General features: G+C 66.5%; 220 protein-coding genes, 1 tRNA gene and 3 pseudogenes (1 of these 224 running past the window's edge). 115 read left to right on the top strand and 109 right to left on the bottom strand.

What is annotated here, in order from left to right; genetic code table 11:
- Window positions 1-126: 126 nt before the first annotated feature.
- A complete protein-coding gene (locus MUG98_RS01435) occupies window positions 127-1,293 on the top strand; it encodes a thiolase domain-containing protein (RefSeq protein WP_265110409.1) in 1,167 nt (388 codons plus the stop codon).
- A complete protein-coding gene (locus tag MUG98_RS01430; RefSeq protein WP_265110408.1) occupies window positions 1,293-1,688 on the top strand; it encodes a Zn-ribbon domain-containing OB-fold protein in 396 nt (131 codons plus the stop codon). Before MUG98_RS01435 ends, MUG98_RS01430 begins: the two co-directional genes overlap by 1 nt.
- Before the next feature lie 64 nt (window positions 1,689-1,752).
- On the opposite strand, the pseudogene MUG98_RS01425 reads toward MUG98_RS01430, so the two are convergent.
- Window positions 1,753-2,691, bottom strand: a pseudogene (locus tag MUG98_RS01425) (heterodisulfide reductase-related iron-sulfur binding cluster); the annotation flags it as partial.
- Window positions 2,607-3,062: an FAD-binding oxidoreductase gene (locus MUG98_RS01420; protein WP_265110407.1), complete on the bottom strand. Its 456-nt coding sequence runs from the start codon at window positions 3,060-3,062 to the stop codon at window positions 2,607-2,609. The gene MUG98_RS01420 and the pseudogene MUG98_RS01425, both read right to left, overlap by 85 nt.
- Window positions 3,063-3,068: 6 nt before the next feature.
- On the opposite strand from MUG98_RS01420, the gene MUG98_RS01415 reads away from it, so the two are divergent.
- Both MUG98_RS01415 and MUG98_RS01410 read left to right on the top strand, forming a co-directional pair.
- On the top strand, window positions 3,069-3,596 hold the full coding sequence (locus MUG98_RS01415; protein WP_265110406.1) for a LutC/YkgG family protein: 528 nt from the start codon (window positions 3,069-3,071) through the stop codon (window positions 3,594-3,596).
- Window positions 3,589-5,814 (top strand): LUD domain-containing protein, encoded by a 2,226-nt coding sequence (locus tag MUG98_RS01410; RefSeq protein WP_265110405.1) that lies wholly within the window; start codon window positions 3,589-3,591, stop codon window positions 5,812-5,814. The genes MUG98_RS01415 and MUG98_RS01410 overlap by 8 nt, the downstream gene beginning before the upstream one ends.
- 213 nt (window positions 5,815-6,027) lie before the next feature.
- Here MUG98_RS01410 and MUG98_RS01405 read toward each other — a convergent pair whose 3' ends face one another.
- The 3 genes from MUG98_RS01405 to MUG98_RS01395 all read right to left on the bottom strand — a co-directional run bounded on the left by MUG98_RS01405 (window position 6,028) and on the right by MUG98_RS01395 (window position 10,742).
- On the bottom strand, window positions 6,028-7,188 hold the full coding sequence (locus MUG98_RS01405; RefSeq protein ID WP_265110404.1) for a helix-turn-helix transcriptional regulator: 1,161 nt from the start codon (window positions 7,186-7,188) through the stop codon (window positions 6,028-6,030).
- 672 nt (window positions 7,189-7,860) lie between these two features.
- The gene (locus MUG98_RS01400) at window positions 7,861-9,879 is read right to left on the bottom strand and encodes an AMP-binding protein (RefSeq protein WP_265110403.1); all 2,019 of its coding nucleotides are present in this window, start codon (window positions 9,877-9,879) and stop codon (window positions 7,861-7,863) included.
- A gap of 5 nt (window positions 9,880-9,884) precedes the next feature.
- Window positions 9,885-10,742, bottom strand: coding sequence for an SDR family NAD(P)-dependent oxidoreductase (locus tag MUG98_RS01395; protein ID WP_265110402.1), 858 nt, complete (start codon window positions 10,740-10,742; stop codon window positions 9,885-9,887).
- A gap of 282 nt (window positions 10,743-11,024) precedes the next feature.
- Between MUG98_RS01395 and MUG98_RS01390 the strand changes: the two genes are divergently transcribed.
- A complete protein-coding gene (locus MUG98_RS01390; RefSeq protein ID WP_265110401.1) occupies window positions 11,025-11,741 on the top strand; it encodes a helix-turn-helix domain-containing protein in 717 nt (238 codons plus the stop codon).
- A 120-nt stretch (window positions 11,742-11,861) separates the two neighbouring features.
- Here MUG98_RS01390 and MUG98_RS01385 read toward each other — a convergent pair whose 3' ends face one another.
- The 5 genes from MUG98_RS01385 to MUG98_RS01365 are packed head-to-tail and all read right to left on the bottom strand — an operon-like array spanning window position 11,862 to window position 16,808.
- Window positions 11,862-12,620: an ABC transporter ATP-binding protein gene (locus MUG98_RS01385; protein WP_265110400.1), complete on the bottom strand. Its 759-nt coding sequence runs from the start codon at window positions 12,618-12,620 to the stop codon at window positions 11,862-11,864.
- Window positions 12,617-13,390, bottom strand: coding sequence for an ABC transporter ATP-binding protein (locus MUG98_RS01380; RefSeq protein ID WP_265110399.1), 774 nt, complete (start codon window positions 13,388-13,390; stop codon window positions 12,617-12,619). The genes MUG98_RS01385 and MUG98_RS01380 overlap by 4 nt, the downstream gene beginning before the upstream one ends.
- A 1-nt stretch (window position 13,391) precedes the next feature.
- Window positions 13,392-14,534 (bottom strand): branched-chain amino acid ABC transporter permease, encoded by a 1,143-nt coding sequence (locus MUG98_RS01375; protein ID WP_265110398.1) that lies wholly within the window; start codon window positions 14,532-14,534, stop codon window positions 13,392-13,394.
- A complete protein-coding gene (locus MUG98_RS01370) occupies window positions 14,531-15,451 on the bottom strand; it encodes a branched-chain amino acid ABC transporter permease (RefSeq protein WP_265110397.1) in 921 nt (306 codons plus the stop codon). The genes MUG98_RS01375 and MUG98_RS01370 overlap by 4 nt, the downstream gene beginning before the upstream one ends.
- A gap of 28 nt (window positions 15,452-15,479) precedes the next feature.
- Complete coding sequence (locus MUG98_RS01365) at window positions 15,480-16,808, bottom strand: ABC transporter substrate-binding protein (RefSeq protein ID WP_265110396.1); 1,329 nt, start codon at window positions 16,806-16,808, stop codon at window positions 15,480-15,482.
- Between the two features lie 246 nt (window positions 16,809-17,054).
- Here MUG98_RS01365 and MUG98_RS01360 point away from each other — a divergent pair, with 246 nt between their 5' ends.
- From MUG98_RS01360 to MUG98_RS01340, 5 genes are all read left to right on the top strand, one after another.
- Complete coding sequence (locus tag MUG98_RS01360) at window positions 17,055-17,360, top strand: DUF7518 family protein (protein WP_265110395.1); 306 nt, start codon at window positions 17,055-17,057, stop codon at window positions 17,358-17,360.
- 69 nt (window positions 17,361-17,429) lie between these two features.
- Window positions 17,430-21,005, top strand: a complete 3,576-nt coding sequence (gene smc / locus MUG98_RS01355) for a chromosome segregation protein SMC (RefSeq protein WP_265110394.1) — start codon at window positions 17,430-17,432, stop codon at window positions 21,003-21,005.
- Window positions 20,998-22,113, top strand: coding sequence for a segregation/condensation protein A (locus MUG98_RS01350; RefSeq protein WP_265110393.1), 1,116 nt, complete (start codon window positions 20,998-21,000; stop codon window positions 22,111-22,113). The genes smc and MUG98_RS01350 overlap by 8 nt, the downstream gene beginning before the upstream one ends.
- Window positions 22,114-22,357: 244 nt before the next feature.
- Window positions 22,358-23,818: an MATE family efflux transporter gene (locus MUG98_RS01345; RefSeq protein WP_265110392.1), complete on the top strand. Its 1,461-nt coding sequence runs from the start codon at window positions 22,358-22,360 to the stop codon at window positions 23,816-23,818.
- 87 nt (window positions 23,819-23,905) lie between these two features.
- Window positions 23,906-25,306, top strand: a complete 1,401-nt coding sequence (locus tag MUG98_RS01340) for a M48 family metalloprotease (RefSeq protein WP_265110391.1) — start codon at window positions 23,906-23,908, stop codon at window positions 25,304-25,306.
- A gap of 22 nt (window positions 25,307-25,328) precedes the next feature.
- Here MUG98_RS01340 and MUG98_RS01335 read toward each other — a convergent pair whose 3' ends face one another.
- A complete protein-coding gene (locus MUG98_RS01335) occupies window positions 25,329-26,024 on the bottom strand; it encodes a phosphoribosyltransferase (protein WP_265110390.1) in 696 nt (231 codons plus the stop codon).
- Window positions 26,025-26,225: 201 nt separating this feature from the next.
- On the opposite strand from MUG98_RS01335, the gene thiC reads away from it, so the two are divergent.
- From thiC to MUG98_RS01320, 3 genes are all read left to right on the top strand, one after another.
- Window positions 26,226-27,662, top strand: coding sequence for a phosphomethylpyrimidine synthase ThiC (thiC, locus tag MUG98_RS01330; RefSeq protein WP_265110389.1), 1,437 nt, complete (start codon window positions 26,226-26,228; stop codon window positions 27,660-27,662).
- 187 nt (window positions 27,663-27,849) lie between these two features.
- Window positions 27,850-29,241, top strand: a complete 1,392-nt coding sequence (locus tag MUG98_RS01325; protein WP_265110388.1) for an alpha/beta hydrolase — start codon at window positions 27,850-27,852, stop codon at window positions 29,239-29,241.
- Between the two features lie 81 nt (window positions 29,242-29,322).
- Window positions 29,323-30,222, top strand: coding sequence for a PhzF family phenazine biosynthesis protein (locus MUG98_RS01320; protein WP_265110387.1), 900 nt, complete (start codon window positions 29,323-29,325; stop codon window positions 30,220-30,222).
- Between the two features lie 117 nt (window positions 30,223-30,339).
- Here the strand turns inward: MUG98_RS01320 and MUG98_RS01315 are convergent, their stop codons facing one another.
- The gene (locus MUG98_RS01315) at window positions 30,340-30,495 is read right to left on the bottom strand and encodes a hypothetical protein (protein ID WP_265110386.1); all 156 of its coding nucleotides are present in this window, start codon (window positions 30,493-30,495) and stop codon (window positions 30,340-30,342) included.
- Window positions 30,496-30,745: 250 nt separating this feature from the next.
- On the opposite strand from MUG98_RS01315, the gene ppsA reads away from it, so the two are divergent.
- The 3 genes from ppsA (at window position 30,746) to MUG98_RS25205 (ending at window position 34,563) form a co-directional block, all read left to right on the top strand.
- Window positions 30,746-33,076, top strand: coding sequence for a phosphoenolpyruvate synthase (ppsA, locus tag MUG98_RS01310; protein ID WP_265110385.1), 2,331 nt, complete (start codon window positions 30,746-30,748; stop codon window positions 33,074-33,076).
- 168 nt (window positions 33,077-33,244) lie between these two features.
- Window positions 33,245-34,330 (top strand): tyrosine decarboxylase MfnA, encoded by a 1,086-nt coding sequence (mfnA, locus tag MUG98_RS01305; protein ID WP_265110384.1) that lies wholly within the window; start codon window positions 33,245-33,247, stop codon window positions 34,328-34,330.
- An 83-nt stretch (window positions 34,331-34,413) separates the two neighbouring features.
- Window positions 34,414-34,563: a hypothetical protein gene (locus MUG98_RS25205; RefSeq protein ID WP_320443103.1), complete on the top strand. Its 150-nt coding sequence runs from the start codon at window positions 34,414-34,416 to the stop codon at window positions 34,561-34,563.
- A 409-nt stretch (window positions 34,564-34,972) separates the two neighbouring features.
- Here MUG98_RS25205 and MUG98_RS01295 read toward each other — a convergent pair whose 3' ends face one another.
- Window positions 34,973-36,319 carry a sodium-dependent transporter gene (locus MUG98_RS01295; RefSeq protein WP_265110383.1) on the bottom strand — a complete coding sequence of 449 codons (1,347 nt, stop codon included), beginning with the start codon at window positions 36,317-36,319 and terminating at the stop codon, window positions 34,973-34,975.
- A gap of 258 nt (window positions 36,320-36,577) precedes the next feature.
- Here MUG98_RS01295 and metG point away from each other — a divergent pair, with 258 nt between their 5' ends.
- Entirely contained in the window at window positions 36,578-38,680 is a 2,103-nt protein-coding gene (gene metG, locus MUG98_RS01290) for a methionine--tRNA ligase (protein WP_265110382.1), read from the top strand.
- 4 nt (window positions 38,681-38,684) lie between these two features.
- Here metG and MUG98_RS01285 read toward each other — a convergent pair whose 3' ends face one another.
- Together MUG98_RS01285 and MUG98_RS01280 are read right to left on the bottom strand one after the other, a co-directional pair.
- Complete coding sequence (locus MUG98_RS01285; RefSeq protein WP_265110381.1) at window positions 38,685-40,403, bottom strand: formate--tetrahydrofolate ligase; 1,719 nt, start codon at window positions 40,401-40,403, stop codon at window positions 38,685-38,687.
- Window positions 40,404-40,502: 99 nt separating this feature from the next.
- Window positions 40,503-40,790: a GYD domain-containing protein gene (locus MUG98_RS01280; RefSeq protein WP_265110380.1), complete on the bottom strand. Its 288-nt coding sequence runs from the start codon at window positions 40,788-40,790 to the stop codon at window positions 40,503-40,505.
- A gap of 131 nt (window positions 40,791-40,921) precedes the next feature.
- Between MUG98_RS01280 and pyk the strand changes: the two genes are divergently transcribed.
- The 6 genes from pyk to MUG98_RS01250 all read left to right on the top strand — a co-directional run bounded on the left by pyk (window position 40,922) and on the right by MUG98_RS01250 (window position 47,208).
- Window positions 40,922-42,679 carry a pyruvate kinase gene (gene pyk, locus MUG98_RS01275; RefSeq protein ID WP_265110379.1) on the top strand — a complete coding sequence of 586 codons (1,758 nt, stop codon included), beginning with the start codon at window positions 40,922-40,924 and terminating at the stop codon, window positions 42,677-42,679.
- An 80-nt stretch (window positions 42,680-42,759) separates the two neighbouring features.
- Window positions 42,760-43,182 (top strand): DUF7312 domain-containing protein, encoded by a 423-nt coding sequence (locus tag MUG98_RS01270; RefSeq protein WP_265110378.1) that lies wholly within the window; start codon window positions 42,760-42,762, stop codon window positions 43,180-43,182.
- Between the two features lie 56 nt (window positions 43,183-43,238).
- Window positions 43,239-43,838, top strand: a complete 600-nt coding sequence (locus MUG98_RS01265; protein WP_265110377.1) for an NfeD family protein — start codon at window positions 43,239-43,241, stop codon at window positions 43,836-43,838.
- Window positions 43,839-43,944: 106 nt separating this feature from the next.
- Entirely contained in the window at window positions 43,945-45,117 is a 1,173-nt protein-coding gene (locus tag MUG98_RS01260) for an SPFH domain-containing protein (RefSeq protein ID WP_265110376.1), read from the top strand.
- Window positions 45,118-45,360: 243 nt separating this feature from the next.
- Window positions 45,361-46,506, top strand: a complete 1,146-nt coding sequence (locus MUG98_RS01255; RefSeq protein WP_265110375.1) for an SPFH domain-containing protein — start codon at window positions 45,361-45,363, stop codon at window positions 46,504-46,506.
- 84 nt (window positions 46,507-46,590) lie between these two features.
- Window positions 46,591-47,208: a winged helix-turn-helix transcriptional regulator gene (locus tag MUG98_RS01250; RefSeq protein ID WP_265110374.1), complete on the top strand. Its 618-nt coding sequence runs from the start codon at window positions 46,591-46,593 to the stop codon at window positions 47,206-47,208.
- Window positions 47,209-47,255: 47 nt separating this feature from the next.
- Here the strand turns inward: MUG98_RS01250 and MUG98_RS01245 are convergent, their stop codons facing one another.
- From MUG98_RS01245 to yjjX, 3 genes are all read right to left on the bottom strand, one after another.
- A complete protein-coding gene (locus MUG98_RS01245) occupies window positions 47,256-47,924 on the bottom strand; it encodes an HAD family hydrolase (RefSeq protein WP_265110373.1) in 669 nt (222 codons plus the stop codon).
- A 106-nt stretch (window positions 47,925-48,030) separates the two neighbouring features.
- The gene (locus MUG98_RS01240; RefSeq protein WP_265112531.1) at window positions 48,031-48,252 is read right to left on the bottom strand and encodes a DUF7123 family protein; all 222 of its coding nucleotides are present in this window, start codon (window positions 48,250-48,252) and stop codon (window positions 48,031-48,033) included.
- Between the two features lie 205 nt (window positions 48,253-48,457).
- Complete coding sequence (gene yjjX / locus MUG98_RS01235; protein ID WP_265110372.1) at window positions 48,458-48,976, bottom strand: inosine/xanthosine triphosphatase; 519 nt, start codon at window positions 48,974-48,976, stop codon at window positions 48,458-48,460.
- 219 nt (window positions 48,977-49,195) lie between these two features.
- Between yjjX and MUG98_RS01230 the strand changes: the two genes are divergently transcribed.
- The 4 genes from MUG98_RS01230 to MUG98_RS01215 all read left to right on the top strand — a co-directional run bounded on the left by MUG98_RS01230 (window position 49,196) and on the right by MUG98_RS01215 (window position 51,764).
- Window positions 49,196-50,176, top strand: coding sequence for a transcription initiation factor IIB (locus tag MUG98_RS01230; RefSeq protein WP_265110371.1), 981 nt, complete (start codon window positions 49,196-49,198; stop codon window positions 50,174-50,176).
- 79 nt (window positions 50,177-50,255) lie between these two features.
- Window positions 50,256-50,942 carry a type I 3-dehydroquinate dehydratase gene (locus MUG98_RS01225; RefSeq protein WP_265110370.1) on the top strand — a complete coding sequence of 229 codons (687 nt, stop codon included), beginning with the start codon at window positions 50,256-50,258 and terminating at the stop codon, window positions 50,940-50,942.
- Window positions 50,943-51,052: 110 nt separating this feature from the next.
- A complete protein-coding gene (locus tag MUG98_RS01220; protein ID WP_265110369.1) occupies window positions 51,053-51,490 on the top strand; it encodes a zinc ribbon domain-containing protein in 438 nt (145 codons plus the stop codon).
- 112 nt (window positions 51,491-51,602) lie between these two features.
- Window positions 51,603-51,764: a DUF7331 family protein gene (locus MUG98_RS01215; RefSeq protein WP_265110368.1), complete on the top strand. Its 162-nt coding sequence runs from the start codon at window positions 51,603-51,605 to the stop codon at window positions 51,762-51,764.
- 73 nt (window positions 51,765-51,837) lie between these two features.
- On the opposite strand, the gene MUG98_RS01210 is transcribed toward MUG98_RS01215, so the two are convergent.
- Together MUG98_RS01210 and MUG98_RS01205 are read right to left on the bottom strand one after the other, a co-directional pair.
- A complete protein-coding gene (locus tag MUG98_RS01210; RefSeq protein WP_265110367.1) occupies window positions 51,838-53,067 on the bottom strand; it encodes an NADH dehydrogenase subunit in 1,230 nt (409 codons plus the stop codon).
- 215 nt (window positions 53,068-53,282) lie between these two features.
- On the bottom strand, window positions 53,283-54,464 hold the full coding sequence (locus MUG98_RS01205) for a 3-dehydroquinate synthase II (RefSeq protein ID WP_265110366.1): 1,182 nt from the start codon (window positions 54,462-54,464) through the stop codon (window positions 53,283-53,285).
- Window positions 54,465-54,692: 228 nt separating this feature from the next.
- On the opposite strand from MUG98_RS01205, the gene MUG98_RS01200 reads away from it, so the two are divergent.
- Window positions 54,693-55,277 carry a hypothetical protein gene (locus MUG98_RS01200; protein ID WP_265110365.1) on the top strand — a complete coding sequence of 195 codons (585 nt, stop codon included), beginning with the start codon at window positions 54,693-54,695 and terminating at the stop codon, window positions 55,275-55,277.
- 36 nt (window positions 55,278-55,313) lie between these two features.
- Here the strand turns inward: MUG98_RS01200 and MUG98_RS01195 are convergent, their stop codons facing one another.
- A complete protein-coding gene (locus tag MUG98_RS01195) occupies window positions 55,314-56,180 on the bottom strand; it encodes an HFX_2341 family transcriptional regulator domain-containing protein (protein ID WP_265110364.1) in 867 nt (288 codons plus the stop codon).
- A gap of 151 nt (window positions 56,181-56,331) precedes the next feature.
- Here MUG98_RS01195 and MUG98_RS01190 point away from each other — a divergent pair, with 151 nt between their 5' ends.
- The gene (locus MUG98_RS01190) at window positions 56,332-57,003 is read left to right on the top strand and encodes an HAD family hydrolase (protein WP_265110363.1); all 672 of its coding nucleotides are present in this window, start codon (window positions 56,332-56,334) and stop codon (window positions 57,001-57,003) included.
- Between the two features lie 40 nt (window positions 57,004-57,043).
- On the opposite strand, the gene MUG98_RS01185 is transcribed toward MUG98_RS01190, so the two are convergent.
- On the bottom strand, window positions 57,044-57,586 hold the full coding sequence (locus MUG98_RS01185) for a hypothetical protein (protein WP_265110362.1): 543 nt from the start codon (window positions 57,584-57,586) through the stop codon (window positions 57,044-57,046).
- Window positions 57,587-57,646: 60 nt separating this feature from the next.
- Complete coding sequence (locus MUG98_RS01180; RefSeq protein WP_265110361.1) at window positions 57,647-58,216, bottom strand: SprT family zinc-dependent metalloprotease; 570 nt, start codon at window positions 58,214-58,216, stop codon at window positions 57,647-57,649.
- Between the two features lie 97 nt (window positions 58,217-58,313).
- Between MUG98_RS01180 and MUG98_RS01175 the strand changes: the two genes are divergently transcribed.
- Window positions 58,314-59,294, top strand: coding sequence for a purine nucleoside permease (locus tag MUG98_RS01175; RefSeq protein ID WP_265110360.1), 981 nt, complete (start codon window positions 58,314-58,316; stop codon window positions 59,292-59,294).
- Here the strand turns inward: MUG98_RS01175 and MUG98_RS01170 are convergent.
- From MUG98_RS01170 to trpC, 5 genes are all read right to left on the bottom strand, one after another.
- Window positions 59,291-59,887: a poly-gamma-glutamate hydrolase family protein gene (locus MUG98_RS01170; RefSeq protein ID WP_265110359.1), complete on the bottom strand. Its 597-nt coding sequence runs from the start codon at window positions 59,885-59,887 to the stop codon at window positions 59,291-59,293. The two genes, MUG98_RS01175 and MUG98_RS01170, sit on opposite strands and share 4 nt — an antisense overlap.
- Window positions 59,888-60,009: 122 nt before the next feature.
- The gene (locus tag MUG98_RS01165) at window positions 60,010-60,810 is read right to left on the bottom strand and encodes a 2-amino-3,7-dideoxy-D-threo-hept-6-ulosonate synthase (protein WP_265110358.1); all 801 of its coding nucleotides are present in this window, start codon (window positions 60,808-60,810) and stop codon (window positions 60,010-60,012) included.
- 24 nt (window positions 60,811-60,834) lie between these two features.
- A complete protein-coding gene (gene trpA / locus MUG98_RS01160; protein WP_265110357.1) occupies window positions 60,835-61,740 on the bottom strand; it encodes a tryptophan synthase subunit alpha in 906 nt (301 codons plus the stop codon).
- The gene (gene trpB, locus MUG98_RS01155; protein ID WP_265110356.1) at window positions 61,737-62,996 is read right to left on the bottom strand and encodes a tryptophan synthase subunit beta; all 1,260 of its coding nucleotides are present in this window, start codon (window positions 62,994-62,996) and stop codon (window positions 61,737-61,739) included. Before trpB ends, trpA begins: the two co-directional genes overlap by 4 nt.
- Window positions 62,993-63,796: an indole-3-glycerol phosphate synthase gene (gene trpC, locus MUG98_RS01150; RefSeq protein WP_265110355.1), complete on the bottom strand. Its 804-nt coding sequence runs from the start codon at window positions 63,794-63,796 to the stop codon at window positions 62,993-62,995. The genes trpB and trpC overlap by 4 nt, the downstream gene beginning before the upstream one ends.
- A gap of 203 nt (window positions 63,797-63,999) precedes the next feature.
- Between trpC and MUG98_RS01145 the strand changes: the two genes are divergently transcribed.
- Complete coding sequence (locus MUG98_RS01145; protein ID WP_265110354.1) at window positions 64,000-64,470, top strand: MGMT family protein; 471 nt, start codon at window positions 64,000-64,002, stop codon at window positions 64,468-64,470.
- Window positions 64,471-64,558: 88 nt separating this feature from the next.
- On the opposite strand, the gene MUG98_RS01140 is transcribed toward MUG98_RS01145, so the two are convergent.
- The 3 genes from MUG98_RS01140 to lonB all read right to left on the bottom strand — a co-directional run bounded on the left by MUG98_RS01140 (window position 64,559) and on the right by lonB (window position 68,252).
- On the bottom strand, window positions 64,559-64,897 hold the full coding sequence (locus tag MUG98_RS01140) for a hypothetical protein (protein WP_265110353.1): 339 nt from the start codon (window positions 64,895-64,897) through the stop codon (window positions 64,559-64,561).
- Between the two features lie 106 nt (window positions 64,898-65,003).
- Window positions 65,004-66,071 carry a CPBP family intramembrane glutamic endopeptidase gene (locus MUG98_RS01135; protein ID WP_265110352.1) on the bottom strand — a complete coding sequence of 356 codons (1,068 nt, stop codon included), beginning with the start codon at window positions 66,069-66,071 and terminating at the stop codon, window positions 65,004-65,006.
- Complete coding sequence (lonB, locus tag MUG98_RS01130) at window positions 66,072-68,252, bottom strand: ATP-dependent protease LonB (RefSeq protein ID WP_265110351.1); 2,181 nt, start codon at window positions 68,250-68,252, stop codon at window positions 66,072-66,074.
- A gap of 345 nt (window positions 68,253-68,597) precedes the next feature.
- Here lonB and MUG98_RS01125 point away from each other — a divergent pair, with 345 nt between their 5' ends.
- Both MUG98_RS01125 and MUG98_RS01120 read left to right on the top strand, forming a co-directional pair.
- Window positions 68,598-69,116: a nicotinamide-nucleotide adenylyltransferase gene (locus MUG98_RS01125; protein ID WP_265110350.1), complete on the top strand. Its 519-nt coding sequence runs from the start codon at window positions 68,598-68,600 to the stop codon at window positions 69,114-69,116.
- Between the two features lie 102 nt (window positions 69,117-69,218).
- Window positions 69,219-70,067, top strand: coding sequence for an SAM hydrolase/SAM-dependent halogenase family protein (locus MUG98_RS01120; protein WP_265110349.1), 849 nt, complete (start codon window positions 69,219-69,221; stop codon window positions 70,065-70,067).
- Between the two features lie 184 nt (window positions 70,068-70,251).
- Here the strand turns inward: MUG98_RS01120 and thsA are convergent, their stop codons facing one another.
- The gene (gene thsA / locus MUG98_RS01115) at window positions 70,252-71,796 is read right to left on the bottom strand and encodes a thermosome subunit alpha (RefSeq protein WP_265112530.1); all 1,545 of its coding nucleotides are present in this window, start codon (window positions 71,794-71,796) and stop codon (window positions 70,252-70,254) included.
- A gap of 199 nt (window positions 71,797-71,995) precedes the next feature.
- Here thsA and MUG98_RS01110 point away from each other — a divergent pair, with 199 nt between their 5' ends.
- Both MUG98_RS01110 and MUG98_RS01105 read left to right on the top strand, forming a co-directional pair.
- Window positions 71,996-72,820 (top strand): amidohydrolase family protein, encoded by an 825-nt coding sequence (locus MUG98_RS01110; RefSeq protein WP_265110348.1) that lies wholly within the window; start codon window positions 71,996-71,998, stop codon window positions 72,818-72,820.
- Between the two features lie 290 nt (window positions 72,821-73,110).
- Entirely contained in the window at window positions 73,111-73,899 is a 789-nt protein-coding gene (locus MUG98_RS01105; RefSeq protein ID WP_265110347.1) for an enoyl-CoA hydratase/isomerase family protein, read from the top strand.
- A gap of 26 nt (window positions 73,900-73,925) precedes the next feature.
- On the opposite strand, the gene MUG98_RS01100 is transcribed toward MUG98_RS01105, so the two are convergent.
- The gene (locus MUG98_RS01100) at window positions 73,926-74,828 is read right to left on the bottom strand and encodes a glycosyltransferase family 2 protein (RefSeq protein ID WP_265110346.1); all 903 of its coding nucleotides are present in this window, start codon (window positions 74,826-74,828) and stop codon (window positions 73,926-73,928) included.
- A gap of 104 nt (window positions 74,829-74,932) precedes the next feature.
- Entirely contained in the window at window positions 74,933-75,655 is a 723-nt protein-coding gene (locus MUG98_RS01095; RefSeq protein WP_265110345.1) for a class I SAM-dependent methyltransferase, read from the bottom strand.
- 376 nt (window positions 75,656-76,031) lie between these two features.
- On the opposite strand from MUG98_RS01095, the gene MUG98_RS01090 reads away from it, so the two are divergent.
- Together MUG98_RS01090 and MUG98_RS01085 are read left to right on the top strand one after the other, a co-directional pair.
- Complete coding sequence (locus MUG98_RS01090; RefSeq protein WP_265110344.1) at window positions 76,032-76,313, top strand: helix-turn-helix domain-containing protein; 282 nt, start codon at window positions 76,032-76,034, stop codon at window positions 76,311-76,313.
- Between the two features lie 113 nt (window positions 76,314-76,426).
- On the top strand, window positions 76,427-77,215 hold the full coding sequence (locus MUG98_RS01085) for an MBL fold metallo-hydrolase (RefSeq protein ID WP_265110343.1): 789 nt from the start codon (window positions 76,427-76,429) through the stop codon (window positions 77,213-77,215).
- A 24-nt stretch (window positions 77,216-77,239) separates the two neighbouring features.
- Here MUG98_RS01085 and MUG98_RS01080 read toward each other — a convergent pair whose 3' ends face one another.
- The gene (locus MUG98_RS01080) at window positions 77,240-77,512 is read right to left on the bottom strand and encodes a hypothetical protein (protein WP_265110342.1); all 273 of its coding nucleotides are present in this window, start codon (window positions 77,510-77,512) and stop codon (window positions 77,240-77,242) included.
- A gap of 107 nt (window positions 77,513-77,619) precedes the next feature.
- On the opposite strand from MUG98_RS01080, the gene MUG98_RS01075 reads away from it, so the two are divergent.
- Window positions 77,620-78,282 (top strand): YkgJ family cysteine cluster protein, encoded by a 663-nt coding sequence (locus MUG98_RS01075; RefSeq protein WP_265110341.1) that lies wholly within the window; start codon window positions 77,620-77,622, stop codon window positions 78,280-78,282.
- 190 nt (window positions 78,283-78,472) lie between these two features.
- Here the strand turns inward: MUG98_RS01075 and MUG98_RS01070 are convergent, their stop codons facing one another.
- Together MUG98_RS01070 and MUG98_RS01065 are read right to left on the bottom strand one after the other, a co-directional pair.
- Window positions 78,473-78,877: a TRAM domain-containing protein gene (locus MUG98_RS01070; protein ID WP_265110340.1), complete on the bottom strand. Its 405-nt coding sequence runs from the start codon at window positions 78,875-78,877 to the stop codon at window positions 78,473-78,475.
- Between the two features lie 213 nt (window positions 78,878-79,090).
- Window positions 79,091-80,818, bottom strand: coding sequence for a radical SAM protein (locus MUG98_RS01065; RefSeq protein ID WP_265110339.1), 1,728 nt, complete (start codon window positions 80,816-80,818; stop codon window positions 79,091-79,093).
- Window positions 80,819-80,927: 109 nt separating this feature from the next.
- Here MUG98_RS01065 and MUG98_RS01060 point away from each other — a divergent pair, with 109 nt between their 5' ends.
- Together MUG98_RS01060 and MUG98_RS01055 are read left to right on the top strand one after the other, a co-directional pair.
- Complete coding sequence (locus MUG98_RS01060) at window positions 80,928-81,086, top strand: DUF7559 family protein (protein ID WP_265110338.1); 159 nt, start codon at window positions 80,928-80,930, stop codon at window positions 81,084-81,086.
- Window positions 81,087-81,257: 171 nt separating this feature from the next.
- The gene (locus tag MUG98_RS01055) at window positions 81,258-81,719 is read left to right on the top strand and encodes an Hsp20/alpha crystallin family protein (protein ID WP_265110337.1); all 462 of its coding nucleotides are present in this window, start codon (window positions 81,258-81,260) and stop codon (window positions 81,717-81,719) included.
- 4 nt (window positions 81,720-81,723) lie between these two features.
- Here the strand turns inward: MUG98_RS01055 and MUG98_RS01050 are convergent, their stop codons facing one another.
- From MUG98_RS01050 to MUG98_RS01025, 6 genes are all read right to left on the bottom strand, one after another.
- Entirely contained in the window at window positions 81,724-82,908 is a 1,185-nt protein-coding gene (locus MUG98_RS01050; RefSeq protein ID WP_265110336.1) for an NAD(P)/FAD-dependent oxidoreductase, read from the bottom strand.
- Window positions 82,905-83,669, bottom strand: a complete 765-nt coding sequence (locus tag MUG98_RS01045) for a creatininase family protein (protein ID WP_265110335.1) — start codon at window positions 83,667-83,669, stop codon at window positions 82,905-82,907. The genes MUG98_RS01050 and MUG98_RS01045 overlap by 4 nt, the downstream gene beginning before the upstream one ends.
- A 66-nt stretch (window positions 83,670-83,735) precedes the next feature.
- Window positions 83,736-84,521 carry a DUF7388 family protein gene (locus tag MUG98_RS01040; protein ID WP_425601104.1) on the bottom strand — a complete coding sequence of 262 codons (786 nt, stop codon included), beginning with the start codon at window positions 84,519-84,521 and terminating at the stop codon, window positions 83,736-83,738.
- Window positions 84,522-84,671: 150 nt separating this feature from the next.
- Window positions 84,672-85,265 carry an NUDIX hydrolase gene (locus MUG98_RS01035; protein WP_265110333.1) on the bottom strand — a complete coding sequence of 198 codons (594 nt, stop codon included), beginning with the start codon at window positions 85,263-85,265 and terminating at the stop codon, window positions 84,672-84,674.
- A 4-nt stretch (window positions 85,266-85,269) separates the two neighbouring features.
- Window positions 85,270-85,779 carry a DUF7109 family protein gene (locus tag MUG98_RS01030; RefSeq protein ID WP_265110332.1) on the bottom strand — a complete coding sequence of 170 codons (510 nt, stop codon included), beginning with the start codon at window positions 85,777-85,779 and terminating at the stop codon, window positions 85,270-85,272.
- Window positions 85,780-85,832: 53 nt separating this feature from the next.
- Window positions 85,833-86,981 carry a glycosyltransferase family protein gene (locus MUG98_RS01025; RefSeq protein WP_265110331.1) on the bottom strand — a complete coding sequence of 383 codons (1,149 nt, stop codon included), beginning with the start codon at window positions 86,979-86,981 and terminating at the stop codon, window positions 85,833-85,835.
- Window positions 86,982-87,268: 287 nt separating this feature from the next.
- On the opposite strand from MUG98_RS01025, the gene MUG98_RS01020 reads away from it, so the two are divergent.
- Window positions 87,269-87,439 (top strand): HVO_0758 family zinc finger protein, encoded by a 171-nt coding sequence (locus tag MUG98_RS01020; RefSeq protein ID WP_250140943.1) that lies wholly within the window; start codon window positions 87,269-87,271, stop codon window positions 87,437-87,439.
- Here the strand turns inward: MUG98_RS01020 and MUG98_RS01015 are convergent, their stop codons facing one another.
- Window positions 87,440-88,534 (bottom strand): aldo/keto reductase, encoded by a 1,095-nt coding sequence (locus MUG98_RS01015; protein WP_265110330.1) that lies wholly within the window; start codon window positions 88,532-88,534, stop codon window positions 87,440-87,442.
- 115 nt (window positions 88,535-88,649) lie between these two features.
- On the opposite strand from MUG98_RS01015, the gene MUG98_RS01010 reads away from it, so the two are divergent.
- Complete coding sequence (locus MUG98_RS01010; protein ID WP_265110329.1) at window positions 88,650-89,669, top strand: PfkB family carbohydrate kinase; 1,020 nt, start codon at window positions 88,650-88,652, stop codon at window positions 89,667-89,669.
- Window positions 89,670-89,695: 26 nt separating this feature from the next.
- Here the strand turns inward: MUG98_RS01010 and MUG98_RS01005 are convergent, their stop codons facing one another.
- Together MUG98_RS01005 and MUG98_RS01000 are read right to left on the bottom strand one after the other, a co-directional pair.
- Entirely contained in the window at window positions 89,696-90,880 is a 1,185-nt protein-coding gene (locus MUG98_RS01005; RefSeq protein ID WP_265110328.1) for a DHH family phosphoesterase, read from the bottom strand.
- A gap of 117 nt (window positions 90,881-90,997) precedes the next feature.
- A complete protein-coding gene (locus tag MUG98_RS01000) occupies window positions 90,998-91,885 on the bottom strand; it encodes an SDR family oxidoreductase (protein WP_265110327.1) in 888 nt (295 codons plus the stop codon).
- Window positions 91,886-92,080: 195 nt separating this feature from the next.
- Here MUG98_RS01000 and MUG98_RS00995 point away from each other — a divergent pair, with 195 nt between their 5' ends.
- Window positions 92,081-92,302, top strand: a complete 222-nt coding sequence (locus tag MUG98_RS00995) for a hypothetical protein (RefSeq protein ID WP_265110326.1) — start codon at window positions 92,081-92,083, stop codon at window positions 92,300-92,302.
- Between the two features lie 17 nt (window positions 92,303-92,319).
- On the opposite strand, the gene MUG98_RS00990 is transcribed toward MUG98_RS00995, so the two are convergent.
- Window positions 92,320-92,745 (bottom strand): DUF5791 family protein, encoded by a 426-nt coding sequence (locus MUG98_RS00990; RefSeq protein ID WP_265110325.1) that lies wholly within the window; start codon window positions 92,743-92,745, stop codon window positions 92,320-92,322.
- Between the two features lie 134 nt (window positions 92,746-92,879).
- Between MUG98_RS00990 and MUG98_RS00985 the strand changes: the two genes are divergently transcribed.
- From MUG98_RS00985 to MUG98_RS00950, 8 genes and pseudogenes are all read left to right on the top strand, one after another.
- Complete coding sequence (locus MUG98_RS00985) at window positions 92,880-93,962, top strand: tubulin/FtsZ family protein (protein WP_265110324.1); 1,083 nt, start codon at window positions 92,880-92,882, stop codon at window positions 93,960-93,962.
- Between the two features lie 66 nt (window positions 93,963-94,028).
- Entirely contained in the window at window positions 94,029-95,894 is a 1,866-nt protein-coding gene (locus MUG98_RS00980) for a glycoside hydrolase family 2 protein (RefSeq protein WP_265110323.1), read from the top strand.
- A gap of 316 nt (window positions 95,895-96,210) precedes the next feature.
- The gene (locus tag MUG98_RS00975) at window positions 96,211-97,092 is read left to right on the top strand and encodes a coiled-coil protein (RefSeq protein WP_265110322.1); all 882 of its coding nucleotides are present in this window, start codon (window positions 96,211-96,213) and stop codon (window positions 97,090-97,092) included.
- Between the two features lie 415 nt (window positions 97,093-97,507).
- Complete coding sequence (locus MUG98_RS00970; RefSeq protein WP_265110321.1) at window positions 97,508-98,806, top strand: carboxylate--amine ligase; 1,299 nt, start codon at window positions 97,508-97,510, stop codon at window positions 98,804-98,806.
- A gap of 89 nt (window positions 98,807-98,895) precedes the next feature.
- Window positions 98,896-99,903 (top strand): signal peptide peptidase SppA, encoded by a 1,008-nt coding sequence (gene sppA, locus MUG98_RS00965; RefSeq protein ID WP_265110320.1) that lies wholly within the window; start codon window positions 98,896-98,898, stop codon window positions 99,901-99,903.
- A 168-nt stretch (window positions 99,904-100,071) separates the two neighbouring features.
- Window positions 100,072-101,448 (top strand): DUF373 family protein, encoded by a 1,377-nt coding sequence (locus tag MUG98_RS00960; protein WP_265110319.1) that lies wholly within the window; start codon window positions 100,072-100,074, stop codon window positions 101,446-101,448.
- A 55-nt stretch (window positions 101,449-101,503) separates the two neighbouring features.
- Window positions 101,504-102,229, top strand: coding sequence for a diphthine--ammonia ligase (locus MUG98_RS00955; RefSeq protein ID WP_265110318.1), 726 nt, complete (start codon window positions 101,504-101,506; stop codon window positions 102,227-102,229).
- Window positions 102,230-102,349: 120 nt separating this feature from the next.
- Window positions 102,350-102,466: pseudogene (locus MUG98_RS00950) on the top strand (diphthine--ammonia ligase); the annotation flags it as partial.
- A gap of 91 nt (window positions 102,467-102,557) precedes the next feature.
- Here the strand turns inward: MUG98_RS00950 and MUG98_RS00945 are convergent.
- Complete coding sequence (locus MUG98_RS00945) at window positions 102,558-102,974, bottom strand: hypothetical protein (RefSeq protein WP_320443102.1); 417 nt, start codon at window positions 102,972-102,974, stop codon at window positions 102,558-102,560.
- 87 nt (window positions 102,975-103,061) lie between these two features.
- On the opposite strand from MUG98_RS00945, the gene MUG98_RS00940 reads away from it, so the two are divergent.
- Entirely contained in the window at window positions 103,062-103,451 is a 390-nt protein-coding gene (locus MUG98_RS00940; protein ID WP_265110317.1) for a hypothetical protein, read from the top strand.
- 372 nt (window positions 103,452-103,823) lie between these two features.
- Complete coding sequence (locus MUG98_RS00935; RefSeq protein ID WP_265110316.1) at window positions 103,824-104,360, top strand: ferritin-like domain-containing protein; 537 nt, start codon at window positions 103,824-103,826, stop codon at window positions 104,358-104,360.
- Here the strand turns inward: MUG98_RS00935 and MUG98_RS00930 are convergent.
- Entirely contained in the window at window positions 104,357-105,073 is a 717-nt protein-coding gene (locus MUG98_RS00930) for a hypothetical protein (protein WP_265110315.1), read from the bottom strand. The two genes, MUG98_RS00935 and MUG98_RS00930, sit on opposite strands and share 4 nt — an antisense overlap.
- A gap of 111 nt (window positions 105,074-105,184) precedes the next feature.
- Window positions 105,185-106,159, bottom strand: coding sequence for a nucleotidyltransferase family protein (locus MUG98_RS00925; protein ID WP_265110314.1), 975 nt, complete (start codon window positions 106,157-106,159; stop codon window positions 105,185-105,187).
- A 185-nt stretch (window positions 106,160-106,344) separates the two neighbouring features.
- Here MUG98_RS00925 and MUG98_RS00920 point away from each other — a divergent pair, with 185 nt between their 5' ends.
- On the top strand, window positions 106,345-106,635 hold the full coding sequence (locus tag MUG98_RS00920) for a transcriptional regulator (protein ID WP_265110313.1): 291 nt from the start codon (window positions 106,345-106,347) through the stop codon (window positions 106,633-106,635).
- Window positions 106,636-106,887: 252 nt separating this feature from the next.
- Complete coding sequence (locus tag MUG98_RS00915) at window positions 106,888-107,250, top strand: DUF7344 domain-containing protein (RefSeq protein WP_265110312.1); 363 nt, start codon at window positions 106,888-106,890, stop codon at window positions 107,248-107,250.
- A gap of 3 nt (window positions 107,251-107,253) precedes the next feature.
- Here the strand turns inward: MUG98_RS00915 and MUG98_RS00910 are convergent, their stop codons facing one another.
- Complete coding sequence (locus MUG98_RS00910; RefSeq protein ID WP_265110311.1) at window positions 107,254-107,673, bottom strand: Rieske (2Fe-2S) protein; 420 nt, start codon at window positions 107,671-107,673, stop codon at window positions 107,254-107,256.
- 115 nt (window positions 107,674-107,788) lie between these two features.
- Here MUG98_RS00910 and MUG98_RS00905 point away from each other — a divergent pair, with 115 nt between their 5' ends.
- Window positions 107,789-108,892 (top strand): saccharopine dehydrogenase family protein, encoded by a 1,104-nt coding sequence (locus MUG98_RS00905; RefSeq protein ID WP_265110310.1) that lies wholly within the window; start codon window positions 107,789-107,791, stop codon window positions 108,890-108,892.
- Between the two features lie 14 nt (window positions 108,893-108,906).
- On the opposite strand, the pseudogene MUG98_RS00900 reads toward MUG98_RS00905, so the two are convergent.
- The 7 genes and pseudogenes from MUG98_RS00900 to MUG98_RS00870 all read right to left on the bottom strand — a co-directional run.
- Window positions 108,907-109,256 (bottom strand): annotated as a pseudogene (locus MUG98_RS00900) (MATE family efflux transporter); the annotation flags it as partial.
- A 125-nt stretch (window positions 109,257-109,381) separates the two neighbouring features.
- On the bottom strand, window positions 109,382-109,576 hold the full coding sequence (locus MUG98_RS00895) for a hypothetical protein (RefSeq protein WP_265110309.1): 195 nt from the start codon (window positions 109,574-109,576) through the stop codon (window positions 109,382-109,384).
- Between the two features lie 98 nt (window positions 109,577-109,674).
- Complete coding sequence (locus tag MUG98_RS00890) at window positions 109,675-110,556, bottom strand: aminotransferase class IV (protein ID WP_265110308.1); 882 nt, start codon at window positions 110,554-110,556, stop codon at window positions 109,675-109,677.
- A 46-nt stretch (window positions 110,557-110,602) separates the two neighbouring features.
- The gene (locus MUG98_RS00885; RefSeq protein ID WP_265110307.1) at window positions 110,603-111,292 is read right to left on the bottom strand and encodes an anthranilate synthase component II; all 690 of its coding nucleotides are present in this window, start codon (window positions 111,290-111,292) and stop codon (window positions 110,603-110,605) included.
- A complete protein-coding gene (locus MUG98_RS00880) occupies window positions 111,285-113,003 on the bottom strand; it encodes an anthranilate synthase component I family protein (protein WP_265110306.1) in 1,719 nt (572 codons plus the stop codon). The genes MUG98_RS00885 and MUG98_RS00880 overlap by 8 nt, the downstream gene beginning before the upstream one ends.
- Window positions 113,004-113,107: 104 nt before the next feature.
- A complete protein-coding gene (locus MUG98_RS00875; protein ID WP_265110305.1) occupies window positions 113,108-114,160 on the bottom strand; it encodes a helix-hairpin-helix domain-containing protein in 1,053 nt (350 codons plus the stop codon).
- 79 nt (window positions 114,161-114,239) lie between these two features.
- Window positions 114,240-115,040 carry a shikimate dehydrogenase gene (locus tag MUG98_RS00870; RefSeq protein WP_265112529.1) on the bottom strand — a complete coding sequence of 267 codons (801 nt, stop codon included), beginning with the start codon at window positions 115,038-115,040 and terminating at the stop codon, window positions 114,240-114,242.
- A 236-nt stretch (window positions 115,041-115,276) separates the two neighbouring features.
- On the opposite strand from MUG98_RS00870, the gene MUG98_RS00865 reads away from it, so the two are divergent.
- On the top strand, window positions 115,277-116,221 hold the full coding sequence (locus MUG98_RS00865; protein WP_265110304.1) for a calcium/sodium antiporter: 945 nt from the start codon (window positions 115,277-115,279) through the stop codon (window positions 116,219-116,221).
- A 124-nt stretch (window positions 116,222-116,345) separates the two neighbouring features.
- On the opposite strand, the gene MUG98_RS00860 is transcribed toward MUG98_RS00865, so the two are convergent.
- From MUG98_RS00860 to MUG98_RS00850, 3 genes are all read right to left on the bottom strand, one after another.
- Complete coding sequence (locus tag MUG98_RS00860) at window positions 116,346-116,459, bottom strand: rubrerythrin-like domain-containing protein (RefSeq protein ID WP_265110303.1); 114 nt, start codon at window positions 116,457-116,459, stop codon at window positions 116,346-116,348.
- Between the two features lie 146 nt (window positions 116,460-116,605).
- The gene (locus MUG98_RS00855) at window positions 116,606-117,913 is read right to left on the bottom strand and encodes a DUF7344 domain-containing protein (RefSeq protein WP_265110302.1); all 1,308 of its coding nucleotides are present in this window, start codon (window positions 117,911-117,913) and stop codon (window positions 116,606-116,608) included.
- Window positions 117,914-118,013: 100 nt separating this feature from the next.
- Complete coding sequence (locus MUG98_RS00850) at window positions 118,014-120,398, bottom strand: PAS domain S-box protein (RefSeq protein WP_265110301.1); 2,385 nt, start codon at window positions 120,396-120,398, stop codon at window positions 118,014-118,016.
- Between the two features lie 204 nt (window positions 120,399-120,602).
- On the opposite strand from MUG98_RS00850, the gene MUG98_RS00845 reads away from it, so the two are divergent.
- Window positions 120,603-121,925: a D-aminoacyl-tRNA deacylase gene (locus tag MUG98_RS00845; RefSeq protein WP_265110300.1), complete on the top strand. Its 1,323-nt coding sequence runs from the start codon at window positions 120,603-120,605 to the stop codon at window positions 121,923-121,925.
- Between the two features lie 159 nt (window positions 121,926-122,084).
- Complete coding sequence (ftsZ, locus tag MUG98_RS00840) at window positions 122,085-123,257, top strand: cell division protein FtsZ (RefSeq protein ID WP_265110299.1); 1,173 nt, start codon at window positions 122,085-122,087, stop codon at window positions 123,255-123,257.
- Between the two features lie 186 nt (window positions 123,258-123,443).
- On the opposite strand, the gene MUG98_RS00835 is transcribed toward ftsZ, so the two are convergent.
- Window positions 123,444-124,079: a ferritin family protein gene (locus tag MUG98_RS00835; RefSeq protein ID WP_265110298.1), complete on the bottom strand. Its 636-nt coding sequence runs from the start codon at window positions 124,077-124,079 to the stop codon at window positions 123,444-123,446.
- 97 nt (window positions 124,080-124,176) lie between these two features.
- Between MUG98_RS00835 and MUG98_RS00830 the strand changes: the two genes are divergently transcribed.
- A complete protein-coding gene (locus MUG98_RS00830) occupies window positions 124,177-125,364 on the top strand; it encodes an MBL fold metallo-hydrolase (RefSeq protein ID WP_265110297.1) in 1,188 nt (395 codons plus the stop codon).
- A gap of 14 nt (window positions 125,365-125,378) precedes the next feature.
- Here MUG98_RS00830 and MUG98_RS00825 read toward each other — a convergent pair whose 3' ends face one another.
- Window positions 125,379-125,714 carry a 2Fe-2S iron-sulfur cluster-binding protein gene (locus tag MUG98_RS00825; protein ID WP_265110296.1) on the bottom strand — a complete coding sequence of 112 codons (336 nt, stop codon included), beginning with the start codon at window positions 125,712-125,714 and terminating at the stop codon, window positions 125,379-125,381.
- Between the two features lie 280 nt (window positions 125,715-125,994).
- Between MUG98_RS00825 and MUG98_RS00820 the strand changes: the two genes are divergently transcribed.
- Both MUG98_RS00820 and MUG98_RS00815 read left to right on the top strand, forming a co-directional pair.
- Entirely contained in the window at window positions 125,995-127,398 is a 1,404-nt protein-coding gene (locus MUG98_RS00820; RefSeq protein ID WP_265110295.1) for a geranylgeranyl reductase family protein, read from the top strand.
- Between the two features lie 253 nt (window positions 127,399-127,651).
- Entirely contained in the window at window positions 127,652-128,464 is an 813-nt protein-coding gene (locus MUG98_RS00815) for a DUF4397 domain-containing protein (RefSeq protein ID WP_265110294.1), read from the top strand.
- Between the two features lie 36 nt (window positions 128,465-128,500).
- On the opposite strand, the gene MUG98_RS00810 is transcribed toward MUG98_RS00815, so the two are convergent.
- Window positions 128,501-129,775, bottom strand: a complete 1,275-nt coding sequence (locus MUG98_RS00810) for an amidohydrolase (RefSeq protein ID WP_265110293.1) — start codon at window positions 129,773-129,775, stop codon at window positions 128,501-128,503.
- Between the two features lie 133 nt (window positions 129,776-129,908).
- Window positions 129,909-130,244, bottom strand: coding sequence for an uS10/mL48 family ribosomal protein (locus MUG98_RS00805; RefSeq protein ID WP_265110292.1), 336 nt, complete (start codon window positions 130,242-130,244; stop codon window positions 129,909-129,911).
- A 111-nt stretch (window positions 130,245-130,355) separates the two neighbouring features.
- On the opposite strand from MUG98_RS00805, the gene MUG98_RS00800 reads away from it, so the two are divergent.
- The 3 genes from MUG98_RS00800 to MUG98_RS00790 all read left to right on the top strand — a co-directional run bounded on the left by MUG98_RS00800 (window position 130,356) and on the right by MUG98_RS00790 (window position 132,916).
- Window positions 130,356-130,793 carry a bis(5'-nucleosyl)-tetraphosphatase gene (locus MUG98_RS00800; RefSeq protein WP_265110291.1) on the top strand — a complete coding sequence of 146 codons (438 nt, stop codon included), beginning with the start codon at window positions 130,356-130,358 and terminating at the stop codon, window positions 130,791-130,793.
- A 264-nt stretch (window positions 130,794-131,057) separates the two neighbouring features.
- Complete coding sequence (locus tag MUG98_RS00795; RefSeq protein ID WP_265110290.1) at window positions 131,058-131,747, top strand: DUF4013 domain-containing protein; 690 nt, start codon at window positions 131,058-131,060, stop codon at window positions 131,745-131,747.
- Between the two features lie 74 nt (window positions 131,748-131,821).
- Entirely contained in the window at window positions 131,822-132,916 is a 1,095-nt protein-coding gene (locus MUG98_RS00790) for a DUF5787 family protein (RefSeq protein ID WP_265110289.1), read from the top strand.
- Between the two features lie 47 nt (window positions 132,917-132,963).
- Here the strand turns inward: MUG98_RS00790 and MUG98_RS00785 are convergent, their stop codons facing one another.
- Window positions 132,964-133,467: a DUF5797 family protein gene (locus MUG98_RS00785; RefSeq protein WP_265110288.1), complete on the bottom strand. Its 504-nt coding sequence runs from the start codon at window positions 133,465-133,467 to the stop codon at window positions 132,964-132,966.
- A 196-nt stretch (window positions 133,468-133,663) separates the two neighbouring features.
- Between MUG98_RS00785 and MUG98_RS00780 the strand changes: the two genes are divergently transcribed.
- Entirely contained in the window at window positions 133,664-134,752 is a 1,089-nt protein-coding gene (locus MUG98_RS00780; protein ID WP_265110287.1) for a sodium:phosphate symporter, read from the top strand.
- 336 nt (window positions 134,753-135,088) lie between these two features.
- Here MUG98_RS00780 and MUG98_RS00775 read toward each other — a convergent pair whose 3' ends face one another.
- Entirely contained in the window at window positions 135,089-136,378 is a 1,290-nt protein-coding gene (locus tag MUG98_RS00775; RefSeq protein WP_265110286.1) for an MFS transporter, read from the bottom strand.
- 116 nt (window positions 136,379-136,494) lie between these two features.
- Here MUG98_RS00775 and MUG98_RS00770 point away from each other — a divergent pair, with 116 nt between their 5' ends.
- Window positions 136,495-136,752, top strand: a complete 258-nt coding sequence (locus tag MUG98_RS00770) for a DUF5789 family protein (RefSeq protein ID WP_265110285.1) — start codon at window positions 136,495-136,497, stop codon at window positions 136,750-136,752.
- Between the two features lie 70 nt (window positions 136,753-136,822).
- On the top strand, window positions 136,823-137,131 hold the full coding sequence (locus tag MUG98_RS00765) for a transcription factor S (protein ID WP_265110284.1): 309 nt from the start codon (window positions 136,823-136,825) through the stop codon (window positions 137,129-137,131).
- Between the two features lie 333 nt (window positions 137,132-137,464).
- Here MUG98_RS00765 and MUG98_RS00760 read toward each other — a convergent pair whose 3' ends face one another.
- The 4 genes from MUG98_RS00760 to MUG98_RS00745 all read right to left on the bottom strand — a co-directional run bounded on the left by MUG98_RS00760 (window position 137,465) and on the right by MUG98_RS00745 (window position 140,115).
- The gene (locus MUG98_RS00760; protein ID WP_265112528.1) at window positions 137,465-138,226 is read right to left on the bottom strand and encodes a methyltransferase domain-containing protein; all 762 of its coding nucleotides are present in this window, start codon (window positions 138,224-138,226) and stop codon (window positions 137,465-137,467) included.
- The gene (locus tag MUG98_RS00755; protein WP_265110283.1) at window positions 138,207-138,584 is read right to left on the bottom strand and encodes a nascent polypeptide-associated complex protein; all 378 of its coding nucleotides are present in this window, start codon (window positions 138,582-138,584) and stop codon (window positions 138,207-138,209) included. The genes MUG98_RS00760 and MUG98_RS00755 overlap by 20 nt, the downstream gene beginning before the upstream one ends.
- Window positions 138,585-138,788: 204 nt before the next feature.
- Window positions 138,789-139,571 carry an Ig-like domain-containing protein gene (locus MUG98_RS00750; RefSeq protein ID WP_265110282.1) on the bottom strand — a complete coding sequence of 261 codons (783 nt, stop codon included), beginning with the start codon at window positions 139,569-139,571 and terminating at the stop codon, window positions 138,789-138,791.
- A 55-nt stretch (window positions 139,572-139,626) separates the two neighbouring features.
- Window positions 139,627-140,115 carry a PUA domain-containing protein gene (locus tag MUG98_RS00745; RefSeq protein ID WP_265110281.1) on the bottom strand — a complete coding sequence of 163 codons (489 nt, stop codon included), beginning with the start codon at window positions 140,113-140,115 and terminating at the stop codon, window positions 139,627-139,629.
- A 223-nt stretch (window positions 140,116-140,338) separates the two neighbouring features.
- Here MUG98_RS00745 and MUG98_RS00740 point away from each other — a divergent pair, with 223 nt between their 5' ends.
- Window positions 140,339-140,539 carry a hypothetical protein gene (locus MUG98_RS00740; RefSeq protein ID WP_265110280.1) on the top strand — a complete coding sequence of 67 codons (201 nt, stop codon included), beginning with the start codon at window positions 140,339-140,341 and terminating at the stop codon, window positions 140,537-140,539.
- Here the strand turns inward: MUG98_RS00740 and MUG98_RS00735 are convergent.
- The gene (locus tag MUG98_RS00735; protein ID WP_265110279.1) at window positions 140,536-141,033 is read right to left on the bottom strand and encodes a LabA-like NYN domain-containing protein; all 498 of its coding nucleotides are present in this window, start codon (window positions 141,031-141,033) and stop codon (window positions 140,536-140,538) included. The two genes, MUG98_RS00740 and MUG98_RS00735, sit on opposite strands and share 4 nt — an antisense overlap.
- Window positions 141,034-141,125: 92 nt before the next feature.
- A complete protein-coding gene (locus MUG98_RS00730; protein WP_265110278.1) occupies window positions 141,126-141,950 on the bottom strand; it encodes a M48 family metallopeptidase in 825 nt (274 codons plus the stop codon).
- 351 nt (window positions 141,951-142,301) lie between these two features.
- Here MUG98_RS00730 and dapA point away from each other — a divergent pair, with 351 nt between their 5' ends.
- The 9 genes from dapA (at window position 142,302) to MUG98_RS00685 (ending at window position 150,921) form a co-directional block, all read left to right on the top strand.
- Window positions 142,302-143,228: a 4-hydroxy-tetrahydrodipicolinate synthase gene (dapA, locus tag MUG98_RS00725; RefSeq protein WP_265110277.1), complete on the top strand. Its 927-nt coding sequence runs from the start codon at window positions 142,302-142,304 to the stop codon at window positions 143,226-143,228.
- Window positions 143,225-143,992 (top strand): 4-hydroxy-tetrahydrodipicolinate reductase, encoded by a 768-nt coding sequence (gene dapB, locus MUG98_RS00720; protein ID WP_265110276.1) that lies wholly within the window; start codon window positions 143,225-143,227, stop codon window positions 143,990-143,992. Before dapA ends, dapB begins: the two co-directional genes overlap by 4 nt.
- Complete coding sequence (locus MUG98_RS00715) at window positions 143,989-144,825, top strand: 2,3,4,5-tetrahydropyridine-2,6-dicarboxylate N-succinyltransferase (RefSeq protein WP_265110275.1); 837 nt, start codon at window positions 143,989-143,991, stop codon at window positions 144,823-144,825. Before dapB ends, MUG98_RS00715 begins: the two co-directional genes overlap by 4 nt.
- On the top strand, window positions 144,822-146,144 hold the full coding sequence (gene lysA / locus MUG98_RS00710; protein ID WP_265110274.1) for a diaminopimelate decarboxylase: 1,323 nt from the start codon (window positions 144,822-144,824) through the stop codon (window positions 146,142-146,144). Before MUG98_RS00715 ends, lysA begins: the two co-directional genes overlap by 4 nt.
- A complete protein-coding gene (dapF, locus tag MUG98_RS00705) occupies window positions 146,141-146,974 on the top strand; it encodes a diaminopimelate epimerase (RefSeq protein ID WP_265110273.1) in 834 nt (277 codons plus the stop codon). The genes lysA and dapF overlap by 4 nt, the downstream gene beginning before the upstream one ends.
- Window positions 146,971-148,107 (top strand): M20 family metallopeptidase, encoded by a 1,137-nt coding sequence (locus tag MUG98_RS00700; protein WP_265110272.1) that lies wholly within the window; start codon window positions 146,971-146,973, stop codon window positions 148,105-148,107. The genes dapF and MUG98_RS00700 overlap by 4 nt, the downstream gene beginning before the upstream one ends.
- A gap of 306 nt (window positions 148,108-148,413) precedes the next feature.
- Window positions 148,414-149,214 carry an enoyl-CoA hydratase/isomerase family protein gene (locus MUG98_RS00695; RefSeq protein WP_265110271.1) on the top strand — a complete coding sequence of 267 codons (801 nt, stop codon included), beginning with the start codon at window positions 148,414-148,416 and terminating at the stop codon, window positions 149,212-149,214.
- Between the two features lies 1 nt (window position 149,215).
- Window positions 149,216-150,118, top strand: coding sequence for a beta-keto acid cleavage family enzyme (locus tag MUG98_RS00690; protein ID WP_265110270.1), 903 nt, complete (start codon window positions 149,216-149,218; stop codon window positions 150,116-150,118).
- Window positions 150,115-150,921, top strand: a complete 807-nt coding sequence (locus MUG98_RS00685) for an SDR family oxidoreductase (protein WP_265110269.1) — start codon at window positions 150,115-150,117, stop codon at window positions 150,919-150,921. The genes MUG98_RS00690 and MUG98_RS00685 overlap by 4 nt, the downstream gene beginning before the upstream one ends.
- Before the next feature lie 74 nt (window positions 150,922-150,995).
- On the opposite strand, the gene MUG98_RS00680 is transcribed toward MUG98_RS00685, so the two are convergent.
- Window positions 150,996-152,501: a bifunctional metallophosphatase/5'-nucleotidase gene (locus tag MUG98_RS00680; RefSeq protein ID WP_265110268.1), complete on the bottom strand. Its 1,506-nt coding sequence runs from the start codon at window positions 152,499-152,501 to the stop codon at window positions 150,996-150,998.
- Window positions 152,502-152,534: 33 nt separating this feature from the next.
- The gene (locus MUG98_RS00675; protein ID WP_265110267.1) at window positions 152,535-154,241 is read right to left on the bottom strand and encodes an acyl-CoA carboxylase subunit beta; all 1,707 of its coding nucleotides are present in this window, start codon (window positions 154,239-154,241) and stop codon (window positions 152,535-152,537) included.
- 157 nt (window positions 154,242-154,398) lie between these two features.
- Here MUG98_RS00675 and MUG98_RS00670 point away from each other — a divergent pair, with 157 nt between their 5' ends.
- The gene (locus MUG98_RS00670; protein ID WP_265110266.1) at window positions 154,399-155,565 is read left to right on the top strand and encodes an acyl-CoA dehydrogenase family protein; all 1,167 of its coding nucleotides are present in this window, start codon (window positions 154,399-154,401) and stop codon (window positions 155,563-155,565) included.
- A gap of 48 nt (window positions 155,566-155,613) precedes the next feature.
- Here MUG98_RS00670 and MUG98_RS00665 read toward each other — a convergent pair whose 3' ends face one another.
- A complete protein-coding gene (locus MUG98_RS00665; RefSeq protein WP_265110265.1) occupies window positions 155,614-157,623 on the bottom strand; it encodes a PA domain-containing protein in 2,010 nt (669 codons plus the stop codon).
- 417 nt (window positions 157,624-158,040) lie between these two features.
- On the opposite strand from MUG98_RS00665, the gene MUG98_RS00660 reads away from it, so the two are divergent.
- Together MUG98_RS00660 and MUG98_RS00655 are read left to right on the top strand one after the other, a co-directional pair.
- Window positions 158,041-158,442 (top strand): PPOX class F420-dependent oxidoreductase, encoded by a 402-nt coding sequence (locus tag MUG98_RS00660; protein WP_265110264.1) that lies wholly within the window; start codon window positions 158,041-158,043, stop codon window positions 158,440-158,442.
- A 589-nt stretch (window positions 158,443-159,031) separates the two neighbouring features.
- Window positions 159,032-159,280, top strand: a complete 249-nt coding sequence (locus tag MUG98_RS00655; protein ID WP_265110263.1) for a HalOD1 output domain-containing protein — start codon at window positions 159,032-159,034, stop codon at window positions 159,278-159,280.
- Window positions 159,281-159,538: 258 nt separating this feature from the next.
- Here MUG98_RS00655 and MUG98_RS00650 read toward each other — a convergent pair whose 3' ends face one another.
- From MUG98_RS00650 to purB, 3 genes are all read right to left on the bottom strand, one after another.
- Window positions 159,539-161,191, bottom strand: coding sequence for a class I adenylate-forming enzyme family protein (locus MUG98_RS00650; protein WP_265110262.1), 1,653 nt, complete (start codon window positions 161,189-161,191; stop codon window positions 159,539-159,541).
- A gap of 154 nt (window positions 161,192-161,345) precedes the next feature.
- The gene (locus MUG98_RS00645) at window positions 161,346-162,233 is read right to left on the bottom strand and encodes a DMT family transporter (RefSeq protein WP_265110261.1); all 888 of its coding nucleotides are present in this window, start codon (window positions 162,231-162,233) and stop codon (window positions 161,346-161,348) included.
- Window positions 162,234-162,393: 160 nt separating this feature from the next.
- A complete protein-coding gene (gene purB / locus MUG98_RS00640) occupies window positions 162,394-163,782 on the bottom strand; it encodes an adenylosuccinate lyase (RefSeq protein WP_265110260.1) in 1,389 nt (462 codons plus the stop codon).
- Between the two features lie 167 nt (window positions 163,783-163,949).
- Between purB and purH the strand changes: the two genes are divergently transcribed.
- Window positions 163,950-165,581, top strand: a complete 1,632-nt coding sequence (gene purH / locus MUG98_RS00635; RefSeq protein ID WP_265110259.1) for a bifunctional phosphoribosylaminoimidazolecarboxamide formyltransferase/IMP cyclohydrolase — start codon at window positions 163,950-163,952, stop codon at window positions 165,579-165,581.
- Window positions 165,582-165,637: 56 nt separating this feature from the next.
- Window positions 165,638-166,066, top strand: a complete 429-nt coding sequence (locus MUG98_RS00630; RefSeq protein WP_265110258.1) for a DUF6069 family protein — start codon at window positions 165,638-165,640, stop codon at window positions 166,064-166,066.
- Between the two features lie 10 nt (window positions 166,067-166,076).
- On the opposite strand, the gene MUG98_RS00625 is transcribed toward MUG98_RS00630, so the two are convergent.
- Window positions 166,077-166,433 (bottom strand): hypothetical protein, encoded by a 357-nt coding sequence (locus MUG98_RS00625; protein WP_265110257.1) that lies wholly within the window; start codon window positions 166,431-166,433, stop codon window positions 166,077-166,079.
- Window positions 166,434-166,611: 178 nt separating this feature from the next.
- Between MUG98_RS00625 and MUG98_RS00620 the strand changes: the two genes are divergently transcribed.
- Entirely contained in the window at window positions 166,612-167,424 is an 813-nt protein-coding gene (locus tag MUG98_RS00620) for a glycerophosphodiester phosphodiesterase (RefSeq protein WP_265110256.1), read from the top strand.
- A gap of 58 nt (window positions 167,425-167,482) precedes the next feature.
- Here MUG98_RS00620 and cysK read toward each other — a convergent pair whose 3' ends face one another.
- Window positions 167,483-168,424 carry a cysteine synthase A gene (cysK, locus tag MUG98_RS00615; RefSeq protein WP_265110255.1) on the bottom strand — a complete coding sequence of 314 codons (942 nt, stop codon included), beginning with the start codon at window positions 168,422-168,424 and terminating at the stop codon, window positions 167,483-167,485.
- Window positions 168,425-168,550: 126 nt separating this feature from the next.
- Window positions 168,551-169,414: a universal stress protein gene (locus tag MUG98_RS00610; RefSeq protein ID WP_265110254.1), complete on the bottom strand. Its 864-nt coding sequence runs from the start codon at window positions 169,412-169,414 to the stop codon at window positions 168,551-168,553.
- Between the two features lie 141 nt (window positions 169,415-169,555).
- Between MUG98_RS00610 and MUG98_RS00605 the strand changes: the two genes are divergently transcribed.
- Entirely contained in the window at window positions 169,556-170,299 is a 744-nt protein-coding gene (locus MUG98_RS00605) for an SIMPL domain-containing protein (RefSeq protein WP_265110253.1), read from the top strand.
- A 90-nt stretch (window positions 170,300-170,389) separates the two neighbouring features.
- Here the strand turns inward: MUG98_RS00605 and carA are convergent, their stop codons facing one another.
- Window positions 170,390-171,466 (bottom strand): glutamine-hydrolyzing carbamoyl-phosphate synthase small subunit, encoded by a 1,077-nt coding sequence (carA, locus tag MUG98_RS00600; RefSeq protein ID WP_265110252.1) that lies wholly within the window; start codon window positions 171,464-171,466, stop codon window positions 170,390-170,392.
- 102 nt (window positions 171,467-171,568) lie between these two features.
- Here carA and MUG98_RS00595 point away from each other — a divergent pair, with 102 nt between their 5' ends.
- Window positions 171,569-171,982, top strand: coding sequence for an Lrp/AsnC family transcriptional regulator (locus MUG98_RS00595; RefSeq protein WP_265110251.1), 414 nt, complete (start codon window positions 171,569-171,571; stop codon window positions 171,980-171,982).
- Window positions 171,983-171,987: 5 nt separating this feature from the next.
- Here the strand turns inward: MUG98_RS00595 and MUG98_RS00590 are convergent, their stop codons facing one another.
- Complete coding sequence (locus MUG98_RS00590; protein ID WP_265110250.1) at window positions 171,988-172,701, bottom strand: PHP domain-containing protein; 714 nt, start codon at window positions 172,699-172,701, stop codon at window positions 171,988-171,990.
- 42 nt (window positions 172,702-172,743) lie between these two features.
- On the opposite strand from MUG98_RS00590, the gene MUG98_RS00585 reads away from it, so the two are divergent.
- From MUG98_RS00585 to MUG98_RS00575, 3 genes are all read left to right on the top strand, one after another.
- Complete coding sequence (locus tag MUG98_RS00585; protein ID WP_265112527.1) at window positions 172,744-173,721, top strand: diacylglycerol/lipid kinase family protein; 978 nt, start codon at window positions 172,744-172,746, stop codon at window positions 173,719-173,721.
- Between the two features lie 75 nt (window positions 173,722-173,796).
- Window positions 173,797-174,360 carry an NUDIX hydrolase gene (locus tag MUG98_RS00580; RefSeq protein ID WP_265110249.1) on the top strand — a complete coding sequence of 188 codons (564 nt, stop codon included), beginning with the start codon at window positions 173,797-173,799 and terminating at the stop codon, window positions 174,358-174,360.
- Window positions 174,361-174,557: 197 nt separating this feature from the next.
- Window positions 174,558-174,869, top strand: a complete 312-nt coding sequence (locus tag MUG98_RS00575) for a DUF7853 family protein (protein ID WP_265110248.1) — start codon at window positions 174,558-174,560, stop codon at window positions 174,867-174,869.
- A 148-nt stretch (window positions 174,870-175,017) separates the two neighbouring features.
- Here the strand turns inward: MUG98_RS00575 and MUG98_RS00570 are convergent, their stop codons facing one another.
- Window positions 175,018-175,353, bottom strand: coding sequence for a DUF7977 family protein (locus tag MUG98_RS00570; RefSeq protein WP_265110247.1), 336 nt, complete (start codon window positions 175,351-175,353; stop codon window positions 175,018-175,020).
- Between the two features lie 148 nt (window positions 175,354-175,501).
- On the bottom strand, window positions 175,502-176,542 hold the full coding sequence (locus tag MUG98_RS00565; protein ID WP_265110246.1) for a zinc-binding dehydrogenase: 1,041 nt from the start codon (window positions 176,540-176,542) through the stop codon (window positions 175,502-175,504).
- Between the two features lie 106 nt (window positions 176,543-176,648).
- Here MUG98_RS00565 and MUG98_RS00560 point away from each other — a divergent pair, with 106 nt between their 5' ends.
- A complete protein-coding gene (locus MUG98_RS00560; RefSeq protein WP_265110245.1) occupies window positions 176,649-177,200 on the top strand; it encodes a MogA/MoaB family molybdenum cofactor biosynthesis protein in 552 nt (183 codons plus the stop codon).
- Window positions 177,200-177,982 (top strand): 5-formyltetrahydrofolate cyclo-ligase, encoded by a 783-nt coding sequence (locus MUG98_RS00555; RefSeq protein WP_265110244.1) that lies wholly within the window; start codon window positions 177,200-177,202, stop codon window positions 177,980-177,982. The genes MUG98_RS00560 and MUG98_RS00555 overlap by 1 nt, the downstream gene beginning before the upstream one ends.
- 412 nt (window positions 177,983-178,394) lie before the next feature.
- Here MUG98_RS00555 and MUG98_RS00550 read toward each other — a convergent pair whose 3' ends face one another.
- The 4 genes from MUG98_RS00550 to MUG98_RS00535 all read right to left on the bottom strand — a co-directional run bounded on the left by MUG98_RS00550 (window position 178,395) and on the right by MUG98_RS00535 (window position 181,802).
- Complete coding sequence (locus MUG98_RS00550; RefSeq protein WP_265110243.1) at window positions 178,395-178,721, bottom strand: DUF7126 family protein; 327 nt, start codon at window positions 178,719-178,721, stop codon at window positions 178,395-178,397.
- Window positions 178,718-179,635, bottom strand: a complete 918-nt coding sequence (gene guaA, locus MUG98_RS00545; RefSeq protein ID WP_265110242.1) for a glutamine-hydrolyzing GMP synthase — start codon at window positions 179,633-179,635, stop codon at window positions 178,718-178,720. The genes MUG98_RS00550 and guaA overlap by 4 nt, the downstream gene beginning before the upstream one ends.
- A complete protein-coding gene (gene pyrG, locus MUG98_RS00540; protein ID WP_265110241.1) occupies window positions 179,635-181,308 on the bottom strand; it encodes a glutamine hydrolyzing CTP synthase in 1,674 nt (557 codons plus the stop codon). Before pyrG ends, guaA begins: the two co-directional genes overlap by 1 nt.
- 140 nt (window positions 181,309-181,448) lie before the next feature.
- Complete coding sequence (locus MUG98_RS00535) at window positions 181,449-181,802, bottom strand: hypothetical protein (protein WP_265110240.1); 354 nt, start codon at window positions 181,800-181,802, stop codon at window positions 181,449-181,451.
- Between the two features lie 107 nt (window positions 181,803-181,909).
- Here MUG98_RS00535 and MUG98_RS00530 point away from each other — a divergent pair, with 107 nt between their 5' ends.
- Window positions 181,910-182,206, top strand: coding sequence for a MarR family winged helix-turn-helix transcriptional regulator (locus MUG98_RS00530; RefSeq protein WP_265110239.1), 297 nt, complete (start codon window positions 181,910-181,912; stop codon window positions 182,204-182,206).
- A gap of 28 nt (window positions 182,207-182,234) precedes the next feature.
- Here the strand turns inward: MUG98_RS00530 and infB are convergent, their stop codons facing one another.
- Window positions 182,235-184,034, bottom strand: coding sequence for a translation initiation factor IF-2 (gene infB / locus MUG98_RS00525; RefSeq protein WP_265110238.1), 1,800 nt, complete (start codon window positions 184,032-184,034; stop codon window positions 182,235-182,237).
- A gap of 250 nt (window positions 184,035-184,284) precedes the next feature.
- Here infB and MUG98_RS00520 point away from each other — a divergent pair, with 250 nt between their 5' ends.
- Both MUG98_RS00520 and MUG98_RS00515 read left to right on the top strand, forming a co-directional pair.
- The gene (locus tag MUG98_RS00520) at window positions 184,285-184,530 is read left to right on the top strand and encodes a PRC-barrel domain-containing protein (RefSeq protein ID WP_265110237.1); all 246 of its coding nucleotides are present in this window, start codon (window positions 184,285-184,287) and stop codon (window positions 184,528-184,530) included.
- A 4-nt stretch (window positions 184,531-184,534) separates the two neighbouring features.
- The gene (locus MUG98_RS00515) at window positions 184,535-184,993 is read left to right on the top strand and encodes an NOB1 family endonuclease (RefSeq protein ID WP_265110236.1); all 459 of its coding nucleotides are present in this window, start codon (window positions 184,535-184,537) and stop codon (window positions 184,991-184,993) included.
- Between the two features lie 77 nt (window positions 184,994-185,070).
- Here the strand turns inward: MUG98_RS00515 and MUG98_RS00510 are convergent, their stop codons facing one another.
- Both MUG98_RS00510 and MUG98_RS00505 read right to left on the bottom strand, forming a co-directional pair.
- Window positions 185,071-186,192, bottom strand: coding sequence for a CPBP family intramembrane glutamic endopeptidase (locus tag MUG98_RS00510; protein WP_265110235.1), 1,122 nt, complete (start codon window positions 186,190-186,192; stop codon window positions 185,071-185,073).
- Window positions 186,193-186,314: 122 nt separating this feature from the next.
- Window positions 186,315-187,658 (bottom strand): glucose-6-phosphate isomerase, encoded by a 1,344-nt coding sequence (locus tag MUG98_RS00505; RefSeq protein ID WP_265110234.1) that lies wholly within the window; start codon window positions 187,656-187,658, stop codon window positions 186,315-186,317.
- 141 nt (window positions 187,659-187,799) lie between these two features.
- Between MUG98_RS00505 and MUG98_RS00500 the strand changes: the two genes are divergently transcribed.
- The gene (locus tag MUG98_RS00500) at window positions 187,800-188,273 is read left to right on the top strand and encodes an MOSC domain-containing protein (RefSeq protein WP_265110233.1); all 474 of its coding nucleotides are present in this window, start codon (window positions 187,800-187,802) and stop codon (window positions 188,271-188,273) included.
- Between the two features lie 71 nt (window positions 188,274-188,344).
- Window positions 188,345-188,818, top strand: coding sequence for a DUF5812 family protein (locus tag MUG98_RS00495; protein WP_265110232.1), 474 nt, complete (start codon window positions 188,345-188,347; stop codon window positions 188,816-188,818).
- A gap of 61 nt (window positions 188,819-188,879) precedes the next feature.
- On the opposite strand, the gene MUG98_RS00490 is transcribed toward MUG98_RS00495, so the two are convergent.
- On the bottom strand, window positions 188,880-189,317 hold the full coding sequence (locus tag MUG98_RS00490) for a DUF7968 family protein (protein ID WP_265110231.1): 438 nt from the start codon (window positions 189,315-189,317) through the stop codon (window positions 188,880-188,882).
- Between the two features lie 118 nt (window positions 189,318-189,435).
- Here MUG98_RS00490 and secF point away from each other — a divergent pair, with 118 nt between their 5' ends.
- Both secF and MUG98_RS00480 read left to right on the top strand, forming a co-directional pair.
- Window positions 189,436-190,311, top strand: a complete 876-nt coding sequence (secF, locus tag MUG98_RS00485) for a protein translocase subunit SecF (protein WP_265110230.1) — start codon at window positions 189,436-189,438, stop codon at window positions 190,309-190,311.
- Window positions 190,308-191,933: a preprotein translocase subunit SecD gene (locus MUG98_RS00480; RefSeq protein WP_265110229.1), complete on the top strand. Its 1,626-nt coding sequence runs from the start codon at window positions 190,308-190,310 to the stop codon at window positions 191,931-191,933. The genes secF and MUG98_RS00480 overlap by 4 nt, the downstream gene beginning before the upstream one ends.
- A gap of 22 nt (window positions 191,934-191,955) precedes the next feature.
- On the opposite strand, the gene MUG98_RS25470 is transcribed toward MUG98_RS00480, so the two are convergent.
- The 4 genes from MUG98_RS25470 to MUG98_RS00465 all read right to left on the bottom strand — a co-directional run bounded on the left by MUG98_RS25470 (window position 191,956) and on the right by MUG98_RS00465 (window position 195,441).
- The gene (locus tag MUG98_RS25470) at window positions 191,956-192,063 is read right to left on the bottom strand and encodes a DUF7563 family protein (protein ID WP_425601071.1); all 108 of its coding nucleotides are present in this window, start codon (window positions 192,061-192,063) and stop codon (window positions 191,956-191,958) included.
- A gap of 92 nt (window positions 192,064-192,155) precedes the next feature.
- On the bottom strand, window positions 192,156-193,166 hold the full coding sequence (locus tag MUG98_RS00475) for a sodium:calcium antiporter (RefSeq protein ID WP_265110228.1): 1,011 nt from the start codon (window positions 193,164-193,166) through the stop codon (window positions 192,156-192,158).
- Between the two features lie 176 nt (window positions 193,167-193,342).
- A complete protein-coding gene (rnhB, locus tag MUG98_RS00470) occupies window positions 193,343-194,005 on the bottom strand; it encodes a ribonuclease HII (RefSeq protein ID WP_265110227.1) in 663 nt (220 codons plus the stop codon).
- Between the two features lie 53 nt (window positions 194,006-194,058).
- The gene (locus tag MUG98_RS00465) at window positions 194,059-195,441 is read right to left on the bottom strand and encodes a tRNA pseudouridine(54/55) synthase Pus10 (RefSeq protein ID WP_265110226.1); all 1,383 of its coding nucleotides are present in this window, start codon (window positions 195,439-195,441) and stop codon (window positions 194,059-194,061) included.
- 212 nt (window positions 195,442-195,653) lie between these two features.
- Here MUG98_RS00465 and MUG98_RS00460 point away from each other — a divergent pair, with 212 nt between their 5' ends.
- From MUG98_RS00460 to MUG98_RS00450, 3 genes are all read left to right on the top strand, one after another.
- On the top strand, window positions 195,654-196,766 hold the full coding sequence (locus MUG98_RS00460; RefSeq protein ID WP_265110225.1) for a S1C family serine protease: 1,113 nt from the start codon (window positions 195,654-195,656) through the stop codon (window positions 196,764-196,766).
- 355 nt (window positions 196,767-197,121) lie between these two features.
- The gene (locus tag MUG98_RS00455) at window positions 197,122-197,316 is read left to right on the top strand and encodes a DUF7511 domain-containing protein (protein WP_265110224.1); all 195 of its coding nucleotides are present in this window, start codon (window positions 197,122-197,124) and stop codon (window positions 197,314-197,316) included.
- A 4-nt stretch (window positions 197,317-197,320) separates the two neighbouring features.
- The gene (locus MUG98_RS00450; RefSeq protein WP_265110223.1) at window positions 197,321-197,509 is read left to right on the top strand and encodes a DUF8028 family protein; all 189 of its coding nucleotides are present in this window, start codon (window positions 197,321-197,323) and stop codon (window positions 197,507-197,509) included.
- A 94-nt stretch (window positions 197,510-197,603) separates the two neighbouring features.
- Here the strand turns inward: MUG98_RS00450 and MUG98_RS00445 are convergent, their stop codons facing one another.
- Window positions 197,604-197,777, bottom strand: coding sequence for an HVO_A0556 family zinc finger protein (locus tag MUG98_RS00445; protein ID WP_265110222.1), 174 nt, complete (start codon window positions 197,775-197,777; stop codon window positions 197,604-197,606).
- Between the two features lie 127 nt (window positions 197,778-197,904).
- On the opposite strand from MUG98_RS00445, the gene MUG98_RS00440 reads away from it, so the two are divergent.
- From MUG98_RS00440 to MUG98_RS00425, 4 genes are all read left to right on the top strand, one after another.
- A complete protein-coding gene (locus MUG98_RS00440) occupies window positions 197,905-198,465 on the top strand; it encodes a metal-dependent hydrolase (RefSeq protein WP_265110221.1) in 561 nt (186 codons plus the stop codon).
- Between the two features lie 128 nt (window positions 198,466-198,593).
- Window positions 198,594-199,190, top strand: coding sequence for a tRNA (pseudouridine(54)-N(1))-methyltransferase TrmY (trmY, locus tag MUG98_RS00435; protein WP_265110220.1), 597 nt, complete (start codon window positions 198,594-198,596; stop codon window positions 199,188-199,190).
- A gap of 78 nt (window positions 199,191-199,268) precedes the next feature.
- Window positions 199,269-199,341 (top strand) — tRNA-Pro (locus MUG98_RS00430).
- Window positions 199,342-199,977: 636 nt separating this feature from the next.
- Window positions 199,978-200,802, top strand: a complete 825-nt coding sequence (locus tag MUG98_RS00425) for an HNH endonuclease (protein WP_265110219.1) — start codon at window positions 199,978-199,980, stop codon at window positions 200,800-200,802.
- A 610-nt stretch (window positions 200,803-201,412) separates the two neighbouring features.
- On the opposite strand, the gene MUG98_RS00420 is transcribed toward MUG98_RS00425, so the two are convergent.
- Entirely contained in the window at window positions 201,413-201,739 is a 327-nt protein-coding gene (locus MUG98_RS00420) for a hypothetical protein (protein WP_265110218.1), read from the bottom strand.
- 198 nt (window positions 201,740-201,937) lie between these two features.
- Entirely contained in the window at window positions 201,938-202,093 is a 156-nt protein-coding gene (locus MUG98_RS00415) for a hypothetical protein (protein ID WP_265110217.1), read from the bottom strand.
- A 409-nt stretch (window positions 202,094-202,502) separates the two neighbouring features.
- On the opposite strand from MUG98_RS00415, the gene MUG98_RS00410 reads away from it, so the two are divergent.
- Window positions 202,503-203,231, top strand: a complete 729-nt coding sequence (locus MUG98_RS00410; protein WP_265110216.1) for a profilin-fold protein — start codon at window positions 202,503-202,505, stop codon at window positions 203,229-203,231.
- Between the two features lie 81 nt (window positions 203,232-203,312).
- Here the strand turns inward: MUG98_RS00410 and MUG98_RS00405 are convergent, their stop codons facing one another.
- Window positions 203,313-203,588: a PadR family transcriptional regulator gene (locus tag MUG98_RS00405; RefSeq protein ID WP_265110215.1), complete on the bottom strand. Its 276-nt coding sequence runs from the start codon at window positions 203,586-203,588 to the stop codon at window positions 203,313-203,315.
- A 218-nt stretch (window positions 203,589-203,806) separates the two neighbouring features.
- Here MUG98_RS00405 and MUG98_RS00400 point away from each other — a divergent pair, with 218 nt between their 5' ends.
- Window positions 203,807-204,358, top strand: a complete 552-nt coding sequence (locus tag MUG98_RS00400; RefSeq protein ID WP_265110214.1) for an NUDIX hydrolase — start codon at window positions 203,807-203,809, stop codon at window positions 204,356-204,358.
- Between the two features lie 69 nt (window positions 204,359-204,427).
- Here the strand turns inward: MUG98_RS00400 and MUG98_RS00395 are convergent, their stop codons facing one another.
- Complete coding sequence (locus MUG98_RS00395) at window positions 204,428-205,654, bottom strand: midas domain-containing protein (protein ID WP_265110213.1); 1,227 nt, start codon at window positions 205,652-205,654, stop codon at window positions 204,428-204,430.
- A gap of 368 nt (window positions 205,655-206,022) precedes the next feature.
- On the opposite strand from MUG98_RS00395, the gene tgtA reads away from it, so the two are divergent.
- From tgtA to MUG98_RS00375, 4 genes are all read left to right on the top strand, one after another.
- Window positions 206,023-207,504, top strand: coding sequence for a tRNA guanosine(15) transglycosylase TgtA (tgtA, locus tag MUG98_RS00390; RefSeq protein WP_265110212.1), 1,482 nt, complete (start codon window positions 206,023-206,025; stop codon window positions 207,502-207,504).
- Between the two features lie 149 nt (window positions 207,505-207,653).
- The gene (locus MUG98_RS00385; RefSeq protein ID WP_265110211.1) at window positions 207,654-209,591 is read left to right on the top strand and encodes a NosD domain-containing protein; all 1,938 of its coding nucleotides are present in this window, start codon (window positions 207,654-207,656) and stop codon (window positions 209,589-209,591) included.
- A complete protein-coding gene (locus MUG98_RS00380; protein WP_265110210.1) occupies window positions 209,584-210,321 on the top strand; it encodes an ABC transporter ATP-binding protein in 738 nt (245 codons plus the stop codon). The genes MUG98_RS00385 and MUG98_RS00380 overlap by 8 nt, the downstream gene beginning before the upstream one ends.
- The gene (locus MUG98_RS00375; RefSeq protein WP_265110209.1) at window positions 210,318-211,214 is read left to right on the top strand and encodes an ABC transporter permease; all 897 of its coding nucleotides are present in this window, start codon (window positions 210,318-210,320) and stop codon (window positions 211,212-211,214) included. Before MUG98_RS00380 ends, MUG98_RS00375 begins: the two co-directional genes overlap by 4 nt.
- A 94-nt stretch (window positions 211,215-211,308) precedes the next feature.
- Here MUG98_RS00375 and MUG98_RS00370 read toward each other — a convergent pair whose 3' ends face one another.
- The gene (locus MUG98_RS00370; RefSeq protein ID WP_265110208.1) at window positions 211,309-211,899 is read right to left on the bottom strand and encodes a nitrous oxide reductase accessory protein NosL; all 591 of its coding nucleotides are present in this window, start codon (window positions 211,897-211,899) and stop codon (window positions 211,309-211,311) included.
- A gap of 156 nt (window positions 211,900-212,055) precedes the next feature.
- On the opposite strand from MUG98_RS00370, the gene MUG98_RS00365 reads away from it, so the two are divergent.
- Entirely contained in the window at window positions 212,056-212,415 is a 360-nt protein-coding gene (locus tag MUG98_RS00365) for a TRAM domain-containing protein (protein ID WP_265110207.1), read from the top strand.
- A gap of 36 nt (window positions 212,416-212,451) precedes the next feature.
- Here the strand turns inward: MUG98_RS00365 and MUG98_RS00360 are convergent, their stop codons facing one another.
- A complete protein-coding gene (locus MUG98_RS00360) occupies window positions 212,452-212,712 on the bottom strand; it encodes a hypothetical protein (protein ID WP_265110206.1) in 261 nt (86 codons plus the stop codon).
- A gap of 104 nt (window positions 212,713-212,816) precedes the next feature.
- On the opposite strand from MUG98_RS00360, the gene MUG98_RS00355 reads away from it, so the two are divergent.
- From MUG98_RS00355 to MUG98_RS00345, 3 genes are all read left to right on the top strand, one after another.
- Complete coding sequence (locus MUG98_RS00355; protein ID WP_265110205.1) at window positions 212,817-213,212, top strand: hypothetical protein; 396 nt, start codon at window positions 212,817-212,819, stop codon at window positions 213,210-213,212.
- A gap of 110 nt (window positions 213,213-213,322) precedes the next feature.
- Window positions 213,323-215,080 (top strand): archaeosine synthase subunit alpha, encoded by a 1,758-nt coding sequence (gene arcS / locus MUG98_RS00350; RefSeq protein WP_265110204.1) that lies wholly within the window; start codon window positions 213,323-213,325, stop codon window positions 215,078-215,080.
- 160 nt (window positions 215,081-215,240) lie between these two features.
- Window positions 215,241-215,840 carry an HdeD family acid-resistance protein gene (locus MUG98_RS00345; protein WP_265110203.1) on the top strand — a complete coding sequence of 200 codons (600 nt, stop codon included), beginning with the start codon at window positions 215,241-215,243 and terminating at the stop codon, window positions 215,838-215,840.
- A gap of 234 nt (window positions 215,841-216,074) precedes the next feature.
- On the opposite strand, the gene MUG98_RS00340 is transcribed toward MUG98_RS00345, so the two are convergent.
- The 4 genes from MUG98_RS00340 to MUG98_RS00325 form a co-directional block, all read right to left on the bottom strand.
- Complete coding sequence (locus tag MUG98_RS00340) at window positions 216,075-217,778, bottom strand: bacterio-opsin activator domain-containing protein (protein WP_265110202.1); 1,704 nt, start codon at window positions 217,776-217,778, stop codon at window positions 216,075-216,077.
- Window positions 217,778-218,239: a response regulator gene (locus tag MUG98_RS00335; RefSeq protein WP_265110201.1), complete on the bottom strand. Its 462-nt coding sequence runs from the start codon at window positions 218,237-218,239 to the stop codon at window positions 217,778-217,780. Before MUG98_RS00335 ends, MUG98_RS00340 begins: the two co-directional genes overlap by 1 nt.
- On the bottom strand, window positions 218,232-221,093 hold the full coding sequence (locus MUG98_RS00330; RefSeq protein WP_265110200.1) for a PAS domain-containing protein: 2,862 nt from the start codon (window positions 221,091-221,093) through the stop codon (window positions 218,232-218,234). Before MUG98_RS00330 ends, MUG98_RS00335 begins: the two co-directional genes overlap by 8 nt.
- 120 nt (window positions 221,094-221,213) lie before the next feature.
- A protein-coding gene (locus tag MUG98_RS00325) for a DNA polymerase domain-containing protein (RefSeq protein WP_265110199.1) crosses the window boundary here: on the bottom strand, window positions 221,214-222,649 show its 3' portion. Its footprint extends 841 nt past the window's final position; only the last 1,436 of its 2,277 coding nucleotides appear in the window; its start codon lies off the right edge, out of view; it ends in the stop codon at window positions 221,214-221,216.

The following is a 222,649-nucleotide window of genomic DNA, read 5'->3' as shown; positions in this document are numbered from 1 at the left end:
TCGGGCCCGTCATCCGTATCTCGGCCGAGACGGCCTGTCGAATCGTTCCAGGATACCGTATCAACGATCGTGACGGTTAAAATGTGAACCGCGGAGTATTAACCGGTCGGACTGCTACGGTGGATCATGAGCGACGTACGTGTGGCAGGTGTCGGCCTGACACCCTTCGGGAATACGCCCGAACGGACGAGTCGGGATCTCTTCGGGGAGGCGAGTATCGAGGCGTTCGCGGACAGCGGCGTCGAACGGGACGACGTCGACGCCCTCCTCTACGGGAACTTTATGGGTGAACTCTCGGAACATCAGGGCCATCACGGGCCGCTGATGGCCGAAGCGGCGGGCGTCCGGGCACCCGCGACCCGCTACGAGTCAGCGTGTGCCTCGAGCGGCGTTGCGATCCGTGACGCGGTCAAGCGGATCCGCAACGGCGAGGAAGACGTGATCCTCGTCGGCGGCGCGGAGCGGATGACCAACCTCGGGACCGCGGGAGCGACCGAAGCGCTCGCGATCGCGGCCGACGACCTCTGGGAGGTCCGGGCCGGAATGACCTTCCCCGGCGCGTACGCGCTGATGGCACAGGCCTACTTCGCGGAGTACGGCGGCGAGCACGAAGACCTGGCACACATCGCCGTCAAGAACCACGAGAACGCGCTGACAAACGAGAAAGCCCAGTACCAGAGCGCGATCGAGGTCGAGGACGTCCTCGAGGCTCCGCAGGTCTCGAGTCCGCTCGGTCTCTACGACTCCTGTCCGATCTCGGACGGCGCGGCGGCGGTCGTCCTCACGAGCGAGGACTACGCCGAAGAGAACGACCTCGACGCACCGGTCGCGATCACCGGCACCGGCCAGGGCGGCGATCGGATGGCCCTGCACGATCGCGAGTTCCTCGCTCGCTCGCCCGCGGCACGCGAGGCCGGCGAGGAGGCCTACGCCGAGGCCGGCATCGACGCAGGCGACGTCGACGTCGCGGAGGTCCACGACTGCTTTACGATCGCGGAGGTGCTCGCGATCGAGGCGCTCGACCTCGAAGGGGTCGGCGAGGGGATCTCGGCGGCCCGCGACGGCCGGACGACCGCCGACGGCGAGACGCCGATCAACCTCTCTGGCGGCCTGAAGGCGAAGGGCCACCCCGTCGGTGCGACCGGGGCCTCCCAGATCGCCGAGATCAGCAAACTCCTCGCGGGAATGCACCCGAACAGCGAGTACGTCGAGGACGCGGATACCGGCGTCGCCCACAACGCGGGTGGCACGGTCGCCAGTGCGACGGTTCACGTCCTGGAGGTGGTAGAATAATGAGCGACAGCGAGACCGGCGTGCAGGACGCGGGGTTCGACGACTGGATCGACGCCGTCGAAGACGACGACGCGTACTACCTCGAGTGTCCCAACGAGCACGGATCGCTGCCGCCGCGTCGGGTCTGTCCCGACTGCGGGTCGACGGACCTCGAAGCGGTTTCGCTCCCCGAGACGGGCGAGATCGAGACGTTCACCGTCACGCACGTCCCGACACCCGCCTTCGAGGACGACGCCCCTTACGCCACGGCGATCGCGAACTTCGGCCCCGTGCGGATCACCGGGCAGGTAGTCGGCGTCGATCTCGAGGCGATCGAACCCGGCCTCACCGTCGAGATCGAGATTTCGGTCTCGGAGACGACCGGCGAACGAGTGCTGGCGTTCTCGCCCGCGTAACTCCGATCGACGCCCGTTTCGCGTACTTACGATCGACGCTCGTTTCTGACTCACTCTGCGCGACTCAGGATCGGTCGACCGCTTCGGCGACGACTTCGATCGGCGTCGCCGGATCGCCGATGGCTCCCGGTCGATCCCCGAGCTGCGTCCGACAGGAGGCGCCGGGTGCGACGACGCGGTCACCCTCGCTGTCGTCGACCTGGTCGTACAGGACTGCACCGATCGCCGCGCTCATCGAGTAGTGTTCGGCCTCGTAGCCGAAACTGCCCGCCATGCCACAGCAACTCGAATCGAGCGGATCGACCGCGTAGCCGGCACGCCGGAGGACGCCGACGGCGTGGTGGTCCTTCGCGTGGGCCTTCTGGTGGCAGTGGCCGTGGTAGACGAGGTGGTCGTTGGACGCGTCGAACGCGAGTTCGGCGTCCAGGTCGAACCGATCGAGGTACTCGCAGACCCCGTACGTGCTGGCGGCGATGCGATCGACCGCCGGGCCGGAGAGCAGGTCGCGGTAGTCCGACTGGAGCATGACCGCGTCCGAGGGTTCGATCAGGACCACGTCCCAGCCGTCTTCGACCAGCGGTGCGAGTCCGTCGACGGTTCCGCGTGCCTTTTCGGCGGCCAGATCGAGCATCCCCTTCGAGAACGCTGGCCGACCGACGTCGCGCGGATCGGCGACTTCGACGCGGACGCCGGCGGCTTCGAGCACGTCTAGAGCCGCTTCACCGGCGGCGGGATATTCGTGATTAGTGTAGACGTCCGGCACCAACACTGCGCGGCGAGTCGCCTCGTCCGCGGGTACGGCGGGGTCGCGATCGGCGACCCGTTTCGCGAAGGTGCGACGCTCGAACATCGGGAGGTCCCGTTCCCGGGAGATGCCGAGCGCCTTCTCCGCGAGGAGGCCGGCCCCGGGGAGGTTCGTCATCCAGTTCGAGACGGGTGCGGTCGCGCTCCCGAGTTTCGCGAGCGTCTCGAAGTTCGCGAAGAGCCGATCGCGCCGCCGAGCGCGCTCTTGTCACCCCAGGCGGGGTCGGGCGCGAACTTCAGGTCGTGCGGTGCGAGCGTCTCGTTGAGACTGCCGAGGTAGATCCCCGACTGGGCGGTCGCACGCCGCGCGTCGGGATCGACGTCGACGACGCCGTCCATGTACGCGGTGAAATCGAGGACGACGGCCTCGTTGACCGTCTGACCCGCGAGGCTCGTCCCGCCGCCGCGCGGGAGGACCGGAATTTCCCGTTCCGCACAGTACTCGACGACAGCGGCGACGTCGGCGGTCGATCGCGGGAAGACGACGCCGATCGGCTGCCGACCGCTCGGATCCACTCGGTGTGTCGCGCGTGAACGAACAGAACAGTAAAATGGGCACGGTCGTAGCATCGTCCCATGAGTGTCGACACAGGGTCCGTCCCGGAACGGTTCGAAGCCGCGCTCGCGGACCTCGACGTCACGGTCACGTACACCGACCCTGCCGGGTTCGATCGGACCCTAGAGCGAATCGCTCGCGAGCCAGCGGTCGGGACGTCGCTCCCGTTCTCGTCGGTCTCCCTTCCGGACTGGGTGAACGGCGAACCGACGCCGAGAAGCCTCGATTCGGCGGTGACGGGGATCACGGCCGCCTCGATCGGGATCGCCGACTACGGCAGCGTCGTCCTCCCGGCGACCCCGGCGGGCGCGGAGCAGGTAAGCCTCTTTCCCGACCTGCACGTCGCCGTACTCCGCGAGGCGGACATCGTCGCGAACATGCCCACGGCGATCGCCCGCCTGGGGCCGGAACTGCGCGACGGCGGCAGTGCAATCATCGCGACGGGACCGAGTGCGACCGCCGACATGGGTTCGCTGGTGAGGGGGGCACACGGGCCGAAGGACGTCCACGTCGTCGTCCTCGAACCGTCGGGTGAGCGCGATGAGTGAGACCGATCGCCGGGCGAAAGCCGATCGGATCCGACGGCTGCTCGAGACCGAGGGGGACGCCGTCGAGGCAAACACGCTCGGGTTCAACCAGGGACGGTACGACTCGGTCGCGGACCTCGAGGACTACGAGGCCCTGAAAGACGAGGCGCGGGCGATCAAGGAGGACGCGATCGAGCGCCTTCCGGAACTGATCGATCGGGTCACCGAGACCGTCGAGGAAAACGGCGGGACGGTCTACCTCGCCGACGACGCGGCCGACGCTAACCGCTATATCAGGGAGGTCGCCGCCGATCGGGAGGCCGAACGGCTCGTGAAGTCGAAGTCGATGACCAGCGAGGAACTCGAGATCAACGAGGCGCTCGAGCGAGACGGCGTCGACGTGGTCGAAACCGACCTCGGCGAGTGGGTGTTACAGGTTGCAGCGGAGTCGCCGTCGCACATCGTTGCACCGGCGATACACAAGTCCCGCGAGGAGATCGCCGACCTCTTCAACGAGCGGTTCGACCCCGACGAACCGCTCGAAACCGCCGCGGAACTCACGCAGTTCGCGCGCGAACGGCTGGGCGAGTTGATCGCCGACGCCGACGTGGGAATGACCGGTGCGAACTTCATCACCGCGGATTCGGGGACGATCGCGCTGGTGACGAGCGAGGGCAACGCCCGGAAGTCGGCGGTCGTCCCGGACACGCACGTCGCCGTCGCCGGCGTCGAGAAGATCGTTCCCGCGGTCGAGGACCTCGCACCGTTCATCGAACTCATCGGCCGATCGGGGACGGGCCAGGACATCACGTCCTACGTCTCGTTGCTGACGCCGCCCGTCGAGTCGCCCGTCGTCGACTTCGACGACCCCGACGTCGCGTTCGCGGACCGGGACGACGACAGGGAGTTCCACCTCGTGTTGATCGACAACGGCCGCATGGCGATGCGCGAGGACGATCAGCTACGGGAGACGCTGTACTGCATCCGCTGTTCGGCGTGTGCGAACTCGTGTGCGAACTTCCAGTCCGTCGGCGGCCACGCCTTCGGCGGCGAGACCTACACTGGCGGCATCGCGACGGGGTGGGAGGCGGGCGTCCACGGCCAGGAGTCGGCGGCCGAGTTCAACGACCTCTGTACCGGCTGTACACGGTGCGTGAACGCCTGTCCAGTGAACATCGACATCCCGTGGCTCAACACGGTCGTCCGGGATCGGATCAACCGCGACGGCGACGAGAGCCGGTTCGAGTTCGTCTACGAGGAACTGGTTCCCGACGACGAACCCGGCGGCGTCGACCTCCAGAAGCGACTGTTCGGGAACTACGAGACCCTGGCGAAACTCGGGAGTGCGACCGCACCCGTCTCGAACTGGCTGGCGAGTCTCGGCCCCGCCAGAACGCTCCTGGAACGCGTCGCCGGGATCGACAGTCGTCGTCCGCTCCCCGAATTCGAGCGCGAGACCCTTCGCGACTGGTACGACAACCGGGGGTCACGGACCGAGTCGGCGGACGCCGATCGCGAGGTCGTGCTCTATCCCGACACGTACACGAACTACGTCGACGTCGATCGCGGCAAGGCGGCCGTCCGGGTCCTCGAGGCGCTCGACGTCCACGTCCGGATTCCCGACGTCGGCGAGAGCGGGCGCGCGCCGCTTTCACAGGGCATGATAGCCACCGCCGAGGAGCAGGCGAGTCGCGTCTACGACGCGCTCGCCGAGCACGTAGACGCCGACCGGGACGTCGTCGTGATCGAACCGAGCGACCTCGCGATGTTCCGCCGCGAGTACGAGAAGTTGCTCCCCGCGGGCCCCTTCGAGCGACTCCGGGACGACAGTTACGAGATTCTCGAATACGTCTACGGCGTGCTCGCAAACGAGTGCGACGCTGCAGGACTGCGATCCGGCACCGACGGACCGCCGATCGCCTACCACTCCCACTGCCAGCAGCGAACCCTCGAACTCGATCGGTACACGAGGGCCGTCTTCGAGGACCTCGGCTACGACGTCGTCGAGAGCGACGTCGAGTGCTGCGGCATGGCCGGGAGCTTCGGCTACAAACGCGAGTATTACGAACTGAGTATGGACGTCGGCGATCGGCTCGCCGAGCAGTTCACCGAGCCCGAAACGCGGGATCGGCTGGTCGTCGCCAGCGGCACCTCCTGTGAAGACCAGCTCGGGGACCTCCTCGATCGCGAGGCGGTGCATCCGATCCAGGTGCTCGATCCGAGGGCTCGATTCGTCTGAGACGGGCGACTGAAACGAGTTATCGATCGTCGGAGGACGGTCGAACGACCGGTCTGCCGGTTCATCGCCGACCTCCGGGTGGCTCGAGACGCCACCGACGGCCGAGATGCGGCTGGCAGCAGCGGAGATCACCGCCCGTGCGACACGCCCGCCAGAATCGAGGTGCCGGGTCGCTCACAGCGATCCCCCTGACTCGACGAGCCGAATCGGCCCTTATTCCCCTTCCTCGCGCAGCTCGATCACGTTTTCGCGGCCGATCCGGAGTTTTTCGACCGCGTTTGCCTCGGCCATTCCCGAAACGACCCGGGAGGTCTTCGACGCCGACCACTCGAGTTCCTCGGCGATCGCGGCCTGGCGTATTCGACCGCCGTTTTGCTCGAGAAGTGCGCGAACCTGATCCTCGTCGGTGGCGAGGTCGGGGACCGACGCCGGGGAATCGATCGATTCGGATTCCACCGGCTCATCGCCGTCGCTCGGAACCCCAGTATCGTCGTCCGGGTCGGTTGCGGCGTTTTCGGTCGGCGTGCCGGTCAGTACGGGTATGTTCGAGCGCATCTGTTGGCGTGGATCGCGTCGCGACGCGACGGAAACGGCGATCACGACGCTCGCGACGCTCACGAAGAGCAGGGTAACGCCGGCGGCCACGAGCGGGAACTCGGTCCACGTGGTCGTCTCCCTGCTATCGCTGCTGACCGCCGAGTTGGCCGGTTCGAAGCGGACCGTAGGATGCTGATCGGCGAAGTTTTCGGGGCCCGCCCAGACGACCGTCGCACCATCACTCTCGTCCGGTGGCGGCGACGTCGCCGTCGGCGCGTATCCTTTCGGTGGCACAATCTGTAGCCGATCGTCGTCGTCGAGGTAGAGCCCGCCTTCGAACACGTCGCCGACGACGATTGCGTCACCGTCGACCGCGGCGAAGTTCGTCCACCGGAACGAGTACGTGACGGTGCCCCACCGCCTGGGCACCTCCTGTATCGACGTCTCGGCCCGAAAGTCAGTCGGGGTCATGGACCGATCGGTCGACGCCGCCGCGCTCGAGACGACCCCGGTCATTCGCTCCTCGAACTGCTCGACGTAGGATGTCCGATCGGCCCGGAACCGCTCTTGAAAGGCTTCGTAGTCATCTACGTCCGACTCGTTGGCGAGTCGTGTCCGAATCGTTACTGACCAGGTGGCGGTACCGCCCTCGTCGATTGCGATGCGCGTCACCGTCGTGTCGGCCTCGGGGGTATCTGCCGCCGCGATCGAGGGTCCATCGTCGACAGCCGTCCGGGGAGACTGGGCGATCGACATCGCGGTCCCGACGGGAACGACCCCGAGCGTGAGTATCACAGCAAAGACCACGACGACGGCGCGATCGGGTAGGGTACTCACGTTCACTCCGAAGTTTCGAGACCGATCGTATAAGCGTACTGACTACGGAACTACAACGCGACGAAAATCGCTGCAAACGTCCGCAAGAAGAGGGATCGAATCGCGCAATTCGGCGGAAATCGATCCCGCTATCGATCCGGCGTCTCCCGGTTATCGTCCGAGGCGTGATCGGCGTACGCCGACGACTACCGATCGTCTCGATGGTCGTCTTGCTCTGTACGAGCACGCTCGGCCCGGCGGTCGTCGCCGGGACGGCGACCCCGAACGGACCGATCCAGGAAGAACGGACCGGCAACGACGTGACCGTCACGACCGGCGCACGGCTATCCCCGTCGTCACTGCAACGAGCGACGACGCGCAGTGACTTCGAGAACGCGGCGTTCGACGAACGCGTGGAGCGACGTAACGTAGCGTTCGCACGACCTCGATCGCCGATCGATCGAGCGGCAGTGCCCGAACTCACGAGCGCGGGTACCGACGCACTGTTTCGGCAGTTCACCGGGGAAACGGGCGGAAACGCGGTGATCGAGATCGACGGCGGCGTGTCGATCGAAGCCGAACCCGGTGTGCCGATGCGGACCTCGAGTTCGAGTTCACCGACGATTCGGACGAGGTCGCCGAATCGCAGTTCGATGCCGACGCTACACCGGCCGACGACAGGGGAACCTGCCGCTATCGAGCGTCCTCGAGTTCCTCGAGCGCGCCCGGATTCTCGATGCTACTCATGTCGCCCAGGTCCTCGCCCGTGTAGGTGGCCTCGATCGCCCGCCGGATGATCTTGCCCGACTGGGTTTTCGGGAACTCGTCGACGAACAGCACCTCTCGCGGGCGGAACGGCTTGCCGAGTTCCTCGCCGACCTGCGCGCGCAGTTCGTCTCGTAACGCGTCGGACTCCGTCTCCCCCTCTTCTAGGATGACGTAGGTGACGACCGCCGTTCCGGTGGTGTCGTCGGGCGCGCCGATCGCCGCGGCCTGGTTGACCGCCTCGTGGTCGATGAGCGCCCCCTCGACCTCCGCCGGGCCGACCTTGCGACCGGCGACGTTCAGCGCGTCGTCGGCGCGACCGTGGAGGAACCAGAAGCCGTCCGCGTCCTTCTGGGCCCAGTCGCCGTGGTCCCACGTATCCTCGAAGGACGACCAGTACTCCTCGAGATAGCGCTCGTCGCCCGACCAGAGCGACTTGGTCATCGACGGACAGGAGTCCCTCGCGACGAGGAAGCCGCGTTCGTTGTCCTCCTTGACGGATTCACCCGAGGCGTCTACGATGTCGATGTCCATCCCGAGGCCGGGGCCGCCGAGCGTGCAGGGTTTCAGTGGTTCGGTCGGCATCGGCATCAGGAAACAGCCGCAGATCTCCGTCCCGCCGGAGATGTTGATGATCGGGGCCTCGCCACCGCCGACGTTCTCGTAGAACCACCGCCACGATTCGGGATCCCACGGTTCGCCCGTCGATCCGAGCAGTCGGAGCGAGGAGAGGTCGTGGCCCTCAAGCCACTCGTCCCCGTGTTTCCGGAGGGCGCGGATCGCGGTCGGCGAGATGCCGAACTGGGTCAGCTTGTGCCGGTCGATCATCTCCCAGAAGCGATCGGGTTCGGGGTGGTCGGGCGCACCCTCGTACATGAAGACGGTGCCGCCGAAGGTGTGCGTGCCGATCAGGGTCCACGGACCCATCATCCAGCCGATGTCCGAGACCCAGAAGAACCGATCGGCGGGCTTGAGGTCCATCCCGAAGTAGACCTCCTTCGCACACTGGACCTGGACGCCCGCGTGCGTGTGGACGATGCCCTTCGGTTTGCCCGTGGTTCCGGAGGAGTACAGGAGCATCGACTCCTGGCTCGAGTCGAGCGACTTCGTCTCGTACGCGTCGTCCTGGGTCTCGACGGCATCGATCCACCACTCGTCACGACCGTCGTTCCAGGGGATCTCGTGCTCGCTCTTCGGGTCACTGGAGCCGAGTCTGTCGAAGACGATCGCGTGCTCGACGTGGCCGGCCTCCTCGATCGCCTCGTCGGCGGCGGACTTGAGGAAGACCGGATCGCCGCGCCGATAGAAGCCGTCGCCCGTCAGGAGGACGGAACACTCGGCGTCCGCGATCCGGGTCGCGGCGGCGTCGACGCCGAAGCCGGAGAAGATCGGCACCGCGATCGCGCCGACCTTGAAACAGCCGTAGAGGATCGAGACGACCTCGGGGACCATCGGCATGTAGAGGCCGACCGTGTCCCCGGTCTCGATCCCGCGCGCTTCGAGCGCGTTGGCGACCTTGTTCGACTGGCGGTGGAGTTCGTGGTAGGTTACCTCGCGAACGTCGCCGTCCTCGCCCTCCCAGATGGTCGCGACTTTGTTGCGTCGCTCCTCGTCGACGGCGGCGTGGCGATCGAGGACGTTGTGGGCGACGTTTAGCTCGCCGCCGGGGTACCAGTCAGTGAACTGCGGTCCCTCGCTGTCGTCTCTGACCGCGTCGTACTCCTCGTAGAACTCGATGTCGAGGTAGTCGACCAGTTCGTCCCAGAACCAGTCGACGCCCGACTCTTCGACGCCCTCGACCTCCGTCGTGGTGCGCTCGACGAGTTCGTCGTAGTCGTCGATGTCGTACGCCTGCATGAACTCGTAGACGTTCGTGGACTCGACGAACTCCTCGCCGGGTTCGTGGACGATCTCGTCGACGTCTTCCAGGCTGGTATCTGCAGACATGGAACTCACTCGTACGTAAGAGTCATTCCACCATCAAACAACAGGTCTCCGCCGTCCAGGTGCCGTCCCAGATCCGAAAACCCGAGCAGGAAGAGATTCCCCACGTCGATCGGGTCCATCATCTCTTTGACGCGCGATTGCCCGAGCATCACGTCCTCGATCACCTCGTCGACGCTGATCCCGCGCTGCTCGGCGGTATCCCCTAGCTGGTCCGTCACGAGCGGGGTCTGGACGTAGCCGGTACTGATCGAAAACGAGCGGATCTCGCCGTCGCCCTCGGCGGCGATCGACTGGGTGAGTCCGCGCAGGCCGAACTTCGAGACGTTGTAGCCGACCTTGTCGCTGGTCACGTAGTGACCGTGGACCGACGCCATGTTGCCGACGCAGCCCCGGCCGTCCTCCGTCTCCCGGAAGTGCGGAATGCACAGTTTCGAGAGGTACAGCGGCGCTCGAAGCATCACCCGATGCATCCGATCGTAGGCCTCCATCGGGAAGTCGTCGATCGAGTCGATGTGTTGCATCCCCGCGACGTTCGCGAGATACTTGACGTCGCCCAACTCTGCGGCGTCCTCGACGATCCGTTCGATGTCGTCGTCGTTCGTGAGATCCCCCGCGATCGGTTCGATCGATCCAGCGAGATCTAGGTCCTCGCCCCGATCGACCGTTCCGACGAGGCCGGCCTCGTCGAGGTCGGTAGCTGCGACCGTGAGGCCGTTGCCGGCAGCGGCGAGTGCGGTCGCGCGGCCGATTCCCGATCCGGCCCCCGTGACGAGACAAACGTTCCGATCGGTAAACGAGTCGTCGTCGATCGTGTGAATGTCGTCCCGCGTCACCGTCGGCGGTGTAACCTGGTCCTGAGACATGGCTCGAACACGAGATGTGTTCGCTAGCGTCGTACTAAAACCGAGCCATTAACATATCAACGACGGCGCGGGGTCGCGTCCGAAATTCGGTGGGGTTCCGGGCGGCCAGGGCCGGGTGCTGGTCCGCCGAGTGGCCAGGCCCGGGGACGGTCAAGCCGTCACGCTGAACGCCGTCGGGACCGCGGTGATACTCGCAGAACCACGTCGCGGTTCGCCGACGTTCAGCCTTGTGAAAAATGAAAACAGTTAATTCCCCGCATGGGGGTTGTTACCTATCGATCGATGATCGACCTCGATCTCGACATGCGGCAGTACGATTGCCCGTTCATCGACACGACTGATGATGTCGACATCGCGTTCTCGGCCGTCCAGTGGCAACTCGATACGGACGACGAGAAACTCGAGACGCGGCTCATCGCACGGGGGGACTCGACGGGGTCGCTCGACGACGGACTCCGCGCACTCCGGGACCACACGAACATGACGGAGTGTTACATCCTCACGAAGCGGGACAACGTCGCCCAGATCGGGACGATAATCGAGCAGACGAACGCCATGGAGACGATCCAGGAGAACGGCGGCTACATCACCGGCCCCTTTCAGATCGAGAACGGCCGGGAGCGATGGCACGTCGGCTTCGACGACGATCGAGACGAGGACCACGCCCTCGCCGAACTCGAGCGACACAACGACTACAGCGTCGAGGGACGGGACCAGTTCGGCCCGGCGACGCTGTTCGATCTGCTCGAGAACTCCGACAGCGCGATGTCACTCCTCGAAGGCTGTCGCTCCCTGACCCAGACCGAACGCGAAACGTTCGAGGTCGCGTCGAACAGGGGATACTACGAGACGCCACGCGACACGACCCTCGACGAACTGGCGGATCACTTCGACGTCTCGAAGACGGCCGTCTCGATGAACCTGCGCCGCGGCGAACGGAAGATTCTGAAGGCGGCGCTGAACGCACTGAACCAGCTGGACGGCACCGAGGAGTTCTGAATCGTCAGGCGAAGCGGTCGACGGCCGAAACCGCCAGTAGCGCGTACTTTCCGGCCACTTCGGTTCCGTTACCCGGCCGATACAATCCCGAAGCGCCGGCGAAATCCGTGACGAGCGGGACTATTCGCCGCCGCCCTGCATCAGCATCTGGATCTCCTCGTCCCCGGAAAGCACCTCGGGATCGCCGCTGTCGACGATCTCGCCGCGTTCGATCACGTACATTCTGTCGACAATCTCCGGAACGTGGCTCGCGTTCGACTCGGCGATCAACACCGAGATGCCTCGGTCGATAATCTCGCGAATGTGGGACTTGACGTTCTCGACGACCACCGGGGCCAGCCCCTCGAGCGGTTCGTCGAGGAGGAGCAGGTCCGGCTGGAGCGCGAGCGCCCGTCCGATCGCGGTCATCTTCCCTTGACCGCCGCTCAGGTTCTGGACTTCGGCGTCACGGCGGTCCTCGAGTTCGGTAAAGAGATCGAAGATATCCTCGACCACGGCGTCCTCGTCTTCGATGCCCCGCGCCGCGCCGGCGGTCCAGATGGGCAACCGGAAGTTTTCTTCGACGGTCATCCCGGTGAAGAGGTCGCGGTTTTCCGGCTGGTAGCCGATCCCGCGTTTGGGAATCAGTTCGGGCCGGATATCGAGTAGTTCCTCGCCGTGTAGCCGGATCGAACCGTCCGGGACCGGCGTGAGTCCCATGATCGACCGGAAGGTCGACGTCTTGCCGGCTCCGTTGCGGCCGACGAGCGCGACGGCCTCACCTTCGTTGACCTCGAGATCGATGCCGTGAGTGACTTCGAATCCTTCGACGGTCGCGGAGAGGTTCGATACCTCGAGCAGCGGACTCGAGGTGTCGGAATCGGGACCGAGCGTGCTCATTCGTCCACCCCCAGCAGGACCCGACGGAGTTCCGAGTCGGTTTCGAGCAGGGAGGGGTCGCCCTCCCGGAAGACCCCGCCCTCGTGGAGGACGACGAGGCGATCCGCGTACTCCTTGACGAGGTCCATGTCGTGTTCGATCGTCACCGTCGTCACACCGTCGGCCTCGCTGGCCTCGACGATCGTTTCGATGACGTACTCCTTCTCTCGAGTCGCGACGCCGGCCGTGGGCTCGTCGAGCAGCAGATAGGTCGGGTCGAGTCCGAACGACATCGCCACGTCGAGCAGTTTCCGATCGCCGTGGGGCAACGTCTCGGCCACCTCGTGCTGGACGTCCGTGAGGCGAAACCGTGCGAGGAGGTCGTCGATCTCGCGTTCGACGTCCTCGTGGCCGTCGTCGACGGAGCGCATACTCAGCGTTTTGCCGTACCGGGAGAGGACCGCGATTCGGGCGTTCTCGCGAACGGTCATCTCCTCGAAGACGTGGACGATCTGGAAACTCCTGACGAGTCCCGCCTTGACGCGGTCTTCGGGAGCCATCTCCGTGATCTCCTCCTCGACGGTGGAGCCGTTTTCTTGCCTGTGGACGACGACCGAGCCCCGGTCAGGCTCGAGCAGCCCGGTCAACAGGTTGATGAGCGTCGTCTTGCCGGCCCCGTTCGGGCCGACGATAAACACCATCTCGCCGTCGGTCCGTCCGAACTTCAGCGAAACGTCGTCCGTGGCGCGCAGTTCTCCGAATTCCTTGCGAAGATCTCGTGCTTCGAGCATGTCAGTTGACCCCGAAAACGATGATTCGAACGGTGGTTGCGGCGCGAGTTGCAGCCCGGCGAAGCGACGTGCCGATCGTCGCGACGTCCTCTCGGAGCATGCCTGGATCGCGACGTCGTCGTGCCAGTTCGGCACCGATTTTGGGGACCGATCCCAGGATTCCCTCCGGCAGGAAGAGCACGACCGCGATCAACAGCAGTCCGGTCAGGGCGTTGTAGTACTCCACGTAGAACGGTGCCTGGATCAGCAGGTAGACGAGCACGATTCCGCCGACGACGGGACCGACGAGCGTTCCGAACCCGCCGAGGATCGCCATGAACAGGATCTCGCCCGACACGAACGCGTACAGGGTCGGATCCGGACTGACGTGCAACTGCAAGAGCGCGAACAGCCCGCCAGCGAGCCCACCGTAGATGCCGGAGATCACGAACGCGATCCAGACGTACTTCTCGACGGGAATACCGACGAACCTGGCTCGCGTTCGGTTCTGACCGATGGCGTCCAGTGCCCGCCCGAACGGCGAGTTGACGAGTTTCCACATGACCAGCAACGAGACGACGAGTACGACGATCGTAAAGTAGTACAGGATCAGATCGTACCCCGACGTCGTCCACTGGAAGCCGAACAGCGTCGGCGGGTTCAGCCCGTCGGGGCGAACGCTGAGCCCGTCGCTCGAGTTGAAGTAGCTGCTCTGCAGGACGAACGCGTACAGCACCTGGTTGAACGCGAGCGTCAGCAACGCGAAGTAGATGTCGAGGTAGCCGGCGACGAAGTACCCGATCAGCACTGCGATCGTCGTCGCCGCGACGACGCCACCGAGAAGCAATACCAGCCCGCTCGAGACGTCGAAGTAAGATGCCAACACGGCGGCGCCGTAGGCACCGACGCCGAAGAACGCCGCGTGACCGAACGAGACGAGTTCCGTGTGGCGCAGGATGAGGTTCAACCCGACTGCCGCGAGGCCGAACAGGATTCCGCGGTGAATCGCGGTAAACGAGAGGCCGGTAAACCGCGTGATGTCGGGGACGAGAAAGAGGACGACGAGTCCGACGGCCGCGAGGATCGTCCGGCTCTTGGTCAGTTCCATCCCCTCCGACAGGCGCACGCGGGTCTCGCCGTCGCGCTCGACGAGGAAGCGACTCATTGGATCTCACCCCAGGTTCCGTAGATACCCTCGGGCTTGATCAGCAAGACGAGCACCATCAGGAGGAAGGGAACGGCCAACTCGAGTTCCGGGTAGTACGGCGTCACGACCCGGCTGGAGACGCCGACTAACAGCGCGCCGACGAACGCGCCCTTCAGACTGCCGAGCCCGCCGATGACGATCACGACGAACGACAGTACCAGCCAGTCGAGCCCCATGCCGAGGGAGGCCGGACTCGGACCGATGCTGACCATCGCGCCGCCGAAGCCGGCGAAGAACGCGCCGATGGCGAACACGAGGGTGAACATGCGGTCCGTGCTGACGCCGATGGCCGTCGACATCTCCCGATCGATGGCGGTCGCTCGCACGATGCGGCCGGTCTTCGTCCGATCGAAGAACCAGACGAGCCAGGCGAACACCGCGACGCCGATCAGAATGACGAGGACGTTGTACGAGGGATAGCTGACGCCGACGAGTTCCGTCGTCGGGATCGCGTTGATGCCGCTGTAGACGCCGACGTCGATCGGCGACGGTCCCCAGACGACCTTCATCACGTCGGTCAGGACCAGCAGCAATCCGTAGGTCAACAGGAGCTGGTAGACCTCGTTCCGGTCGTAGATGGGTCTGATAAACGTCGCCTCGAGCGCGCCGCCGACCGGGAGCAGTACGGCGGCGGCCGCGAGCGAGCCGGCGAGGACGACGAGGCCGAAAAGCACCGCCGTCACGGGTCCGGTCGGGGATGCGACCTGTCCCGCGAAGAAGCCGACGACGGTGAAGGCACAGAACGCGCCCAGCGCGTACAGCTCGCCGTGTGCGAGGTTGAGGATCCCGAGCACGCCGAAGATGATCGTCATTCCCGACGCGATCATAAACAGGATCGACCCGTAGTAGAGCCCGTTGAGTACGTGTTCGAGCATAGTTACTGGATTCGGTTTCGCACGTCGCTCACCAGTTCCCGATCCAGTCGGCGGAAACCTCACCAGGCGGCGGCGATACCGATTCGGCGGAGAAGACGTTCACGTCCGCGAGCGCCGCCGCGTCGTACTCGTCCGACCAGGTCAACTCGCCGAAGTGGGCGTTGGAGTACCCCTGATGGTCCGCCCCCATCGTGTGGTAGCCGGCCGGCGTGAAGAACCCGTGATTCTCGAGGACGGTTGCGAGTTCGTCCTGTTCGGGCCAGCGACCGAGGAGTTGGACGGCCTTCTCGGCGGCCGTCGCCCACGCGGTCACCGCACCGTAGCCGCTCATGAAGTGAGCCGTCGGCACGACGCCGTACTCGCTCTGAACCTCGTCGACCAGATCGGCGGCCGGACTCCACCGATCGGTCGACGGCTCGCCCCAGTAGAAGTTACGCGACCCCGAGTAGATCGGCCCGTCGACGAGGTCTTCGCTCATGTCGTTGGCCGAGCCGTAGAGGACCGGTCCGACCAGCAGCTCGATGCTGTCGAACATGCCGTTAGCGTGGCCCTGCTCGAGCAACAGCGTCGCGTCGCCGCCCCAGCAACTCGAGAAGACGATGTCGGGTTGCTCGCTGTTGATCTCGGTGATGTGTGTCGACATGTCGTCGGTTCCCAGGTCCGGGAAGCCGCTGTGTAATTCCTCGGCTCCGGCGACCTGTTCGATCCCCTTCGAGAACAGGTCCATCTCGTCCTGGCCGAACGCGTAGCCGGGATTGATCCCGGCGTAGGTATCGATCGAGTCCGCCCCGAGGACTTCGACCGCCTGCATGACCGCCGCGAGCGCCTCCATCACGTCGTGGTTCTGGAACCGGAACGAGTAGGTTACGTCCGGGAAGTCCTCCTCGTAGAGCGTCGTCACCGTCCCGTCGGTCGAGACGTTGATGACCTCCTGCGCCTCGATCTCCGGGACCATCTCCGCGTGGCCGCTGCTCGAGATCGGGCCGAAGGTGACGTCTTTCCCCTCGTCGACGAACTGCTGGTAGTTCGTGAGATGCGCCCCGCCCTCCTCGACGACGTCGAGGTTCATGTTGCGGCCGGCGATCCCGCCGTTCTCGTTGATCCGACGGACCGCAGTTTCGGCACCGTAGCGGGCCTGAACGCCGAGCACCGCCGGTGCGCCCTCCGTGAACGTCTGCAGGCCCGACTCGATCGGCTCGTCCGGAACGTCGGCGTTTTCCAGCGACTCCTGCTCGCCTTCGAGTAGTTCCGTACAGCCGGCCAGCGCGATCGCGAGCGCCGAACCGCCGACGGTTTTCAGTAGCGTTCGTCTGTCGATTCCACCCGATTCCGCCCCTGCGGTTGGTCCCGTTGTCATGGTCGGTGTACTCCCTCTCGTGGCTGGTTCGCCATACACGTGAGAGTCACTACCAACCCAAATAGGCGAATGTGTACATGTTAACCGTGATCAGCTACCTCTCGATTTCGTCCGAACGAGAAGGCGGGAGTGCGTTGCATCTCGATCCGTCGATCGCCGACTGACTGTTCAATAATCGTGAAAGTTGCCAGAATAAATAGTTGTGTCTGACGTACGTTTATGTGGCCAGACAGATCCATAGGACGTATGCCGAAAAACCGCGTCGAGCAACTCGAATCGACGGTGGCGGAACTCGAGTCGACTGTAGAGGGTCTGACGGACGAACTCATCGAAGCGAAAGAGCGAATCCGCGTCCTCGAGGCCGAACTCGACGCCGACTCCCCCACGCGCGTTCCGAAGCGACGGCGCACGGAAACGGACGCAGCGGACCACCCAGCGGGCGAAACGACGGAAGCGAATCCGGACGACGTCGCCGAGGCAGCGGCCGACGCCGACGAACCCGCCGGCGACGAAGCGGAAGACTCAGGTAGCGACGACATTATAGTCGCATAACCGCACGACTGCACCGCGGAATCGGCCCGCGACCATCTCGAGCAGGCCGACGGAGGTTTCGAGAAGAGTATGTATATCAAGGCGCTCGTTCTGGACAACTTCAAGAGCTTCGGCCGGAAAACGAAGATCCCGTTCTACGAGGATTTCACCGTCGTCACCGGACCGAACGGCTCCGGAAAGTCGAACATCATCGACGCCGTCCTCTTCGCACTCGGATTGGCCCGGACCCGTGGCATCCGCGCCGAGAAACTGACCGACCTCATCTACAACCCCGGTCACGAGGACGGCAACGCGTCCGCCGGGCCGCGGGAGGCGACCGTGGAAGTGATCCTCGACAACGCCGACGGCGCCCTCGAGCGATCGCAGGTCGTCAACGCCGCCGGCACCGAGGACGTCGGCGACGTCGACGAGATTCGCATTCGGCGTCGCGTCAAGGAGACCGAGGACAACTACTACTCCTACTACTACCTGAACGATCGCTCGGTCAACCTCTCGGACATCCAGGATCTGCTGGCACAGGCGGGCGTCACACCGGAAGGATACAACGTCGTCATGCAGGGCGACGTGACCGAGATCATCAACATGACGCCCCACGCCCGCCGGGAGATCATCGACGAGATCGCGGGCGTGGCCGAGTTCGACGCCAAGAAGGAAGACGCGTTCGAGGAACTCGAGACCGTCCAGGAGCGGATCGACGAGGCCGAGTTGCGGATCGAGGAGAAACGCGATCGACTCGCCCAGCTGGAGGACGAACGCCAGCAGGCGCTGCGATACCGGCGGCTCCGCCGCGAGAAAGAGGCCTACGAGGGGTACAGGAAGGCCAGCGAACTCGAGGAGAAACGCGAGACACTCGAGGGAATCGAGGACCGCGTCGGCGACCTCGAGGACGAACTCGAAGACCTCCAGCGCGAACTCGACGAACGCCAGGGGAAGGTCGTCCGACTGCAGGAGGACCTCGAGGACCTGAATGCCGAGATCGAGCGCAAGGGCGAGGACGAACAGCTGCGGATCAAAAGCGAGATCGAGGAGATCAAAGGCGAGATTTCGCGGCTCGAGGACCGGATCGAGGCCAGCGAAGACCAGATCGAGGACGCCGAATCGAAGCGCCGCGAGGCGTTCGTCCAGATCGACCGCAAACAGGAGACGATCGCGGACCTGGAAGACGAGATCCGCGAGCACAAACTCGAGAAGGCCTCGATCAAGACCGAGATCCAGGAGCACGAGGCCGAACGCGACGAACTCGAGGCCGAGATCGAGGCCGTCGACACGGAGTTCGACGAGTTGAAAGCGGAACTCGCCGACCGCAAGGACGACCTCGAGGACGCAAAGACCGAGAAGAACGACCTCCAGCGCGAGCAGGACCGACTGCTCGACGAGGCCCGCCGTCGATCGAACGCGATCAGCGAAAAAGAGGAGACGATCGAGGAGCGACGCGAGGAACTCCCCGAGATCGAGCGCAAACGATCGGATCTCGAACGCGAGTTGGAGAAGGCTCGACGGAACCGCGAGAACATCGCCGGCGTCGTCGACGACCTGAAGGCCGAGAAGCGACGCATCCAGTCGGACGTCGACGACCTCGACGACGAGATCCAGGCGAAACAACAGGAGTACGCGGAACTCGAGGCCAACGCCGGCGAGAGCGGCGATTCCTCGTTCGGTCGCGCGGTGACGACGATCCTCAACGCGGGGATCGGCGGCGTCCACGGCGCGGTCGCTCAGTTGGGGAACGTCCCCGGCGAGTACGCGGTCGCCTGCGAGACCGCCGCGGGCGGCCGGCTGGCGAACGTGATCGTCGACGACGACGTCGTCGGCCAGCAGTGTATCGAGCACCTCAAGTCGCGCAACGCCGGCCGAGCGACGTTCCTTCCGCTTTCGGACATGAGCCAGCGCCGCCTCCCGAACGCCCCCAGCGATCCGGGCGTCGTCGACTTCGCGTACAACCTCGTCGACTTCGACAGCGAGTACGCCGGCGTCTTCTCGTACGTGCTCGGCGACACGCTGGTCGTCGAGGACATCGAGACCGCCCGATCGTACATGGGCGACTACCGGATGGTCACGCTCGACGGCGACCTCGTCGAGAAGAGCGGCGCGATGACCGGCGGCTCGGGGAAGGGGTCGCGCTACTCCTTCACCGGCGGCGGCGAGGGACAGCTCGAACGCGTCGCCAAACAGATCACGGAGTTACAGGAGGAACGCGAGTCGCTGCGCGAGGAACTCCGGGACGTCGAGGGACGCCTCGACGACGCCCGCGATCGAAAGACCGACGCGGCCGACGAGGTCCGCTCGATCGAGACCGAAATCGAGAAACTCGACGACAGGCGCGAGTCCATCGACGAGGAGATCGAGACGCTCGAGGACGAACTCGCGGAGCTGAAAGACGAGCGTGAGTCGGTCGACGAGCGGATGACCGAGATCGGCGAGGAGATCGAAACGAAGACGGCCACGGTCGAGTCGATCGAGGCCGACATCGCGGAGTTCGAGGCCGAACTCGAGGACTCGAAGATCCCCGAGTTGACCGCGGAGATCGAGGAATTGGAGGCCGAAATCGACGAACGCGAGGGGAGAATCGCGGAGATCGACAACAAGCTGAACGAACTCGGTCTCGAAAAGGAGTACGCCGAGGACGCCATCGAGGACCTCCACGACGATATCGAGAGCGCACAGAACCGCAAGGCCGAACACGAAGAGCGCATCGAGGAGTGCGAGGAGACGATCGGCGAGAAGCGAGAGACGCTGGCGGAGAAACACGAGGCGGTCGAAGAACTCGAGGCGGAACTCACCGAGTTGAAAGACGAGCGAAGCGAGCTCAAGGAGGAACTCGCCGACGCGCGAACGAAGCGAGACCAGCAGCAGGACAGGGTCAACGCGGTCGAGAGCAAGCTCGAGGACAGCCGCGAACGGGCGAGCAACCTCGAGTGGGAGATCGACTCGCTCGAGTCCGAGGTCGGCGACTACGACCCCGAGGACGTTCCCGATCACGACACCGTCCTCGAGATGATCGACCTCCTGGGGGCGGACATGGAGGCGATGGAGCCGGTCAACATGCTCGCGATCGACGAGTACGACGAGGTTCGAAGCGACCTCGAGGAACTCGAGGACGCGAAGGCCACGCTGGTCGAGGAGGCCGACGGCATTCGCGATCGGATCGAGCAGTACGAGACCCAGAAGAAACGAACGTTCATGGACGCCTACGAGGCCATCTCGGCGCACTTCACCGAGATCTTCGAACAGCTCTCGGAGGGGACCGGCACGCTCCACCTCGAGGACGAGGACGACCCCTTCGACGGCGGCCTGACGATGAAAGCCCAGCCGGGCGACAAGCCCATTCAGCGACTCGACGCGATGTCCGGCGGCGAGAAGTCGCTGACGGCGCTGGCCTTCATCTTCGCGATTCAGCGACACAACCCGGCCCCGTTCTACGCGCTCGACGAGGTCGACGCCTTCCTCGACGCCGTCAACGCCGAGCGAATCGGTCAGATGGTCGAGGAACTCTCCGAGAAGGCGCAGTTCGTCGTCGTCTCGCACCGCTCGGCCATGCTCGATCGCTCCGAGCGGGCGATCGGCGTGACGATGCAACAGGACAACGTGAGTGCGGTGACCGGGATCGATCTGAGTAGCGGGGAGGAGGTACCAGCCGATGACTGACGGGGGACGGTCCGCGCCCGAGTCCGATCGGCCGCCCGAGTCGTCGCGCGATCGACAGCCCCGTACCGACGGTGGCGACGACATCCCCCTGAACATCGCCGGCCACGAGGACCGGGAGCGACCGGCCGATCGCGACGCGAAGCGCGAGTCCGGTGCGGGCGGCGAGAGTGGACTGCCCGACGAGGGCGACGAGGCCGAATCACCCGATGAGGGCGGCGAGACGGTCCTCGATTTCGACGACGACGAAGCATCCGGATCGGGCGGCGGCGAGGCCGATAGCGAGGCGAACGAGACGGACGAGGAGGAAGTCGAACCCGTCGAACTGCTGGTCCAACTCGCCAAAGACGGCGAGATCGACCCGTGGGACATCGACGTCGTTCGGGTGACGGACAAGTTCCTCGAGGCGCTAGACGACGTCGATCTCCGCACGTCGGGGCGGGCGCTGTTCTACGCGAGCGTCCTCTTGCGGATGAAAAGCGACGAACTGTTCACGGCGGACGAACCCGAGGACGACGAACTCCCGCCGTGGGAGGCCCCCTTCGCCGACGAGGGGCCGATGGACGGCGCGGACGGCGACGGCCCGGCACCCGGGTTCGACCCCGTCGAGGGTCTCGAGGCGGAGATGGAACGCCGACTCGAGCGGAAACACGCCCGCGGCAAACCCGAGACGCTGGACGAACTGGTGCGGGACCTCCGGGACGCCGAGCGGGGTAGCTGGTGGAAAGACTCCCGGAGCTACGACACCAGCGACTCGCCGCGCGGATACGATCGGGGCGTCCAGGAACTGCACTACCACTCCGACGACGACTTCCGGGTCGACGACGAACCGACGAGCGACGACGTCACGCACACGACCCACGAGGAGGACATCGAGACGGTGATCGAGGACGTCGAGACGGTCCTCGAAGGACAGTACGAGAAGGGACGCGACGAGGTCCTCTACGCCGAGATCGACGAGGTCGGCGGTTCCCGCGTGATGACCTACCTCGCCCTGCTCTTTCTGGCACACCGCGGTCGAGTCCGCCTCGAACAGGACGAACTGTTCGGCGATCTCTGGGTCCAGGACGCCACCGTCGAGGCGGACGCGAACGAAGCGATCGCCGACTGAGACCGCTCCGTTCACCGATCGATCCGCCGTCCGCGGGCCGGTTACCAGAAACGGGTCGCGACGATCCACGCAGTCGAACGGGGACGAGCGTCCACCGGTGGTACGCCCGTTAGTTCGTCCCCCGGAGTACCGCCGCACGCGATCGCGTGGAACGAGGACGCCGGGAACCAGGTCGGCAGTCACGGATGGTTAGAGATATCACATCTCACGAGCGCACAAGTGGGCCGAGGATCTGGATGGTGGTATGTCGGACCAGGTAGCCGAGGAGAGCCTCACCGAGGGGAGCCTCGTTCGACCGATGTTCAGGCTGGCGTGGCCGCTCGTGGTCATCCAGTTGTTGCAGGTCGCGTACAACGTCGGCGACACGTTCTGGCTGGGAGCGCTCTCGCCCGACGCCGTCGGCGCAGTGAGCCTCGCCTTTCCGCTCCTCTTCCTGCTGATCGCGGTCGGAGGCGGCTTCACGGTGGCAGGTGCCATCCTCGTCGCCCAGCACACCGGTGCCGAGAGCGGTGAGGACGGACTCATCGCCGGCCAGACGCTCTCGTTCGTTTCGCTGGTCGCGATCGGACTCGGCGTCCTCGGCTACGTCGCGACCGACCCGATGCTCGCGCTCCTCCCAGCCCAGGGCGACACGCAGGCGGCGATCATCCCGCTCGCGGCCGAGTACCTGCGGGTGTTCTTCCTCGGCCTGCCGTTCCTCTTCGGGTTCTTCGTCTTCGTCTCGCTCATGCGGGGCTACGGCAACACCCGCGCGCCGATGCGCGTGATGGCCATCAGCGTCCTCCTCAACCTCGTCATCGACCCGGTGTTCATCTTCGGGGTCGGTCCCGTCCCCCGCCTCGAGGTGCAGGGTGCTGCAGTCGCGAGCGTCATCTCGCGGGCGCTCGCGACGGCGATCGGGTTCTACGTGCTCTACTACACCGACGTGGGTCCCGACATCCAGCCCGAGCACCTGGTACCGCGGCTCGAGTACGTCGGCGAGATCACCCGACTGGGCGTTCCAACGGCCCTCGAACAGTCGATGACCGCGCTCGCGCTGATCGCGATGACGGCGATGGTCGTCACCTTTCCGCCGGCGGTCGTCGCGGCCTACGGCCTGGGCAACCGCCTCATCTCGCTGGCGTTCCTGCCGGCGCTCGGCGTGGGACAGGCGACGGACACCATCGTCGGCCAGAACCTCGGGGCCGACAGGGCCGATCGAGCGGCGAGAGCCACGTGGATCGCCGTGAGGGTGATCGCCGTGATCATGCTCGTCGCGGCCGCTGTCGCGTTCCTGTTCCCGGAACCGTTCGTCTCGGTGTTCCTGACGGCGGAGGCCGAGGGTCGCGCGGCGACGATCGAGCACGGCGTCACGTACCTGCAGTTCGCCGCGGGCGCGTTCGTCTTCATGGGGGTCCTGCAGGTGATCCAGGGGGCGTTCCGCGGGGCCGGGAACACCAAGACGGCGCTCGTGTTCGCAGTCCTCGGCCTGTGGCTCGTCCGGGTTCCCGTCACCTACTACCTGATCTTCGTCGCCGAGTGGGGGACGACGGGGATCTGGACGGGCGTCGTCGTGGGCGACGTCGTCGGCGCGCTGGCCGCGATCGCGTGGTTCTCTCGCGGCACGTGGAAGGCGTCGATCGTCGACGAGGGGGCCGCAAGGTCGACTGCGGAGTCGGAACCGAACCCGCCGGACGAGTCCTCGACTTCCCGGACGAACGACTGACGGGGACATCCGTCACCGCCCTCGTTCAGGCACGTCGTACTATCAACGATACTGCTATTTATCCCCGGCACGGACTATTGTGTGCACATGTCCCGCCCGGACCGGTCCCTTCGGCTTCGCATCCTGATCGCGCTGGGGTCGCTTTCGGTTACGGCGCTCCTGTTCGTTCGCGCACTGGTGTGGGTCGCGACTGCGTTTCTGCCGTGGCTGGTCGCGTTCTCGACGGGCGGTGATCCGACGCTCGGTACCGGATACGCGATCTCGGTCACGGAACTCCTCGCGCTGACCGCGTCGATGCTCGCCGTCGTCGGCGTTGCGAGCTACCGGAAACTCGACGACAGCATCGAGACCGAATCGCTCGCGGAGGCGGACGCGCCGGAACTGCACGATCGGGTCCGCCGACTCGCAGCGACGATGGACGCGCCGGAGCCGACGATCGAACTCGTCCGCTCGCCGCTGCCGAACACCCTCGCTGTCGTGCGACCGAGCGGGTCGGCGATCGTCGTCACGGACGGACTGCTCTCGACGCTCGAGGGCGACGAACTCGACGCCGCGCTGGCGCACGAACTCGCACACCTGAAAAACCGCGACGCGCTCGTGATGTTCGTCGCGTCGCTGGTCTTCGTTGCGAGCCACTCGCTCCTGCGCGTCGCGACGGCCGCCTTCGCGTTGCACCCGTTCTACGGGTTCGTCCTCCTGGGTCCGGTGATCCTCGTCTGTGCCGTCGTCCAGTTTCCGGCCTTCGTCGTCTTCGGCCTCCTGTCCCGGTACCGCGAGTACGCCGCGGACGCGGCGGCCGTCCGCGCGACCGGAAATCCGGCAGCCCTGGCCGCGGCCCTCCAGGAGATCGACGACCACGCGGCCTCGCTGCCGGTGCACGATCTCCGGGCGCAGGATCGTGGCTTCAGAGCGCTGTGTCTGCTCCCCCACGGCATTCCGGTGACGGCCGAGACGAACGACGAATCGGTCGCCGATCGTGACGATGCGGCGTCTCCCGTCGACTGGTCCGATCCCGCGTCGATTCGGGCGATGTACGACGAGCAGCCGCTCCGCCAGCTGGCTCGATCGGATGACGGGACCGATCGGCCGCGATCCGGCAGTTCACGCGGCGACGGGGCGGGCGACTCCGTCTCCGTGAGCGAGGTGATCCTGACCGATCCGTGGCGACGGCTGACGTCCCGCCGGCCGCGCTCGCGACGCTCGATCACGGACGATCCGACGGCAAACCACGGGAACTGGAAGCGGATCGATCGGCTCGAGCAGGACCTGTCCGACCAGCCGCTCCGGGACGACGATCGGCCGGTGACCGGACGGCGCCCCCTCAGCGCGGGCGGATACCGGGTCACGAAACGGCTCGGCGATCTCCTGTCGATATTCACGGCCGAACGCTGGGTTCCGGAGCCGCATCCACCGACCGAAGAACGGATCGACCGGCTTCGCGAGCGGGCAGCAGCGCTCGATCGCGATGACACGTCGACCGCTCACTGAGCGCGTTCCGGGCGGCGATAGCCTACTCGGCCAGCGTCCACACGCCCGGCCCGTCGGACTCGACGACGCCGCGGCGCTCCATCTCGGTCACGACCTCCGGGATCCGGTTGGGCTGGGCGATCTCCATCTCGATGCGTTCGATGCCGTGGAACTCGGCGAGGTAGTGGCGGATCTCGTCCTGGGTGAAGGTCTCCTGGTCGGCCTGGTCCATGATCCCCGCGATCAGGTCGATCATGTCCTCGATGAAGTTCCAGGGGTAGACGATCCAGGTCCAGTCCTCTAGCTGTTCACCGACGTAGTCGGGCTGGTACGCGCTGGTCCCGAGCAATTGCAGCGTCGCCGTTCGGACCTCCCCGGCGTTCCGGTCGTCGACGTACTCGTAGGCCCGTTCGATCGAGCCCCCGGTGTCGGCGATGTCGTCGATGATGAGCACGTCCTTGCCCTCGACGCTACCTTCCGGCATCGGGTAGCGGACCGTCGGCTCGCCGCTCTTCTCGGCGGTCCCGACGTAGTGTTCCATCTTCAGGCTCGTCAGGTCGTCGAGTCCGAGAAAGTCACAGAGACACCGCCCCGCGAACCAGCCGCCGCGAGCGAGCGCGACGATGACGTCCGGGTCGAACTCGTCGCGCCGAACCTCCTCACTGACGTCGCGACAGAGGCCGTAGATGTACTCCCAGTTCGTGATCGTACAGTCGAAATCGTCCGGTAAGTCGGACATCTGGTGGCACCTACTCGAGAGACTGCACCCGATGCTCATAAGTTGGTGGAATCCCGCTCGTCGTCCGTTCCGGGTGCGTACACCCGTGAGAAGGAGGCCTCGCCGCCGGCGGTCCGATCGATCCCGGGACCAGCGCGATGCGGGTATCGAACGGGAGGCCGACCCCGGGAGTTATAACCCAGTAGTATAACCTAGTTATCGATGACTTCGACACAGCTACAGGCCGCCCGTAACGGCACCGTAACGGCGGAAATGCGCCGCGTCGCCGATCGCGAGAACTGCGATCCGGAGTTCGTCCGGGAGCAGGTCGCCGAGGGACGGGCCGTCGTTCCGTCGAACCGGAACCACGACGCGCTCGATCCGATGATCGTCGGCCGCGAGTTCGCGACGAAGGTCAACGCCAACATCGGCAACAGCGAGACGACCAGCGATCGCGAGACCGAACTCGAAAAACTTCACACGGCGGTCCACTACGGCGCGGACACGGTGATGGATCTCGGCACCGGGAGCGACCTGGACGAGATCCGGGAGATGCACGTCCAGCACTCGCCGGTGCCGATCGGAACTGTGCCGCTGTACCAGGCGGTCAAGCGGGCGGGGAGTCCCGAAGATCTCACCACGGAACTCCTGCTTGACGTGATCGAAAACCAGGCTCGACAGGGCGTCGACTACATGACGATCCACGCCGGAATCCTGGCGGAACACCTGCCGCTGACCGAGAGCCGGAAGACGGGGATCGTCTCTCGGGGCGGTTCGATCATGGCGAAGTGGATGGAGGCCCACGGCGAGCAGAATCCGCTGTTCCAGACGTACGACGAGATCTGCGAGATCTTCGCCGAGTACGACGTCACGTTCAGTCTCGGGGACAGCCTCCGGCCGGGCTGTCTCGCCGACGCCTGCGACGAGGCCCAGTACGCCGAACTTGACGCGCTCGGGGAACTGACTCGTCGCGCATGGGACCGCGGCGTCCAGGTGATGGTCGAAGGGCCGGGCCACGTCCCGATGGACAGGGTGGCCGAGACCGTCGAGCGCCAGCAGGACGTTTGCGACGGCGCACCGTTCTACGTGCTCGGACCGCTCGTGACCGACGTTGCGCCGGGCTACGACCACATCACGAGCGCGATCGGTGCCGCGTTGGCCGCGCAGGCGGGCGCGGCGATGCTCTGTTATGTCACCCCAAAGGAGCACCTCGGCCTCCCCGACGAGGCGGACGTCCGCGACGGCCTCGCCGCCTACCGAATCGCCGCCCACGCAGGCGACGTGGCGAACGGCCGCCCCGGCGCACGCGACTGGGACGACGCCCTCTCGGAGGCCCGGTACGCGTTCGACTGGAGCGAGCAGTTCTGCCTCGCGCTCGACCCCGATCGGGCCCGCGACTATCACGACCGGACCCTTCCGGGTGACAACTACACGGACGCGCGGTTCTGCTCGATGTGCGGCGTCGAGTTCTGCTCGATGCGGATCGATCAGGACGCGCGGAACGACGGCGAGATGGAGCGCCTACGGGCGACGACCGATCTCGACGCTTCGCCCGCCGCCGACGTGAACCTCCCGCCCGTGGGTACCCACGAGACCGGAGCGGACTCGTCGATCGATACCGACGGGAAGCGACGGACCGAAACGCCAGGCAACGACTAGGTCGGCCATCCGACGCCCCGGTCCCGTCCCGGACCGTCGCACCGCCGTGCGCCGATCAGCGACGACCCTGACGACCGAATCGACGGGCCCCGCGGCGTCGATCGACCGACGGGACGATCTCGACAGTGCAGTTGTGACTCCCGTCAGTCGATTATATTACGCACGACTGGAATATTTACGAGCAGTGATGGCTTCCGTTCGACGCCGCAGGGTACTGGCGACACTCTCGTCGGCCGCCCTGTCCGCTACCGCCGGCTGTACCGAACTACTCGGCGACGGCTCCGACGAAGCGGCGACGCCCGAGTCCGACGCCCCCGAGACGATCGAGGAGGCGGCGATTCTGTTCGTCGAGGACCTCGCGGCCGATCGGATCGAGACGGCCTACGATCGGTTGCGGTCGGATGCGCAGGTCGAGACCGACCTGGGCGAACTCGAACGGATCTGGATGGGATACACGGCGGTCGGCGGCGCGTTCGAGTCGGTCGTCGACACCGACTTTCGCTTCGAGAGCACGCACAACGCCCTCGACGTCACGATGGCCTTCGATCGCACAACTGACGTCCTCCGGGTGCTGGTCGACGCCGACCTCGAGATTGCGGGGCTGTACTTCAACGGCGAGTACGAGTCGCCGGCGTACGTCGACGCCGATGCGATCGCGGAAGCGGACGTCACCCTCGAGCCGTGGGGCGCGATCGAGTCGCCCCCGGCAAACAGCTGTCCGCTCGACGGTCGACTCACCACGCCGATCGAGGAGGACGACGTGCCCGGCGCCGTCCTCGTCCACGACTCCGGGCGGAACGACATGAACTACTGGAGACCCGGCGGGGGAACGCGCGCATTCCAGGATCTCGCCGAGGGGCTCGCGACGCGCGGGATCGCGACGCTTCGATACGACGAGCGGACCTTCGCCTGTCCGATGGACGTTCCGGCCGAAGATCACACCCTCGATGCCGTCACCGCCGACGACGCGCTGGTCGCGATCGAGCGGTTGCGCGACGTCGAGGGTGTCGACCCCGATCGGATCGTCGTCGTCGGACTGGGGCTGGGCGGAATGGCCGCTCCTCGGATCGCCGATCGGGACGGGAATCTGGCCGGCGTCGTCGCGCTGGCCGCGCCGGGGCGTCCCTTTCACGAGGTCATCCTCGACGGACTCGAACACCGGGTGACCGTCGGCGAATACGAGTGGAACCGGCGGGCACTGCAATACGAGCGGTGGCAGACCGAGGTCGAACGAATCCGGGCCGGCGACTACGAACCGGACGAGCGGCTCGTGGGGAAACCGGGCGCGTTCTGGAAGAGTCTCGACGCGTACGATCACGTCGAGACGGCGCGTGCGATCGACGAACCGCTGTTTTTCCTGCAGGGCGGCCGCGATTTCGAGGTAACCGTCGAGGACGATCTCGAGCGGTGGCGATCGGAACTCGCGGATCGGCCCGCCACGACGATCGAGACCTACGACGAACTCAACCACCTGTTCATGCCGGGCAGCGGCCCGTCGGTCGGCTTCGAGTACTCCGTGCGCAACAACGTCGCCGAGCGCGTCGTCGACGACGTCGCGGACTGGATCGACGGACACTGACCGATCGGAACCGGGTCCGCGGTTCGCTGAGAGAGCGCCCACGACGATGGATTCATGCCCCCTCCGTCCAACGGCGACGGTATGGATACGGTTCGCGCGCTCCAGGTCGACGCGTTCACCGACGAACCGCTCACGGGGAACCCGGCGGGCGTCGTGCCCGACGCCGACGGGCTGTCGGAGTATCAGATGCAGGCGATCGCGAACGAACTCGCGCTCAGCGAGACGGCCTTCCTCCACGCCAGCGAGGCCGCCGATTACCGCGTCCGCTACTTCACGCCGACCCAGGAGGTCGACCTCTGTGGCCACGCGACGATCGGCTCGTTCGCTCACCTCTCCGACGAGGGACTCGAACCGGGACGGACGACGCTCGAGACGAACGTCGGCGTCCTCGAGATCGACGTCGGGGCGGACGGGACGGTCTGGATGACCCAGGACGCGCCGACGATTCGCGAGGTCGACGTCGGCTACGATCGAGTCGCGAACGCGCTCGGCGTCGATCAGGCTGCCCTCGAGGGTGCGAGCGCGGATCTCCCGCTGGCGGTGTCGTCGACCGGGCTGCCCTTCCTGATCGTCCCGATCACCTACCTCTCGGACCTCGGGAGCGCGGAGCCGGATCTGCGAGCGATCGAGGATCTCACCGACGACGTCGACGCGACGGGCGTCTACTGCTTCACGTTCGACGCGCTCGAGCCCGAATCGACGCTCCACGGCCGAATGTTCGCCCCCGGGGCCGGCGTCCCGGAAGATCCCGTGACGGGAACCGCGAGCGGTGCCGCCGGTGCCTACCTCGATCGGTTCGGGGCGTTCGACGACGACTTCCCGGACGAACTGCGACTCGAACAGGGCCACTACGTCGATCGGCCCGGAATCGTCCGGGTCCGCGTCGGGAGCGCCGTCCAGGTCGGCGGCCGCGGCGTGACGGTCCTCGACGGCTCGATCCTCGTGCCCGAGGACGAGGACGACGAGATTCTCGAGGCCTGAGACGGGCGGCTCCGACTCGTTGTCCTCTCGATCGCCACGGCCCGTCGCGATCGGTCTTCGAAGGGGTCTAATCGATAGTATCGGACGAGCGGACCGCTGTCGCTCCTGCGGATCGGATCACGTCCGCCAGCGTCGATCGGCACAGCCGCGTTCTGTCGTCCCGGAGTCGGCAGCCGCGTCAGCCGACGATCGATCCCGGTCGGCGGCTCCGAGGTGATCGCGCTCGTCGAACTGCCGCCCGGCGGCCCGGTCGACTGCACGGGGACGTATCACTCGATTTGAATAGCCGCGGGGGCGGATATACTCGAATTCAAACATACTCATCGATCGGTACGATTTCGAACTGATTATGGCCATATAATCGATCTATAGGGCCACTATCGGCCGTTTTCTGTTTCCCGTTCGATCGGAGATCGGACCAGTATTTGCCACCAAATTGGGAAAACTCATTCGCTCGCGAGTTGCGACTCGTGCGGACCGTTCGCAACCTTCTTTATTCGGTCGAATGACCACCCAGATAGAGATGGCTGTACTCTGGCTGGAGGAAATCAGCGCCGGCGACCTCGAGAAGGTCGGCGGGAAAGGTGCGTCCCTTGGCGAGTTGACGGGAGCCGGACTTCCCGTCCCGCCCGGATTCGTCGTGACCGCCGGGACGTACCGCTCGTTCATCGAAGAGGCGAACATCGACGAGGAGTTGTTCGCCGCCGTCGACGTCGACGTCGACGATTCGAGCGCGCTCGCAGACGCCGCCGAGCACGCCCAGGAATTGATCCTCGAGACGCCCTTCCCCGACGACCTCCGCGAGGAAATCGTCCAGTCCTACCGCGAGATCGGTACCGGTGACGCATTCGTCGCGGTCCGATCGTCCGCGACGGCCGAGGACCTGCCCGACGCCTCCTTCGCCGGGCAGCAGGAGACGTTCCTCAACGTCACCGAGGAGAACCTGCTCGATCGGGTCCGCGAGTGCTGGGCATCGCTGTTCACCCAGCGGGCGATCTACTACCGACAGGAGCAGGGGTTCGACCACTCCGCCGTGAACATCGCGGTCGTCGTCCAGCAGATGGTCGACGCCGAGAAATCGGGCGTCATGTTCACCAGTCACCCGTCGACGGGCGATCCGACGATGATCATCGAGGCCGCGTGGGGACTCGGCGAAGCCGTCGTCTCCGGTGCCGTCTCGCCGGACAACTACGTCGTCGAACGCGACGACCGATCGGTCGACGTGACCGTCGCCGAGAAGAAGGTCATGCACGTCAAGGACGAGGAGAGCGGGACAACCGTCGAACGCGAGGTTCCCCAGGACAAACGGAACGCCCGCGTCATCACCGACGAGGAGATCGACGACCTCCTCGACCTCGGCGAGCGCGTCGAGGACCACTACGACAACCCACAGGACGTCGAGTGGGCGATCGTGGACGGAGAGGTGTACATGCTCCAGTCCCGACCGATCACGACGATCGACGAGGGTGCGGAGGGGTTCGATCCAGCCGAGAGCGAAGGCGACGCAGCCACGGGACTCACCGACGGGAGCGGGAGTACTGCAGTCGAAAGCGGCGAAGCCGCCGAGGCCGGTGGCTCCGGCGACGTGATCGTCGACGGACTCGGTTCGAGTCCGGGGACCGTAAGCGGTCCAGCGCGGATCGTCGAGAAACTCGACGATCTCGCCAAGGTCGGGGAGGGCGACATCATCGTCACGGAGATGACGATGCCCGACATGGTCCCGGCGATGAAACGGGCCGCCGGGATCATCACCGACGAAGGCGGGATGACCAGTCACGCCGCCATCGTCTCCCGGGAACTGGGCGTCCCGGCGATCGTCGGGACCACGAACGCCACGACCGTCCTCGAGGACGGCCAGGTCGTCACGCTCGACGGCGACAAGGGGTCGGTGCTCGAAGGCCAGGTCGTCGAACCGGACGAGGAAGCCGAACCCGTCGAGGAAGTTCGGCCGAAATCGCCGGTCAAGCCGATGACCGCGACCGAAGTGAAGGTCAACGTCTCGATTCCCGAGGCCGCAGAGCGCGCCGCTGCGACCGGTGCCGACGGCGTGGGACTGCTCCGCACGGAGCACATGATCCTCTCGCTGAACCAGACCCCCGAGAAATTCATCGAAGAGAACAGCGCGGACGCCTACACCACCGAACTGATCGAGGGGATCCGCGGCGTCGCCGACGAGTTCTACCCGCGACCCGTTCGCGTCCGGACCCTCGACGCCCCGACTGACGAATTCCGCCAGCTCGAGGGCGGCGATGACGAACCGAAGGAACACAACCCGATGCTCGGCTACCGCGGCATCCGGCGCTCGATCGATCGGCCGGACGTCTTCGCCCACGAACTCGAGGCGTTCCGCCGGCTCTACGAGATGGGCTACGACAACGTCGAGATCATGTTCCCGCTGGTCAACGACGCCGAGGACGTCTACCGCGCCAAACAGCTCATGACCGAGGCCGGGATCGACCCCGAAAAGCGCAAGTGGGGCATCATGGTCGAGACGCCAGCGTCCGCGCTCGCGATCGAGGAGATGGCCGCCGCGGGCATCGACTTCGCCTCGTTCGGAACGAACGACCTCACCCAGTACACCCTCGCGGTCGACCGGAACAACGAACACGTCGCCGATCGCTTCGACGAGCTTCACCCGTCCGTGTTGCGCCTGATCGGCGACGTCATCGAGACCTGCCGCGAGCACGACGTCGACACGAGCATCTGCGGCCAGGCGGGCTCCAAACCGGAGATGGTCCAGTTCCTCGTCAACGAGGGAGTGAGTTCCATCTCGGCGAACATCGACGCCGTCCGCGACGTCCAGCACGAGGTCAAACGCGTCGAGCAGAAGTTGCTGCTCGATTCCGTACGATAGTCGTACGGTTCGACCGGCCGGAGACCACCGTTCCGCGCCGGCAAACGAGACGGAAACCGAATCGCCGTCCCGGCAGAGACGCCGCGAGGCCGCCCGGAACTCGTCGCCCAGTAGTACGATCGACCGGTAAACGCAAGTAATAAACCGTTGACCGTCTTCGCACGTGATATGCAAGCCGAGCCGCAAGCGTTCGATCGGGTGCTCTCGTCGATGTGTACGGAGCCACACCCGGTAGCACGCGACGCGGCCGAACGGTTTCTCGCGACGAATCCCGGCGATCCCGGCACGTATCCGACCATCGCAGCCCTCGAGGACGAGGCCATCGCGATGCTGGGCGAGATCGCCGGCCTCGACGATCCGGCGGGATACGTCGCCAGCGGCGGGACGGAAGCGAACGTCCAGGCCGTCCGCATCGCTCGCGAGCGCGCCGACACACCGACGCCGAACGTCGTCATGCCGGAATCCGCCCACTTCAGTTTTCAGAAGGCAGCCGACGTGCTCGGCGTCGACCTCCGGATCGTCCCGACCGACGCGGACCACCGGGTGGACCTCGACGGCGTCCGTTCCTGTGTCGACGAGGAGACGGCGCTGGTGATCGGCGTCGCGGGGACGACCGAGTACGGTCGCGTCGATCCGATCCCGGAACTCGGCGACGTCGCTCGGGAGGTCGACGCCATGTTCCACGTCGACGCCGCGTGGGGTGGGTTCGTCCTCCCCTTTACGGACTACGAGTGGAACTTCGCGCACGCGCCGGTCGACACGATGGCGATCGATCCGCACAAGATGGGGCAGGCCGCGGTCCCGGCCGGCGGGTTGCTCGTCCGCTCGGCGGAGTTGCTGGACGAACTCGCCGTCAACACGCCCTATCTCGAGTCGACCGCCCAGGCGACGCTGACCGGAACCCGATCGGGAGCGGGCGTCGCGAGCGCCGTCGCCGCCCTGGAGGAACTGTGGCCGACCGGCTACCGGACGCAGTACGTCCGCTCGCAGAACAACGCCGAGTGGCTCGCCGACGCGCTGGAGAAGCGGGGGTACGAGGTCGTCGATCCGACCCTGCCACTCGTGGCAGCGGACGTCCCCCGATCGACCTTCGACGCGCTCCGGGACCGGGGCTGGCGCATCTCGCGGACCGGGACCGGCGAACTCCGGATCGTCTGTATGCCCCACGTCACCCGGGAGATGCTCGCCTCGTTCATCGGCGACCTCGATCGACTCGAAGTGCGCGCGAGCGTGCCGATCGCCTGCGACGACTGACGGGCGATCGACGACCGAGGGACGAACCGACGACGAGTCACCAAACCGACACGCGTTTTTGACCGCCGTCCCCAGGTATCGCCATGAATCCCGACCGACAGGACGGGATCGCGATCGTCGGGCTCTCGTTTGTCGCCGATCCGGCGGTTCTTTCGGCTGCCCTCGGCGGACTTCTCCTCTCGATCGCCGTCTGGCGACTCTACGGCGGGAAGCCGTGGGAGGCGCTGGCCTGACTCGCCTGGGTCGGCGCCGCGATCGGACTCGTCCTCGCTCCCGACGGCCCGGCGTTCGCCGCGCTCGTTCTCGGGCCGCTGGTGATCGGTTCGGGGTTGCTCTTCGCCCGCCGATTCGAGTTGCTCCCGCCGATCTGGGACGCCGATCGAGGTCCGACCGACGAGTAGAGTAGAACACCGACGGCGAAAGCGGCGACGGGCCCGTGAACGTCGATCGCCGGGGAACGATCGGAAACGTGAACGAGAGCGCGGCGTGACGGCCGTCGGTACTGACGGCTATTCGGACCGTCGACTGCTCTGCCCGTACTGTCAGCTTCTGTTTGGGTACGTCGAACGGAGAGAATCGGTTGTGATTCCGCCCGTCGCGATCGGGCGGACGGTGACGATCTGACTCGGTCGGTCTACCGAATCAGAAGAACGTTCCCTGCAGGAACGTGATGTACTCCCGGATTGCGAGGTACACCGTGTAGAGGAGCACCACCGGGACGACGAACCGGACGACGTTGATCCAGTACGCGTCGAAGCCGTCGTTTCCGCCGCGCCCCTGCCCGAGTTCGTCGAGGGCGTCGGGGGCGTAGATCCAGCCGATGAAGATGGAGAGCACCAGCCCGCCGACGATGAGCAGGATGTTGTTCGCGAACAGGTCGTAGGTGTTGAGGTACGTCAGGTCCGTCGCGGTCGGAATGCCCACGACGAAGATGATCGCCGCCAGTCCGAGCGTCGCCGGAACGCGATCGACGTCGAACGTGTCCACGACGAACGAGACGACGACTTCGAGGATGCTGAACGCGCTGGTCAGCGCGGCGATCAGCAGCATGATGAAGAAGATGCCGCCCACGATCGTTCCGGCCGGCATGGTCTCGAACGCTGTCGCGAGGCTGATGAAGACCGCGCCGGCGCCGCCACCGCCGGTTTCGAGGGCGACGCCCTGGGAGGCGAGGAACGGGAAGGCGACGAAGCCCGCCAGGATCGCGATGAACGTGTCGATCGCGACGATGATGAGCGAATCGTTGAGCAAGTTCCGGTTCTCGCCGAGGTAGGAGGAGTAGGTGATCATCACGCCCATGCCGAGCGACAGCGTGAAGAACGCCTGTCCGGCCGCGGCGGGCAGGATGTCGACGGCGTCGGAGACGAACGTGTCGACGTTGGGCGAGAGGTAGAACTCGTACCCGGCGCCCGTGTTCGGGAGCGTCGCGGCGTACACGGCGAGGCCGACGAGGAGCACGATGACGCTCGGCACCATCAGCTTGGCCGCCCGCTCCAATCCGTCGCGGACGCCGAGGGAGACGATGCCGGCCACGAGCGCCATGAAGATAGCGTGGTAGATGATCGCGTTCGTCCCGGTCGCGGTCTCGACGAAGAACGCTTCCGCGTCGCCACCGTAGCCGCCGGTGAAGCTGGCGACGATGTACTGGAGCACCCAGCCGCCCACGACGCTGTAGTACGAGAGGATGATGAAGCCGGCGACCGCGCCTATCACTCCGGCGAACTTCCAGGTCGGATGGCCGAGGCGTCTGAACGCGCCGATCGGGTTCCGCTCCGACCGCCGGCCGATGACGAACTCGACGAGCATCACCGGAAGCCCGATGAGCGCGACGAGAAACAGGTAGACGAGCACGAACACTGCGCCACCCGATTCGGCCGTCAGGAACGGGAACCGCCAGATGTTTCCGAGTCCGACTGCGCTACCAACGGCGGCCAGGATGAATCCTGCCCGGGTCGCCCACTGCTCGCGCGGAATATCGATTGAACTCATACCACTCGGTTTCACCGTATTTATCAAAAGTCCTCTGAATCGTCCACGCGAGTAATCGCCGTATTCGCGCGTTATGTGAGGTATATCACACGTTTCCGAAAATGAGTTTCTGTAAATATAATATGCAGTTCGTTTGATCTGACGAGACCGTATCGACCGGTACCGACGGCCGATCCGGATCCCGGTCGGTGGCGTCCGGCCGCTTCCCATCGATCGAAAACCGGCGGGTTTTACGCCCGGCACCCACTCATGACGCATATGAGCAACGACTTTCCGACGGAGACGCCCGCGGTCGTGACCTGCGGGTTGCCGTACGCGAACGGCGACCTCCACATCGGTCACCTCCGTGGCTACATCGGCGCAGACGCGTTCAACCGTGCCCTCGAGACGCTGGGCCAGCAATCGGCCTACGTCTGCGGGTCTGACATGCACGGCACGCCGGTCGCCGTCAACGCCGAACAGGAGGGCGTCGACCCGGAGGACTTCGCGCTGGAGTGGCACGAGCAGTACGAGGAGACGTTCCCGCAGTTCAACGTCGAGTTCGACAACTACGGTCACACTCACGACGAGACCAACACCGAACTCACCCAGGACATCGTCCGCACGCTGGACGAGGAGGGGTACATCTACGAGAAAGAGATCCAGGTCGCCTACGATCCCGAGGCCGACCAGTACCTCCCCGATCGGTACGTCGAGGGGACCTGTCCCTACTGCGGCGCGAAGGCCCGCGGCGACGAGTGTGACGAGGGCTGTCAGCGCCACCTCGAACCCGGCGAGGTCGAGGACCCGACCAGTACGATCACGGGGAACCCGGCGGAGTACCGCGATCGCACCCACAAGTTCTTCGAGGTTTCGGAGTTCGCGGACTACCTCACCGAGTTCCTCGATGGCCTCGAGGGAACCTCGAACGCCCGAAACCAGCCGCGCCAGTGGATCGAGGACGGACTGCAGGACTGGTGTATCACGCGGGACATGGACTGGGGGATCGACTACCCAGAAACCGACAGCGACGGCGAGTCGGACCTCGTCCTCTACGTCTGGGTCGACGCTCCCATCGAATACATCTCGAGCACGAAACAGTACTCCGAACGCGTCGGGACCGAGGAGTACGACTGGGAGCAGGTCTGGCGCGATGACGGCGAAATCGTGCACGTCATCGGCCGGGACATCATCCAGCACCACACGATCTTCTGGCCCGCGATGCTCGAAGGGGCCGGCTACACCGCCCCGCGCGGGGTCGCCGCGACCGGCTTCATCACGATCAACGGCAAGGGACTCTCGACCAGCCGAAACCGCGCCATCTGGGCGAAAGAGTACCTCGAGGAAGGGTTCCACCCGGACCTGCTTCGGTACTACCTGACGACGACCGGCGGCCTTCAGCAGGACGTCGACTTCTCCTGGGACGCCTTCCAGGAGAAGGTCAACGGCGAACTCGTCGGCACGGTGGGCAACTTCTGGTACCGATCGCTGCTCTTTGCCTACCGGAACTACGAGGGGACGCCGGAGGCCGACGTCTCCGAAGCGGTCCGCGAGCGCATCGAGGGCGCGATCGGCGACGTGCGCGAGAGCGTCAACGACTACTCCACGCGCGGGGTCGGCCAGGCGGCCGTCCAGCTAGCCCAGTTCGGAAACGAGTACATCCAGCGCAACGAACCCTGGAAGCTCACGGACGAGAATCCCGAGGAAGCGGCGCAGGTCATCCGCGACTGCGTCCAGATCGCCAAAGCCGTCGGCGTCCTCCTGGAGCCGATCGTACCCGACAAGGCCCAGGGGCTCTGGGAGCAACTCGGCGAGGAAGGCGAAATCGCGGACGCCCACCTCGAGGACGCCCTCGAGGCACCACCCCGGACCTTCGACGAACCCGGCGAACTGTTCGCGAAGATCGAGGACGACCGGGTCGCGGAACTCAACGAGAAACTCGAAGCGCGCGTCGAAGCCGCATCGGACGATGGCGACGCGGACGAGGAAACCGAAAGCGACGACACCGCCGCGGACGAATCCACGTCCATGGCAGACACGGACGATCTCGAGCCGCTACTCGAGGATCGCATCGGATTCAAGGACTTCCAGGACCTGGACATCCGCGTCGGGCGGATCGAGGACGCCGAGGGGATCGAGGGCGCGGACGACCTCGCACGCCTCGAAGTCGACATCGGGTTCGAGACCCGGCAGGTGGTCGCGGGAATCAAGCAACTCCACGACCTCGAAGAACTCCCGGGCCAGAAGTGCGTCCTGCTGGCGAACATGGAACCCGCAGAGTTGTTCGGCGTCGAGTCCAACGGCATGATCCTCGCGGCCGGCGACGAGGCCGACCTGCTGACGACCCACGACGACGCCGCGATCGGCGAGAAAATCCGGTAGCGATCTAGAACAGTCCCGTCACGGTCCCATCTGCCTCGAGGTCGATCTCGAGTGCAGCCGGATCCGACGGGAGGCCGGGCATCGTGAGGACGTCACCGGTGAGCGCGACGACGAACCCCGCGCCTGCCGAGGGTCGGAGTTCCCGGACCGTCAGCTCCCAGCCCTCCGGCACGCCGTTTTTCGACGGATCGTCGCTGAACGAGTACGGCGTCTTCGAGAGACAGACCGGGGCGTCCGCGATTCCGATCGATTCGAGTCGATCGAGATCCGCGCGGGCGTCCTCCGTGAAGGTGACGCCGTCCGCACCGTAGACGCGGGTCGCGACCGTCTCGATCTTCTCGGCGACCGGCGCGTCCTGGTCGTATAGCGGTTCGAAGTCGTCGCTGTGCTCGTCGACGGCGTCGTCGATCGCCTTCGCGAGGTCGATCCCACCGTCGCCGCCGTCCCGGTAGACCGTCGATTCGGCGGCCCGGACGCCGAGGGTCTCCCGACAGTGTTCGAGGATCGCGTCGACTTCGTCGTCCGCGTCCCCGGGGAACCGGTTGACGGCGACGACGACGGGAACCCCGAACGATTCGAGGACTGCCACGTGCCGATCGAGGTTCTCGAAGCCGGCGCGGACGGCGTCGACGTCGGGCTCTTCGAGGGCCTCGAACTCGACGGGCCACATGTCCTTGCCGTGGTACTTGAGCGCGCGGACGGAGACGACCAGCGTCGCGGCTGCGGGCTCGATGCCGGCGGCCGGAGCGACGATGTCGAAGAACTTCTCGGCCCCGAGGTCCGCACCGAAGCCGGCCTCCGTGACGACGTAGTCGGCGAGTGCGCCGCCGACCCGGTCCGCGACGATCGAGTTCGTTCCGTGAGCGATGTTCGCGAACGGGCCCCCGTGGACGAACGCCGGCGTTCCCTCGATCGTTCCGACGACGTTGGGCCGGAATGCGTCCTTGAGCAGCACGGCGACCGCGCCGGTTACGCCGAGGTCGTCGACGGTGACGGGGTCGTCGTCGGCGTCGTAGGCGACGACGATCCTGCCGATCCGATCTTTCAGGTCGGCGATACCGTCGGCCAGACAGAGAACGGCCATCAGCTCCGATGCCGCCGTCAGGACGAATCCGTCCTCGCGAGGCCGTCCGTTCGCCGAGCCTCCGAGTCCGACGACGAGGTCGCGCAGCGCCCGATCGTTGGCGTCGATCGCCCGCGGCCAGACGACCTCGGTGGGGTCGACGCCGAGGTCGTTCCCCTGATGGACGTGGTTGTCGAGCGTCGCCGAAATCAGGTTGTGTGCGGCCGTGACCGCGTGGAGGTCGCCCGTGAAGTGCAGGTTGATGTCCTCCATCGGAAGGACCTGGGAATAGCCGCCGCCGGCCGCGCCGCCCTTGATCCCGAACACCGGCCCGAGTGAGGGTTCGCGGATCGCCGCGACGGCGGTCTTGCCGAGCCGATCGAACGCCTGTGCGAGGCCGACGTTCGTCACCGTCTTCCCCTCGCCGCGTGGCGTCGGCGTCATGCCGGTGACGAGGACGTATCGGGCGTCGGCCGTCGATCGCTCGGTGAGCCGTCGGGTCGTCTCGGCCGTGAGCTTGGCGACGCGATCCCCGTACCGATCGAGATCGGCGGGCTCGAGACCGAGCGCGGCGGCCACGTCCTCGATCGGACGTTCGGTCGCCGCGCTCGCGATTTCGGCGTCCGACGGCATCGATCGCTCGGGAGAGTGTGTGCTCATAGTGGCTGGTACGCCGTCTTCCCGGTCAAACCTGGGTCACGATTACCACGGCGCGGGAACGAACGTGACCGTCGTCGATCGTCTCGGCCGGCGGCCCGATCAGATCTCGTCGACCAGGTTCGAGAAGTCGTCGGTGTCGACGATCTCCATGGTCTGGCCCTCGAGCCCGTGGCGACGGAGCGTCAGCGCACACTTGAAGCCCGCCTCGTTGTCTGCCGCCTCGAACAGGACGAGGAAGTCGTGTGCCCCGAGGATCGCGTACGAGTCCAGCAGTTCGGCGTTGTGTTGTTCGAACTCGGTCTGGATCTCGCCCCAGATCGAGGCCATCTCCTGGGCGTTCTGAACGTCCCGATCGCCGAGTTCGATCAGCGAGGCGTAGGTGGGCATACGTCAGGCTTCACGAGACGATGGAAAACGGTTGGCGTGGCACAGGACGGCCGCTGATAGTATCCTTCGAAATAAACTCAAATTCGAGTGAATCACCTATCTTTTTGCCGGTGCCCGCGATAGAAACCGACATGAGAAACGCGAAGATCGTCTGTACCCTGGGGCCGGCCTCGAACACCAGGTCGGCGATCCGCAGTCTCGCCGACGCGGGCATGTCCGTCGCCCGACTGAACGCGAGCCACGGTACCCGCGAGGACCGGGCAGAACTGATCGATCGTGTTCGGGCCGTCGACGACGAACGCGACGAACCCGTCGCCGTCATGCTCGACATGCAGGGCCCCGAGATCCGAACCGCACCGCTTCCCGACGGCGAGACGGTCCACCTGGAGACCGGTTCCGAGATCGTCTTCGCCGAGGGCGAGGAGGCCACCCCCGATCGGATCGGCCTGTCACTGCCGATCGACGCCGTCGAGGCCGGCGATCGCATCCTGCTCGACGACGGCCTGATCGAGACGACAGTTCTCGGACAGGAGGACGGTCACATCCGCGCCCGGGTCGACACGGGCGGCGACCTCGGGGGCCGCAAGGGGGTCAACGTCCCCGGCGTCGATCTCGATCTCGACGTCGTCACCGAATCCGATCGGATGGACCTCGAACTCGCCGCCGAGAAGGACGTCGACTTCGTCGCGGCGAGTTTCGTTAGGGACGCCGAGGACATCTACGAGGTCAGCGAGGTCTTGGAGGAACTCGGCGCCGAGATCCCGATCGTCGCGAAGATCGAACGGGCCGGCGCGGTCGACAACCTGGACGAGATCATCGATGCCTCCTACGGGGTCATGGTCGCCCGGGGCGACCTCGGCGTCGAGTGTCCGATGGAGTACGTGCCGATGATCCAGAAGCGGATCATCCGCAAGTGCCACGAGGCGGGCAAGCCGGTCATCACGGCCACGGAGATGCTCGACTCGATGGTCCACGCGCGCCGGCCGACGCGCGCGGAAGCGTCGGACGTCGCCAACGCCGTCCTCGACGGTACCGACGCCGTCATGCTGTCCGCGGAGACCGCGATCGGCGACCACCCTCCCGAGGTCGTCAGCGCCATGAACAGCATCATTCGCGAGGTCGAAGGGTCCGCGGAGTACGCCGAGACGCTCGAACAGCGCGTGCCCGCGTCGGGCGACGCGCGGACGGACGCGCTGGCTCGATCGGCCCGGTTCCTGGCGCGGGACATCGGCGCGGACGCGATCGTGGCGGCGACCGAATCCGGCTATACGGCGCTGAAAACGGCGAAGTACCGCCCCGGCGTGCCGGTCGTCGCGTCCACGCCGAGCCACAGCGTGCGTCGGCAACTCGCGCTCTCCTGGGGCGTGACGCCGCTGTACGCCAACGTCTCCGACCAGGGGGCCGGTGCCGTCGTCGAGAAAGCGGTCCAGGCGGCACTGGACGCCGGCGTGGCGGAGAGCGGCGACACGGTCGTCGTCCTCTGCGGGATGATGACCGAACTCGAGGGTGCGAACACGACGAACATGCTCAAGGTCCACGTCGCCGCGGAGGCGCTGACGACCGGCCGCGTGGTCGTCGAGGGCCGGTCCTCCGGCCCGCTCGTGTCGATCCGGGACGGGGACCTCTCCGGGATTCCGGACGGAGCCATCCTCGCGGTGCCGTCCGAGTTCGACGACGAGTTCGAGGGCGACCTCACGAAGATCGGCGGAATCGTCGACGCCCAGCGAGGCATGACCGGCTACCCGTCGCTGGTCGCCCGCGAGATGGGGATTCCGATGATCAGCGGTGCGGACCTCACGGACGAAGGCGACGGCCGGACCGTGACCCTCGACGCCGAACGCGGCGTCGTCTACGGCGGCGATACCCAGGACCGGACCGATCGGTCCTGAGCCCGGACCGTCGCGAATCGCGTCCGCCGAACCCGCGCTCGGACCACGGATTTTTGGCCGCGGCCGTCCTACGCGAGCGTATGGCAGACGACGCGTCCGGTGACGACCGCGACGACCGGGACGGACGAGACGTGCAGTCGGAAGAACCACCGGACGTCACGGCGTCGGACTGGAACACCGACCGCAACGACCGGAACGACGACACGGCGACGTTCGAAGCCGTCGAGGACGACCCGACGGGCGAACCGAACCGACGTGACGCGGACGACGGGACCGATCGCGCCAGTGACGACGACCGGGGCGACCGCGATCGGATTCCGATCGACCTCTCCGGGTCGGACGACGAGTCCGCGGACGCGGCCGACGAAGGGTACGTCCCCGAACCGAGTTCGGCACGGATCGAACCCGGCGATCCCGACCTCGAACACGCGATCTTCGTCCTGCTCGGCGCGATCGCGATGGTGCTGGTCATTATCCGACTGCTGGCGCTTCCACTTGGATGAATTCCGCCCTGCCTGTCCAATAAACCTTTAATCGGGCTGAGACCCTAGCTGTTCGTATGCTCGAACTCCTCTTGGAAAATATGCCCCTCGCGTTGCTGACGGCGGGGCTCGTCCTGATGGGGCTGGAGGCCCTCTCCCCGGGGGCGCACTTCATCGTCATCGGGATCGCGCTCGTCGGGGCGGGGCTCGTCGGGATGCTCTTCCCGCCCGCGGCCAACGTGCTCGTACTGGCCGCGCTGACGCTCGCCATCGGGATCGCGGCGACCTACGTCTACCGCGAATTCGACTTCTACGGCGGGAAGGGGACGGCACAGACGTCGGATTCGAACTCGCTGGCCGGTTCGACGGGCTACGTCACCGAACCCGTCACGACCCGCGGCGGCGAGGTCAAACTCGACGAAGGCGGATTCGCACCCTACTACAGCGCACGAACGACGAGCGGAACGATCGACGAGGGCGAGGAGATCATCGTCCTCGACCCCGGCGGCGGCAACGTACTCACGGTCGAGTCCCTCGGCGCGATCGGCGAAGACGAGATCGATCGGGCGCTCGCGCGGGAATCGGCCGCCGACTCCGAACCCGACTCCGAGGAGTCGACCGCGACCGGCGAGTCCGACGAGTCGGCGACAGAAACCGAATCGAGCAGTTCCGACTGATCCCGTCCTCCCGAATCCCTGCCGACCGGAGCCCGATCGGGCGCGCTCGTCCAGATGTCAACGAGACAAGGGAACGCTTTTCACCCCCCCACCGTAACACCGAACTATGGAACTACTCCCACTGCAAACCGGTGGTGCCCTGCTGTTCATCGGTGCTCTCGTTCTGGTTGTCGTTATCGCCGCACTGCTCAGTGCAATCGAGATCGTCGACGCCTACGAGAAGCGCGCGCTGACGGTGTTCGGCGAGTACCGGAAGTTGCTGGAACCCGGGATCAACTGGGTGCCGCCGTTCGTCTCGAAAACGTACCGGTTCGACATGCGCACGCAGACGCTGGACGTGCCCCGCCAGGAGGCGATCACGCGGGACAACTCGCCGGTCACCGCCGACGCCGTCGTCTACATCAAGGTGATGGACGCGAAGAAGGCCTTCCTCGAGGTCGACGACTACAAGAAGGCCGTCTCGAACCTCGCCCAGACGACGCTGCGTGCCGTGCTGGGCGACATGGAACTGGACGACACGCTCAACAAGCGCCAGGAGATCAATGCGAAGATCCGTCAGGAACTGGACGAACCCACCGACGAGTGGGGGATCCGCGTCGAGAGCGTCGAGGTCCGCGAGGTCAACCCCTCGAAGGACGTCCAGCGTGCGATGGAGCAACAGACCTCCGCGGAACGGAAACGCCGTGCCATGATCCTCGAGGCGCAGGGCGAACGTCGCAGCGCCGTCGAGAAGGCCGAAGGTGACAAGCAGTCCGACATCATCCGCGCCCAGGGGGAGAAACAGAGCCAGATCCTCGAGGCACAGGGTGACGCCATCTCGACCGTGCTGCGCGCCCGCTCCGCGGAGTCGATGGGCGAGCGGGCCGTCATCGACAAGGGAATGGACGCCCTGACCGAGATCGGTGGGAGCGAGTCGACGACGTTCGTCCTGCCCCAGGAACTGTCCTCGATGATCGGCCGCTACGGCAAGCACCTCACCGGCAGCGACGTCCAGGAACAGGACGGCCAGCTCGAGAGCCTCGAGTTCGACGAGGAGACCCGCGAACTGATCGGGCTCGACGACATCGCCGAGATCATCGGCGAGATCGACGAGGAGGCCGACATGGACGTCGAAGCCATGGAGCAAGAGGCCCAGGCGATCAAGGAAGGGAAGGACCCGGCAAACATCGCGGACCCGGATCAGGTCATCGAGGAGATGGACCAGGACTTCCAGGGGCAGACTGACGGCGGGTCCGACGCGTCCGCGGGCGACGCCGACGGATCGAGTGCGAACGACTGATCGGCCGGTCCCACCGGACCGTCTCGGGGCCAGGGCCGCGCCCGACGAATCCGGTCCGATCGACGCCTCCCACACCTGACCAAGGCCCGCGCCCGACGTGCCCGGATCCAGGGACCGGTTTCTCTCCCGGCATCGACGACCGTCCATCCCTGCCCCGATCGTTTTCGTCCGCGCGAATCGGTCGCCGTCGCCCGGAACGATCGGAAGGAAATGTTTTTACAGTATCATTTCAGTGGTAACGGTATGCTTTCGGGAACGCCGCTGTTCGTGGCGACGGCTGCCGGCCTGCTGATCGGTATCCTCGTCCTGTTGCTCGTCCCCGTCGTACTGCGCAGTTCGATCGTCATCGTCGACGCCTACGAGAAGCAGGCGCTGACGGTACTAGGCGAATACCGGAAACTGCTCGAGCCGGGAATCAACGTCGTGCCGCCGTTCGTCTCGCGGACCTACAGCTACGACATGCGCACGCAGACGCTGGACGTGCCCCGCCAGGAGGCAATCACGCGGGACAACTCGCCCGTCACCGCCGACGCCATCGTCTACATCAAGGTGATGGACGCGAAGCGGGCCTTCCTCGAGGTCGACGACTACAAGCGGGCGACCTCGAACCTCGCCCAGACGACGCTGCGTGCCGTGCTGGGCGACATGGAACTGGACGACACGCTCAACAAGCGCCAGGAGATCAATACCAGAATCCGGACGGAACTCGACGGGCCGACCGACGAGTGGGGGATCCGCGTCGAGAGCGTCGAGGTCCGCGAGGTCAACCCGACCAGAGACGTCCAGGAGGCGATGGAGAAACAGACCTCGGCCGAACGGCGCCGGCGCGCGATGATCCTCGAGGCGCAGGGTGAACGCCGCAGCGCCGTCGAGAAGGCCGAAGGTGAGAAGCAGAGCCAGATCATCCGCGCTCAGGGGGAGAAACAGAGCCAGATCCTCGAGGCACAGGGTGACGCCATCTCGACGGTTCTCCGTGCGCGTGCAGCGGAATCCATGGGCGAACGCGCGGTGATCGACAAGGGGATGGACGCCCTGACCGAGATCGGTGGGAGCGAGTCGACGACGTTCGTCCTGCCCCAGGAACTGTCCTCGATGATCGGCCGCTACGGGAAACACCTCACCGGCAGCGACGTCCAGGAACGGGACGGCCAACTCGAGAGCCTCGAGTTCGACGAGGAGACCCGCGAACTGATCGGGCTCGACGACATCGCCGAGATCATCGGCGAGATCGACGAGGAGGCCGACATGGACGTCGAAGCCATGGAGAAACAGGCCCGGGCGATCAAAGAAGGCAAAGAGACGGCGGCGATTTCCGACGCCGACCAGGCTGCCGATGCACAACTCGAGGGACGATCGGCCGCCGACGGGAACGAGGGCGGTCGCACCTAGCGTCGCGAGACAGTCCCGACTCGGTGACCGAAGTGGAGCGAAACCGGTTTTACGGCTCGGCTCATCTTCGGTCGTAGAGACACAATGGTATCGCCCGACGGGGTCGACGACGACAAACGGGCTACTCTTCGCCGATTCGCCGCGCTCGGGGCCACCGCTCCGCTCGCCCGGTTTTCCGAGACGGCGAGCGCCGAGACCGGTGAGAGCGACGCCCGCGACGCCATCGCGGGCTACCTCTCGACGACGCCCGGGGCCCACTTCTCGAAGATCCGGGACGACCTCCGGCTCGGAACGGGTGAAACCCAGCACCACCTGCGCCAGCTCGAAGAGGCCGGCGCGATCGAGCGATACAGCGACGGCGACTACAAACGGTTCGTCCTGGCGAACCGGTTCGACGAGTTCGAAAAAGACGCGCTGGGCTATCTCCGCCGATCGACGCCCCGCGGAATGCTGATCGAACTCCTCAGAGACCCCGACGCCACTGCCGGCGACCTCGCGGACGCACTCGAGGTGTCACCGCCGACCGTGAGCAAGTACGCCGGCGAACTCGAGGAGGCGGACCTCCTCTCGCGCGACGACGGCTACGCGGTCGAACGCCCGGAAACGGTGTTGCTCTTGATCGTCCGTCACGCCGACTCCTTCGGTCGACGGGCGATGACGCTGGCACAGAACGCCGATCAGCACCTCGAATACAGCGGCTGAGGTGCCGACCCGGCGATCGATCCGGCCGGCCGCGCGCACCGTCGCACTCAGTCGATCGAGGCGACGTCACCGACCTCCGACAGCGATTCGAGTTCGACGGTCGCGTCCGCGGGACACGCGAGATCCCGGTTGTGTGGCCGACGCAGAAAGGCCGTCTCGAGGCCGGCCGCGGTTCCTGCGGACACGTCTTTCGGGAAGTCGCCGACGTAGACGCCCCGATCGGAATCGAGGTCGGTGAGGGCGCGCTCGACGTAGTAGGGGTCCGGCTTTCGTCGCCGATAGCCTTCGAACGTCGGGTCCCGCCCGTGGACGACGTCGAACGAGGCTCCGAACTCGGTTTCCAGGTGGTCGGCGACGAACGCGGCCGTCTCGTGGCGATTGTTGGTGACCAATCCGATCGGCGTTCGTGCCGCCAGGTCGGCGATGGCGTCGACGTCGTCGTAAAGTCGACGGTCGCCCGATCGGATCCGTTCGTGAGTGCCCACGGAGGCATAGTGTTCTTTCAGCCGCCAGAATCGATCGGAGTCGATTCCCAGGTCCGTACACGCAGCCTCGACGCCCTCGAGATCGTGACGGCGGAGCGTCCGTCGCTGGGCTGGCGTCGGGTCGGCACCGAGGTCAGCGAGGGCGGCGTCTGCGGCCTCGTCGTAGACCTGCGGGTCGGTCCGGGGGCCCTCGAGGATGACCCCGTCCATGTCGAAAAGGACCGGTTCCATGTCTCCACACTGTGGACGCCAGCGAAAAAGACGGTTCGGAATCACTGCCGGCGCTACGACGGTGCGAACTGGAAAGGCCGGGGACGAGTCGCGTACGTCGTCGGACTCAAACGTCGACTTTCCAGGTCGTACTCGAGGAGTAACCCCACTTTTCGATCTCGACCTCGTAGTCGCCCTCCTGGAGTGCGGTGATGTTCGCACCGACCTCCTTGGCCGTCATCCCGAGCTCTTTCCCGATGAGCCGCGACTTGAAGTACGTCTTCGTCGCCGCGTTCTCCCGGAGGTACTGGAGAATTTGCCGCTGTTTGGTCGTGAGGTCGGGGGCCATTGCAGTGCTCATACTCGAATGGAGGCCAGCGTCACCCTTAGGGGGTTTGGTACGCGAGGCTAACCCGTCGCTGTCTTTCGGTTTTCCCGGATAGTAATCGTGGAATAATTCGACGGAAAGGACGCGTTGGTACGGCCGGTTAATTCATTCGGTCCGACGACAATTCGGATTCCGGGACTGTTTCGAGGGCGTAACGTCACCCTACCTACGGATCGTGCGTCGATCGAACGAATGGCCCGAACGCACAGGCGACGGCCTCGCCGAGCGCCCGCGTCCGATCGGTCATGCCGTCCGTGAGCACGCCGATGGCACCCTCCGACTCGGCGACGTTCTCGGTGCCGAGGACGTCGTCCATGACCGGCCCGAGTTCCTCGCCGTCCTCGAGTCGCGACGCGACCCGGTCGGGTAAGCGAAGCGTCGGTCCGCCGCCGCGCACGAGGCGTTGACCGTCGGTCGCGGCGGCCCACATGATCAGCGAGAGTCCCTGCACGCCGTCGAGTCGGGCGACGCCGCCTTCCAGTCCGACGCCGTAGGTCGCGTCCGTCGCAGCACGTGCGCGGCGTGCGCGGTTCTCTGCTCCCGTAACGGTCTCCTCGATCGACCACGGCTGTTCGGGGACGCCGGAGTCGACCGCGACGGCGGTGACGGTCGGATCGAATCGATCGAGTGTCCGTTCGACGGCCGCGACCTTGACCGGGTTCGTGCTCCCGACGGCGACGTTCATGGTCGGGATTCCCACCGGGGAGGTTTGATTGCCACGTTTCGCGATCGATCGCCCGATCGAATGTTTACATCTTTCATACCAGTTCCGACGAATTACCCGTTTTCGAGCGTTGTCGGGCCGGTATTTCGAAACTGTTAAACCGTGTCTGTCTGAACGAGGTAGATAACGAATCCGTCCGGCTTTTGCGACTGGTTCGGCCGGACAGCACTCGCCATCGCAATGACAAACGCACCATCGAATACCAGAGTACGGCGAACCGAAGGGGAAACGACGGAAGAAACGACCGAGCAGGAGGAAAACGCCCTCGCGTGTCCGGAGTGTGCGGGTAATCTCGTCGTCGACGACGAGCACGGCGAAACCGTCTGTGAGGACTGTGGGCTCGTCGTCGAGGAGGACTCCGTGGACCGCGGGCCGGAGTGGCGCGCGTTCGACGCCACCGAAAAGAACGAGAAGTCCCGCGTGGGCGCCCCCACCACGAACACGATGCACGACAAGGGGCTGTCCACGAACATCGACTGGCGCAACAAAGACGCCTACGGCAACTCGCTGGGATCGCGCCAGCGCGAGAAGATGCAGCGCCTGCGCAAGTGGAACGAGCGGTTCCGCACCCGCGACTCCAAGGAGCGCAACCTCAAGCAGGCCCTCGGCGAGATCGATCGGATGGCGAGTGCGCTCGGACTGCCGACGAACGTCCGCGAGACCGCGTCGGTCATCTACCGCCGCGCGCTCGACGAGGACCTCCTCCCCGGTCGCTCCATCGAAGGGGTCTCGACCTCCTGCGTCTACGCCGCCGCCCGCCAGGCCGGCGTCCCCCGCTCGCTCGACGAGATCGCCGACGTCTCCCGCGTCGAGAAAAACGAGATCGCCCGCACCTACCGCTACGTGGTGCGAGAGCTGGGATTAGAGGTCCAGCCGGCCGATCCCGAGAGTTACGTGCCGCGGTTCGCGTCGGGACTCGACCTCTCGGACGAGGCCGAACACCGCGCGCGAGGCCTGCTCCAGAACGCGAAGGAGAAGGGCGTCCACAGCGGCAAGTCGCCGGTCGGCCTCGCCGCCGCGGCGGTCTACGCCGCAGCCCTGCTGACCAACGAGAAGACCACGCAGGCGGCCGTCAGCGACGTCGCCGACATCTCCGAGGTCACGATCCGGAACCGCTACCACGAACTGCTCGAGGCCGAGGAGACGCTCGGCCTGGCGTAAGGCTGCGGACGCGAATCCACCGCGAAACGCGCCGGAACGACACCGTTTTTCGCCCCGTCGTACACAGTATCGACCATCGATGTCACTGGACTTCGACTCGTTCGTCCTCGCAGCCTCGACTGCCGATCTCGCGGACGCCGACGATCCGATCGCCCGCGAGCACGCTGACGCGATCGAGTACCGGATGGACCTCGCCGACGACCCGCTTGCTGCACTCGAGACGTACGACGGCGACCTGCCGATCCTCGCAACGAATCGTGCCGAGTGGGAGGGCGGTGAATGGGAGGGCAGTGACGACGGCCGCCTCGACGCGCTCGCCGACGCGACGACGAACGACGCCGTCGAAGCGATCGACGTCGAACTCGCGGCGGTTCTCGACGGCGACGCCGACGACCTCCTCGAGACGGCGCGCGAGCGCGACGTCTCGATCGTCGTCTCGTCCCACGACTTCGAGGAGACACCACCGCGGCGAGAGCTGGTTCGAACGCTGACCGAGGCCGGCAAGTACGGCGACGTCGCGAAGCTGGCCGTGACCGCGGCGTCGAAAGCCGACACGCTCGCCCTGCTCTCGGCGACGGAACAGTTGACGGCCCACGGCGACGCCGTGGCGACGATGGCGATGGGAGAAGTGGGGAGCCACACGCGCGCGGTGGCGCCGGTGTACGGGTCCCGAATCGGGTACGCACCCGTCGATCCCGAGGAGGCGACTGCGCCGGGGCAGTACGATCTCGAGACGCTCTCGCGACTCGTCGCCCGACTCTCCTGATCGTCGTTGCGACGTCCGGCACCGGGACCGGGCCCAGCGCTAACGGATCCGTCGTCGAAACTGCAATCGAAATCGGAATGTTAAGGGCGGGGGTCCCCTACCACCCTACAATGACGTGGCTCACGTGGCTTCGCGCGCTCGCCGCCGCCGGTCTCTCCGTGGTCATGCCCGGTGCGGGTCACGCCCTCATCCGGGACTGGATCCGCGCACTGATCTTTTCGGGCCTCTTCCTCTCGGCGTTCGTGGTCCTCCTGCCTGCCGAGCAGATCGCGGCCGCCGACACGGTGACCGACGGCATGGACGTCGTCACCGAGGAAACCACCACGTTGAGGCGGTTCGTCCTCATGTTTATCGTGCTGTTTGCCACGATCGACGCGACCTTCCGGGCGATGGGGTTCCCGCCCAACGCGGCGGACACCGGGGACGGCCCGACCTGTCCCGAGTGTGGCAAGGAACTCGACGAGGATCTCACGTTCTGTCACTGGTGTACGACCCGCCTCGAATCACCGGCAGTCGACGAGCGAGAGGACGAACCGACGCGTTCCTGAGGCGGGGGAACGATCCGCGCGGGATATAACCACACTAGTAGTACTTCCACGGAGCCTTTTTCCGCGGCCCGCGGATACGGAAACCAGCGACGCCGATCGCGACACATTCCCAATGACTGATCAACTCTCCACGCCGGACCAGCAGCCCGCGGTGCAATCGGCCCGGTTCGACCAGTACGTGAGCTACGAAGACGACGGCGGCACGGTCATCTGTGATCGATCGAACCCGGCCGCCTGGATCCGTTCGACCGAACTGGTTCCCTGTCGGCGGTAGCCTCGGGGACGAAGAAGGTCCCCTCTGGCGACGTCGATCGGCCCTCGAACGCGACCGACGAGCGGCGACGACGTCACCGACAGCGACTGCAGACGAACGTCGACGAGTCGGTGGCTTCGAGCTTCGGTTCCGGCAGGTAGCGCCCGCACTCGGCACACCACGTCCAGTAGATCCGGTACGCGTCGGCCGCCTCCCTCGCCGGTTCGTCGTGGCCGTCGATCGTGATCGACCGGTCTTCGACGCCGGTGACGGTCCCGTCGATCGGGGCGTGCTGGGCGACGCTGATGCCGTCACCCGGTCGGGCGATCATTTCGCCGGCCTCGAGTTCGTCACCCGGCCGGACGATCGGTTCGCTCGGCGTGACGACGCCCTCGAACGCGGGGTTGGTGATCAGCGGCACCGTGACTCGATCGGGCTCGAGCGTCTCGGTCGGTTCCGTCTCGTGGACGCTCTCCTTCCAGGCCGCCGGCGCGAGGACGTTGACCCGGTCCCCCCCGAGTTTGTTCTCCTCGACGACGGATTCCTCCATCACCAGCAGGCAGTTCGTTCGCTTGCGCACGCCGAACTGCTCGGGTGAGCGATCGATCTCGAACGACCACCCCGGGCCGCCGTCTAGCAACACCTCGTTCTCGTCGAGGTCGTCCGTTCGGCCCGCGGCCTCGAGGAGATCCGTCGCGGGCGTCCCGATCGGCACCTCGAGGAAGCGGTGGCGCGGAACCCGGCCGTCGACGTGGACGAACTTCCGGGTCATCGGCTCGCCGTCGGCGAGCGCCCGGGAAACGTTCAGGAGCGTCTCCGTGTTCTGGACGATCCAGCCGTGATCCATCGGGAGGTCGTCGCCACCCATGACGACGTCCGCGACGAGGCGCATGAGGACGCTCTCCATCCCGTACTCGTACCGGTCGTCGGTGTACGCCACGACGATCCCCGTCTCGTCGTCGTCGACCGGCAACTCGTCCGGTTCGTAGACCGTGGCGTCGGTGGCCGTCTCGAGCGGTTTCAGCCACGCCTGGCGGTCGGTCTCCTTGGCGGCGATCACGATCCGGTCGAACGCCCGATCGAGCAGACCCTCGAACAGGGTCGCCAGGTCCTCGGTTCGATCGCGGCCCAGCCACTTGTCGATGTAGTAGTTCGGTTCGCTCTCCTGATGGTTGACCAGCAGGGAGTCGACTTCGTCCAGTCGCTCCCACTTGGCGTAGGTGGGGAACCCGGCACCGCCGGCACCGGCCAGGCCGGCGTTGCGGAGTGTCACCGCGAACTCGGGCAGTTCCAGCTGTCGAAGCCGTTCTCGAGTGACGCTCATGGCCACAGTGTTCAACGACACCAATTCGCATAGTATTTGGCAACAGATGACGTAAAATACTGGAATTTCTACGCATTAAAAGGATTTTAGGTGTGATTATGGGTAACTATTTGCGGATTAGTCACTCGAACCGGAGAGCCTCGTCGGCCGCCCCGACAGTATGTAGTATGATACCATTACCCGGTGTTGGCTGAGCGAGACGTCGCGCGACCCCACTACTTCTCGATGATACTCTCCTCGACGGCCTCGCCGAAGTGTCGCGCGGTGTCCTCGTAGTACAGCAGGAGTTCGTCGCCGGCCTCGAGATCGGTGACTGCCGTCCGCCCCTCGCTGGTCGCCACCTTGATCGTCTCCGCATTCTGGAGCAACGTCTCGACCCGATCCCCCGCCCGGGTCTCGAGAGCGATTCGGAACATCGGCCGCTGTTCGATCTTGACCCGGCCGACGATCGCTTCGCGGGTGTTCCCGTCGGTGTCGACCACCTGGACCTCGTCGCCACTTTGCAGTTCCGAGAGGTACTTCGTTCCCCCGTCGGGGGTGCGAACGTACGCGTGGACGGCCCCCGCGTTGACCCGGAACGGCCGCGAGGCCACGTACGGCGACTCGGCCGTCTCGGCGTGGACGAACACGAGGCCGCGGGCCATCGATCCGACGAGCATTCCCTCGTCGTGTTCGAGCAGGCTACCCGTATCCACGCAGACCCGGTCGGCGCTGCCGACGCGTTCGACGTCGAGCACTTCGGCGTACTCGAGGTCGAGCGACTCGCGTTCGGCCTCGTCGCGAATCTCGACCGTTCCCCGGATCTCGTCGGGGTCGTCCGAGTCGAGCAGGACGGCGTCGGCACCGATTTCGAGGGTTTCGAAGGCCGTTCTCGCTTCTTCGGCGCTCGTCACGCCCGCGACGAGGTCGGTCTCCTCGCCGATCCGGGCGATCAGGTTCTCCAGCGGGATGATCGTCCAGTCCTCGCCGACGACGATCGTGTGATCGGCCTCCTCGGCGGCCGTCTCGGCGAACGCCTCGTACTCCTTCCCGAGGATGCGCACGTACGCGCCCCGGTCGAGGTCGCCGTCGCGACGCAGCGTCGAGAGGTCGGCAGAGCCCGAGAAGTCCTCGGGGAGGTCGATCGTCGCGTCGCCTTCGCCTTCCTTCCCGACGACGATGGCGTCGGGCTGTGCGCCCGGTTCGTCGTCGCTCTCGGCGTCGTCGACCAGCGTCACGTCGCCGTCGGTGCGAAACGCCGCGACGTTGATGTCACCGAGTTCGCGAACGCGTTCGACGTCGTCCTCGTCGACCAGTACCCAGTCCGCACCCGCCTCGAGCGCGGCGGTGATCCGCGCCCGGCGATCGTCCCAGTCGCCGACGGCGTCGTCGGCCTTGACCCAGACAGCTCTCGTCATATCACGACACTCGGAGGGAATCGGCTTGAACGTGGCGAATCCCGCAGGAACGTCAGACGCTGCGGGGGATCGACCCCCGGGATCCGATCGGAACCACTGCTCTCCGGCGCTCCGTTCGATCGTCAGTATCGTCAACTCAGAATCGATAGTACCGATACTTGCGATAGTAACGATAGTTTAGATACTTTCTCAGAAGTTGATAATATCCGTTCGGCCGATCGGTCGAATATGGGTCAGCGCCACCTCGAAACTGACGCCGAACTGACGATCGACTGCGCCGCCTACCGGCTCGAGGTGGAATCCGTAGCCGAGGTCGCGCGAGCGGTGTTCGACCACGCGGGTGAGCTGGCGGCCCTCGAGTACGGCCGGCCGGCGGCCGTGCTGGGAGCCGTCCGGCTCGCCGCTCGCCGTACCGACGTCGGCGATCTCGAACGCGAGCGGCTCGCGGCCGCGTTCGACGTCGATCCGGACCGCGTCGTCGCGGCCGACGAACTGCAGACGCGGTACCTGACGCCGCCCGCGGACGCCGACGAGATCCGGTCGCTGCGACGGACGCTCATCGTGGCCCGTGAGGTCCTGGCCGCGGTCGAGCGCGGCCGCAACGCTGGCCCCGAGCTCCCGGGCTCGCGCCTCGCTGACGCTGCGCCCTTCCTGCTCGCACGCGCGAGCAGCCACCTCGACACCCGAACCGATCGCGAGTTCCCGGGACTCGACGCGGCGGCGCTTCGCGACCACGTCGAGCGGCTCGAAGCCGACCTCGAGTTCGCCCGACTGGGGACGAAACTGTACGCGCTGGTCCACGACGCCGACTGAACCGTCCTGGCCAGTTTCCCCGCTGACGCCCGTGTCCTACCGCGGCTCGCCCGCGTCGTCTACGACCTTGTGTCGAAACGCCCGGTAGGCGTTTTCGCCCCGCTCGGTCAACTCGACGACGCGCCGACGTCCGACCGACTCGATCGTGACGTAGCCGTCCTCGGCGAGCGGTTCGAGGACGTGGGTATCCAGCACGCGGAACGCGCCCTTGTCCTCGCCGGAGCGCTCGTCCGGCGAGCGCCGATCGGCCATGAAGGAGAGTTCGTGGTCCCGGGCGTACTCGATGAGGTCTTTCTTCTTGGGAGGGGCCGTCCGGTCGTCGTGGAACCCGTCCCACGCGGCCGGTTCGGAGAGAAACTCCATGATCGCGACCTGGTCGGGCGTCGGCGACTCGATCGGATAGGTCGGCACCTCTTCGATCTCGTCGACGCCGAACGAGATCGGTTCGGACGTCCCGTCGTGGGCGTACGCCGACGGCTCGACGTAGTAGGCGTGGGCGTCCGTCGAAACGTCCATACAGGCGATCGTCGCGCCGATCGCGGAAATCGTGCCCGCCCCGGAGACGTTGACGTACACCTGATCGTCGGCGTGCTCGTCGGCGATCGTCGTCACCTCACCGAGGACGGCGTAGACGTCCGTCAGATCACACTCCCAGGTCCGAACCTCGGGGACGATCGACTCGAGTTCGGTGCGCAACTCGTCGTGATAGTCCGCCGTCGCCGTCGCGCTTCGCTCGGTGGCTCCACTACCGACCTCGTCCCGTCGGTCGTCGTCCGTCGCACCGTCGGCGCTATCGCCCTCGAGTAAGTACACCAGATCGGCCCGCTGGTCCCGAATCGGTTCCAGGATCCGATCGAACTCGTAGCCCACCGGGACGATGTGGACTCGCTTGACGACGTCCATACGCCGACAGGGAGCGGGAGGACTATAGTAGGCATCGAAACGTCAGCGGTAGACGACGTTCACTGATCGACCGACGTCGCACCGGTCGCGCCGAAACTCGGTCGATCGCTTTGCGAAAGGTTGAGAACGCTGGCCGCCCTAACACGGTCGAATGGCCGCGTACGACGCGATCTGTTTCGATCTCGACAGTACGCTGTGCGAGCCCAGCCGGGACGCCGGGACGCTCCTCGAGCGAACCTTCGATCGGGCCGGGGTCGACCGGTTCTGTACGCCCGCGGATCTTCGCGCAGCCGTGCCGTCGCTGTCGACGACCGAAACCGATCGCGAGTTCTACGAGCACCTCTTTGCCGAAGTCGCGACCCGCGCGAACGTCGACCCTGGCGTCTCGTCGACGCTCGCGAACCGGTATCTCGAACTGCGGGATCCGACCGCCGTCCAGTTCAAACCCGGAGCCGAAGCCGCCCTCGAGTACGCTCGCGAGCGCGGCCGGGTCGGACTCATCACCAACGGCGGCCGCGAGACGCAGACGAAGAAACTCCGGGCCCTCGACATCGAGGACGCCTTCGACGTGCGGGTGTTCACCGAGCCGAGTGCCGGCATCTACCCGAAACCCGACACGGCACCGTTCGAGCGCGCCCTCTCGTCGCTCGAGGCGGCCCCCGATCGGGCGATCCACGTCGGCGACTCCCTGCACGCCGACGTCGCGGGTGCGAACGCGATGGGAATCGATTCGGCGTGGATCGACACCGGCCACGGCCGGTCGACAGCCCACGAACCGACGTACGAACTCGCGTCGCTCGAGACGTTCGAGCGGATCGTCTGAGCGACCGGGCGACGGATCGAAAGCGAGTACGGTCGATCGCTTACTCGCGCGAAGGGACGAGGTCGGTGTGAACGACGGCCCGGTACTGGCCGGCCGCGGCGTCCTCGAGACGCTTCAGCAGAGTCGCGACGTCGTCGAAGCTATCCGGCAGTTCGAACGGGTCGTGCTCGTAGTCATCACGCTGCTTGCAGACGCTGACGAACGACCGGACGTCGTCCGCGCGACCGGGCGGAAGGTAGACGACGCCGACGTCGGTCCCGTCGGGGACCTGTTCGTCCCACGTCTCGACCAGCGGCTCGATCGCACGCCGTGGCGATCGGGTCCGCTCGACGAGTTCGTCGACGTCGATCGCGGCGTCGTCTCCGAAGCCCTCGAACACCTGCTCCAGTTCGTCCCTGTTCTCCTCGAGCGACGGTGCGGCCTCGAGGGCGTCGGTCGCCTCCCGAAACGCCTCGATCTCCGCCCGGCGCACGGCGACCGGGTACACTTCGTCGTGGGTCTCCTGGGCGAGTACGTACGAGTTCACCATGGACGCACCGTCGCCCGCCGACGACTTCCCCAGCATCAACTCGAGTATCCCCATGAATGGACCTGCAAGCGACGGCGGAATAAGTGTTCCGTGCCTCGCGTCGCTATCGTGCGCTCACCACTCCGCTCCCAGCGCGGCCTTCGCGCCGCCGTAGCCGCTCGCGGTCGCCCACGTCCGGCCGCTCGCGACGTGTTCGACCTCGTAGGACCCGCCGCAGACGCCACAGCGGTACCGATCGGGCGCTTTCACCGGCTTCGAGGCGCGGTGGCGCTTCGCCCGCCACTCGCAGTCCTCGTCTCGACACCGGAGCACGTACCGCGGCTCCGAGAACGATCGGCAGTGACGCGGCGCGTCGAGCGCCGCCGCCCGGTCGCGAAATCGGGGACCGTGGCCGGACTCGCCGAACTGCTGAAACTCCCAGGCGTGGACGAGTTCGTGTCGGACGACCGCCGCGAACTCCGGCCAGTCGTATTCCCCGTAGGCCCGCCGAGCGAGCACGATCGTGGCGGTTTCGCGATCGGGATGCCACCGGCACGCCCCCGCACGACGCCGCGCCCGCTCGGAAACGGTCCACTCGAGGGCGTCGCGATCGACCGGCAACTCGCGCTCGTCGAGAACCTTTCGGGCGTGGATCCGCGCCCGCGCGACGATCTCGTCCGCGATCGTGTACTCGCCGTCGGTCACGGGCCGAGCAAGGAAGACCGGAACCGAAATTCTTCCGGTCCGACGGGTCCCGGTCGACTCCGGAGGTCCTTTGCGCACCCGAGACGACCGATCGGACATGACCGATCGGACGCTCCCGGCGCCGCGCGATCCCGACCCGGACGATCCCGCGGAACCGGCCGCGCTGGTCCTGCCCGCGGTCGGCGAACCGCCGCTGAACGAACGCGAGCCCTGGCTCGAGCGACACGATATCGTCGACGCCCTGTCGATCCCGGGAGCGGAGACGCCGCTGTACCTCACGGCCGACGGCGTCGCCGTCACGACCACCGGGATCGGCAAGAGCGACGCCGCGACGACGACGGCGGCGCTGCTCGCGGCACCCGGCGTCGACCTCGACGCGGCGTACGTCGTCACGGCGGGGATCGGGGGTGCCCCACCGGACGCTGCCGCCCTCGGTTCGGTGGTCGTCGCCGACGCCGTCGTCGACTGGGATCGGAAACACCGCTGGGATCGATCGGCGTCGGGGACCGGAGACCCCTCGGAAACGATCGACGCGAGCGACGATCGGCCGATCGACCTCCTCAACTATCGACCCCGGGACTACGTCTGGCACATCGACGACCGACTCCTCGAGGACGGGATCGCCGCGGCCCGGGAAGTCGACCTCCGCGAGGACCCGTTGGCCCGCGAGTACCAGGGCGAGTATCCGACCGCACCGGATGCGGGGCCGATCGTCACCACCGGAACGACGGTCTGTGGCGACGAGTTCTGGCACGGCCCCCGCTACGCGCGCGAGGTCGAGTGGCTCTGCGACCAGTACGACGCTGGGCCTTACGCGACCACCCAGATGGAAGACGCCGCGACGGCGACCGCGCTCGAACGGTTCGGCCTGCTCGATCGCTACCTGAGCGTGCGGGCGATCGCGAACTACGATCGATCGCCGCCCGGCGAGTCAGTCGAGGAGAGTTTCGACGGGACCGAGGCGAGCCTCGCCCTGGCCGTCGACAACGCCGAGCGAGTCGGGTCGGCGATCGTCGAGGAACTCGTGGCGACGGACCCGATCGGAATCCGGGCCGACAGTTCGGAGCCACCGGTCTAGAGCGTCTCCTCGCGGACGAGCGACTCGAGGGCGGAGACGACGGCGTCGGCTTCCCTCGTCCGGACCGGCAGGCTCTGCTCGATCTGAATCCCGCCCCGATCGCCGGCTGCGAGCCAGTTGACGAAGTTCGCCGGGCTGACGCCGCCGTACGGTCCGTCCGAAACGGCGTCGACGGGAGCCGTGACGGTCCCGTCGAGCCGATCGGCGACCCGCCGTTTGATCGCGCCGTCGATCGCACCTCCGACGACCACGCGATCGTCGCCGAGGCCGTGAAGGCTGATCACGGTCTCGAAGCCGCGATCGGCGATCTCTCCGAGCAGGGGGTACTCGTCGGGCGCAATGGCCGAGGAGGGCGGGTGCCACAGATCGAACTCGCGGTTCGCCTCGTCGTAGCCGAGACAGGCCCAGCAACTGGCGTTCGGGAGCCGAGCCGCCAGTTCGACGGCCTGTTCGGCGGTTCCCGGCTCGACGCGACCGCCGTGGGCGGCACAGACCAGCACCTCGTCGGTGACGCCATCGTCGTACAGCAGTTCCGTGAGCCGTCCCGTCTCGGTGCGCTCGAGGAGACGCGTTCGGAACGTCGATCGGGTCACGCGCTGGGAATACGCCGCGAGTTAGAATAATCCTTGGCCGGTGTGGAGTTCAGCGGTAGAGCGACCGGGATGTCGTCGTGGGCGGCAGCGACTGGGAGAGACGGTGCGACGAGAATGCGGATTCAGGCCTCGATCGCCAGTCCCGCCTTCGAGAGCGCCTCGTCGGTCGAGAGGTCGTCGTGGATGACGCCGGAGACCGCCGTCGCGATCGCTTCGGGGTCCTCGTGCTGGAAGATCGATCGCCCCATCGAGATGCCCGCGCCGCCGGCGTCCATCACGCCGCGGACCATCTCGACCGTCTCGCGATCGGTACCCTTCGAGCCCCCGGCGATGACGACCGGCAGCCGGGTCGACTCGACGACGTGCTGGAAGCTCTCGGCGTCGCCGCTGTAGCCCGTCTTGACGATGTCGGCGCCGACTTCCTCGGCGAGGCGAACCGCGTGGCCGAGCGCCTCGGGGTCTTCGGAATCGACGCCGGGACCGCGTGCGTAGGCCATCGCCAGCACCGGCATCCCGAACCGCTCGGCCGTCGCCGTGACCTCCGAGAGCTGCGTGATCTGGTCGGGTTCGTAGTCCGACCCGACGTTGATGTGGAAGGAAACCGCGTCGGCGCCGACGCGGATCGCCTCCTCGACGGTCCCGGTCGAGCGCTTGTCCTGCTCGTCGGGACCGATCGTCGTCGAGCCGTTGAGGTGGACGATGTACCCTTTCCCGTTCTTGTTATCGTGGACGCGCGGCGCGATCCCTTTCTGCGTGAGGACGGCGTCGGCACCGCCGCGAGTCACGCCGTCGATGGTCGATTCGATGTCCTTGAGCCCCGTGACGGCCCCCATCGTGAGGCCGTGGTCCATGGGGATGATCATGTACGATCCGTCCGTCCCGATGCGATCGAGTCGCGCGTCGATTCCGGTCGATGTGGTCATTGCGGGAGTGTAGCAAGCTTGCAGTTATGGCTGTTCTGGTTCCGGTGCATCTTCGTCGGCCGCGCCGCGTCGCGCGCCGCGTTTCAGCTCCGCCGCTTTGGCCTCGAGTTCGGCCGCGGCGTCGCCGTCTGCGTGTTCGGCAGTATTCTGGGACTCCGTCCCAGAGTCCGCTGAGCCGTGCTCAGCGATGATATCGACGAGTGCGCTGCCGACGATGACGCCGTCCGCTCCGGCCTCGATTATCTCGGCGGCGTGGTCGCCCTCGCTGACGCCGAAGCCGACCGCCTTGGGGACGTCGTACTCCGAGAGTCGCGCGAGGCTGTCGTGGGTCGCAGTCGAGACGTTCGCCCGTGCGCCAGTCGTTCCGAGCCGGGCCTGCACGTAGGCAAAGCCCGACACCTGCGACATGATCCGGTCGAGTCGCTCGCCCTCGGTCGTCGGCGCAACGATGAAGACGAGATCGATTCCGTGGTCGTCGCAGGCCTCGCGCAACGGATCGGCCTCCTCGGCGGGGAGATCGGGGACGATGATCCCGGAGAGGCCGACCTCCGCCGCGCGTTCGACGAACGGACGAACGTCCGGTTCCCCTCCGAACTGGAGGATCATGTTGTAGTAGGTCATCACCAGCAGCGGTGCCTCCGTCTCGAGGTCGTCGACGAGTTCGAAGAACCCCCGTGGCGTCGTGCCGGCGTCGAGCGCCCGGTTGATCGCCGCCTGGATCGTCGGCCCCTCCGCGATCGGCTCCGAGAACGGCAGACCGAGTTCGATCAGGTCCGAGCCGCCGCGATCGAGCGCCTCGACGTACGCCTTCGTCTCCTCGAGCGAGGGATCGCCCGCGGTGATGTAGGTGATCAGTGCGGGGTGGTTCTCGCGGATGGCGGCCTCGACGTCGCTCTCGATCGCCGCGTCGGTCGTCGATTCGTGACTCACTGGTCGAACACCTCCACGTCCGGCGCGGCCGCCAGGTCTCGGTTCTCGGTCTCCTCGAGCACCGTCTCGAGGTCCTTGTCGCCGCGGCCGGAGACGTTGACGACGACGAGGTCGCCTAATTCTTCGTGGGCCTCCTCCAAATACCCCAGCGCGTGACTCGACTCGAGAGCGGGAATGATTCCCTCGAGGTTCGAGAGCCGGTGGAATCCGTTGAGCGCCGCCTCGTCGTCGACGGTAACCGGCGTCACCCGCCCCGTCTCGACGAGGTGAGCGAGTTCGGGCCCCACGCCGGCGTAGTCCAGCCCCGCGCTGACGCTGTGGGACTCGACGATCTGACCGTCCCGCTGTTGCAGGAGCTTCGTCATCGCGCCGTGGAGCACGCCGTCCGTTCCCGTCGAGAGCGTCGCGGAATTGGGCGCGAGTCCCGCCGCCTCGTCGATCTCGAGGCTGGAGCCGCCGGCTTCGACGGCGACGAGGTCGACGTCCTCGTCGGGAACGAACTCGTGGAACGCGCCCATCGTGTTCGAACCGCCGCCCGCGCAGGCGACGACGCTGTCGGGCAGACGCCCCGCCCGGTCCCGAATCTGTTCGCGGGCCTCCCGGCCGATGACCGACTGGAAGTCCCGAACCAGCTTCGGAAACGGGTGCGGGCCGACGACCGAACCGATCACGTAGTGGGTCCGCTCCACGGTCGTCGCCCAGTCGCGCATCGTCTCGTTGATCGCCTCCTTCAGCGTGCCGGAGCCGGCGGTAACGGGGTTCACCTCGGCGCCGTTCATCCGCATCCGGTAGACGTTCGGCCGCTGGCGGTTGATGTCCGTCCGGCCCATGTAGATCTCGCAGGGCACGTCGAGGTGGGCCGCGGCCATCGCCGTCGCGGTCCCGTGCTGGCCGGCCCCGGTCTCGGCGATGACCCGTTCTTTACCCATGTACTTCGCGAGCAGGACCTGCCCGAGCGCGTTGTTCAGCTTGTGTGCCCCACCGTGGACGAGATCCTCGCGCTTGAGGTAGATCTCCCGATCGTAGCGATCGCTCAGCCGATCGGCCCGCTGCAGGGGGGTCGGTCGGCCGCCGAAGTCCCGTATCCGCTCGCGAAACTCGTCTAGAAATCCGTCCTCGTTCTCGAGGACGTACCGTTCGTACGCGTCCTCGAGTTCCTGTAGCGCCGGCATCAGTGCCTCGGGGACGTACTGGCCGCCGTAGTCGCCGAACGTACTCTCGCTATCGCGCTCTCGATTGCGTTCGCTCGTGCTCATGTCTGGGTCTCCGTCTCTGCGTCGTCGTTCGTCTCCGCGTCCGTCAGTCGGCGCGTGTTCTCGGCCACGTCGCCCTCCGCGCCGTGGTCCATGATCGCGCTGCCGACGAGCAGCGCGTCGGCACCCGCCTCACGCATCCGGCGGACGTCGGCGGGCGTCGAGATGCCGCTTTCGGCGATCAGGGTCACGCCGTCCGGAACGTGGGCCGAAACCGACTCGAACGTTCCGAGATCGACCTCCAGTTTCGCCAGGTCGCGGTTGTTCACGCCGATAATCTCGGCACCCGCCTCGATCGCAGTCTCGAGTTCCGCCCGATCGTGGACCTCGACGAGCGGCTGGAAGCCGCGATCGCGCGCCGCGGTCACGAGTTCCGCGAGATCGTCGACGAACCGTGCGATGAGCAAGGCGAGATCGGCCGCGACGACGTCCAGTTGGTCCTCCCGGAGCACGAAGTCCTTCCGGAGCACCGGAACGTCCACGGCCTCGCGAACGCTGGACAGCGCCTCGGGCGAGCCACCGAAGTGCGAGGGCTCGGTCAGCACCGAGATGGCCGCCGCTCCGCCGTCGACCATCGCCTCGGCCAGGGCGACGGGATCGTCGTCGCGCGTCCCGTCGGCGGTCGGACTCGTCGGTTTCACTTCCGCGATCACCGGGACGCGATCGTCCGCTTCCGCCCGATCGAGCGCGTCCGGGAGCGATCGCGCCGCGACCGAGACGCGATCGTGACCGTCGGCCGATCGCTCCCGCGCGGCCGCGAGGATCGACGCCACGGCGGGCGCGACCTCCGTTTCAGAGTTCATTATTGTACATCGACGTACTCATATGTACATAAGACTTGCGCCATCGGCGCGGCTGGCCGGCGATCCCGATCCGCGATTGCGCGCACCCGGTACTGGAACGGCGTTTGGCGTCGGCAGCCGCAGCGAGAACGTCCGCGGAGAACACGATTACAGCGATCTACGGGACCGGCGGATATTCAAGGATCCGCTCCCTTCGAGCAACCATGGACGAGGTCACCGACGCGGGAATCTACGCGCGGGAGTCGACGTACCTCGATCGCTACGTCCAGGTGGGCGCGGCCAGCGGGCGCGTCTTGCGCGTTTCATTTCCCGAGAGGCCGGAGGAGGACGCGGCAGAGGACCACCCCGTCCTCGACCGGATCTTCGAGTATCTCGAGGGGCTCGAGGAGGTCGACTTCGACGACGTGCAGGTCGCACTGACCCTGCCGACGGACCAGCGTGCGGTGCTCGAACAGCTCCGGGGGATTCCCTACGGCGAGCAAGTCGGCGTGAAGAGCCTCGCCCGGATGACCGCCGAACTCGATCCGGACGACCAGGACGACATCACGCTGGTGCGGACCGCGCTCGACGCCAACCCCGCGCCGATCCTGCTTCCCGACCACCGCGTCCGCGACGGGCCGAGCGCCGCACCGCCGGCGGTCGAACAGAAGTTGCGATCGATCGAGGGACTGTAGGCGGCGACCCGGATCCGATCGCCGGCGTAGCGCGGGTGTTTCAGGCGCCGGCCCGCTGCCAGTGTTCCGGTTGCCGGCGTAGTTCGACCTACTGAGTGTAGATCGCAAACACGTAGAGGAGGATCCCGACGAACACCGTGATCGAGGCGATCAGGTCCAGTTCCGGAACGGCGAGTCCGAACAGTTGCGTCACCCCGCCCACGACGAGACAGGTCGCGGCGGCGGTGATCGGATCGAGTTCGCGGGACGACTGCCAGTAGAGCACGCTCCCGACCCCGATCGCGATGAGACCGAACAGACCGTCCGCGACCTGCCGCACGAGCAGGTCGCCGGCGATCGTCGCGTAGCCGAGCAGGAAAAAGTAGACGACGACGCCGACCACGACGGTACGGTACACAAGCGGTGGTGCGTCCTCGAATCTCGTCATATCACCTCGAACGAACGCCCCGACCTTATACTGTCGGCTGTGCGTCGGTGCGTCGGAGGCGCCAGACGGTCTCGGCGACTTTCACGAACGGTTATGGCCGACAGTATTAGCGTTCGAGGGTCTCGGCCCACTCGAAGTCCAGCCCCTCGTGGACGGCGAACTCGAGCGCGTTGATCCAGTAGTGGGCGACGACCACGACGAGGAAGCTTCCGGTGAGAATAAAGCCCGCCGCGAGCACGAAGCCGAGCACGCCCGTCACGACGATCCCGACGGTCCCCTGCATCCCGTGGCCCAGTGCGAACGCGATCGAAGAGCCGATCGCCAGGAGCCACACCGAGACGTCGAAGCCGGTCGACACGGCACCGATGAGCGCCGCCCGGAAGAGCAGTTCCTCGAACACCGCGATGATCGGCAGGACGCCCACCAGGAGCACGAGCCAGCCCCGAACCGAGTCCGGGCTCAGCAGTTCGCGCAACCCTTCGTCGTGGTCGAGCCCGAACCACGTCGCCGCCGCCGCACCGACCTCGTTCGCGACGTAGAGGGCGAATCCGAACGCCGTCCCCCAGAGCAGCCCGGTCTCCAGATACGATCGCGAGACCTCGATACCCAGCGCGTCAGCCGGGATCGCGGAGTAGATCGCCGCGCCGATCAACACGAGTGCGAACAGCCCCTGCGAGGCTGCCACGTTCGCCAGCACCATCCCCGTCGACAGCGACTCCGGGTCGATCTGGCGGTCGGGCCCGTCGATCCCGTCGCGGGGTCGGGATGGATGCTCGCGGTCGTTTTCGGGCGACCGGTCGCCGTCCGACGACGATCGATCGGCCTGCGACGCACGATCGTCGGGCGACTCCGCCGACGTCGGCTCCCGGTCCGACTCGGTCGCGGCCTCGGTCTCGGTCGCCTCCTGGGGGGCTCCATCTACGCCGGACTCGTCCGGAGCCTGTACCGACGACGAGCGATCGATCGGTGCCGGACCGTCGGCTCCGGATCGGGGGGAATCGGACCCGGATTCGGACCTGGACCCGGACTCGTCACGCGGATCTAGAGATGCGTCAGCGCGATCGGTCCGCGAGTCGGTCCCGTCGGTAATCGCCGACTGCGTGAGATGCGAAAGAACGAGCAAGAGTACGAGGACGACGCCCGTTATCCCGGCGAACGTCGCCCACTGCGGCATTTACTGCGGACTCGGGTTCGACCCGCTCGTCGAGCCGACGGCGCCTTGATCGAGTGCCGATCCGGTGATCGACTTGAGCCGATCGACGAGCGAGTCCTTCTTCGGTTCGCCCATCAGGGCGACCTCGAGGACTTCGCTGATGTTCGAACAGGGCACGATGTCGACCATCTCCTCGTACTCGTCCTCGATCATCACGTCCTGTTCGTTGGCCTTCGGGATGATGACCGTCTCACAGCCGGCCTTGGCCGCGGCCTCGATCTTGTGAGTGACGCCGCCGACCGGAAGCACGTCCCCGCGAACGGAGAGCGAGCCGGTCATGGCGACGGTCTGGTCGACCGGGATGTCCTCGAGGGCACTGATGACGGCCGTCGCCACCGTGATGGAGGCGGAGTCGCCGTCGACGCCCTGCTGGCCGGTCTGGACGAACTGGATGTGGATGTCCTTCTCCGAGAGGTTCACGTCGGAGAACTTCTTGATGATCGCCGAGACGTTCTGGACCGACTCCTCGGCCATCTCCTTGAGCTGACCCGTGGCGATGACCTGGCCCTGGCCCTGTGCCGGGGCGATTTCGGCCATCACGGGGAGCATGATTCCGCTGTCTTCGCCCATGACGGCGAGGCCGTTGACGCGGCCCTCGACGCCGCCCTCGGCGACCTGCAGTTCGTAGTCCTTGCGGCGCTCGATGTAGTCGTCTGCGAGCTGTTGCTCGATCGAGCGCGAGCGGCCCTTGGCCTGCAGGACGTCCTCGCGGGTGGTGTACTCCCGGTCTTCGGAGCGAGCGATGTCGCCGGCGACGCGGACGAGGCCGCCGAGCGTCCGGAAGTGCAGCGTCAGGTGGTTCTTCCGGCCCGAGCGGCGCTTGGCCTCGAGGATGAGTTCCTCGACGGCGTCGCGCGTGAAGTGGGGGAGCCGGCCGTCGCGTTCGACCTCCTGGGCGACGAACCGGGCGTACTTCCGGCGCATCTCGGGAGTGTCCTCGATGGTGTCCTCCATGTAGACCTCGTAGCCGTACCCCTTGATCCGGTTGCGGAGCGCGGGGTGCATGTTCTCCATCGCGTCTAAGTTCCCCGCGGCGATCATGACGAAGTCACAGGGGACGGGTTCGGTCTGGACCATCGCGCCCGAGGAGCGCTCGGACTGGCCGGTGATCGAGAACTCGCCCTCCTGGATCGCCGTCATCAGCTTCTGCTGGGTACGGACGTCGAGCGTGTTGATCTCGTCGACGAACAGCACGCCCTTGTTCGACTTGTGGATCGAGCCGGGTTCGACCCGATCGTGGGACGGCGTCTCCATCCCGCCGGACTGGAACGGGTCGTGGCGGACGTCGCCGAGCAGTGCGCCGGCGTGAGCGCCGGTCGCGTCCTCGAACGGCGCGGTGCGCTGATCGCCGTTGTCGACGATCATGTTCGGCACCATCGCGTCCGTCCCGCGGCTCGTGTAGCGGAAGATCAGCCAGACGATACCCGCAGCGAGGATGCCGAGGAGGATCTGCTGGGAGATGATCGCATAGCCGACGACGATCGCGATAATGATCCACATCAGGATCGAGCGCATCTGGTTGCGCTTGCGAGCTTCCTCCTTGTGCGCGTCGATGATCTGTTCGCCCTTCCCCGCGGGAACGGTCCGGACCTTCGGCGCGTTCCCGTCGTCGGGGTTGTGATAGACCAGGACGTCTTGCAGATCCTCCTGGGGCAGTAGCTGGCTCATCGCCTTCGCCAGCATCGACTTCCCGGTCCCGGGAGAACCGATCATCATCACGTGCCGGCGCTGCTTGGCCGCCTTGATGATGATGTCTCGTGCCTCGTCCTGTCCGATAACCTGGTCGACGAGCCGATCGGGGACCTCGATGTCGTCGGTCGTGTCGATCTTGAGACCGCCGAGCAAGTCGTCCTCGGCGTTCTCCTCGTCGACCTCGACACCCGGGTCGACCTCGACGTCGCTGCCGAGGTCCTCGACGGTTTCGATGTCGTCGTCTCCGTCGTCTCCGTCGTCGGACACCGAATCGGGATCGAACTCCCCCATCGGGTCGTCGACGTCGTCGTGACGGTCACCACCCTCGTCAAGCGGCGACCGATCTCCCTGACGCTGCTGGTCCTGATCGTGCTCGTGAGGGTCATCCTCACTGGCAGCAGTCCCGGCAGTGTCTTCGGGAGGGTCGTCAACGTTCGTATCGTTGCTCATAGAACTCTGTTCAGTACCTGATTCGAAGGGATTGCCACTGATATACTTTCTCCATGCGGAGGATGGTGTCAGTTGCTGATACTGCCTTTTACAGGGGCCTACGAGCCTGATTGGGGATTATCAATCGTCGATTTCGTACAGCCCCTGTCGGCGTGAATTATCTCTTCGACGATCTGTTCGCGACGACGAACGTACCGCGCTGGAGACTGTCGACCTCGAACGTTCCGCGTTGGAGATCGTCGACCTCGAACGTTCCGCGCTGGGAATCGTCGGCTCTGGAGACGGGAGCGCTGGTTCCCGGCGGAACACGCCACGCTTAAGCGGACGCCACGAGCAGTGTATCCCATGACCCGGGGGTTCTACATCGGCCGGTTCCAGCCCTTCCACAACGGCCACCTCAGTATGGTCGAACAGATCGCCGAGGACGTCGACGAACTCGTCCTGGGGATCGGCAGCGCCGACGACTCGCACACGACCCGGAACCCGTTCACGGCGGGCGAACGGATCATGATGATCACGAAGTCGCTCGTCGACTACGACCTCGTCACGTACGCCGTCCCGATCGAGGACCTCGAACGGAATTCGGTGTGGGTGAGCCACGTCCAGAGCATGAGTCCGGACTTCGACGTCGCGTACTCGAACAATCCGCTCGTCATTCAACTGTTTCGCGAGGCGGACATCGAGGTCCGCCAATCGCCGATGTTCAACCGCGAGGTGCTCGAGGGCTCGGAAGTCCGCGAACGGATGATCAACGGCGGCGACTGGGAGACGCTCGTTCCCGAACCCGTCGCCGAAGTCGTCGACGAAACCGACGGGATCGAACGGATCCAGATGGTCAACCGGTCCGACTCGAACGGCGGGTGAACCCCCACGACCTCGCGATCCCGGCCCGATCGCAGCGGGTGCCGACTCCCCGGATCGATCGGAGACCCACGGATTTTCACCGACCGGCCACGACGTCACTGTATGCTCACCCTCGCGTCGGACTTCGGCTCGCCGTACCCGGCGGCGATGAAAGGCGTCGTCTGCCGGCGAACTGACGCGCGACTCGTCGACGTCGCCCACGACCTCCCCCGGCAGGACGTCCGCGCGGCCGCGTTCTGGCTCCGCGAGACGCTGCCGTACTTTCCGCCCGCGACCCACCTCGTCGTGGTCGACCCCGGCGTCGGAACCGATCGGAACGCGCTCGTCGTCCGTGCGGGCGAGCACGCGCTCGTCGGCCCCGACAACGGGGTCCTTTGCCCGCCAGCGCGACGGCTCGCCGGCGACGGCCCGATCGAGACGTACGTGATCGACGAGACCCGCCTCGACCCGGTCGAACCCGCGACCCCGCAAGCGAGCGACGCCGATACCCTCGCGCCGGACACGGCCGGGAAACGCGGACCCGCGAGCAACACCTTCCACGGCCGTGACGTCTTCGCACCGGCCGCTGCCGCCGTTCACGACGCGCCGCTCTCGGATCTCTCCGACCTCGCGTTCCTGACGCCGGCCGAGTTCGCGGTCGATCTCGAGTTGCCCACTGCGTCCGTCGAGAACGAGCGTGCGCGCGGCGACGTGCTGGTCGTCGACGACTTCGGCAACGCGATCACGAACGTCCCCGGCGGCTACCTCGACGGGCGCGAGACGATCGTCGCGAACGGCGAGTCCGTCCCCGTCGGTGAGACGTTCGCTGCAGTTCCGGCCGGCGATCGACTCGCGACGGTCGGGAGTCACGGCTACGTGGAACTGGACGTCAACCAGGGTCGCGGCGACGAGGCGTTCGGTCTCACGGCCGGCGACGACGTCGTCCTCGAACCGACCGATACGAGTGCGTGACGGCCTCGGGGACCCCGACTGCCCGGGGAGCCGATCGCGTTCGGGTGCGCCCGGACAGGATACGTACGCGGATCGGACGGTAGTAACACTACTTGCCGAACCGCCGAGGACGGCTTCGAACGGCAACGAACGGGACGCTCGGCCCAAAAATTCGAAATCGGCGATCGGAATCGCGGGGCGGCCGTTATTCGGCGGCGATGACGTCGTCGATGCGGACGATCATCGTCGCGGCCTCGGTGGCGCTCTCGATCGCCTCGCGCTTGACGTCGGCGGGGTCGACGACGCCGTGCTCGAAGGGATCGTCGATCGTGACGTCCTCACCGGTAGTGATGAGACCGGCGCGCCCCTCGGACTCGTGGGCGGCACGGAGGTCCACGAGCGAGTCGATCGGGTCCTGGCCCGTATTGGCCGCGAGCGTGCGCGGGACGACGTCGATCGCGTCCGCGAAGGCGTTGACGGCGAGCTGTTTGCGGCCCTCGATGCCGGCGGCTTCAGAGCGGATCGTGTCGGCGATCGCGATCTCGGTCGCACCGGCACCGGGGACGACCTCGCCGGACGCGAGGGCCGTCGAGACGACGTCGAGCGCGTCCTCGATGGCGCGTTCGAGTTCGTCGACGACGTGTTCGGTACCGCCGCGGACGAAGACGGTGACGGCTTCGGCGGCCGCGCCGCCCTCGACGAACGCGAGGTCGTCGTCGCCGTAGTTCTCCGTTCGAATGCGGTCGGCAGCACCGAAGTCGTCCGCCTCGAGGTCCTCGAGGGCACCGACGCGGCGAGCACCCGTCGCGGAGACGATCTGGCGGGCGTCGGAGTCGCTGACGCTCTCGAAGACGAGCACGCCCTCGTTGGCGAGGAACGTACTGACGCGGTCGTCGACGTCTTCGGTGGTGAAGACGACGTCGGCACCGCTCTCGGCGATCGTCTCGGCGTAGCCGCGGACCTCGCTCTCCTCGGCGTCGATCGCCTGGTTGAGCTGGTCGATCGAGTCGATGGCGTACTCGGCGTCGATCTCGCCGGTCCGGACGCCGAGTTCGACGTCGAGGACGGCGATCGAGGCGTCCTCGACGTTCGCGGGCATCGCGTCGTGGGCGGCTTCCTCGTCGATGACGATCCCGGGGACGAGTTCGGTCGCGTTCGAGGAGGCGCCGATCTGGGTGTGGACGGCGACGTTGTCCCGCTGGACGCCCGCGTCCGTCTCGACGTGGCGGATGGCCTCGACGACCGTCTCGGCGAGCGACTCGGCGGTCAGCCCGCCGGTGCCCTTGCCGGTCATGCTCGACTCGGCGACCTGTTTCAGGATCTCGTCGTCGACCTCGGCCTCGCCGACCTGCTCGGCGATCGCGTCGAGTGCGATCTCGGCGGCCTCGTGGTAGCCCTCGACGATCGTCGTCGCATGGACGTCCTGTTCGATGAGGTCCTCGGCCTCGCCGAGCAGGTTGCCAGCGATCACGGCCGCCGTCGTCGTGCCGTCGCCGACCTCCTCCTCCTGGGAGTCGGCGACCTCGACGATCATCTGGGCCGCGGGGTGTTCGATGTCCATCTCGTTGAGGATGGTCGCCCCGTCGTTCGTGATGACGACCTCCCCGCTGGAGTCGACGAGCATCTTGTCCATGCCGCGGGGGCCCAGCGTCGTCCGTACCGACTCGGCGACGGCCTTGCCGGCCATGATGTTCGACGATTGGGCGTCGCGACCCTGCGTTCGCTGGCTATCCTCGCTCAGAATGAACATAGGCTGTCCGCCCATGCGTCGCTGTTGTGCCATGGTTGTACTCACTAACCATGTCGTCAGCACTTCTATATAAAGGTTTCCCTACCGCCACCGCTCCCTCTGGCGATTCCCCGTGTGAGCCGTCGCCACACCCCGCCGACCACGCCACGGTCCGGGAGTCGGTAGCAAAATATGGGTCGGCCGAAAACACCTCCGTGGGATGCTGGAGCTGGAGCACGGGTTTCGCATCGTCGACGTCTATACGCAGCTTCCGCCGGACGCGAGGTCCGGCGAGGACGCGATGACGCCCGATCGACTGGAGCGGGAGATGCACCAGGCCGGAATCACGAAGGCCGTCGTTTTCCCGCCCGCGACGCCGGAGACGAGCTACGTCGCGCCGAACAACGGAGTCGCCCGTCACAGCGTCGACCGGCCGTTCGTCGCCGTCGCCCGGATCAACGGCACCCAGCAGCCGGACGCGAGCGCGACCGGCCGCCTCCGCAACGCCGTGAGCCGCCGCAAGGACCACCACACGACGCCCGAGGACGTCGAGCGCTACGCCTACGACGATCGGTTTCACGGGTTCGTGCTCGATCCCGGCGTGGACGGCTACCCCGACGACGACGTCCTCGCCGTCATGGACGACGTCGAACTCCCGGTACTCGTCAGCGGCGGCGTCGACGCACCGCCCGACACCCTCGCGTCGATGCTGCTCGAGCACTCGTTCCCGGTCGTCGTCGCCCACTTCGGCGGCCACCCGCTCGAACGATCGCTCATGAACGGGATGATCGACCTGCTGACCGAGTACGACGACTGCTACGTCGAGACGAGTTTCGTCAGGTACCGCCGGGAACTCGAGCGCGCGCTCCTGGAACACCCCGATCGAGTCCTGTTCGGCAGCGGCACCCCAGCCTGTCACCCCAACGTCGCCGTCATGGAGATTCTCACGCTGGACGTCTCGGAGGACAAACTCTGGCGAGTCTTCTCGAAGAACGCCTGTCGCGTGATCGACGCGCTCGGACCGGACCCCGAAATTCGCCCGTGACCCCTGCCCGTCCTTTCGATACCGCCACGCCGACGGGAATCGGTACGATCGCCGCAGAACGACCGCGACGAGCGGGGTGCCCACCCGGATCGGTATCACTCGTCGTCCTCTCGGCCCACCACGGACCGACGCGATCGACGCCGCCGAACTGTCCGCGACGGAGCCTGACGACGGAACCCGGGATACTCGGTGGCGACCGGCGACACCGACGAAGCGACCGCCGTGTCGCGGTATCGGCAGGCCGCTCACGCTGACGCCGAACTTAAGGGGATGGCCCCGGACCGTCCCCCATGGAATCCGTTGGCACGGGACTCGCGGCGATCGACTGGAACGACCGACGTGCGGACGTCTACCTCTCGCGACCGGACAAGCGAAACGCGATGACCGTCGACCTCATGCGCGACCTCACCGCGGCGTTCGAGCGGGTCGACGAGGCCGAGGACGTGCGGGCCGCCACGCTACTCGGCGAGGGGCCGGTTCTCTCCGCGGGGATGGACCTCACCATGATGCGCGATCGGGTCGACCCCGACTCCGGGATCGACCGGGACGTCTTCCCGGACCTGCTCGAGACGATCGAGGACCTCCGACAGCCGGTCGTCGCCGGTATCAAACGCGCCGCGCCCGCGGGGGCGTTCGAACTCACGTTGCCCTGTGACTTCCGGATCATCGGCGAGAACGCCAGGTACGGGCTGCTCGAGGTCACGCTGGGCACGTTCCCTCACGGCGGCGGCACCCAGCGGCTCCCCCGGCTGATCGGCCTCTCGAAGGCCAAAGAGATCGTCCTCACCGGTGAGTTCGTCGATCCCGAGCACGCCGCCGAGATCGGGCTGGTCCACGAAGTCTGCCCCGACGAGGACGTCGACGAGCGAACGAAAGCGTTCGCCGATCGGCTCTGCGAGAACGCCCCGCTCGGGCTCGAGTACGGCAAACGCGCGCTCAATGCGTCCCTGGAGATGCCCCTCGAAGGGGGGCTGGCCCTGGAACGATCGCTCGGCCACGAACTGGACGACACCCGCGACTACCGCGAAGGGTTCGAGGCGCGACTCGAGGAACGAGAACCGGAGTTCCGCGGGGAATAACGGTCCAGCGAGCGACGACCGGGTCGTTATCGTCGGTCGTAGATCCGGACCGCCCGATCGTGGCGGGTCGAGATGCCGTTCGGATTACGCTGGGTCGACCGATCGGCGAACCGGGCACGGAGTCCGTCCCGAAACCCGCAGGCGGAGCTTTTGATGACGTCGGTCCCGTCGGCGAACCACCCCGTCGGCGTCTCGTCGCCTTCGAGGATCCCGCGAACGCCGGCGGCACCGTCACGGACGGCGCTGCCGATCGTTCGCACGAGGACGACGGGTCGCGGCCCGTAATTTTTCGTCAGCCGGTAGGCGAGCGCCCGGTAGGTGCTGCCCCAGTCCGGATCCGCCCGTCCACCGTCGGCCCCGACGTCGCTTCGGGCGGCCATCGCCGGCGTCCACGCGACGTCGAACCCGAGACCGGCCACGCGATGGGCACAGTCTCGCGCGCCGTCGGCCACGAGGTACTCGTCGAACCCGTCGAGCGCCTCGAGAACGGTCCGATCGAACGCGGCGTTGTCGGCCTCGACGCGGGCCACGCGCCGGCCAGCGACGGTACGGACCGGTTCGTCGCCGTCGACGGAGCCGTCGGCGGACGTGAGGGGGCCAGTGACGACGTCCACGTCGGTCTCGATCGCGTCCGCGAGGGCCTCGTACCACCCCCGTTCGACGACGTACTCGCCGCCGAGGAAGGCGACGACGTCGCCCGAGGCGACCTCGAAGCCGGCGTTGCGCGAGACGTTCGGGTTCCGTTCGGAAATCTCGACGAGAACGTCGACGTCGGGACGATCCCGGACGACGCCGGTCGTCCCGTCCGAGGAGGGGCCGTTGACCACGATGATCTCCGTCTCCGTCGGCGTCTGCTCGTGGAGCGCGTCGAGACTGGACAGTAACTGCTCTCGGTCGTTGAGCGTCGACACCACTACCGAGAGCTCCATACTATGGGGTAGAATTTCCGAAGAGTAAAAATACGGGGGTTTGCGTCGCGGATCGAGATCCACCGATCGATCGACCGTGTGAGACGGGACGGCGATCGGCGGGGTCAGTTACTGGCCGGCGATCGAACGCGCGTATTCCAGTACGAGACGGACGCGAAGTGATCCGTGATCGGGTGCCCGCCGATGGCCGTGTCGAGCCGTCTGATCGGCGAGGCGAGTCCGTTCGGAATCGAACGGTAGAGTCCGTAGGGGGCGAGGAAGTCGTCTTCCACGTCGACGAGCGTCAGGTCCGTCTTGGCCAGCAGCGTGGCCACCTCGCTCTTCGAGTAGAGGCGCGATCCCATCGGCAGCGCCCAGTTGTAGACGCTGCGAGCGCTGAACCGGTTGAACGTGTCGAAGACGACCTGGTCGCTCGATACCCGGCGCATCTCGCCCAGGAACGCCTCCGGATCGTCCGCGAGGTGGAAGAACCGCATCGCGATGACGATGTCGAAGTGATCGTCCGGGAAGGGCAACCGTCCGGCGTCACCGCGGAGAAACTCGAGCGTTCCCGCGAGATCGGTGTTCTGTACCTTCTGGCGACCCTGCTGTAGCATCGCCGCCGAAATATCGAGTCCCACGACGTCGGCCCCGCGCTCCGCGAGCATGACGGTGAATCGCCCGGTACCACAGGCGATTTCGAGTACGTTCTGTCCCTCGACGGGCATGATCGCGTCGAGGACGGCTTCTTTCTCCCGGCGGTCGATCAGCTGTCCGCCACGGGAGAATCGCTTGTCGTCGTACTCCTGAGCGACGTCGTCGGCCTGGTACCACTCCTGTCCTTTCACACTGGGCGCAACTACAGGAGGCGGAGGATAAAACGATACTGGAGTCCATCGGCGCGCGTTCTCGACGCACCGGACCCTGAAACACCTGCTCGATCGGATCGATCGGCAGGTGCGATCCGCCCGGGACGGGTCGAGACTCGATCGCATCGGTCCACCGACCGATTCGTCGATGGGACGACGCGAGTGCCCGAGTGTCAACCGATCGGTCCGGGGAACGGAGCCCATCCGATCGGCGTGTGTATATAATAGCGATCGCCGGACGGAAGCGGAATCCGGGCTCCTGTGTTAATACCTCATTTGTACTCCTTATACAAACTGGACTATTCGTATCTACATATAGGGAAACTTTACCACCACTGATTCCCCGTGGGTTGGTATGAGCATGAGTACCGCTGAGGATCGTGCCGCAACCGCCGAGGAGGCCCTCTCGGAAGACGAATACCGCGACCGCCTGCGTGAGTTGCCGCCGAGTGCGAAACTCGTCGCCAAGGTTCTCGAGATCGACTCGCCGCTCTCGCAGGGCCAACTCGCCGAGGAATCCCTGCTGCCCGACCGAACCGTCCGCTACGCGCTCAATCGGCTCGAGGACGTCGGTCTCGTCGGTTCCCGGTACAGTTTCCGGGACGCCCGGAAACAGGTCTACTACCTCAAGAACTGACGCGAAGCGACGGACGGAAACGGACGCTGGCGTTCCGGGGGGCCGCCCGGGCCACGCGGGGATGGCACGGAAGCGGTCGACAACACCTTTTGCTCCCAGTCTGACGGGTAGATATGGACGTCACTCGCTGTATCGTCCCGACGTCGACGCGTGCGCCGACCGGCACGACGAACGCCTACCTGCTCGGCTCCGATCCCGCCATCCTCGTCGATCCCGCGGCGCGAACCGACGACCTCGATCGGCTGGTTCGCGACCGCGCCGTCGAGCACGTGCTCGTGACGCACGCCCATCCGGACCACGTCGGCGGCGTCGACGCGTACGCGACGGAAACGGACGCGACCGTCTGGGCGCGGGACGGGCGGAGCGATCGATTCCGGAACGCGACCGGCCGTGAGCCCGATCGGGTCTTCACGCCGGGAACGACGATCACGATCGGCGACGAGCGAGTCACGGTCCGCGACGCACCCGGCCACGCGCCGGATCACGTCGCCCTCGAAGCGGGCGAGGCTGGCCCGATCCTGTGTGGCGACTGCGCGATTCGAGAGGGCAGCGTCGTCGTCGGCGCTCCCGAAGGGGACATGCGAGCGTACCTGAGTACTCTGCGCCGGCTCTGGGCGATCGACCCGCCCGCGCTCCATCCCGGTCACGGCCCCGCGATCGACGCCCCGAGAGAGACCCTCGAACGGTTGCTCGCTCACCGGAGCGATCGAGAACGGCGCGTACTGGAAGCGGTCGACGACGGCGCTAAAACGCTGGCCGAGATCCTCGACGGTGCGTACGAGAAGGACCTGACCGGCGTCGAAGATCTCGCGCGGGCGACCGTCCGCGCACACCTCGAGAAACTCGCCGTCGAGGGTCGTCTCGCGTGGGACGGAGAGCGCGCCCGCGTCCCCACCCGGTAGCTCGCGTCGCCCCGTTCGAGCCCGTTACTCGACCCGTTCGGTCGAGGTGAGCTGAAACTGGAAAGTCAGTTCGTCCTGAATCTTCACCTTGACGCCGCCGAACCGGTCGGAGAGTTGCTCCCGCGCGTCGGCGCTCGGTTCGACCGTGATCGTGACGGTGTTGTTGTTCGCGTTGTACTCGATTCCGCCGACGATGACGTCGAATTCGAAAAGCTCCGGAATCTCCTGTCTGAGATGGTTCCTGACCTCGTTGACCTGTGACTGTGCGTCGGCCATCTCGTCGTTGAGAGACGTCATTGGGTATCATAGAACACGATCGACAGTAAACGTGTTCCTCGGACCGGAACGCGAGCCAGTCGCCCCGGTAGCGACTGGCTTTTCCGCATCGACGCGTAGGAGCACACGTGCAAACGCTCGAAGCCGAACTCGAGGCGGCCCGCGCGCTCGCAGTCGACGATCTCGCCGACGCTATCGAGTCGATCGGCTTCGAGTGTACCCGCTGTGGGGCCTGCTGCAAAGGACACGGGGAGGACGAACACACGGCGACCGTGTTTCCGGACGAAGTCCGCGACCTCGAGTCCACAGCCGAAGCGTACGACTGGCGGGACGTCGCCCGCCCGATGCCGTACGGACTCGAGGAACGGGACGGCGAACTCGAGGGCGAGACCTTCGAGTGGGCGCTCCAGACCGACGGTTGCGGCGATTGCGTCTTCTACGAGGAAGACGACGGCGGAACTGGTGCCTGCCGCGCCCACGACGATCGGCCGCTGATCTGTCGGACGTATCCCTTCAGCGTCGCACTCGCGGGAACCAGCCAGCCGATGGGCGAGGCCGTCGACGAGCAGGGGATCGTCCGCGCACACGAGTGCGAGGGACTCGGACGTGACATCTCTCGTGCCGACGCCGAGGACCTCGCGGGCGCGCTGAAAGAGCGCGCGATCAGGGAACTCGAGGAGGCGATCGCCGTCCGGGACGCGTACGAACCCACCGATCCCGCCCCCGGCGAAGTCGTCGTTCACGACTCCGAAGGGGCGAAGCGAATCGATGGGACCCCGATCGAGGAGTAAACCAACCAGCCAAGAACACGGGTGCGGAGAAGTACTCGGAGGCGTCAGATGCCACTGTACGGCGCGGCTTGCGCGCCGTTTCCCCGAGCGCGCCCGAAGCGCGCTCGGCCTTTTTCATCGAAGTTTTTCACCGGGGGGTTGAGCGACCGGCCGTTGGCCGGTCGCAACGCCCGCGGTGAAAAGTTCGTTGTTAGAACGTTTCCTCGATGATCTCGCCGACGGCGAAGTTGGACTTGACCTCGGTGATCTCGACCTTGACGCGTTCGCCGACGTCTGCACCGGGAACGATGATGACGTACCCCCGTTCGACGCGCGCGATGCCGTCGCCCTGTTTGCCGATGTCTTCGATCTCGACGTAGCGTGTTTCGCCGACGTCGACCGGTGGCTGTGGCTCAGACGGTGCACTCTCGGGCTTTGGCGCCGCCGATCCGTCGTCGGTCGACTCGTCCCTCGAGATGAGCGCGACGCGGTAGACTTCCCCGGGATCGACGTCGCCGGTTTCGACTTCCTGGCGCGGCACCTCGATGACGTACCGATCTTCCTCCGCCGAGACGTCCGTACTGAACAGACACAGCAGTTTTTCAGATATTTCCACAGGTAGACCCTCGATGTTGTCTCTGCGGCCCATCCATAATAGAACTACCGACCGATTGCCGTCGATTGACGGGTAATGAGCGCGAGTAGCGCCCGATTAGGGCACTTGTTCGCAATTTTTGCCACACAAACGACAGTTACGCCGCGCGATCGGGCGGAGCGCGCGTTCGATCGGAGCGGAATCGCGATCGCGTCGCACGTTCGATCGGGGCACTTACTCAGCGCGCTCGAGCGAGCGGGTCGTTACGAACTGCGTGAGGTCGAACTCGGTGGTGAGATCGGCGTCGGTAACGGATTCGTAGGGGCGGTTGACGACGATGTCGCCGGCGGTACGATCGCCGACGCCGGGGATGGCGGTGAGTTCGTCCATCGAGGCGTCGTTGAGGTCGAGCGGATAGGGGACGGCGGTGACGGATCGGTAGCCGTGATCGACGACCGCGACGTCGATGGTGCGCCCGAGGTCCCGTTCGCCGGGGATTCCGACCAGCAGCGGATAGGTACCGAGCTGGCGGCCGAAGGTCCGCCCGTCCTGGTGGTACTCGAGGTGGACGTCGGGGAGGACCGTTCCGGGCGGGGCGACCCGTTCGAGCATCGGCTGGTCGATCTCCTCGCGGATCTGCCGTTTGTAGCGTTTGAACAGCTTCGTGTGGTCTTGGGCGATTTCCGCGCCGGTGTCGGACATGTCGGTGCCGTCGAAGGCCATCACCTGCCGGATGTTTATCCGGCGGAGCATGTAGCCCTCGTCGTAGACGCGCTGGAGGAACTTCCGGTTCCGCTCGTAGGTTTCCTCGCGTTCGCCCTTGAGGCCGTGCAGGAGGTTGATCCCGGGCAGGAGTTTCGGGAGGCGACGCGGGGCGTCCGGGCCGAAGGTCGGGGCGTCCGCGGTGTCTTCACCGGGGCGCCAGCCGGCCTCCTCGTTGACGATCCGAACGGCCTCGAAACACTCCTCGGCGGTGACGTTCAGGTTGTTCTCCTCCTGGACGATCGGATCGGCGGATTCGAGCCCGAACGCGGCCGTATCGCCGGGCGTGTTGTGCTCGGCGATGATCCGGATCCCTTCCCGGCTTTCCTCGGGCCAGTTGACGATCGTGATCGGGTTCATGTTGTCAAGATGGAGCGTCTCGAGGTCGGGCGCGACCTCGCGGATGCCCCCGTAGAGCGATCGCAACGCGTCCGGGTTCGGCGCTTCGCCGTCGCCGCCGTAGGCCAGAATATCCGCCTGACGGCCGATCCGGAAGTGTTTGACGCCCCGACTCGAGAGGGCGTCGACCTCGCTCACGACCGTCGGCGGCGGCCGGAACGAAGGGTTGCCGTAGAGCGGTTCGGTACAGAACGAACACCGGTAGGCACAGCCCCGCGAGGTCTCGAGTTCGCAGATCAGGTGGTCGGGGTGGTTCGGGTGTTGCTCGACGACAAACGCGCCGTCCTGGGCCCACCGAGACACCTCGTCGACGTCGCGCATCCGATTGTTGAACCCCTCGAGGCCGCTCTCGACGAGGTCGTGGACGGCTGCCTCCACGTCGCCCTTCGCGACGAAGTCGAAGTCGAGGTCCTGCCGTTCGGTCTCGGTCGCACCGGCGTTCTCGTCGCCGACGCCGAACTTGACAGGGCCGCCCATCAGGCTCGTTCCGCTCGCCGTCCAGGCGAGCTTTCGGACTTCGTCCGGCTCTGCGGGAGTCCCGCCGACGTACTTGCCCGGCACGGTCATCCCGCCCAGGTAGATCATGAGGTCGGCCTCGTCGACGTCGCGCCACCGATCGGGGTCGTCGCGCAGGCCGTCGATCGTGTGGTAGGTGATTCGCTCGCGGGGGACGCCCGCGTCGACGAGTGCACCCGCCGTGTATCGCGGGTAGGTCGAAATGTACGGCGGCACCCCGAAGTGTGCGGGCTCGTCGACGTAGCCGTCGACGATCGTCACGGAGAGCCGTTCGGGGTCGGTCATGTCCCGGCGTAGCGCCTCGAGGGGTAAAACGGTGACTACACGCGCGATCGATCCGGCGCGTGCCGCCGCTACCACGGCGTTGATGATCCTGGTGACGGTACTGTCGGGTATGCCACCGACAGAAGAGATCGTCTGTACCGCCGAGGACTGCTTTCTGGACCTGTTCGAGAACCACTACACCTACGACGTCCCGGAGGACCTCGAGGTCGCCGACCTCTCGTGTCCGGTGTGTGGCGGGACCGACTGTCTGGAGGCCGTCGAACTGTGACGGGGGCGAGACGGCCGTCACCGCACCGTTCGCCGGACTTTCTTTTTGGTGTGCCAAAACCAATAAGAAGATCCCGATTGTAGTGATTCGTCCGGACATGTCCACCACGTTCCGCCAGAATTCTGGCCAGGTCCCCGCCAGCGATACGCCGCTCCCGGGGGGTGACGAGCCGTGAGTTTCAAAGACCTCGGAACGTCCGTCGGAAACGCCGTCTACCGACAGATCGGCCGCGCGAACGGTCACCTCCAGAACCAGCGCCCGCTCCCCGTCGACGTCCTCGAGAACGAGACCTCCTATCTCGTCGTCTTCGACGCCCCCGGCGCCGAACCCGAAGACGTCCAGGTCCGATACCTCTCGGGTACCGTCCGGACCCGGATCGATCGGTTCCGCAAGTTCCACGAGGGATACGAGATGCGGTTCCCCGGTCGCGGGATGGCACTCGACGGTGAGGCCGAGTTGCCCGACGACGCGGTCGTCGACCCCGACGCCGGCACCGCCAGACTCTCCGAAACGGGCACGCTCAGCATCGAGATTCCGAAACGGTCGTCCATCGACGCCGAAGACACCGAGGAGGTAGCCGCCACGACCACCGACGACGACTCCGGAACCACGGAAGTCACCATCGACGACTAGACGACTAGCGGTTCGACTCGATCGTCATTCCCGCCGCGATATCGAACGACTCGTCGCCCTCGAACCGCGTCGGGTCGAACCGATCGATCCCGTCCCCGCCGAGGATCTCGCTCGCGATCCGCTCTCCGATCGCCGGCGCGCGCATGAAGCCGTGGCCCTGGAATCCCGTCGCGACGTACAGCCCCGCGTCGAGTTCGCCGACGAGCGGGTCGCGATCCGGCGTCGCGGTACAGAGCCCCGCCCACGCCCGATCGAGTTCAGGAGCGACGCCCGAGAGTCGTCCCGCGACGCGATCGACGAGTCCGTCTGCGAAGCCCGGGGTCGCGTCGCGGTCGTACGCGTCGGGGTCGGCCTCGACCGTCTCCGTCCCGTCGCCCGCGAGCAGGCCGTCGGGGTGGGGTCGCAGGTAGAAGTCCCCGGTCGCGTCGTACACCATCGGTTCCGCGAGGTCCGCCTCGGCGACCAGCGCCTGGACGCGGTAGGGCTTCATCGCGATGGGGAAGCCGGCGTCGGCGAGCAGCCGTTTCGATCGTGCGCCGGCGGCCACGAGCACTGCGTCGACCTCGTGGACCGTTCCGTCGGTCCGGTGGACGACGCGGGGCGGATCGGTTCGAACCGCGACCGGCGTCTCGGTCGCGAGCGTCGCGCCGGCCCCGTCGGCCGCAGCGGCGAGACACGCGGTGTACTTTGCGGGATCAGTGTAGCCCGCCGCGCCCGCAATCCCCGCGACGGCGACGTCCGCCGTCTCGATCGCGGGGAACCGATCGGCGAGTTCGTCCGGGCCGGCCTCCAGGGCGACGACGCCCTGTTCCTGCATTCGACGGACCTGCTCGCGGATCGCGTCGGCCCGACCGGCGTCGCCCTCGCGGGCCAGCCAGACGTAGGGACACTCGACGAACGGGAAGGTGTCGTCGCCCGAGAGGGCGCGAAAGCGCTCGATCGCGTCACTGGCGATCTCGGCGTCGAGCGGGGCCGCGAAAGCATCGTAGCAGACGCCCGCCGCCCGGCCGCTCGCGCCGCTCGCGATCGAGCCGCGATCGTACAGCGTGACGTCAGTTCCCTCGCGCGCCAGGTCGTAGGCCGCCGTCGCACCGACGGCACCGCCGCCGACGACGGCCACCTCGAGTCCGGCACCCTCCCGCGTGAACGCGTCCGCACCGACGGCGAGTTCGGGTTGGTCGTCGCTCATCGGTGATCACGGGGCCAGCAGTCGTCGATCGGTCGGTCGGCGAGCCAGTCGAGCAACGCGTGCAACTGGTCGCGAGCGGCCTCGAACACCCGCTCACCCTTCTCGGGATCGGCCTGCGTCGGGCGACCGACCGCGCCACTCTCGGAGAAGTCGATCGTGTCGAAGCCGAGCGCGGCCCCGTGGACGGACTCACCCCACGCGTCGCTCGCGCCCTCCTCGGCGGCCGCGAGTTCGTCTTCGTCGACCAGGGTCTCGTGCAGGTACCAGAGCAGGCTCGATTCCATCGCGTCCGCGTGGCCGCCCTCCTCGTCGAACAGGTCGTCGGTGACGTCGCCGACGCTGTCCCACCAGTTCCACGGCGGCGCGAAGGCCGTTCGATCGTCACGCAGGGTTCGCGCGCCCCGTCGCAGCGCGTCCGTGTTCCCGCCGTGGCCGTTGACGACGACGACCTTCCGGACGCCGTGCTCGGCGAGACTCGCGATCGTCTCCGTAACGTAGCGTTCGAACGTCTCCGGGGAGACGTACAGCGTCCCGTCGAACTGTCGGTGGTGGGCGCTGACGCCGATCGGGACCGTCGGCAGGACGACGGCATCCTCGCGATCGGCCGCCGATCGGGCGAACGCCTCGGCAGCCAGGTGGTCCATCCCGAGCGCTAACGCCGGTCCGTGCTGTTCGGTACTACCGACGGGAAGCACGCCGACCTCGGCCGCCGCGAGTGCGTCGGCTGCCGTGGCCGTCGTGCGTTCGGCGAGCAGTGTCATGCCCTCCTGTGGATGCCGGAGGGTCTTATGTTCACGGGACTGCCGATCGAATTCGAAAATCGGGGGTCAGGACCGAAGCGGGTCGAGCCCGCGGGCCGGGTAGCCGACGATCGTCGTCGCACCCGCCTCGCGGAGCGCGTCCGTCTGTTCGCGGATCGCGTCTTCGGTTCCGACCAGCGCGTAGTCCCGGGCAGCCTCGAGGAGGACCTCCCGCGCGCGACCGATCGCGTTCGCGTCGGTCGGCGCACCGTCGGGGAGCGCGGCCGCGACCGACTGCCGTCGCGCGACGTAGTCGCCGACGGCGTCGAGCACGGCGTCCTCGTCGTCGGTCAGCACCGTCGGCGCGTAGACCGCGATGTCGCCAGTGAAGCCGGCCGCCCGGAGCGCCCGGAGTTCCCGCTCGGTCGTCCGCGAGAGGAGGTCGTACTGGGTCCCGCCGGTCGCCATGGCGATCCGTTCGACGCTCTCGGTGCCGACCCACGCGTCCGGGTCGGCCTCGAGCGCGGTTCCGAGCCGCGGGGCGACTGCCCGCGCCCGCTCCGCGTCGGTGAGGTAGGCCGGGTGGCCGGCCACCAGTACGCGCCCGATCGAGTTCGAGAGGTCGTCGATCAGGGACGCATCGCCCAGCGGGTCGAAGCCGTCGGCCCGGACCGGCGTCGTGACCCGGACCTCGGCCTCGGCCTCGGCTGCCAGCGTCTCGAGCACGTCCGGGTCCGGAAGGTGCTCGCGGCCCTCGTAGTCGATCGCGATCGTCTCGACCGGGAGCGACGCGGCCCCCGAGACGTCACACTCGGTCGGCTTGAGGGCGATCGCGTCCAGTCCGACGCGGGCGACGGTACTCGAGGCGGTCAACATCGGCACTCACCACTCAGAACGAGTAACTGCAAGCGTTCACAGTCGGTGCGGAACTCGATCCATCGTCTGTGCGACCATAGGCCTGCTGAGAGGGCAGCGCGCAAAAGGCTAACGCTCCGTGCAGAACTGACGCGGTCTCGACTCGACTCACAGGGTCGATCGATCGACCCGTTCGGGTGCTTCGAAGTCGGTCGTCAACTCGAGCAACTGGACGAGAATGCGGCCGGTCGCCCCCCAGACGGTGTAGCCGTCGACGTGGAAGTAGTGGATGACGATGTCGCCGTAGTAGGGGTGATCCCGGCGCTCGTACTCGTAGTTGTCGCGGTCGAGCAGCCCCGACAGCGGCAGGACGACGATCTCGGCGACTTCCCGGTCGTCGCGGACGTACTCGCGGTCCGGGACGCGAGCGACGAAGGGGGTCACGGCGTACTCCGTGATCGTTCGAATGTCGTCCAGTTGGCCGACGACCTCGGCCTCGGCCGACTCGAGTCCGATCTCCTCGTTGGCCTCGCGGAGCGCCGTGTCGAGGATCGTCTCGTCCACCGGTTCGGCACCGCCGCCGGGGAAACTCATCTGCCCGGGGTGTTCCCCGAGGTGGTCGGCCCGCCGGGTGAACAGCAGGTGAGGCTCCCCGTCGCGTTCGATGACCGGCGCGAGGACGGCCGCGTCGTACTCCTGATCGTCGATCTCGAGCGGTTGGTGGCTCGCGACCGGGTCGAGGTTCAGTGTCGGTCCTGACATGCGATCACTCGAGGACCTCCTCCAGTCGCTGTCGGTGCTCGGTCACGTCGATCGGGGCCCACGCTTCGATATCGTAGCTGACGTCGATCAGGCGATCGATTCGATCGTCGTCGTCCGCTTCGATCGCTCGATCGACCGCGTCGACGAACCGCTCGCGCGCCCGCTCCCCGAGGGCCTCGCGATCGAACCGTCGCGGCTCGACGTCGAGGATGTGCGGGACGTCTTCGGCGTGCTCCGGAACCGTCGGAAACGCCGTCGGTCCCGCGACGAGCAGCGGCCCGGCGTCGTCGGCACCGCCGTCGGTCGACGCGCCGCCGTCGGCGCCGGGTCGCTCGTACCGAACGAGGGCGAAGGACTCGACGGCCCGATCGATCGCGTCCGCGAAGGCGGCCTCGTCGATCGACTGGCCGTCCGCCCGGAAGGCGGCCTCCGTGAGTGCGCGTTCGAGTTCCGCGCGGGTCAACCCGCCGAAGAGGTCGACCACGCCGGCGAGTTCGTCGGCGGTGACGTCCATAGAGAGCACAACGGGTGGTGATTTGATAAAGACTGTGAGCGCGCCGCCCGGGGTCAATCGCCCGCGCTGGAGCCGACGCGGCCGCCGACCCACGGTCGTGCCGCCGCGCGAACGTCTCCCGGCGCGAACGGGGCCTCTCGCCACGGCGGCAGTCGTCGATCGGGACCCGGCGGCGCGATCGAGTCGGCGTAGCGTTCCAGTTGATCGCGTTCGCCGGCGCGATCGTACGAGAGCCCGTTGAACGCCGCGTCGGCGCGGTACTGGTCGATCAGGCGACGACCGACGGCCCGGTACCGATCGGGGAGGGTGTCGTAGTCGGGGACGACGCCGTGTTCCTCGAACACTCGCAGGAGGGCCGTGGCGACCTCCCGGCTCATCCCTTCCAGTCCGGCCTCGCCGGCGACCGCGCGGTGGTCGTGGACGTGCCGGCCGAGGTCGACCTGTGCGGTGCCCGCGAAGCCGGCGTGTGCGAACGCGTCGCCGAGCGTGCCGACCTCCAGCCCCCACGCGCGGGGAGCACGGAGTCGACGGGCGAGAGCGGCGGTGGCGGCGAACTCGCCGGCGAGCGCGTACCGGAACGAGCCGAGGTACTCGAGGATCGGCGCGTCGTGGGTTGCCGACAGCGCCCGGAGCATGGGTTCGTAGAACAGCCGGCAGAGTCGGCCGTACAACTGCCCCTCCTCGACGCGCGCGTAGTACCCCTTCGAGAAGGCAAAGTCCATCGTCAGAGGCGCGAGCAGTCGGTGAACGTGCTCGGCCTCGTAGCTGCGGGCGTCGGCGTCGTGGACGACCACGTACTCGCCGGCGTCCGCGGCGGGCCCGAGCGCGAGCCAGACGTCCCGGCCCTTCCCGAAGTCGCCCGCGAGTCCGGCGTCCGCCAGGAGGTCGTCGACGGCGGGTGCGTTACACCACAGTACCTCCGTCGGGAGCGCGAACGACGCGAGCCACTCGCGGAAGGGGCCGATCCGATCGGGCGCGGCGCGAACCGGAACGACCACCGCGGCGGGATCGAGGCGTTCGAGTTCGGCGAGGACGCGCGCGGCGGCCGGACTCTCGAGTTCGCGATCGGTCATCGGGACGACGACGGCCGTATCGCCGACGGCCCCCGCGAGCGCGTCACCGGTCGCGACGCTCCCCGCACCCCCAGCGCCCCCCGCGCCGAGGTCGTGAAGCGTCGCGATCCGCTCCTGGACGTACTCCATCGGTGGAGTGTTCGGCCCGACCGGTAAAACGGCCACGACTCCGGCGAACCATGTGTGACGGCTTCGATCAGCCGTTCGCACCGGCCGGCAACCGATCGAGTTCGTAGAGCACGACCGGAACCACCGCGACGCCGGTGATGGCGACGGCTACGATCCTTTCGACTGGAAGACAGGTCCGCCCGGCGGGACGAGCGTCCCTCAGTCCGGGCGATTGCGGGAGATCGTCCACGAGACGACCCTCCGCGAAGCCCGGGTCTTTTTCTTCCCTACCTGCGTACGTCGGCAGTATGAAATCAGTCCGGAAGGCACTCCGTGACGGCGAACTCGAGAAGGACACGTACGATCGACTCGTCTGTGGCGAGTGCGAGAAGCCCCTGAAGACCGAGAACGACCCGGACGAGATCAAAACGGTCCGGATCTGCCCGGACTGCGCGGCGGAGTGGAAGGAGATCCGCTGATCAGTCGAGTAGCGCGGCGATCGTCTCGGGGTCGACCGGGTCGACTCGTCCAGACGCGAGGTTCGCCTCGACGTGAGCCGGACGGCTCATGCCGACCAGCGACGACGTGACGCCCGGGGCCGATCGGGCGACGGTGATCGCCTGCTGGACCGGCTCCTCGCCGGGCACCCGCGAGGCGATCGCCTCCGGGAGCCCCGACGCGAGCTGGCCCTGTGCGATGCTCGCGCTCGTGAAGACGTCGATCCCCGCGTCCGCGGCGGCGCGAAGGACGGGCACGTCGCCGGCGCCTCCGGGAGACTCCTGCGCGGCCACCGTCAGTGCCTCCGGCATCGCGGCGTTGAACGGCACCTGGATCGCCCGGAAGTGCGTCCCGTCGGTCCCGGCCTCGCGTGCTGCCGTGCGAGCGCGATCGAGAATTTCGGCCAACGAGAGGGACGACGAGTGGCCGCGCGGCACTCGAAATGCCTCCCACGTCGCGACACCGTAGCGATCGATATCGCCCGCCGCGGCCCGCTCTTCGAGCCGGGTGAACGTCGCCTCGAGCCGATCGTACACTTCCTCCCGCGTGCGCTCCCGGAGCTGCGTCGCCGGGTTGTGCACGTAGTAGAGGTCGATCGACTCGAGGCCCAGATTCGCGAGCGAGCGATCGAACTGGTCCGCGACGTAGTCGGGTGCGATGCAGTGACTGCCAGCGACGAACTCCTCGCGGTCGACGATCCCGGAGTCGACGTACTCCTCGAGCACGTACCGGCCGGGGTCCGGCGGCCGCGAGCCGTCGAACCCGACGAAGCCGCCTTTCGTCGCGACCAGGACGGCATCCCGATCGACGTCGCTCTCCGCAAGCGCGCGCCCGATCACGCGTTCGCTGCGCTGCGCGCGGTAGTTGATCGCGGTGTCGAGGACGTTACACCCCGAGTCGAGCGCCGTCAGGATCGCGTCCGCGTACCGATCGTCGACTGCGTCGGTCGGGTCGCCGAGGTAGGTGCCGAGGCCGATGCTCGAGACGATCACGTCGTCGAACGCACGGAAGTAGTCCGCATCGAACGAGTCCCGGTGGGCGTCGCGGTACGCCCGGGTCGCGGATTCGGTCGCCATACCGATCGCTTCGACGGTGAGGGACAAAAGTCCGAGCGCCACGACGACCCGTCAGCAGGGCCGGGAAACTCCGGGGCGGGGAACCCTTTTGAGGATTACTGTGGCAGTGACGGGCGTGAGCTACGCAGCCCTCCGCGATCGGCTCCCGTCGTTGGCCGCCGACTCGTCGACGCGCGTCGTCACGCTCCCCGACGGGAGCGTCGACTACTGTTACCGGGTCGCGGGTGCCGGCGGCGACCGACTCGAGACGCCCGAGGCGCTCGGTCGGCGCCTCCGTGCGGGCGAGGGTGAGACGTTCCCGATCGAACTGATCGACGTCCGCCCCGGCGGGCAGGCGGTAAACGCCGCGACGCAGGTCCACGCGCTGGGCGACGACGCGACGGCCGTCGGCCACCTCGACCACGAGGCCCTCGCGGACCTTCCCTACGGGACCCACTCGATGGGACCGCCCGCGGCGATCCGGGTCTTCGCGTTCGACGGCGAGGAGGTCCTCTTCCCGGAACGGGCGAGCCAGCCGTCCGACTGGGACGTCGACGACCTCACTGCGGTCGTCGACTGGGACCGGATCGCCACCGCGGACGCGCTCTGCTGTGCGAACTGGGCCATCTATCGCGGCCTCACCGACGTTCTCGATCGACTGGCCGGGAGCGTAGACGGGGTCCCCGTCGTGGTCGATCCCGGCGCGATCGAACTGGTCGCCGGGACCGACCTCGAACCCCTCCTCGAGTCGCTGGCTCGCGCCGACTCGTCGCTCGACGTCGCCCTGAGCGTCAACCGGATCGAGTACGAGAGCGTCGCGGCCGTCGCCGGCGTCCCCGGCGAGCCGGCGACGGATCACGCCGCCGAATTGCGATCCGCGCTCAGGATCACCGGCGTCGTCTACCACGGCGCGGACGAAGCGATCGCAGCCACGCGGGACGACGCGGTTTCGGTCGAGATGCTCGATATCGGCGATCCGACGCTCACGCTCGGCGCGGGGGACCGGTTCTCGGGTGCGCTCGCGTGCGCGCTGGCCCGGGACTGGCCGTGGAAGCCCGCACTGGCGCTCGGGAACGCCTGTGCCGCGACGTTCGTCGAGACCGGCCAGACGGCCGACATCGAAGCCCTGGAGACGCGTCTTGCTGATCGTCGGTGAGCCGTTTCGAGTGGCGAACCCGGCGGCTACCGTTCGCCCGCCAGCGCCGAGAAGAGCCGTTCCTCGAACTCCGGTTTGCCGATCCCGTCGGAGGGGCCGATCCCCTCCATGTGATCGATCGAGACCTGACCGCCGCCCATGCGGGCGTGGCCGCCCGCGTTCGCCATCGGAATGTCGCTGACGGCGTGGCGGAGCGTCTCGCCCATGTGGACCCGATCGTCCCGCGATCGGCCGGAGAGGTGTAACGTTCCGTCGTGCTGGCCGTAGACGATGACGGCCGTCACGCCCTCCAGGTGCATGAGTTCGTCCGCCGCCTGGGGAATCGCGTCGACGTTCCCGATCTCGCCGACGTCACAGACCGCGAACGGCCCCTCGACCCGTTTCTCGGTGATCGCCCTCGCCTTGATCTGCAACACGTCGTCGCTGACCTGCGGGTTGGCGATCCGTTCGAGCAGGTCCTCGTCGATGCCGTCGTAGAGGTACGCGCAGGCGTCGAACTCGGCACGGGAACAGCCGTTCGTCAGGTGGTTCGTATCGGACTGGATGCCGTAGAGCAGACCCGTCGCGAGTTCCGGCGAGATGGCGGGGCCGTCTTCGTCCTCGTTGTCCGCCGTCCCGCCGATCTCCTCCAGATACTCGACGAAGATCGTCGACGCCGCGCCGTACTCCGTCCGGACGTCGGTAAACTCCGTTCCGGCACCGTTGCCCGGGTGGTGGTCGACCACCGCGATCGGTTCGACCATCTGGGCACCCGTGAACCCGCGTGGCGTGTTGTGATCGACCAGGACGACCGCGTCGGCGGCCAAGTCCGATCCCGACTCGACGCGTTCCAGATCGAGGTCGAGGACGGTCCGGAACGCGCGGTTCTCCTGGTGGCGGATCTCGCCGGGGAACTGCAGCGTCGTGTCCGTGCCGACCGTCTCGGCGATCGCGGCGACCCCCATGGCACACGACATCGCGTCCGGATCGGGATTGGGGTGCATCAGGATCGCCACTTCGTCGTGGGAGTCGAGTACCCGCTGGAGTCGGACACCCGGCGGGCGGCGGAACCACCGAACGACCCACCAGCCGCCGAGTCCGAGACCGACGACGGCGAGCACCAGCAACGAGAGAACCAGCGGTTCCAGCGACTGTACCCAGTCGGAGACAGTCTCGATTGCCAACACGTCCGCCCCGGATGCGGTGCTCGGGGGGACGCTCCGGGAACCCATACGGGACAATCAAATTGAACCCCCATGAAATTTCCCCTCACGAACGGCGTCCGATCGGCCGTCGGAACGCTCGCGTCTGGTCCGGCAGCGGTCGCTCGATCGATCGGTACTGGGCGCTCACTCCCGATACGCCTCGATCGCCTCGCGATAGCCCTCGCGGAACGTCGGATATCTGAACTCGTAGCCCAGGTCGCGCAATTTCTCGTTGGCACAGCGCTTGCTGGTCAGGATCCGTCGCCGCGCGGCCTCCGAGAGGTCGTCGGCTTCGAGTCGCTCTTCTTTGGTTCGCTTCGGCGGCCGATCGATCCCGCACTCGTCGGCCAACCAGTCCGCGAACGCCCACTTGGAGACGGGTTCGTCGTCGACGACCTGGACGACCTCGCCGCGCGCGAGATCCTCAGTGAGCAGGTATCGCACCGCGCCGGCGGCGTCGTCCCGGTGGACCATGTTCAGGTACCCTTCCGTAACCGGCCCCTCGAGGTAGCGCTCGAGGCGGTACCGATCGGGGCCGTAGAGGCCGGCGTACCGCGCCACGGTCCCGTCGTACCCGTACTCGGCGGGCAATTCGAGCGCGATCCGTTCGGCCTCGGCGAGCACCGCGGTCTTTTCGGTGGTGGGATCGATCGGCGTCTCCTCGTCGACCCAGTCGCCGCCGTGATCGCCGTGGACCCCCGTCGAGGAGGTGTAGATCAGCCGTTCCGGCGGGTGCTCGCGCTCGCCGAAGCCCTCGATCACCGTTTGCAACCCCTCGACGTACACCTCGCGGGCAGCCTCGGGACCACGACCACCGCTGCTGGCGGCGAAGACGATCGCGTCGACGTCCGGCACCGCCGCGAGCGCGTCCGGGTCGGTGACGTCCGCCCGGACGGCCTCGAAACCGGCCTCCGCAATCGCGTCGACCCCCTCGGCCGATCGGCGGACGCCGACGACCTCGTGGCCCCGATCGGTGAGCTGCCGGCCAAGTTCCAGCCCGACGTACCCGCAGCCCAGAATTGCGACCTCCATACCGGCTTTCGTGGTCGGGTCACCATAATGACACCGCTCGCGGCGTGATTGCGGCTCGACCCTGTGTCTGCCGTCTCGGCGCGTTCGGCCGACCGGGTCGAACGGAATCGATCGACGACGCGGGGCGGAATATGAACGAGGATTCCGAGGATCGGAAGATACTCAATCGGCGAAACGAACCCCGGGACAGAAACGATGACGCGATCGAACCGCGAACCTGGCGACGTCCGGTGGGGCTGGAACTGTCCGCGCTGCGATCGGACGACGAGAGTCCGACGGGATCCGTCGACCGGCACCTACCGCTGGGAGTGTCCGGACGAGACGTGTCCGGCGGTCGGCTTCGGCTTCATCTCGCGCCGTCGCGCACGGCTCGCGCTCAGGGAGTTCCGGGAGCGAAAGGAGAACACGTATCGCTAGCGAGACCGGCGATCGGCTCAGGGCGCGCCGTCCGCGATCACGTACTGCACGTGGACGAATTCCTCGAAGTCCATCGGCGCGCGCCGTTCGATCTTCTGTTGAATCTCCTTGGCGTCCATGTCGATCGCGAGGTCGCTCTCGACGGCGTCCACGTCGAGGACCGCGGTCGACATCCCGAGTAGCAGATGCTCGGTGGCCATCGTCTCGATCGTCTCGGGGTCGGGTTCGCCCTCGGCGAGCGACTGGATCTGGGCCGCTTCCTCGAGCGTGAGTTCCGGCGAGTCGGCCTCGACCAGGGCCGCGAGCCGATCGCGATCGACATCGGTCGCGTCCGCCGCGCGGTCGAGTCCGTGCGCTTCGACGACGGCCGCGAGGTCGCGATCGTACTCGTCGCGGAGGGCCGCGGGCGAGTCCGGGACGGTCATTCGCTGTTCGTAGAACATACCGAACGTGAGTGCGGGCTGCCCCAAGTGAATTACCATCGTCCCGTGATCCCCCGACCCCCGACGGAGTCGACGGACCGATGGTGCAGCGGTGAACCCCCAACGTTCATCATGGATCACACGTATTGGCCGATATGAAAGTCGCCCTGATCGGGGTTGGACAGGCCGGTGGAAAGGTCACCGAACGGCTCACTCGATTCGACGCGAACATGGGATTCGAGGCCGTTCAGGGGGCGCTGGCTGTCAATTCCGCGAAACCCGATCTCGAGTCGCTCGAGTTTGCAGACACGGAACTGATCGGTGCCGACCGCGTCAACGGCCACGGCGTGGGCGGTGACAACGAACTCGGCACCGAGATCATGCAGTCGGACATCGAGCAGGTGCTGGGTGCGCTCGACGGCCGCGTCACCTCCAGTGCGGAGGCGATCTTCGTCGTCGCCGGACTCGGCGGTGGCACCGGCAGCGGTGGGGCACCCGTTCTCGTCCACCACCTCCAGCGCGTCTACGACGTCCCCGTCTACGCGCTCGGCGTCTTGCCGGGCCGCAACGAGGGGTCGCTCTACCAGGCCAACGCCGGTCGATCGCTGAAGACGCTCCTCCGGGAAGCCGACGCAACGTTGCTGATCGACAACGACGCCTGGCACGAGCAGGGCGAGAGCGTCGAGGGTGCCTTCGAGACGATCAACGAGAAGATCGCACGGCGGGTCGGCCTGCTGTTCGCCTCCGGCGAGGCGGTCGAAGGCGTCGGCGAAAGCGTGGTCGATTCGAGCGAGGTCATCAACACCCTCCGATCGGGCGGCGTCGCGACGCTGGGCTACGCCAGCGCGATCGCCGCCGAGGACAGCGCCGAGAACATCAATACGGTGATGACCGTCGCTCGACAGGCCCTGCTGACCGGGACCAGCCTGCCGGAGGCGACGACGGCCGACTCGGCGTTGCTGGTCGTCGCCGGCGAGAGCGAGCGAATCCCCCGCAAGGGATTCGAGAAAGCCCGTCGCTGGCTCGAAGACGAGACCGGGAGCATGCAGGTCCGCGGCGGCGACTTCCCGCTCGACAGCGATCGACTCGGCGCGCTCGTCCTGCTGGGCGGGGCCGAACGCTCCGATCGGATTCAGGCGTTCATGGAGCGTGCGCGGGAAGCGAAACGGGCCCAGGAGCGCGACGAGACCGATCCCGTCGAGCAGTTCGCGGACGATCGCCTCGAAAACCTGTTCTAAGGCCCTGAGGCCGCGCCGGCGAAACGTCGGAAGGCCTTTTTACTCCCGGGTCACTCTACCGTGATAATGACTGACGGGTGGACGGGAGGGATCGTCGAATCGGTCGCGGGCGACGGGTCGCCCAGCGTCGACGAGTGGCGGCCGGTCACCGTTCCCGGTCGGCCCGCCGCGTTCGACGGCGAGAGTGAAACCCCGATCGCGTACCGGACGACGATTCCGGACCCGCGCGATCACGACACGGAACGGGCGCTGCTGAAACTCCACGGAGCGTACGATCGGGCGCGGGTCTGGGTGAACGGGACCGAACTGGGCGAGCACGAGCCACACGTCGTCCCGGCGCACCTCGAGTTCGAGCCGGAACCGAAGAACGAACTGGTGGTCGCTTGCGAGCCGCCGACCTCGTTTGCGGGGATCTACGGTACCGACGAGGTGCCGGCCGAGACGGCGACGCCCGGGATCTGGTGGGACGTCACCGTCGAATCGCGCCCCCGAACCTTTTGTCGTCGCCTCGACGTGACGCCGCGGCTGGACGGGGACGGAGACGGGGCCGCGATCGAGGTCGACCTCGAGGTCGACGCCGGTGGGGCGATCGACGACGCGGTCACGTTCTCCCTGCGGCCCGAGGGGTTCCGCGGCGGTGGCTCGATGGACCGGGCACCCGTCACGGCGGCCGCCGGCGAGCGCGTGACCGTCTCGAAGACGATCGACGTGCGGGAGCCGTCGCTGTGGTGGCCGCGCGAGCACGGGCCCCAGAGCCGGTACACCGTGCGCGCGAAACTCGGGGACGACGCCCTCGAGGAGACGGTCGGCTTCTGTCGGGTCGACCGCGACGGCGACGGCCTGGTCGTCAACGGGACCCGGATCCCGGCCCGGGGTTTCACGCGGCTCCCCGGCGGCGATCCCGGGACCGACGTCGAGCGAGCGATCGAGGCGAACGCGACGATCGTTCGCGCACGCGCACACGTTCCGTCGTCCGAATTCTATCGGGCCGCCGACGAGGCCGGACTCCTCGTCTGGCAGGATCTCCCGGCGATCGGCGCCGACCTCGACGTCGACCGTGGGAAGACGCTGGCGACGACGCTCGCGGAGACCTACGGCCACCACCCGAGTCTCGCGATGTACGGCGTTCAGGACCAGCCGACGGATCCGTTCGCCGACCCGCTCGGCGAGGGAGTACTCGCGAAACTGGCCCTCCGGTACCGCGCGTGGCGGACCGGCGTCGACCACGATCCGGCGACGGCGATCGCGGAAGCGTTCCCGGACGATCGGCCGGTCGTTCCCGTCACCGGCGCGCCGGGGACCGATCCTGACGCCGCCCACATCGCGCCCGGCTGGCAGTACCTCGCGGCCGCGGACGCGGACTGGCTCCTCGATCGGTACCCGCCACGCGAGTCGATCGTCACCGGCTTCGGAGCGGGGTCGCTGACCGCGGACGTCGACCACGGAACGGTGCCGGGTCTCGATCGGGCCCCTCCCGGACGGCGACCCGACGACGTTACCGAATCCCAGCGCTACCAGACCCGGACGCTGAAGACCGTGGCCGAGGCGCTGCGCCGGCGGGGCTGTGGCGTCCTCACCGCGGCGACCCTCCGCGACCCGGCACCGGGTGGCGGAATGGGCGTCCTGACGAGCGCCGGCGAGCCGAAACCGGCCTACGAGGCGATCGCGCTGTCGTTCGAACCCGTCCAGGCCGTCCTCGACGGCCCGCCGAAACCCGGCAGCGTCGGCGTCACCCTCTGTAACGACACGACCGACGATCTCGAAGCCACCGTCGGCTGGCGCGCCGGGGACGAAACCGGCGAGACGGCCGTCAGCGTCGGCCCGCTCGAAACGGCAAGTGCAGGAACGGCCACGATTCCGGCCGACGCCGATCGGGTCGACCTCGAGGTAGCGACCGCCGATCGAACGGTCCGCAACCGGTACGATTTATAAGCGCCAGCCACCCCTTGTCACGGTCCAACACGGGAGAACGGGTCCCCTGCTAACGGTTTTCACGGGTCTAGTGACCGGTACATTTAAATTACAGGCGCCAGTAGCTAGCGATACCAGAACGCCACCGGGGCGCGTATCGCTCGACGATCGATGACAGGAAATCTTATTCACCGAGGTTTCGCAGATCGCAAGCGGTCGCTCTACACGGCCGCTCGTCACTCGACGACAGAACCCGCTCGACCGACGGGTCGGGTTCTCGACGGTGACGGGCGGCCACTGTCCCGGTGCGGGTATGGCACAGAGGTTTGACTAACACATGGTAGACGAATCGAAAAACATCGAACTGACAGAAGACGACCTCGAAAACAAATCGAAAGGACAGCTCATCAAGATGGCCGGTCAACTCCGAGACCGGCGAAACGAGCTGAACCAGATGGCTTCCGAGCGGGCTTCCAAACGCGACGAGCTCAACGCAAAGACCCGCGAGAAGGTCGACGAAGCTCAAGAGCACCGCGAGAAGCGCGACGAACTCAACGAGAAGGTCCAGGAGCACAAGGAGAAGCGAAACGAGCTCAACGCCGAAGCCAACGAGCTGTTCGACCGCGTCGAAGAGCTCAAATCGGACATGGAGCTCAACGAGGGCAAGGACCTCGAGGAACTCGAGGAGGAGATCGAACAGCTCGAGTTCAAACAGCAGACCGAGGTCCTCTCGAGCGAAGAGGAAAAAGAGCTCATCGAGAAGATCGAGTCCAAGCGCGAGGAGTACGAGGAGCGCAAGCAGAAGCTCGATCAGAACGAGGACCTCGAAGAACTCGTCGACGAAGCCGAGGAAGTCCGATCGGAAGCCTCACAGCACCACCAGAAGGTGACGGAGCTGGCGGACAAGGCCCAGGAACATCACAATCAGATGATCGAGGCCTACCGCGAGGCCGACGACATCCGTGACGAGGCCGACGAGATGCACGAGAAGTTCGTGGAAGCCCAGGAGGCCGCCGACCAGCACCACGAGGACTTCGTGCGCGTCCAGAAGCGCCTGCGCGAACTGGACAAGAAAGAAGAGAAGGAGCGCAAGTCCGAGCGCGACAAGAAGAAAGAGGAGGCCAAAGAAGAGGCCGAGGAAATCTATCAGAAGTTCAAGGAAGGCGAAACCCTCGACACCGAGGACCTGATGAAACTCCAGAAGACGGGACTGCTCTAGCTCGGTTCGTCCACCTGTGTCTCTGCGGTTTTCGCTCACCCCGTGAGCCGCGGCGTTGCGATTTTGCGGATTTCCGTCTCCGTCACCTGACGGATCTCCTGACGCCTGTCACCCGACGGTTCTCCTGTCTCCTCGGTCCGATCACCGACGGCACCCGCTCCGCGGGACTCGGTTCCCGTTTCGACCCGGTTCGCGATCGTATCGAGTGCCTACGACGGGCCAGGACGGAGTAAGACGCTGGTCGGTGGCGATTCGCCGGCGTCGCCACGAATCGGCGCTGACACCGCGAACGCACACCGTTCGGGGGGCTGTAGTCCGTTCCTACCGCGTTGCGTTCGCATCGGAATCGATCGCCAGCGGGCGATCCTGCAGTAGTCTAATTATAATAATAACCTCGGGCTCGCTTTCATCAACTATGTACGGAGAGAGGGACGACGCGAGCGTCCTCGTGCCCGGGATCGACGCCCCGAGCACCGTGGCCTGTCTGCGCTCGCTGCGTCCGCGCGGGGTCCGGACGATCGTCGGATCGGAGCGCGCGACGACGCCGGCTGCCGCCTCGAGATACTGCGACGAGTTCGTCCAGCTTCCAGATCCAGGGGCGGATCTGGCTGCCTACGGCGAGGCATTGCTCTCGATCGCCGAGCGACCGGCCGTCCGGACGGTCATTCCGGTCCGTGAGGAGGACGTCTACGTCCTCGCGGCGAACCGGGACGCGTTCGCGGACGCGGTCGCGACGCCCTGGCCGACCTTCGAGACGCTCCGGCAGGTCCAGGACCGCGTCGACCTCTTCGCGGCCGCCGACGCGGCGGGCGTGGCGATCCCCGAAACCACGCTGCTGTCCGAGTGGACCGACTGGGATCGCGAGACGATCGTCAAACCCCGGTACACGGTGGCAGCGCCCGAGTATCTCGGTCCGGAGGCCGACTGCGAGATCGGATCGACGGTCTACCGGACGCCCGGCACTCCACCGGACGTCGCGGCCAGCATCGAACGGCACGGCCACGAGCCGCTCGTCCAGGAACGGATCCCCGACTCGCGGGAGTACGGCTTCTTCGCCCTCTACGACCACGGGAAGCCGGTCGCGACGTTCCAGCACTGCCAGCACCGCGGCTGGGAGTACTGCGGCGGGCCGAGCGCGTACCGGGAATCCGTCTCGATTCCGGCCCTCGAGGACGCGGGTCGGTCCCTGCTCGACGAACTCGAGTGGCACGGCCTCGCGATGGTCGAGTTCCTGCGCGACCCCGACACGGACGAGTTCAAACTCATGGAGATCAACCCCCGGTTCTGGTCGTCACTCCCCTTCTCGGTCCGCGTAGGGGCGGACTTTCCCTACTACTACTGGCGCACGGCGATCGACGAGCCGATCGCTCCCGGTCCGACCTACGAGGTCGGGGTCGGCGGGCACCTTCTCCGGGGCGAGATCAGCTACCTGCACAGTATCCTCGCAAAGGAGTATCCGATGATCGAACGCCCCGCACTCGGGGCCGCAGTCCGCGAGGTCGCGACCTCGCTCGTTCGCCAGCCCCGATTCGACTACGCCGTCGCCGACGATCCGCTGCCGTTCGTCAGGGACGGGTTGAACGTCGCCCGGGACTGGTGGGACGGCTACGGGCGACCGCGGCTGGCCGGGGAGCCGCGATCGGCCGATGCGGCCGACGGAAACGAACCGATCGGGGACGATCGGGACGCGGTCGAAACCGACGCGTCGCTGTAGCTCGTCGATCGATCGCCGCGCCGCCCTCAAAACGTCAACACTTAACGGGGACGCTCCCTCAGCCTCCGGTATGACTCGAGGTGTCACCCGTGGTCAGTAGCGAGGGAATCGGCAGACTGGTGATCGTGTTCGTCGGGGCCGTCGCGTTCGCCGGTATCGGGTTCGCCCTCTTCGTGGCCTATCCGACGTCGCTCGCGGATCTCTTCGGCGTCCTCGCCGCGCTCGTCGTCGTCGGAATCGGCCTCCGGGTCGCGAGTTCGACCGCCGACTCGCTGTTCCCGGGATACGACGTCGCCGAGGTCGCCGTCGAAGGGCCGATCACCCGCGACGGCGGCAGTGGACCCCTCCCCTCCAGTCCGCGAGCGACGCCGGCCGACGACATCGTCGAGCAGATCGATCGGGCCGACGAGGACGACAACGCACGGGCGCTGCTGCTGAAACTGAACACGCCGGGCGGCGAGGTCGTTCCCAGCGACGACATCAAACTCGCTGCCGAACGGTTCGACGGCCCGACGATCGCCTACACGACCGACGTCTGTGCCAGCGGCGGGTATTGGATCGCCAGCGGCTGTGACGAACTCTGGGCCCGCGACGCGAGCATCGTGGGCTCGATCGGCGTCATCGGATCGCGGGTCAACGCCAGCGATCTCGCCGACAAGGTGGGACTCTCCTACGAGCGGTTCGCCGCGGGCGAGTACAAGGACGCCGGAACCGCGCTCAAGGAGATGGACGACGACGAACGCGAGTACCTGCAGGGGCTGATCGACGACTACTACGACACGTTCGTCGAGCGGGTCAGCGACGGCCGCGAACTCGAGCCCGAAGACATCCGCGAAACGGAGGCCCGGATCTACCTCGGCGAGACCGCCGCCGAGATGGGGCTGGTCGACCGCCTCGGCACCCGTCGAGCGATCGAAACCGAACTGGCCGATCGGTTCGACACCGACGAGGTGACCGTCGAAGAGTTCGAACCCGAACGGCCGTTGATGTCCCGCATCGGGGCCGGTGCCCGCGGGGTCGCGTACGCACTCGGTGCGGGGATCGCCGGTGCCGTGCTGGGGGAGGAACGCGATCGCGGGTTCCGACTCCGCACCTGAACCAGCCGCTGGCCGCGAACCGGACCGATCCCTCGGTCCGAACGCACGGGTCGACCCCGTCCTCGGCGCACAGCGTCGGCACCGGCCGGTGGGAGTACCGCCGACCGGGGTCGACCGGTGGGTGAACAAGTAAGTGGTTTTATCGTCGCACAGAATGGAACGGCTACCGTGACAACGCTGGTCGTCTGCCTCGATCGGACCGACGACGTTGGGCGCAAGACCGGTCTCCGGTCGCCCGTCGTCGGCTGGGAGGCAGTTCGCGCGCTCGTGACCGACGTCGGCCTCGCGGATCCGGAAGATTCGGGCGTCAACACCCTGCTCGAGACGCTTCGCGTCGCACAGAGCCTCCGCGACGAGGACGAGACCGTCGTCGTCGCCGTCGTCTCGGGGGACCGCGAGTCGATGGTGTCGGCCGATCGGGCCGTCGCACACCAGCTCGACGACCTCATCGAGGACCACGACCCCGACTCCGCCATCGTCGTCATCGACAGCGCGGAGGACGAACGGCTGGTGCCGATCGTCGAGAGTCGGGTGCAGGTCGATTCGGTCGATCGGGTCGTCGTCAGGCAGGCGCGGGACATCGAGTCGACCTACTACCTGCTCAAGCAGTTCCTCGCCGACGAGGAACTCCGCCAGACGGTGCTCGTTCCGATCGGACTGACGCTGCTGGTTTTCCCGATACTCGCGACAGTCCTCAGTCCCGCGAAGGGTGCAGCCGCGATCACGACCGTTATCGGGCTCTTCTTGCTGTACAAGGGATTCAACGTCGACGAGATCCTGACCGGGCTCGCACATCAAGTCCGCGAATCCCTGTACTCCGGTCAGGTGTCGGTCGTCACGTACGTCGTCGCCGCCGGGCTAACGCTGTTCGCGGGCGGGATCGGCGTCTCGAACCTCGAGGACCAACCGGGAGTCGTGATCCCCGCGATGCGGTTCGCCTTCGACAGCGTCCCGTGGCTCGCGATGGCCGCACTCACCGCGAGCGCTGGACGACTGCTCGACGAGATCATCGACGACGAGCCGATCCGGAGTTCGTACCTCAATCTGCCGTTCATCGTCGTCGCCGTCGGACTGGTGATCCGGGGCTTCTCCGCGTACTTCCTCGAACGACAGGGCGAGATCGATCCGCTCGTCGTCCCGGCGAGCGAGTTCACCGTGCTCTCGATCGAGAGCTTCGCGGTGACCGCCGGCCAGCGACTGGCGCTGTTCGTCATCACCGCAATCGTGGTGAGTCTCGTCGGCGCACAGGTCGCGTCACACTTCAGCCGGCCCGTCGAAAGCGGCGAGGTGACAGACGGTGGTGAGGCCGAATCCGGACTCACCGACGGCGGTCCGGCGGCCGCCGTCCCGACGCGATCGCTGCCGAAAGACGCGAGTCGCGACGGCGATGCTCGCGACTCGCGTCGACCGCGCGACGACGACCGCGCCGACGCCGATCAGCCGGCCGCGGAACCCGGTAGCGATGGCGACCCGAACACCCGTCGCGAACCGGGGGGAGAGACGGAGTCGACGGGAGCGGAGGCGGAGCGGGACTCCTCCGGATAGCCAGCCCGCCGGCCCGACTCGGCAATCCTTTACCGCTGACCCACCAGTCACCACCATGAGCGAGACAGATGGCGCGTGGGTCAGTCTCTTCTCGGGCGGCAAGGACTCCGCCTGGGCGCTATACCGGGCGCTCGAACGGGGACTCGACGTCCGACGGCTCGTCACCGTCCACCCGACCGGCGACTCGTACATGTACCACGTTCCGGCGACCGATCTGGCCGGGCTGGCGGCCGAGAGCATCGGGATCCCGCTGGTCGACGTCGAACCGGACGATTTCGACGCGGAGTCGACGATGGACGCGAGCGCGCAGGGCGACGACGAACTCGAGCCGCTGGAAGCCGCGCTCGCGGACCTGAACGACGAACTCGCGGGCGGCATCGCCGGCGTCACCGCGGGTGCCGTCGAGAGCGAGTACCAGACGAGTCGGATCGAACGCATGTGCGATCGGCTCGGCTGTGACCTCTTCGCGCCCCTCTGGCGGGAGGACCCCCGCGAACTCGCCGACGCGATGCTCGACGCCGGCTTCGAGATCCGGATCGTCCGGGTCGCAGCCCACGGGCTGGACGAGTCGTGGCTCGGCCGCCCGCTCGATCGGGAAGCGCTGGCCGACCTCGAACGGCTCAACGAGGAGTACGGCGTTCACATCCTCGGAGAGGGCGGCGAGTTCGAGACGCTGGTGGTCGACGGGCCGCACATGGATCGGCGGATCGACCTCGAGTACGAACCCGAGTGGGAGGGGACCCGAGGGACGATCCGGATCACCGACGCGGAGTTGGTATGACGAGTCGGAACCGCGAGTGAGCGAGTACGCCGCGCAAAGCGCCGCGGTAGCGCGATCGAGCGGCTTTTTGGTCCGGATTTTTCGGAACGGTGAACGAACGAAGCGAGTGCACCCGAGGCGGAAAAAGGTGGTTCTGAGACGCTGGTGGTCGACGGGGCGCACGTGGATCGACGGATCGACCTCGAGTACGAACCCGAGTGGGAGGGACCCCGGGGACCGATTCGGATCACGGATGCGACTGGAGTGACGATTCGACCGCCGGATCGCTATCAGAGATCGTACAGCCGTTCGAACTTCTCGCGGGCGTACTCGATGAAGCAGTCCGCGGTCAGCGGTTCGCCGGTCGCTCGCTCGATCGGTTGCTACGCTCCCGAGGGCCAGAGGCCGGTCGTGTCGTCTTTCCTGATCCAGTCGCGATCAGCCCCGCGTCGGAGACCATCTCGATGGTGAATCCGTCCGCCTCGTCCGGGAGCAACTGCCAGATGTCCCGAAGCGTCTGCTCGGTCTCGAGTCGGTCGAGTAGCTCCTGCATCCCCGCTGCGACGAAGGCACCCAGTTGCGTCGCCTCGTAGTGTCGCCCCTCTCTGGTGATCCAGCACCGGTCTTCGAACGCGCGGAGCGTGCGCCCGATCGTAGACTGCGACACGCCGGTCATCGCCCGGAGGTCGGCCCGACTCTGTGGCCGCCTGGCCAGGGCGGCCAGCGCGGTAACGCGGTGATCCGAGCGCGCGCTGATCATCTCCATACACCGCACCGCCGTCGCTTGCGGTAGGAGTCCGGGAAAATCGATCTCGGCACAAAATATATTGATCGGACATTCGAAAATAAGTGCATGGACTCGATCGAGTTCCGGAGGAAGGTGCTTCTGGGAAGTATCTCCGCTATTGCAGTCCCACTGGCTGGATGCACGTACTTACCTGGGATGTGTGATGATATGCACTCGGTTGTTATCAGGGCAAAACCAGTCGACCTTTCGTCGGAGGAGCGGTCCTCAATCGACCCGGTCGTGTTTGTTGAACTGCCTCCTGAAGAGCAAACGATCGTCCGTACGGCTATCGAAAAAGAAGAGTATAACAGGTGTCATCGTTATCTCGATTCTTCCGAAAAGGATGCTCTGTCCTCACTCAACCGTCGGAGCTGCTATCTGGAGCATGATCAAGAATTATATAAGCTAGAAGGATGGATCATGGATGATTCATTCTGTATTGGTGCTCGCGCGTAAGGAACGCGGGCGGTGATTTCTCCGTGAAGGCAGGCACATCATGTCCGAGAAGCTCAGCCCGCTACACATGTGGTTCCTCGACAGAGGTAGTGTCGATGACGGATAGCCGTAAGACCGTGAAAGCCTCCCCCACACCGGACCGATACGACCGCTGGAAGGCGCGAGCGGCCGAATTAGACGTGAGCGAGTTGATGCACGGCTTCCGTCGGCTCAATTCCATGCTGGCGAGCGAGCTCCGACGCCATTTCCCACGCCCATTCTGCGTTCTTGGGTTCTGCTCACTCAGATTCGTACGAGAAGCGCACGGTGACAATAAGTGTTATTCTCTTTAGACTGTGTATATTTAGTCGATCCAGTACCTCTCAGCGTTTGGTGAGCAGGCAGCCGCGAGACGGCCGAACCTCTTTGCGGGTCGTCGGTGACGGCATCCACGAGCTGATCGAAAGCGATCGCGACCTGTTCGTCCGGGAGCTTCGGGAACTCTACCACGACGGACGCGAACGCGAGGATCTCCAGTCCGGGTTGGCCGAGTCCGCGACCGACGAGGACCTCGAGGAGTTCTTCGCGGCCCACGGCGAGACGACCACCGACCAGATCGGGCGGCTCGAGGCTCCGTTCGACGCGATCGAGGCCGAGGTCGATCCCGGCCCGATCGAGAACGGGGCGCTCGAGGGGTTTCGCGAGGACCGCGACGAGTTCGTCGCGGACCTGCAGGATCCGATCCTGGGCGACACCGTCGATGCGGAACTGGCCCGGGCGATCGAGCGCCTCGAGATCACGAAAGTCGAGACGTTGCTCGAACTCGCCGATCGGACGGAACTGCCGAACGAAGTCGTCGAAGAACTAGAAACGACGAAAACGGAGATGGAAACCGGGCTCGATCGGGCACGAGAGCTGACAACGATCTAGGGCTCCGAGACCGCGAGTTCGACCCCGCTGGCCTCGAGAACCGTCTCGCGGTCGTCCGGATCGGTGAGCGTCCACCACGCGATTCGATCGATCTCGAGCGGGCTGTAGCTCGTCTGAAACGCGAGCCACTCGCAGGAGGCGATCGTCCGCAGTGCCGTCGTCGTCGAAAGCGGCGACGACCCGAGTTCGGACGCGACGGTCTCGACGAACTCCCTGACTTTCGGATCCGGCCTGACCGTCTCGACGCCGGCGACCTGCCTGAGGTACTGGAAACTCGCGGGCCCGACGCCGGAGATCGATCCGATCGGGTCGGTCTCGTAGCGGTAGTGGTCCGCGGTCGCTGCCCAGGCCTGCAACGCCGCGAGGTCGTCGTCTTCGGGGCGACCGGCGAGGACCGCTGCGGTCTCGAGGAGGACGTGGCGCTTGCGCTGGGCACCGAAGGCCGCGACGAGGTCGTCGTCCTCGAGGTCGAGTCCGGCGAGCGTGGCGAAGTCCGTCACGCGATCCGTGGCGACGAACGCGTCGCGAAACCGTTCGACGCTCGGCAGAATGCCGCCGCCGAAGCTCTGGCCGGTAGTCGAGGCAGCGGCTTCCGCGACCAGTAACAGCGGGTCGTCGTCGGTCCAGCGATCGAGCGATCGGTACGCGTCGGCGAGCGACTGGATGGGTATCCCGTCCGCGTACCGGTCGAGGAACGCCTGAGGGGACGTCATAGCCGACTGTTGCAGCCATCACACGGAAGATATAAAGCTGTACTGACTGGACCGGAAACGGACGCGACGATCGAATGGGAACAGCGCAGAACAGCGTCGACCGCGGCCGCCTCACTGGGGCGAACCGTTCGTGATCGTCGTGTGAGCGCCGATCAGCGCCCCCGCGAGGTCGAGGTCCTCGAGGTGGGTCCCCTCGTCGATGATCGAACCGCGGATGTCTGCGTTGCGGACCGTCGCCCCGGAGAAGATCACCGCGTGGTCGAGGCTCGTGTTCTCCAGGGTAACGTCGTCCATCACGTGGACGTTGTCGCCGATCGTGGCCTCCTCGAGGGTCGCGGAATCGTCGACGAGCGACTCGCCGTCCAGGTGCCACGCGACGGCGTCGAGGTAGCTCTCGGGCGTGCCGATGTCGAACCACGCACCCTCGAACGTGTAGGCGTAGGTCGGTTCCCGGTTCTGGAGCCACTGAACGAACCAGCCGGGTTCGTCGGGGTTGTTCCCCTCCTCGAGGTAGGTCGGCAGCAGGGATAGCGACTCGGCGGGGAACGCGTAACAGGCGATCGAGACGAGCGTACTGTTCGGGTTCTCGGGTTTCTCCTGGAAGTCGACGACGCGGTCGTCCTCGAGTTCGACGAGGCCGTACGATTTGGCCTTCTCGCGGGAGCCGACGTCGTAGGCGGCGATCGTGGGCGCATCGTTCGACTCGAAGTAGTCCAGGAAGTCCGCGACGTCGAAGCTGATGAGGTTGTCACCGGCGATCACGAGGAGGTCGTCGTCGACGTTTTCGCGATCGATCAACTGGGCGAGCGCGCCGACGACGCCGAACTTGTCGTCTTCCTCGCTCGTCTCCTCGACCGAGAGCTGCGGTTTCTCGAACTCGCTGTCGGCGAGGTGGGCTTCGAAGTCGGGAGCGAACCGTTCGTTCGTGCTCACGTAGACCTCGTCGATCCGGTCGTCGGTCTCGAGTTCGTCGAAGATGCGATCGACGACGGTCGAGTCGCCGATCGGAAGGAACATCTTGGGGCGATGTTTCGTGATCGGCCACATTCGGGTCGCGTACCCACCAGCAAGGACGACGGCCTTCATGGGGTTCGATTCACCCGCAGGGTGTAAGTCACTTACCCTTTCGCGGACCTCCGCGCGCCGGCTGGCTGTGACCGCCGAAGAGCTGTCGCCACGGAAACCGTTCCCACCCGATCGCATAGCCGTCGTACGATCGGGTGTGCACTGACCAGTGGCTACTATAATACCCCACGGGGAAACACTCGCGTATGCGAGAGGCCGACGAAACGACCCGGCAGCGACTCGCCGACGCCCTCCGTGCCGAGGCCGCGACACCGAGCGAACTGGCCGCTCGACTCGACCTGACGCCAGCGGCGGTACTCGGCCACGTCGAACACGTCGCCCGATCGGTCGAGGGAACGGACGAACGGTTCCTCGTCGCCCCGCCGGCCTGTCGGGAGTGTGGCTTCGACGACTTCGACGACCTGCTGAACCGTCCCTCGCGGTGTCCCGACTGCAAGAGCGAGAGCGTCGACGAACCGACGTTTACGATCGAGTGAGCGGCGGTCCCGATCCCGATCGACTCGTCTCGACTGGACGTCCGGGCGGCTCACACCGGGCGATCGACCGGACCGGTCGTATCGGCTGCTCGTCCGGGCGGGTCCCAACGCGATTCGACACTAATATTTATCGGCGAGGCGAGAACCCGATACGAACCCGCGAGCGACCGGCGACCGCAACTCGTCCCATCGACACCGCGTTCCCCTCTCGTCTCCAGCCACGGTCGCCCACGTCTCCGGGGGAAGATACGAATGACTGCCACGTCCCATCCCGAGTCCGACTGTGTTGATCTCGTGCTTTCGGTCCTCGACTGGCTCGACGGGCAGGAGACGTCGCCCGAAGCGGTCGACGAGGCCTTCTCGCTACTCGCCAGCCACCGTCGTCGCCTGCTGCTCGAGGTGATGGCCACGTACGGCGAGGACCTCACGCTCCCCGACGCCGCCGAGGAGGTCGCCGTCCGGGAAACGGGCCGGAAGGTAACGGAACTCTCCGCCGAGCGGGTCGCCGACGTGTACATCTCGCTGTACCACGATCACCTCCCGCGACTGGTCGACGCCGGCCTGCTCGAGTACGATCAGGAACGCGACCTCGTCTCGCCGGCCGCCGTGCGGTAGGGGTCAAAATTCGACGTTCGAGGTCGAGGTCCGATCGGCGTCCGCCTCCTCGATCGGACCGGGACCGACGAACTCGTACTCCTCGTCGGTCAGGTAGACGTGGCCGTCGTCGACGGTGACGTCGAGCGCCGTGAGATACGCCCCTTCACACGGACCGAAGGTACACTTCCCGGAGTCGGCGTCGAAGTACGCCCCGTGGTTTGCACAGACGATCTCGCCGTCGCGCATCGGGGCACCCGAACCCTTGTCGAGATTGATGTGCGTGAAGTGCTGGCAGTAGTTCAGCCAGCAGGCGACGCCGTCCGTCCCCTCCCTGACGAGGATCGCCTCCCGCTCGTCGTCCGTGCCGTTTCGTACGCGAAAGCAAACCGTGGACGACTCGGGAACGTCCGCCAGCGGTGTGATCCGGTCTGTAGCCGACATCGGCCCCGGATTACCGGTCGGCTGTCGTGAGCATTTCGGTACGGGAACGTCGTGTCGTCGGCCCCTCGCCGATCGTCTGACGACCTTTTAACATCCCCAGCGACCTACGGCACTTATGGACTCCCTTCTCGTCTACGGCTCGTACGGCTACACCGGCCAGCTAGTGGCACGCGAGGCCATCTCCCGAGGAGGGTCGCCCGTCGTCGCCGGCCGGAACGGACGGAAAGTACGACGACAGGCCGACGAACTCGGCGTCGAGGGCCGGACCTTCGACCTCGCGGGCGACGTCGCCGCCCGGATCGGCAGCTTCGACGCAGTACTGAACTGCGCGGGGCCGTTCGCCGAGACGGCCGATCCGCTGCTCGACGCCTGCCTGGCCACCGGAACGGACTACCTCGACATCACCGGTGAGTTCACCGTGTTCGAACGGCTCCGCCAGCACGACGCGGACGCCCGCGAGGCGGGGATCACGGTTCTGCCCGGCGTCGGGTTCGACGTCGTTCCCTCGGACTGTTTAGCTGCGTTTCTCCACGACCAGCTTCCGGCGGCCGACGAACTCACGCTGGCCATCAGCGGCTCCGTCTCGGTCTCTCGCGGGACGGCCCGGACGATCCTCGACCTGCTCGGACAGGGCGTCGTCCGGCGGAACGGCCGCCTCGTCGAGGTCCCGGCGGCGTTCCGGAGTCGCGAGATCGACTTCGGCGACGGGCCCGAACACGCCGTCCTGGCACCGTGGGGCGACGTCGTCACCGCAGCCCACAGCACCGGCGTCGAGTCGATCGAGGTGTACGTCGCCGTCCCGCCCGCCGCGCGGCGGGCGATGCCGCTGGCCAGGGCGCTCGGCTGGCTGGCCGAGCGGCGACCGATCGAGCGCGTTCTCGAGTGGGGAATCGACGCGTACGTCGACGGCCCCGACGAACGGGAACTGGCGACCGACACCGCCGTGATCTGGGGCGAGGTTCGGGACTCCGAGACCGATCGGACTGCCCGCGGACGCCTGCGAACCCCGAATCCCTACGCCCTGACCGCCGAATCAGCGGTGAGCGCCGCCGAACGCGTGCTCGCGGACGGTGATCGCGTCCAGGCCGGGTTCCAGACGCCCGCGAGCGCGCTGGGAACCGACTTCGTACTCGAACTGACGGGGACGGAACGGAAACTGCTCGACGCGCCTGCCGATTCGAACGACTCGAACTGGTCGGCTGCCGAATCCGAAGACTGAACGAAACGTAGCCGGAAGACGATCGCGAGGTAGCGCCCGGCCATCCGGGCGACTCGGATTCGGCACCCGGAACCCCGATCGCCCACCGTCCGAAGACGAGGCCGAACAGGACGAACGGGATTCCGGCGACCGCGCCGAGCAGAACCGCCTGCGTGATCGCCTCGTCCCGGTTCGCGGTCGCGCCGCTACCCGTATCCTGACTCGAAAGAGCGATCACACCGCTTCCCAGCCCCAGTCCGATGCGGAGTGGCAACCGAGCGTACAGGTCCGCCAGACCGACGGCCGCGACCGCCGCGGGCGAGAACAGCCCCGTGACGACGACGTCCGTCGTCCGCATCAGCGTCCGGAGGAACTGCTCGACCATCACCGGCCAGGAGAGGTCGAACACGCGCCGCCAGACCGCGAACAGTCGCCGTCGTTGCTCGGCGAACACGACGCGTAGTCGGGCACATCTCGGCTTCAACCTGTTGAACGCGCCACGGGCCCGGGCTACGGGGACCGGGAATCCTGTCGAAGCGTCCGATACAATCGTGGCCCTTCTCTCCAGATCCAGACGAGTCCCAGCACCACGCAGAGGACGCCGAATATCCGGTTTCCTTCGACGAGGAAGACGTACGGTCCACTGAGGACGAGAAATACGCCGCCGAGAAGCCGAAACACGCTCCAGAAGGTCGGACTGGGCATACGTTACGAGGCCAGTACGGGGACTTAACGGTACGGGACTGGGGCACGCGGTCCCCCCTGTGATGGCGGCCGCTCACGGCGACGGCCACGGGCCCCGATCACTCGTAACACGTCCGCTCGACGCGCTCGTCGTATAGCCGCGAGAGCCGGTCCGTGATGGGACCGCCCCCGATCGCGTGCCCGTCGAGGGCCCCGATCGGCCGCAACTCCCAGGTCCGATTCGTGAGAAACGCCTCGTCGGCCGCGCGCACGTCCCCGACCGCGTACGCCCCCTCGTGGACCCTCAGGTCGGCCTCGGCGGCCAGTTCGCGGACGATCGCGCGGGTGATCCCGGGAAGCACGGGTCCGTCCGTCGTCGGGGTGTAGAGCGCCCCGTCGCGGACGAACCACAGGTTGCTCGTCGCTCCTTCGGCGACGGTGCCGTCGAGGTCACGCACGAGGGCCTCGTCCGCGTCGGTCCCCCGGAGTTCGGCCCGCGCGAGGATCCCGTTCAGGTAGTTGTGGGTCTTGGCAGCCGACGGGACCGCCGCGTCGGGAATCCGACGGGTCTCGACGGTCCGGACGGTGGCCGGTTCGTCCCAGACCGATTCGCCCTCGACCCCGCCGCGAGGGAGCGGTTTGACGTAGACGACGACCGTCGGGTCGACCTCGGGCCGCGGCGCCAGTTTCCCGGGCTGAACGCCGCGAGTGATCGAGAGCCGAACGTACGCGTCTTCCAGGTCGTTCGCCGCGAGCGTCTCGTCGATCCGTGCACGCAGGTCGGCAGCCGACAGCCCGTGATCGAGCGACAGCGCCTCGCAGGTCCGTTCGAGTCGATCGACGTGGGCGTCCCACGCGAAGATCGTCCCGCCGTACGCCCGGCAGGTCTCGAATGCGGCGTCGCCGTAGCGAAAGCCGCGATCGTCGACGCTGACGGTCGCCTCGTCCGCGGGCACGAGTTCTCCGTCGACGTGGTACAGAGGGGAGTCAGTGTCAGTCATCGTTTCGGTGTCTGTCATCGTCTCGGTGTCTGTCATCGTCTCGGTGTCACTTCGTGGTGGCGCTTCGATGAGCGGCGGCCAACTGGCAGAAGTTCGCGATCATCCGTTTGCCGAGCGCGAGCGAGATACCGTCCCCGTCCTCGTCCCAGTCGCCACCCCCGTCGGCCGCCTCGTCGCGCGCCCGCGTGAGAAGGCTCTCGGGGTGGAACTGGACCCCGACGTGGGGCTTCTCGCGGTGACGAACCGCCATCAACACGCCGCGCTCGTCGGTCGTCTGCGCCGTCTCCACGAGCGAGGCCGGCAGATCCGCCCGTTCGATCGCCAGCGAGTGGTACCGGCCGACCCGGAACTGCCCGGGAAGGCCCACGAAGATTCCCTCGCCGTCGTGGCCGACGGTCGAGGGTTTCCCGTGGACCACCTCCGGCGCGTGGACGACCGATGCCCCGTGTGCCGCACACAGGGCCTGGTGGCCGAGACACACTCCGAGGATCGGGTAGTCGGTCTCGGCGAACAGCGGGATCGAGATCCCGGCCTCCGCTGGCGTACCCGGGCCCGGCGAGACGACGATCCCCGTCGGATCGAGCGCCTCGAGATCCTCGAGATCGATCGCGTCGTTGCGCCGGACGAGCACCTCGTCGGCGATTTCGCCGACGTACTGGACGAGATTGTACGCGAAGGAGTCGTAGTTGTCGACGACCACTATCCGGATCTCGTCAGTCGCCGTGTCGTCACTCATCCGAGCTGTCACCTCCACCGCGCCCCCCGATGGTGGTCGCCGCGTCCGACGCGACGCCGTCGTCCGTCTCGATCGCCATCCCCGCCCGCTCGCCCAGCGCCTCGTCGACGGCCGTTATCAGGGCGCGGGCCTTGTCGAGGGTCTCGTCGTACTCGCGATCGGGATCGGAGTCGTGGACGATCCCCGCGCCGACGCGGAGGTGGTACGCCTCGGCCTGCCGGACGAGCGTCCGGATGACGATGTTCAGCGTCGCGCGACCGTCGAACCCGAAGATTCCCACGCTCCCGGTGTAGGGCCCGCGTCGGGTCGCCTCGAGTTCGTCGATTATTTCCATCGTCCGCGGCTTCGGGGCCCCGGTGATCGTCCCGCCCGGGAACACTGCCGCGATCGCGTCCGCGAGCGTTTCGTCCGGGCGAAGTCGACCGGTGACGTTCGAGACGAGGTGCATGACCTCGGCGTAGCGATCGATCCGGCGGTACTCCTCGACCGCGACGGAACCGTACTCGCAGACTTTTCCGAGGTCGTTTCGCTCGAGATCGACCAGCATCGCGTGTTCCGCGCGCTCTTTCTCGTCGGTCCGGAGGTCCGCCTCGAGCGCCGCGTCCTCCTCCTGCGTCGCCCCGCGCGGCCGGGTGCCCGCGATCGGTTCCGTCCGGACGAAGTCGTCGTCGCGCTCTCGCGGATCGCGAGACGACTTTGCCGTCTCGTTCGAGGCGGTAGAATCGCCTCGCCGTCCGTTCGAGTTCCCACGACGTGACCCCTCGCACTCGAGCAGCAGTTCGGGGCTCGCGCTCACCAGGTCGACCGCCGGGAACTCGAGCAGACAGGAGTACGGTGCCGGGTTCACCCGGCGCAGGGCGTCGTAGGCGGCGACCGGGTGGACCGCGGCGGGCGCGGTCAACCGCTGGGAGACGTTCGCCTGGAAGGTGTCACCGTCCCGGATGTACGCCTTCGCCCGCCGGACCCGATCGGCGAACGCCGTCCGCCCGCAGTCGCTCTCGAACGTCGCTTCCGAGGTCTCGACCGGCGGTTCACCGACGGCGGGGTCACCGGCGACCGCGGCCCGTGCGAATTCGAGTGCTCGCTCTCGGCCGCGATCGTAGGCGGCCACGGTGGCATCCCCGTCACCGGCGTCGGTACCGTCGTCTGCGCTCACATCGACCCGCGGACAGGCGGTAACCCGCAGCGTCACGTCGCCGTCGGTCGGCCCGTCCCACGCCGCGAACCGATCGAAGACGGCCACCTCGAGCCGCGGCAGGCCCCGGTCGTCGACGGCCGATTCGGGGAGGATCTCCAGTTCGCGGGCGACGTCGTAGGAGAGCCACCCCACCGCGCCGCAGGGGAAGGGCACGTCGCAGTCGCCCCGGGCGAGCCGATTACCGTCGAGGAGCCCCTCAAGCGCGGCCAGCGTCGGGGACTCGTCACCGCCGGTTCGCGAGACTGCAGTCGGACCGACGGTGAGCCGATCGACCGGGTCGACCCCGGCGTAGCCCCAGCCGGACTGGCCACCGGTCGTCTCAAGGAAGACGCCACCGCCGTCCGACCGGGCCCGGCGGTACGCGAGAAACGGATCGGAGACGGTGACCTGCACCTCGATCGGGACCCGAACTCCACCGCGTGTCGTCGGCTCGCCGGCCGCCTCGCCGTTCGAAAACTCCCGAACAGCGGCGCGAAACGCGTCGAGCGTGGTGACGACCCGCGGATCGCTCATGGTCCCGGAGAGGAGCCGGGTCCCTAATCCTCTTGCGATTTCGGAGACGAAATCGGCAGTCAACAGGCGGTGCGACGGTCACGCGACGGACGATCGGGCAGGCGCTACCTGACTTCGGCCTTATCGATCCAGCCCTGGATCCGCGTTTCCGAGATGTCGGTCTCGGCCTCGAGGTCGGCCGCGTCGGCGGTCGCGAGGTCGTCGACGGTTTCGATGCCGGCGGCCGTAAGCCGATCCGCGTACGCGGGGCCGATCCCCTTGATCACGTCGACGGGTTCGCTGTCGTCGACGGGTTCGCTGTCGTCGACGGGTTCGCTGTCGTCGGCGGGTTCGCTGTCGTCGGCGGGTTCGCTGTCGTCGGCGGGTTCGCTGTCGTCGGCGGGTTCGCTGTCGTCGGCGGGTTTGGTTTCGTCCGCTGGCTCCGACTCACCATCGTCGACCGGTTCGGCCTCGTCCGCTGGCTCCGACTCACCATCGTCGACCGGTTCGGCCTCGTCCGCTGGCTCCGACTCACCATCGTCGACCGGTTCGGCCTCGTCCGCTGGCTCCGACTCACCATCGTCGATCGGTTCGGCCTCGTCCGCTGGCTCCGATTCATCATCGTCGACCGGTTCGGCCTCGTCCGCTGGCTCCGACTCACCATCGTCGACCGGTTCGGCCTCGTCCGCTGGCTCCGATTCTTCGTCGTCGCTCTCGTCGGGTTCCGCGGCTTCCTCCGACTCCTCGACTCCTTCGGGTTCGTCCACTGACGGTTCGTCGCCCGTCGGAGCGGGCTCGACAGTCTCGTCGGGCGTCTTCTCCGCGGTCGGTGCCGCGTCCGTCTCGGTCGGGCCGGCCGCCTCGGCCGGTTCGGCGGCCTCCTCGGGTTCGTCGGTCGGTTCGACGATCGAGTCGGTCGCACCCGCGGCAGTCGATTCGGCTGCCACCGACTCGGATTCGTCGGTCGCCGGTTCGTCTTCTGTCGTGTCCGCTGTAGTGTCGCTGTCCGCGTCGGTTACGGACGAGGGTGCCGGTGTGACCTCGGTGTCGGTCGACCGATCGGCTTCCCGCTGTCGCCCCTCTCGTTCGACCGTGACGCCGACCTCGTGTGCATTCCCTCGCTCCGGGCCCGAATCCTCGAAGCCCAACAGCGACTTCAGTTTTTGGAGGATTGCCATTATCCCGATGTTGTCGTCACCAGCACTTAAATTCGGCTGATATGTAACGGGCCAACCCCCCGGAAATGACAGACGAGTGTCACAGCCGCGATCGCAACGCTGCGTTCATCGCGTCGACCGGCGCGTCCAGGCCCGTCCACAGTTCTACCGCTTCGACGCCCTGATAGAGCAGCATCCAGGCGCCGTCGACGGACGTCGCGCCGACGGCTGCGGCGTCTCGAAGTAGTCGCGTCTCGAGCGGCCGGTAGACGGCGTCCATCACGACGAGATCGCCGTGCAACGCCTCGGCGGGGATCGGCGTCGCGTCCTCTTCCATGCCGACGCTCGTCGCGTTGATCGCCACGTCGGCGTCCGCGAGCAGGGTCGCGAGCGAGTCGAGGCCGTGGCCCGTCGCACCGGGCACCTCGGCCGCGAGGTCGTGGGCCGTCGACTCCGTCCGGTTCGCGATCGCCACGGTCGCACCCGCGTCGGCGAGGCCGAACGAGATCGCGCGCCCGGCACCGCCGGCCCCGACGACGACCGCGTCCGCGCCGTCGATCGCGACGTCGTGATCCCGAAGCGCGCGTAACGCACCTGCTGCGTCGGTATTGTGCCCAGTCGGCGTCTCACCGCCGAAGTCGATCGTGTTGACCGCCCCGATTCGCCGCGCCAGGTCGTCGGCCGCGACGCGATCGAGGACGTCCCGTTTGAAGGGGATCGTCACGTTCAGTCCCGCGACGCCGAGCGCCTCGGCACCGTCGATCGCGGCGTCGATCGCGTCACGATCGGGTTCGAACGTGACGTAGCGCGCGTCGAGTCCGAGTTCGTCGTAGGCCGCCTCGTGCATCGGCGGCGACAGCGAGTGGCCGACCGGGTTGCCGAGCAACCCGTACACGTCCATAGCCATACGGGATCCACGCGATGGAAGGGACATAACGGATGTGACTTCGTCGCGCTCCGGACGGAGAGTCGATCGGATCCGGAACGGATAGCTAGAAACGGAAAAGAACTGGCTCGCCGTCTGACTTCCAGGTCGACGAGCCCATACGACAAGATTTCGTTAGGAACGACGACGTCGCAGCCGCGGTCCCGGGCCGTTTCGGGATTCTTATCCCCAGGTCTCGAGTAGCGGCCCACATGCTCTCCGGTATCCCCCTCGCGATTCTCCTGCTGGTGGGCGGGGTCGTCGCGCTGTACGCCGGGGCCGAGTTGCTCGTCGCCGGTGCAGGTCGCCTCGCACTGGGATTCGGTCTCCGCGCGGCGACCGTCGGCGTGACGGTCGTCGCCTTCGCCACCACGGCCCCCGAACTCTTCGTCGCAACCATCGGCGCACTCGACGTCTCGACGGACATCGGACTCGGCGCCGTCGTCGGGTCGAACATCGCGAATATCGGGCTGGTGCTGGGTGTCTCCGCACTCATCAAGCCCCTATCGGTCTCCGAGACCGTCATGCGTCGACACGTTCCGTTCATGGTCTTCGCGGCAATCCTGCTCGTCGGTCTCGGCGCGAACGGCACGATCGGCCGCCTCGAAGGTGCGATCTTCCTGCTGGTCCTCGCCGGGTTCACCGGCTACCTCCTCCACTACGTCACCAACAATCCGGCACCGATGGTCGACAACCCGGACACGGGCGCAGGGATCGGCCTTCGCGAGGTGGCGCTCGTGATCGGCGGCCTCCTCACGCTCGTGCTCGGGTCGCGATGGCTCGTCGCCGGCGGAACGAGTCTCCTGTCGGCGCTCGGGTTCTCCGACCTGTTCGTCGGCCTCACCGTCCTCGCGCTGGGCACGTCACTGCCCGAACTGGCGGCCTCCGTGGTCGGAGCACTCCGCGACGAAACCGCCTTCGCCATCGGGAACGTCGTCGGCTCGAACATCTACAACGTCCTCGCCGTCCTCGGAATCGTCGCCCTGATCACCCCGATCGAGATCACCGCGGCGACGCTCCGGTTCGAACTCCCGATCATGATCGCCTTCACCGTCCTGCTGGTCGGGATGATGGGCCACGGCCGCCGGCTGACCCGACTCGACGGGGCCGGACTCGTCGCCGGCTACGTCGCGTTCCTGTACCTGCTGTTGCCGTGACACCGGGCGCCGAGCGCGGATTCCGCTACTCGGTTCGGAACGGACCGAGCACCGGTTCGATCGGGCTCGATCTCCGTCGGTGCCGGGCGAGCCACTGCCGTCGCTCGCGGCGAAGCGCCACCGACTACGAGAGCTGTCCGGTTCGCAGGGGGCCACCACACTCGGGACAACTGGCGCGGTAGGTGTGCGGATGCACCGTCTCGGCGCACTCCTCACACTCGTAACTCCGTCTACTCATCTAGAATCACGATGTATGGTAGCAGCCTACACATAAATAAACCTTACCCGGCACGCACCCCTGTTCGACATCCGGAAACGGACGCCACCCCATCCGCTCCCGTCCAGGGAACCCGCATCCGGTTTCGAGGAGGGCGGAACCGTCGCTCACATCGGGATCGGGATCACGGACTCGTCGCACTCGTCGGCGTCCTCACTGCGTGCCGCGAGCCGATCGAGGCGGGGGCCGAGGTGTTCGTCGAGGAGCTGGACCAGCGCGTTCTCCGCTCCCGTCCCGGTGATCGCGGTTGCCCGCGGTTGCTCGGCGGTTCCCCGGTCGTCGATCGTGACCAGCATGGCGGCCTCGCGGTCGGCGAACACGAGGCGGCCGGGGTGGATCCGTTCGATCGGGAGGTTGATCCAGTCGAACTGCGGCTCGCAGACGGTGATCTCGTCCGTCGCGGCCCGGACGATCTCGCGAACGCGGTCCGAACTGGAGCCGACGTAGACGTCGACGCCGCGATCGGCGGCGGCGCTCCAGCGTTCGAGACATCGCTCCTGGAGGCGTCCCCGATCGGACACCGTCACGAACAGTTCCTCGGAGGCGCGATCGGCGATCGCGTTTCCCCTCGCGATGACGTCCTCACATCCCTCGATCGTCCAGCACGCCCCCCTCGTGGGCGTCGAACCGGGCCGCGCGTTCGTTACCGGACCCGGACTCGGTGCGCGCTGGATCGGCGATTCCGGGCCCAGTTCGGACACGGCACTGATCGGGCTCTCGGCGATCCAGTCGGCGTCGAACTGCGGTGCGTCGGCGGCGATCGCGACGCCATCGTCGTCGGTGACGACGAGGTCGGCATCGGCGAGCGTTGGCACGTGTTCGTGGACGAGCGCCCGCTCGACGGCGGTCGACACCGGTTCGGTGACGTCGACCAGTCGTTGCCCGTTCGTCTCCTCCGCGACGACCAGCGTGGCGAGATCGACCATCGGAACGGCGCCACGCTGACCCGCGAGGACGGTGAGGACGGTCCGACGGCGGGGCGGACGCAGTGCCTCGAGCGTCCGATCGAGCGTCGCCTCGTCACAGACCGATCCCGATGGCGTCTCGAGGAGGGTCCGGACCCACCCTGCCTCGAGCACGGGGTGATCCGCGAGCGTGATCGCGTCGCCGGCCGTGCTATCCGTCGCGTTCGAACCCCCGTTCGACCGTCCCTCGCCACGAGTTACGACGCCGAGGTCGACGAGTTTCGGCACGTCGACGTGGACGAGTCGCACGTGTGATCGTCTGACCTGATCGTCGGTCACGATCGGGTGATCGTGTTCCAGAGTCGCAACGTCGGTCGCGAGCGTCGACAGCGACACCGGCGTCGATTCGTCTCGATCGAGGAGAAGAGAGAGGAGATAGCGGCGTCGGGCCGAGGAGAGGGCGTCGAACGCGGCGGTCGTCGGATCTGTCTCGGTCGAACGTGCTGTCATTACACGAGTCAGACGACGAATGCGGGAAAGGAGTGTACCTGCGTGCTCTGGTATTACCCGGTGATCGTACTCGGTGTCGTATCGCCCGGTGAGTCGATCGTCAGGTGTCGTCCTCGAAGTACGCCTCGAGAAGTTTCGCCTCGGCTACGCGCAGGTGCTGGTGGAACGTCTGGCGAGCGATACCGAGCCGATCGGCGATTTCGCCGGCGTCGCTGTTCCGGCTGGGCCACTCGAAGTAGCCGCCGTAGTAGGCCGCCTCGAGCGCCGTCCGCTGTTTCTCAGTCAGGTCCGGTTCGACCGCGGACCCGAACTCCCGCCCCGTGTCGAGCGGTCGTTCGACGTCTCGTTTGGCGACGAGATCCGTCTCGGGATAGGCCGACTGGAGCGCGTCGACGAGTTCGCGAACCGCCGTGTCGGGGCTGGCCTCGACGACCAGCGTCGCCACCCCATCGTCGATCTCTTGCAATCGGACCCGTGCACCGTACTCGGTGAGGAAGGCGGCGATCGTCGATCCGTGGATCTCGAACTCCCAGCGATGGTCCGCCGACCCCGCGTCGATGCACCGCACTTCCCGAATCTCCGGGCGGGCCGCCGCGAGTTCGCGAAGCCGATCTGCCTCGATCCCGGACGCGGTGAGATAGTAGACGAACACTTCGTCCGTCAGCGGGAGCAGGTGCTCGATCGAGAGCCGACAGCCGCCCTCCCGGGAGAGGTCGATACACACGTCCCCGCGATCGGACGCCTCGAACTCGAGTTCGACGACGGTGTCCGCGTAGAGGAGTCGACGAACCTCCATGGCGTTGATCGCGTGGCCGATCGTAGCGCCAAACTCCTGAAGGATCTCTCGCTCGCGCTCCCCGAACGCGTCCGGGACGGGCGCGTACAGACCGAGTAACCCGACCAACCGCCGTTCCGCGACGAACGGAACTGCAGCCACGGCCCGGTAGCCGTGCTCGTCGGCGACGGCCCGCCACTCGTCGATCGGGTCCTCGTGGAGGTGTCGACGGGCGGCGACGAGTTCCCCCTCCACGGCTCGAACGGCAGGATCGTCGATCGACGCTTCGGTGGGTGCGGGGAGGAGACCGGCGTTCGCCGGTACGTCACCGCCGGCCCGCACGTGCGGATCGAACCCGTCCGCGGACGCGGAGTCGTACGTGCCGACGACGGCCGCGGCGATCGAATCGACGGTGACGAGGGTCTCGACGATCGTCACTTCCAGTTCCCGTCGCGTCTCGGCGCTGACGAGTTCGTCGTCGATCGTCCGAATGACGCCGTTGAGCTGCTCGAGCCGCTCGAGTTCCCGTTCGCGCGCCTTTCGATCGCTGACGTCGCGACCGATTCCGGTGAATCCCAGGACGGTGCCGTCGTCGCGGCTCATCCGGGCTCCGCTGAACTCGTACGGAATCCGCGTTCCGTCTTTCGTCAGGAGCTGTGCTTCCGCGGTGATCTGCTCGCCCTCGTCGAGGATCCGACGGATCGCGGACGCCATCCGGTCCCGGTCCGCCGGTACGACGAACTCGGTGGGCTCCATTTCCGCCAGCTCCGCGTCGGTGTATCCCGTGACGGCCGGCACCTGCTCGTTCCACTCGCGAAACGTCCCGTCCGCATCGAACGCGTAGACGATGTCGGGCTGGGCGGCGAAGACGCTCTCGGTGAACGCCTTCTCCTCGCGGAGTTCCCGTTCGCGCGCTCGCCGCTCGCTGACGTCGCGACCGACGCCGGTGACGCCCAGCACGGTCCCGTGCTCGTCGATAATCGGGGCACTGTTGAACTCGTAGGGGATCCGATCCCCCGTCGCAGTCAGGAGGTTCCCCTCGATTGCGACGCGGTCACCCTCCTCGAGGATTCGATCGATCGCAGCACCGACCCGGTCGCGGTCCTCCGGGGCGACGAACGAGAGCGGGTCCATGTCGACGAGTTTCTCGGGGTTGTAGCCGGTCACGGTCTCGAACCGATCGTTCCAGTGAAGCAGCGTGTCGTCGCGGTCGAACGCGTAGAGGATATCCGGCTGTGCGTCGAGGATGCTCTCGACGACCGCCTTCTCGGTGCGAAGCGCGTCCGCCTGTTCGTGCTCGACGGTCACGTCGTGCGTGACGACCACGTATCCGTTCGTCGTCTCCGCGTCCTCGTCTCGCACCACGGCGAGTACCTCTCGGGCCCAGTACCACGAGCCGTCTCGTTTCCGTCGCCACCCTTCGGTCTGAATCTGTTCGGCCGTGGCCGCGTCGGCCAACAACCGATCGGGGCGGTCGTCTTCGCGCGCGGGATCCGGGAAGAACTGCTCGTAGTGGACCCCGATGGCGTCGGACTCCCGGTATCCCGTGAGCTGACTGGCAGCCTCACTCCAGACCGTCACGTAGCCGTCCGGATCGAGCACGTAGATCGCACAGTTCGGAACCAGACGGGCCAACCGACGCGCTTCGAAGGGAAACTCGTCCAATCCCGCGTTTCGATCACCGTCGGCCGTCGAATCGTTGGCGGTCATCTTCGATACCGAAGAAACGAACAGTATACCGTCCAGATCAAAAAAGCCCGCCGCTGGAGCACGCGCGCCTATTACGTGAATCAGGTGATATCCAGCGGATATCGGCACGATCATCGCTTCCCCGTCCGCTCGGACCGGTGGTCGAACTCGTTCCCGGGAGCGGAAAATCGATTCCGTTAACGGCCTCCCGCCCCCGCTTCAGGTATGACCCTCGCCATCGTCGAAAGCCGCGCCGATCGCGCGTCGGTCCACGTCTGCGACCACCTCCGCGAGCACGCGACGTGGCAGGAACAGACCGACGACGACCGGGACGCAGCGGACGGCGGCGGCACCTATTACCGGACCGACGGTGCCGAACTCCGCTCGTTCGACGACCTTCACCTCGAACTCGACTCGCCCGCCGAGGCATTCGACTGCGATCCCGACCTGCTCGTGTTCGCCTCGCGCCACTCCGGAGACACCGGCCCACTGCTGACGGGCCACTTCACGGGGAACTTCGGCCCGGCGGAGTTCGGCGGCGACGACGAGGCCCTCGCCGAGGCGTGTCCGAACGCGCTCGCCCACCTCCTCGCGGCTTTCGACGAGCACGCACCCGACGGCTACGACGTCGGGATAGAGTGTACGCACCACGGCCCGAGCACGGTCGGCTGTCCGTCCCTGTTCGCCGAACTCGGCAGCGGCGAAGCCCAGTGGGAGGATCCGGCGGGTGCCGAGGCCGTCGCCCGTGCGATTCTCGACCTGCGCGGGGTCGCTCCCCACCGCGAGAGACAGATCGTCGGTTTCGGCGGCAACCACTACGCACCCCGGTTCGAACGGATCGTCCGCGAGACGTCCTGGGCCGTCGGACACGTCGCCGCGGACTGGGCGCTCGACGCGATGGGACGACCGGCGAGTCACCGCGAGGTACTCGATCGAGCCTTCGCGGCAAGCGACGCGGAGATCGCGGTCCTCGACGGCGACCACTCCGACCTCGCGGCGACGCTCGACGACCTGGGCTGGCACACCGTGAGCGAGACCTGGCTGCGCGAGGCCGACGACCGATCGCTGGACCTCGTGGAGGCGGTCGAGACGGAACTCGGTCCCGTCGACGACGGCATCCGGTTCGGCGAGCGGCGGGACCCGTCGTTCGTCGTCGTCGATCTCCCCGCGCAACTGGTCGACGCCGCGGAGGCGATCGACCCCGATCGAGTGCGAACGATCGTCGAGCGCGCCACCGTCGCGTTCGAGACCGAGAACGGCGGGAGTCGCGTCGGATCGGCGGCGGCCGTCCCGGCGTCAGGGGTCCGCGAATCGATCGTCGAGGCGCTGGCAGCGGTACTCGAGACCAGGTACGACGCGGTGACGATCGAAGACGACGCCGTCGTCGCCGAGGAGATCGCGTTCGACCCGACGATCGCCCGCGAGGTCGGCGTCCCCGAGGGTCCGAAGTTCGGAGCCCTCGCCTCCGGCGACCCCGTCACGATCGATGGCGAACAGGTCACTCCCGAGAGAGTTTCCAGCCGTCGGACGCGAGAGTTCCCTATCTGACCGACCGGAAATGAAATACTAATTCGGCACTACCGGCTGTGATAGCGTGGTTTCCACCACGTCCCGAAGTTGACAGGTAACTAATCACTTACATGTCAGACAGGCGGCTGACGTGTAGGGGAAAGGTAATTATGCTCCATCTTTTACTCTGGAGCAAGAATGGACTCTATCATCGACGACGCCATCGACCAGGCCGAAGACGGGGGGTCGGGCGAGGCACCCGACGACGTGCCACGGGACGGGCACTCACCGAGTGAGGGGACGGCCGACGGCAGCCGAGACAGGGGAACGATGACCGACGACGAACTGAAAGACGTTCTCCAGGACCTCCAGACCGACATCACGGTCGTCGGCTGTGGCGGTGCCGGTGGGAACACCATCAATCGCATGCACGAGGAGGGGATCCACGGCGCGAAACTCGTCGCCGCGAACACCGACGTCCAGCACCTCGTGGAGATCGAGGCCGACACCAAGATCCTGATGGGCGAGGAGAAGACCGGCGGCCGCGGGGCCGGTTCGCTCCCGCAGGTCGGCGAGGAGGCCGCCCTCGAGAGCCAGCAAGACATCTACGACGCCATCGACGGGTCCGACATGGTGTTCGTCACCGCCGGCCTCGGTGGCGGCACCGGGACCGGGTCCGCTCCGGTCGTCGCCAAGGCCGCCCGCGAAGCCGGCGCGCTGACGATCTCGATCGTCACGACGCCATTTACTGCGGAGGGAGAGGTCCGCCGAACGAACGCCGAAGCGGGTCTCGAGCGTCTCCGCGACGTGAGCGACACCGTGATCGTCGTGCCGAACGACCGCCTGCTCGATTCGGTCGGCAAACTGCCCGTCCGCCAGGCGTTCAAGGTCAGCGACGAGGTGCTGATGCGATCGGTCAAGGGAATCACGGAACTGATCACGAAACCCGGCCTCGTCAACCTCGACTTCGCCGACGTTCGCACGGTCATGGAACGCGGCGGCGTCGCCATGATCGGGCTCGGCGAGGCCGACTCGGAGGCCAAGGCGGAGGACTCGGTCAAGACGGCCCTCCGATCGCCGCTGCTCGACGTCGACATCTCCGGTGCGAGTTCCGCGCTGGTCAACGTCACCGGCGGCAACGACATGGCCATCGAAGAAGCCGAGGGCGTCGTCGAGGAGATTTACGACCGGATCGACCCCGACGCGCGCATCATCTGGGGGACCTCGATCGACGAGACGCTCGAGGGCAGCATGCGGACGATGATCGTCGTCACGGGCGTCGAGTCGCCCCAGATCTACGGTCGCCCGGACGGCGAGGCCGTCCAGCCAGAAGCGCCGGGCCGGGGTGACGACATCGACTTCGTCGACTGAGCGAGTACCCGAGACGCGCGTCGACGGTTCGAGTCCAGGATCAGGTTCCGGTTCGCGTTCACGGCGATTTTTATCCGCTGCAGTCCCGAATGAAACGATCCGTGCGCCGATCGCACGACGGCGGGCAATCGTCCCGACAACCGCACTGTTCGACGAGACGCCGGGATCGATCCCTCACGCGACGACTCAACAGATCGACCTGGGATCCAGGCCGAGGTCGTCCATCGAGTCCGCGTACGCTCCGTAGGCGTCGTCGATCACGTCCTCGGCGGCTGTCACCGCGCGATCCCGGTCGTCGCGGCCGTCACAGACCGCCTCGAGCAGCGAGCTGGCTCGATCGCCCTGGGCCGACGTTTCGGCCCGCAACTCCCGGAAGCGGTCGGCGCGTCGCTCGTCGCCCTCGTTGATGAAGAAGCTCACGACCTGCAGGTGCGTCCGTTCGCCGATCAGCGAGCGGGCGACGACGCCGCCGAGGCGGGTTGCCGTCGTTTCGAAGGCTCGCAGGCGGTCGTGCATCGGTCCGCCGGCCGCGTCGTCGACGTCGTGCTCGCCGTCGAGCATGGCCACGACCCGATCGTAGTGGTCGCGCTCCTGTTCGCGAAAGTCGGCGAAGACGTCGCGCGCTTCCGCGTGATCCTCGTCGGCGGCCCAGGTCCCGAAGGTCTCCATCGCAGCGCGTTCGCTGTCCGCAGCGGTCCGAAGGACCGTCGCTTCCGTCAGGTCCGCGTCGGTGAGCGCGACGAGGAGGTTCGACGATCCGAGGCGGTCGAGTTCGGTAGCCATCGAGTCCTCGATCTCGCGCTGGAAGTCGGCAGCGTCCATACCGCCACGTCCACGTCACCCGTGTTGAACGTTGGTGGCGGTCCGTGCGCCGAGCCTCGGCCGCGACGTTAACTGGCGGGGACGCGTATCGACCGCCATGACCGACCGGAGCGAGGACGCCGAGCGACCGACCGACGAGACGCCCTCGATCGCTCCCGACGCGCTGGCCGAACGGTTGCGATCCGCCGACGACGAACTGACCGTCCTCGACGTCCGCGACCGCGACGAGTTCGAGCGGTGGCACATCGCGGTCGACGGGATCGAGGCCGTCCAGATTCCCCACGTTCGATTCGTCCAGGCCGAAGCGACGGGCGGCGTGACCGATCTGGCGGCCGACCTCCGCGAACCGATCGTCGCGGTCTGCGGCCACGGGGAAGCGAGCGCGCACGCCGTCGGCCTCCTCCGCGACGCCGACGTCGACGCGCGAAACCTCGCCGGCGGAATGGACGCCTGGGCCGACCTCTACGCGGCTCGCGAACTCGACGTCGACGCGCCCGCGACCGTCCTGCAGTACGACCGCCCCTCCAGCGGGTGTCTCGCCTACGCGATCATCAGTGACGGCGAAGCAGCGGTGATCGATCCGCTCCGGGCGTTCGCCGATCGGTACGTCGACGACGTCGAGGAGCGGGGCGCGGAACTGCGCTACGCCGTCGACACGCACGTCCACGCGGATCACGTCAGCGGCGTCCGGACCCTCGAATCGCGGACCGGCGCGGCGGCAGTCGTCCCCGCGGGGGCTCGCGATCGCGGCCTCGCGTTCGACGCCACGACCGTCGCGGACGGCGACGAACTCCGCGTCGGCGACGCGACGCTGACCGCGGTGGCGACGCCCGGCCACACGACCGAGTCGCTCTCGATCCGCCTGGGAGACGTCCTGTTCACCGGCGACACGCTGTTTCTCGAGGGCGTCGGACGACCGGATCTGGAGCGCGGCGACGACGGCGCGGCCGCGGCCGCCAGACGGTTGTACGAGAGCCTCCAGGAGAAAATTCTGGCCCGACCGGACGAGACGACGATCGCGCCGGGTCACTACGGCGACGCCGCCGAATCACGCGCGGACGGAACGTACGCCGCCCGACTCGAGACCGTGCGCGATCGGATTGCCCCGCTTTCGGCGGCCGAAGACGAAGACGAGTTCGTCGCCCGCACCACGAGCGACCTTCCTGCGCGGCCAGCCAACCACGAGCGCATCGTCGCGATAAATCTCGGACTCGAGGACGTCGACGAGGAGACGGCGTTCGAACTCGAACTGGGACCGAACAACTGTGCGGTCGCCGACCGATAGCGCGGCTCTCCTGTTCAGTCGTCCGCCGCGGCCGCATCGTTCGATCCGTCGGTTTCGAGGTCGCTCTCGATGCTCGGCGGGTACTTTCCCCGATCGAGTTTCAGATCCGACTGCGGCCGTGCCATGCAGGTGAGCGCGTAGTTCTCGGCCTCCTCCTCCGTGAGGCCGCGGGCGGCGGGCTGGGTGACCTCACCCTCGACGATTTCTGCGGAACACGCCAGACACATGCCGACCCGACAGGAGTACTCCTGGGCGATTCCCTCCTCGAGACACCGGCTCAGAACGGTCTCCTTGTCCGTGCACGTGATCGATTCGCCAGTGCCGACGAATTCGATCGTGTACTCAGTCATACAGGCGGCTACGGAAGACCCCACTAAAACTCTTTTATTACGTTTTTGTCGTATCAGTGGCGACGGGAATCGACTCCAGGGTCAGGTACGCGTCTCGATCGGCGTCGAATCACCGCCCGGCGACGCACGGATACGCGAGGCAAAAGCCCGCAGCGATAGCCGTGGATAGCCGACTCGGCTAGGGGGTCGAGAGACCCCGCACCGTATCCGGATTTTGCCTTCGGATTCCCGACAGATCGCACATAAAACGTTTTGTTACCTCGGTAACGACAACGCCATTATGAGCACGCAGGAGCAGTCCGCCACCGCGACCCCCGAACGGCACTCGCCGGACGTCGTCGTGGTCGGTGCCGGGACTGCAGGATGTTACGCCGCAGCGACGATCGCGCGAGCGGGATACGACGTCGTCGTCCTCGAGCGAAAGTCCGAGGAGGAAGCAGGCCACATCGCCTGCGGAGACGCACTGAAAGGTGCCGACGCCTTCCCCGAGGCGATCCCGAAGTCACAGCTCGAACCCGCGTTCACCAACACGGACGTCGATCACGGCCGCTTCGAGATTCCACAGGAAGACACCGTCCTCGAGATTCCGGTCCCCGGCGAACTGGCGGTCATCGATCGCTGGGAGTACGGCCGACGGATCATCGAGGGGGCCGGGGACGCCGGCGTCGAGTTCCACTACGACACCGTCGTCCAGAACGTCGTCCAGGCCGACGACGGCCGGGTGACCGGCGTCGAGGCGATCCGCAAAGGGTCGCCCCAGACGTACGAGGCCGACGTCGTCATCGACGCGGCCGGGTCGTTGTCGGTGCTCCAGGACAACGTGGACTTCTCGGACTCGACGTTCGATACGAACGTCAACTACACCCACTTCTGTTCGGCCTACCGCGAGATCGTCCACGTCGACGAACCGGTCGAGTGGTCGGACGCGCTGGTGTTCAAGCCGACCGAACGGGCAGCGGGCTACCTCTGGTACTTCCCCCGCACCGAGACCGAGATCAACGCCGGACTGGGCTTCCAGATGACCGAGGAGCCGATGGAACTCGTCGACGACCTGAAGCGGGACCTCCAGAACCGACCCGAGTTCGCCGGCGCCGAAGTCGAGGACAAACTCGGGGCCGCACTGCCCACCCGCCGCCCGTACGACTCCGCGGTCCACCCCGGATACATGGCCGTCGGCGACGCCGCCGGGCACGTCAACCCCACCACCGGCGGCGGCATCGCCGGTGCCGCCTACGCCGCGACCTACGCGGCCGAGCAGGCGATCGAGGCCCTCGAAACCGAGGATTACGGCGAAGCCACGCTCTGGCGGTACAACGAACGCGTGATGGACCACTTCGGGGCCCGGTACGCGGCGCTCGACGTCTACAACATCCTCTCGACCGCCGTCGACGTCGACGACCTGATGGGACTGCTCGCTGCGATGCCCGGCGACAAACTCGCCGAGGCACTGTACTCGGGCAGCACGAACATCGGCACGAAGCTCAAACTCGAGGCCCTGCTCAAGAGCCGCGGCCACTGGGGCACCATCTGGAACCTCTACCGGACGAAACGCCGCGCCGACGAACTGCTCGCCCACTACGAGAACTACCCCTCTCACCCCGCAGCCCTGGACAGTTGGCAGGCACAGCGCGACGACCTGATGGAGTCGATCTACGAGACGACCGGGGCCGATCCCAAGTACTAACACCGACCTTTTACTCTGCGATCTCTCGCGCTCGCGACAGCGGAACTACCTGCCCTCCCCGAGTCACGTGTCCCGAACTCTGTGCGCGACGCGCTCCCGGCCACCGACCTGGGACGTAGCTGTAGCAGGCAACCCGCGGGTCGTTCCGATCGACTCTCCCACTGCCGGAGCACGATCGGTCCGCCCGAGCACAGTACGAGCCCTACTCTGTAAGGGGGATTTGACTTTGAAAGTGACGTTGGAGGTGAGCGTGATGTCACGGAACCAGACCAGACGGCGTGTACTGACGATCGTCGGTGGAACAGGCGTGGCGATGGTCGCTGGTTGTCTCGGCGGCGACGACAGCTCTGACGAGATGGGCGACGATGACGAGGACGAAATGGATGACGGCGCGGGCGAGGAAATGGATCACGGGACGGATAACGAGGAGGAGATGGACGAGGAACCGGCCGAGATCCGCGTCGCACACCTCTCCCCCGACGCACCGAACGTCGACGTCTACGTCGACGACGAGCCGGTACTCGAGGACGTCCCCTTCCGGGCGGTTAGCGACTACCTCGAACTCGATCCCGGCACGTACGGCGTGATGATCACGGCCGCGGGCGACCCCGATACCGTCGTCTTCGACGAGGAACTCGAAGTGATGGAGGGTGCGGTCACCGTCGCCGCTATCGGGGAACTCGCCGAGGCGAACCAGCCGTTCGAAGTCACAGTACTCGAGGACGACCTGAGCGATCCGGGCGAGATGGCCCGCGTCCGACTCGTCCACGCGTCCCCCGACGCGCCCGCGGTCGACGTCACGGTCGGCGACGGCGAGACGGTCCTGTTCGAGGACGCCGCCTTCGGCGACGCCGCCGCGGTCGAGGTCGAACCAGGTAACTACGCGCTCGAAGTGCGGCCCGCGACCGAGAACAACGACGGCGACGTCGTCGCGACCTTCGACGTCAGTCTCGAGGCCGGCACCGTCTACTCGGCGTTCGCCGTCGGCTACCTCGACCCTGACGCGGCCCCAGCCGACGAGCCGTTCGACCTCGAGGTCGTGTCGGACGCCCACGGCGACGACTAGTACGCACCGGCCGCAGCGGACGCAGCGGCCTCGACGTTACGGCCGATCGCGACCGATCCGATCGATCGCCCCGGCGATCGTCTCGATGCCGTGGCCGATGCTCGCCTCGTCGACGTCGAACGTCGCGGTGTGGTGGCCGCCGGGGTGGTCGGTACCGACGCCGACGTAGCAGGCCAGGCCGCCGTGTTGCTGGACCTCCCGCATCAGGTAGGTCGCGTCCTCGCTCCCACCGAGGGCGTCGCGTTCGAGGACGCGATCGACACCGTTCGCGTCCCCGGCGACGTCGGCGACGATCGACACCAGTTCGTCGTCGCTCGTCGCGCTCGGCGCGTCCGCACCGATCTCGATCTCGAGGTCACAGTCGTGCATTTCGGCGGCGCTTCTGAGCACCCGTTCGGCCGTCTCGTGCATGTACTCCATCAGGTCGGTCGTCTCGCCGCGGACTTCGGCGAGGATTCGGGCTTCCTCGGGGATCACGTTCGGGGCGCTGCCGCCCTCGGCGACGCCCGCGTTGACCCGGGTCGCGCCGTCGTTGTGCCGGGGAATGCTGTAGAGATTCTGGACGGCCGCGGCCATGGCTTGTACGGCGTTGCGTCCCTGCTCGGGGTGACCGCCCGCGTGGGCCGACGCGCCCGAGAACGTGGCCTCGAGGTGCCTGACCGCGAGGAAGCCGTCGATCCCCGCCACGATCTCGCCCGTGGGGTGATCGAGCCCGATGTGGAGCGCCAGCAGGTAGTCGACGTCCTCGATGTGCTCGCTCTTGGCCATCGACTTGCCGCCGCCGATGACCTCCTCGGCGGGCTGGAAGAACACCTTCAGCGTCCCCGCGAAGTCGCTCTCGGCGATACGCTGGAGCACGCCGATCCCGATCGTCGCGTGGGCGTCGTGGCCGCAGGCGTGCATGGCGCCCTCGTGTTCGGAGCGAAAGCCCTCCGCGACGGGTGCGTGGTCGGGGTCGTCGCTCTCCTCTCGCGGGAGGGCGTCGATGTCGACGCGCAGGCCGACGGTCGGACCCTCGCCGCGCTCGAGGACCGCGACGGCACCCGTGTGGCCCCCTTCGAGTTCGGCGAGGAGTTCCTCGTCGGCACCAGCCTCGCGGGCCCGGTCGTGCCACGCGGCCAGTTCGGCGGCGTCGGGAACCCCCATCCGCTGGTCGGCGACGGTCGCGTCCGGACCGACGTGGAGGGCGTCCAGATCGACGCGGGACTGGAGTTCCTCGACGATTCGGGCAGTCGTGTAGAACTCCCGCCACGCGGGTTCCGGTTTGCGGTGGAGGTCGCGGCGCAACGAAACGAGATCAGTGTCGGTCATAGGCAGTCATAGTCGAGGGGGAAGAAAGGCGTGACGACCGGCGACGGGAATCGAGGCGGGTGCCGATCGTCGCCTGTCGGGCAGATCCGCCTCACCGCTCACGAGTCCGGTCAGCAACCCGGATAGAAAGACGCTAGTTCCCGCGGCCGACGCCGTGAATCTGTTCGACTTCGGCCTCGATGTGAACCGAATCCGGGAACTCCTGTTCGGCGATGTTTCGCGCGAGGTTGTCGTGGCCGTGGATCTCGAGTTCCCGCGTGAAGACCGTGTAGTCCCACGAGGAGAACCGCCGATCGTCGTCCCCGTGGAGCCGCGCGTGTTGGGGAACCGAGAGTTTCTCCGGCGGATGCGAGTGGGGGCCCTTCAGTGCGGCCCCCTTCCGCTCGGCCGTCGATTTGATGTCGTCGACGATCCCATCGAGCGCGGCTCTGTCGCCGCTCTGGAGCGTGAGACGGGTGACGAAGGTCATGGCTGGTGGTGTACGAACGTCTACGGTCAGCGCGTAAAAACCTGCTGAGATACGTTTCCGCTGGACGAACAGTCCGATATTCTCTTAACGGCGCACCCGTTATTTCGGGTAATGGCAGTCGAAGCTACGAGCGCAGGCGCAATCCTCTTCCGCGATACGCGGGGCCGGCGCGAGTATCTTCTACTCAAGAGCCGCCCAGGTGACTGGGAGTTTCCCAAGGGCGGTGTCGAAGGAGATGAAGAGCTACAACAGACGGCGATCCGCGAAGTACAGGAAGAGGCAGGTATCGAACAGTTCCGACTCATCGACGGCTTCCGCGAGGACTACGACTACGTCTTCGAGGCGAACGGGAAAACGATCCACAAAACCGTTCACCTCTTCATCGCGAAGTCCTTCGAGGCGAGCGCGGAACTCTCCAACGAACATCGCGACCTCCAGTGGCGTGACTACGAACAGGCAGTCAACACGGTGACGCAGGACGGACCGCGAGAGATTCTCGAGGACGCCCACGTGTTCCTCGACGAACTCGAGGAGGAAAACGAAGTCTGAGCCCCGGCAGAGCGGTCGCCTCGACGGCACCGTCGCGCGGTCCGTGACCCGGTGGGCGCGATCGCGCCCACGACCGAAGGAGATGTTCTCCACCAACAGGTATGGGGCACAGTTCGACCCGATCGGGACGTCCTCGTATACTCCGTGGTCCGATCGGGACGTGGCTGCGGCCCGCACCGTCGCGAATCCCGTGACGCGGTCCGTCCAAGCAATCAAAGCGTTTATCAATGATCGATGAATCTACGATTCCTGAGCAGTGACAGCATGCTAGAAGATAGCCTTTCGTACCCAATGCGCGGCGACTGGATCGGACGAATTCTCATCGGCGGCGTCCTGACAGCACTATCGGTGGTGCTGCTACCGGCGTTCTTCGTCATGGGGTACTACGTACGGGTCCTCGAACGGACGATCGGCGGCTCCGAAGCCCCGCCGGAATTCGAACAGTGGGGCGAACTCTTCCTCGACGGGGTGAAAGCGACGATCATCACCTTCGTGTACTCCGTGGTCCCGACCGTAGCGTACCTGTTCGTCGTCTTCGGGTTGATCGGTGCCGGCGGAGCCGTGGGCGGCGACGGCGGTGGACTCCTCGCTGGCATCGGCCTCCTGACGATGCTGCTGATCGTCCCGCTGATGTTCGTGATCTACTACCTCGTGCCGGCCGCGCTGGCCAACTTCGCCAGCGAGGGAACGATCGGTGCGGCGTTCGACTTCGATGCACTCAAGCCCGTGTTGCTCAGCAGCGACTACGTGCTCGCGATCCTGATGCCGTTCGTCGTCGGGGTCGCGCTGAACGTCGTCGGGTTCATCCTCGGCATCACCGTCATCGGCCTCCTGCTGGTGCCGTTTATTAGCTTCTACGCGTACATCGCGATCTTCCGCATGTTCGGACTGGCGTTCGCGAAGAGTAGCGGCGGTGCAAGCGCACGCAGCGCCGATCGCGCCGTCGGCGCCTGATCTCGATCCGAGAGGGCGGTACTTTTGGCGCTCGTTTCGGCGGGTCACGCGTCGATCGAACCGCAGCGACCTTTATGATCGATCCCCTACCGGGCGCCACCGATCTCGCCGTGACCGACACCAGCCGTACCGACAGCGAGTTCGCGTTCGAACTGCGAACCTGCCGATGGGCCGAACGAGCGTGGCCGCCGACCGGCGAGCGACGCGACGCGGACTCGATCGTCGTCGCCCGGCAACTCGGGACGAAACGGCGGCGCTGGGATACGATCGTCCTCGAGTGCGATCGCGAGGCCCTCGAGCGTCGCGCCCGGTTCGGTCCCGATCGACTCGACAGCGACCTCCTCCACGTCGTCCGGAACGCACCCGACGAGTGGACCTACTACCGCGACGCGCTGCCCCACCCCGGCTACCCGTGGCGGTACGTTCGCGAGGCGATCCACCGCGCCGACGATCGGGGGATCCTCGAGACCCGTCGGGACGGAAACCGCATCCAGATCCGCCGCAAGTGGCCCTATCCCGACTGGGTCGAGCGGATCGTCGCGATCGAGAACAAACCCGACCTCGACAGGAGCGCGGCCCGCGCACTCGGGAGTCAACTCGAGTACGACGTCGCGATGGGACTGGCCGACGAGGTCTGGGTCGCGACCCGACGAACGGACGAGCGCGTCGAGCCGATCCTGTTCGAAGACCTCCCCGTCGAGGCTGGCGTCCTCGCGCTCGATCCCGGACCACCGTCCGCCGAGGTCACGTGGCATCCCCGCTCGCTCGCCGTCGACGAGCCGGGGACGCGGATCATCGAGCGACCGGACGGCGGCGCGCGGGACGGCTCCGCCGCCCGCTTCGAGTACGTCGATCGGGACGCGAAGGCCGAAAAACGGCTCGCGATCGCCGAGCGGGCCTACGAACGCGGCTGGCGATCGTTCGTCGAGACGATGCGCCCCGACTGTCGGCACTTCGAGTTGCGCTTCCAGCCCGGGAACCAGTTCGTTCCCCGCTGTCGAGCCAGGGGATGCGCTCAGACGGCGGCGGAGTGTTCCGGCTCCTGCCCCGAGTTCGAACCGGAACCCCCCGCGTGGAGAACGCGGGGCTGGCCGATCGAGGGCGGGCCGGGAGCGCGGTGTCGGCAGTTACTCGAGGAGCGACGGCGGCGACGGCGGCCGGAACAGTAAGCCGGCGGGCGGACGCAACCGGCCGGCAGAACGAGGCTCAACGACGGTCAGTCGGAGACGTCGACCTCGATGTCCTCGCGATCGACCGCCAGACGGAACGTGGGGACGGTCCGGTACTCGACCTCGACGACGCCCTTCCGCCGGAGACTCTGCAGGCCCGATCGGACGGTCTCGGCCCCGGGATCGACGTCGTACGTGTCCCGGAGTTTGTGCAGGACCGAGACGACGCTCTCGGACTCCTGCTCGGGGCCGGCCAGTACCGCGACGATCTGGCGCTGGAGTTCGGGGACGCGAATCCGGGAGGGGATCCCGTCGTCCTCGGGGTGGCTCTCGATCCCGGGTTCGACGTCGACGAGGTCGGCGGCCTCGCTCGTCGCGCGAATCAGGCTGTTGTCGTCCCGGAAGTAGTAGTCGCCCAGTTCGTTCTCCAGGTACTGGTGCACCTCGCTGCCGCTGTCCATTTCCCACCGTTCCTGTAGCTCCGAGTTCTTCGTCGGCTGTAACTCGACCACGTCGGCCAACCGATCTCTGGCCTCCTCCGAGAGGGTCATCGTCGAAGCGTATGCGTATCCGGTACTTTTGCGTTGCGTCCCGTCTTCCCCGCCGGACGATCGACCGTCGTGTCCCGTCCGTCGCTGGCTGCGACCTGGCGTACGAGCCGCCACCGTCGTGCGGTTCTTCGCGTCGTTGAAGACGGCTGATCGCAACCTTTGTACGGCTGACACGAGTCCGTAGGAACAGCAGACAGTGGATACGGATCGCAGGAACGACCTACTGGAACGGGGGCGTGCATCCGGCCCGTTACTGATCGGTGTCATCGTGTCGTTACTGCTGTTCCTGTTCGCGGTTCAGTTACTGGGAACGTCGACGGAGGCCGCGGTGGTTCCCCTCGAACGGCTCTTCAGGCGATACGTCGCCGGCAGTGGGCCGGCCCTGGGGGTGAGCTGGCTCGCCACGTACGTGCTCACCAACGGGTCGGTGGTGGCGGCCCTGTCCGTGTCGCTGTTCAAGGCAGGAATCCTCACGGCCTCACAGCTGTTCCTGATGGTCGCTGGCTCGCGGCTCGGGGCCGCCGCTATCGTCCTCCTGATCGGGGGCCTCGACTACTTCCAGAAACGGCGCTATTCGATCGGCGAGGCGACCAGTCTGGGAGTACTGACGTTTCTCTTGACCCACACGGTCTACGTGCCGGCGACCGTTCTGGGGTATCTCCTCTTGCCATCGCTCCGGACGATGCTCGGGGGCGTGAGCGACCGGTTCGAACTCTCACGTCACCCGCTGGCGGTCTTCGAACCGGTTACCGGGGCCATCATCGACGCCATCGGTGTGGGACTGGGCCTGGTGGTGGCCCTTCTCGCGCTATTTGTCAGCCTCACCCTCTTCGATCGGGTACTCGAGCGGGTCGACACCGAGTGGCTTCGCCGGCGATTCTTCCGTCGGTTCCAGCACAAGTGGACCTCCTTCGGACTGGGCATCCTCGTCACCGGTGCCACCACCAGCATCGCCTTCTCGCTGGGGGTGGTCGTGCCGCTCTATAACCGGAACTACGTCACGCGGCGGGAGATCGTTCCCTACATCCTCGGGGCGAACATCGGGACGCTCTTCGACACGGTCCTCATCGCTATCCTTCTGGAATCCACAGCGGGAGCGACGATCGTGCTGTCGCTACTCGCAGTCGGAACGATCATCACGGGTGGAATACTGCTGTGGTTCCCGCGGTACTTCCACGCCGTCGAAACCGTCCAACTCCGTCTCGTTGCCGACTACCGGTACCTCGCCGCGTTTCTCCTCTCGCTGGTCGTGGTCCCGGTGCTACTCGTCTCGTTCCCCTTCTAGCCCGTGGCCGTTACTGTCGGTTCTATCGGGGGATTCCACCGAGACCGAGAGGCGCTATCCTCGCGGGCGAGTCGTCCCGCTCCTATTCGAGCCTTCGAGACGACGTTGCGACCAGGCCCGCTGTCGACGAGGTTCTCGTGGCGTACGACGGGACGCCGCTCTCCAAGATGGCGCCACGGAAGCGGGCCCACGACCGATCGACGGAACTGCTCGCCGAGGCCGAGGCGGCGGCCGCCGAGCACGATCGAGAGGTGTCGACGGCGACCGAAGTCGGCAAATCCGCGGACGACCGTGACCGTCGTCAGGTGACGTCCTCACCGCGCGATAGCCGCGGGATCAGTCGTCCCCGACCACCGGCACCGGTTCGGTCGTCTCGAGAGTCTCCTCGATCTGGGTGTAGACCAGGATCGCGCCGAGGACGGCGAGAACGGTCCCGAACGCGAACGGGACGGGGAAGCCGAAGCCGATCAGCGCGCCCGAGGAGAGCGGGCCGATCGCGATTCCGAAGCCGAAGGCCATCGTCAGCACCGAGAGCTTCGAACCGGATTCGCCTTCGCCCGCGAGGTCGCCGGCCAGCGCCAGGGACGGGGCGAACACCATCGCGCCCGCGATCCCCTGGAAGAGGCGTGCCACGAACATCGCCTCCGGGGTCCAGACGAGGCCCTGGACGAGCGTCGTCGGGATCAACAGGACCATGCCACCGACGACGAACGGCCGCCGCCCGTACACGTCACAGGCGCGCCCGATCGGCGTCTGGAGCAGGACCTGGGCGAGGATGAAGGCCGCGAACTGGACGCCGAACCAGGTCGATCCCTGGTCGAGGCGGGCGTTGACCTGCGGCTGGATCGTCGCGAACAGCGCGATCGCCGTCGCCATGAACAGCGAGGCGATCCCGAGCGTGAAGATGGGATCGAACAGGTGGGGTCCCGACGAATCGAAGACGTCGATCGAGAGGTTCGCGGCGGCGTTCGCCCGCGTCGATTCGGGATCCGTGATGAGGGCCGTCACCAGCAGGGAACTGATCGCGGCCGTGATCGCGGCGATGTAAAAGGCCGCGTCGAACCCGTTGATCGACGGCCCGCCCGGCAGCGCGTACGGCCCGGCGTTGACGACCGCGCCGGCCACCACGGGGCCGGCACCGAAGCCGGCCAGTCGGAACGTGTTGTAGACGCCCATGCTCCCGCCTCGATCGCCGGTCGTCGAGAGTTCGTTGACCAGCGCGACCGACGTGGGGATGATGAAGGCGACGCTGATACCCTGTAGCCCGCGGATAGCCAGCAGCGAGACGTACGACTCGGCGAAGACGTACGCGAGATTGGTGATCGCGAGCCCGCCGAGCCCGATCAAAATGAACGCCTTGCGCTTCCCGACGCGATCGGAGAGCCGACCCGTGAACGGCTGAAAGGAGCTGTTGAGAAACCCGAATATCGAGAGGATGATCCCGATGATCATCGACTCGCCGAGCCCGAACGTCGCCCCGGAGACGACGTCGCTCGCGACGTACAGCGGGATCACGATGATGAGAAACGAGTTGCCGACCCCGTCGGCCATCCGGGCGAACGACAGCGTGAGCACTCGTCGATCGACGGCGAATCCGGCAACAATCCGACTGGCGAAACCTCGCATCGACTCACCACTCCGTGATCCATCCCGATTACGGTTTCGAACCGAAATGTCGATCCGCGGCACAGTCAGCACCGACAGGAGCGAGGTACAAGCCAGCAGCGGGCGTACCGTTGCGTATGGCGACAGAAGTCAAACTCAGCGAAATGGAATCGACGCTGGAAGCGCTCGACTACCCCATCGCCTGCGAGGAGGCCGCAGACGAACTGGGGACCGTTACGCTCTTGCTGGCCGACGGGGAGCGGAATCTGGGCAACCTCGTCGCCGACAGTACTGCCGATCGGTTCGAGTCGGCCGCCGACCTCCAGTCGGAACTCCACAACGTGTTACCCCGCGAAGCGGTCGGCGAGCCGTTCCAGTCCGAAGGGGAGGGCTAACGCGGATCGAGCGAAGCGGACGAACTAAACGGGCCGCTTAAGTCGCTCGACCGACGTAGGCCGGACAACGATGGAATTTTGCGACGAATGCGGTTCGATGATGAAAGCTGAGGACGGGATCTGGGAGTGTGGCAGTTGCGGATTCACGAAGCCGAAAGGCGACGCCGCCCAGTACACGCTCACGGAGGACCAGGAGGCCAGCGAGATCATCGAGTCCTCCGAGGAGACGTCGCTGCCTGAAACCGACGCGCACTGTCCCGAGTGTGGGAACGATCGCGCCTACTGGTACATGCAACAGATCCGGTCCGCCGACGAGTCAGAGACGCGCTTTTTCATCTGTACCGAGTGCGAGTACAAGTGGCGCGAAGACGACAACTGAGACACCGAGTCGGAACTGGCCGTCGAGGACGTCAACTGAGTCGGTAGTAGGTGGCCCGGAGGTGTGATTTGGCCAGCCGATCGGTGCGAAAACCGTGTCTCGCCGGAAGCGGCGGGGTGCCAGCACCGGCTCCCGACGGCACGACGGTAGGTGGCTGGTGGGATTCGGCGCAACCAACGTCTGGGGGTCCGTTGGCAGCGTCACTGGATGGCAGTGTGCCGTTCTCGAACGGCGGATACACGTTGGGTCGGGAACATCAAAGGAGCAGTGCCAACAGTGTTTGGGTCGTCGACCGACGAGTTACCGCGTCAATAGCACGGTCGTCGATGCCGGCTACTCGTTTCGGGCGATCGTCAGGTATCCCGTGTGTCCGACGGGTGCCGTCGACGGACGCGAGCCACGGTCGTCGAAGTCCATCTCCCGCTGGATCGTCTCCCGCGTCCGGACGTTCGCCAGGCCCGCCTCGCGCGCCGTCCGGGCGACCTCCCGGGTCGACTCGACGAACGGGCTGTAGACGGCGACGAACCCGCCGTCGACGAGCAACTCGGGCGCGCGGGCCACGACCGCCGGCGCGTCGGCGGTGTCGAGCGTGATCACGTCGAACGACGCCGCCCCGAGGTCGGCGAGGTCGTCGGTGACGTCGCCGGTCCGAACCTCGACGGCGTCGGCGACCCCGCCCAGCGCCATGTTCTCGCGGGCGACGTCGGCGAAGTCGGGGTCCTGTTCGTAAGTCACGACCGACGCGCCGGCCCGGGCCATCGACGCCGCGAGGACCCCCGTCCCGGTCCCCGCGTCGAGGATCCGATCGTCCCGCGAGATGCCGGTCTCGCCGATCACCAGGCCGACGTCGCGGGGCACCATCGGCGCGCCGGTCCGCTCGAAGTGGTGGAACAGGTCCGGTCCCCGGAGTCGGCGGACCCGAAACTCGTTCCCGAGATGCGTCTCGATCGCGTCGCCGGGTTCGACGTCCGCGGGAATCTCGAGGACCCCGAGGTCGGTTCCTTTCTCGGTACCGGGTTCGACGAGGTACTCGCGATCGCCGCGGACCAACAGGACCGGCTGGCTCACGCGCGGGTCACTCGAGGGACTCGACAGCGGCGGCGAGGTCGCCGTCGTTCGCCTCGAGGGCCTCGCGGGCCTCGTCCTCGCTGACGCCGGCGCGACCGGCGACGAGTTCGACGTCCGCGTCCGGGATCGACGGTCCGGCGTCGGCACCGCCGTCCGCACCCCCGCCGGCCGCGCCGGACTCGACCTGTTCCGGGGAGCCGATGACCTGGTAGGTCTCCTGGCCGCGGGCGTCCATCTTCGTGACTTCGGCGTCGTTGAACACGAGGTCGTACTCGTCGGTGCGAATGATGACCTCCTCGGCGTCGATGTCCTCGACGTCGATGCCCATCTGCTCCATCATCTGTTCCATCTTGCGCGGATTGAGTCCGCCGCCTCCTCCAAACATACTCGGGGTATCGCCACCCGCGGCCTTTTACTTTGTCGTTCGAGAGCGGTGCGTTTCGCGCGAATACCGGGGCCTCGCGATCGATGCGGGGCGGGATATCGCCGGAATCTCACGATCGATTCGGGGCGGCGCTCCCCGGAGACCGTCTCCGCGTCCGACGCTCGGATCTCGGTTCTCGAACCCCGGGACCGACCGGAGAACTGGTCAGTCGATCCCTCGCTTGTAGATAGTGACGGTACCGTCGACTTCGATATCCGCCATGAGACCCCAGCACTCCTCTCGGTACTCGTAAGTGTCCGATCCGCCGGCGTGGACGTCGATCGCGACGTCGTAGTTGCCGCCGCTCGTGAGGACGTCCTCCACCCGCACACTGCGGTCTACCTCGATCGTCTGGGACGTGCTCGTCCCGTCGCAGCGATCGTCGACCGTCACCGTCGCCGCCCGGGGCGGTCCCTCGGTGCCGATCCAGACGTCCGCGGTCTTCCCCGGATAGCAGTCGTGTTGCGTATCGCCGGGCCCCTGGAGCGGTTCGATCCGGCCGATCGTGACTCCCTCGTCGGTGATCGCGATCCCGTGTCGATAGCACGACCGTTCGGTCCACGTCCGGGTGTACTCCTCGTCCCCGACCGTCACCGTCACGGTGAGATCGTCGGCAGCCTCGAACGCGGAGTGTTCGACGACGCGTTCGCCCGGGTCGAGGTCGTAGCGCTCCTCGAACGTCGCCACCGCGATGGACGCCTCGATCGGGTCGTCCCGTTCGTTCGCGATCGTCAGCCCGGGCTGGGCGCCCTCGAAGCAGTACGACGGATCGCCGGTTCCATCGGTCAACAGCGCCGAGAGCGGTTCGGCCGCGACGCCGCACTCGTCCGACGCCGGCGGTTCGTCGTCGCCCGCGCCCGGATCGGCGCCGGAACTCGGGTCGGCGCCCAGGCAGCCGGCGACGACTGCGCCGGCCGCGACGGAGGCCAGTAGTGATCGTCGGTTCATACGCCGAACAACTTTCGGAAGGCGTATATCGGTGCCCGTAGCTAAAACGGCTCTTTCAGCGGTCGCCCGGCGCGCCTTCGCGCACGGTGACGGCCATCCCCGTGTCGAAGTCGGCGATCGCCGCCGCGTCGAGTTCCGCACGGCCGACCGCGAGCACCTCGCCGCGCTCGTGGGTGACCAGCACCTCGTCGCCCGGCCGGATCTCCGGGCCGACGTCGACGACGAACTTCGCGAAGACGTTCTTCTCGTCGCGAACGAAGGGTTCGCTCTCGTCGTCGACGACGACGCGATAGGCCGGTTCCTCGAGGGCCGCGTCCAGTCGACGACCGCCGTCGAGGCCGAGCGTGAACCGCCCGTCGATTCCGAACGAGACGATCCGGCCGTCCTCGCCGTGGACCTGCTGGGGACGGCCCGAGGACGTCCGCTTGATCGTTACTGACTCCTCCGGTGGGAACAGCGCCGCCCCCGCGCCCGCACCGAACTGGTAGTCCGCGATCGTCCGGAGTTGAGCCAGGCCCGCGCTCCCGTCGGCTGGATCGGTCATCGGTTCCCGTTCGGCGTGGGCCGTCGAAAGCCCTTCGACTGCGCGGAGACGTGTCGCGCCGGGACGTGCGGGGATACACTGCGACGGTCCTGTCGTTCGTTATCGCGACGATGCCGTCGTTTGTCGTCACGACGGCCCCGCCGTTCGGCATATGCTGACATTCATCATATCCGGACTATCATCACGAACGTTATATACAGCGAGTCAGTACTCGGCTGCTGAGATGGATCTCACGCAAATTTCCCTCGGGGTGGCCCTCCTCGCGGTGAGTTCACTGACGCTCGCCGGGCCGGCCGTGTTCGAGTCGCGCGTCTCCGTCTACGCGTTGACGGGGGTGACGCTGATCGTCGCGGCAGGGGCGTTACTCGTCGGCGTCGCGAACGACGCGCACCCTCGAACGAGCAAGATCCAGCGACGCCGCTAGAGCAAAAAGGTCTCGTGGCGTTCGCCGAGATCGAGGAAGGACTCGGCCTCCGCGATCAGTTCCTCCGCGGTCGAGGACTCGAAGGCCATCACCTCGACGCGAACGCCCTCGTGGCGCAGGTGAGAACAGAGCCGCGAGAAGTCCCCGTCGCCGGTACAGAGCACGATCGTGTCGACGTGGTTGGCCAGCGTCACGGCGTCGAGGCTCATCCCGACGTCCCAGTCGGCCTTCTTCGAGCCGTCCGCGAAGGTCTTGATGTCCTTGATCTTCGTCTCGAATCCGATGTCGACCAGGGCCTCGAAGAAGCTCTCCTCCTCCGGGGAATCGGCCCGGATGACGTAGGCGATCGCTCGCGTGAGCTGGCGGTCCTGGACGGCCTTCTCGAGCAGCGCGGAGTAGTCGATGTTGCGGCTGTGGAGACTCTGGGCCGTATGGTAGAGGTTCTGGGCGTCGACGAGGACGGCGACCCGCTGGCCCGGATGAATCTCGGTCATATCCTAGCCGTGTCGGGCAATCGTAAAAACCGCTTCCCTCGAACCGCGCGAGTTCCCGGGATAGGCAGGCCAACCTGACCGTCCGCCGATCGTTAGCCCCGAAGCTTCTCGATCCGTTTTTCGGTCGGCGGGTGCGTCGCGAACAGCTGTGACAGGAGGCTCCGGTTCGCGTTGAAGATACACAGCGCGCTCACGCTGTCGTCGACGGTCGACTCGCGCCCCTCGGCACCCTTCGAGATTTTCTCGAGTGCCCGTGCGAGCGGATCGCCGCTGCCGATGTACTGGCGGGCGTCCTCGTCGGCGACGTACTCGCGGTACCGCGAGATGGCGAGCACGAAGATCATCACGAGCATCTGTGCGATATTCGAGATGACCATCCCGACGATGATACCGCCGAGACCGCGCTCGTTACTCATGATGTAGACCATGTAGGCGACCCAGCCGACCATCATCGCGATCGAACTGCCGACGACCATCGCGAGGACGTCGCGGTTCTTGATGTGGGCGAGTTCGTGGGCGATCACGCCCTCGAGTTCGTCGCGCTGGAGAAGTCGAACGAGTTCCGTCGAGACCACGACGACGCCGTTGCCCTTCCGGCCCGTCGCGAAGGCGTTCGGGACGCCCATGTCCATGACCATCAGTTTGGGTTTCTCGATGTCCATGTCCCGGCACAGGGACTCGGTCATCCCGTGGATGTCCCGATACTGGCCCTCTTCGGGCATCTCCTCCGCCCTCCGGGTCGCAGACCACACGCCGATCTTGTACTGGATGAACGGGAGGACGAGGAGACCGAGCAGGACCAGCGGCCACGCGCCGGGGCCGAGCATCGCCAGCCCGAACGCACCGACGAGCATGTAGAACGCGAACAGGATCGATCCGACGACCGCCATTCGCACTTTCAAGCCGAAGTCAGTCATACACGAATGGACGGCTCGCGACGGGTATAAATTGCGCGGAACTTCACGTTCGCTGCTCCGTGTCACCAGCACACCCCATCGGGCGGTTGTGGCAATAGTTGGTCGAAGTCACAACGGATAAGGCAGTCGAACCCGCCTGTATCACGTATGCGCCACGCCGCTCACTCGACCGTCGGTCGCGTCGTGAGCGGCGTCGCCCCTCGTTTTCCGAAACGTAAACGCGTGTGAGTGTGCTCGCGGCGGGAGTGGCACCCCGTCCCGGGCACGGTTCGGTTGCCCACGATCGATCAACAACTACTCCACGACCGCCGACCGACACACACCAGACCGACCACGAGGATTCCGACACACATGAGTTCAGATATCGACCTTTCGGGCGTCTTTCCGGCGATGTGTACGCCCTTCAACGAGGACGAACGAATCGACTTCCAGACACTGCAGGCCGACGCCCAGCGCCTCGAGGCCGCCGGCGTCGACGGACTCGTTCCCGTCGGCTCTACGGGCGAATCCGCGACGCTGACCCACGACGAACACGTCCGCGTCGTCGAGGCCGTCATCGAGGCCGTCGACGACGTGCCCGTCATCGCGGGCACCGGGTCGAACAACACCCGCGAGGCGCTGGAACTCTCCGAACGCGCCGCCGTCGCGGGTGCCGACGGCCTCCTGCTGATCTCGCCGTACTACAACAAGCCGGAACAGCGCGGCCTGATCGAGCACTACCGGGCGATCGCCGACGCCGTCGACCTGCCACAGATCGTCTACAACGTGCCCTCGCGCACGGGCCGAAACATCGAGCCCGATACCGCCGTCGAACTCGCGAGCCACGACAACATCGCGGGCTACAAGGCCGCCAGCGGCGATCTGGGCCAGATCGGCGAGATCGCCGAGCGGACGACCGACGAGGACTTCGCCGTCCTCTCGGGCGACGACGCGCTCACCCTGCCGGTCATCTCGGTCGGCGGAACCGGGACGATCAGCGTCGCCGCAAACGTCGAACCCGAGCGGACCTGCGCGATGGTCGGCGCGGCGCTGGACGGCGATTACGAGCGCGCCCGGACGATCCACCACGAACTCGGGCCGCTCTTTCGCGAACTCTTCGTCGAGACCAACCCGATCCCGGTCAAGGAAGCGATGGAGATCCGCGGCTACGGCCCCGCTCGCATGCGCCCGCCGCTTACGCGACTGGCCGACGAGTACCGCGAGGATCTCGAGACGGTCCTCGCCGACCTCGATCGCGAATCGACCGAGGTCGCCGACGCGGCAGAGGGTGATCGATGACGGTCCGGATCGGCGTCACCGGCGCGACGGGCCGGATGGGCCGGGAGGTCATCGCAGCCGCCGAAGACCGCGCGGACTGCGAGGTCGTCTTCGCCGTCAACCGCGACCCTGGATCGGGGACGGTCGGCGACGTCACCGTCGAACCGGCCGTCGAGTTCGACGCGCTGCTGTCCGATCGGGAGCCGACCGTCGTGATCGATTTCACCGGTCCCGGGTCGGCCGTCGACTACGCCGAGTCCTGTGCGGCCGCGGGCGTGGCCTTCGTCACGGGCACGACCGGCTTCGACGAGGACGAACTGGCGGTCCTCGAGGATGCAGGCAACGGGGTTCCCGTCCTCCACGCACCGAACTTCGCCCGCGGGGTACAGGCCCTGCTGAACGTCGTCGGCGAGGCGGTGCGGAACCTGCCGGGGTACGACGTCGAACTCGTCGAGACCCACCACAACGCGAAGCGCGACGCGCCGAGCGGCACTGCGAACCGGCTGCTCGAGGAGATCGAAGCCAGCGGTGACTTCACCGAACGGACGCACGGCCGCGAAGGGGAGGATCCGCGCGAAGCAGGAGAGATCGGCGTCCACGCGCTCCGAGCCGGTGACGTCACCGGCGAACACGAGGTCGTCATCGCGGGCAACCACGAGGAGGTCCGACTCACCCACCGCGCCGAGGACCGGGGCGTCTTCGCCGCCGGGGCCGTCGACGCGGCGGTCTGGATCGCAGGACGGAAGGCGGGCCGCTACGAGTTTGCGGACGTGATCGACGAATGAGTGCATTACAGGACGAAATCGAACACCTCTGGACACGGTACGACGACGGCGAAATCAGCGCCGACTCCGCGGGCGAGGACGCGTACGCAACCCTGGACGCCTTCCTCGACGCCCTCGAGGCAGGCGAGATCCGCGCCGCCGAGAAACACGGCGGCGAGTGGGAGGCGAACGAGTGGGTCAAGCAGGGGATCCTGCTCAACTTCGGGCTGCGATCGATCGGCCAGTACGAGCACGGCGGCGTCACCTACAACGACGTCCTGCCGCTCGCGGAGACGGGCGCGTACGGCGATCGCGGGAGCCGCAACACGCCGGACGGGACCGTCGTCCGCCGTGGGGCACGTATCGGGTCGGACTGCATCCTGATGAGCCCCGCCTTCGTCAACATCGGGGCTCACGTCGGGGACGGTACCCTCGTGGACTCCTGTGACACCGTCGGCTCGTGCGCCCAGATCGGCGCGAACGTCAAGCTAGGCGCGAACACCCTCATCGGGGGCGTCCTCGAACCCGTCGAGAACGCGCCGGTCATCGTCGAGGATGACGTCTCGCTCGGCGCGGGCTGTCGCGTCACGAGCGGCTTCGTCGTCGGCGAGAACAGCGTGGTCGGCGAGAACACCCTGCTGACGCCGCGGATTCCGGTCTACGACCTCGCGGAGGAAGAAGTGCTCTACGGCCGCCTTCCGCCGGAGCGGCGCGCGTTCACCCGGTTCGTCGAATCCTCGATCAGCGACCACGACCTCTTCGACGGCGGCGCGTACAAACCCGCCGTCGTCGCGACCGACCTCGAGACGGAGACGATCGAGGCGACCGAACGCGAGGAGGTGCTGCGGGAGTGAACACGGACGCGGACGGCGAGGCACAGGATCGGAGTCCGGCGGTTCGCCGCCTCTCCGACTGGGACCCGGTTCGACTCGAAGCGCTCGTCGACGAGCACGGCTCCCCGCTGTACGTCCTCGATCTCGATCGCGTCCGGGAGAACTACCGGCGACTCGATCGGGCGTTTCCCGACGCGGAGATCCTCTACGCCGTGAAGGCGAACGCACTCGGGGACGCTCTCGAGGCGATCCGCGAGGCCGGCGCGGGACTGGAGTGTGCCTCCGCGGGCGAAGTGAAGCGGGCGCTCGAGGCGGGTGCGCCGGGGTCGGCGATCCGCTACACGGCCGTCAACCCGCCCGCCCGCGACCTCGACTGGGTCGTCGACGCCTGGGACGACCATCCCGACCTGACGATCACCGTCGGGGCCGAGGACACGATCGATCGCCTCGCCGACCGCGGCTACGACGGGCGGCTCTGTCTCCGGGTCAATCCCGGCATCGGAGCCGGCCACCACGAGAAGGTTCGAACGGGTGCCGCCGCGAAGTTCGGCGTCCCTGCGGAGCGTGCGGTCGACGTGCTCGCCGACGCCGCCGATCGGGGCTTCGACGTGGTCGGGATCCACGCCCACGTCGGCTCGGGCGTGCAAAGCGACCAGCTGGACGCCCACCGGGAGTTCGTCGCGCGGATGGGCGACCTCGCGAGGGACGTGGCCGACGCCGTCGGTGACCTCGAGTTCGTCGACGTCGGCGGCGGCTTCGGCGTTCCCTACCGCGAGGACGAGGCGCCGCTCGATCTCGACGCCGTCGCCCGGGCGACTCGAGAGGCGATCGGGAAGATCGACGCGACGCTTTCGATCGAACCCGGACGGTACTTCGTCGCCGACGCGGGCGTGCTCCTGACCGACGTCAACACGGTCAAGGACGCCCGCGAGACGACCGTCGTCGGCGTCGACGCCGGGATGACGACGCTCGCCCGGCCGGCGATGTACGACTCGTTCCACCCGATCCGGAACCTGACGGCCGACGCAACCGACGGTGGCGCTCGCGAGACGATCCCACAGACGATCAGCGGGCCGATCTGCGAGAGCGGGGACGTTTTCTGTACGGACCGCGAACTGCCCGCCAGCGAACGCGGCGACGTCCTCGCGATCGGCAACGCGGGCGCGTACGGCTACGAGATGGCGAGTCAGTACAACTCCCGGCCGCGGCCCGCGTCGGTCGTTCTCGACGGCGGGGACGTCAGACTGGCGCGTCGCCGGGAGACGTTCGACGACGTGACGCGACTGGAGACGGCCCGAAGCGCACCCGACCGCGACAGCAATCCGGAGACAGTACGATGACCGTTCCATTCCAGAAGTACCACGGCACCGGCAACGACTTTCTGATCATCCACGCGGACGAACACACCGTCCCCGATCGGGGCGAACTCGCCAGACGCGAGTGCGACCGGACCGACGGCGTCGGTGCCGACGGGATCCTCTTTCTCGCACTCGAGGAGGCGTTCCGGCCGCCACGCGTCGTGATGACGCTGGTCCAGCCGGACGGGGAGACGGCCCCGATGTGCGGCAACGGCGCTCGCTGCGCCGCCGAGTGGGCCATGCAACGGACCGACACCGACAGCGTGATGATCGACACGCAAGCGGGGACGCTGCGGGCCGATCGAACGGCCGACGGCGTCGCCGTCGAGATGACCGAACTCTCGTTCGATCCCGACGAGATTCCCGTCGACGCCGACGAGGGGGTCTTCGAGGAGGAGATCGAAGGGCTCGAGGTGACGATGGTCAACACCGGCGTTCCCCACGCCGTCTCGTTCGTCGACGACGTCGACGACGTCGACCTCGAGGCGGTCGCGCCGCCGGTCCGCCACGCGGACGTCTTCCCCCGCGGGACGAACGTCACCGTGGCCAGTCCGGACGGCGACGGCGGCTTCTACCAGCGGACCTACGAACGCGGCGTGGAAGGCGAAACCGACTCCTGTGGCACCGGCGCGGTCGCCATCGCCGTCGTGGCGCGTCGACTCGGATTCACGGACGCCGACCCGGTCGACGTCCGACCGCCGGGCGGCGACCTGCAGGTGAGCTTCAACGATCGCGGGCGGGCGATGCTCGCCGGCCCCGTCGAACACGAGTTCGACGGCGAGGTGTCCGTCGAACCGCCGGTCGAGCCGTGACCGGGCGCGAACCGGGCGCGAGCGAGTTCGACCCGATCGAATTCCTCGAGACGGCCGTCCAGCACCCCTCGAACGAAGACGTCGGGCCGATGCGGGCGTTCCTGTGCGAGACGATCGAGGACCACGGCGTGACGTCGCGGGTCGACGACGCCGGGAACGTCCTCGCGAGTCGCGGGTCGGCCGACGCCGACACTCACGTCGTCCTGAACACGCACATCGACACGGTCTCGCCGCACGTCCCGTTCGACCGCGACGACGCTTCCGATCGGGGCGACGTTATCCGGGGCCGCGGCTCCTGTGACGCCAAGGGACCGCTGGCGGCGCTCCTGTCGGCCTTCTTCGCGATCGATCCGTCCCGCGATCGCGTCACGCTCGCCGTCACCCCCGACGAGGAAGTGCTCTCGACGGGTGCTCACGCGCTCGTCTCCGGCGAGGAGTCGGTGACGACGGACGCCGACGCCGTGATCGTCGGCGAACCGACCGACCTCGACGTCTGCACGGCCGCGAAAGGGCGATTTCAGGGGGAAGTTCACCTCTCGGGCGCGAGCGCCCACGCGGCCGAACCGCAGTCGGGAACGAACGCGATCGCCGCGCTCGAATCGGTCCTCGCTGCGATCCGCACGTTCGACGATCGCGCCGACGCGCCGCCGGCCCACCCGCAACTCGGGTCCGCGACGCTCACGCCGACCGTCGTCGAGGGCGGCGAGTCGACCAACCAGGTGCCCGCCGACTGCGCGCTGACGCTCGATCGGCGGAGCGTCCCGCCCGAGACGGCCGAGGGATTCCGCGAGGCGGTGACCGCGCATCTCGAGGCGGCCGTGCCCGACGACGTCGGCGTCGAGTTCCAGTTCACCGATCGGCCGACGCCGTTTCTCGACGCGTGGGAGACCGATCCCGACGCCCCGGTAGTCGACCTGCTCGCGGACGCCGCCGGCGGCGCGATCCGGCCGTTCACCGCCGCGACGGAGGCCTCGTACTTCGCGGCCGACGCCCCGACGGTCGTCTTCGGTCCGGGCGTGCTGGCCGACGCGGAAGGTGCCGTCGCCCACGCGCCGCGCGAGTACGTCCGCGCGGCCGACGTCGAGGCTGCGGCGGCGGCGATCGAGGAGACGCTCGCGGCGCTGGTCGAATAGTTCGATCGAGTACGAACGTCGATCGAGCTACGTATCAGGTCGATCGCACCGGATTACCGTCGTGGCAGAACACTTCTATCGAGTCGCGCCACCGGCGATACTGGTGACGTGGTGCTCGATCGGCCGTCGGCCCGGGACAACTCCATGCGACGGCCGACGAGTTGTCTTGCTGAAGGTTTACGTTCGTGGTTGTCAATCTCAGTCATATGAACAGGGACGATCGACGCGGTGCCGACGGACCGGACCAGCGGGAGAGTCCCGGCGGGACGACCGGCCGGGGGAACGACTACCGATCCGGAGGTGACGATGGCCGACGCTGACCGACTCTCGAGCGACGACCTCGCGGTGTCGGTCAGCGAGGACGAACTCGTGGTGAGGGCGACGATCGATCGCCCCGATCGACGTAACGCGCTCAACGACGGCGTCATCCGGGGCCTGATCGACGTCCTCGCGGCCGCCGACGAGGGCCCGACGCGCGTGGTCGTGATCCGGGGGGCCGAGGGAACGTTCTGCTCGGGGGGCGACCTGCGCGAGTTCCCGATCGGCCAGGGGACCCAGGCCTACCGGGAGAGTTTCGGCGCGCTTTCGGGGCTCGTCACGCAGTTACAGGAGACGAGCGCGCTCACTGTCGCCGCCGTCGAGGGCCACTGTCTGGCGGGCGGTCTCGGCCTCGCGACCGCCTGCGAGTTCGTCCTCGCGAGCGAGGACGCCGAGTTCGGCACGCCCGAGGTCGAGGTCGGTCTCTTTCCCGCGCAGGCGATGGCCCCGATCACCCGGGCGGCGAGCGAGAAAGCCGCGCTGAAGCTCCTGTTCACCGGCGAGCGCGTGGGGGCCGACCGGGCCCGCGAGATGGGGCTGGTGACCGACGTCGTCGAGTCGGCGGCGTTCGAGGCCGAACTCGACGACCTCGTCGACACGCTGGCGGCCAACAGCCCCGTCCTGATCGAGATGGGGAAGACGGCCTACTACGAGCAACGGGACATGGAGTTCGGGGCCGCACTGGCCTACCTCCGGGAGATCATCGCCATGATCGCGATGAGCGAGGAGACCGAGGAGGGGATCGACGCGTTCCTGACCGATCGCGACCCGGAGTGGCGAGGGCGATAGCATGTGTGCGAGCGCCGACTTCTACGATCGACAGGACTCGACGAAGGGCAACGATCCCGAGAAAGTGGTCGTTTCGGCGGCGCTGACCGGCGCGCTGACTACCCGCGACCAGTGTGAGGCGATCCCCTACACGCCCGAGGAGATCGCCGAGGAGGCCGCCGCCGCGCGGGAGGCCGGTGCCGCAGTGGCGCACATTCACGCCCGGACCGACGACGGCGCGCCGACGTTCTCGACCGAGACCTACCGGGAAATCTACGACGAAGTGCGGGATCGCACCGACGTCGTGATCAACTTCTCAACGGGCGCGATCGAGACGCCGCTAGAGCAGCGCCTCGAGTACGTTCAGGAGGTCGGTCCCGACATCGCGGCGCTGAACATGGGGTCGATGAACTACGCGAAGTACTCCGAGTCCCGCGAGGAGTACGTCTTCGACATGGTGTTCGAGAACCCCTTCTCGGAGATTCGCGACCTGCTCGCCGGGATGAACGAGGCGGACGTGACGCCCGAACTCGAGTGTTTCGACACCGGCCACATCGGGAACACGCGGCCGCTACTACGGGAGGGAGTGCTCGATCGGCCGTTCCACGTCAGCCTGATCATGGGCGTCCTCGGGGGCATTCCGGCGACGGTCGACAACCTCGCCCACCAGGTGCGGCAACTGCCCGACGACTGCACGTGGCAGGTGATCGGCATCGGTCGGGACCAGTGGCCGCTCGTCTCGGCCGCGCTCGCGATGGGCGGCAACGTCCGGGTCGGCCTCGAGGACAACTTCTACCGGCCGACCGGCGAGATGGCCGAGAGCAACGCGGACCTGGTCGCGGACGCGGTCGAGATGGCCGAGCAGGTGGGCCGCGCCCCCGCCACACCCGACGAGGCCCGCGAGATCCTGGGGGTGGACGGATGAGTTTCGAGCAAACGCCGCCCACGACCGAGATATTCGCCGACGACCTGCTCGAGGGAGAGACCGCCCTGGTGACTGGCGGTGGGACCGGCATCGGCAGGAAACTCGCGCTCGCGTACGCCGACCACGGGGCCGACGTAGCGATCGCCAGCCGATCGATGGAGCACCTCGACCCGGTCGCCGAAGAAATCGAGGACCGCGGAGCGGCGGCCTGTGCGACCACCGTCGACGTGCGCAACCCCGACGACGTCGAGGACATGGTCGAGACCGTCCTCGACGAACTCGGCGACTGTTCGATCCTCGTCAACAACGCGGGGGCGAACTTCCTCTGTCCCGCCGAGAACCTGTCGGCCAACGGCTGGCGCTCCGTCGTGGGGACGATCTTGGACGGCACCGCGAACTGCACCTTCGCCGTCGGCGAGCACCTGATCGATCGCGGCGACGGCGCGATCGTCTCGATGGGCGCGACGAACTCCGTCCGGGGTGCCCCCTATCACGCACACTCCGGTGCCGGAAAGGCCGGCGTCCACAACCTCATGCAGACCGTCGCCGCGGAGTGGGCGCAGTACGGGATCCGCGCGAACACGGTCGCGCCCGGCGTGATCCGGACCGAGGGCGTGATGGAGGTGATGGGCGAGGCCGTCGCCCAGCAGGTCGTCGAGGAGGATCTGGCGGCCGATCGGCTCGGGACGCCGGCCGACTGCGTCGCCGTGGCGCTGTTCCTCTCGAGTCCCGCCGCAGCGTACGTGACCGGCTCGTACTACGCGGTCGACGGCGGGCAGTTGCTCGCTCCGACGCCGATGTGATCGCGGCTTCGGCTGCAATTCGCGGCGGGTCCGATCGCCAGCACGAGACGTCACGACTGCGGGGGCCGGGTGCGTCACCGGAGCGAGTGTACCGACTCCGGTGCGGTATCGCTGACCGCTTCCATTCGGCCGTCGCATCCGTCCGGGAATCCGTGCCGGCGGACGTACTCGGCGAGAACGTGGTGTTGGTGGCCGTGGGTCGCCTCGATCCGGTCCCGTGAAAGCGGCGCGAACAGCTCGTTTTCGAACGCGAACGTCGGTGCTGCGACCTCGTAGACGGCGTCGGGATCGGGCGGCGAACCAGCCACCGTCGCCGACGCGAGTCCGAGATCGGTGGCCGTGCGCCGCCACGCGAGACTCGCGCCGCTGACGTGGGCGAACACTTCGAGGTGGGCGTCGACGGCGTCCGGAACCACGAGATTCTCGAACAGATCCAGGAGTTCCGCGCCGGTCAGCCCTGCGGTGTGGATCTCGTTGTCGAACGGCGTCAGCGATCGAAGGTCGCCGACGGTCACGTCGCCGGCGAGCGGCGGCCCGGCGCGGAGCATCCTGGCGTTGTACACCGCGACGTCCGCGTCGGCCGCCCAGCGGTAGGCGTCGGCGACGACGTTTCCGATCCGACTCTCGGGGAAACACGCCGCGGGGTCCCGGGACAGGGACGCGTCGATCGTCGCGACCGTGTCCGTGAGGCCGCACTCGGCGAACAGGCCTCGATACTCGGCTTCGACGTCCGTCGCGACCGGCACCTCCGGCACCCGGTGCAGGACGACGTCCGGGGTCCCGCCCGTGAACCGAACCTCGCCGACCAGCGCCGCCCGCTCGCCGGGGTGGACGATCGGGGTCCCCGCCACGACGTCCGCGCGGACGTCGTGGGTGTGGCCGCCGAGGACGACGTCGACGCCGTCGAGTCGGGCGATCTCGTCGTCCAGTTCGCCCGCGTGCGAGAGGACGACGATCGAGTCCACGTCGCGCCCGTCGAGAGCGGCGACGGCGTCGGCGACCGCCGCGATCGGATCGTCGACGGTGACGCCGTCGGCGGCGGGATGTGCCCGGATCGACTGCGGGTCGCTGACGCCGACGAAACCGAGACGCTCGCCCCCGATCGACACCGCCGCGATCCGTCGGACGCCGCGGTCGGCTGCGAGCGGTCGGGTCCCCGTCCGCAGGTTTGCCGTCACCCACTGCTGGGGCGTGTCTGCCACGAGTTCGCGGAGCGACTCGAGGCCGTGGTCGAACTCGTGGTTCCCGAACGTCGAGACGTCGGGACCGACTCTCTCGAAAAATCGACGCGCGTGTTTCCCGTCGGTCTCCATCGCGAGGACGCCCGGAGCAGTCGTGTCGCCAGTTCCGCAGACCAGCGTCGTCTCGTCGCGGCGCTGACGAAGGAGCCTCGCCAACCGTCCGATCCGTTCGGGATCGTCGTACGCGTTCTCGACGTCGGAGTAGTGGAGCAGTCGGGGCGGCATGGGAATCCGATCGATCTGTATTCGTTCGATACACTGGCCAGTGAAGTAATCACTGGCGGTTTCGCGACCGTGATCGGGCGAGATACCGAGTCGGCCGATCGATTCGATTTGCATTTCCGACGGCCGGGTGCGGGGTCGGCCCCGCCGTCAGAACAGCACCGTCCCGTGGTACCGATCGCGCTCCGTCCGGCGCTTGTTCCGTAGCGCGCGCAGCCGGGCGGCGAGCTGGTCCCGCAGGTCGCCCGCGGGGAGCAGTTCGTCGACCTGCATCTTCGCCGCCTGCGCGCGAACGTCGATGTGCTTGTCGTACTCCTCGCGCATGCTCGCTTTGAAAGCCTGCTGTGACTCCGGATCCATCTCTTCGAGCTGTTCCGCGAACAGCGCGTTGACGGCGGCTTCGGGTCCCATCACGGCGATCTCCGCGCTGGGAAGCGCGAGCGTCGCGTCGGGATCGAACGAGGGGCCGGCCATCGCGTAGATGCCGGCACCGTAGGCCTTGCGGGTGATCACGCACAGTTTCGGCACCTGGGCGTTCGAGGTCGCGTAGATGAACTTCCGGCCCTTCTGGAGGACGCCCTCGCGTTCGACCTGCGAGCCGACCATGAACCCCGGCGTGTCACAGAGGTAGACCAGCGGGATGCCGAACGCGTCACAGGTCCAGACGAAGCCGGCACCCTTCTCGGCGGAATCGGGGAAGATCGCCCCGCTTTTCGCGGCGGGCTGGTTCGCCACGATGCCGACGGGTCGGCCCTCGATGCGGCCGAACCCGGTCACGAGTTCGGGTGCGAACCGCGGTTTGAGTTCGAACCACGAGTCGGCGTCGACCAGCCGATCGATCACGTCCTGCACGTCGTAGGCCTCGTTCGGGGCCTCGGGGACGACGGCGTCGAGCCCCTTCGGGTTCGCCGCGGGGGTGTCGGGGTCGCGAGTGGGAAGGGGCGCGTCGTGGCGCTGCGGGAGGTACGTCAGGAGGTCCCGGACGGCGTCGGCGGCCGCGCGCTCGTCGCCGACGACGAGGTCGGCACTGCCGGACTGGGTCGCGTGGACCTGGGGACCGCCCAGTTCCCCCATCGTCGTCCGCTCGCCCGTCACGGCCTCGACGACGCGCGGGCTGGCGATCGCCATCCCGCTGATCTCCTCGACCATGACGAGGTAGTCACAGAACACCGGCGTGTACGCCGAGCCCGCGATGTCGGGGCCGTAGAGGACGCCGATCTGGGGCACCTGCCCGGAGTGAATGCACTGGTTGTAGAACATCCGGCCGCCGCGGTAGCGGTCCATGTGGGTGTCGCCGGGTTCCCGATCGTCCAGGTTCAGGCGCGCCCCGGTGGAGTCGATCAGCCGGAGGATCGGCGCGCCGGCCTCGGCCGCGCGCTCGGCGAGGCGAATCTCCTTCTCAACACCCATCTGGCCGAGCGAGCCCGCCTTGACGGTGTAATCGTTGGCTGCGAAGAAGACGGTCCGGCCGTGTATTTTCCCGACGCCGGTGATCATCCCGTCCGCGGGGAGTTCACCGTCCGCGTCGTTGCGTGCGAACGTGCCGTCCTCGTACTCGATCTCGTCGAAGAGCAGGTCCAGCCGATCGCGGACGAACAGTTTTCCCAGTTGCTCGATCTTCTCGTGACCTCGTTTCGGACCCCCGGAGAGGATCTCCTCGATCTCCTCGCGAAGCCCTCGTTCGCGCTCGGTGATCACCGCGTCGTCCCAGCCGCCGTCGCCGTCGCCGGCAGTCGCGACGGGATCCTCGGTCCCGTCGACGACGAGTTCGACGCGCCGATCGAGGTGGGCGGCGAGGGCGCTCGCGATCGCCCGGGCCGTCTCTTCGTCGGGCGCCGCGTCGACGGTGATCTTCATCGCCACCACCCGCCGTGGATACGGCGTCGATCGCTCATAGAGGTGAATTGGTACCAAGTGACAAATGTATTCGGCTCCCGACGTCGGTTGAACGCAGTTGTCGTTCACGATCGTGGGAAACTGTAACAAGCGTGTGCACCGATTGGTGTCGGTAGACATGGACTATACGGAGACCGAGGAACAACGGCTGATCCGGGAGAGCGTTCGGGACATCGCCAGCGACTACGACTGGGAGTACTGGAAGGGCCGGATCGAGGGCAAGGAGTTCCCGGAGGAGTACTGGGCCGACCTCGCGCGGGACGGCTGGCTCGGGGTCACCATCCCGGAGGAGTACGGCGGGGCCGGCCTCGGGATGCTCGAGATGTCGATGGTGATCGAAGAACTCTCCCGGGGCGGCGGACAGGGCGGGATCATCTTCGTCCTCACGCCCGTCTTCGGCGGGATCAGCATCCAGCGCCACGGCACCGACGAACAGAAGGAACGGTACCTGCCGGCGATCGCCGACGGCGAGATGCGCTTCTGTATGGGACTCACGGAGGCCGGGGCCGGGACGAACACGATCAACATCGATACGTCGGCCGAACGCGACGGCGAGGAGTTCGTCATCTCCGGCCAGAAGATGTGGATCAGCGGCGTCGAGAACGCCGACGAGATGCTGTTGATCGCCCGCACCTCCGACCTCGATCCGGACGATCCGACCCACGGCGTCTCGATGTTCCTCGTCCCCGAACCCGCCGAGCGGGACGGCATCTCGCTCACCCCGCTCGACGTCGAGGTGCCGTGGTTCGAAACCCAGTACCAGGTCGACATCGACGGCCTGCGGGTCCACGAGGACCGCATCCTCGGCGCGGAAGACGGCGGCCTCTACCTCCTGTGGGACACCCTGAACACCGAGCGGATCGCCGGCGCGGCCAGCGCGGTCGGCGGCGGGCTGCGAGCGATCGACCTCGCGGTCGACTACGCGAACGAGCGATCGGTCTTCGGCCAGAAGATCGGCGGCCACCAGGCGATCCAGCACCCGTTGGCCGACGCCTACGCCGAACTCATGTGCGCCCGCGAGATGACCTACAAGGCGGCCTCGAAGTGGGACCACGGCGAAGACGCCGGTGCGGAGGCGAACATCGCCAAACTCCGATCGAGCGAAGCCGCGACGAAGGCGGCCGACCAAGCGGTCCAGACCCACGGCGGCAACGGGTTTTCGGCCGACTACGAGGTCTACGACATCTGGCAGAACTCCCGGCTGCTCAAGACCGTGCCGATCACCAACGAGATGGTCCGGAACTTCCTCGCGGAGCACACGCTCGGCCTGCCGCGATCGTACTGAGCGGCGTTCTCGGAGACCGGCGGCGCCGCGCGGACGGGTCGTCAGTCGTTACTTCCCGCCCTTCGCGGAATCGGCGCCGTACTCCTTGAGGACGTACAGGCCGCCGTTCCGATCGGAGGCGTAGAGCCAGGGCTTGCGAGGCTCCTTGTAGATACCCCAGACGTCCTGGATCCCGCCGTTCTGTTCCTCGAACTCGGGACCGCCGGGGCTGTACCGGGCGGTCTCGACCGGATCGTACGGGTCGCTGATGTCGAGGATGAGCACGCCGTCGGAGTACCAGGAGAAGTACGCCTTGTCGTCCTCGACGATCGTGTTGTGCACCGAGTAGGTCCCTCGCGGATCGCAGTCCTCGTGGGTCGGATCGGCGCTGCAGCGCGTGTCGAACTCGCTGGCCAGCACCGGGTTCTCCTCGTCGGAGTAGTCCCAGATACGTACGTTCCCCCAGCGTTCGGGTACGACCGTCGCCTCGATACTCGCGCCGGTGTCGCCGACCTCGAGGTCCGCGACGCTGTCAGCGTCGAAGATCTCCAGGCCGGTGGAGTGACCGACGAACAGGCCCGGGATGTCGCGCGGATCGCCGCCCATGGTGGTCAGCGAATCGTCACCGGGTTCGTTGACCACCACCATCCCATCGTAGCCGGCGTCGATCGCGATCTCGGCCTTGCGATCGAAGCGACACTCGCCGCGGAGGATGACCGCGATTTCGCCGTCGTCGGTTGCCTCGGGGATCCCGTCGGGTTCGCACGCCAGCCCCAGGTAGGTCGTGGGGCCGGCCAGCGTCTGGTCGGGCAGGTCGGCGATCGGAGCGGTGAAGTTCCCTTCGGCCGCGTCGTACTCGCCGGCGTTCGGCCCCTCGGTGATCTCGAACGAGAGCGCGAACGGGTCGAAGTCCTCCTCGGTCTCGACGACGACGTTACCGTCCTCGGACGGCCACGCCTGGTGGCTGTTGACCTCGCCGTCGCCCGCTGTGGGGTCGATCGCGACCGAGAGTACCTGCGGATCGGCCGGATCGCTGATGTCGTGTAGCACCAGCCCCGCGTCCCAGTTAGCGAGGTAGGCGCGGGTACCGTCGTCGCTGACCGTGACGTCGTGCAGGAAGCGGTTTTGCGAGGTGCCGACCCCGTCCAGCAGCCAGAGGGCGGCCTCCAGGACCCGATTGACGTCCTCGGTCTCCTCGCCGACGCCGTCGTCGAACAGTTCCTCGGCACCCCAGGCGCTCACCCGCTGCGGGTCGGTGGGGTCGGTGATGTCCCACGTCTGGAAGTTGTGAAAGATCGTTTCGGCCACCGCGGACACGTAGTCGCGTCCCCCCTGCTGGAACAGGAAAAGGTTGTGTACGCCGACGTCGATAACTCCGCCGAAGAGAGCGTCGCTGATCGGGTTGATTTCATCGATACGCACCGACGCCAAATGCGTCGGATTCTCCGGGTCGTCGACATTGTACACCTCGAAGCCGCCCGGCCCGTCGTCACAGGGCTCGTTGGAGTGGACTAGGATATCACCGGCGTTCATCTCGTCGACTTTCACGTCGTTGATCCGGCTCCCCTCGACCGACGGGATGCTCCCGACGTACTCCGGCTTGTTGCGGTTGTGGACGTCGAAGACGGGAATTCCCGGGCCAAGCAGGTCGTCGACGAGCCGATCCTCGCCGAACCCTTCGCCGGTACCGCACGGCTCGTTGAAGGTTCCGAGGTAGGCGTAGCCGTCGTGCGCCCACACGTCCGTCGTCCCGTTCGGGAGCAGCCGCTCTCCGCGGCCCGCGACGGCGAGGTTCTTGGTGACGTCGGCGAACGGCCCGTCGCTGACGACGTCGTTGGTGCCCGCGTCCTGTTCGATGAGCGGTTGACTGGGGTCCCGAACCACGTCGTCGAGCCTGTGTTCGAGTTCCCCGTCGTAGTCGTCGGTCACTCCCGTCGACGGGTGGGCCCGGCTGGCATACGGTATCACGCCGGTCCCGCTGACACCGAGCAATGCGAGCATCGATCGGCGCGATATGGCGGTTCTCGAGCGGGAGTCGGTCGCGTTCCGGTCGTCGTCCGTTGGATCTGTCGTTGACATCTGAACACCCTCACTGCGACGGTTGCGCAGTGATTATCCTCGTATGATAATTCACTAACACATGTATATTCATGTACTAACAGAAAACAGGTCGAGATTACTGGTTCTCTTGCGTGTGCGTAATACGTCGTTTCCAGGGGACGGTTCTCTCGAAAGAACGATCGATCGCCCCACTCCCGACGGTGCCGAATGGGTCCGTCGATCCTGGAACGTTCCGATCGGCGTCGGAGGCAACGGTATCGTTCTGCAATGCGAGCGCGGTGATGGACGACGAACGCGCCTGCGATGGCCGACAGACGGTGCCCGGGACGAATCGATCGCCTGAATCGACTCGCCTCGGTTTCGATCGGGCCACCCGTTCGCTGCATCTGCAACCGAAGGGAACGCAAATTAGTACGGAGACGAACCACGGTCAGTATGGCATCGATCCCGGACGACTTTCAGGACCTGTTCGAGAAAGAGACGTTCGCCCACGTATCGACTCTGTTGCCCGACGGCGCCCCACACGTGACGCCGGTGTGGATCGATTACGACGCCGACGCCGATCGACTCCTCGTGAACACCGAGCGCGATCGGCGAAAGGAGAAAAACGCCCGCAACGACCCGCGGGTCGCCGTCAGCATGACCGATCCGGACAATCCCTACCGGATGCTCTCGGTGACGGGCGAGGTCGACGAACTCACGACCGAGGGTGCACGCGAGCACATCGACGAGTTAGCACAGCGATACATGGGCGAAGAGGAGTATCCGAACCCGATCGAGACGGAACGAGTCATCATCTCGATCAGGCCCGAGACGGTGAGCGCCTTCGAGGCGTAGACGTCGTGGTGAATCCTCTACCCGCTTCGAAACGGGCCGACGAGAGACGCTCTCACTCGAAACCTGGAGAAGCGTCGAACGAAGGGCTACTCGGGACGGCCGTTGGCGGCGACGAAATCCGTTCCACCACAGGGACAGGTCCGCCGGCCGACCAGTCGAAGTCCGCCTTTCTTTGGCTTTCTGCCGATCTGTACTTTTCCACACCGTTTGCAGCTCACCTTTAGCAATCCCGATCGTGGTGACATTCTGACACCAAATAATACCGTCGGTGGTAGTCGGTCGAACGGACCAGTGGTTCGTCTCGTCCCGACCTCGGTCACCGACGAGTGACCAATCGTTTAATTCGGTCGACAAGTCCGTCGTTCGATGCGTCCGATTCCTGTGCCTCGTGTTCGGTGTCTGATTCGGACATCAATGGCAGATTCCACCACTTATATTTAAATGTGGTTGACTGTTATGAACGATCCAATTGCGGTTGGCGATGCTCGCCAGACCGCCGATACGCGGGACTTCCACGGCTCTCGCGACAACATTAAACAGTGCTGAACGATCGTTACCTGTTTATTTGATGTGTCATGTGCGGGAGATTGTGCAGATCGACACCTGCAGAACGAACGACGGAGCAGAGAACTGGGACGAACCCGCGACGCGAGTCGTCGAGGAAGTCGCGCGAGCGAAAAACGTCGATCCGCTGGATCTCGACCTGCTCTCCGAGGTCGTCGATCCGGATGCACTCAACGACCTGGTCAGCCACGCTCCGAGAGAAGTGAGAGTTGCGTTCGAGTACGAGAGACACACGGTAACCGTCCGAGGTGACGGTCACGTCCGCGTGGAATAGCGACGCGCTGTGATTTGTGGGGAACTGCTCCGAAAAGGACGCCTGGACTGTGAACCGGTACTGCTCGATTCGAACGGCGAAGATCCCCTACGACCTGCAGTAGTTTCGGCGGTATAGAAGCGCCACGTATTCAGCACGACGCTGCCACCATCATCCGTAGCTGAGAGACCCCGTGGCGGACGATAGGCACGTGTAGTGAGCAACGCTGCTACAGAGCACAGAGCCGAACGAACGGGAGTTTCGCACGGTCGTCGAGAACTACAGTGCTTCCTCGCTCGACTGGAGCGGTTCGTCGAGTCGTTCCTCGACCTCCTCTTCGAGGACGTAGCGCTGGACCTTCTGGGTCGCGCTCCGCGGGAGTTCGTCGACCTCGAAGACCCGCCGCGGATGCGCGTACGTCGCGACCCGATCGAGCGCGAACCCGCGAACGTCGGCCTCCGAGACGTCAGCACCCGCCTCGGAGACGACGAACGCGACCGGAGCTTCCCCTTTCACCTCGTGGGGTGCGGCGACGACCGCGGCCTCCGCGACGTCGGGGTGTTCGTAGAGTGCGTCCTCGACTTCCGCCGGGTAGACGTTGTTCCCGCCGGTGATGATCATGTCGTCGGCCCGATCGACCATCCAGAAGTAGCCGTCTTCGTCGACCCGCGCGACGTCCTCGGTGTAGAACCAGCCCTCGTCGTCGAACACCTCGGCGGTCTTCTCGGGGCGGTTGTGATAGCCCTCGAAGATGTTCGGCCCGCGGATCGCGAGTTCGCCCGTCACCGCGTCCTCGTCGTCGAAGTCGATCGCCGGGTCCGGAAACGGTTCGAGGTCGTCCGGCGCGATTTTCGTCTCGCGGGTCGCCGGATCGACGATCTTCAACTCGATGTTCGGCAACGGCGGACCGATACAGCCGGCTTCCTTGCGCACCCCGTGGGCCGGTTCGAGGGTGCCGGCAGGGGACGTCTCGGTCATTCCCCACCCTTCGACGACGGGCACGTTCCACGCCTCCTCGATCTGTCGGCGGACCTCCTCTGCAAGCGGTGCGGCCGCGCAGGTGACGTCCTCGAGCGAGGAGACGTCATACTCGTCGGGGTTCTCGCGGTACTCCCGGAACATCATGGTGTACATCGCCGGCACGCCGGCGAACTTCGTCAGGTCGTGGTCGTCGATCGCGGTCAGCATGTCGACCGGGTCGGGTTCGGGCTGGAGCACTATTTTCGCGCCGCGGTAGACGAACGATCCGAGCAACGCGTTCAGCGCGTAGATGTGGAACATCGGCAACACGAGCAGGATCGAGTCGTCGGCGTCGATCGCCAGCCCGCCCCGACTGTAGCTCTCGAGGGTCGAGAGGATGTTCCGGTGGCTGAGCAGGACCCCTTTCGGCCGCCCCGTGGTGCCGCTGGTGTACGGCTGGACGCAGACGTCGTCCACGTCACGGTCGATCGGGTCGAACGCCTCGTCGGCGTCCATCGTCGCGTGCGAGTAGTTGACGATCCCTCTCTCCTCGTCGGCGACGCCCGGCAGGAACAGCGTCTCGACGTCGGCGGCCGCCGCGAGTTCCCGGGCCTCGTCCGCGAGGAACGCGGAGGCGATCAACGTGTCGATGCCGGCGTCCTGGATGACGTACCCGAGCGTATCGGGATCCATCCGCAGGTTCAGCGGCGTCGCGACCGCACCCGCCTTGACGATCCCGAAGTACGCCGCCGGGAACTGCGTCGTGTTCGGGACGAACAGGCCGACCCGATCGCCCGGTTCCACGCCGTGGTCGACCAGAACGTTCGCGACGCTGTTGGCCTGGAACTCGAACTCCTCGTAAGACTGCTCGCTCCCCATGAACGAAAACGCCGTCTTCTCCCCGTACCGATCGGCCGCCATCGTCGGGAGCGCACCCACGTGCGCGAGCCGATCCCCGTGGTGGTATTCCATGGTACGTACCATCATACCACATGACAGGTAATAAAAGATAGTCGTCGGTCCGGTAGTTCCGACGTAACTGACGAACCGATCGGTCGCGTCTCCGAGCGCCTCGTCCCACCGGACCCGATCGGAGGCGCCCAGCCGACGGCTGGTTCGCGGTTCGTCACTCGCGTTCCAGCACGATTACACCGGCCAGGATCGACACACCCCCGACGATAGTCGTCAGGGTGACCGGTTCGGCGAACAGCACGGCGCCGAGGGCGACCGTGACGGGCGGTTCGACGGTGCTGACGATGCTCGCTCGGCTGGCTCCGATGTACTTCAGCCCCGCGAAGAACGTCACGACCGGGACGGCCGTCGCGAAGACGGCGATGCAGAGCAGGATCGTCCACGCAATCGGTGCGGTCGGGACCTCGAGTTGCCCCGTCGCGGTTCCGATGACGACGTACGAAGCGCCGGCGGCGGGTAACACGTACGCGGTCAGGACCATCGGATCGACCGTCGTGAGCACCGCTCTCGAGCCGGTGATGTAGAAGGCGTACGCGAGCGCGCCGCCGAGGACGACGACCACACCGACCAGCGATGCACCGGCCGGGTTCGCGCCGGTGACGAGGACGATTCCCGCGAAGGCCAGACAGAGCGCGACCAGCATCGACCGACTCATTCGCTCGCCGATCGTGACGATCGCGAGAACGACGACGAACGCGGGGTACGTGTAGAGGACGATCGCGACCAGTCCGGCGGTCATGAACTCCAGGCCGAGGAAGTAGAGGCCGCTCTGTGCCGTATACCCGAACGCGCCGAGTGCGACGGCGATCAGTAGCGGTCGGCCGCGGAGGATCGTCACCTGCCCCCGCCACGCGAGGAAGGCCCAGATGAGCACACCGGCGAGCAGAAAGCGAAAGACGAGCACCGTCGGAATCGAGAGGTTTGCCCGCTGGGCGTAAATCCCGAAAATACCGAGCGTCCCGAACCCGACCGCCGACACGAGAACCAGTACGATGCCGACGTGTTCGGCGTCGATGGCCCGACGGGTGACGTATCCTCTCATAGCAGTTGCGTTCGTACGCTCGCAGTACCGCGTATTGGCTTACAAGCACTCCGATACGGCGATCGGTTCCCCGTCTCGGCCGAGGCGGTCGAACCGATGCGCTCGGAACGAATCGCCGCTCCCGTACCGACTGCCGCGGGACACACGAGCGTCGGAATCGCTACCGTTCGAGGTCGTCGACGAGGTCGCTCGCGACGCCGGTGTATCCCTCGGGCGTGAGCGCGTGCAGTTCCTCGCGGACGTCCTCGTCGACGTCGAGTTCGTCGAACAGTTCGCGGAAGTCCTCGAGGGAGACGTCCTTCCCACGGGTGACGGCCTTGACGCGCTCGTAGGCGTCTTCCTGGCCCTCCCGCCGGAGGATCGTCTGGACGGCCTCGCCGATGATCTCGGGCGTGTCTGCCAGGTCGTCGCGCATGACCTGTTCGGTCGGGACGACCTTCGAGAGGCCGGCGGCGGTCTTGCCGTAGCCGATCAGACAGTGCGCGAACGCGGCGCCGATGTTCCGCTTGACCGTCGAGTCCGAGAGGTCACGCTGGAGCCGCGAGGTCGTCACGTAGTCCGCGAGGAAGGTGAGATCGGCGTTGGCCTTCGAGAGGTTCCCCTCGCTGTTCTCGAAGTCGATCGGGTTGACCTTGTGGGGCATCGTCGAGGAGCCGGTTTCGCCCTCGACGGCCTCCTGACCGAGGTAACGATCGGAGACGTAGAGCCACATATCCCGGTCCAGGTCGAGCAGCACGTCGTTCGCGCCGCGGACGGCGTCGAACAGTGCGGCGAGATCGTCACAGGGGTTGACCTGCGTGGTGAGGGGTTCGAACTCGAGGCCGAGCCCGGTGACGATCGCCTCGGCGAAATCCCGCCAGTCGACGTCGGGATAGGCTGCGACGTGGGCGGCGTAGGTTCCGGAGGCGCCGCCGAGTTTGCCACGGAGTCCGTCCGTCGCCACGCGGATTCGGCCCGTCGCGCGGCCGAGGCGGGCGGCGTAGACGGCCATCTCCTTGCCGAACGTCGTCGGGGTCGCGGGCTGGCCGTGCGTTCGCGCGAGCATCGGAAGGTCCCGGTACTCCCGCGCCATGTCTGCGAGGGCGTCCTGCACCGCGTACAGTTCCGGCAGGAGCACCTCGTCGACGGCGTCGCGAACGAGCAGGCGGTGGGCGAGGTTGTTCACGTCCTCGCTGGTCAGGCCGAAGTGAATCCACGCCGAGGCGTCGCTGTCTTCCGGGAGCCGGTGGCGGACGAAGTACTCGACCGCCTTGACGTCGTGGTTCGTCGCATCGAAGCCGGCGTGGCCCTCCGTCTCGAGTTTCTTGATCAACTGGGCGTCCTCTTCGGCGAAGTGTTTGTACAGTCCGCGGAGGTGTTCGCGATCGTCGATGTCGAGTTCGAGCGGCGTCGCCCCCAGGTCCGCGAGGGCGATCAGGTACTCGACCTCGACGCGGACGCGGGCCCGCATGAGCGCGGCTTCGCTGGCGTACGGTGACAGCGGCGCGGTCCGGCTACCGTAGCGGCCGTCGAGGGGCGAGACGGCGTACAGGGCGTCGGTGTCGGTCATCGTCCGAGTCTTTCCAGCGCGGCGCAAAAGCGTGTCGATAGGCGAAGCCACGAGTGTGTATATTTCGACGTTCGCAATCGATTATAGTAGCATATATGTCCACGAACATGTATACTTCGGTGGGCGAGACCGCAACCACTTTGGCCCTCGCGGGCGGGCATCCGACCATGACGCGAATCGCCGGGATGGCCGGCAACCGAGGGCGCAACCTGTTGAACATCGCCGATCGAGCGCCGGGCGGGGCGGAACTCGCCGTCGTGCTGACGAACAGCGAGGACGCGCCGGTCCTCGAGTCCGCCGCCGACCGCGGGATTCCGACCGAGGTCGTTCCCCTGGAAGAGGGGATGAGCCGCCGCGAACACGAACGGGCCGTCAACCAGGCGCTCGTCGAGTACGAGTTCGACCTCGTCTGTCTGGACGGCTACATGCGGATCCTCTCGGATACCTTCCTCGACGCTCAGCCGACGACGCTGAACGTCCATCCCGCACTGTTGCCGTCGTTCCCCGGCATGGACGCCTGGGGCGACGCGCTGGAGGCCGGCGTCTCGGTCACGGGCTGTACGGTCCACGTGGTCACCGACGCGACCGACGAGGACGGGACCGTCGTCCGGGACGAGGTCGACGGCGGCCCGATCGTCACCCAGGAGCCGATCCCGGTCTACGAGGGCGACGACGAGGAGAGTCTCAAAGAGCGCGTCCTTTACGAGGGCGAGTTCCGCGCCTACCCGCGTGCGGTGAAGTGGTTCGCCGAGGGTGCGGTCGACGTGGATACGGAGGCAGGCGAGGTGACGGTCGACGCGGACTCCCCGACAGCGCCGGACGCCGAGGGGCTACCCGCTCGCCGACTCGTCTCGAGCGATCGCGCGGACACCCTCCGCTACGGCGAAAACCCACACCAGAACGCCGCGGTCTATGCCGACTACACCTGTGACGAGGCGAACGTCGTCCACGCCGAGCAACTGAACGAGGGCGCGAAGGCGCTGTCGTACAACAACTACAACGACGCCGACGGCGCGCTGAACCTCATCAAGGAGTTCGACGACCCCGCCGCCGCGGTGATCAAGCACACCAATCCCGCGGGCTGTGCGACGGCGGATTCGATCGCCGAGGCCTACGAGAAGGCGCTCTCGACGGACCCGATGAGCGCCTTCGGCGGGATCGTCGCCCTCAACCGGGAGTGCGACGCGGAGACAGCCGAGCGGATTATCGACTCCTTCAAGGAGGTCGTCGTCGCGCCGGGCTACACCGACGACGCGCTCGACGTGCTCTTCGAAAAAGACAATCTGCGAGTGCTGGACGTCGGAGAACTCGGCGATCGCACCGAACGCTTCACCGAGAAACCGATCGTCGGTGGCCGACTCGTCCAGGAGCGCGACCTGCAGTCGATTTCGGTCGACGACCTCGAAGTCGTCACGGAGCGCGAACCGACCGACGAGGAACTCGAGTCGATGGTGTTCGCGTGGCAGACGCTCAAGCACGTCAAATCGAACGGGATCCTCTTCGCCGACGGCACCGAGACGGTCGGGATCGGAATGGGGCAGGTGTCCCGCGTCGACGCGGTTCGACTCGCGGCGATGAAGGCCGACGAACACGCCGAGGGCAAGGACGCCGAGGGCGCCGTCATGGCCTCCGACGCGTTCTTCCCGTTCCCGGACGGCATCGAGGAAGCCGCGAAGGCGGGGATCGAAGCGGTCGTCCAACCCGGCGGATCGGTCAACGACGACGACGTGATCGCGGCCGCGAACGATCACGGCATGACGATGGCGTTTACGGGCCAGCGATCGTTCAGGCACGACTGAGCGCGGGCCCGATCGGCGAGTGCATAGTTTATAGCCGCCCCCTGCCTACCACTTGCATGGGAACTACAAACACACGATACCCAGTAGCCACGAGTGCGAGCAGTCTCGTTCGCCGGACGACGCTCGGCATCGTGGTTGCCATCGCCGCCAGCCTGCTCGTTCTCGGGGCCGTCACCCTCCTCGGGGTCGACCTGGGCGTTTCCGGGCCGGACAGCCCGTTCGCCGCCGGACCGACGGTCGCGAGTATCGTCGTCGCCGGTGCTGGGGCCGCAGTCGCCTACGCGGTACTGGCTCGCGTGACTGCCCGCCCGACCCGGAACTTCGTCGCACTCGCCGCCGTCGTCTTCGTGGCCATGCTGGCCCCGGTGCTCCTCGTCGCCCCCTCGATGGGCGTCTCGACGGCCGGGCAGACGGTGCTGGTGATCGTTCACGCCGCCGTCGCCGTTCCGCTCGTCGCCGTCCTGATCGGGGCGGTGCGTTTCTGACCGTCGGACGTCACGGCCTCGTCCGGTAGTGGGCGCGAACCACCGCGCCGATCCGAACGAGCGTGAGACTAAGAGCGTAATAGAATCCGAGCAGGAGGGCGAACACGATGGCCTGCTGGAGACCGGGAACGGCAAAGAGCGCGTCGAGTCCGATCGGTTCGAGTAGCCACGATTTGATACCGGCGACTGGCGCGTAGACGAGCAGCCAGAACAGCAGTTCGAGACCGGAGAGGACGGCGGGGGGGATCCCGATCGGCTGGCGAAAGGAAAGGGCCGCGAGACCGGTCGGCACGGCTGCGAGCAACAGGAAGACCGTGATGACTGGTCGGGCCCGTAGCCAGGCGGTGACGCGTTCGAGTCGACTCACGGAGCGACCTTGGGAATTTGACAGCAAAGCTGTTCCGGATTCGGATGCGCCGCGGTTCGAACCGGGACCGGACGCGCACTTGGAGCGCTCGATCGGCCGAGATATCTTTCAGTGTGCTACCATCCACCGCAATTCCGTCGTAAGAAAGTTGATATGGATGCGGTGAATTATCTCGTTTATGTCGCTTTGCTCTCGTCCCGAGGTTTCTCGACGACGCCTGCTCGCCGGGATGGGAGCGGGACTCTCGGCGGTCGCGGTCTGGGGGATGTCGCCGCTGATCGGGTCCGGATCGGTGCCGGCCGATCGCCCGACGATCGTCGGCCACCGTGGCGCTGAAGGGCTCGCACCGCCGAACACGGAAGCCGCGATCCGTCGCGCACTCGACGTCGGCGTCGACGGGGTGGAACTCGACGTGCGACCGACCAGCGACGACGAACTGGTGTTGTTCCACGATCCCGTCCTCGACTGGGATTCGACGGGACACGGCTGGATCCGGAACCGGCCCTGGGACGAGATTCGAGGGGCGCGGATCGACGGCGAACCGCTCATCACGCTCGACCAGGCGCTCGAAACTATCGCGCCGACCAGCGCGTCGATCTACCTCGAACTGAAAGCCGGCGGCTACACCGACGTGGTCCTCGAGACCGTCGTCCGACACGGTCTCAGCGATCGCGTCACGATAATTTCGTTCGAAACCGCGGCGCTCGATCCGGCACAGGAGGACGGCGTTTCGACCGGGCTGGTCGGTTCGGTGCCGACGCCGTGGCTCGCGGAGGACGCTGCGGCCGCCGGCGCCGACGTGGCGTTCAGTCACTACGCGCCCCACGGCGTATCGACCTTCGTCAGCGACGCACGGGACGCGGGGCTCACTGCCGGCATCTGGAAACTCGTCGATACGAAAGAGACGATCCGCGACGTGCTCGAGCACGACCTCGATATCCTCGTCACGAATCGGCCGGATTACGCGTTCGACGTGCTGGACGCGAACTGAGCCGAATTCTGCACGCGAGAGCGATCCGTCTCGACCCCGGCGTCTCGATTTCGATCGGTCACTCGATCGCGTAGAGGTCGGTCGAGAGGTACCGCTCGCCGGTATCCGGGAGGACGACGACCGTCGACTCGTCCGGATGCTCGTTCGCGTACTCGGCGGCGCCAGCAAGCGCCGCGCCGGAAGAGATTCCGACGAGGAGCCCCTCGGTCCGACCCAGTTGCCGAGCCGCGTCTCTGGCTGCCGTGGCGTCGACGGCACGGATTTCGTCGACGAGGTCGGTTCGGAGGACGTCCGGCACGAATCCCGGGCCGATCCCCTGGATGTCGTGGCTGTCGTCGCTGAGTTCGGACAGCGTCGGCGACGCGGCGGGTTCGACCGCGACCGCCGTGACCGCCGATTTTCCTCGATCTTCTTTCAGGTGCTCCGAGACGCCGGTGATCGTACCCCCGGTTCCGACGCCGGCGACGACTGCGTCGACCTCGCCGTTCGTATCGGCCCAGATTTCCGGCCCCGTCGTTCGTCGGTGGGCCGCGGGATTCGCCTCGTTTTCGAACTGGCGAGCCATGATTGCGTCGTCGCGTCCGGCGACGATCTCCTCGGCGCGTTCGTTGGCTCCCGCCATCCCGTTCTCTGCGGCCGTCAGTTCGAGTTCTGCCCCGAGCGCCCGCAGGAGTTGCCGTCGTTCCGTCGACATCGAGGATGGCATCGTCAGCACGCAGTCGTATCCGCGCGCGGCAGAGACCGCCGCGAGCCCGATGCCCGTATTGCCGCTCGTCGATTCGACCACGGTGTCACCCGGTTCGAGTACACCCTCGCGTTCGGCGGCGTCGAGCATCTCGCGGGCGATACGATCCTTCACCGAGTACGGGTTTCCCGCCTCGACTTTCCCGAAGAGATTGTCGGCGAAGGCGTCCAGTCGTACCAGCGGCGTCTCGCCGATCAGTTCGTCGAGGGCGTCCACGACGTACGGTTCACCGTCGACGTCTACAGTCCGATCCATCAGTTGATCGAACAGGGACGGCCGCAGTCCCAGTTGTCCCGAATACCTTCGGCCGCCGATCGATTTCCCCGATCGCGTGGGGGCTGCCGTTGCGCTCGCTTCGAAAACGGCGTCCGCCGGGGCCGATCACCACCGGACCCGATCGCGAAGCCGCCGCCACAGCGCCTGCGAAACGGGTTCGTTGCGCCTGGCCATGATGACCGTACTGTCGGCCTCGCGCCCGACGGCTTCCGGGACGCTGCCCACGAGCACGCGTCGGAGGAACCCACCCTCGGCGGCACCGATGACGGTCACGTCGTGGCGCGCCGTCCGATCGACGATCGTCTCGACGACCGGGCCCGCGAGGACGGTCCGTTCGACGGACTCGACGGCGCCCAGTGACGGTTCCGTACGGTCGAGCAGTTCGCGAGCCTCGGCGACCGTTTCGTCGTCGCGATCGGCAGTAACCGTGACGAGTTCGACGTGCGCCTCGCGTGCCCGCGCGAGCGACCCGGCGACCTCGGCGGCGAGTTCGGTGTTGGGTCCGCCTGCGACGGGGACGAGCAGCGACGAGACGCGGATCGGCCCCTCGTCGAGCCGTTCGACGAGCACGTCACACGGTGCGTCCGCGAGCACCGCGTCGATCGTGCTCCCGAGGACGACGTCTTGCCGACGCGGGCGGCCGCGCCACCCGAGCAGGATCGTCGACACGGAATCGTCCTCGGCGAGCCCGCAGATCGCAGTCGCCGCGCTACGGGCGAACCTGATCCGTCCCGTCGCCTCGATCCCGTTCGCCCGGGACTGCTCGACCGCGTCGTCGACGAGCGCCTTGCGATCGTCGATCTCCAGTTCGCGGCGCGCCTGCTCGAGCGAGAGCTGAACCGGGACGGTGACGACCGAGAGCACGAGAATCTCGAGGCTACGGTCGCGGGCGACGTCGATCGCCGTACCGAGCAGTCGATCGGCGGTGTCGGGGTTCGCGACGGGGAGGAGGAGTCGATCGTCGGGCATGAGCGAGTTCGAACCAGCCGTGGTGACAGTGACGACGTGTCGCGACAAGTACCTGTCCCGGATTCCGGCAGATGGACCCTCACTCAAAGATGCATTTGAGCTAGACGAGGTGTTTTTTCACTGGCATGAGATCGCTCCGGTATGGATCGACGACAGTTCCTCGCGGCATCGAGCGTCGGTGTCGCAACGGCGATGGCAGGCTGTGCAAGCAGTGCGCTCAGCAGCGACGGAAACGAGGGAGCGACGACCACCGGCGACGCCGAGTACGAGATTACCGTCAGCGCCGACGGCGAGGTCGAAACGGAACCTGACAGGGCGACGATCAGCATCGGCATCCGAGCACGCGGCGACACGGCCGAGGCGGTGCGTGACGAACTGGCCACCCGATCGGAGCCGCTCCGGGAGACGTTCGACGACCTCGGACTCCCCGACGAGAACGTCGAGGAAGGCCGATATCGCGTCCACCCCGATCGGGACAGGGACGGTTCCGAGGACGGCTTCCGCGGGTCGCGATCGTTCACCCTCACGATCGACGACGTGGACCGCGTCGGCGAGGTCGTCGACGAATCGATCGCCGCCGGTGCGGACGACGTCGGCCGCGTGAATTTTACCCTGCAGGAGGAGACGCGGAGCGAACTCCGCAACGACGCGCTCGACGACGCGCTCGCAAACGCAGACAGCGAGGCCGACCACGTCGCGGCCAACCGCGAGGTCGAGATCACCGGCACGAAATCGGTGACGACGAGCGACGTCCGGGTCGGCTCGGTCCGGTACGGGGCCGCCGAAGTCGCGGAAGCCGACGCCGCCGCGCCAGAGACCGAGTTCGACGCCGGCCCGGTGACCGTGAGCGCGAGCGTGACGGTCGTCTACGAGTTCGAGCGGTAGGCGAGAGGACGGCGTCAGAGTCCCACGGTCGGCTCTCACTGATGAGGTCCAGCGAGACGAATCGAGAGACGGCAAAACGTCGAAACGGCGTCAGTCGTCGGCGGGAACGGGTCGCTGGCTCCGGCCGTTCGCCATCGCGAGGACGTCGTCGAAGAAGTCGAGGGTGTCCTCCGGTCCGGGATTGGCCTCGGGGTGGTACTGGCGGGTGATGACGTCGTACTCGATGCCGTCGATCCCCTCCGGCGTGTCGTCGTTGACGTTGATCTGCGTAACCTCGAGGTGGTCGCCGGGGTCGGCCACGGTGTAGCCGTGGTTCTGGGTCGTCATGACGACCTGCCCCGACTCGAGGTCGAGGACGGGCTGGTTGACGCCGCGGTGACCGAACGTCATCTTCTCGGTGGTGCCGCCGAGCGCTTCGGCGACGATCTGCTGTCCGAGACAGATGCCGGCCACGGGCGTGTCCTCGACGAATGCCTCGACGAGCGCGATCGATCCCTCGTAGTTCGCGGGGTCGCCGGGACCGTTCGAGATGAACAGGACGTCGGGGTCGACGGCCTCGACGTCGGCGACGCTCGCGTCGTGGGGCAGAACGTGGACGGTCGCGTCGCGGGCGAGCAGCGAGTCGACGATCGATCCCTTCGCGCCGCAGTCGATCAGCGCGACGGTCTCGCCGTCGTTGTCCTCGCCGTGGACGATCGGCTCGTCGACGCTGACCTGCGCACCGATCTCCGTGTGGTCGCTCATCGCCTTGCATTCCTCGAGTTCCGCGAGGGCGTCCGCTTCGGTGACGTCCTCGCCGACGGCGATTCCACACTTCATCGCGCCGCCGTCGCGGATGTCGGTGACGACCTCTCGCGTGTCGAGGTGGTCGATCGCCGGCACGCCTTCGCTCGCGAGCCACTCGGCGACGTCTTCGGTGAGTTCGCGCGCGAGAACCGCACGCGGGTGGACGCGATCGGACTCGAACCGCTCCTCGCGGACGCCGTAGTTGCCGATCAGCGGGTACGAGAACGTCAGGACCTGTTCCTCGTAGGACGGGTCGGTCAGACTTTCTTCGTAGCCGGTGTACGCCGTCGTGAAAACCAGTTCGCCACGAGCCGTTCCCGGAGCACGACCACGGCCCTCGATTACGTGGCCCCCTTCCAGCGCAACGTAGGCTGCTGTCATTACGAACTACGTATTGATCCTACCGGCATAAGTGTTGTCTTCGAAACTGAGTTACGAAATTCGTAATCGGTAAGTGCAGGACACACGTAGTCACGCATCTCCATGGACGACCTGGACCGACAGATCCTCGATATCCTCCGTCGTGACGCCCGGACGCCGTACACGGAGATCGCAGACGAGGTCGGAACGAGCGAAGGCACCGTCCGCAACCGCGTCGAGCGAATGATGGACGACGACGTCATCGAACGCTTTACGATCTCGACCCGGACGGGCAACGTCAAGGCGATGCTCGAAATCGGCGTCGCGGTCGACGTCGATACGAAGGCGGTCTCCGAACGGATGGCCGAGTGGGAAGAGGTCGACTTCGTCTGGATGGTCTCGGGCGAACAGGACATCGTGCTCGTCGTCGACGCCGCGGACACGCGCGGCGTGAACGATCTCATCACGCAGGCCCGCGACCAGGACGAGGTCGTGAGCACGAAGACGCGCCTGATTCTGGACGAGCAACTCGGCTGAGTCGCTCAGGTTCCGTCCTCTCCCGGCGGGGTCCCCACGCCGGGCGTCGGCCGTTCGATCGCGTCGATCACGTGCTTGCGGCGGTGAATCGCCTGATACCCCCGGCGCAGTGTTCGATCGAGCCACGAGCGGGAGACGCGCGCGCTGACGTTCCCGTCGCGGATCGCGTCGACGACCGACTCGGGCGTGAGCCGATCGGCGTCGACGACCGTGTACGCCCGCCCCACCTCGAAGGGGTAGTGGGCGTCGCTGCCGCCGACCAGTGGCAGGTCCCGCTCGCCGGCTAACTCCTCGACGAGCGGTTGCGAACGCGGGTGTTTACCGTTGACCTCGATCGCGTCGAACGGGACGTCCTCGAGTTCCCGCACCGTACTGTTGCGGTACGGGTGGGCGACGATCGCGGCGCAGTCGCAGTCGTGTGCCAGCGCGACTGCCTCTCGCGGCGAGAGCGCGCCGGGTTTCGTCGCCGCCGGCGGATCGGGGCCGACGACGAGGACGTGGCCGCGATCGGTCGTGATCTCGATCCCCGGCAGCGTTTCGACGTCCGGGGACGGGTCGAACGCCGTGTAGTAATCGTGGTTGGTCGTCGCGATCCCGTCGAGGCCGCGACGCCGGGCCGCCGTGGCGAGCAGTCGAACGCCGAGCGGGTCGAACCGATCCCCGAGAGGGCGACGCCCGTGGAAGAACCGCGTGTGCGTATGCAGGTCGACGGCGTACATACAGGGGCAAACGCCGGGGAGGCCCTTTTGCGCACGGCCGGCATGAATCGCAGCATGGGACCCGACGGAGCGAACGAACGCGTTCTCGTCCTCAATCCCGTAAGCGGGAGCGAGGACCACGTCGACGACGTGATCGAACTCGCAGCCAAGCACGGCTTCGAGATTCGAAAGACCGAGGATAGCGGTGACGCGAAGCGCATGGCCCGTGACGCCGCGCCCGACGCCGACCTCGTCGCCGCGGTCGGCGGCGACGGGACCCTCAACGAGGTCGTCAACGGGATCGCTGCCGCGAACGCGTTCGACGCGACGACCGTCGCCGTCGTCCCCACCGGGACGGGGAACAACTTCGCGACGAACGTCGGGATCCAGGGGATCGAACACGCGTTTTCCGTGATCGAGAACGGCCGACGCCGATCGATCGACATCGGAATTGCGAACGACCGGGTCTTCGTCAACTCCTGTGTCGGGGGCGTCACCGCCGAAGCGAGCAGCGAGACGACCTCGGAGAGCAAACAGGAGTTGGGCGTGCTCGCGTACGTCAAGAACACCCTGAAGACGATCGGGTCGTTCGACTCGCTCCCGCTACGGGTGGAGACGGCCGCGGGACCGAACGGGAAAGTGGCACGGACCTGGGAGGGCGAGGCTCTGTTCGTCCTGGTCGGAAACTGCCGGCGGTTCACCGGGACGCGCGCTGCGCAGGCCAACGTCGAGGACGGCCTGTTCGAGGTGACGATCGTCGAAGACGCCGCGACGACCAATCTGCTCGGCGGTGCGGCCCTCGAGGGGCTGTTCGGCGCGGACAGCACGCACATCGTCCGGCGGCGGACGCCATCGCTCGTTCTCGAGAGCCGTCGGGACGCCGTCGAGTACAGTCTCGACGGGGAAATGCTCGAGACCCAGACGCTGCACCTCGAGACGAACGCGGAGACGCTCACGGTCGCCGTCGGGGACGGCTATCGACCGAATCCCGACGGCGGCGATCTGTGGCCGATCTCGGTATCGGGCGACGGCGATCGGTGACCTCAGTAACGCACGGCCCACGATCGAAGCGGCCAAGACGATACTGGTTTCAAGAGTCGTCGTGATTGTGGGCGTATGAGCACGCCGGAGGACCTCCCGCACGAGAACGCAGCGCAGGACGTCATCGCCGTCGACGAAGACGACACCGAACTCAACCTCGTCAACCGCCTCGAGGCCCACACGGGTGACGGCATCCGTCATCGAGCGTTCACCTCGCTCGTGTTCGACGAGGAGGACAACATCCTGCTCGCCCAGCGTGCCCCGGGGAAACGCCTCTGGGGAACGTACTGGGACGGCACCGTCGCCTCTCACCCGGTCGAGGGACAGAGTCAGGAACAGGCGACCCGCCAGCGCCTCCGGGAAGAACTCGGGATCACGCCCGACCAGTACGACGACCTGCGCCTGACCGATCGCTTCGAGTACAAGCGCTACTTCGAGAACGCGGGCGTCGAACACGAGGTCTGTGCCGTCCTGCAACTCACGCTGACGGACACGACGCTCGATCCCGACGAGGAGGAGGTCGCCGGCCTCATGTGGGTCCCCTACGAGCGCCTGCACTCGAACCCCGAGTGGTACCGCCAGTTGCGTCTCTGCCCGTGGTTCGAGATCGCGATGCGGCGGGACGTCCGTTCGGACTGAGGAACGGGCGCGATCGACCGGCCGTCACCGACGGCTGCCGGATCTGACCGGTTGCCTGACCTGATCGATCGTCTGGCCCGGTCGACCGTCGCCGAGGTCGACGTGTTCCCCCGAACCATGCGAATTGGTAACAAGGTTTATTATACCACCCTTCGTAGCGTCGTCCGAGGGCCGACGAAATCGGTCCGTGTGACGTAATGAGTTCCACACCCCCGGAAACCGAGACGTACGATGTTACGCTCTCCAGAGAAGAACAATGGGTCGTCCACCACGTTCTGTCGGAGCGCGTCGACGAGGCGATCGACGACGACGAATCGCCACCGACGTGGACGCTCGAACTGGTCGAGACGATCGAATCCGATTCGGAGACGCTCACCGGCTATCAGGCGCGTCGCCTCCACGACACACTCGCCGAGTACGTCGATCGGGACGCGACACCACGACAGGACCTCGTCCACGGATCGACCGTCCTGACCCGGCTCGCGGAGATCCTCGACGCCGAGCACTGACATCGCGATTTTTCAGACGAGCGGACGGAACTGCTCGAAGAGCCGGCGTTTGCCTCCGGCCGCTTCCAGCGATACCGGCCGAGACGCTGCGATCGGCTTCGCACCGAGTGTTCCACCGTCGGCCGGCTCACCGACGTCCGGCACAGTATCAGGGCCGCGTCGTCGCCCAGACGGCCGTCACCGCCAGCAACACGGCGGGGACGAGCGGCAGGATCAACAGGGCGAACCGGTATCCCTCGCCGCTCGGCGGCACGAGAAGGATCGTCGCCGGTGCGACGACGAAGGCGAAGACGATGACGGCGACGAGCGTCCAGCCGCGCCAGTCGAACTCCCGATCGGCCGCCTCGGGATGGGGCGAACCGTGGACCCGGTCGTCGGCCGCGGCCGACCCCGCCGCTGGCGAGTCGTCTGCCGACTCGCGTCGGGGTTCGTCGTCGAACGCCGAGGGGTCGTGCACGTAGCCGCTGTCGTCGCTCGAGGTCACGAGCGAACGTTTCGACCGCGCAAAGAAAGCCCTCACGGTTCCGGTCTCGATCGGGGTCGGACCCGCGGCGAACGAACCTGCTGTGGCCACCGTTCGGCCCGTGTGCCGCGACAGTTTACCGCACTTCACGGCAGTTCGCCGCGCGCCGCTACAGTTCGCTATCGGGTCGCACGACGACCTTACCGAAGCCCTCGCGGCCCTCGATCATCTCGTGGGCGCGTGGCGTCTCGCTCATCGGCATCACCTCGCGGATCGCGGGTTCGAAGGTGCCGTCCCAGACGAGTTCCATCACGTCGTCGACCTGACCCGGCGTCCCCATGGTCGAGCCGATGATCTGCAACTGGTTCCAGAAGATCCGCGGAATGTCCGTCTCGGGGTTCGGCCCGGCGGTCCCGCCGCAGGTGACCAGCCGACCGTTCTTCGCCAGGCTCTTGATCGAATCGCGCCAGGTGCCGGCTCCGATGTAGTCGACGACGACGTCGACGCCGCGGCCGCCGGTCTCCTCGCGAACCCAGCTCGCGAAGTTCTGCTCCTCGTAGTTGACGACGTGATCCGCACCGAGATCGGTCGCGTGAGCGAGCTTTTCTTCGGTGCTCCCCGTCGCGTACACCTCCGCACCGGCGTAGTCGGCGATCTGGACGGCGGCGTGCCCGACGCCGCCGCTCGCCCCGAGGACGAGGACCTTTTCGCCGGACTCGATGTCCGCCCGATCGATCAGCATCCGCCAGGCGGTCTGGAAGACGAGCGACGAGGCCCCCGCAGTGACCCAGTCGACGCCCTCGGGGACGGGGATCAGGTTGTCCTCGGGGATCGCCGCGTACTCGGAGTGGACCCCGGTGACGTGTTCGCCGATCAGGTGGAAGTTGACACAGAGCGTCGGATCCCCGTGGCGACAGAACTCGCACTCGCCGCAGTTGACCCCGGCGGTGAGCGCGACCCGATCGCCCTCATCGAACCGGGTGACGTCGGGACCGGTTTCCTCGACGACCCCGGCCGCGTCGCTGCCCGGGACGTGCGGCATCTCGAGGTCGAGCGTCGGCAGCCCACGGCGAACCCAGACGTCGAGGTGGTTCAGCGCTCCCGCCTTCACGTCGACCAGGACCTCGTCCCGGCCGATCTCGGGATCGGGATAGTCGCCGTACTCGATGACGTCCGTGTCGCCGTGTTCGGTGATCTTGACCGCTTGCATACACTCGGAGTGACGGAAACCGCGGGCATAACAGTTTGGCCCCGCTGCCCCGCACGTCCGGTCGGGTTGCCATGCGTTTTATCCGCTCCCGGTGGAACGACGGGATATGAGCGAGCAAAACGCGGACGCGACTGACGCCGGTGAGCGCACGTTCTGCGTCGGCGTCGTCACGATCGCCGCCGACCGCGACCTCGCGTCGGACGAGGCCGGTAAAGCCGTCGTCACGGGTTTCGAAGCCGAGGGACACGAGATCGCCATGCGCGAACACGTCGGGCCCGACTACGACAAGGTCCAGTCGATCGTCGAGCGGATGATCGATCGGGACGACGTCGACTTCGTGGTCACCGCCGGCGCGACGAGTATCGAACCCGAGGACGTCACCCTCGACGCCGTCGAGCCGTTGCTAGAGCAGGAGATAACCGCCTTCGACGAACTGTTCACACAGATCGGATACGAGCTGATCGGCTCGCAAATCGTCGCGACGCGCACGCTCGCCGGCGTCTCCGAGCAGGTCCTCGTATTCTGTCTCCCCGGCGACCCCGATGCGGCGTCGCTCGCGATCGAGGACATCATCCTCCCGGAGGCGGCCGCCCTCGTCGACCTCGCTCGGGAAGACCGGACCGCGGACGACGACGACGACGTAAACGGTGATGAATGATGGGGCCGATCGACGCCGACGACGATCGGATCGACGACCGTAGCGGCGGCGATCGGACCGACGACGCCATCGACAAGGCGACCATCAGACAGCGCATCTGGGACGATCTGGAGGAGAGCGGCGTCGCCCGGTTTCCATTCCCGCCCCACGGCCGCATTCCGAATTTCGAAAACGCGAACCGGGCCGCCGATCGGCTGGCCGACCAGCCCGAGTGGGAGGCGGCGACGACGATCAAGGCGAATCCCGACGCACCGCAGTTACCCGTCCGCCGGCGGGCCCTGCGGGACGGCAAGACGGTCTACATGGCAGTCCCCAGACTCGCGGACGAGCGGTGTTTCCTGAAACTCGATCCCGACGCCCTCGACGACTACGACGCGGCGACGACGGTCTCGGGATCGTCGACGCACGGCGACCAGGTCGGGCCGGAGGACGTCGAGCCGATCGATCTGATCGTTTCGGGCAGCGTAGCAGTGACCGAAGACGGCAGTCGCATCGGAAAAGGCGAGGGCTACAGCGATCTCGAGTACGCCGTCCTCCGTGATCTCGGGCTGGTCGACGACGAGACGTCGGTCGCGACTACGGTGCACGAGCGACAACTGATCGACGACCCGGTCGCGATCGGACGTCACGACGTCACGATGACGCTGGTCGTCACGCCCGATCGGGTACGGCGACCACCGGAGCAACGTCAGCCGTCGGGAATCGACTGGACGCTACTCGACGAGGAGCGGCGCGAGGAAATCCCGGTGTTACGGCAACTCCGCGATCGCTCGGACGGATAGCCACGTCTTCCGGGTACGAAAACGCATCCGGGGCGCGGGGACGCCCCGGTGCCAGAACCGCAGGACGATGCAGGCCGGTGCAGCGAACCTGCGTCGAACGGGAACGGTGTGGCAATGGTGGGGGGAAGGGTGCTGTGGTGGGGTTGCTGGAAGTCACGGGGAAAGGCTGTGGGGTGCCTTCGGTGGGGTCTGCCCGTCGACCTCCACCCGGGACTTGTGGCGGGATCCACTTGAACGGGGGAGACGGTATAGGAGTCTTACGTCGAATTCTCCCGAATTTAACCCGAGTTTATCCGATCGAAAACCGAGTCGAGAACGTTTATCCCGTAACTGTACGAATTTATAATTGTTTTAAATTAACATTATCAGCTGCTGACAGCTAGATGCCGATCGGACTCCGGCCCCGGTTCCGTCAACCGGCCAGTTCTTCGGCGACGACGGTGGCGTTCATCAACTGGGGATCGATCGCGAGATCGAGTTGTCCCTTGACGAACTCGGGGATCGTCTCCCGCGCGTAGGTGACCGTCCGCAGGTCGTCGTTGAGGTCGTGTGCGATCGGGATGGTGGTCGCCTGTCCGACGTCGGTCAGGACGTACAGGTCCGCCTCGCAGATGCCCGCCTCCTCGAGTGCGGGCCGCGAGACGACGCCGGTAACGCGGGCCACGTCGACGCCTTCGGCCTCGAGTGCGTCCGCGATACCGTCCTCGTCCGGGCCGGCGACGATCGCGTCCATGCTCATTCGTACTCGATCGTCGCGGGCGGTTTGTGCGTCACGTCGTAGACGACGCGGGCGACGTTCTCGTTCTGGCCGGTGATACGGGACTGGATGCGCTGGAGCGTCTCCCAGTCGATCTCCTGGGCGCGGGCGGTCATCCCGTCCCGCGAGTCGACCGATCGCACGGAGACGACCCACCCGTGTACCCGGTTGTCGCCTTTCACGCCGGTCGCCTTGCCGATCACCGCCGCGAGCGCTTGCCAGGGGTCGTACTCCTCGAGTTCTTCCTCGACCACGTGACAGGCGTGGCGGGCGACCTCGAGTTTCTCCTCGGTGACCTCGCCGATCACGCGCACCGCCAGGCCGGGACCGGGGAACGGCATCCGCTCGGCGACGATTTCGTCGAGGCCGAGGTGACGCGCCACCTCGCGGACCTCGTCCTTGTAGAGGTCGCGTACTGGCTCGACGATGCCCTCGAAGTCGACGACCTCCGGGAGTCCGCCCACGTTGTGGTGGGACTTGATCCCGCCCTCGCTCTCGATGCGATCGGGGTAGATCGTCCCCTGGACGAGGTAGTCCGCGTCCGCGTCCGTGGCCTCGCGCTCGAACTCGCGGATGAACTGCTCGCCGATGACCTCGCGTTTCTCCTCGGGGTCGGTGACGCCGGAGAGCGCGTCGAGGAACCGATCTTTCGCGTCGACGATCCGCAGCGACTCCATGTAGTCGAACGTCTCGCGGATCTGGTCGGTCTCGCCCCTGCGCATGAGGCCGGTGTCGACGTAGACCGGAGTGAGGCGATCGCCGATGGCCTCGTAGGCCAGAGCGGCGGCGACCGAGGAGTCGACACCGCCCGAGAGCGCGATGACGGCGTTGGCGTCGTCGATTTGGTCTTCGATCTCTGCGACTGCGTCCGGGACGAACGTGTCCGTGTCTACCATCAGTGGGTTACCTCCGTTTCGGCGTCCGTTTCCGCGTCGTCGGGCGACGCGTCCGTCTGCTCGTGGACGGCCTCGACCAGTCCGAGGAACGGTGGACTCGGCTGGCCCGGCCGGGACGTGTACTCGGGATGGAACTGCGTCCCGAGGAAGTACGGGTGGTCCTCGAGTTCGAGGATCTCCATCCGGTTGCCGGCAGTCCCCGAGAACACCAGCGGTTCGTCCTCGAACCGATCGAAGTACTCGGGATTGACCTCGTAGCGGTGGCGGTGGCGTTCGGAACAGGACGTGTCGCCGTAGAGGTCGTAAGCGAGCGTTTCGGGTTCGATAACGGTCGTGTGCTCGCCCAGGCGCATCGTGCCGCCCATGTCCTCGACCTCGTACTGTTCGGGCAGGATGTCGATGACGGGATGGGGCGTCTCTCCGTCCATCTCCGCCGAGTGAGCGTCCTCGAGTCCCAGCACGTTCCGGGCGTACTCGACGACGGCCATCTGGAAGCCCAGGCAGAGTCCCAGGAACGGCACGTCGTTCTCGCGGGCATAGCGGACGGCCTCGATTTTGCCCTCCGAGCCGCGCATTCCGAACCCGCCGGGGACGATGACGCCGTCGACGTCGTCGAGTTGGCCGTCGTGGCCCTCGGCCATCTCACCGGCGGACACCCAGTGGACGTTCACGTCGACGCCGAGTTCGAAGCCGGCGTGCTTGAGCGACTCGTGAATCGACATGTAGGCGTCCTCCAGGTCGTACTTGCCGACCAGCGCGACGTCGACCGCGCCGTCTTTCTCCGTCGTGACGATCTCGCGCCAGTCGTTCGTCCGCTCGCTCTCCGGCAGGGCCTCGTCGGCGATGCCGAACCGCTCCAGTACGTACTGGTCGAGGCCCTCGTCCTCGACCATCAGCGGGACGTGATAGACGTCCTCGACGTCCGGGTTCGAGAAGACAGCCTCCGTCGGGATGTCACAGAAGAGCGCGATCTTCTCTTTGGTCTGCTGATCGAGTCGATCGTCACAGCGGCCGACGATCACGTCGGGCTGGAGGCCGATCGATCGGACCTCCTTGACGCTGTGTTGCGTGGGCTTGGTCTTTTGCTCGCCGTTTTTCGAGTAGGGGACGAGCGTGACGTGGACGAACAGGACGTTCTCCTCCGGTTCCTCGTGGGCGAACTGGCGAAGCGCCTCGAGATAGGGCATTCCCTCGATGTCGCCCACGGTACCGCCGACCTCGACGATACAGACGTCGGTGCCGTCGGCGGCCTCACGGATTCGACGCTTGATGTCGTCCGTGATGTGCGGGATGATCTGGACCGTCTTCCCCAGATAGTCGCCGGCGCGTTCTTTCTCGATGACGTGCTGGTAGGTCTTCCCGGTGGTGATGTTGTGGTCCGAGGTCATGTCGACGTCGAGGAACCGCTCGTAGTTCCCCAGGTCAAGGTCGACCTCGCCGCCGTCTTCCAGGACGTATACCTCCCCGTGCTGGTAGGGGTTCATCGTCCCCGCATCGACGTTCAGATACGGGTCGATCTTGACGGCGGTGACGTCGAACCCGGCGTTCTTGAGAAGACGGCCGGTGCTCGCGGCCGTGATCCCCTTGCCGAGTCCAGACATCACGCCGCCGGTGACGAAGATGAACTTGTTCCCCAGCGAGGGGTCATAATGAGTGTCCGATTCCGTCGGCATACCGACTGTCCGAGTGACGAGTTGAAAACGATTTCGGGACCCGATCAGCTCCGGGAGAGGCTGTCATTCTCGTACGTGACAGGTTCGGACCCTCCGGCGTCGCGATGCCGTCCCCCGGAGACCGATCTCTGGTCCGATGGCTACTCGGGATTTTCGTCCTGAACCTCGACGATCGCGGCCCGATCGAGCTGTTCGATGCCGCCCTCCATCCGAACCTGGATCGTCTGTCCGGGGAGATCCGGATCGCCCTCGTCGATCGAATCCTGCGGGACGGAGACGGCGGTGACCCCGTCGATCGTGACGGACCGGCGCTGAATCGGGTCACCCTCGTGGTCGACGGTTTCCCACGTCTCGACGTCGAACTCGTCGAAGTCTTTGTCGAAGTATTCCCCCGAGTCCGGGTTCACCGTGTCCTCGGTCTGGGACTCGCCGGTCGTCCGGTTGTCGTCGAACTGGACCTCCTCGTGTTTGTACTGTCGAAGTTGTACGAGCATCGACGGATCAACCACGCGCAGCGTGTTAATTTTGGACGGGGCAGTTGCTTGCTTCCTGGACGGGACAGTTGCTTGCTCTCCCGACCCGACAGAGGAGTTACGGAGAGATGATATCGTACTTATTTTGGTATGCCGTCCTGTTCCTGCTGTGGGAGCGAGAAGAGGTCGCTCGAAAAGAACTCGCCGCCGCGATCGACGACGACCGCTTCGACCTCAGCCACCACCTCGGAGACCTCGTCGACGTCGGATTCGTCGCACGGACCGGTGCTCCCGAGGGCGAAGACGGGCGACAAACCGTCTACAGGATCACGCATCTCGGTCGCCAGGAGGTCGATTCGGACGGCGGAACCGTTTCGAACGGTGTGGGGACTCTCCCGGACGGGCGATCGAATCGAGCGAACTGAGAGAACCGAGAGGGAGGAGTCGATGGCGCTACTTGCCCCAGAACGGATCGCGACTGCGCTGCTTGTCGAGGTACATGTTCAGCGCCTCGAGTTCGTCGCCGGGGATCTCGCTGGCCAGTTCCTGTTCGAGGATCTTCGCGTGTTTCTCGGGGATCTCGGCCCAGAGTTCGTCGTCCTCCTCGATCTGGCGGCCGACGGTGGGGCCGTCGATCGCGACCGAGACGCGGTTGCCTGCGCGGGCCTCGTCGACGTCCTCGCCCTGTTCCTGGATACCCTTGATCTGGCCGACGCGTTCGGGTTCGTTGCCCTCGAATTTGACGACGTTCGTGTTGTTCTGGACGGTGCCGGAGTTGACCTCGACGCCGACGACTGCGGGGTCGTTCTGGCGGAAGGTGTGATCCGGCAGGATGCGGAACCGGGCGGGCCGTACGATGTTCTCGAGGATGGTGTCCTGCTGAGCACGTTCGATCTCCTCGACGTGCTCCTCGTACTCCTCGACGAGCTGGTAGATGACCTCGTCCGTGAAGACCGTCACGTCCTCGATTTCGGCGCGCTGGTCGGCGTCGCTCAGGACGTCGACGTTGAACCCGAGGATGACCTGCTGTTTCGGATCCTCCGCCGTCGAAGCGACCGAGACGTCACGCGGCGCGACGTCGCCGACCTCCGCGCGAACGATCGGCACCTCCGCGTCTTCGAGGGCGTCGGCCATCGCTTCGAGACTCCCGAGCGTGTCGGCCTTGACGACGACGCCCTGTTCTTCGGTGTCGACGGCGATGTCCGCGAGTTCGGCCTCGACCTCGTCGATGACGTCCTCGAGGTCCCGATCGCGGACGACGCGGACGGGTGCACCGGCCATCGCCCCGCCGAGGTCCGGTGCGGCGACCTTGATCCCGGCGGCCGCCGAGACCTCGTCGACCTTCTCGAAGCGACTCTCGGTCCGGATCTCGGCGAGCGGACGCGGCTGGAGCAGCGCCCGGACCTCGGTGACGATCGGATCGTTCTGGCCGCCGACGACGATCGTGTCGTCGGCCCTGATCGTCCCGTCGTAGAGGACGATGTCGATCGTCTTCCCGAAGCCTTTCTCCTCTTTGACCTCGAGAACGGTGCCGACGCCGGGGCCGGCGACGTCGATCTCCATCTCCTCTTTCATGTACCGCTGGGAGAGGCCCATCATCACGGCGAGCAGGTCCGGAACCCCCTCGCCGGTCATCGCCGAGACGGGGACGACGCCGACGTTCCGCTGGAAGTTCTGGACCCGCCAGTAGAGGTCCGCGGAGAACCCTTCGTCGGAGAGGTTCCCGATGATCTCGTAGAGTTTCTCGTCGAGTCGCGACCTGACCCGATCGGACTGGTCGTCGTAGGTCGCGTTGATCGGGGAGTTCTCGTTTTCGTTCCACCCCGGAACGGTGTCGATCTTGTTCGCCGCGACGATAAAGGGCGTCTCGGACCGGCGGAGGATGTCGAGCGCTTCGAGCGTCTGGGGCTGGAAGCCGTCGTTGACGTCGACGACGAGGATGGCGATGTCCGCGAGCGCGCCACCGCGGGAGCGCAGCGTGGTAAAGGAGTGGTGGCCCGGCGTGTCGATGAACAGCAGGCCGGGGAGGTCGAAGTCGTCGGGATCGACGAGTTCGCCCGCGATCGAAGAGACGATGTCCAGCGGAACCGCCGTCGCACCGATGTGCTGGGTAATCGCCCCTGCTTCGCCCTCGATGACCGCTGAGCCGCGGATCTTGTCGAGGAGACTCGTCTTGCCGTGATCGACGTGCCCGAGGACAGCGACGATCGGGGTTCGCAGAGATGTAGGGTCGTTTGGATCCGAATCAGACATGGTGACCACCCGAGAAGGTCTTGTCTAACGCGTCGGCAGAGCGGTAGTTAAACCCATCGTCATCCGCGTTCGCCGGTCGCCGCGCGCGACCGATCGGTCGACGTCGACTGGCCATACGACTCCCTCCACCACGGGATCGCCGCCGATCGGTCCTGGGGCAGTCCGCCGAGCGTCGGTGGTCGGTCCGAACGTGACAGCGCACCACATCAACCCCCTTGTTTTTAATACCGATTAGTAAATACGGGTATGCATGAGCGATATACTCGCTGAAAACCTCTCGGGGAAATCCGTCATGGGATCCGACGGAACTGAACTGGGAATGCTCTACAACATCACGATGGACCTCAAGTCGGGGAAACTCCACGACCTCGTCATCGAACCGGACGCAGAACTGTCCCCCCGGAACGTCGATTTCGATCTCGACGACACCGGCCGCTTCCTGGTCCCCGTCGGCCGCGTCCAGGCGGTGAAAGATTACATCGTCGTCCAGCGCTAACGGTATGTACGTTCTCGACTCCTCGGCTTTTATTCACGACTTCCACACGACAGAACAGACTGCGACTATCCCGCTCGTCCGCGACGAACTTGAGGACGAGAGTGCCTACCGCTACGACGCGATGGAAGGTTCGGGCATGCACATCCACATCCCGAACGAGGACACCACGGAGAAGGTCCAGCGTGCGGCCAGGGAATCCGGTGATCTCGAAGTACTCTCGGAGACGGACGTTCGACTCGTCGCAGCCAGTTTCGAACTCGACGGGACCCTCGTCACCGACGACTACGCGATGCAGAACGTCGCCGAGAAACTGAACGTCGACGTGCAGGTGATCGCGCGCGAGGGCATCGACGAACAGCGCCAGTGGCACTACCAGTGCCAGGGCTGTGGCCGTGAGTTCGACGAGGAGAAGGATCGATGCCCGATCTGTGGCTCACAGCTCGCCCGGAAGAATCCGTCGTAGGAGACGGACACGGTATCCGTCACTGTCTGTAGAACACCGTCGAAGGCACACAAGGGGACGGAGCCGATCGTTCGTCGTCAGCCGTAGGTCAGGTACAGGTTCGCGAACAGGATCGCGTCGTACAGCCCGTGGACGAGCGCCGGAACGAGGAGGTTATCCGTCCGTTCGTACAGCGTCCCGAGGACGATCGAGAGCCCGAAGATCACGGTCAGGCTCGCGATGATCTGTCCCGCCCCGGCGGTGCCGTAGGCCAGTACGTGGACGACGGCGAAAATCACGCTCCCGGCGACGACGGCCCCGTAGCGCGAGAACGTCTCGTAGAGTGATTTCTGGATGACGTTCCGGTAGAGCAACTCCTCGAAGGGACCGATGATCAGGATCGCAGCGGGGATCAACACCAGCATGATCTCGGGGTTCTCCTGGGCCTGCTGGGCCGTCCCGTGATCGGCGCTCTCGACGCCGGCGGACTGGAACAGGACCGAAATCGAAAACAGCGTGCCGAACAGGACGACGAGTCCACCGACCGTCCAGACGACCTGCCGTATCGTCGGCAGTCTGAGATCGAGGTACGAGAGATCGTACTCCCGGAACGCGAGATACCCCCCTGCGACGACCGCCGTCCCGAGTGCCATCCCGAACTGGCTGATCGCGACGCGTTGCAACTGTGAGAGCGAGTCGGCGACGAGCAAGACGGGAAGGGCGAGCAGGAGCATCGCGACCTGTGCCGCGATCAGCCCCGTGAGTCCGACGACGAGCAACAGGGTGATGCGGAGACTGCGAACCTTGAGCCCATGACCGCCGATCCCGAAGTAATCGGCGATCCCGATACCCGTGGCGAACCCCGCCGTGAGGAAGGCCGTAAACAGCAGCGAAATCGACCATCCGAGCGTCGGGAGCGTCACCGGGACCGACACCCCCTGATTCAGTGCGTAACCCGAGAGCAAGACCACCGCGAGACTCGAAGCGGCCGCGATCGAGCCCGCGATCCGACGATCTATCCGTCCGTATCGACTGCCGAGAAAGGCGAAGACGGCTGCCAGCGCGAACGCTGCGCCGGTCCAGACGATCGGATCGTCGACACCGCGGCGAACGGGGACCGCCATCGCGGCGACCGTGATGGCGGCGAGGCCGGTCCCCACGGCGGGAGCGGCCCCGGAGGAGTACGAGCCGGCGTCGTCGGCCCGTGCTGTCTCGTTCATAGCCCAACTTTCGTGCGCACCCACATATGGCCTCCGCAAGCGGACAGCGCCATACCGGGCGGACCCCGTACTCAACGCTCGAACCGGAGTTCAGCGTCACCGATCGAATCGGTTCCCCAGCGTCAGCGCTCGATCCGAAGTTCGGTCTTCTCGGCGACCGCGTCGGCTTCCGCGAACTCGCCGTCGGAATCCGATTCCGAGACGCCGCCGAGCAGCCCCCGCGTGGCCTTCTTCGCCCACTCGACGGCCGGCTGTTCGAACGTGTTCACGCCGTAGAGTTCGCCCGCGAGCACGCAGGCTGCTTCCATCCCGTACAGCAGGCCGCCCAGTTCGTACTCGTCGACCCGATCGATCTCGACGCGAACGGTCGGCCGGCCGGCGGCGGCGAGGCTCGCCTCGGTCGCCTCGAACTCCGCCGCGAGAAGGTCGCCGAGCGACGCGTCGCCGAGATAGGCGAGCTCCGCGACGTCGGTCGCGGGGATCGATCGATCCGCGGTCTCGCGAGGGCTGACGAACGTGACGACCTTGTCGCGCGGGCCGGCGCGGTAGAGCTGGAGTTGCGAGTGCTGGTCCGTCACGCCGAGCGCGCGCAGCGGCGTCTGGCCGAGGTCGTCCTTGCCGAGGCTCTCGGCCCATAGCTGGGCGAACCACTCGGAGTAGGTCTCGAGCGACTCGGCGTAGGGCACCATCGCGTTCATCCCGGCCCCGCGGGCGTCGAGCGCGTAGGTCGTCGCGCCGTACGCGTAAGCGGGGCACTCGAACAGCGATCCCGAGAGCGTCTCGGCCTCGGCGGCGGCCCCCTCGAGCAAGGCGTCGAGGTCGTGGCCGCAGACGGCCGCGGCGACCATCCCGACCGCAGAGAGCGCGGAGAAGCGCCCGGGGACGCCGTCCGGAACCTTCAACGAGGGCAGGTCGTGACGATCGGCGAGGTCGCGAAGCGGCCCGGACTCGCCCGTCGTCACGATCGTTCGTTCGGTCCAGTCAATGGTCGCCGACTCGAACGCCTCGCGGACGACGAGGAAGTTCGCGAGCGTCTCCGCCGTCGTCCCGGACCGGGAGACCACGTTGATCGCCGTGTTCTCGAGCGGAAGCCGATCGAGGTGCGCGGTGACCCACTCGGGATCGACGTTGTCGAGGAAGACGGTCTCCGTGCCGTCGGACTCCATCGAGCCACGCTCGACGCTATCGAGCGCGTCGACGATCGTCGCCGCCCCCAGCGAACTCCCGCCGATGCCGATCGTGATCAGCGCCTCGGCGTCGGACACCGGTTCGACGGCCGATCGGATCGCGTCGGGATCGGTCCGCTGCGGGAGGTTCAGCGCTTCGTAGCCGTGGTCCCCGTTCGCCATCCCCCGTTCGATGCGATCGTGTGCGTCCGCGACCTGCTCGTCCAGCCGATCGAGGGCCTCGCGGGAGACGCCCGGCGACGCGACCGACGCGAGCGCGTTTCCGATGTCGACGTTCATACCTGTGCGGGCGACGGCCGGGTGTAAAGGCGTTGCGTCACGCGAGGCGTCGCGTCACGCGATCGATCGACCGCGGGTCGGCTTCGGTGGGCCGGTCCGGCGTCTCCAAACAGTTTAGTCCCGATCGATCAACTCTCGTCCATGCACGCCCGAGGAACCGTCGAGGGGATCTACGTCGCGCCGGACTCCGGCGACCCGATGCGGGAACGCGATTCCGTCGAGGCAGTCGCGGGTCGAGGGCTTTGGGGCGATCGATACTTCCGCGAGCGGGGGCTGTACGATCGACGCGACGACCTGCCGGAGGCGACCGATATCACGCTCGTCGAACGGGAAGCGCTCGACGCGGCGACGCGCGACGAGGGAACGGAGCTTCACCCCCGCGAGACGCGACGGAACGTCCTGACGCGGGGGGTTCCACTGAACCACCTCGTCGATCGCGAGTTCCGGGTCGGGGACGCGACGCTCGTCGGCGTTCGGCTCTGTGAACCCTGCAGCTACATGGAATCGCTGGCCGGAACGGCGGGAGCGGTCGATGCGCTGGTCCACCGCGGCGGGCTGAACGCGAATATCGTCGATTCGGGATCGATCGCCGTCGGCGACGACGTCGACTTCTGATGAGGGGCCGATCGGAGGTCCGGTACCCGAAAGTCGAAACCCGGAAACCCGGGAGCCACCTATCACTCCCCATGAGCGAGAAGACCGGCACGTTCGTCGTCACGCACGCCGAATCGGAGTCGGCCGTCGTCCGCGACGTCGAGACCGCACAGGTTCACACGCTCGCGTCGAACCCCGGCTTCGAAGTCCACGACGTCCTCGAGGGAACCGTCGCGCCGGAGCCGCCGCTCGAGGTCGCTTGGCAGGTGGTCGAGGTCGAGAACAGACGCTCGATCGACCTGATCGACAGCGACCTGGAGCCGACGACGCAGGAGAAGTCCCTCGCGGCCGAGGCCGACGTGGGCGACCTCGTCACGGAACAGCGGGCCGGAACGGGGGAGATTCACGTCCTCAGCCTTCCGGAGGACGAGGTCGATCCCGCCGCCAGGGACGTCCTCGACGACGAGGAGACGATCGCACGCGCGGCACAGCTCGGGGCGGTCCGCGTCGAGGTGCGCCGATCGGCCGACGACGGCGTGGTGAGCGTGCGATACCTCCCGGACTGACGGACGATTCTGCGGCGTTCGAGGCGACTGGGCGATCGGACGACCGATTCAGCCGGCTCCGTCACCCCTGACTCGGGCCGCCGGCGCTCTGGACCTGCCAACTTCCTTCGATCCCGCAGGCTTCGCGGACCTCGTACCTGATCTCGGTGTCCGCGTCGATGCGCTCGCCACCGTCGACCCGTTCGACGCGCAACGGCACGTCGAGCGTGTTGCCACAGCAACCGACGCCGACGAACTCCTCCCAGACGTCGCCCTCGCGGGCCTGTTCGCGGGTCTTGCGGAGAAACGCCTGGAACGACGGCTTCTCGACCTGGAAGCGGCCCCAGTTCGAGAGGTCCGCCGGGTACGAGATCACGACCCGATCGGCGCTGGGGGACGAGTCCGACGGCCGGTCGGCGGAGTCGACCTCGGACGCGTCCGGCGGATCGACGGTTTCGTCCCGGGTCGATCCGGTCGGCGTTGCGAATCGATCGGCGTTCTGCCCTTGTTCCGGCGACATGGTCCAGCGTACGGGCTCGAGCGGCTTCAGGGCGTCGTATTTTTCGACAGTATTATTCTCGGAACATGCTGCAGAAATTGAGAAGGCTTACACGGGCTGACCAACAGAGGTCGGGTATATGGGGTATTTCGACGTACCGGAATTTAACTACACCCGGTACAGTAATCGGCAGCTTGCGGCGGTGCCGCTCGCCGTTTTGCTCGTCGCGATAACCGTGATCGGCGGCTGGTACCTGTTTACCGGTGCACCGGCCAATTACGGGATCGAATTCGCCGGCGGCACGGAGATGACCGTCGAGACGTCGACCCCGGGAAGCGAGATCCCGGCCGCGTTCGACGAGGATCCGTCGTCCGTCCAGCAAACGGCGAACGACCGGTACATCATCCAGTTCACCGCCACCGACCAGGGCGAGTTGCGGTCGCAGGCCGAGGACGGCCTCGAGCCGACGGCGTCCAACGACGACGTCGTCCAGTCGCTGTCGGGCGTCTCCGAAAGCTTCGGGGATCAGCTCAAAACGACGGCGCTGTTCGGAGTGACCATCGCGTTCCTCGGGATGAGCGTGCTCGCGTTCCTGCTGTTCCGGACGTTCGTCCCCTCGATCGCGATCGTCGTCTCGGCGTTCTCCGATCTCGTGATCCCGCTCGCGTTCATGAATCTCGTCGGGATCGAACTCACGCTCGGCACCGTCGCCGGGCTGTTACTGCTGATCGGCTACTCCGTCGACTCGGACATCCTGCTGAACAACCACATTCTCCGGCGGAGCGGTGACTTCTACGAGAGCACCCACCGGGCGATGCGGACCGGCGTCGTGATGACGGTGACGTCGATGGCGGCGATGCTCGTCATGGCGGTCGTCTCGTACGCGCTCGGGATCGGGCTCCTCGCGTCGATCGGGACCATCCTCTTCGTCGGACTCGCGGCCGACCTGATGAATACGTACATGCTCAACCTGAGTCTCCTTCGCTGGTACAAGTTCGAGGGGGTGCGACGATGAACGTCAAGGACACGATCGTCTCCAACTGGCGCGTCCTGCTGTTGGTCGTCTTCGTGACGTTCGCAGTGGTCGCGCTCTTCATCCCCGGCGGCGTCTTCGCCGAACAGGGCCCCGAGGGAGAGCCGGCGGCGAACGAGAGTGCGCAGGCCGCCGACGACGACGGCTGGACGAATCTCGTGTACGGGCTCGGACTCGACGGCGGAACGCGGATCAGCGCGCCCGTCGTCGGCGTAACCGCCGAGGACGTCGAACTGACCGATTCCGCCGACCCGAGCACACTCGAGGGCGACATCGCCGCGGAACTCGACGTCGAAGCGACGGACGTGCGCGTCGAACCCGCCGAAGGCGGCGGATACACCGCCGAGGTGTTCGTGAAGAACGTCTCCACGGACCAACTCGCCAGCGCGCTCGACAGCGCCGACAGCGCCGCGGACTACGGCGAGGTCCGGGACGGCGTCACCCAGTCGACGCGCGACGATACGGTCCAGGCGATCGATTCGAAGATCAACGAAGCCGGGCTGACGGGTGGCGACGTCTCGGAACGATCCGGCACTACCCCACACATCGTCGTCGAGGTCCCCGAACGGGGCGACGACATGAACGAACAGGAACTGCGGGAACTGCTCACCGAGCGGGGCGTCGTGACGGTCGTCGCGTACTATCCCGAGAACGGAACGCAGGTCAACGAGACCGTCCTCGAGCGGGACGACTTCGACTCCATCGGCTTCGCGGCCTACGACGATCAACGGGACCAGCACTACGTCTCCGTCACGCTCACCGACGAGGCCGCGTCGGAGTACCAGGCGAAGATGAACGAGTACGGCTTCACCGGCGAGGGCGTCGGCCAGTGTGGAATCCACGACCGACAGACCGGCGAGTTCAATTTCGACCACGAGGACGACCAGTGGTGTCTGGTCACCGAAGTCGACGGCGAACCCGTCGACGCCCACAGTATGGGCGGCGACCTCGCACGGGGAATGCAGGACGGTACGTTCGAGAACGATCCCTCGTTCCGGATGATCGTCCCCACGCAGGGCGACGCCCACTCGCTGTCGGTCAACCTCCGCGCGGGCAGCCTCCCCGCGCCGCTGGATTTCGATAAGGGCGAGGTGTTCTCCATCACCCCGGCGCTGGCCGACGACTACAAGATCTACTCGCTGCTGATCGGCCTGCTCTCGGTGGTGACCGTCAGCGGCGTGGTCTACCTGCGGTACACGAACGCCCGGGTCGCCGCGCCGATGATCCTCACGGCCATGTCGGAGGTGGTGATCCTGCTCGGCTTCGTCGCGCTGATACGCATGCCGCTGGATCTCTCACACATCGCCGGGTTCATCGCCGTCGTCGGGACGGGGGTGGACGACCTCGTCATCATCGCCGACGAGGTGATGGACGAGGGCGACGTCAGTTCGCGGCGTGTCTTCGAGTCACGCTTCCGCAAAGCGTTCTGGGTCATCGGTGCCGCCGCGGCGACGACGATCATCGCCATGTCGCCGCTGGCCGTGTTGAGCCTCGGCGACCTCCAGGGGTTCGCGATCATCACGATCCTCGGCGTCCTCGTCGGGGTGCTCGTCACCCGCCCGGCCTACGGTGACATCCTGGAGTACCTGCTGACCGATCGCTGACGCGATCGCCCGTTCTCGTCGGTCACCCGGTTCGACACCGCGGACACCAGTCGACTGTTCCGTCGCCGTCACCGTAGACGCGCGCAAAATCGAGCGAGACCTGGCTCTCACATCGTGTACAGATCGGCATCGGTACTACGGTGACAGCGCCAGCAGGCAATAGCGGTCAGCCTGCTGTTGCACCGTCCCACCGGGGCCACACCACGCCGATCGAGATCCGGCTCAGGTCGGGACGACGGTCGTCACGCCGACGCTCTCGAGTATCAGCCACGCGACGAACAGCCCGTAGATGACGAGCAACGTCCAGGCTTCCCGACGGGACAGGAGCATCCCAGTACGCATGATCGTGAAGAAGACGACCGTCGCGAGGATCAGGAACCCCATCATCGGAACGATGTGCGCGAAGGTGATCGCCAGGGTTCCGGCGACGAGCACGCCGATCGGTACCGCGACGAGCAGGTCGAACACGTTGCTCCCCAGTACGTTCGCGAGACTGACCGCCGGCCGACCCGACCGGGCAGCGGAGATACTGACGAACGCGTCCGGAATACTCGATCCGGCGGCCACGACGGTCATGCCCCACAGGAACGCGGGCGTACCGAACGCCTCGCCGAGGCCGATCGCCGCCCGGACGAGGCCCTCGACGCCGACCACGATGAGCACCAGGCCGACGCCGAACCACAGCCAGGCCCGGAACCGATCGACGGTGGTGTCCGCCTCCTCGGCGGAATCGGCGGTGTCGAGGTACTGGGTGAACACGTAGAGTCCGTAGAGGACCAGCGGAAACAGCGCGAGCGGACGCGTGACCGAGCCCCGGAGACCTGTTCCCTCGAGCGGATTGTAGATTATCGCCATCGAGAACGTCAGCAGAAGGACGGCGACCGCGAGCATGTAGAACAGTGCCTCCTTGTACACCAGGTCGCGACCGGTCTCCATGCCGCCGCCACCTGCGAGGGCTGCGGCGGCCGGGATGACGAGGAGGTTGAACACGGCGGAGCCGACGATCGCGCCGACGCCGAGTTCGAACTCGCCGTGTAACAGCGTCGCGACGAGGACGCTCGCCAGTTCCGGCATGCTCGACCCGACGGCGGCGATGATCGCACCCTGGACGACTGCCGGCACGCCGTAGCCGGTCGCGAGCCGATTTGCGGACGTCTCGAGCCACGTGCTTCCCTTCCAGACGACGGCCGTTGCGGCGGCGGCGAGCACGAGGAACGTAACGATCTCGAGCACGGTCACTCGTGCGTCCAGGGGGCGTATAAAACGATCGACAGGTAACGGACGTGCTGGAGCGGTGGGAGAAAGATAGGCTGGAGGCGGCGGAGGACTGATATGCTGGAGGCGGAGGACGGACGAATGTAAACCGAACGATCCAACCGACTCGATCGTCACCGTGCCGGATCGGGCCGCTAGAACTGCCCGAGACCCGTCTGCTGGGCCGCCGCGAGCACGTCCTCGCAGGTCGACCACGACGCGCGGGCGACGGGTGGTAACTCGCCGTGGTCGGCGACGTAGCTTTCGAGGAACTCGCGCGTGGTCGGATCGCTCGGATAGCCGCTCCCGATCGGGCCGTACGCCTCGGCGAGTCTGGCGACGTGGGCATCGCGTTCGACCTTGGCGACGATACTCGCTGCGCCGACGATCCGGGAGTCGTCGTCGGCTCCGTGTCTCGCGTCGACGTCGATCGACAGCGAGCAGGCGTCGGTCACGCGACGGGCGAACCGATCGGCGTCGGTGTCACAGGCGTCACAGAGCCCGGACGGGACGCCGGAGTCGGAACCGTGAGCGTCGGGGAGGGCTGCCTCGATCGCGTCGGCGTGGGCCCGCACCGTCAGCGAGTTCATGTCCGTCGCGGGATCGTCGATCCGCTCGGGCGTGATTTCGCCGACGCCGACGCCGACGCGATCGTCCTCGCGGAGCGCGGCGGCCAGTTCCTCGCGTCGATCGGGAGCGAGTCGCTTCGAGTCGGCGATTCCGTCGGGCAGCGCGTCCGGCGTCTCGAGCCAGATCGCGGCCGCGAACATCGACCCGATCGCCGGTCCCTTCCCCGCCTCGTCGACGCCGAATGGCATGTCCCGATCGTCGTCGAGGGACGCAAAAGTCGTTGTGACTCGCCGTGGCGGAATCAGTCGGTCGCTTCGACGGCGTCCTCGTTCTCGTCCTCGGCACGCGGATCGTCCCGGAAGTACGCCTCCAGTTCGAAGGGTTCGTCCTCGCCCTCGACGCCGGTGACGTCGAGCGCCGTCACCTCGGCGCCCGTGTCGAGGAGGCCGGCGAGACTCGGCTCCGTCCGGCCGTCGTCGCTGCTGACGAGTTCCTTGATGTAGAGGCCGCCCTCGCCGTGAACTCGCACCTCGGCCCGGGTCGGTTCGCGCAACTCGCCCTCGATCGCGTGGACCGTCCGCTCGCGGGTCAGACTCGCCCGGCGGTGATCGACCCGCTGGGGCGTGTCCTGCTCGACGGTCGCCCCGTCGAGGGTTTCCAGCGCGTCCTCGAAGTCGTCCTCGTCGATCGGGTCGGCGAACGCGACGTCCGCGCGGTAGTGCTTGCTCGCGTCGTGTTCTTTGACGCGCTCGACCATCTCGTAGGTCGCCAATCGCAGTCCCTCGACCTCGACGCTCCCCTCGGCCGCCTCGTTGATCTCGCGTTCGAGGGCAGCCGGATCGGGGTCGCGCTTCCGGGGCCGCTTGACCTCGAGGACGAACGGCCGGCCCTCGCCGAGCATCCGCGCATCGACGTCCTCCCGGCCCGCGCCGTGGAAGGTGCCCTCCTCGCCGTCCATCGCGTCGACGACGTGCGGACGAACCGTCTGTTCGACGCTGGTCTCGTACATGTAGCCCGATCCCCCGCAGTAGTCGCAGGGTTCCTCCCCGGCGTCGCCCAGCTGGACGCCGCTGCCGCCACACTCCCGGCAGGGCCACTCCGTCTGGGGAACGTCCCGCTCGAGTTTGCGGTAGCGGCCGTAGACGAACGCCGGGTTGACCTGCAGGTCGATCGCGTGGCTCGTCACGTCCCCGCCCGCGAGGACGTCGAACGGGTCGAACCCCTCGAGGTCGACGACCGCGAGCACGTCTGGACGTTCGAACCCGACCTCGGCACCCGTCGTCGCGCCGACGCGACGGCCGACCTCGCGGTTCGTCTCGCGCTTTATCGACTCGCCGGCCTCGGGGTCGAGGTCGGCGTCCTCCCGGAGGAGGCGCTCGTTCTCCTCGACCAGCGGCGGCACCTGCGTCCCCACCTGGTAGGTGTCGAACTCGATCCCCTCGAGGGCGTCGACGATCGTTTCGGCGATCGCGTCGAAGGTGCCACAGTAACCCTCGCAGACCCAGCACTCCTCGGGATCGACCGGTTCGAAGTCCTCGTCGTCTTCCATCGCGGCCGTCGTGCGCAGCGCCCGCCCACGCTCGGCGTTGGTCAGCCCGAAACTCCGATCGGCGAAGGGGCGGCCGAGACAGGAGTCACAGACCGGCCCCGTCGCCAGCAGCGCACGGGCGTCGTCCGTAAGCATGGCCGTGACTCGGGTGGCCGCGGGTAACACGCTTTCCCTTCTGGCGAGTGCCGGGTGACGACGGATCCGCGGCCAGTGCGGGACCGATCAGTGGACGCGTCGATCCGGCTCGATCCCACCGGGCGAACGGACCGAAGAGCCGTTTCGTCGTTCGATCGATCGGCTGGATAGTCTTCCAGAGGTTCATATAGGTGGGGTTCTAGCCGGCGGACATGGACGAGACGCGACTGAGTCGTCGCGGGTTGCTCGCCGCGGCGAGTGCCGGATTCGCCGGTGCCGTCGCCGGCTGCACCGAGCCCCGGGCCGATAACTCGATCGAGGGGAATTCCTCGCACGGGATCGATCGGGACAACCTCGCCGACGGATCGACCTACACCGACGTCTACGAGGGGATCATCGATTCGGTCACCCAGATCCGGGCCTTCGGCGTCGACGATCCGGTCACCGGGGAAGAGGGACGCGGACAGGGATCCGGCTTCGTCATCGACGACAGCCACGTCGTCACCAACCAGCACGTCGTCGCCGGGGCGGAGGACGTCGACCTCCAGTACATCAACGGCGACTGGTCGAGCACTCGACTCGTCGGGACCGACTACTACAGCGACCTCGCGGTGCTCGACGCCGATCACGTCCCCGACGCCGCGACACCGCTCTCGCTCGACGACGAGCGGCCCGTCGTCGGCCAGCAGGTCGTCGCGATCGGCAACCCCTACGGACTCGAGGGATCGATGTCGGCGGGGATCGTCAGCGGCGTCGAACGAACGCTGAGTCCGCCCGGCCGACAGTTCTCCTTCTCGGACGTGGTCCAGACCGACGCGGCCGTCAATCCCGGCAACAGCGGCGGCCCGCTCGTCGACCTCGACGGCGACGTGGTCGGCGTCGTCAACGCCACCAGCGGGGAGAACATCGGCTTCGCGGTCTCGGCGACGCTGGCGAGTCGAGTCGTCCCGTCGCTCATCGCGGACGGCACGTACGAGCACCCCTACATGGGTATCGGGCTCCGGACGGTCGATCGACTCGTCGCCGAGGCGAACGATCTCTCGGCGGCGACCGGCGTCATCGTCACCGACGTCTTCGCGGGCGAAGCCGCCGCAGCCGCCGGCCTCCGGGGGAGCGACGAGACCGTCGAACGCCGCGGCGAACCGATCCCGGTCGGCGGCGACGTCATCCTCGCGCTGGACGGTGCTCCGATCCCGGACCGGCACGCGCTGTCGACGTTCCTCGCACTCGAGACCAGCCCCGACGACACGATCACCGTCGACTACTGGCGCGACGGCAGCGAGCAGTCGACGACTCTGACGCTCGGGTCGCGACCCGAAGTGTAGGCCGATCGGATCGTGACGGAGCGTCGCGAACGAGGCGAGACAGCGTTGCGAACGATCGGACGACGTGAGCAGTCGCGATCGATCGGCTCGGGTGAGTACAGTCGACGGAGTTCGTCGGGTAAACAGCCCGCTGAAAGGGGTCCCTACCGCGCTCGGGATTACCGTTCTCGGCACGGGAGTGCCGTAGCGACCTCGTACACGTCGAGATTCGTGACGGTCACGTACCTCGGAATGGCTCTCCCGAAACGGACCGAAACCAGACGTTCCGGATCGCTCGCAGCGTTTAGCCGGTCGATAACAATAGGTCGGTATCGAGTAAAATCGGTCGGCGCAACCCACTGCCGCCTGGCCTCCCATGACGACCGATCCCGACATCGTGCCCCACCGGCCGACCGAATCGACGACCGAACTCGACCACGTTACTATCGAGAACGAGGACGCGCCCAACGAATGTGCCATCTTTCCCTCCGAGTCGAGCGACCTCGACCAGATGACCAACTGGATCGTGGCACACGACGACTCGTTCGTCGCCCTCACCGCGATGTGCTAAGCCCATGGCGCTGGATCACTCCGTCACGGCCGTCGGCTTCTGGCTCGGGACCCTCCTGCCCATCGCCTACGTGCCCGTGATCCTGATCGGAATCGACTCCATGAGCCGGTTCTCGCTGTTCGTCGGATTGCTCGCCCTCCACGCCCTCGCGCTCGTCGTCGGTCACGAGTACGACGGCTCCCGAACGCGGTGATCGCACCGCGACTCCGCGATCGATCGTGGCGTGCCGTTCACGGTGAGGACGTCTGAATCGGAGCGCTCGAACGGTCCCGGTAACGATAACGTACCTACCAGAGTTGCACGCGAGGCGTCTCACAGGTGTCACAGATGACCGCCCTGTTGTCCTTGTAGATGCCCCGCTCGAGTTCCCCGTCCGAACAGTGGGGACACGATCGACCCGCGAGCATCGACAGCAACTTCGTCTCGTGGCTGTCGGACTGCGAGGGCTGTAATTTCGCCATGTAGCCATTCCATACCCGACAGCAGCGAAACCGTTGGCCCTGCCTATGCAACGCACTCCGGACAATCGCTCTCGCCGATCGACGCGAGTCGACAGGGCTATTTCCCCGACGGATGAATCCCCGCAGGATGTGGCCCTGGGGACATCTCGCCGTCGCGTACCTCCTGTACACCGGCATCACGACGTCCCGGTTCGATCGAGTCCCGCGTGCCTGGCCCCTCCTGGCCCTCGCCCTCGGCACCCAGTTTCCCGACCTGATCGACAAACCCCTCGCGTGGACGTTCGGCGTCCTCCCCGGGGGCCGGACGTTCGCCCACTCGCTACTGGTCGCTGCCCTGCTCGTGCCGGCAGTCGTCGCGGTTGCGATCCACCTCGATCGGCGCGAGGTCGGCACGGCGTTCGTCCTGGGGCACGTCTCACACCTTCTCGCGGACGTCCCGCCCGCGGCGTTCACCGGTGACCTCTCGGGGATCGCGTTCCTCCTGTGGCCCCTCGTCGACCAGCCGCCGGAGGAACCCGTCGACGGGCTCCTCGACGCCATCCTCCACTACTACGCGATGGGACCGTACGAGGTGTTCCAGTTGGGCCTGTTCGTCGTCGCCGCCCTCGTCTGGTACCACGACGGCCGGCCCGGTCTCGGGCTCGTGCGAACGTCGATCGATCGGCTCGGCCGGTTGGTCCGATCCTGAGACAGTCGATCGGACCGATGCACAGGGAGTCGATCGGACCGATGATCGACACCCGTCGACGACACCACCTCCGGCCGCCGACTTCGAGAAACCGTGACCCCTTTGCGCGCCGTCGGTCTTGTATCGCTATGCGCCAGTTCGTACTCATCGCCCACGAGGTCCCCACGGAACCCGACTTCTCGCTCGACGACCTCGCCGGCGGGGCCGGACGACTCGACGCGCTCTGCCGATCGATCACCGCGTCGTTCGTCACCTCCCACGGGATCCGCGAGGACGTCCGCACCCACCTCGTCGTACAGGACGAACTCACCATCAGCTTCGACGGCAGCGAACTGCGGCGACTGAACCCCGACGAGCGAAGTACCGCCGCGCTGGTACGCACCGCGCTGGAGCACCGCGACGAGGCGATCGGCGCGCTGCCGGCCGAACCCAGCCCCGGGATCGAGGTCTACCGCCGCGGGCTCGAGGCCACCCTCGACGCCCTCACCGACGACGGGACGATCGTCCAGTTGCACGAGGAGGGGGACGCGATCGGGGACGTCGACGACCTTGCCGATCCGATCTTCGTGCTGTCCGACCACCGGGACTTCACCGCGGCCGAGGACGCCGCGGTAGCGGAACGAGTCGATCGGCAGGTGCGACTGGGGCCCGAACTGTTACACGCCGATCAGGCGATTACGATCGCACACCACTATCTGGATACGTCCGGCTACGAGGACTTTTGACCGCGGAAAATCGCGATCGGGCAGTTCGACAGCAGCTTTCGGAAGCGTTAAACGATCCGGCGCTCACAATTCGAATGCGGGCCGGTGGGGTAGCTTGGTATCCTTCGGCCTTCGGGTGGCCGTAACCGCAGTTCGAATCTGCGCCGGCCCATTTCTGCCCGCAAACTCTAACCGACGAGCGTAGCGAGTCGCGTTCGTGAGTGGGCAGAAATTGATCCAAGCAGATTCGAGTAGACGAGGCGTGCGCAACACAGTGAGCGCGTCTCGGCGAGTTCGACATCTGCGCCGGTCCACTAGATGCGTATACCTTTTCCCACCTTCCTTCCACTTAACGGCCGCTCTACGGGGTGGTCGGCGTGACGATCGTACCGGGGCCGACGGACGATCGATCGACGTGTCTTCACTGCGGACCCCGCGACGGCGGTCCATCCTCGGTCGGCACTGATCGCAACAGAGACAATGAGGGGGCACAGACTATCGGATTGTGGTTGGGCCACCGATCCGGTAGCTGCCTCTCTAGTCGGGGCATCCAGTCGAATCGAGGGGGCATCGTTCAATTACTTGTCCATAATCCAACAGAGGCGCTTGTTCAATACACACTGACATTGAGCGCTCGTCATCACGTTCTGAGAACTCCACCCGAAGCAAGGGGGTGAACGACGTGCCGTCTCGTCGAATCCGACGAGTGCGAACGGTGCGCGCTACGCCGCCAGTGAGTCGTATCGAGATCGGATTCGTAGAAGATCGTATGTGAGATTATATTTTGGTCGAGCATGACTGTCTGTGCATGGGAGTTGTACGTCAAGAAGGGGACTGGCGTCTCGAGAAGATCGAAGACGGTCTGTACGAGGTAACGTACAAAGAGACGGCAGAAGCGACGATCACCACGCCCGAGTACGAACCGGGCGCCTTCGGCGATCAATTCGCCGTCAGCGCGCCTTCGTACGAGGCCGACTCGGACGTCGAAGCACGGTCCCTGTTCGATGAGATAGCCGCGCAGGATACGATATCCGTGATGGAACGGTTCGGAACGACCGCTGACGGACCGGCTCTCGACGACCCATCCGGACCGTCCGACGGAGCGCACGGAAACGGGATCACCAACCTCCCGCCCGGTGGGCTTGCACTGGTGCTGGTACTCGTCGGTGGGGGTGTCCTCTACGCGTCCGCCTTCGCGATCGGCTCGGCGGCGTTCTATCTCGGCAGTGCGCTGGTTCTCGGTGGCGTCGGCATCGTCGCCTGGGCGAGCGCCCTGTACAAGTCGCGGGGCGCGTCCGAAGCGGTGCGGTTCCTGACCGCGAAACGGGATCCCGATCGATCGGACTCGTCGGCTACTGTCGCCGGCGAGGACTCCGAACGGACGTTGCCCGCATCGCGATCGCTGAAAGAGGAACTGTATTTCAACCGTGCAAATCGGAACTGCGAGTGGTGTGACATTCGGGTCGATCAACCCGAGGTCCACCACATCAAGCCGCGTCGAGAAGGCGGACCGAACGACCCCTCGAACATCATCGTTCTCTGTGCCGGCTGTCACGCGAAGGCCGACCGTGGCGCGATTTCGAGAACGAAGCTTCGAGCCAGAGTGCGGAAACTCACCGAATCCGCGGCATGACGATTCGTCCTGCAGGAGGCTGTATTCGACGACGGGGTATCGTAACTGACGTTCGGAGACCCGTTTCGAAGGGGACGGGGCACGGTTCCGTATGTGCGGCACGAATTGGCGACTCGTCGTGAGGGAAGACGGATAGACTGAGAGATCTGCTACCGGGTAGAATATCGGGCCGATCGCGATCGAACCGCCTGTAATCAGGCAGAACCATTATGCATGTATCTGTACAAGTTCGAGGATGGGCCGGAGTGGTAGGTGGTGGTTTCGTTCCGGCCCACTTTCAGATTCGCCAACGTCGCTCTTCAATCCCACGCTATTGGTTGACGTGTATCATGGATCTGACGAGGGGTATCGATCGGTGATCGTCCCGCCCGACGCGGGCAGCGGCGGCCGGCAGCCGATCGTGCGACCGCCGCGCGAACGCCTGCGTGCAGAAACCGGTCGATCCCGCTGCAACTCGCGAACGCGGGGCGTCGACGGGACCGTTCTGGCTCGATATGTCCGATCGCCACCGGTAGTCACAGTGACGGTGACACCGAACCGACTGACGGAGCCTCGACGCGTAGCAGACGGACCCCTATAGTCTTCCGCCGCAGCCGCTCGCGTCGTAGACTCACCCGTCGATCCACGCCGTGACCAGTTCGGCGACCGCCTCAGCGATCACGTCGGCGAGTCGGTCGGGCGTCTCGGTGAGGTCCCAGGCGACGGCCCCGGACTGGGTGACGGTCACCCACTCGACGCAGTCGCGGCGGTCGAGTTCGACGAGGAGGTCCTCGACGACTCCCTCGTCGAGGCGGCAATCGAGCGACGACTCGAACGCCTCGACGAGCTGGGGCGTCGTCGCGACGAGCCGACGGTCGCCGTCGGGGTCCGCGACGGAACCGGCCGCGATCGGTGGGAAGGTGGGCGGTGTCGACGGCGACGGTGGTCGATCAGACATTGACTGCGAACTGGTTGTGAGCCATGGAATAGTAATAGTTGTGGTAGTCACGTCGACGCGACTGTGAGCGAACCGCGTGCGCCGTGGTCGATTCGGATCCAGGCCGGCGGATGTCGAACCGGACAGCCCGTCGTATCCCACGGAACGGCCAGTATCACACGTTCCGCGCCGATCGACCGGCCCGTCCGGCGCGGTCGATTACCCGATCAGTTCCGGGAGGACCTCGAGGAGGACGCCCACGAGTTCCAGGTAGACGACCAGCGCGACGATCGTGACGGCGATCACGATGACGAACGGCACGATCGTTCGAACGAGGGGGCGGATCGTGCGCCCGAGTTGGTGGAGAGCGCTCATCGGTCGATCCGGCCCCGTGTCGACGCCTGCAACGATCCACTGACCATACGGCTCTCGAACCGATGTGCGAGGGGCGCCCGACGACGCCCCGTGACGGCCGTCCGATCCCGATCGGCCGCGTCGCGGCCACCACGCGATCGTGCTCGAGCACCGGAACGGGACGACCGAATTCCCCGAAGTCGTTCGTGCTGTTCCATGCTACCGATGCCAACACGACGAGGCTTGAAAGTCAGTCAGACGGCCGTGCGACACCCGTCGCTCACCGGGCCGCAGCACGCGGCGGCGGCGATCGGACCGCGTCGGGGTCGGGTATCGATCGGGGCGTCGCCGGGTTCGCGAGGGACGTTCGACCCGATCGACGCGCGTTCGAGGCACAACCGTTACCGGTCACGGGCGCGTCCGTCCACTGATGACCGATGGACTCGAGGCGGAGATCGAAGACGCGGCCGACGTCGCAGAGCGGCGGGACGAACTGGCGGCCCGCGTCCGGACCCACGCGGGGCAGATGGCGCGGGAACTGGCCGTCCTGCAGGGCGGCGATTACGGACAGGAGACGTTCGACACCGACGGCGGCACCTGGACGCTCAAGTACGAGGCGGGCGACGTCCAGTACCTCCGCTTCGAGCCGAACTCGGGGACCGAGACCTACGTCGTCTCGAGCAAGCAGCCGCCGGAACCGGGGCCGCTGGAAACCGCGATGGCCGACTACGAGGCCTTCGTCGCCGCGTTCAACGCCCACATCGACTCCTTCGACGGCCTGCTCGCGGAGACGCCCGACGAATTTCCGCCGATCGCGTCGACCGCGGAACTGGTGGCCGAGCGCGATCGGATCGTCGAGCGGATCCGGGACGTGGCGAACGCGATGGCGTGTGAACTCCACCGCTACGACGGGGAGTACGGAACCTACGCGACGACGGCGGGAGGACAGCGCTGGGAGCTGAAGTGGGAGGGCGACGTCGCCTCGTACCTGCGGGTCGGCGGCAGCGACGGGACCTACCTGCTCTCGCAGTACGGACCGGCGTCAGCGCCGGACGTGCGGCGACTAGCGGACGACGTCCCGGCGTTCGTCGACGCGTTCAACGACCACGTCGACGACCTCGAGGCTGATCTCTCGCAGGTGTCGTTCGACAGTCAGTGACGCGACGAGTCCCGGTGTCGGGCCAGCGTCTCTAACGACCTGTTGGAGCGGGAGAGAGTCGATGGAAGAGATCGCCGGAGTTTAGACGTCGACGTACTGGTCGACCCACTCCTGGCGTCGCTGCAACTCGCGTCGGCCTTTCGGCGTCAGTGCGTAGTAGTTCGTCCGTCGATCGAGTTGGCCTTTCTCGACGAGTTCCTTCTCGACGAGGGTGTCGAGGTTCGGATACAGCCGGCCGTGGGTGACCGGCTGATCGATGTAGTGGTTGATGTCGTCGAGAATCTCCTGGCCGGACGGTCGTTCCTTGCCCGCGATGACGTACAGCAAGTCACGCTGGAATCCAGTTAGCTGATCCATGGATCACCCTCTGAAAACGAACCTTCACCGATTCGTGGTTTTGTTATAGAGGCGGTACGATCCAGCCCGCACCCGAACGCACCACGTAGGAGTACGGTAAGCCACTTTCGCATCATCCGAACGTACTACGTCGGAGCGGGAGGCAACTGCCGGCCACGCCCCACGACGGCGGCGACCGTGACGCGGCGTTTTTGATCACGACAACCGTACCGGCCGATATGTCGAGAGATTCGCTCACCTGGGAGACGCTCGATCGACGGGTAGCCTACACCTGCCCGGGGTTCGACGTGGTTAACGAGTCCGTTCGTCTGCCCGACGGAACCGAAACGGACTTCGATTACCTCTCGGAACCGGCGAGCGTCTGCATCCTCCCGTTTACACCCGACGGCGACGTCGTCTGTATCGAGGAGTGGCGCCAGGCCGTCGACCGCGTCAGCCGCGGGCTTCCCGTCGGCGGCACCGAACCCGACGACGGGGACCTCGAGGCCGCCGCCCGTCGCGAACTCGCGGAGGAAACCGGCTACGAGGCCGATCGGCTCGAGTCGCTGGTCACGGTCGAACCGGCGAACGGCATCGCTGACGCCGTCCTCCACTTCTTCGTCGCTCACGGCTGTCGACCGACCGCCGAGCAGCGACTGGATCACAACGAGAGTATCCGAGTCTCGACGATGCCGTTCGAGGAGTTGCTCGAGGCGGTGCGCGAGGGGACGATTCGCGACGGCCGGGCGGTCCTCGGCGTCTCCTACTATCACCTCATCGGCGACGGGTGAGCCCCGTCGGGAGCGGTCGCCGATCGTCCCGTAGACCGATCGACCGTCTCGGCGTCGGTCGTGCTCCGGTTAGCCGCCTGCGCTCTCGTCGTCCGTCTCGTTGTCTGCACTCTCGTTGTCCGCGGCCTCCTCCGTCTCGTTGTCTGCAGCCGCGTCCGTCTCGTTGTCTGTAGCCTCCTCCGTCTCGTTGTCCGCGGCCTCCTCCGTCTCGTTGTCTGCAGCCTCCTCCGTCTCGTTGTCCGCGGCCTCCTCCGTCTCGTTGTCCGCGGCCTCGTCACCGGCGAGTTGGTCTTCGAGTTCGGACGCGTCGCCGAGCGTCAGCGTCTCTGCGTCCGCGTTCCCGATCGTGAACGACGAGACGGACGCCTGTGAGACCGTCTCCGTGGTCGCGTCTTCCGCAGTGGCGTTGTCGTCCTCTTCGGCCGTCGCGTTCTCGTCTTCCTGGGCCGTCTCGTCGTCCGCCTGTGCGTCGGCCACGTCGGCCTCTTCGAGCGACTGGATCGTCATCGAGTCGATCGCGATCTGGTCGACGTCGAACTGCTCGATCGTGAGTTCGTCGAGTTGTTGTTCCTGCGTTTCGTTTCCGTCTTCGCCGGCGGTCTCGTTGTCCTCCTGATCGCCGTCCTCGTCGTCGCCACCGAGGACACCCTCGAAGAAGTCGCCGATCCGGTCGAGGATACCACTGTCTTCCTCGACGGTCAACTCGGCGATGGACAGTTCCTCGGCGTCCATCGTCTCGATGGTGAGGTTCTGGACGGTGAGTTCGTCGGCGTCCTCGTCGATCAGATCCTGTCCATCCGCTGTCCCGTCCTCTTCGGCGGTGACGTTCCCGTCACTGACATTGCCATTCTCTTCGGCGGTCGCGTTGTCCTCGGCGGCGGTCGCGTTCTCGTCCGCTTCGGTCGCATCGTCCGTCGTTTCAGCGTCCGTCTCCTCGCCGTCGAGTTCGAGGTCCTCGATCGAGACGTCCTCGAGTTCGAGCGATTCGATCTCGATGTCGGAGATCGTCACGTCTTCGGCGGTCGCGTTGCCCGCGTCGTCGGTTGCGTTCTCGCCAGTCCCGTCGTCGGCTGGCTCGTCGTCCGTCTCGTTGAGTGCCTCCCCGAGTTCCTCCTCGTCCGCGATCTGGAGAGTCTCGACGTTCAATTCTTCGATCGTCGCGTTCTCGACGGTGACGTTATCGAGTTCCAGTGTGCCGACCTGGACGTTCTCGAGTGTTACGCTCACGTCTCCGGCGTCGTTCGCGGTCGATGTCGCCGCACCGGCGAGGGCGGGACCCCCCGAGAGTGCGACCATCAGAGCCACGAAAACGACACCGAGTGTCTGCGGTCGTGAAACCATGCACTCCGGTTTACAGCGGTCTTCCGGCTAAAACGAGGTGACTGTTACAGCATTGCCCTCGTGAAACCGTCAATTGGAACCCATACAACGGTATTGATATTCAGTTCACTTGTCGGATTGCGTGTCTCCGGTGATGGTTTCGCCTCCGGATAGTGACGAACGTCAGTTGTGCTTGCACCCCCCTTCTCGATTATCGTTGACGGGACGGAACACGACGTTACCAGCACGCTCGTCTCCAAGTGGACCGATCGAGGCGCAGAAATTCGATCGGCGTCCGGTCGAAAACCGTCATGACTTACGTCGGACGCTCCAACGCTCGATCGATGCGCGAGTGCTTCGAACTGCAGGATACCGACGCTGGCGGCCGAATCGGCGAACTCACGGTGCCGCGCGCCGACGTCACCGTCGAGACGCCCGCCCTCTTGCCGGTGATCAATCCGAATTTGGACACGATCAGCCCCCGCCGGCTCGCCGAGGAGTTCGGTGCCGAGATCCTCATCACGAACTCCTACATCATCTACGGAACCGACGACGTCCGCGACGCCGCCCTCGAAGACGGCCTCCACGACGTACTCGACTTCCCCGGCGCGATCATGACCGACTCCGGTTCCTTTCAGCTCTCCGAATACGGCGAGATCGACGTCACCACCGAGGAGATCCTCAAGTTCCAGCACGCGATCGGCTCGGACATCGGAACGCCGGTCGACATTCCGACGCCGCCGGACGTCGCCCGCGAACAGGCCGAACGGGAACTCGCGACCACCCAGGAACGCCTCGAGATCGCCGACCGCGTCGACACGGGTGAGATGCTCGTCAACGCACCCGTACAGGGTTCGACCTATCCGGACCTCCGGGAGAAGGCGGGTCGGGACGCCGACGGAACCGGGCTCGACGTCTTCCCCGTCGGCGCGGTCGTCCCCCTGATGAACGACTACCGCTACGACGACATGGTCGACGTCGTCGCCGGCGCCAAACGCGGGCTGGGCGCGGACGCGCCGGTCCACCTCTTCGGTGCCGGCCACCCGATGATGTTCGCGCTCGCCGTCGCGATGGGCTGTGACCTCTTCGACTCGGCGGCCTACGCCCTGTACGCCCGCGACGATCGATACCTCACCGTCCGCGGTACCCGGCACCTCGACGACCTGGAGTATCTCCCCTGCTCCTGTCCGGTCTGTCTCGAGCACGATCCCGCCGATCTGCGGGCGCTGCCCGACCGGGATCGCGAGGAAGAACTGGCCGCGCACAACCTCCACGCCACCTTCGCGGAGATCCGCCGGATCAAGGAGGCGATCCGCACGGGCAACCTCCTCGAACTCGTCGAACAGCGCGCTCGCGCCCACCCCGCCATGCTCGACGGTTACCGTACCCTGCTGGATCACGCCGCCCAGCTAGAGCGCACCGATCCCGTCTCGAAAGGGTCGTTCTTCTACACCTCCCACGAGAGCGCCCGCCGGCCCGAAGTCGTCCGCCACCACCAGCGCCTCGATCGACTGGCCGTCCCCGACTCGCTGTTGCTCACGGAGGGACGATCGGCCGACGGGAGCGGGTTCGACGATTCGTGGCGCGTCGAACCACCGTTCGGCCCGTTCCCGCGGGCCCTCTCGAAGAGCTACCCGCTCACCGCCGAGGTCCCCGAACGGACCGATCGATCGGCCCTCGCGGCCGCGGCGGACGGCGTCGCGCGACTCGTCGACGCGAATCCGGAGACCGAGTTCGCGCTCGCCCACCGCGGGTGGCCCGCGGACGTGCTCGAACGGGTGCCGGACGGCGTGGCGTTGATCGACCTGGACGACGACTGCGCGTGAACCGCCCGGACAGGAGTCCCGTCGGCGATCGGTACAGCCCAGCAGCCAAGCGCCCACCGTCGGCGGTTCCACTACCTGTGCGGACGAGCACGGTTCCGTTCGAGATGTGAACCAGACTGTATATTTTTCGCAGGTCCCAACGATCGGACGTGCCCGTCCTGTCTCGTAACACGATATTTCTGGGTCTTCTCGTCGTCGTCGTTCTCGGCGGCGGCGTCGGACTGTTCGCCGTCGACGTCGGGTCGACGACGCCCGATCCCGTCGCGTTCGACGAGACGGTCCCCGTCGGCCTCACGCTCGAGGCCGAGTACGCGCTCGGCGACGACGTCGCACTCCCCCGCACACAGGTGTTCTACTCACAGTACCGGTACGTCGTCGGCTACTACGGCGTCGAAACGTTCGTCGAGGATCAGCGCGAGCCGGACCACGAACAGCGGTTCGGCCACCCGCTGGCGGTGTACGTCTCCGACTACAGCGAGACGGGGATCGAGTTGACCGAGGAGGGGTACCCGGTCACCGATCGATCCCCCGGCTGGATCGAGGCCCAGGAGGCGTGGTACGTCGTCGACAGCGACGCGCGAACGCCCGCCGGGGACACCGTCGTCTCGTTCGCCGATCGCGACGAGGCGGCGGCGTTCGCCGAGGCCCACGGCGGCACGCTCCACGCGTGGGACTCGCTGCTCGAGGTGCCCTTCGAGAGCGACGACGCGACCGTCGCCCGCAACCGCGTCGACGATCGGCGCGACCTGGCTGACGAGCGGGTCGACGCGACCGCACGGCTCGCGGAGCGACCGACGTCGGTCGTCGTCGGCGAGGACGCGGACACCGTCCAGGCGGCGATCGACGACGCACCGGCGAACACCACCGTCGTCGTTCCCGAGGGGACCTACGCGGAGACGATCGAGATCGATCGCCCGATCACGCTCGCCGGCGAGGGGAACGCGACGATCCGTGGCGACGGCAACGGCACGGTGATTACCGTCACGACCGATCGGGCCGCGATCCAGGGGCTCGATATCGAGGGCGTCGGAAACAGGACGAAAGGCGGCGAGGAACTCCCCGTCGAGATGGACGACGAGGCCTGGGACGCCACCTTCACGAAGTACTACGCCGGCACCGACGCCGGGATCGGGGCCTATACCGCCGAGGAACTCCTGGTCGAGGACGTCCGAATCGACACCCCGGCGAGCGGGATCATCACGTACGAGAGCACGGACGCCGTCATCCGGAACGTTACGGTGAGAGGGCCCGAGGACCCGTCCGACGGGCTCGCCGGCATGCTGCTGTACCACTCGCCGGTCGTCGTCGAGGATTCGACGGTTCTGGGCGGCAGGAACGGCATTTACTTCTTCCGCTCACCGACCGCCGTCATTCGCTCGAACGTGGTCGAGGGGAACCAGCTCGGCGTCCACCTGATGCACACGAACGACGCCCTGATCGCGGACAACGAGCTTCGTGGCCAGCAGAACGCCGGAATCTACATCATGACTGGACCCGTGCGAAACGCGGTCGTCGGGAACACGGTCCGGGACACGGCGCTCGCCCTCAGTACGGGCGGAAGCGACACCTACGTCGCATCGAACCTCGTCGCGGACTCCGAACTCGGGCTTCTCGTCGGCTCGACCGCGTCGATCTACGAGGACAACGTGATCGTCGGCAACGACGTGGGTGCGGAGGTCTCCGCCATGCTCCCGACGAACCGCGTCGTCGGGAACGACTTCGTCGGGAACGACGCACACGCCGACGCGAGGTCGGGGCCGCTCCGGGTCTGGAGCGATGGCGACACCGGGAACTACTGGCAGGGCAGTGCCACCGTCGCCGACGGCGACCGGGCCGACCTGTCGTACTCCCCCACGGACGCCATCGACGGGCGCTTGCACCGGACGGACGGTGCGCCGACGCTCGTCCGGGCACCCGCACTCAGGGCCCTCGCCGGACTCGAGGGCTCGGTCCCCGGGATGCGAACCGGCAGTATCGTCGACCAGGCACCGACCTGCGAACCGAACAACCCGGAACTGCTCGATCGCACCGAGTGGGCCGAGCACGCCTGGACATGCTACGAGACGACACGGACGACCCATGACTGACACGCCACCGATACTCGACGCGACCGACATCGATCACGACTACGGGACGATCTCCGTCCTGGAGAACGTCTCCGCGACCCTCCGGCGCGGGACCGTGACGGCCCTGATCGGCCCGAACGGCTCCGGCAAGACGACGCTGATCCGATCGCTCGCCGGCCTCCACGAGCCGACGGCGGGCGAGATCGCGTACCACGGTCCCGAGACGGCGCGGCGGATCGGCTACCTTCCCCAACACCCCGCGTTCCGGCCCGGGTTCACGTGCCTCGAGACGCTCGAGTTCTACGCGTCGCTCGTGGGGGGCGACGAAACCGCCGCGACGGCTCACCTCGATCGGGTCGGACTCGCTGACGCGGCCGATCGACCGGTCGAGGCGCTCTCCGGCGGCATGACGCGGTTGCTCGGCATCGCACAGGCGACGATCGGCGACCCGCCCGTCGTCGTCCTCGACGAACCCGGCAGCGGCCTCGATCCGGGGATGAGCATGCACGTGTTCGATGTCGTGGCGGACCTCGCCGACGACGGAATCGCGGTCCTGCTGAGTTCCCACGACCTGGAACTCGTCGAACGGGTCGCCGATCGCGTGCTGGTGCTCGCGGACGGACGGATCGTGCGGCGGGGCTCGACCGCGGAACTGCGGGACGAACTCGACGCCGACTCGCTGTGGTCGGTCTACGAGGCCGCGATCGGCGGCGATCTCGATACCGTCCGGGTACAGGGGGGACACGCATGAGCGGCGAGCTACAGTCTTCGGAACCCCGGACGGCCGTCCGGGAGGACGCGAGCGAGACCGATCGCGCGCGGCCGGCCGCCCCCGACCCGAAACGCCGTCTCGCGACGATCGTCGGTCGGGAACTCCGGACGATCGTCCGGACCCGGACGTTCTTCGTGCTCGGGCTGGCGTTCGCCGCCGTCCTCCTGGGGATCGCCTGGGTGGGCGGGAGCGTCCGGGCCGGCTACGTCCCGACGCTGGTCGACCTGCTCACGCCCCTGGAGTTACTCGTGCCGGTAGTCGCCGTCGCCTTCGGCTATCGCGCCATCCTCGGCGACGAGCAACGCGGCGAACTCGACGTGCTGGAGACCTACCCCGTCTCCCACCGCGAGATCGTCCTCGGCGTCTACGCCGGGCGGGCGATCGGCCTCCTCGTCACCGTCGTCGTCCCGCTCGCGGTCGTCGCCGCCGCGGTGTTCCGCTTCGAGGACGACGCGCTATCGCTCTACGCGTCCCACTCGGGGGCCGATTCCCCGGTCCTGTTCGCCCGATTCGTCGTCCTGACAGCCCTGTTCGCGCTGGCGGTGCTCGCCGTCGCGATCGCGATCTCGGCCGCGGTCAGCGGCACGCGGAGCGCGCTCGCGCTGGCGGTCGTCGCGCTCGTCGTCCTGCTGGTCGGCCTCGACCTGGCGATCGCGTTCGGGGTGTCGGCCGGCGCGATCGGCGACGCGGAACTCGTCTACTCGCTCGCGGCCAGCCCCCTCAGCGCGTATCGGGGGCTCGTCTTCGAGAGTGCGATCGTCGTCGCGGCGGGGACCGGGCCGGCGGTCGCCTCGCCGATCGCGAGCCTGGCGAGCCTCGCCGTCTGGACGCTCGGTTCGCTCGGATTCGCGGCGTGGGTACTGAACCGGTGAATCCCCGAAAAGAGTGCGTCGGTCCGAGTCCTGGATCCGGTCGGCGGATCCCTCGCAACCGCGATACCTCCGATCGTGACGCAGGCGGCGACACCTACATCAGCGACATGATGAGTTCTCGCGTGACCTCGCCGTCCTCGTAGCTATCGCCGCCGTATTCCTCCTGAAACGCCGCGGCGTCGTCGCCGTCGCTGAACGGAACGAGCGAGTCCCCCATGGCACCGCCCACGTCGCTGTCGGCGATCAGCGTCAGGCCCGATCGGTCCCCGAACCCGTCGGCGTCGAGGTGGCGAGAGATCACGGGACCCTCGTCACCCTCTTCGATGTCGTACTCGACCGTCGAGTAATCCGTCAGGTAGCTGACCGTGGGATCGACGTCCTGGTCGAGGGTGAACGTGTACGTACACAGCGAACTACAGAACTGGGCCGGGCGGTCCTCGTCGAGCACCGCCGTCGGGTCCTCGTAATGGGCCTGTCCGGCCGGGCCGGGATAGTTCCCGATGACCATCGTGCAGTTGTCACATCCCCGGTCTTCGGCGATACTGATCGGTTCCGGGACGTCCGCCGTCTCGTCCCCGCCGAGGCAGCCGGCGATCGATCCGAGCGCGCCGGCCCCGACGGCGCCCAGCACGGTTCGACGGGTCGATCTTCGTTCGGTACCGAACGATGCGGGTCGTTCGTCCATACCGGATCTTGGGAGTGTCGGAGTAAACCTGATCTGGTCCAATTCACGAATGGGTGACCGACGCACCGGGTCGCGATCGTAGTCGCGCCCTCGGTACCGGGTCCCGAGACGCGCCGACACCAGAAAGACAAAGACGAGGCCCCGTACACTCCCCGTATGATCGGGGCAACAGCGATCGCTCTCGGCGTGCTCGCGACGGTGCTGTTCGCGTCGTGGCTGGTCAGGCGCTTCCGCGGCGGACGATCCGGAGAGCAACGGGAGTCCTGGGACCGACACAGGGAAGCCCAGGAACGCGACCCGCCGGTCGAGATCGGCGACGTCCGGACGGTCGCGATCGAGGAGTTCACCACCCACCACTCCGGCGAGCGCCAGGCCGTCTGCAAGGTCGAGGGGTTCGTCGTCTTCGTCGAGGACCTGCCCGGCGGACTCGCCGAGACGGACGTGATCCGGGCCAAGATTCTCTCGTTCAACCGCGGGCACACCTCCGCGACGGCGACCTTCGTCGATCGGGACTGAGACCGCTGTCGGCACCAGCACGAGGGCCACCGCTCGCTATGCTTCGAGGTCCTCGTCGAGCGATAGATACCAGCAGTGGAACCGGTCCCGGATCTCGAACGTCTCGAGACGGCCGTCGTCGGCCATCGACTCGAGCCGATCGAACAGGACATCCACCGGGACGTCGAGTTCGTTCGCGAGGTATCGCGTGTTCACGACCGGCCGCGGAGCGGCACGGATCGTCGCGACGATTCGATCCGGATCGATCGGCTGGCCCGAACGGTCGCCGTCCGAACCGCGATTCGATGCTGGGGCCATACGATCCGTACGAGTCCGCTGCTGTTGAACTCGCGGGATGCGCCAGTCGATCGGACCCGGGGATGGGTGGAGGTATTTTCCTTCCGGGCGGTGTCCCTCCCCCTATGAGACGACTGCTGCTCGCGCTCCTCGCCACCGTCGAGATCGCCGCCCCTGATCGGATCGTGACCCGGGGCGAACTGCTCGCGTTCGAGAACCCCGGGACCGCCCGACTGCGGGTCTGGACGCTCCCGATAGCCCGGGTCGAGGGGGTCGTCGGACTGTGGCTCGCGTGGAACTGGGAGTCGGCGTGGCCCGGCCTGCGGCCCCTGTTCGGCACCGTCGGGCTGCCGGCGCTCGTGCTCCCGGAGGCGTTCCTCGACGCTGCGTTGCGAACGGCCTACGAGAACCCCGACGAGATCGAGCCGAAGCCGTGGGTGGTCCCCGCGACCCGACTGCTCGGTCTCTGTTACGTGCTCGTCGCGATCTGGCCGCGGTCCCGCCGATCGGCGAGTGCGTGAGTCACCGTCGCGACGTCACGAGCGATCGCGCACTCGAGACCGCGTGCAGTCGGCGATCGGGGCGCGACGGCTATCGACAACCTCTTTCGCGCGCCGCGGTCATATCGGGTATGACCGAGTACTTCGAAGTACACGCACGCGACGGGGCCGCGCGCGTGGGCGAACTCCGCCTCGCGTCGCCCCGGACGACGCCCGCGCTCGTCGACGACGTCCTCGAGGACGCGGGATCGCTCTGGTCGGCGGCCCGCGAGGTCCCCGAGGGCGACGAGTCGACGCTCACCGTCCTGCCCCACCGGGCGTTTCCCGGCGGCACCGCCGCGGAGGTCCGGGAATCGTTCGCCGTCGAGCACCCGGACGTCGACTACCCCAGCGTCGCCGTCGTCTCGAGCGACGGTGCGGAAGCCCAGGGCACCGACGCCTACGCGCTCTCGAACGGCCAGTCCGTAACGGGCCACGGTGCGGCGCTCGTCGAGGCCGTCGTGAACGTCCGCGAGGCGATTCCCACCGACACGGCCCTCCTCTTCTCGGGCGTCGCGACCCCCCGGAACGTCGCCCTGCTCGCCTACGCCGGCGTCGACCTGTTCGACGAGACCGCGGCCGTCGTGAAGGGCACCGAGGGCCGGTACCTCACGACCGACGAGGCGTACTTCCTCGAAGACCTGGAGGAGTTGCCGTGTTCCTGCCCGGCCTGCCAGCAACCGCGCGAGGAATTTACCCGCGAGGACTGCGCCGAGCACAACGTCAACGCTCTGCGAGCGGAACTGGGGATCGTCCGCCGGCGGATCCGGGACGGCCGGCTTCGCGACTACGTGGAGGGACAGGCCCGCCACGACCAGTGGCTCACCGCCGCGATGCGGGAACTGGACTCCCAGTGGGGCTACCTCGAGGAACGAACCCCGATCCTCCGCGATTCGCAGATCAGCGCGGCGACCGAGGACACGCTCCGGCGAGTGGAAATCCAGCGGTTCGCCGATCGGGTCACCACGCGCTACCGGAACCGCTTTGCGAACCCGCTCGTGCTCGTGCCGTGTTCGGCGACGAAACCCTACAGCGAGTCTCAGAGCCACCGCCAGTTTCACGACGCCATCCAGTGGCGCGGCCACCTCGTCTCGATGACCAGTCCGATCGGCGTCGTCCCGCAGGAACTGGAAACGACCTATCCGGCCCAGCACTACGACACCGTGGTGACCGGGCGCTGGTCGGAAGACGAGAAGGAGTTCGTGAGCGAGGTGCTGCAGCGGTACCTCGAGCGCAACGAGTACCCGTCGATCGTCGCCCACGTCCCCGACGAGGGCTACCGCGACATCGTCGAGCGCGTCGAAGACGCCCTCGATCTCGATATCACCTACACCGTTCCCGAGGGCGGTCACCCCACCGACGACGAGTCGATCTCGAACCTCTCGGAGGCGCTCGCGGGCGAACTGAAGTACTCCAAGCGCGACCGCGAGCACAACACCGTCCGCGCAATCGCGGACTACCTGTTCGGCGACGGGGCCGGCGACGACCTCTTCGACGACATTCGGACGACCAGCCGCTACCCGAAGATCCAGGTTCGCGATCGCGACGACACCCAACTCGCCACGATGGTGCCCCAGTACGGGACCCTCTCCTTTACGCTGGCGGGTGCGAAGCGGTGGGTCGACAGCGACGCCCCCACGAAGCGCGTCGAGATCGACGGCTTCGTCCCCCACGGGAGCGTGCTCGCGCCCGGCGTCGTCGACGCCGACGAGGACGTCCGCGTGGGCGACGAGGTCGTCGTCGAGGGGCCGAAGGCCTTCGGCGTCGGCCGCGCCGAGATGTTCGGCCGCGAGATGAGAGAGAGCACGCGCGGGATCGCCTGCGAGATCCGCCACGTCGAGGAGAAGTAGTCGGCCCGGACCGCACACGCCGAGACCCCACAGAAGCGTCGCAACCGCGATCGGACCGATCTTCTTCCCGATCGCGGACCGGTTCGGCGATCGGATAGACCGGCAAATCGTGAAGACGTGTTTATCTTCTCACACGACGTAGGGTGTGACGGAGACTACAATGAACTCAGTTACAACCGATAGCGACTCGGCCGCGGAATACACCGTCGAGCGTGGATGGCGCACGCTCGCGATCGCCGGCGGCGTCGTCGGATTGATCGGCCTCCTCGCGATCGCCCTCCCGTTCGTCGCGGGGATCTCGATCGCGCTCGTTCTCGGCGGCCTGCTCGTCCTGAGCGGTCTCGTCCACGGCGCGCACGCGTTCACGGCACGCGGTTGGAAGGGGTCGCTCTGGCAGGTGACCCTCGCCGTCGTCTCGGTGATCGCCGGTCTCGCTCTGCTCGTCAACCCGGTCGTCGCGCTGGTAACGCTGACACTTCTGCTCGTCGCGTACCTGCTGGTCGACGGCGTCGCGGAACTGGCGATGGCGGTGCGGATGGCCGACCAGCCCGGTCGCGCGGCAGTCGCCGTCAGCGGCGTCATCTCGATCGTCCTCGCGGGCCTCCTCTGGGCCGGCTTCCCGGCCAGTGCGGCCTGGGCGATCGGACTGCTCGTCGGCATCAGCCTCTTCATGACCGGCATCTCGATGGCGGTCGTCGCCTACGCCGGCCGGCCGGTCGGCGAGGCAGACCAGCCCGCGACCGAACCGCGCGGGGCCTGAACCCACGATTTTTCCCCGTCGACTAGGGACCGGGACACTCCTTGAGCAGGTGCTCACGATAGATCGCAATCGGAACGTCGGCACCACAGACTGCACACTCGCGTCGTGGCTGCTCGTCTGACGGATCGTCGGTCACGCTCGAACGGACGCGATCGAGCCACCTCGCCGTTTCGGATCGGTGGTTTCGACGAACTCGGAGTAGACGACGATCCGTTCGGATACGGCCAACGGCGGTCACTCCCCGAACACGGAGTCGAAGAACTTCCGTTCGGCCGTCCGGAGGTGCTGGTTGAACGTCGCCGGGGAGATACCGAGGCGTTCGGCGATCTCCTCGCCCGTGCTCTCGCGAGGCCAGTCGAAGTAGCCCGCGAAGTAGGCCGTCTCGATCGCCGCCCGCTGTTTTTCGGTGAGTTCCTCCTCGACGACCGACGTGGATCCCGAGCGGCCCCGCTCGCTTCGTTCGGTGGTTCGCTGTGCGAGATAGGTGGTGTCGGCGTGCTGGTCCCTGATGAGTTCGATCATCTGCCGAGTGTCGCGGCCCCGTGGGAGTTCGACGACGAACCGGAACTCGCCGTCGGCGATCGTCGCCGACGCGACGCGACCGCCGTGGGTCGCGATCGTCTCGAACAGTGAGACGGCAGCCGGAGCGACGAGTTCGAACTCGAACGCCTCGCGGCGGGCCGCGAGCACCCGGACGTCGCTGATTCCGTCCGTCTCGTCGACCGCGTCGCGGAACGCCTCTTCCGAGACGTCGGTGGCCGAGCCGTACGCCAGCAGCGTCTCGTCGCCCTGGACCAGTTGTTCGAACTCGATCGTACACTCCTCGGTCACCGACAGTTCGACCAGTTCCTCGGCCATCTCCCCGACCCGGAACTCGAGTTCGATGACGGCGTCGCTCACCAGCGCGTCTCGTCGCTCGATCGCGGTGATCGCGTGAGCGATGACGTCGCCGATCCGTGCGAGGATCGTCGTCTCCGGCCCCGTGAACGCGCGCGGCGACGACGAGTAGACGCCGATCACGCCGTAGACGAGGTCCTCGTGGACGATCGGGATCGCCGCCGTCGAGCGGTAGCCGCGTTCGCGTGCCGGTTCGCGCCACGGCTCGAATTCGGCATCGATCGTCGCATCGTTCACGACCTGGACCGACCCGGTACGGATCGCCGTTCCCGCCGGCCCCTGACCGGTCGGTTCGTCTTCGTCGGTGGTGACCTCGATCTCGTCCAGGTATCCCTCCTCGACGCCGGCCGCCGCCTTCGGAACCACGTCGCTGTTCCCCGGATCGACGCTCCCGATCCAGGCGAACCGGTAGCCGTCGGGCTCGACCAGCCGATCGCAGACCTGCTGTTCGAGTTCCGCCCGCGTCTCGGTCGTGATCACCGCGTGCGTGATGTCGTGGCCGATCCGGTTGAGGCGGTTCAGCGCCTCGAGTTGCTCGCGCTGGCGGAGGCGCTCGCGCTCCTGTTTGGCGCGTTCGATCGCGTGGTGGATCGTCCGCACGAGCAGTTCGCTCGTCACCTCGTCCTTGACGAGGAAGTCCTGGGCACCGCGTTGAATCGCCTGGACGCCGACTTCCTGGTCGCGCAGGCCGGTCAGCACGACGATCGGAGTCTCGTCGCTCGCCTCGCTGACCGTCTCGAGGGTCTCGAGCCCGGTGCTGTCGGGGAGGTTCAGGTCGAGCAAGACGAGGTCCGTGGGCTCGGAGTCGAGGACCTCCAGCCCGTCGTCGAGCCGGTTCTCTCGGACGACGTCAGGCGTCTGGCTGGACGACTCGTCCGGGTTGACGCGCCGTGTGAGTTCGTCGGAGTCCCGGAGCATCTCCTGGATGAGCCGCGCGTCGCCCGGGTTGTCCTCGATCAACAGGAGCCGGAGGGTGCCGGTTTCCTCGGGGACCCGCTCCTGGTCCCAGTCCCACTCCGTTCGGCCGTCGGACTCGCTCATTATCGGCTCCCCTCCGGCGGCAGCCTGACCACCGAGAACCAGAATTTCTCGAACGCGCGGACGGTCTCGATGAACTCGTCGGGATCGACGGGTTTCGTGAGGTAGGCGTTCGCGTGCAGTTCGTAGGACCTGACGACGTCCTCCTCGGCCCGCGAACTCGTCAGGACGATCACGGGGATCGATCGAAGATCCGGATCCCCCTTGAGTTGCTCGAGTACCTCCTCGCCGTCCGTTCGCGGGAGGTTGAGATCGAGCAGGATGAGATCCGGGCGCGGTGCGTCCGCGTACTCGCCGCGCTGTTCGAGAAAGTCGAGCGCCTGTGTCCCGTCCGAGACGGTGTGGAGATCGTTCTCGATACGTCCCTGTTTGAACGCCTCCTTCGTCAACCGGACGTCACCCGGGTTGTCTTCGACTAACAGTATCTGTGCTGGCTCCGGTCGAAACGATTCTGGCTCAGTCATTGGCTTCAGTAGGTGCTGGGAGTCTCACCGAGAACGTCGATCCCTCACCGAGTTCCGAGTCGACCTCGATGGTTCCGTCGTGTCGTTCGACGATGCGTTCACAGAGCGCGAGTCCGATGCCGGTCCCGGTGTACTCGTCGATGCTGTGGAGACGATTGAACACCTGGAAGATGTCGTCTGTGTCGTCGGGATCGATGCCGATACCCTGGTCACGGACGGATACGATTCGCTCTGTACCATCCTTCGCTGCGAACACTGATATACGTGGGGCCTCCGTCCCAGCGTACGTGATCGCGTTGTCCAACAGGTTCTGGAACAGCTGCCGGAGCTGTCCCGGATCGCCCGAGACCGCCGGGAGCGCCTCCCAGTCGACGTCGACGTCGGCACCGGTCTCCTCGATCCGGACCTCGAGGTCCGTCAGGACGTCCGCGAGGACCGCGTCCGTCTCGACGGGCTGGAACGGGGCTCCCTGCGTGTCGACCCGCGAGTACGCCAGCAGGCCGTTGATCATCTCCTGCATGCGCTCGGCACCGTCGACGGCGAACTCGATGAACTCCCTGCCGTCCGCGTCGAGTTCGTCGGCGTATCGTCGCTCGACGAGCGTCAGGTAGCTCGACACCATCCGTAACGGCTCCTGCAGGTCGTGGCTGGCGGCGTAGGCGAACTGCTCGAGCCGGTCGTTCGACTCCTCCAGGTCCGCGACGAGTTCCTCGAGCCTGCGCTGATTCGCCTTCCGTTCGGTGATGTCCCGGCCGACCCCCGTCAGGACCGGGTTCCCGCCGGGGTCCTCGAGCGCCGACGCGACGAACTCGTAGGGGATCGACTCGCCGTCACTCGTCCGGATCGGTGCCTCCACGCGCGTGGCCCCGGTCTCGAAGGCGTCTCCGATCGCGCTCGCGATCGCGTCCCGATCGGCCTCGTGGAAGAACTCGAGCGCGTGCATCGACTCGATTTCGCCGTCCGCGTACCCCGTCACCGCGGGGACGCTCTCGTTCCAGCGTTTGATCGTGCCGTCCCTGTCGAGCACGTAAAAGACGTCGTCGATCGCGTCGAGGACGTCGTCCGTGTACTCCCTGTACCGCTCGAGTTCGTCCTGGTATCGCTGGCGCTCGAGTTCGTAGCTGACCCACTGGGTGGCGAGTTCGACGAAGGATCGCTCGGCGGGCGTAAACGGCGTCTCTCGCGGCGACTCGTCTTCGAAACAGAGCGCGCCGTAGCGTTCGCCGTTGACGTTTACCCGGCCGCCGAGATAGCAGTCGAGTTCGTACGTCTCGTAGACGTCCTCGTCGATGCCGTGGTCGGTCGGCGACTCCGTAAAGCCGAGGAGTTCGTCCTGCTGGGTCGTCCAGTGGCAGTAGGTGTCCGACAGGGGCATGGTGGTCCCAGCCGTGAGATTGCCGTCGGCGTCGCTGACGTGTGCGATTTCGACGTCGTCGTCGCCCTCGTCGATCGTCGCCAGATAGCCGACGTCGACCCCGAGCCGTTCGCGGCCCAGTTCGAGCAGGCGACCGACCTTTTCGTCGAACGAGCGGTCTCGATCGGCGGTGATCTCGTAGAGCCGCTGGAGGGCCCGGTTGGTCTCGCGAAGTTCGCGTTCCATCCGCTTGCGGTCGGTGACGTCGCGGAAGTAGACCGACAGCCCCGTCTCGGACGGGTAGGCGTGTACCTCGAACCAGGCGTCGAGCGGCGGAAAGTACTCCTCGAACGACGTCGCCTCCTGTCGCTCCATCGCGCGACGGTACTCCCGTTCGAACGTCGAGTCGACCGCCGTCGGGAACGCCTCCCAGACGTTCTCGCCGACCAGGCCCGCTCCGTCGGGATCGATCAACTCCGCCGCGCGATCGTTGACGTAGGTGAACGTCCAGTCCGCGTCGAGCCCGAAGAACGCGTCCGTGATCCGATCGAACGTCGTCTCGAGTTCGCTCTCGAGCCGTTTCTGCTCGGTGATGTTCTCGAAGGCGTACACCGCGCCGTCGAAGGCCCCGTCGTCGTCGGTCAGCGGCGCACAGTGTGTCGCCAGCCATACCCGCGTCCCGTCGGGGTGGTCGATCCCGACGATCTCGTCGAACACCGGTTCGCCGGTCTCTCGGACCCGCGAGAACGGTAATTCGTCGCTCGCCATCGGCTCGCCGTACTCGTCGACGAGGTTCCACCGGTCGTCGTCGTGGTCGTAGCTCCGGAGTTCGTCGGGCGGTCTGCCGAGGAGGTTCTCGGCCCGTTCGTTCGCGAAGACGTTCGTGCCGTCGGCGTCGATCAGCGTGATCCCGATCGGACTCGTCTCGACGAGCCGGTCCTTCAGGGCTTTCTCCTCCCGAAGGTTGCGTTCGGTCTGTGCGTTGTCGATCGCCGACGCGAGCACGTTCGCGACGTTCTGGACGAAGGTCGCGTCGTGTTCCGTGAACTCGCGGTGATCCGTCGTGTGGACGCCGAGGACGCCCCACGGATCCTCGAGCGAGCCGATGACGACGCTGATGCCGCTCGTGACGTCGTGATCGAGCAGCAGGTCGGGTCCGGAAAACCGCTCTTCCGTCGCGAGGTCGTCGACGACGACCGGTTCCTCGACGAGCAGCGTGTATCCCGCCTGCGAGTCCCGGTCCGTCGGGACGGTCGCCGAGCCGACGAGTCCGTCCTGCCAGCCGACGCCCCGTCTGAGACGGACCTCGTCGCCGCCGGGACACCGCTCGAGGACCTTGCAGTACTCCGCCTCGAGCGCGTCTCGAACGGCGACGGTCGCGTCGTGCAACAGCCGATCGATGTCGTCGCATTCGAGGGCCTGCTGTCCGAGTTCGGCGACGACCTCCTGCTGGCGGACGCGCGACCGGAGATGGCTCGCAGACGGATCGGAAGCAGCCATAAGTAGTTGGTATGCAAAAGCCGATTGACGAGTATAAATGTAGTGCTCAACCCGCCATCACGGGCGAGTATTCGCCGAAAAACACAGTTCTGGAGAATCGACCGTTCGGGTCCGCGATCACTACGCGAAACTCGACAGTCGTACCGGCGTCCCGTCTCGCAGGTAGTCCCGGATCCGGGCCCGATCCCAGCCCAGCGGCGAGACGACGCTCTCGCAGGCTCGCACCAGGGCGGCGGCGTAGTAGCCCGGATCGTACGTCGATGGGTCCTCGAACGGCAGGCGAACCCGCTCGGGACCGCGCGCGTCGTCGTCGACGACGACGTACCGGACCGACTGGCCGGGCCGCCGATCGATCCCGTGGCGATCGTACCGCCGCAGTGCCGCGACGGTGTGGGTCCGCTGACGGTACGCCTCGAGAGACTTCGAGACGCGGTTCGTGATCTCGAGGGCGGTCGGATCGACCGCACCGCGCCGGAGTTCGCCGAGCCGTCGGTCGAGCACGTCACAGACGGCCTCGGGATCGCGCTCCCGATCGAGCGTCTCGACGAAGGCTCGCTGACTCGCCGCGACGAACTCGGGCGTGCTGCGCTGGCGGAGTTCGATGCCGCGGAACCGATAGTCGCCGCCCTCGCGCTTGCCGAAGTACCTCGTGAGCGCACCCGCGGGGCCGGACGCGACGCCGCCCCGGGGACCCGCACTCGGTCCCGCCCCGTCCGTGGTACCGGTACCCGGTCGAGTCCCGTTCGCACTGCCGGCGATCGAGTCGCGCAGCGGAACGAAACAGACCCACTCGTAGCGGCCGTCGTGCTCGAGCGGGATCCCCACCGCCTCGGAGACCGCGGCGACGACCGACTCGATCGGCTCCGGGTCGTCGAACCGTGGCGTCACCCAGAGGCTGTCGACGATGCCGTGGACGATCTGCCAGCCGGCTTGCTCGAGACGCGCCTTCGCCGTGAGGGCGATCTCGCGCGCGTAGGCGTTGATAGCCTCGTGGCACTCGATCCGACCGTACTTGGCGTTGCGATACCCCTGGTAGCCGAAGCAGGAGACGAGCACCCACTTGATCGCGCCCGACTCCGCGCGGAGCCGATCGGCCGCCGCCTCCGGCGGGTCCTCGCGCAACTCCCGCTTGATCGCCGCCCGATCGTCGAGCAGCGGGTCGAGCACTGCGGGAAGGAAGCCGTCCTGCTCGCAGATCTCGTACCCCAGTTCCGGGACCGCGTGCGAGTCGATCGCGCCCTCGCAGCGACAGCCGACCGTCTCCGGGCTCACGTTGTGCTCGCAGATGATCCGCGGGTACAGCGACGCGAAATCGATCTCGTGGACGGTCTCGTGGAAGCCGACGTCCGGCGAGAACGTGAATCCGCCCCGATCGGCTGCGTGCAGCGTCTCGACGTCGGTGAACCGCTCGGGGTCCCACTTGTTCCAGGGTGCGAGCACGCCCCGCTCGGTGCGCGCCAGCCGGATCTGGCGGGACGTCAGCAGTGTGCCGATGCTGCCCCACGCGGCTTCCTGCAGCGGTCGGCCCGTCCGTCCGATCATGTAGCGGATCCCCT

The organism is Halosolutus halophilus, assembly GCF_022869805.1.
GTDB classification, from domain to species: domain Archaea; phylum Halobacteriota; class Halobacteria; order Halobacteriales; family Natrialbaceae; genus Halosolutus; species Halosolutus halophilus.
The sequence above is the reverse complement of the archived record's forward strand: the minus strand, read 5'-3'. Positions and strand labels throughout refer to the sequence as shown.

What these genes read in the sequence shown, in the direction of transcription:
- MUG98_RS01435 (WP_265110409.1), top strand. Translation starts at nt 127, where the DNA reads ATGAGCGACGTACGTGTGGCAGGTGTCGGCCTGACACCCTTCGGGAAT.
- MUG98_RS01430 (WP_265110408.1), top strand. Translation starts at nt 1,293, where the DNA reads ATGAGCGACAGCGAGACCGGCGTGCAGGACGCGGGGTTCGACGACTGG.
- MUG98_RS01420 (WP_265110407.1), bottom strand. Translation starts at nt 3,062, where the DNA reads ATGCTACGACCGTGCCCATTTTACTGTTCTGTTCGTTCACGCGCGACA.
- MUG98_RS01415 (WP_265110406.1), top strand. Translation starts at nt 3,069, where the DNA reads ATGAGTGTCGACACAGGGTCCGTCCCGGAACGGTTCGAAGCCGCGCTC.
- MUG98_RS01410 (WP_265110405.1), top strand. Translation starts at nt 3,589, where the DNA reads ATGAGTGAGACCGATCGCCGGGCGAAAGCCGATCGGATCCGACGGCTG.
- MUG98_RS01400 (WP_265110403.1), bottom strand. Translation starts at nt 9,879, where the DNA reads ATGTCTGCAGATACCAGCCTGGAAGACGTCGACGAGATCGTCCACGAA.
- MUG98_RS01395 (WP_265110402.1), bottom strand. Translation starts at nt 10,742, where the DNA reads ATGTCTCAGGACCAGGTTACACCGCCGACGGTGACGCGGGACGACATT.
- MUG98_RS01390 (WP_265110401.1), top strand. Translation starts at nt 11,025, where the DNA reads ATGATCGACCTCGATCTCGACATGCGGCAGTACGATTGCCCGTTCATC.
- MUG98_RS01385 (WP_265110400.1), bottom strand. Translation starts at nt 12,620, where the DNA reads ATGAGCACGCTCGGTCCCGATTCCGACACCTCGAGTCCGCTGCTCGAG.
- MUG98_RS01380 (WP_265110399.1), bottom strand. Translation starts at nt 13,390, where the DNA reads ATGCTCGAAGCACGAGATCTTCGCAAGGAATTCGGAGAACTGCGCGCC.
- MUG98_RS01375 (WP_265110398.1), bottom strand. Translation starts at nt 14,534, where the DNA reads ATGAGTCGCTTCCTCGTCGAGCGCGACGGCGAGACCCGCGTGCGCCTG.
- MUG98_RS01370 (WP_265110397.1), bottom strand. Translation starts at nt 15,451, where the DNA reads ATGCTCGAACACGTACTCAACGGGCTCTACTACGGGTCGATCCTGTTT.
- MUG98_RS01365 (WP_265110396.1), bottom strand. Translation starts at nt 16,808, where the DNA reads ATGACAACGGGACCAACCGCAGGGGCGGAATCGGGTGGAATCGACAGA.
- MUG98_RS01360 (WP_265110395.1), top strand. Translation starts at nt 17,055, where the DNA reads ATGCCGAAAAACCGCGTCGAGCAACTCGAATCGACGGTGGCGGAACTC.
- smc (WP_265110394.1), top strand. Translation starts at nt 17,430, where the DNA reads ATGTATATCAAGGCGCTCGTTCTGGACAACTTCAAGAGCTTCGGCCGG.
- MUG98_RS01350 (WP_265110393.1), top strand. Translation starts at nt 20,998, where the DNA reads ATGACTGACGGGGGACGGTCCGCGCCCGAGTCCGATCGGCCGCCCGAG.
- MUG98_RS01345 (WP_265110392.1), top strand. Translation starts at nt 22,358, where the DNA reads ATGTCGGACCAGGTAGCCGAGGAGAGCCTCACCGAGGGGAGCCTCGTT.
- MUG98_RS01340 (WP_265110391.1), top strand. Translation starts at nt 23,906, where the DNA reads ATGTCCCGCCCGGACCGGTCCCTTCGGCTTCGCATCCTGATCGCGCTG.
- MUG98_RS01335 (WP_265110390.1), bottom strand. Translation starts at nt 26,024, where the DNA reads ATGTCCGACTTACCGGACGATTTCGACTGTACGATCACGAACTGGGAG.
- thiC (WP_265110389.1), top strand. Translation starts at nt 26,226, where the DNA reads ATGACTTCGACACAGCTACAGGCCGCCCGTAACGGCACCGTAACGGCG.
- MUG98_RS01325 (WP_265110388.1), top strand. Translation starts at nt 27,850, where the DNA reads ATGGCTTCCGTTCGACGCCGCAGGGTACTGGCGACACTCTCGTCGGCC.
- MUG98_RS01320 (WP_265110387.1), top strand. Translation starts at nt 29,323, where the DNA reads ATGGATACGGTTCGCGCGCTCCAGGTCGACGCGTTCACCGACGAACCG.
- ppsA (WP_265110385.1), top strand. Translation starts at nt 30,746, where the DNA reads ATGGCTGTACTCTGGCTGGAGGAAATCAGCGCCGGCGACCTCGAGAAG.
- mfnA (WP_265110384.1), top strand. Translation starts at nt 33,245, where the DNA reads ATGCAAGCCGAGCCGCAAGCGTTCGATCGGGTGCTCTCGTCGATGTGT.
- MUG98_RS25205 (WP_320443103.1), top strand. Translation starts at nt 34,414, where the DNA reads ATGAATCCCGACCGACAGGACGGGATCGCGATCGTCGGGCTCTCGTTT.
- MUG98_RS01295 (WP_265110383.1), bottom strand. Translation starts at nt 36,319, where the DNA reads ATGAGTTCAATCGATATTCCGCGCGAGCAGTGGGCGACCCGGGCAGGA.
- metG (WP_265110382.1), top strand. Translation starts at nt 36,578, where the DNA reads ATGAGCAACGACTTTCCGACGGAGACGCCCGCGGTCGTGACCTGCGGG.
- MUG98_RS01285 (WP_265110381.1), bottom strand. Translation starts at nt 40,403, where the DNA reads ATGAGCACACACTCTCCCGAGCGATCGATGCCGTCGGACGCCGAAATC.
- MUG98_RS01280 (WP_265110380.1), bottom strand. Translation starts at nt 40,790, where the DNA reads ATGCCCACCTACGCCTCGCTGATCGAACTCGGCGATCGGGACGTTCAG.
- pyk (WP_265110379.1), top strand. Translation starts at nt 40,922, where the DNA reads ATGAGAAACGCGAAGATCGTCTGTACCCTGGGGCCGGCCTCGAACACC.
- MUG98_RS01270 (WP_265110378.1), top strand. Translation starts at nt 42,760, where the DNA reads ATGGCAGACGACGCGTCCGGTGACGACCGCGACGACCGGGACGGACGA.
- MUG98_RS01265 (WP_265110377.1), top strand. Translation starts at nt 43,239, where the DNA reads ATGCTCGAACTCCTCTTGGAAAATATGCCCCTCGCGTTGCTGACGGCG.
- MUG98_RS01260 (WP_265110376.1), top strand. Translation starts at nt 43,945, where the DNA reads ATGGAACTACTCCCACTGCAAACCGGTGGTGCCCTGCTGTTCATCGGT.
- MUG98_RS01255 (WP_265110375.1), top strand. Translation starts at nt 45,361, where the DNA reads ATGCTTTCGGGAACGCCGCTGTTCGTGGCGACGGCTGCCGGCCTGCTG.
- MUG98_RS01250 (WP_265110374.1), top strand. Translation starts at nt 46,591, where the DNA reads ATGGTATCGCCCGACGGGGTCGACGACGACAAACGGGCTACTCTTCGC.
- MUG98_RS01245 (WP_265110373.1), bottom strand. Translation starts at nt 47,924, where the DNA reads ATGGAACCGGTCCTTTTCGACATGGACGGGGTCATCCTCGAGGGCCCC.
- MUG98_RS01240 (WP_265112531.1), bottom strand. Translation starts at nt 48,252, where the DNA reads ATGGCCCCCGACCTCACGACCAAACAGCGGCAAATTCTCCAGTACCTC.
- yjjX (WP_265110372.1), bottom strand. Translation starts at nt 48,976, where the DNA reads ATGAACGTCGCCGTCGGGAGCACGAACCCGGTCAAGGTCGCGGCCGTC.
- MUG98_RS01230 (WP_265110371.1), top strand. Translation starts at nt 49,196, where the DNA reads ATGACAAACGCACCATCGAATACCAGAGTACGGCGAACCGAAGGGGAA.
- MUG98_RS01225 (WP_265110370.1), top strand. Translation starts at nt 50,256, where the DNA reads ATGTCACTGGACTTCGACTCGTTCGTCCTCGCAGCCTCGACTGCCGAT.
- MUG98_RS01220 (WP_265110369.1), top strand. Translation starts at nt 51,053, where the DNA reads ATGACGTGGCTCACGTGGCTTCGCGCGCTCGCCGCCGCCGGTCTCTCC.
- MUG98_RS01215 (WP_265110368.1), top strand. Translation starts at nt 51,603, where the DNA reads ATGACTGATCAACTCTCCACGCCGGACCAGCAGCCCGCGGTGCAATCG.
- MUG98_RS01210 (WP_265110367.1), bottom strand. Translation starts at nt 53,067, where the DNA reads ATGAGCGTCACTCGAGAACGGCTTCGACAGCTGGAACTGCCCGAGTTC.
- MUG98_RS01205 (WP_265110366.1), bottom strand. Translation starts at nt 54,464, where the DNA reads ATGACGAGAGCTGTCTGGGTCAAGGCCGACGACGCCGTCGGCGACTGG.
- MUG98_RS01200 (WP_265110365.1), top strand. Translation starts at nt 54,693, where the DNA reads ATGGGTCAGCGCCACCTCGAAACTGACGCCGAACTGACGATCGACTGC.
- MUG98_RS01195 (WP_265110364.1), bottom strand. Translation starts at nt 56,180, where the DNA reads ATGGACGTCGTCAAGCGAGTCCACATCGTCCCGGTGGGCTACGAGTTC.
- MUG98_RS01190 (WP_265110363.1), top strand. Translation starts at nt 56,332, where the DNA reads ATGGCCGCGTACGACGCGATCTGTTTCGATCTCGACAGTACGCTGTGC.
- MUG98_RS01185 (WP_265110362.1), bottom strand. Translation starts at nt 57,586, where the DNA reads ATGGGGATACTCGAGTTGATGCTGGGGAAGTCGTCGGCGGGCGACGGT.
- MUG98_RS01175 (WP_265110360.1), top strand. Translation starts at nt 58,314, where the DNA reads ATGACCGATCGGACGCTCCCGGCGCCGCGCGATCCCGACCCGGACGAT.
- MUG98_RS01165 (WP_265110358.1), bottom strand. Translation starts at nt 60,810, where the DNA reads ATGACCACATCGACCGGAATCGACGCGCGACTCGATCGCATCGGGACG.
- trpB (WP_265110356.1), bottom strand. Translation starts at nt 62,996, where the DNA reads ATGAGCACGAGCGAACGCAATCGAGAGCGCGATAGCGAGAGTACGTTC.
- trpC (WP_265110355.1), bottom strand. Translation starts at nt 63,796, where the DNA reads ATGAACTCTGAAACGGAGGTCGCGCCCGCCGTGGCGTCGATCCTCGCG.
- MUG98_RS01145 (WP_265110354.1), top strand. Translation starts at nt 64,000, where the DNA reads ATGGACGAGGTCACCGACGCGGGAATCTACGCGCGGGAGTCGACGTAC.
- MUG98_RS01140 (WP_265110353.1), bottom strand. Translation starts at nt 64,897, where the DNA reads ATGACGAGATTCGAGGACGCACCACCGCTTGTGTACCGTACCGTCGTG.
- MUG98_RS01135 (WP_265110352.1), bottom strand. Translation starts at nt 66,071, where the DNA reads ATGCCGCAGTGGGCGACGTTCGCCGGGATAACGGGCGTCGTCCTCGTA.
- lonB (WP_265110351.1), bottom strand. Translation starts at nt 68,252, where the DNA reads ATGAGCAACGATACGAACGTTGACGACCCTCCCGAAGACACTGCCGGG.
- MUG98_RS01125 (WP_265110350.1), top strand. Translation starts at nt 68,598, where the DNA reads ATGACCCGGGGGTTCTACATCGGCCGGTTCCAGCCCTTCCACAACGGC.
- MUG98_RS01120 (WP_265110349.1), top strand. Translation starts at nt 69,219, where the DNA reads ATGCTCACCCTCGCGTCGGACTTCGGCTCGCCGTACCCGGCGGCGATG.
- thsA (WP_265112530.1), bottom strand. Translation starts at nt 71,796, where the DNA reads ATGTTCATTCTGAGCGAGGATAGCCAGCGAACGCAGGGTCGCGACGCC.
- MUG98_RS01110 (WP_265110348.1), top strand. Translation starts at nt 71,996, where the DNA reads ATGCTGGAGCTGGAGCACGGGTTTCGCATCGTCGACGTCTATACGCAG.
- MUG98_RS01105 (WP_265110347.1), top strand. Translation starts at nt 73,111, where the DNA reads ATGGAATCCGTTGGCACGGGACTCGCGGCGATCGACTGGAACGACCGA.
- MUG98_RS01100 (WP_265110346.1), bottom strand. Translation starts at nt 74,828, where the DNA reads ATGGAGCTCTCGGTAGTGGTGTCGACGCTCAACGACCGAGAGCAGTTA.
- MUG98_RS01090 (WP_265110344.1), top strand. Translation starts at nt 76,032, where the DNA reads ATGAGCATGAGTACCGCTGAGGATCGTGCCGCAACCGCCGAGGAGGCC.
- MUG98_RS01085 (WP_265110343.1), top strand. Translation starts at nt 76,427, where the DNA reads ATGGACGTCACTCGCTGTATCGTCCCGACGTCGACGCGTGCGCCGACC.
- MUG98_RS01080 (WP_265110342.1), bottom strand. Translation starts at nt 77,512, where the DNA reads ATGACGTCTCTCAACGACGAGATGGCCGACGCACAGTCACAGGTCAAC.
- MUG98_RS01065 (WP_265110339.1), bottom strand. Translation starts at nt 80,818, where the DNA reads ATGACCGACCCCGAACGGCTCTCCGTGACGATCGTCGACGGCTACGTC.
- MUG98_RS01060 (WP_265110338.1), top strand. Translation starts at nt 80,928, where the DNA reads ATGCCACCGACAGAAGAGATCGTCTGTACCGCCGAGGACTGCTTTCTG.
- MUG98_RS01050 (WP_265110336.1), bottom strand. Translation starts at nt 82,908, where the DNA reads ATGAGCGACGACCAACCCGAACTCGCCGTCGGTGCGGACGCGTTCACG.
- MUG98_RS01045 (WP_265110335.1), bottom strand. Translation starts at nt 83,669, where the DNA reads ATGACACTGCTCGCCGAACGCACGACGGCCACGGCAGCCGACGCACTC.
- MUG98_RS01035 (WP_265110333.1), bottom strand. Translation starts at nt 85,265, where the DNA reads ATGTCAGGACCGACACTGAACCTCGACCCGGTCGCGAGCCACCAACCG.
- MUG98_RS01030 (WP_265110332.1), bottom strand. Translation starts at nt 85,779, where the DNA reads ATGGACGTCACCGCCGACGAACTCGCCGGCGTGGTCGACCTCTTCGGC.
- MUG98_RS01025 (WP_265110331.1), bottom strand. Translation starts at nt 86,981, where the DNA reads ATGGAGTACGTCCAGGAGCGGATCGCGACGCTTCACGACCTCGGCGCG.
- MUG98_RS01020 (WP_250140943.1), top strand. Translation starts at nt 87,269, where the DNA reads ATGAAATCAGTCCGGAAGGCACTCCGTGACGGCGAACTCGAGAAGGAC.
- MUG98_RS01015 (WP_265110330.1), bottom strand. Translation starts at nt 88,534, where the DNA reads ATGGCGACCGAATCCGCGACCCGGGCGTACCGCGACGCCCACCGGGAC.
- MUG98_RS01005 (WP_265110328.1), bottom strand. Translation starts at nt 90,880, where the DNA reads ATGGGTTCCCGGAGCGTCCCCCCGAGCACCGCATCCGGGGCGGACGTG.
- MUG98_RS01000 (WP_265110327.1), bottom strand. Translation starts at nt 91,885, where the DNA reads ATGGAGGTCGCAATTCTGGGCTGCGGGTACGTCGGGCTGGAACTTGGC.
- MUG98_RS00995 (WP_265110326.1), top strand. Translation starts at nt 92,081, where the DNA reads ATGACGCGATCGAACCGCGAACCTGGCGACGTCCGGTGGGGCTGGAAC.
- MUG98_RS00990 (WP_265110325.1), bottom strand. Translation starts at nt 92,745, where the DNA reads ATGTTCTACGAACAGCGAATGACCGTCCCGGACTCGCCCGCGGCCCTC.
- MUG98_RS00985 (WP_265110324.1), top strand. Translation starts at nt 92,880, where the DNA reads ATGAAAGTCGCCCTGATCGGGGTTGGACAGGCCGGTGGAAAGGTCACC.
- MUG98_RS00980 (WP_265110323.1), top strand. Translation starts at nt 94,029, where the DNA reads ATGACTGACGGGTGGACGGGAGGGATCGTCGAATCGGTCGCGGGCGAC.
- MUG98_RS00975 (WP_265110322.1), top strand. Translation starts at nt 96,211, where the DNA reads ATGGTAGACGAATCGAAAAACATCGAACTGACAGAAGACGACCTCGAA.
- MUG98_RS00970 (WP_265110321.1), top strand. Translation starts at nt 97,508, where the DNA reads ATGTACGGAGAGAGGGACGACGCGAGCGTCCTCGTGCCCGGGATCGAC.
- MUG98_RS00955 (WP_265110318.1), top strand. Translation starts at nt 101,504, where the DNA reads ATGAGCGAGACAGATGGCGCGTGGGTCAGTCTCTTCTCGGGCGGCAAG.
- MUG98_RS00945 (WP_320443102.1), bottom strand. Translation starts at nt 102,974, where the DNA reads ATGGAGATGATCAGCGCGCGCTCGGATCACCGCGTTACCGCGCTGGCC.
- MUG98_RS00940 (WP_265110317.1), top strand. Translation starts at nt 103,062, where the DNA reads ATGGACTCGATCGAGTTCCGGAGGAAGGTGCTTCTGGGAAGTATCTCC.
- MUG98_RS00930 (WP_265110315.1), bottom strand. Translation starts at nt 105,073, where the DNA reads ATGACGTCCCCTCAGGCGTTCCTCGACCGGTACGCGGACGGGATACCC.
- MUG98_RS00925 (WP_265110314.1), bottom strand. Translation starts at nt 106,159, where the DNA reads ATGAAGGCCGTCGTCCTTGCTGGTGGGTACGCGACCCGAATGTGGCCG.
- MUG98_RS00920 (WP_265110313.1), top strand. Translation starts at nt 106,345, where the DNA reads ATGCGAGAGGCCGACGAAACGACCCGGCAGCGACTCGCCGACGCCCTC.
- MUG98_RS00915 (WP_265110312.1), top strand. Translation starts at nt 106,888, where the DNA reads ATGACTGCCACGTCCCATCCCGAGTCCGACTGTGTTGATCTCGTGCTT.
- MUG98_RS00910 (WP_265110311.1), bottom strand. Translation starts at nt 107,673, where the DNA reads ATGTCGGCTACAGACCGGATCACACCGCTGGCGGACGTTCCCGAGTCG.
- MUG98_RS00905 (WP_265110310.1), top strand. Translation starts at nt 107,789, where the DNA reads ATGGACTCCCTTCTCGTCTACGGCTCGTACGGCTACACCGGCCAGCTA.
- MUG98_RS00895 (WP_265110309.1), bottom strand. Translation starts at nt 109,576, where the DNA reads ATGCCCAGTCCGACCTTCTGGAGCGTGTTTCGGCTTCTCGGCGGCGTA.
- MUG98_RS00890 (WP_265110308.1), bottom strand. Translation starts at nt 110,556, where the DNA reads ATGACTGACACTGACTCCCCTCTGTACCACGTCGACGGAGAACTCGTG.
- MUG98_RS00885 (WP_265110307.1), bottom strand. Translation starts at nt 111,292, where the DNA reads ATGAGTGACGACACGGCGACTGACGAGATCCGGATAGTGGTCGTCGAC.
- MUG98_RS00880 (WP_265110306.1), bottom strand. Translation starts at nt 113,003, where the DNA reads ATGAGCGATCCGCGGGTCGTCACCACGCTCGACGCGTTTCGCGCCGCT.
- MUG98_RS00875 (WP_265110305.1), bottom strand. Translation starts at nt 114,160, where the DNA reads ATGGCAATCCTCCAAAAACTGAAGTCGCTGTTGGGCTTCGAGGATTCG.
- MUG98_RS00870 (WP_265112529.1), bottom strand. Translation starts at nt 115,040, where the DNA reads ATGGACGTGTACGGGTTGCTCGGCAACCCGGTCGGCCACTCGCTGTCG.
- MUG98_RS00865 (WP_265110304.1), top strand. Translation starts at nt 115,277, where the DNA reads ATGCTCTCCGGTATCCCCCTCGCGATTCTCCTGCTGGTGGGCGGGGTC.
- MUG98_RS00860 (WP_265110303.1), bottom strand. Translation starts at nt 116,459, where the DNA reads ATGAGTAGACGGAGTTACGAGTGTGAGGAGTGCGCCGAGACGGTGCAT.
- MUG98_RS00855 (WP_265110302.1), bottom strand. Translation starts at nt 117,913, where the DNA reads ATGACAGCACGTTCGACCGAGACAGATCCGACGACCGCCGCGTTCGAC.
- MUG98_RS00850 (WP_265110301.1), bottom strand. Translation starts at nt 120,398, where the DNA reads ATGACCGCCAACGATTCGACGGCCGACGGTGATCGAAACGCGGGATTG.
- MUG98_RS00845 (WP_265110300.1), top strand. Translation starts at nt 120,603, where the DNA reads ATGACCCTCGCCATCGTCGAAAGCCGCGCCGATCGCGCGTCGGTCCAC.
- ftsZ (WP_265110299.1), top strand. Translation starts at nt 122,085, where the DNA reads ATGGACTCTATCATCGACGACGCCATCGACCAGGCCGAAGACGGGGGG.
- MUG98_RS00835 (WP_265110298.1), bottom strand. Translation starts at nt 124,079, where the DNA reads ATGGACGCTGCCGACTTCCAGCGCGAGATCGAGGACTCGATGGCTACC.
- MUG98_RS00830 (WP_265110297.1), top strand. Translation starts at nt 124,177, where the DNA reads ATGACCGACCGGAGCGAGGACGCCGAGCGACCGACCGACGAGACGCCC.
- MUG98_RS00825 (WP_265110296.1), bottom strand. Translation starts at nt 125,714, where the DNA reads ATGACTGAGTACACGATCGAATTCGTCGGCACTGGCGAATCGATCACG.
- MUG98_RS00820 (WP_265110295.1), top strand. Translation starts at nt 125,995, where the DNA reads ATGAGCACGCAGGAGCAGTCCGCCACCGCGACCCCCGAACGGCACTCG.
- MUG98_RS00815 (WP_265110294.1), top strand. Translation starts at nt 127,652, where the DNA reads ATGTCACGGAACCAGACCAGACGGCGTGTACTGACGATCGTCGGTGGA.
- MUG98_RS00810 (WP_265110293.1), bottom strand. Translation starts at nt 129,775, where the DNA reads ATGACCGACACTGATCTCGTTTCGTTGCGCCGCGACCTCCACCGCAAA.
- MUG98_RS00805 (WP_265110292.1), bottom strand. Translation starts at nt 130,244, where the DNA reads ATGACCTTCGTCACCCGTCTCACGCTCCAGAGCGGCGACAGAGCCGCG.
- MUG98_RS00800 (WP_265110291.1), top strand. Translation starts at nt 130,356, where the DNA reads ATGGCAGTCGAAGCTACGAGCGCAGGCGCAATCCTCTTCCGCGATACG.
- MUG98_RS00795 (WP_265110290.1), top strand. Translation starts at nt 131,058, where the DNA reads ATGCTAGAAGATAGCCTTTCGTACCCAATGCGCGGCGACTGGATCGGA.
- MUG98_RS00790 (WP_265110289.1), top strand. Translation starts at nt 131,822, where the DNA reads ATGATCGATCCCCTACCGGGCGCCACCGATCTCGCCGTGACCGACACC.
- MUG98_RS00785 (WP_265110288.1), bottom strand. Translation starts at nt 133,467, where the DNA reads ATGACCCTCTCGGAGGAGGCCAGAGATCGGTTGGCCGACGTGGTCGAG.
- MUG98_RS00775 (WP_265110286.1), bottom strand. Translation starts at nt 136,378, where the DNA reads ATGCGAGGTTTCGCCAGTCGGATTGTTGCCGGATTCGCCGTCGATCGA.
- MUG98_RS00770 (WP_265110285.1), top strand. Translation starts at nt 136,495, where the DNA reads ATGGCGACAGAAGTCAAACTCAGCGAAATGGAATCGACGCTGGAAGCG.
- MUG98_RS00765 (WP_265110284.1), top strand. Translation starts at nt 136,823, where the DNA reads ATGGAATTTTGCGACGAATGCGGTTCGATGATGAAAGCTGAGGACGGG.
- MUG98_RS00755 (WP_265110283.1), bottom strand. Translation starts at nt 138,584, where the DNA reads ATGTTTGGAGGAGGCGGCGGACTCAATCCGCGCAAGATGGAACAGATG.
- MUG98_RS00750 (WP_265110282.1), bottom strand. Translation starts at nt 139,571, where the DNA reads ATGAACCGACGATCACTACTGGCCTCCGTCGCGGCCGGCGCAGTCGTC.
- MUG98_RS00745 (WP_265110281.1), bottom strand. Translation starts at nt 140,115, where the DNA reads ATGACCGATCCAGCCGACGGGAGCGCGGGCCTGGCTCAACTCCGGACG.
- MUG98_RS00740 (WP_265110280.1), top strand. Translation starts at nt 140,339, where the DNA reads ATGGATCTCACGCAAATTTCCCTCGGGGTGGCCCTCCTCGCGGTGAGT.
- MUG98_RS00735 (WP_265110279.1), bottom strand. Translation starts at nt 141,033, where the DNA reads ATGACCGAGATTCATCCGGGCCAGCGGGTCGCCGTCCTCGTCGACGCC.
- MUG98_RS00730 (WP_265110278.1), bottom strand. Translation starts at nt 141,950, where the DNA reads ATGACTGACTTCGGCTTGAAAGTGCGAATGGCGGTCGTCGGATCGATC.
- dapA (WP_265110277.1), top strand. Translation starts at nt 142,302, where the DNA reads ATGAGTTCAGATATCGACCTTTCGGGCGTCTTTCCGGCGATGTGTACG.
- dapB (WP_265110276.1), top strand. Translation starts at nt 143,225, where the DNA reads ATGACGGTCCGGATCGGCGTCACCGGCGCGACGGGCCGGATGGGCCGG.
- MUG98_RS00715 (WP_265110275.1), top strand. Translation starts at nt 143,989, where the DNA reads ATGAGTGCATTACAGGACGAAATCGAACACCTCTGGACACGGTACGAC.
- dapF (WP_265110273.1), top strand. Translation starts at nt 146,141, where the DNA reads ATGACCGTTCCATTCCAGAAGTACCACGGCACCGGCAACGACTTTCTG.
- MUG98_RS00695 (WP_265110271.1), top strand. Translation starts at nt 148,414, where the DNA reads ATGGCCGACGCTGACCGACTCTCGAGCGACGACCTCGCGGTGTCGGTC.
- MUG98_RS00690 (WP_265110270.1), top strand. Translation starts at nt 149,216, where the DNA reads ATGTGTGCGAGCGCCGACTTCTACGATCGACAGGACTCGACGAAGGGC.
- MUG98_RS00685 (WP_265110269.1), top strand. Translation starts at nt 150,115, where the DNA reads ATGAGTTTCGAGCAAACGCCGCCCACGACCGAGATATTCGCCGACGAC.
- MUG98_RS00680 (WP_265110268.1), bottom strand. Translation starts at nt 152,501, where the DNA reads ATGCAAATCGAATCGATCGGCCGACTCGGTATCTCGCCCGATCACGGT.
- MUG98_RS00675 (WP_265110267.1), bottom strand. Translation starts at nt 154,241, where the DNA reads ATGAAGATCACCGTCGACGCGGCGCCCGACGAAGAGACGGCCCGGGCG.
- MUG98_RS00670 (WP_265110266.1), top strand. Translation starts at nt 154,399, where the DNA reads ATGGACTATACGGAGACCGAGGAACAACGGCTGATCCGGGAGAGCGTT.
- MUG98_RS00665 (WP_265110265.1), bottom strand. Translation starts at nt 157,623, where the DNA reads ATGTCAACGACAGATCCAACGGACGACGACCGGAACGCGACCGACTCC.
- MUG98_RS00660 (WP_265110264.1), top strand. Translation starts at nt 158,041, where the DNA reads ATGGCATCGATCCCGGACGACTTTCAGGACCTGTTCGAGAAAGAGACG.
- MUG98_RS00650 (WP_265110262.1), bottom strand. Translation starts at nt 161,191, where the DNA reads ATGGAATACCACCACGGGGATCGGCTCGCGCACGTGGGTGCGCTCCCG.
- MUG98_RS00645 (WP_265110261.1), bottom strand. Translation starts at nt 162,233, where the DNA reads ATGAGAGGATACGTCACCCGTCGGGCCATCGACGCCGAACACGTCGGC.
- purB (WP_265110260.1), bottom strand. Translation starts at nt 163,782, where the DNA reads ATGACCGACACCGACGCCCTGTACGCCGTCTCGCCCCTCGACGGCCGC.
- purH (WP_265110259.1), top strand. Translation starts at nt 163,950, where the DNA reads ATGACGCGAATCGCCGGGATGGCCGGCAACCGAGGGCGCAACCTGTTG.
- MUG98_RS00630 (WP_265110258.1), top strand. Translation starts at nt 165,638, where the DNA reads ATGGGAACTACAAACACACGATACCCAGTAGCCACGAGTGCGAGCAGT.
- MUG98_RS00620 (WP_265110256.1), top strand. Translation starts at nt 166,612, where the DNA reads ATGTCGCTTTGCTCTCGTCCCGAGGTTTCTCGACGACGCCTGCTCGCC.
- cysK (WP_265110255.1), bottom strand. Translation starts at nt 168,424, where the DNA reads ATGGATCGGACTGTAGACGTCGACGGTGAACCGTACGTCGTGGACGCC.
- MUG98_RS00610 (WP_265110254.1), bottom strand. Translation starts at nt 169,414, where the DNA reads ATGCCCGACGATCGACTCCTCCTCCCCGTCGCGAACCCCGACACCGCC.
- MUG98_RS00605 (WP_265110253.1), top strand. Translation starts at nt 169,556, where the DNA reads ATGGATCGACGACAGTTCCTCGCGGCATCGAGCGTCGGTGTCGCAACG.
- carA (WP_265110252.1), bottom strand. Translation starts at nt 171,466, where the DNA reads ATGACAGCAGCCTACGTTGCGCTGGAAGGGGGCCACGTAATCGAGGGC.
- MUG98_RS00595 (WP_265110251.1), top strand. Translation starts at nt 171,569, where the DNA reads ATGGACGACCTGGACCGACAGATCCTCGATATCCTCCGTCGTGACGCC.
- MUG98_RS00590 (WP_265110250.1), bottom strand. Translation starts at nt 172,701, where the DNA reads ATGTACGCCGTCGACCTGCATACGCACACGCGGTTCTTCCACGGGCGT.
- MUG98_RS00585 (WP_265112527.1), top strand. Translation starts at nt 172,744, where the DNA reads ATGAATCGCAGCATGGGACCCGACGGAGCGAACGAACGCGTTCTCGTC.
- MUG98_RS00580 (WP_265110249.1), top strand. Translation starts at nt 173,797, where the DNA reads ATGAGCACGCCGGAGGACCTCCCGCACGAGAACGCAGCGCAGGACGTC.
- MUG98_RS00575 (WP_265110248.1), top strand. Translation starts at nt 174,558, where the DNA reads ATGAGTTCCACACCCCCGGAAACCGAGACGTACGATGTTACGCTCTCC.
- MUG98_RS00565 (WP_265110246.1), bottom strand. Translation starts at nt 176,542, where the DNA reads ATGCAAGCGGTCAAGATCACCGAACACGGCGACACGGACGTCATCGAG.
- MUG98_RS00560 (WP_265110245.1), top strand. Translation starts at nt 176,649, where the DNA reads ATGAGCGAGCAAAACGCGGACGCGACTGACGCCGGTGAGCGCACGTTC.
- MUG98_RS00555 (WP_265110244.1), top strand. Translation starts at nt 177,200, where the DNA reads ATGGGGCCGATCGACGCCGACGACGATCGGATCGACGACCGTAGCGGC.
- MUG98_RS00550 (WP_265110243.1), bottom strand. Translation starts at nt 178,721, where the DNA reads ATGAGCATGGACGCGATCGTCGCCGGCCCGGACGAGGACGGTATCGCG.
- guaA (WP_265110242.1), bottom strand. Translation starts at nt 179,635, where the DNA reads ATGGTAGACACGGACACGTTCGTCCCGGACGCAGTCGCAGAGATCGAA.
- pyrG (WP_265110241.1), bottom strand. Translation starts at nt 181,308, where the DNA reads ATGCCGACGGAATCGGACACTCATTATGACCCCTCGCTGGGGAACAAG.
- MUG98_RS00535 (WP_265110240.1), bottom strand. Translation starts at nt 181,802, where the DNA reads ATGCTCGTACAACTTCGACAGTACAAACACGAGGAGGTCCAGTTCGAC.
- MUG98_RS00530 (WP_265110239.1), top strand. Translation starts at nt 181,910, where the DNA reads ATGATATCGTACTTATTTTGGTATGCCGTCCTGTTCCTGCTGTGGGAG.
- infB (WP_265110238.1), bottom strand. Translation starts at nt 184,034, where the DNA reads ATGTCTGATTCGGATCCAAACGACCCTACATCTCTGCGAACCCCGATC.
- MUG98_RS00520 (WP_265110237.1), top strand. Translation starts at nt 184,285, where the DNA reads ATGAGCGATATACTCGCTGAAAACCTCTCGGGGAAATCCGTCATGGGA.
- MUG98_RS00515 (WP_265110236.1), top strand. Translation starts at nt 184,535, where the DNA reads ATGTACGTTCTCGACTCCTCGGCTTTTATTCACGACTTCCACACGACA.
- MUG98_RS00510 (WP_265110235.1), bottom strand. Translation starts at nt 186,192, where the DNA reads ATGAACGAGACAGCACGGGCCGACGACGCCGGCTCGTACTCCTCCGGG.
- MUG98_RS00505 (WP_265110234.1), bottom strand. Translation starts at nt 187,658, where the DNA reads ATGAACGTCGACATCGGAAACGCGCTCGCGTCGGTCGCGTCGCCGGGC.
- MUG98_RS00500 (WP_265110233.1), top strand. Translation starts at nt 187,800, where the DNA reads ATGCACGCCCGAGGAACCGTCGAGGGGATCTACGTCGCGCCGGACTCC.
- MUG98_RS00495 (WP_265110232.1), top strand. Translation starts at nt 188,345, where the DNA reads ATGAGCGAGAAGACCGGCACGTTCGTCGTCACGCACGCCGAATCGGAG.
- MUG98_RS00490 (WP_265110231.1), bottom strand. Translation starts at nt 189,317, where the DNA reads ATGTCGCCGGAACAAGGGCAGAACGCCGATCGATTCGCAACGCCGACC.
- secF (WP_265110230.1), top strand. Translation starts at nt 189,436, where the DNA reads ATGGGGTATTTCGACGTACCGGAATTTAACTACACCCGGTACAGTAAT.
- MUG98_RS00480 (WP_265110229.1), top strand. Translation starts at nt 190,308, where the DNA reads ATGAACGTCAAGGACACGATCGTCTCCAACTGGCGCGTCCTGCTGTTG.
- MUG98_RS25470 (WP_425601071.1), bottom strand. Translation starts at nt 192,063, where the DNA reads ATGCCGATCTGTACACGATGTGAGAGCCAGGTCTCGCTCGATTTTGCG.
- rnhB (WP_265110227.1), bottom strand. Translation starts at nt 194,005, where the DNA reads ATGCCATTCGGCGTCGACGAGGCGGGGAAGGGACCGGCGATCGGGTCG.
- MUG98_RS00465 (WP_265110226.1), bottom strand. Translation starts at nt 195,441, where the DNA reads ATGCTTACGGACGACGCCCGTGCGCTGCTGGCGACGGGGCCGGTCTGT.
- MUG98_RS00460 (WP_265110225.1), top strand. Translation starts at nt 195,654, where the DNA reads ATGGACGAGACGCGACTGAGTCGTCGCGGGTTGCTCGCCGCGGCGAGT.
- MUG98_RS00455 (WP_265110224.1), top strand. Translation starts at nt 197,122, where the DNA reads ATGACGACCGATCCCGACATCGTGCCCCACCGGCCGACCGAATCGACG.
- MUG98_RS00450 (WP_265110223.1), top strand. Translation starts at nt 197,321, where the DNA reads ATGGCGCTGGATCACTCCGTCACGGCCGTCGGCTTCTGGCTCGGGACC.
- MUG98_RS00445 (WP_265110222.1), bottom strand. Translation starts at nt 197,777, where the DNA reads ATGGCGAAATTACAGCCCTCGCAGTCCGACAGCCACGAGACGAAGTTG.
- MUG98_RS00440 (WP_265110221.1), top strand. Translation starts at nt 197,905, where the DNA reads ATGTGGCCCTGGGGACATCTCGCCGTCGCGTACCTCCTGTACACCGGC.
- trmY (WP_265110220.1), top strand. Translation starts at nt 198,594, where the DNA reads ATGCGCCAGTTCGTACTCATCGCCCACGAGGTCCCCACGGAACCCGAC.
- MUG98_RS00425 (WP_265110219.1), top strand. Translation starts at nt 199,978, where the DNA reads ATGGGAGTTGTACGTCAAGAAGGGGACTGGCGTCTCGAGAAGATCGAA.
- MUG98_RS00420 (WP_265110218.1), bottom strand. Translation starts at nt 201,739, where the DNA reads ATGTCTGATCGACCACCGTCGCCGTCGACACCGCCCACCTTCCCACCG.
- MUG98_RS00415 (WP_265110217.1), bottom strand. Translation starts at nt 202,093, where the DNA reads ATGAGCGCTCTCCACCAACTCGGGCGCACGATCCGCCCCCTCGTTCGA.
- MUG98_RS00410 (WP_265110216.1), top strand. Translation starts at nt 202,503, where the DNA reads ATGACCGATGGACTCGAGGCGGAGATCGAAGACGCGGCCGACGTCGCA.
- MUG98_RS00405 (WP_265110215.1), bottom strand. Translation starts at nt 203,588, where the DNA reads ATGGATCAGCTAACTGGATTCCAGCGTGACTTGCTGTACGTCATCGCG.
- MUG98_RS00400 (WP_265110214.1), top strand. Translation starts at nt 203,807, where the DNA reads ATGTCGAGAGATTCGCTCACCTGGGAGACGCTCGATCGACGGGTAGCC.
- MUG98_RS00395 (WP_265110213.1), bottom strand. Translation starts at nt 205,654, where the DNA reads ATGGTCGCACTCTCGGGGGGTCCCGCCCTCGCCGGTGCGGCGACATCG.
- tgtA (WP_265110212.1), top strand. Translation starts at nt 206,023, where the DNA reads ATGCGCGAGTGCTTCGAACTGCAGGATACCGACGCTGGCGGCCGAATC.
- MUG98_RS00380 (WP_265110210.1), top strand. Translation starts at nt 209,584, where the DNA reads ATGACTGACACGCCACCGATACTCGACGCGACCGACATCGATCACGAC.
- MUG98_RS00375 (WP_265110209.1), top strand. Translation starts at nt 210,318, where the DNA reads ATGAGCGGCGAGCTACAGTCTTCGGAACCCCGGACGGCCGTCCGGGAG.
- MUG98_RS00370 (WP_265110208.1), bottom strand. Translation starts at nt 211,899, where the DNA reads ATGGACGAACGACCCGCATCGTTCGGTACCGAACGAAGATCGACCCGT.
- MUG98_RS00365 (WP_265110207.1), top strand. Translation starts at nt 212,056, where the DNA reads ATGATCGGGGCAACAGCGATCGCTCTCGGCGTGCTCGCGACGGTGCTG.
- MUG98_RS00360 (WP_265110206.1), bottom strand. Translation starts at nt 212,712, where the DNA reads ATGGCCCCAGCATCGAATCGCGGTTCGGACGGCGACCGTTCGGGCCAG.
- MUG98_RS00355 (WP_265110205.1), top strand. Translation starts at nt 212,817, where the DNA reads ATGAGACGACTGCTGCTCGCGCTCCTCGCCACCGTCGAGATCGCCGCC.
- arcS (WP_265110204.1), top strand. Translation starts at nt 213,323, where the DNA reads ATGACCGAGTACTTCGAAGTACACGCACGCGACGGGGCCGCGCGCGTG.
- MUG98_RS00345 (WP_265110203.1), top strand. Translation starts at nt 215,241, where the DNA reads ATGAACTCAGTTACAACCGATAGCGACTCGGCCGCGGAATACACCGTC.
- MUG98_RS00340 (WP_265110202.1), bottom strand. Translation starts at nt 217,778, where the DNA reads ATGAGCGAGTCCGACGGCCGAACGGAGTGGGACTGGGACCAGGAGCGG.
- MUG98_RS00335 (WP_265110201.1), bottom strand. Translation starts at nt 218,239, where the DNA reads ATGACTGAGCCAGAATCGTTTCGACCGGAGCCAGCACAGATACTGTTA.
- MUG98_RS00330 (WP_265110200.1), bottom strand. Translation starts at nt 221,093, where the DNA reads ATGGCTGCTTCCGATCCGTCTGCGAGCCATCTCCGGTCGCGCGTCCGC.